150 protein-coding genes and 1 tRNA gene are annotated in these 177,265 nt (G+C 61.9%); 65 read left to right on the top strand and 86 right to left on the bottom strand.

Features of this window, described 5'->3' with window-relative positions:
• Nucleotides 1–711: 711 nt before the first annotated feature.
• From IC234_RS20725 to rpmH, 10 genes are all read right to left on the bottom strand, one after another.
• Nucleotides 712–2,046, bottom strand: a complete 1,335-nt coding sequence (locus tag IC234_RS20725; RefSeq protein ID WP_190928484.1) for a serine hydrolase — start codon at nt 2,044–2,046, stop codon at nt 712–714.
• A 108-nt stretch (nt 2,047–2,154) separates the two neighbouring features.
• Nucleotides 2,155–3,423, bottom strand: coding sequence for a hypothetical protein (locus tag IC234_RS20720; protein WP_190928482.1), 1,269 nt, complete (start codon nt 3,421–3,423; stop codon nt 2,155–2,157).
• Nucleotides 3,424–3,478: 55 nt separating this feature from the next.
• Nucleotides 3,479–4,819: an APC family permease gene (locus IC234_RS20715; RefSeq protein WP_190928480.1), complete on the bottom strand. Its 1,341-nt coding sequence runs from the start codon at nt 4,817–4,819 to the stop codon at nt 3,479–3,481.
• A gap of 137 nt (nt 4,820–4,956) precedes the next feature.
• A complete protein-coding gene (locus IC234_RS20710) occupies nt 4,957–5,484 on the bottom strand; it encodes a DUF2480 family protein (RefSeq protein ID WP_190928478.1) in 528 nt (175 codons plus the stop codon).
• 88 nt (nt 5,485–5,572) lie between these two features.
• Nucleotides 5,573–6,268 carry a tRNA (adenosine(37)-N6)-threonylcarbamoyltransferase complex dimerization subunit type 1 TsaB gene (tsaB, locus tag IC234_RS20705; protein WP_190928476.1) on the bottom strand — a complete coding sequence of 232 codons (696 nt, stop codon included), beginning with the start codon at nt 6,266–6,268 and terminating at the stop codon, nt 5,573–5,575.
• Nucleotides 6,269–6,272: 4 nt separating this feature from the next.
• Complete coding sequence (locus IC234_RS20700; protein ID WP_190928473.1) at nt 6,273–6,605, bottom strand: DUF6678 family protein; 333 nt, start codon at nt 6,603–6,605, stop codon at nt 6,273–6,275.
• Nucleotides 6,606–6,641: 36 nt separating this feature from the next.
• A complete protein-coding gene (locus IC234_RS20695; RefSeq protein WP_190928471.1) occupies nt 6,642–6,956 on the bottom strand; it encodes a hypothetical protein in 315 nt (104 codons plus the stop codon).
• A 65-nt stretch (nt 6,957–7,021) separates the two neighbouring features.
• Nucleotides 7,022–8,716, bottom strand: coding sequence for a S41 family peptidase (locus tag IC234_RS20690; RefSeq protein WP_190928469.1), 1,695 nt, complete (start codon nt 8,714–8,716; stop codon nt 7,022–7,024).
• 25 nt (nt 8,717–8,741) lie between these two features.
• Nucleotides 8,742–9,233, bottom strand: a complete 492-nt coding sequence (locus tag IC234_RS20685) for a ribonuclease P protein component (RefSeq protein ID WP_190928467.1) — start codon at nt 9,231–9,233, stop codon at nt 8,742–8,744.
• 49 nt (nt 9,234–9,282) lie between these two features.
• Nucleotides 9,283–9,441: a 50S ribosomal protein L34 gene (gene rpmH, locus IC234_RS20680; RefSeq protein WP_190928465.1), complete on the bottom strand. Its 159-nt coding sequence runs from the start codon at nt 9,439–9,441 to the stop codon at nt 9,283–9,285.
• 142 nt (nt 9,442–9,583) lie between these two features.
• On the opposite strand from rpmH, the gene IC234_RS20675 reads away from it, so the two are divergent.
• Nucleotides 9,584–11,317, top strand: a complete 1,734-nt coding sequence (locus IC234_RS20675; RefSeq protein WP_190928462.1) for a M61 family metallopeptidase — start codon at nt 9,584–9,586, stop codon at nt 11,315–11,317.
• A 69-nt stretch (nt 11,318–11,386) separates the two neighbouring features.
• Here IC234_RS20675 and IC234_RS20670 read toward each other — a convergent pair whose 3' ends face one another.
• The 3 genes from IC234_RS20670 to IC234_RS20660 form a co-directional block, all read right to left on the bottom strand.
• Nucleotides 11,387–11,629 (bottom strand): hypothetical protein, encoded by a 243-nt coding sequence (locus IC234_RS20670; protein ID WP_190928460.1) that lies wholly within the window; start codon nt 11,627–11,629, stop codon nt 11,387–11,389.
• Nucleotides 11,630–11,698: 69 nt separating this feature from the next.
• Nucleotides 11,699–12,640, bottom strand: a complete 942-nt coding sequence (locus IC234_RS20665) for a PfkB family carbohydrate kinase (protein ID WP_190928458.1) — start codon at nt 12,638–12,640, stop codon at nt 11,699–11,701.
• 111 nt (nt 12,641–12,751) lie between these two features.
• Nucleotides 12,752–12,827: transfer RNA gene (locus IC234_RS20660), tRNA-His, on the bottom strand.
• Between the two features lie 236 nt (nt 12,828–13,063).
• Here IC234_RS20660 and IC234_RS20655 point away from each other — a divergent pair.
• A complete protein-coding gene (locus tag IC234_RS20655; RefSeq protein WP_190928456.1) occupies nt 13,064–14,473 on the top strand; it encodes a DEAD/DEAH box helicase in 1,410 nt (469 codons plus the stop codon).
• A gap of 60 nt (nt 14,474–14,533) precedes the next feature.
• Here the strand turns inward: IC234_RS20655 and IC234_RS20650 are convergent, their stop codons facing one another.
• The 3 genes from IC234_RS20650 to upp all read right to left on the bottom strand — a co-directional run bounded on the left by IC234_RS20650 (nt 14,534) and on the right by upp (nt 16,728).
• Nucleotides 14,534–15,385 carry a tetratricopeptide repeat protein gene (locus IC234_RS20650; RefSeq protein WP_190928453.1) on the bottom strand — a complete coding sequence of 284 codons (852 nt, stop codon included), beginning with the start codon at nt 15,383–15,385 and terminating at the stop codon, nt 14,534–14,536.
• Between the two features lie 52 nt (nt 15,386–15,437).
• The gene (locus IC234_RS20645; protein ID WP_190928451.1) at nt 15,438–15,890 is read right to left on the bottom strand and encodes a small multi-drug export protein; all 453 of its coding nucleotides are present in this window, start codon (nt 15,888–15,890) and stop codon (nt 15,438–15,440) included.
• Nucleotides 15,891–16,011: 121 nt separating this feature from the next.
• Nucleotides 16,012–16,728 (bottom strand): uracil phosphoribosyltransferase, encoded by a 717-nt coding sequence (upp, locus tag IC234_RS20640; RefSeq protein ID WP_190928448.1) that lies wholly within the window; start codon nt 16,726–16,728, stop codon nt 16,012–16,014.
• A 258-nt stretch (nt 16,729–16,986) separates the two neighbouring features.
• On the opposite strand from upp, the gene IC234_RS20635 reads away from it, so the two are divergent.
• The 6 genes from IC234_RS20635 (at nt 16,987) to IC234_RS20610 (ending at nt 24,637) form a co-directional block, all read left to right on the top strand.
• Entirely contained in the window at nt 16,987–18,867 is a 1,881-nt protein-coding gene (locus tag IC234_RS20635; RefSeq protein ID WP_190928446.1) for a capsule assembly Wzi family protein, read from the top strand.
• A 6-nt stretch (nt 18,868–18,873) separates the two neighbouring features.
• Nucleotides 18,874–20,718, top strand: a complete 1,845-nt coding sequence (locus tag IC234_RS20630; protein ID WP_190928444.1) for an ABC transporter ATP-binding protein — start codon at nt 18,874–18,876, stop codon at nt 20,716–20,718.
• A 105-nt stretch (nt 20,719–20,823) separates the two neighbouring features.
• On the top strand, nt 20,824–21,330 hold the full coding sequence (locus IC234_RS20625; protein ID WP_190928442.1) for a hypothetical protein: 507 nt from the start codon (nt 20,824–20,826) through the stop codon (nt 21,328–21,330).
• Nucleotides 21,331–21,345: 15 nt separating this feature from the next.
• Nucleotides 21,346–21,933, top strand: coding sequence for a D-sedoheptulose 7-phosphate isomerase (gene lpcA / locus IC234_RS20620; RefSeq protein WP_190928440.1), 588 nt, complete (start codon nt 21,346–21,348; stop codon nt 21,931–21,933).
• A 127-nt stretch (nt 21,934–22,060) separates the two neighbouring features.
• The gene (locus tag IC234_RS20615; RefSeq protein WP_190928438.1) at nt 22,061–23,596 is read left to right on the top strand and encodes a YifB family Mg chelatase-like AAA ATPase; all 1,536 of its coding nucleotides are present in this window, start codon (nt 22,061–22,063) and stop codon (nt 23,594–23,596) included.
• Nucleotides 23,597–23,602: 6 nt separating this feature from the next.
• Nucleotides 23,603–24,637: a quinone-dependent dihydroorotate dehydrogenase gene (locus IC234_RS20610; protein WP_190928436.1), complete on the top strand. Its 1,035-nt coding sequence runs from the start codon at nt 23,603–23,605 to the stop codon at nt 24,635–24,637.
• On the opposite strand, the gene IC234_RS20605 is transcribed toward IC234_RS20610, so the two are convergent.
• Both IC234_RS20605 and IC234_RS20600 read right to left on the bottom strand, forming a co-directional pair.
• Nucleotides 24,579–25,265 carry a DUF2306 domain-containing protein gene (locus tag IC234_RS20605; protein ID WP_190928433.1) on the bottom strand — a complete coding sequence of 229 codons (687 nt, stop codon included), beginning with the start codon at nt 25,263–25,265 and terminating at the stop codon, nt 24,579–24,581. The two genes, IC234_RS20610 and IC234_RS20605, sit on opposite strands and share 59 nt — an antisense overlap.
• 127 nt (nt 25,266–25,392) lie before the next feature.
• Nucleotides 25,393–26,517, bottom strand: a complete 1,125-nt coding sequence (locus tag IC234_RS20600) for an acyloxyacyl hydrolase (RefSeq protein WP_190928431.1) — start codon at nt 26,515–26,517, stop codon at nt 25,393–25,395.
• Between the two features lie 179 nt (nt 26,518–26,696).
• On the opposite strand from IC234_RS20600, the gene IC234_RS20595 reads away from it, so the two are divergent.
• The 5 genes from IC234_RS20595 to IC234_RS20575 all read left to right on the top strand — a co-directional run bounded on the left by IC234_RS20595 (nt 26,697) and on the right by IC234_RS20575 (nt 30,433).
• On the top strand, nt 26,697–27,287 hold the full coding sequence (locus IC234_RS20595; RefSeq protein WP_190928429.1) for a porin family protein: 591 nt from the start codon (nt 26,697–26,699) through the stop codon (nt 27,285–27,287).
• A 170-nt stretch (nt 27,288–27,457) separates the two neighbouring features.
• The gene (locus tag IC234_RS20590; protein WP_190928427.1) at nt 27,458–28,039 is read left to right on the top strand and encodes a porin family protein; all 582 of its coding nucleotides are present in this window, start codon (nt 27,458–27,460) and stop codon (nt 28,037–28,039) included.
• A gap of 124 nt (nt 28,040–28,163) precedes the next feature.
• The gene (locus IC234_RS20585; RefSeq protein WP_190928425.1) at nt 28,164–28,946 is read left to right on the top strand and encodes a porin family protein; all 783 of its coding nucleotides are present in this window, start codon (nt 28,164–28,166) and stop codon (nt 28,944–28,946) included.
• A gap of 181 nt (nt 28,947–29,127) precedes the next feature.
• Nucleotides 29,128–29,709, top strand: coding sequence for a porin family protein (locus IC234_RS20580; protein ID WP_190928422.1), 582 nt, complete (start codon nt 29,128–29,130; stop codon nt 29,707–29,709).
• A 130-nt stretch (nt 29,710–29,839) separates the two neighbouring features.
• The gene (locus tag IC234_RS20575; protein ID WP_190928420.1) at nt 29,840–30,433 is read left to right on the top strand and encodes a porin family protein; all 594 of its coding nucleotides are present in this window, start codon (nt 29,840–29,842) and stop codon (nt 30,431–30,433) included.
• 69 nt (nt 30,434–30,502) lie between these two features.
• Here IC234_RS20575 and IC234_RS20570 read toward each other — a convergent pair whose 3' ends face one another.
• On the bottom strand, nt 30,503–31,867 hold the full coding sequence (locus IC234_RS20570) for a dipeptidase (RefSeq protein ID WP_190928418.1): 1,365 nt from the start codon (nt 31,865–31,867) through the stop codon (nt 30,503–30,505).
• A 100-nt stretch (nt 31,868–31,967) separates the two neighbouring features.
• Between IC234_RS20570 and IC234_RS20565 the strand changes: the two genes are divergently transcribed.
• Complete coding sequence (locus IC234_RS20565; protein ID WP_190928416.1) at nt 31,968–32,735, top strand: energy transducer TonB; 768 nt, start codon at nt 31,968–31,970, stop codon at nt 32,733–32,735.
• A gap of 18 nt (nt 32,736–32,753) precedes the next feature.
• Here IC234_RS20565 and IC234_RS20560 read toward each other — a convergent pair whose 3' ends face one another.
• The 4 genes from IC234_RS20560 to IC234_RS20545 all read right to left on the bottom strand — a co-directional run bounded on the left by IC234_RS20560 (nt 32,754) and on the right by IC234_RS20545 (nt 40,548).
• On the bottom strand, nt 32,754–33,509 hold the full coding sequence (locus IC234_RS20560) for a hypothetical protein (protein ID WP_190928413.1): 756 nt from the start codon (nt 33,507–33,509) through the stop codon (nt 32,754–32,756).
• Between the two features lie 66 nt (nt 33,510–33,575).
• Nucleotides 33,576–34,157: a hypothetical protein gene (locus tag IC234_RS20555; protein WP_190928411.1), complete on the bottom strand. Its 582-nt coding sequence runs from the start codon at nt 34,155–34,157 to the stop codon at nt 33,576–33,578.
• A 51-nt stretch (nt 34,158–34,208) separates the two neighbouring features.
• Entirely contained in the window at nt 34,209–34,853 is a 645-nt protein-coding gene (gene plsY, locus IC234_RS20550) for a glycerol-3-phosphate 1-O-acyltransferase PlsY (protein WP_190928409.1), read from the bottom strand.
• 154 nt (nt 34,854–35,007) lie between these two features.
• Entirely contained in the window at nt 35,008–40,548 is a 5,541-nt protein-coding gene (locus tag IC234_RS20545; protein ID WP_190928407.1) for a hypothetical protein, read from the bottom strand.
• Between the two features lie 411 nt (nt 40,549–40,959).
• On the opposite strand from IC234_RS20545, the gene IC234_RS20540 reads away from it, so the two are divergent.
• Nucleotides 40,960–42,000 (top strand): Gfo/Idh/MocA family oxidoreductase, encoded by a 1,041-nt coding sequence (locus IC234_RS20540; RefSeq protein WP_190928405.1) that lies wholly within the window; start codon nt 40,960–40,962, stop codon nt 41,998–42,000.
• A 15-nt stretch (nt 42,001–42,015) separates the two neighbouring features.
• Here the strand turns inward: IC234_RS20540 and fbp are convergent, their stop codons facing one another.
• The 17 genes from fbp to IC234_RS20455 form a co-directional block, all read right to left on the bottom strand.
• Nucleotides 42,016–43,029: a class 1 fructose-bisphosphatase gene (gene fbp, locus IC234_RS20535; protein ID WP_190928403.1), complete on the bottom strand. Its 1,014-nt coding sequence runs from the start codon at nt 43,027–43,029 to the stop codon at nt 42,016–42,018.
• Between the two features lie 95 nt (nt 43,030–43,124).
• Complete coding sequence (locus tag IC234_RS20530; protein WP_190928401.1) at nt 43,125–43,589, bottom strand: nuclear transport factor 2 family protein; 465 nt, start codon at nt 43,587–43,589, stop codon at nt 43,125–43,127.
• A 72-nt stretch (nt 43,590–43,661) separates the two neighbouring features.
• Nucleotides 43,662–45,026: an MFS transporter gene (locus tag IC234_RS20525; protein WP_190928399.1), complete on the bottom strand. Its 1,365-nt coding sequence runs from the start codon at nt 45,024–45,026 to the stop codon at nt 43,662–43,664.
• A 72-nt stretch (nt 45,027–45,098) separates the two neighbouring features.
• A complete protein-coding gene (locus IC234_RS20520; protein WP_190928397.1) occupies nt 45,099–45,755 on the bottom strand; it encodes a beta/alpha barrel domain-containing protein in 657 nt (218 codons plus the stop codon).
• Between the two features lie 143 nt (nt 45,756–45,898).
• Entirely contained in the window at nt 45,899–46,909 is a 1,011-nt protein-coding gene (locus IC234_RS20515; protein WP_190928395.1) for a sugar kinase, read from the bottom strand.
• Nucleotides 46,910–47,035: 126 nt separating this feature from the next.
• A complete protein-coding gene (gene uxaC / locus IC234_RS20510) occupies nt 47,036–48,469 on the bottom strand; it encodes a glucuronate isomerase (protein WP_190928393.1) in 1,434 nt (477 codons plus the stop codon).
• 252 nt (nt 48,470–48,721) lie between these two features.
• Complete coding sequence (locus IC234_RS20505; RefSeq protein ID WP_190928391.1) at nt 48,722–50,374, bottom strand: UxaA family hydrolase; 1,653 nt, start codon at nt 50,372–50,374, stop codon at nt 48,722–48,724.
• Nucleotides 50,375–50,400: 26 nt separating this feature from the next.
• Nucleotides 50,401–51,936, bottom strand: coding sequence for a tagaturonate reductase (locus tag IC234_RS20500; RefSeq protein WP_190928389.1), 1,536 nt, complete (start codon nt 51,934–51,936; stop codon nt 50,401–50,403).
• 63 nt (nt 51,937–51,999) lie between these two features.
• Nucleotides 52,000–53,127, bottom strand: coding sequence for a pectate lyase (gene pelA, locus IC234_RS20495; protein ID WP_223827818.1), 1,128 nt, complete (start codon nt 53,125–53,127; stop codon nt 52,000–52,002).
• Between the two features lie 69 nt (nt 53,128–53,196).
• Nucleotides 53,197–55,098, bottom strand: coding sequence for a RagB/SusD family nutrient uptake outer membrane protein (locus tag IC234_RS20490; protein WP_190928387.1), 1,902 nt, complete (start codon nt 55,096–55,098; stop codon nt 53,197–53,199).
• A 27-nt stretch (nt 55,099–55,125) separates the two neighbouring features.
• Nucleotides 55,126–58,413 (bottom strand): SusC/RagA family TonB-linked outer membrane protein, encoded by a 3,288-nt coding sequence (locus tag IC234_RS20485; RefSeq protein ID WP_190928385.1) that lies wholly within the window; start codon nt 58,411–58,413, stop codon nt 55,126–55,128.
• Nucleotides 58,414–58,452: 39 nt separating this feature from the next.
• Nucleotides 58,453–59,283, bottom strand: a complete 831-nt coding sequence (kduI, locus tag IC234_RS20480; RefSeq protein ID WP_190928383.1) for a 5-dehydro-4-deoxy-D-glucuronate isomerase — start codon at nt 59,281–59,283, stop codon at nt 58,453–58,455.
• A gap of 94 nt (nt 59,284–59,377) precedes the next feature.
• A complete protein-coding gene (locus IC234_RS20475; RefSeq protein ID WP_190928381.1) occupies nt 59,378–60,148 on the bottom strand; it encodes an SDR family oxidoreductase in 771 nt (256 codons plus the stop codon).
• 503 nt (nt 60,149–60,651) lie between these two features.
• A complete protein-coding gene (locus tag IC234_RS20470; protein WP_190928379.1) occupies nt 60,652–61,608 on the bottom strand; it encodes a pectinesterase family protein in 957 nt (318 codons plus the stop codon).
• A 354-nt stretch (nt 61,609–61,962) separates the two neighbouring features.
• Complete coding sequence (locus tag IC234_RS20465; RefSeq protein ID WP_190928377.1) at nt 61,963–63,654, bottom strand: sodium/sugar symporter; 1,692 nt, start codon at nt 63,652–63,654, stop codon at nt 61,963–61,965.
• Between the two features lie 253 nt (nt 63,655–63,907).
• Nucleotides 63,908–65,836, bottom strand: a complete 1,929-nt coding sequence (locus tag IC234_RS20460) for a glycoside hydrolase family 88/105 protein (protein ID WP_190928375.1) — start codon at nt 65,834–65,836, stop codon at nt 63,908–63,910.
• A 147-nt stretch (nt 65,837–65,983) separates the two neighbouring features.
• Entirely contained in the window at nt 65,984–68,347 is a 2,364-nt protein-coding gene (locus tag IC234_RS20455; protein WP_190928373.1) for a glycosyl hydrolase family 28 protein, read from the bottom strand.
• A 403-nt stretch (nt 68,348–68,750) separates the two neighbouring features.
• On the opposite strand from IC234_RS20455, the gene IC234_RS20450 reads away from it, so the two are divergent.
• Complete coding sequence (locus tag IC234_RS20450; RefSeq protein ID WP_190928371.1) at nt 68,751–69,764, top strand: T9SS type A sorting domain-containing protein; 1,014 nt, start codon at nt 68,751–68,753, stop codon at nt 69,762–69,764.
• Between the two features lie 273 nt (nt 69,765–70,037).
• A complete protein-coding gene (locus IC234_RS20445) occupies nt 70,038–73,376 on the top strand; it encodes a pectinesterase family protein (RefSeq protein WP_190928368.1) in 3,339 nt (1,112 codons plus the stop codon).
• A gap of 101 nt (nt 73,377–73,477) precedes the next feature.
• Here IC234_RS20445 and IC234_RS20440 read toward each other — a convergent pair whose 3' ends face one another.
• The gene (locus IC234_RS20440) at nt 73,478–75,994 is read right to left on the bottom strand and encodes a TonB-dependent receptor plug domain-containing protein (protein ID WP_190928366.1); all 2,517 of its coding nucleotides are present in this window, start codon (nt 75,992–75,994) and stop codon (nt 73,478–73,480) included.
• 378 nt (nt 75,995–76,372) lie between these two features.
• On the opposite strand from IC234_RS20440, the gene IC234_RS20435 reads away from it, so the two are divergent.
• Nucleotides 76,373–77,404 carry a LacI family DNA-binding transcriptional regulator gene (locus tag IC234_RS20435; RefSeq protein WP_190928364.1) on the top strand — a complete coding sequence of 344 codons (1,032 nt, stop codon included), beginning with the start codon at nt 76,373–76,375 and terminating at the stop codon, nt 77,402–77,404.
• A gap of 94 nt (nt 77,405–77,498) precedes the next feature.
• Here the strand turns inward: IC234_RS20435 and IC234_RS20430 are convergent, their stop codons facing one another.
• From IC234_RS20430 to uvrA, 6 genes are all read right to left on the bottom strand, one after another.
• Nucleotides 77,499–79,268 carry a T9SS type A sorting domain-containing protein gene (locus IC234_RS20430; protein WP_190928362.1) on the bottom strand — a complete coding sequence of 590 codons (1,770 nt, stop codon included), beginning with the start codon at nt 79,266–79,268 and terminating at the stop codon, nt 77,499–77,501.
• A gap of 186 nt (nt 79,269–79,454) precedes the next feature.
• Nucleotides 79,455–80,285, bottom strand: coding sequence for a 50S ribosomal protein L11 methyltransferase (gene prmA, locus IC234_RS20425; RefSeq protein WP_190928360.1), 831 nt, complete (start codon nt 80,283–80,285; stop codon nt 79,455–79,457).
• Nucleotides 80,286–80,386: 101 nt separating this feature from the next.
• Entirely contained in the window at nt 80,387–80,731 is a 345-nt protein-coding gene (locus IC234_RS20420; protein WP_190928358.1) for a hypothetical protein, read from the bottom strand.
• Nucleotides 80,732–80,839: 108 nt separating this feature from the next.
• Nucleotides 80,840–81,607, bottom strand: a complete 768-nt coding sequence (tpiA, locus tag IC234_RS20415) for a triose-phosphate isomerase (protein ID WP_190928356.1) — start codon at nt 81,605–81,607, stop codon at nt 80,840–80,842.
• A 72-nt stretch (nt 81,608–81,679) separates the two neighbouring features.
• Nucleotides 81,680–82,561 (bottom strand): hypothetical protein, encoded by an 882-nt coding sequence (locus tag IC234_RS20410; RefSeq protein WP_190928354.1) that lies wholly within the window; start codon nt 82,559–82,561, stop codon nt 81,680–81,682.
• Nucleotides 82,562–82,721: 160 nt separating this feature from the next.
• Nucleotides 82,722–85,574 carry an excinuclease ABC subunit UvrA gene (uvrA, locus tag IC234_RS20405; protein ID WP_190928352.1) on the bottom strand — a complete coding sequence of 951 codons (2,853 nt, stop codon included), beginning with the start codon at nt 85,572–85,574 and terminating at the stop codon, nt 82,722–82,724.
• Between the two features lie 164 nt (nt 85,575–85,738).
• On the opposite strand from uvrA, the gene IC234_RS20400 reads away from it, so the two are divergent.
• The 7 genes from IC234_RS20400 (at nt 85,739) to IC234_RS20370 (ending at nt 94,985) form a co-directional block, all read left to right on the top strand.
• Entirely contained in the window at nt 85,739–87,130 is a 1,392-nt protein-coding gene (locus IC234_RS20400; RefSeq protein ID WP_190928350.1) for an alpha/beta hydrolase family protein, read from the top strand.
• Between the two features lie 174 nt (nt 87,131–87,304).
• Nucleotides 87,305–88,780: an alpha/beta hydrolase family protein gene (locus IC234_RS20395; protein ID WP_190928348.1), complete on the top strand. Its 1,476-nt coding sequence runs from the start codon at nt 87,305–87,307 to the stop codon at nt 88,778–88,780.
• A gap of 198 nt (nt 88,781–88,978) precedes the next feature.
• Nucleotides 88,979–90,034, top strand: coding sequence for a ComEA family DNA-binding protein (locus tag IC234_RS20390; protein ID WP_190928346.1), 1,056 nt, complete (start codon nt 88,979–88,981; stop codon nt 90,032–90,034).
• Between the two features lie 153 nt (nt 90,035–90,187).
• Nucleotides 90,188–90,823 carry a (2Fe-2S)-binding protein gene (locus tag IC234_RS20385; RefSeq protein WP_190928344.1) on the top strand — a complete coding sequence of 212 codons (636 nt, stop codon included), beginning with the start codon at nt 90,188–90,190 and terminating at the stop codon, nt 90,821–90,823.
• Nucleotides 90,824–90,880: 57 nt separating this feature from the next.
• On the top strand, nt 90,881–91,864 hold the full coding sequence (locus IC234_RS20380) for an FAD binding domain-containing protein (protein ID WP_190928343.1): 984 nt from the start codon (nt 90,881–90,883) through the stop codon (nt 91,862–91,864).
• Between the two features lie 139 nt (nt 91,865–92,003).
• Nucleotides 92,004–94,334 (top strand): xanthine dehydrogenase family protein molybdopterin-binding subunit, encoded by a 2,331-nt coding sequence (locus IC234_RS20375; RefSeq protein WP_190928341.1) that lies wholly within the window; start codon nt 92,004–92,006, stop codon nt 94,332–94,334.
• A 3-nt stretch (nt 94,335–94,337) separates the two neighbouring features.
• Nucleotides 94,338–94,985 carry a nucleotidyltransferase family protein gene (locus IC234_RS20370; RefSeq protein ID WP_190928339.1) on the top strand — a complete coding sequence of 216 codons (648 nt, stop codon included), beginning with the start codon at nt 94,338–94,340 and terminating at the stop codon, nt 94,983–94,985.
• Between the two features lie 24 nt (nt 94,986–95,009).
• On the opposite strand, the gene IC234_RS20365 is transcribed toward IC234_RS20370, so the two are convergent.
• On the bottom strand, nt 95,010–96,284 hold the full coding sequence (locus tag IC234_RS20365) for an MFS transporter (protein WP_190928336.1): 1,275 nt from the start codon (nt 96,282–96,284) through the stop codon (nt 95,010–95,012).
• A 129-nt stretch (nt 96,285–96,413) separates the two neighbouring features.
• On the opposite strand from IC234_RS20365, the gene IC234_RS20360 reads away from it, so the two are divergent.
• The 3 genes from IC234_RS20360 to nth all read left to right on the top strand — a co-directional run bounded on the left by IC234_RS20360 (nt 96,414) and on the right by nth (nt 98,804).
• A complete protein-coding gene (locus IC234_RS20360) occupies nt 96,414–96,818 on the top strand; it encodes a hypothetical protein (protein ID WP_190928334.1) in 405 nt (134 codons plus the stop codon).
• A gap of 292 nt (nt 96,819–97,110) precedes the next feature.
• Nucleotides 97,111–97,749: an RNA polymerase sigma factor gene (locus IC234_RS20355; RefSeq protein ID WP_190928332.1), complete on the top strand. Its 639-nt coding sequence runs from the start codon at nt 97,111–97,113 to the stop codon at nt 97,747–97,749.
• A 377-nt stretch (nt 97,750–98,126) separates the two neighbouring features.
• Complete coding sequence (gene nth, locus IC234_RS20350; RefSeq protein WP_190928330.1) at nt 98,127–98,804, top strand: endonuclease III; 678 nt, start codon at nt 98,127–98,129, stop codon at nt 98,802–98,804.
• A gap of 110 nt (nt 98,805–98,914) precedes the next feature.
• Here the strand turns inward: nth and IC234_RS20345 are convergent, their stop codons facing one another.
• Nucleotides 98,915–100,117: a glycosyltransferase family 4 protein gene (locus IC234_RS20345; RefSeq protein ID WP_190928328.1), complete on the bottom strand. Its 1,203-nt coding sequence runs from the start codon at nt 100,115–100,117 to the stop codon at nt 98,915–98,917.
• A gap of 76 nt (nt 100,118–100,193) precedes the next feature.
• Nucleotides 100,194–101,219: a gliding motility protein GldB-related protein gene (locus IC234_RS20340; protein WP_190928326.1), complete on the bottom strand. Its 1,026-nt coding sequence runs from the start codon at nt 101,217–101,219 to the stop codon at nt 100,194–100,196.
• Between the two features lie 79 nt (nt 101,220–101,298).
• On the opposite strand from IC234_RS20340, the gene IC234_RS20335 reads away from it, so the two are divergent.
• Nucleotides 101,299–101,982, top strand: a complete 684-nt coding sequence (locus IC234_RS20335) for a porin family protein (RefSeq protein WP_190928324.1) — start codon at nt 101,299–101,301, stop codon at nt 101,980–101,982.
• 86 nt (nt 101,983–102,068) lie between these two features.
• Here IC234_RS20335 and IC234_RS20330 read toward each other — a convergent pair whose 3' ends face one another.
• The 3 genes from IC234_RS20330 to IC234_RS20320 form a co-directional block, all read right to left on the bottom strand.
• Nucleotides 102,069–103,676: an Rne/Rng family ribonuclease gene (locus tag IC234_RS20330; RefSeq protein ID WP_190928321.1), complete on the bottom strand. Its 1,608-nt coding sequence runs from the start codon at nt 103,674–103,676 to the stop codon at nt 102,069–102,071.
• 341 nt (nt 103,677–104,017) lie between these two features.
• On the bottom strand, nt 104,018–104,977 hold the full coding sequence (locus tag IC234_RS20325; RefSeq protein ID WP_190928319.1) for a tetratricopeptide repeat protein: 960 nt from the start codon (nt 104,975–104,977) through the stop codon (nt 104,018–104,020).
• Between the two features lie 140 nt (nt 104,978–105,117).
• Nucleotides 105,118–105,426, bottom strand: coding sequence for an HU family DNA-binding protein (locus IC234_RS20320; RefSeq protein WP_190928317.1), 309 nt, complete (start codon nt 105,424–105,426; stop codon nt 105,118–105,120).
• A 234-nt stretch (nt 105,427–105,660) separates the two neighbouring features.
• Between IC234_RS20320 and mutY the strand changes: the two genes are divergently transcribed.
• From mutY to recG, 4 genes are all read left to right on the top strand, one after another.
• A complete protein-coding gene (gene mutY / locus IC234_RS20315) occupies nt 105,661–106,698 on the top strand; it encodes an A/G-specific adenine glycosylase (protein ID WP_240539786.1) in 1,038 nt (345 codons plus the stop codon).
• Nucleotides 106,699–106,857: 159 nt separating this feature from the next.
• Nucleotides 106,858–107,286 carry a single-stranded DNA-binding protein gene (locus IC234_RS20310; protein WP_190928313.1) on the top strand — a complete coding sequence of 143 codons (429 nt, stop codon included), beginning with the start codon at nt 106,858–106,860 and terminating at the stop codon, nt 107,284–107,286.
• Nucleotides 107,287–107,430: 144 nt separating this feature from the next.
• Nucleotides 107,431–108,015 (top strand): gliding motility lipoprotein GldD, encoded by a 585-nt coding sequence (gene gldD, locus IC234_RS20305; RefSeq protein WP_317173420.1) that lies wholly within the window; start codon nt 107,431–107,433, stop codon nt 108,013–108,015.
• Nucleotides 108,016–108,026: 11 nt separating this feature from the next.
• Nucleotides 108,027–110,126, top strand: a complete 2,100-nt coding sequence (gene recG / locus IC234_RS20300) for an ATP-dependent DNA helicase RecG (RefSeq protein WP_190928310.1) — start codon at nt 108,027–108,029, stop codon at nt 110,124–110,126.
• Nucleotides 110,127–110,197: 71 nt separating this feature from the next.
• Here the strand turns inward: recG and IC234_RS20295 are convergent, their stop codons facing one another.
• Nucleotides 110,198–110,425 carry a hypothetical protein gene (locus tag IC234_RS20295; RefSeq protein ID WP_190928308.1) on the bottom strand — a complete coding sequence of 76 codons (228 nt, stop codon included), beginning with the start codon at nt 110,423–110,425 and terminating at the stop codon, nt 110,198–110,200.
• Between the two features lie 322 nt (nt 110,426–110,747).
• Here IC234_RS20295 and IC234_RS20290 point away from each other — a divergent pair, with 322 nt between their 5' ends.
• Entirely contained in the window at nt 110,748–112,220 is a 1,473-nt protein-coding gene (locus IC234_RS20290; RefSeq protein ID WP_190928306.1) for a hypothetical protein, read from the top strand.
• A gap of 69 nt (nt 112,221–112,289) precedes the next feature.
• On the opposite strand, the gene IC234_RS20285 is transcribed toward IC234_RS20290, so the two are convergent.
• The 5 genes from IC234_RS20285 to IC234_RS20265 all read right to left on the bottom strand — a co-directional run bounded on the left by IC234_RS20285 (nt 112,290) and on the right by IC234_RS20265 (nt 120,481).
• On the bottom strand, nt 112,290–114,080 hold the full coding sequence (locus IC234_RS20285; RefSeq protein WP_190928304.1) for an acyl-CoA dehydrogenase family protein: 1,791 nt from the start codon (nt 114,078–114,080) through the stop codon (nt 112,290–112,292).
• A 170-nt stretch (nt 114,081–114,250) separates the two neighbouring features.
• Nucleotides 114,251–115,435, bottom strand: a complete 1,185-nt coding sequence (locus tag IC234_RS20280) for an acetyl-CoA C-acyltransferase (RefSeq protein ID WP_190928302.1) — start codon at nt 115,433–115,435, stop codon at nt 114,251–114,253.
• A 122-nt stretch (nt 115,436–115,557) separates the two neighbouring features.
• Nucleotides 115,558–117,966 (bottom strand): 3-hydroxyacyl-CoA dehydrogenase/enoyl-CoA hydratase family protein, encoded by a 2,409-nt coding sequence (locus IC234_RS20275; RefSeq protein ID WP_190928300.1) that lies wholly within the window; start codon nt 117,964–117,966, stop codon nt 115,558–115,560.
• Between the two features lie 87 nt (nt 117,967–118,053).
• Entirely contained in the window at nt 118,054–118,533 is a 480-nt protein-coding gene (locus IC234_RS20270; protein WP_190928298.1) for a MarR family winged helix-turn-helix transcriptional regulator, read from the bottom strand.
• 166 nt (nt 118,534–118,699) lie between these two features.
• A complete protein-coding gene (locus IC234_RS20265; protein ID WP_190928296.1) occupies nt 118,700–120,481 on the bottom strand; it encodes an AMP-dependent synthetase/ligase in 1,782 nt (593 codons plus the stop codon).
• Nucleotides 120,482–120,680: 199 nt separating this feature from the next.
• Here IC234_RS20265 and IC234_RS20260 point away from each other — a divergent pair, with 199 nt between their 5' ends.
• The 4 genes from IC234_RS20260 (at nt 120,681) to IC234_RS20245 (ending at nt 123,721) form a co-directional block, all read left to right on the top strand.
• Nucleotides 120,681–121,832 (top strand): formimidoylglutamase, encoded by a 1,152-nt coding sequence (locus IC234_RS20260; protein ID WP_190928294.1) that lies wholly within the window; start codon nt 120,681–120,683, stop codon nt 121,830–121,832.
• Between the two features lie 117 nt (nt 121,833–121,949).
• On the top strand, nt 121,950–122,216 hold the full coding sequence (locus IC234_RS20255; RefSeq protein WP_190928292.1) for a cytochrome b5 domain-containing protein: 267 nt from the start codon (nt 121,950–121,952) through the stop codon (nt 122,214–122,216).
• A gap of 9 nt (nt 122,217–122,225) precedes the next feature.
• Nucleotides 122,226–123,029 carry an N-acetylmuramic acid 6-phosphate etherase gene (murQ, locus tag IC234_RS20250; protein ID WP_190928290.1) on the top strand — a complete coding sequence of 268 codons (804 nt, stop codon included), beginning with the start codon at nt 122,226–122,228 and terminating at the stop codon, nt 123,027–123,029.
• A 107-nt stretch (nt 123,030–123,136) separates the two neighbouring features.
• Complete coding sequence (locus IC234_RS20245) at nt 123,137–123,721, top strand: hypothetical protein (protein ID WP_190928288.1); 585 nt, start codon at nt 123,137–123,139, stop codon at nt 123,719–123,721.
• A gap of 60 nt (nt 123,722–123,781) precedes the next feature.
• On the opposite strand, the gene IC234_RS20240 is transcribed toward IC234_RS20245, so the two are convergent.
• The 3 genes from IC234_RS20240 to era form a co-directional block, all read right to left on the bottom strand.
• Nucleotides 123,782–124,033, bottom strand: a complete 252-nt coding sequence (locus IC234_RS20240) for a hypothetical protein (RefSeq protein WP_190928286.1) — start codon at nt 124,031–124,033, stop codon at nt 123,782–123,784.
• Between the two features lie 171 nt (nt 124,034–124,204).
• Nucleotides 124,205–125,533, bottom strand: a complete 1,329-nt coding sequence (gene der, locus IC234_RS20235) for a ribosome biogenesis GTPase Der (RefSeq protein WP_190928284.1) — start codon at nt 125,531–125,533, stop codon at nt 124,205–124,207.
• 163 nt (nt 125,534–125,696) lie between these two features.
• Entirely contained in the window at nt 125,697–126,596 is a 900-nt protein-coding gene (era, locus tag IC234_RS20230; protein ID WP_190928282.1) for a GTPase Era, read from the bottom strand.
• Between the two features lie 227 nt (nt 126,597–126,823).
• On the opposite strand from era, the gene hemH reads away from it, so the two are divergent.
• Nucleotides 126,824–127,867, top strand: coding sequence for a ferrochelatase (gene hemH / locus IC234_RS20225; RefSeq protein ID WP_190928280.1), 1,044 nt, complete (start codon nt 126,824–126,826; stop codon nt 127,865–127,867).
• A gap of 131 nt (nt 127,868–127,998) precedes the next feature.
• Entirely contained in the window at nt 127,999–129,192 is a 1,194-nt protein-coding gene (locus tag IC234_RS20220) for a T9SS type A sorting domain-containing protein (RefSeq protein WP_190928278.1), read from the top strand.
• Nucleotides 129,193–129,204: 12 nt separating this feature from the next.
• Here IC234_RS20220 and IC234_RS20215 read toward each other — a convergent pair whose 3' ends face one another.
• From IC234_RS20215 to glmM, 5 genes are all read right to left on the bottom strand, one after another.
• Entirely contained in the window at nt 129,205–129,651 is a 447-nt protein-coding gene (locus tag IC234_RS20215) for a PRC-barrel domain-containing protein (RefSeq protein ID WP_190928276.1), read from the bottom strand.
• Between the two features lie 11 nt (nt 129,652–129,662).
• On the bottom strand, nt 129,663–130,376 hold the full coding sequence (locus IC234_RS20210) for a hypothetical protein (protein ID WP_190928273.1): 714 nt from the start codon (nt 130,374–130,376) through the stop codon (nt 129,663–129,665).
• Nucleotides 130,377–130,541: 165 nt separating this feature from the next.
• Nucleotides 130,542–131,273: a PA2169 family four-helix-bundle protein gene (locus IC234_RS20205; protein ID WP_190928271.1), complete on the bottom strand. Its 732-nt coding sequence runs from the start codon at nt 131,271–131,273 to the stop codon at nt 130,542–130,544.
• Nucleotides 131,274–131,495: 222 nt separating this feature from the next.
• Entirely contained in the window at nt 131,496–132,665 is a 1,170-nt protein-coding gene (locus IC234_RS20200) for a cysteine desulfurase family protein (protein WP_190928269.1), read from the bottom strand.
• A 107-nt stretch (nt 132,666–132,772) separates the two neighbouring features.
• Nucleotides 132,773–134,170, bottom strand: a complete 1,398-nt coding sequence (gene glmM / locus IC234_RS20195) for a phosphoglucosamine mutase (protein WP_190928267.1) — start codon at nt 134,168–134,170, stop codon at nt 132,773–132,775.
• A gap of 73 nt (nt 134,171–134,243) precedes the next feature.
• Here glmM and mazG point away from each other — a divergent pair, with 73 nt between their 5' ends.
• The 9 genes from mazG to IC234_RS20150 all read left to right on the top strand — a co-directional run bounded on the left by mazG (nt 134,244) and on the right by IC234_RS20150 (nt 142,557).
• On the top strand, nt 134,244–135,101 hold the full coding sequence (gene mazG / locus IC234_RS20190) for a nucleoside triphosphate pyrophosphohydrolase (RefSeq protein ID WP_190928264.1): 858 nt from the start codon (nt 134,244–134,246) through the stop codon (nt 135,099–135,101).
• A 266-nt stretch (nt 135,102–135,367) separates the two neighbouring features.
• Complete coding sequence (locus tag IC234_RS20185; protein ID WP_394354898.1) at nt 135,368–136,249, top strand: MotA/TolQ/ExbB proton channel family protein; 882 nt, start codon at nt 135,368–135,370, stop codon at nt 136,247–136,249.
• A gap of 87 nt (nt 136,250–136,336) precedes the next feature.
• The gene (locus tag IC234_RS20180; protein ID WP_190928262.1) at nt 136,337–136,966 is read left to right on the top strand and encodes an ExbD/TolR family protein; all 630 of its coding nucleotides are present in this window, start codon (nt 136,337–136,339) and stop codon (nt 136,964–136,966) included.
• A 46-nt stretch (nt 136,967–137,012) separates the two neighbouring features.
• Entirely contained in the window at nt 137,013–137,549 is a 537-nt protein-coding gene (locus IC234_RS20175; RefSeq protein WP_190928260.1) for an ExbD/TolR family protein, read from the top strand.
• The gene (locus tag IC234_RS20170) at nt 137,546–138,376 is read left to right on the top strand and encodes an energy transducer TonB (protein ID WP_223827816.1); all 831 of its coding nucleotides are present in this window, start codon (nt 137,546–137,548) and stop codon (nt 138,374–138,376) included. The genes IC234_RS20175 and IC234_RS20170 overlap by 4 nt, the downstream gene beginning before the upstream one ends.
• A gap of 225 nt (nt 138,377–138,601) precedes the next feature.
• A complete protein-coding gene (locus IC234_RS20165; RefSeq protein ID WP_190928258.1) occupies nt 138,602–139,420 on the top strand; it encodes an energy transducer TonB in 819 nt (272 codons plus the stop codon).
• A 185-nt stretch (nt 139,421–139,605) separates the two neighbouring features.
• On the top strand, nt 139,606–139,878 hold the full coding sequence (locus tag IC234_RS20160) for a hypothetical protein (protein ID WP_190928255.1): 273 nt from the start codon (nt 139,606–139,608) through the stop codon (nt 139,876–139,878).
• Nucleotides 139,871–140,866 (top strand): PstS family phosphate ABC transporter substrate-binding protein, encoded by a 996-nt coding sequence (locus tag IC234_RS20155; protein ID WP_190928253.1) that lies wholly within the window; start codon nt 139,871–139,873, stop codon nt 140,864–140,866. The genes IC234_RS20160 and IC234_RS20155 overlap by 8 nt, the downstream gene beginning before the upstream one ends.
• Nucleotides 140,867–140,922: 56 nt before the next feature.
• Nucleotides 140,923–142,557, top strand: coding sequence for a tetratricopeptide repeat protein (locus IC234_RS20150; RefSeq protein WP_190928250.1), 1,635 nt, complete (start codon nt 140,923–140,925; stop codon nt 142,555–142,557).
• 74 nt (nt 142,558–142,631) lie between these two features.
• On the opposite strand, the gene IC234_RS20145 is transcribed toward IC234_RS20150, so the two are convergent.
• The 14 genes from IC234_RS20145 to IC234_RS20080 all read right to left on the bottom strand — a co-directional run bounded on the left by IC234_RS20145 (nt 142,632) and on the right by IC234_RS20080 (nt 156,222).
• Entirely contained in the window at nt 142,632–143,678 is a 1,047-nt protein-coding gene (locus IC234_RS20145; RefSeq protein ID WP_190928248.1) for an RluA family pseudouridine synthase, read from the bottom strand.
• Nucleotides 143,679–143,749: 71 nt separating this feature from the next.
• Nucleotides 143,750–144,391, bottom strand: coding sequence for an OmpH family outer membrane protein (locus tag IC234_RS20140; RefSeq protein WP_190928246.1), 642 nt, complete (start codon nt 144,389–144,391; stop codon nt 143,750–143,752).
• 40 nt (nt 144,392–144,431) lie between these two features.
• Nucleotides 144,432–145,115: an OmpH family outer membrane protein gene (locus IC234_RS20135; RefSeq protein WP_190928244.1), complete on the bottom strand. Its 684-nt coding sequence runs from the start codon at nt 145,113–145,115 to the stop codon at nt 144,432–144,434.
• A 38-nt stretch (nt 145,116–145,153) separates the two neighbouring features.
• Nucleotides 145,154–147,670 (bottom strand): outer membrane protein assembly factor BamA, encoded by a 2,517-nt coding sequence (bamA, locus tag IC234_RS20130; protein ID WP_190928242.1) that lies wholly within the window; start codon nt 147,668–147,670, stop codon nt 145,154–145,156.
• Between the two features lie 9 nt (nt 147,671–147,679).
• A complete protein-coding gene (locus IC234_RS20125; protein ID WP_190928240.1) occupies nt 147,680–148,426 on the bottom strand; it encodes an isoprenyl transferase in 747 nt (248 codons plus the stop codon).
• A gap of 131 nt (nt 148,427–148,557) precedes the next feature.
• Nucleotides 148,558–149,307, bottom strand: a complete 750-nt coding sequence (gene porG, locus IC234_RS20120) for a type IX secretion system protein PorG (RefSeq protein ID WP_190928238.1) — start codon at nt 149,305–149,307, stop codon at nt 148,558–148,560.
• 51 nt (nt 149,308–149,358) lie between these two features.
• Entirely contained in the window at nt 149,359–150,288 is a 930-nt protein-coding gene (locus tag IC234_RS20115) for a DUF6089 family protein (RefSeq protein WP_190928236.1), read from the bottom strand.
• Between the two features lie 146 nt (nt 150,289–150,434).
• The gene (locus IC234_RS20110; RefSeq protein ID WP_190928234.1) at nt 150,435–151,322 is read right to left on the bottom strand and encodes an NAD kinase; all 888 of its coding nucleotides are present in this window, start codon (nt 151,320–151,322) and stop codon (nt 150,435–150,437) included.
• A gap of 92 nt (nt 151,323–151,414) precedes the next feature.
• Nucleotides 151,415–152,863, bottom strand: coding sequence for a BamA/TamA family outer membrane protein (locus IC234_RS20105; protein ID WP_190928232.1), 1,449 nt, complete (start codon nt 152,861–152,863; stop codon nt 151,415–151,417).
• Between the two features lie 7 nt (nt 152,864–152,870).
• Complete coding sequence (locus IC234_RS20100) at nt 152,871–153,545, bottom strand: CBS domain-containing protein (protein WP_190928230.1); 675 nt, start codon at nt 153,543–153,545, stop codon at nt 152,871–152,873.
• Nucleotides 153,546–153,676: 131 nt separating this feature from the next.
• Nucleotides 153,677–154,459, bottom strand: coding sequence for an alpha/beta fold hydrolase (locus IC234_RS20095; RefSeq protein ID WP_190928228.1), 783 nt, complete (start codon nt 154,457–154,459; stop codon nt 153,677–153,679).
• Nucleotides 154,460–154,470: 11 nt separating this feature from the next.
• Complete coding sequence (locus IC234_RS20090; RefSeq protein WP_190928226.1) at nt 154,471–155,067, bottom strand: anthranilate synthase component II; 597 nt, start codon at nt 155,065–155,067, stop codon at nt 154,471–154,473.
• Nucleotides 155,068–155,133: 66 nt separating this feature from the next.
• Complete coding sequence (locus IC234_RS20085) at nt 155,134–155,664, bottom strand: CvpA family protein (protein WP_190928224.1); 531 nt, start codon at nt 155,662–155,664, stop codon at nt 155,134–155,136.
• A gap of 96 nt (nt 155,665–155,760) precedes the next feature.
• Nucleotides 155,761–156,222: a GatB/YqeY domain-containing protein gene (locus IC234_RS20080; protein WP_190928222.1), complete on the bottom strand. Its 462-nt coding sequence runs from the start codon at nt 156,220–156,222 to the stop codon at nt 155,761–155,763.
• A 244-nt stretch (nt 156,223–156,466) separates the two neighbouring features.
• Here IC234_RS20080 and IC234_RS20075 point away from each other — a divergent pair, with 244 nt between their 5' ends.
• The 3 genes from IC234_RS20075 (at nt 156,467) to IC234_RS20065 (ending at nt 161,707) form a co-directional block, all read left to right on the top strand.
• Nucleotides 156,467–157,180, top strand: coding sequence for a pyridoxine 5'-phosphate synthase (locus IC234_RS20075; RefSeq protein WP_190928220.1), 714 nt, complete (start codon nt 156,467–156,469; stop codon nt 157,178–157,180).
• 77 nt (nt 157,181–157,257) lie between these two features.
• Nucleotides 157,258–158,286, top strand: a complete 1,029-nt coding sequence (gene mnmH / locus IC234_RS20070; protein ID WP_190928218.1) for a tRNA 2-selenouridine(34) synthase MnmH — start codon at nt 157,258–157,260, stop codon at nt 158,284–158,286.
• Between the two features lie 175 nt (nt 158,287–158,461).
• The gene (locus tag IC234_RS20065) at nt 158,462–161,707 is read left to right on the top strand and encodes a T9SS type A sorting domain-containing protein (RefSeq protein WP_190928216.1); all 3,246 of its coding nucleotides are present in this window, start codon (nt 158,462–158,464) and stop codon (nt 161,705–161,707) included.
• 97 nt (nt 161,708–161,804) lie between these two features.
• On the opposite strand, the gene IC234_RS20060 is transcribed toward IC234_RS20065, so the two are convergent.
• On the bottom strand, nt 161,805–162,803 hold the full coding sequence (locus IC234_RS20060; RefSeq protein WP_190928214.1) for an AAA family ATPase: 999 nt from the start codon (nt 162,801–162,803) through the stop codon (nt 161,805–161,807).
• Between the two features lie 281 nt (nt 162,804–163,084).
• Between IC234_RS20060 and IC234_RS20055 the strand changes: the two genes are divergently transcribed.
• The 9 genes from IC234_RS20055 to IC234_RS20015 all read left to right on the top strand — a co-directional run bounded on the left by IC234_RS20055 (nt 163,085) and on the right by IC234_RS20015 (nt 169,657).
• Nucleotides 163,085–163,297: a PID-CTERM protein-sorting domain-containing protein gene (locus tag IC234_RS20055; RefSeq protein WP_223827815.1), complete on the top strand. Its 213-nt coding sequence runs from the start codon at nt 163,085–163,087 to the stop codon at nt 163,295–163,297.
• 96 nt (nt 163,298–163,393) lie between these two features.
• Nucleotides 163,394–163,951 carry an exosortase X gene (gene xrtX / locus IC234_RS20050; RefSeq protein WP_190928212.1) on the top strand — a complete coding sequence of 186 codons (558 nt, stop codon included), beginning with the start codon at nt 163,394–163,396 and terminating at the stop codon, nt 163,949–163,951.
• Nucleotides 163,944–164,438 (top strand): XrtX-associated membrane protein, encoded by a 495-nt coding sequence (locus tag IC234_RS20045; protein WP_190928210.1) that lies wholly within the window; start codon nt 163,944–163,946, stop codon nt 164,436–164,438. Before xrtX ends, IC234_RS20045 begins: the two co-directional genes overlap by 8 nt.
• A 255-nt stretch (nt 164,439–164,693) precedes the next feature.
• Nucleotides 164,694–165,770 carry a 1,2-phenylacetyl-CoA epoxidase subunit PaaE gene (paaE, locus tag IC234_RS20040; RefSeq protein WP_190928208.1) on the top strand — a complete coding sequence of 359 codons (1,077 nt, stop codon included), beginning with the start codon at nt 164,694–164,696 and terminating at the stop codon, nt 165,768–165,770.
• Nucleotides 165,771–165,810: 40 nt separating this feature from the next.
• The gene (gene paaA, locus IC234_RS20035) at nt 165,811–166,767 is read left to right on the top strand and encodes a 1,2-phenylacetyl-CoA epoxidase subunit PaaA (RefSeq protein ID WP_190928206.1); all 957 of its coding nucleotides are present in this window, start codon (nt 165,811–165,813) and stop codon (nt 166,765–166,767) included.
• A 123-nt stretch (nt 166,768–166,890) separates the two neighbouring features.
• Nucleotides 166,891–167,178 (top strand): 1,2-phenylacetyl-CoA epoxidase subunit PaaB, encoded by a 288-nt coding sequence (paaB, locus tag IC234_RS20030; protein WP_190928204.1) that lies wholly within the window; start codon nt 166,891–166,893, stop codon nt 167,176–167,178.
• Between the two features lie 5 nt (nt 167,179–167,183).
• Nucleotides 167,184–167,984, top strand: coding sequence for a 1,2-phenylacetyl-CoA epoxidase subunit PaaC (gene paaC / locus IC234_RS20025; protein ID WP_190928202.1), 801 nt, complete (start codon nt 167,184–167,186; stop codon nt 167,982–167,984).
• Nucleotides 167,978–168,487 (top strand): 1,2-phenylacetyl-CoA epoxidase subunit PaaD, encoded by a 510-nt coding sequence (gene paaD / locus IC234_RS20020; RefSeq protein WP_190928200.1) that lies wholly within the window; start codon nt 167,978–167,980, stop codon nt 168,485–168,487. Before paaC ends, paaD begins: the two co-directional genes overlap by 7 nt.
• A gap of 9 nt (nt 168,488–168,496) precedes the next feature.
• Entirely contained in the window at nt 168,497–169,657 is a 1,161-nt protein-coding gene (locus IC234_RS20015; RefSeq protein ID WP_190928198.1) for a 3-hydroxyacyl-CoA dehydrogenase NAD-binding domain-containing protein, read from the top strand.
• Between the two features lie 13 nt (nt 169,658–169,670).
• On the opposite strand, the gene IC234_RS20010 is transcribed toward IC234_RS20015, so the two are convergent.
• The 3 genes from IC234_RS20010 to IC234_RS20000 all read right to left on the bottom strand — a co-directional run bounded on the left by IC234_RS20010 (nt 169,671) and on the right by IC234_RS20000 (nt 172,224).
• Nucleotides 169,671–170,285 carry a DUF6134 family protein gene (locus tag IC234_RS20010; protein ID WP_190928196.1) on the bottom strand — a complete coding sequence of 205 codons (615 nt, stop codon included), beginning with the start codon at nt 170,283–170,285 and terminating at the stop codon, nt 169,671–169,673.
• Nucleotides 170,286–170,365: 80 nt separating this feature from the next.
• Nucleotides 170,366–171,334 (bottom strand): arsenosugar biosynthesis arsenite methyltransferase ArsM, encoded by a 969-nt coding sequence (arsM, locus tag IC234_RS20005; protein ID WP_190928194.1) that lies wholly within the window; start codon nt 171,332–171,334, stop codon nt 170,366–170,368.
• Between the two features lie 92 nt (nt 171,335–171,426).
• Nucleotides 171,427–172,224 (bottom strand): DUF547 domain-containing protein, encoded by a 798-nt coding sequence (locus tag IC234_RS20000; RefSeq protein WP_190928192.1) that lies wholly within the window; start codon nt 172,222–172,224, stop codon nt 171,427–171,429.
• A gap of 153 nt (nt 172,225–172,377) precedes the next feature.
• Here IC234_RS20000 and IC234_RS19995 point away from each other — a divergent pair, with 153 nt between their 5' ends.
• The 4 genes from IC234_RS19995 to arsS all read left to right on the top strand — a co-directional run bounded on the left by IC234_RS19995 (nt 172,378) and on the right by arsS (nt 176,115).
• Complete coding sequence (locus tag IC234_RS19995; protein WP_190928190.1) at nt 172,378–173,070, top strand: TIGR04283 family arsenosugar biosynthesis glycosyltransferase; 693 nt, start codon at nt 172,378–172,380, stop codon at nt 173,068–173,070.
• Complete coding sequence (locus IC234_RS19990) at nt 173,070–174,059, top strand: NAD-dependent epimerase/dehydratase family protein (RefSeq protein WP_190928188.1); 990 nt, start codon at nt 173,070–173,072, stop codon at nt 174,057–174,059. The genes IC234_RS19995 and IC234_RS19990 overlap by 1 nt, the downstream gene beginning before the upstream one ends.
• 31 nt (nt 174,060–174,090) lie before the next feature.
• The gene (locus IC234_RS19985; protein ID WP_317173417.1) at nt 174,091–174,942 is read left to right on the top strand and encodes an SDR family oxidoreductase; all 852 of its coding nucleotides are present in this window, start codon (nt 174,091–174,093) and stop codon (nt 174,940–174,942) included.
• Between the two features lie 126 nt (nt 174,943–175,068).
• The gene (gene arsS, locus IC234_RS19980; RefSeq protein ID WP_190928486.1) at nt 175,069–176,115 is read left to right on the top strand and encodes an arsenosugar biosynthesis radical SAM (seleno)protein ArsS; all 1,047 of its coding nucleotides are present in this window, start codon (nt 175,069–175,071) and stop codon (nt 176,113–176,115) included.
• 80 nt (nt 176,116–176,195) lie between these two features.
• Here arsS and IC234_RS19975 read toward each other — a convergent pair whose 3' ends face one another.
• Nucleotides 176,196–176,828, bottom strand: a complete 633-nt coding sequence (locus IC234_RS19975; protein WP_190928186.1) for a TIGR04282 family arsenosugar biosynthesis glycosyltransferase — start codon at nt 176,826–176,828, stop codon at nt 176,196–176,198.
• Nucleotides 176,829–177,265: the final 437 nt, after the last annotated feature.

Here is a 177,265-nt window from a genome sequence, read left to right as displayed (position 1 = left end):
ATTAGGCCTGCCGCTAGCGTTCATCCTGAGCCAAGATCAAACTCTCCATTGTAAAAATGTCTACACCCAGGCGAACCTGGGCTGATGTCGAGTGCGAATCCGACCCGTTTTAACGAGCTATATGTATTCGTGTTACGCTTGTAATTTCACCGCACTTCTCGCGAAGCGCGGCCCTTACTATTTGTCTTTTCCAAACATTCAAAGAACGTGTGCGACACCCAATTGGTGAGGCAGTGAGGCTTATTGTGAGCCTGCTTTTCTTTTTTCAAACCCCTTTCTTGCGATTGGGAGTGCAAAGGTAAGAGGAACTTTTAAGTCGACAAGCAAAAGGTGAAAATTTTTATTTTTTCTTCTTTTGCTTTTCAAACTCTTTCCGCCTCCAATCGAAGCGGGGTGCAAAGGTAAGGCACTTTTTTATGCTTTTGCAAGGCCTTGTGAAAATTAATTTTTAGGACTTTGCGAAGCGGGCACGAGAGACGATACAAATACGGCAAGCGTGAAGTTCCGAACCTTTCAATTTTTCTGCACAGCAGTTGCTGTGGCAGAACCCGTAGCCCTATTGGCAATTGGGAGTGCAAAAGTAGGAGGAATTTTTGGGATAGCAAGGGCTGTATAAAAACTTTTGCTTGGGGCAACCGTAGCCAAGCCGCTTTGGGTACGCCGGGGTGTTTAAAATCAAAGACTTAAACCATCGGGTCCTTTTGCACAATTTTAGCGAATGAGTTCGGGGGCAAAGAATTCGGCGAGATTGGAACGGTATGGGCGAGGGCGTTGCGTGTCGTATTGCTGAATCTGACGGCCTAACTGGGCGAGAAAGGGCTGGCCGATGCTGTCGTATTCGTAAACGCCGTCGTTGATGATGCCGTCTTGGTTGACGTAGAGCACGGCGCTGAGGAGGAATTCGGACTGGTGGAGAGAATCGGCGAAGTAGGCAACATCGGCGAGGTAACCGTGCGACATGCCGACGATGTTGTAGATGCGGAGGTTGGATTGGTGGGGAGTGGTGGGGTTGCGGCCGTAATAGAGGTACTTCTTATAGGCATCGAAGTAGCGGGCGGGGGCGTAGGGACGGAAGCCGGATTCGTGCGGGGTGGCGTGGAGGTAGCGGCGGAGGAAGGCATAATCGGTGGGCGTGAGGCGGAGCCGCTGGGCAGTGGGGATGGATTCGGGGAAGAGGATGCTTTGGAGGAAGGCGGTGATATCGGCGAGCGGGAAGTGATTAGCAGTGGTAAAATCGTAGGGTTCGGCGATGATGCGGCGGCCAGCTTGGTAGGCGCGGCCTTTGAGGACGCGGCCGAGTGGGCTGTGGTAGGCGGTGGGGTTGTACTGAGCCGGCTGCTTATGTAGTGTATCGCCGCGGAGGGTGTGAAAGTTGATAGGGTTGGTGTGGCGGTTGGCAGCGGTGTCGCAGGGGGCAAAGCGGCGGGTGATGCGGGCATTGGGATAGCCGATTTCCTGGAGGCGCTGGTTGAGGGGACGCTGGCCGAGGAATTCGTAGAGGCGGTTGTAGGCGACGTTGTCGCTTACAAGGAGCATGCGCTTAATGTAATTGCCGACGGTGGCGGCGCGGTCGCTGTCGGCGGGAGCAGCGAAGGGGACGGGGGTTTGGCAGCGCCAGGCGGTGCCGGTGGCCATAATGGTGCGACGGGTTACCCCTGGCTTATTGAGGTCGTTGAGTTTTTCGAGGGAAAGAGCGACGACGGGAAGCTTGACTAAGCTGGCGGGGTTGAAGTATTGTCCGGGATTGAGGTGGTAAGTGTGGGGAGTGAAGGTGGGACGGTTCTGGGCGTCGCGGTTGATTTGGGTATAGATGATTTGGAGTTCGTATTGGGGATTGAGGGCGACGCGCTTTAACAGCGGGTTGGCTTTTAGAAGAGAGTCTAAAAGTGGAGAATCGCCTGGGATTGAACTTATCCCCCGGCCCTCCCTCCCGCGGGGAAAGGGAGCTAGCCGGATGCCGGCAGCGGCTAGGGTTGTTATGGTTAGCAGGAATGCCGTTCCTATTATATAGTATAGTGCGGAACGGGACTGATGAATTGCTTTCATAGGATGGTGCAGTCGTGCAGACGTATTGATTACTAACCGCTCTGGCTGTAAAACAAACAGGGCCGTGATGTTGCCACCACGGCCCTGTGGGCTGGTTTTATACGCAGATTAGTCGGCTAGGGGAACCAGACGTTTGGCGAGGAGGAGGTTGGAGTCGGTTTGGCGCCAGTTGTAGCCGGTGCCGAACGGGAGAGGCTTCGGCGGGTGGATGGTGTCGTGGTAGGCGGCAGTCAGCTCGGGTTGGTATTGCTTGGCAAAAAGGTTGATGGGGCGGCGGTAGGTGCCGTAGTAGTTGAAGTGCCAAGCACCTTTTTGGAAGTACTTCATGGCGATGCCGGAATCGTCTTGCAGGATGTAACGGCTGCGGCGCAAGACGGTGCGGCGCACCTTGTTGAAATACGACTTGTGCATGAGGTAGGTGGCCGACTTCACGTAGGTGGTGAGGGGGCCGAGGTGCCGTACAAACTCCAGCGGGGCACTTTTGGAGCTGATTTTCCAATCGCTGAGGTCGGCGGAGAAGTAATAGACGGTTTTGGGCTGGCCGTCGGGGCCGCGCAGCTTCATTTCAACGCCGGGGATGGATTTAGGGTCGAGCGTCTGGGTGGTGTCCGTTGGGACGTCCTGAAGTTGGCCAGCGGCGTTGAGCTGCACAGGGCGAATGGCCATGATTTGGTTGCCGGTGCGGGCAGCGAAAAGCATCATCAAGGGCAAAGCGCCATCTAGCTCGACAGATTTCAAATCCACCGCCATGTCGTTGGTGCGGAAAAAGCTGAAATTAAGCACCGACCAGAGCGAGGTTTTGACGGCGGGCAGCAGCTTGGGGTTTTCGAGCGTGGCGCGGGCCGGAACGCTGCCGACGGGTTCGAGGCCCATGAGCACATAGGTTTGGCTGGTGGGGAACATCGTGACGACGTTCAGGAAATCGGGGCCGCTGAAGGGGTAAAAGACGGTGGGACTGCTGGCGTGCACCGAATCGAGCTCGGTATTGGCCCACTGCGTCATGCGCGTGGTGTGGGTGGCGCGGTATTTCTCCCAGCTTTTGTCCTGGTCTTTGGCGAAGGCCTGCCAGGCGGGCGTGGCCGCTAGTGGGGTGAGGTTGCTGTGCTGGCTGGGCTGCAGGCCCCCGAGGAAAAGGGCCACGTCTTGGGCGTAGGCGGTATCGGGGGCGGTAAGCCGGTTGGGGGCAGGCGCCGCGACGGGGGCTTTGCCGTTGGCGCGGGGCGCGGCGGGCTTGGTGGGGTCGATGGCATCGGCCGTGGTGGCCATGGTTTCTTCCTTACCGGAAGTAGCATCAGTTTTGGGGTTCGACTCGGAGCAGGCGGAAAGCAAGAGCAGAGCGGCCGGCAGCAGCCGAAGCGCAACGGTGCGAAGGAGCATTATATAGTATACACGTAAAAAGCAGCACTACTGGCTGCCGGATTGAAGCCGCAATTTACGGCAGCGCTTTGGCCCGGGGCGCGGCACTGGACCGCGTAGACCGCATCATGACGAAGTACACCAGCAGGCCCGCCGCCAGCGTGTAGAGGCCGTAGCTGGACTCTACCGGCTTGTCGCGCAGGATGAACAACAAGGTCCAGCCGCTCAGGCATAAGAAAAGAAGGGGCGTGAGTGGGTAGCCCCAGGCCCGATACGGGCGGGCTAGTTCGGGCCGCCGCCAGCGCAGAATGAACAGCCCCAGCACCGTGAGAAAGGTGAACAAATTCAGCACGAAACCCGCGTAGACCAACACTTCCTTGAAGCTTGGCCGGAGAATGAAGGCCAGGGTAATGACGGTTTGGAGCAGCAGCGCGCGCACGGGGATGCCGGCGCGGCTTTTTGGCGCTAGGAAACGGAGGGCCGGAATATCTTCTCCCATGGTTTGCACGATGCGCGGCCCGGCCAAAATCATGGAACTGACCGTGGAAACCAACAGCGCCGCAATAATGCCGCTCATCAACCGCCCACCTACCGGGCCAAACAAGGACGTGGCGGCCACAAAACCGACTTCCACCTGGCCTTCCAACCCCGCCAGCGGCGTGGAACGGAGAAACACGTAATTCAACCCTACATATAATAGGAGCACCACGGCGGTGCCGGCCAGCAGGATGCGCGAGAGGTTGCGCCTGGGATTTTCGATTTCGCCGGTGACGTACACGGCCGCGTTCCAGCCGGAGTAGGCGTAGCTCACATACACGAGGCTGACGGCGAAGGCCGGGCTGAGCAGCGCGCGCCAGCCGGCAGCATCGGGCAGGAAGCTGATGGGCTGCCCCTCCCCTACCACCACGCCCGCCCCAATGAACAACACCAGCACGCCTACCTTCAGAGCCGTGATGATGATTTGGAGGCGGCTGCCGACGCGGGTGCTGCTGCCGTGCACCAGCGTGAGCAGCAGCACCACGGCCACCGAAAGCCAAGTGGGCTGCAAGCCCGGCCACACGCTTTTGGCATATTGGCCCAGGGCCAGCGCGGCCAGGGCAGTGGGCGCTGCAAAGCCCACCGTGGCCGAAACCCACCCCGAAAGGAAACCCAGCGCGGGGTGGTAAATCTGGCTCAGGTAATGGTATTCGCCGCCCGAGCGGGGCATGGCCGAGGCCAGCTCGGCGTAGCTCACGGCCCCGCAGAGGGCAATGAGGCCACCCACCAGCCACAGCATCAGCAGCGCAAAGCCGCTGTGAATGCCCATTACCTGAAAGCCCAAGCTGGTGAAGACGCCCGTGCCTACCATGTTGGCCACCACAATGGCAACGCCGGTGAGGAAAGTAATTTTATAAGGAGTGCGGGCAAGCTCGGGCATGGTGCAAAGATGCGAACCAATGCGAGAGGCCCAGCTTAGCCATCCTGCTGAACGCAGTGAAGCACCTTATCACGTCCGAACAGGTCGTCCTGACGTGATAAGGTGCTTCACTGCGTTCAGCAGGACAGGCGGAGCAACTATCCCACTGCGCTGGCGGCTTTGGGCTTTTTGTAGAGCGGCACGGTGCTGCACGGCTCGCCGTACATGATGCTGCTCGTGACCGGCAATAGCTTTTGCATGATGGCCACGTAGGCAAAAGTGGGCACGGGCTTGTCGCCGCAGCCTTTCACCACCACTTTGGCGTCGCGGTATTCTTCGGGATTGATGGCAGCAATGGCTGCTTCAAACAGCGACTGCTCCAGGGCATCGAGGTTGCCGAACACATAGCGGTGGGCGTGGCCCTGCAGCTTGGTGGCGAGCAGCATGTAGGCCCAGGTGGGCACAATGGCGTCGGTCGAGCAGATAATAGCCACATTCTTGCCGTCGTACTGCGCCCAGTCGTGGGTTTTGACGAACTCACGAAAGTCCTTTTCGCGCAGCATGAGGCCGTGGAAGAGGTTGTCCTTAATGTCGTACACCACCCGCTCGCCAGGGTGGATGAATTCTTCCAGGTTTAGAGTAACAAGGCCGGAATTGGCCACGCGATTGACGAAAAGGGGTTCCATAGTGTAGCGCGGACTTGTAGTCCGCGATGATAAAGCATTTACAAACAGACTGCGCTTTCGGCCCATACTCGCGGACTACAAGTCCGCGCTACTTCGCTTTAGGCGTGGTGGTGTACACTTCTTTGAGGTAAAACGGCTCGTAATACGCCACGTCCTGAAATTCCTGCCGGTGAAAAGCGGCCACGCCCAGCTGCCCCACCGAAATCGCTGAGGGCTCAATCCCCGCCAGAAAACCCGCGTTGGAATGCTCCCCTAGCACTGCCCGAAATTTCGCCGCGCCGTGACCAAAGAACAACACGGAATGGTGGGCCAATTGTTCGGCCAGTGTATCGGCATCGAGCAGCAGCGGCGTGGGCGCCAGCACCTCCTGTCCCTCGTGCGTGTAGATGGCGGCGTACACTTCCGTGCGCCGGGCATCCAACATGGGACAATACCAGAATTTTTCGGGGTGAGCGGTGCCTGCAGCCACCTGCGCCGCCATCGCTCGCAGCGTGCTCACGGCCACCAGCGGAATATCGAGCGCGAAGCACAGGCCCTTGGCCGCGGCCCCGCCAATGCGCAGGCCGGTGTAGGAACCGGGCCCGTCGCTCACGGCCACGGCGGAGAGGTCGGCCAGCCGGTGGCCGGTATTTTCGAGCAACTGCTCGATGAGCACAGTGAGGTGAGTGGAATGCGACTTATCCAGCCGCAGCTCGGACTGGCCGATGAGGGCGCCGTCGGCCACGCGGTGCAGGGCTACCGAGCAGACGGGGGAAGAGGTTTCGAGGGAGAGGAGGAGGTTCATTCAACTAATTGATGAGCGCATCAAACGGTATTCTTACCATGCCGTCGATTATTTTATATTCTACACCTTCTAACTGAAGGAACGAGGCAATTTGCTCCAAATGACTCCATTGTTTCGGTGCGACTAACCTACCAACTCTTTCCATCACAATAGGGTTAATTTCGAGCCATTCAACTTCCCTAAATGGCCAAGGTCCATTTAGTTCGATATACCCTCTTACTGGCAACCCAATACCCATATTGCTCCAGGCTTCTGGCGTATTATCATGCTTCAATTTGAGCCTTGGTTGACACTTAAGCTGATTCAATAAGGCAGCAATTTTCTCAATTCGAGTCATAAAAGACAATGAGAGCAGATTTGCTCACCTCAGGCATTACAAATTATAATCCTGCGTATCAAGCGTCATTTGCTTGATAAATGCTTCCTCATCTGCAAACACCTTCGTCATAGGCCAACGCTTTGCTTCGACTTTACCGCTCCAAGTCAGATGAACCAAAGCCAGTTTAAAATTGGCCTTTTCATCACGCACTTCAAAAAGCACATCATCACAATCAACTCGTCGACCAATTACCTGCACATTGTAACCGGACAGCACATTATCAGGCGAAAGCTCACAGCGAAATTCTTCTTCAAATGAAGCTCGTTCGCTGTCAACAGCTACCCAAGGCTCTATAAAATCTATTAACATCTGAAGTCTCAACAAAAAAGCAGGCACCTTTCAGCGCCTGCTTTTCCATTTAACGCACCTCAAAATTACTTCGTCCCCGCCGACTTGCGGGCGCTGGCGGCCTGGCCCGAGGGCTTCAGCAGCGCGGCGTAGCGGTTCGGGTCGTTCAACACGGCCACGGCGGCGATGATGTTGGGGTCGTCGTCGAAGCCGGCTTCGGTGCGGCCCTTCTCAAAATAGTAGCGCGATACAATTTCCTGCTCCAGCAGCTCCTTGATTTCGGGCTTGAAGCGTTGCAGGTCATTGGCCTTGTTCACCGTCACTTTCTTACGGATGGCTTCGAGTTCCAGTTTCACATCGTCGTAGTGCTTTTCTTCCTTCACCTTCTTGCTGAGGTCGGTGAGGGCCTTTTCGGCGTCGGTGCTGTAGCTGATGTTCTTGCCTTGCAAGAAGGCCACAAACTTCTGGTACTCCGCATCGGTGAGCTTGAAGGCGCGGGCGGCCGGAATGCTGGCGTGCTCGGCGCGGTAGCGGGTGGCGTAGTCGAACAGGTAGCTTTTCTGGAGCAGGATGCGGGTGATGTCGGCAATTTCGCGGTCCTGCACCTCAATGTCGGGGGCCACACCGCCGCCGTCGTACACGGTGCGGCCGGCGGTGGTTTTGAAGGCCGTGCGCAGCGAATCGGGGAATTTGCCCAGCGTGCCGTCGTCGGCGCGGTGCGCGTAGTCGATTTCCTGAATGCAGCGGCCGCTCGGGATGTAGTATTTGGCGGTAGTCACCTTCAACTGCGAATTGTAGCTGAGGGGACGGGTGGCCTGCACGAGCCCCTTGCCGAAGGTGCGCTCGCCCACCAGCACGGCGCGGTCGTAGTCCTGCAACACCCCCGACACGATTTCCGACGCCGACGCCGAGCGGTTGCTCGTGATGATGGCAATCGGAATCTGGGTATCAAGCGGCTGGTCCAGCGCTTTGTAGGTTTTGTTCCACTCCGTCACCTTGCCCTTGGTGCTCACCACGTCGAGGCCTTTGTCGATGAATAGGTTGGAGATGTTCACGGCCTCGTTCAGCAGGCCGCCGGGGTTATCGCGGATGTCGAACACGATTTTCTTCGCGCCCTGCTCCTTGAGCTTGGTCACGGCGGCGCGCACTTCCTTGCCCGCATCCACCGTGAAACCGCCCAGCTGGAAGTAGCCCACGTCGCCGGAAATCATGCCGGTGTAGGGCACGTTGTCGACCTGAATTTTGTCGCGGGTGATGTCGATTTCGATGGGCTTGTCCTGGCCGTAGCGCGTCACCATCAGCTTCACCATCGAATTGGCCTGCCCCTTGAGCAGCTTGCTGATGTCGGCGTTCGACTTCTTATCGACCACCACGCCGTTGATGTCGAGGATTTCATCGCCGGGAAGCAGGCCGGCTTTTTGGGCCGGGTAGCCTTCGTAGGCGCTTTGCACCACGGTTTTGCCGTTGCGCTTCACCACTGAGGCCCCGATGCCGCCGTACTGCCCGGTGGTCATGGTGCGGAAGTCCTCGATGTCGTCCTCCGGAATGTAGTTGGTGTAGGGGTCGAGCGAGCGCAACATGGCGTCGATGCCGGTTTTCACCAGCTTGGCGGGCGTCACCTCGTCGACGTAATACGTGTTGACCTCCTTGAAGAGCGTGGCGAAAATGTCCAGGTTCTTCGCGATTTCGAAGTACCGCTCGTTATCCGAGCCGGCGCGAAAGGAAACCAACCCCAGGGTGCTCAAGGCTAGGGTAGCGAGTAGCTTTTTGCGGATAGTCATACAGAACGGGTAGCGGCTGGCTAATCTACGGGGCCGACGGCGGAGCGGATGCTTCCACAGTCGTGCCCATCAAACGAAGGATACCGGAAATTAATTTTTTTTCCACCAGGGCCAGTGGACTTTTTTCCTTCCCCGTGAAGATAATACCTAGCAGAGCGACTTGGTGCCCGTTTGGTTGCTCCGTGAGCCGATATTTATTGAGCCGATACGCCTCCCGAATGAGCCGCTTCAGCCGGTTGCGGTCGACGGCCCGCTTGAAAGTGCGCTTGCTCACGCTGATGAGCACCTGCGGCGGGGCCGTGGTGGGCGCTTCGGTTTTTGTGTAGACGAAGCGCAGGGGGTAAACGCCAAAAGAGGAACTCTGCTTCCCAAAAAGCTCTTCGATGAGCTTCTTGCGGCACAGGTGTTCCTCTTTCGGAAAGGTATGGCGGCGCGAGCGCGGCGCGATACCGGTGGCCTCATCCCCCGGCCCCTTCTCCGGGGGAGAAGGGGGACCAGGTGATTGTGGGTCTTGCATTTTCAGCGGTTAGCTAACAGCTATTAGCTAATGGCTAACAGCTTAATTCTTAGCGCTTGTGCTTGCCTTCGTCGGATACGGTGAGGCGCTTGCGGCCTTTGGCGCGACGACGGGCCAGTACGTTACGGCCGTTGGCAGTTTCCATGCGGCTGCGGAAGCCGTGCTTGTTGACGCGCTTGCGCTTCGAAGGTTGGAAGGTACGTTTCATATCAATGAATCTTAAAAAGACGAGTTTCGAGTTGGGCCGGCAAAGGTACGGGCTTCGGCTGGAAAAGACAAGGGCCTCAGTCACTTTTACGCAACGCACGTTAGCGAGCCGTAGCTTTAGGCCGTTTTAACCCGTTTTGGCGATGATTCACTACCGCGTTTCCTACGAGAACCCGCTCACGTTTTACCTTCAGATTGAACTCACGCTGGAGGTGGCTGCCGAGGCCACCGCGCCACTGGAGCTGCAGCTTCCCGCCTGGCGCCCCGGCCGCTACGAGCTGCAAAACTTCGCCCAGAAAATTCAGAAAGTCGAGGTTTTCGACGCAAATACCAACCAGCCACTCCCCTACCGCAAGCTCACCAAAGACCGGTGGGAGGTGGCCAGCGCCGCCGGCCGCACCGTGCAGGTGCGCTATAACTTCTACGCCCACCAGATGGACGCGGGCGGCTCCTGGCTCGACGAGACGCAGCTGTACCTGAACCCGGTGCAGGCGCTGATGTACGCCGAAGGGCGGCAGCAGGAAGAGTGCGCGTTGACGCTGGCCCTTCCCGAAGGCTGGCAAATAGCCTGCGGACTGCCCCAAAGCAGCCCAAACGTGCTGAGCGCGCAGAACTTCGACCAACTGGCCGACGCGCCGCTCATCGCCAGCGCCACGCTCATGCATCAGGAATACGAGGCCGGCGGGCTGCCCTTCCACGTGTGGGTGCAGGGCGAGGCCGACGTGAACTGGCCGCAGCTGCTACACGATTTCAAGGCGTTTTCGGAGGTGCAGTTGGAGCTGTTTGGGGGTTTTCCGGTGGCCGACTACCATTTCCTGAACCAGTTTCTGCCCTACAAGCACTACCACGGCGTGGAGCACAACAACTCCACGGTGATTACGCTGGGGCCGGCGGAGCTCATCATGAGCGAGGGGCTATATAAGGAGCTGCTGGGCGTGAGCTGCCACGAATTGTTTCATACTTGGAACATCAAGAGCATCCGGCCGGCCGAGATGCAGCCCTACGACTATAGCCGCGAGAATTACTTCCGCACCTGCTTCATTGCCGAAGGCATCACCACTTACTACGGCGAGTACCTGCTGGCCCGCAGCCACGTGCGCACACCGGCGCAGTATTTTGAGGAGCTGAACACCGTGCTGCGCAAGCACTACGACGACGCCGGCTGCGAAAACCTCTCCCTGGCCGACGCCAGCATGGACCTGTGGCTGGACGGCTACAAAAACGGCGTGCCCGACCGCAAGGTGTCGGTGTACCACAAAGGCGCGCTGGCGGCGCTGATTCTGGACTTGACCCTGCGTCAGCTCTCGGGCCACGCGCGCAGCCTCGATGATGTGATGCGGCGCCTGTACGAGGAATTCGGCAAGACCGGCATCGGCTACACCGAGGACGACTACGTGCGCATTGTGAACGAAGTGGCCGGGCGCGACATGCACGCGTATTTCGACAAATTCATCTACGGCACGGCGCCGCTGCAGGAACCGCTCGACCGGGTGCTGCACACCGTGGGCTGCCAGCTGCTGGTGGGCGAAAACGCCTCGGCCTCCGAAGGTCTTTTTGGGTTTAGAACCGTGGTAAAAAACGAGCGCACCGAAGTCACGGCCATCTGGCCCGGCTCGCCGGCCGCCGCGGCCCTGACCGTCGACGACGAGATAGTGGCCATCAACGGCCGGCGCGTCGACATGAACCTGCAGTCACTGCTCAGCAGCGGCGCGGCCGAGTTTGAGGTGAGCGTATTTCGCCAAAACCGCTTGCTGACCGTGCGGCTGTCCGCCACGCCCGGCGTCAGCTTCGGCCAGCGCTACGCCATCGACAAGCTCGACACGGCCGACGCCGCCCAGCGGCGCGGGTATCAGCAGTGGCTGGGGTGGGAGTTTTAGGATGATTGATTAATAAAAAGGCCCCGCCGGACGAATCCGACGGGGCCTTTTCTATAGATGCAGCAGCTGCTAATTGCCCTGTTTGCCGGGGCCTTTGCCGCCGCCAACCGACATGGGGCGGTTGCCCTGCGGGTTGCTGCGGATGTTGTCGACGCCGTGGCCGGCGCTGTTGCCGTCGGTGGTGTTGCCGTGCGCGGAAACGTCCATCGTGTTCGGGCTTTGCACCTGGGTGCTTTTCTTCTTGGTATTGGCGGCCGGGTTCACAGACGTTTTTTCATTCTGCAAGTCGGTGTCTTTCTTGGCGTGTCCCATGGCGGAAGGTGGTTGAGTGGAAGATGAGTAGTTGTACCCCTCCGCCGCCAAAAAGTTGCCTTCGAGAACCTACGCCGGCACGTTGGCCGCGGCCGCGGCCGGCACCACCTTCACCAGCTCGGCAAACTGCGCTTCGCGGGCTTCCACCTCCTCGTCGGTGAGGTTGAGCAGACGCTCCGAGCCAAACTTCTCGACGCAGAACGAGGCCATGGCCGAACCGTGAATCACGGCGCGCTTCATGTTTTCGAAGCTGATGTCGTCGGTGGCGGCCAGGTGGCCGATGAAGCCGCCCGCAAACGTGTCGCCGGCGCCGGTGGGGTCGAATACTTCTTCCAGCGGCAGGGCCGGCGCGTAGAACACCTTATTTTTGTGGAAGAGCAGCGCGCCGTGCTCGCCCTTCTTGATGATGAGGAACTTGGGGCCCATGGCCAGGATTTTCTTGGCGGCCTTCACCAGCGAGTACTCGCCGGAAAGCTGACGGGCTTCTTCGTCGTTGATGCTGAGCACGTCCACCATTTCGATGGTGGCGATGAGCTCTTCGAGGGCAATGTCCATCCAAAAGTTCATCGTGTCCATCACAATTAGCTTGGGCCGGTTCACGAGGCGCTGAATGACGAGGCGCTGCACCTGCGGGGCCAGGTTGCCCAGCATGAGGTACTTGCAGTCCTGGTAAGAATCCGGGATGATGGGGTCGAAATCGGCCAGCACGTTGAGCTCGGTCACGAGCGTTTCGCGCGAGTTCAGGTCCTTGGAGTACTTGCCCGACCAGAAGAACGACTTCTCGCCCTGCTTTACCTGCAGGCCTTCGGTGTCGACGCCGTGCTCTTCCAGCAGCAGGATGTCGGACTGCGGAAAGTCGTCGCCCACCACGGCCACCAGCTTCACCGCTTTCAGCGAATAGGAAGCCGACAGGCTGATGTACGTAGCGGCGCCGCCGATGATTTTATCGGTTTTGCCGAAAGGCGTTTCGATGGCGTCGAACGCAACGCTGCCGATGACGAGAAGACTCATGGATGAAAAGTGTGGTGAGTAAAAACGGTCGAAATTAGCTCCGCATTAAAACGGTGTTAAAACAAGCAACAAAAAAGTCCCCGGATAATTCTCCGGGGACTCGTTTTTGGAGGGTAAATAATGGGGCTCGAACCCACGACCTTCGGAATCACAATCCGACGCTCTAACCAGCTGAGCTATATCTACCGTGTTTGTTTTGGTGGGGCAAAGATAGAAAAAGAAGCGGGAATCGACAAAAAAAGTTCTGCTGATGCGTTTGCTCTTCGTTCAGGAACATCGTGCGGCGCGCAGTCGAAGCCTCTCTACCGCAGTAGTAATCAAGACCGCTGCAATGAGGCGGTGGAGAGGCTTCGGCTGCGCGCCGCAGGACGTTCTTTTCTGATGCCGAAGGAAAACGCGCCACAAAAGCCTGACCTTTGCGGAATGGAACCCAACACTGCCCCGTCGTTCAACGATTTCAAGCTCAACAAACAATTGCTCTCGGCCGTGGCCGACGCTGGCTTCACCGAGCCCACGCCGGTGCAGCAGCAAACCATTCCGCTGCTGCTGGCGGGGCACGACGTGCTGGGCATTGCCCAAACCGGCACCGGCAAAACGGCCGCCTTCGGCCTGCCGCTACTGATGAAGGTGAAATACGCCCAGGGCACGAACCCGCGGGCGCTGGTGCTGGCGCCCACGCGCGAGCTGGCCATGCAGATTGAGACCCACCTGAAGGCGCTGGCGGTGAATACCGACTTGCGCATTTTCGCCATTTACGGCGGCTTGGGGCCTAAAACGCAGATTGAAACCATTGCCCAGGGCCTCGATGTGCTGGTGGCCACGCCGGGCCGGCTGCTGGAAATCTACCTGAAGGGCGCCGTGCGGCTCACCGACCTAAAAACCTTCGTGATGGACGAGGCCGACAAGATGATGGACATGGGCTTCATGCCCCAGATTCGGCGCATTCTGGAAATTATTCCGCGCAAGCGACAAAACGCGCTGTTCTCGGCCACCATGCCGGAGCGCGTGACCACGCTAAGCGAGGAATTCCTGGAGTTTCCGGTGCGGGTGGAGGTGAGCCCGCCGGCCAAAACGGCCTCCACGGTGAGCCAGGTGCTGTATGAGGCGCCCAACCTGCTCACCAAAATCAACCTGTTGCACTACCTGCTGCACCGCGACGCCGAAACCATGACGCGGGTGCTGCTTTTCACGCGCACCAAGGAGCACGCCGACCAAGTGGCCCACTTCCTGGAGCGCAAGGCGCCGGCCGGCGAGGTGCGCGTGATTCACGGCAACAAAGGCCAGAACGCCCGCATCAACAGCATGGACGCGTTTCGGGCCGGCGAGGTGCGCTACATGGTGGCCACCGACGTGGCCGCGCGCGGCATCGACGTGCCGCAGGTGACGCACGTCATCAACTTCGACGTGCCCATCGTGCACGACGACTACGTGCACCGCATCGGGCGCACGGGCCGGGCGCAGCACATCGGGGCGGCCATCACCTTCGCCAACGAGGCCGAAATGGTGCACATTGGCGAAATCGAGCAGCTCATCAACCAGCAGATTGAGCTACTGCCCCTGCCCGAGGAAGTGAAGGTGGAGGAAACGCCTTTTGAGGAAAAGCAGAAGATGGGCCGCGAACTCGACGACCGCCGCAAAAAGCTGGACCCCGAATTCAAGGGCGCTTTCCACGAGCGCAAAGAATGGATTAAACCCGGCGTGACCATCGACAAGCGCACGGGCAAGCCCTTCGTGGAAGGCCAGAAAAAGAGCCGCAAGGGCGCCAAGGCCTTTGTGGGCAAGAAAGGCGGCTCGAACCCCGGCGTGAAGGCGCTGAAGCGGCGCGGGCGTTAAAGCTTAGAACGTCAAAAAAGGCCCCTGCTAAATTCAGAGGCCTTTTTTTTGAATGATAAGTCAAATCTCATTTCGCCTCATTCTGCCGAGGTTTACCATAAACACATCGTCTTTGACGGCCCACTTCTCAGTTTCTCTAGCCCACGCTTCGAAATTCGCTCTGTCTTTCAAGAGGTAATACTGGTAAGCGACGTTATAGGCCATTTCGCTTTGCAAGGCTTTATCACCGCATTTTGAAATGCCTTCTTTCGCAGTTTTAGCCGCATTAGCTAACTGGTTGGTGTGCATTTGCGCATAAGCTAATTCTTTATAGAAGTAGCATTTATCATCAGAGTAATTCTGCGCAGCGCGCAATACCGTAACCGCCTTTTCGTACTGATTAATAGCATTGTACGTATAACCGAGCTCTAGACCAAGGTTCTTATATGTAGGGTCAACCTGATATCCCTTTTCTAAAAACTTAACTGCCCCAGTCGGATAATCCCAGACATTATAAGTGAAGCCCCACCGGTAATAATGCGCAGCCGAAGTGGTGTCGGTCTTATAAAATTTGAGCCAATCAGGCACGGATTCAACGCTGAGTTCGCGTAGCTTATCCGGCGAAATAAGCGCTACTTGAACCTGGCTTGGCTGGAGACGGACCTTTACATTATGTTCCAAAGGAGAAGGTTTGTATTTCCCCTGTGCATCAATGGTAAAGCTGCCAACTGCCTGCATGGTGAAACCCGCCTGCGAGTCCAGATAAACAAAGCCGTAGGAGTAGGACTCCCCGGGCTTGCCGCGAAGCGCAACCCACTTGTCTTCACACTCCACAAACCGTTTATCAAATTTCAAAGCCGTCTGGGCGTAAGCTTCTGTGGCAAGAACCAGCGCAAGCGTTGCCAACAATGCACGTAGAAAGATGCATTTCATAAGAGTACCATTAGGTAGTATCTGGCCAAGATACTGCCTTGGAAGCAGCCAGCTACCTGCCGTGGTGGAACAAGTGCCCGAAGTGCATGCTGGCGAAGGTGAGGGCCGAGCCCCAGAACACCGCGCTTAGGAACATGTGCAGCAGGATGCGCTGCCGCGGCACGCCCAGCAGCGTGGCGATGACCGTGCCGCCAATGGGCGACAGCAAAATGGGCGTGAGGAAGGCAATGCCGCCCATGCCAAACTTGCGGAAAACCTTGATGATGTTGCGCGAGCGTTTGGTGAAAATGGGCTCGCGGCGCAGGCGTCGCTGCTTCTGCCGGTGCTGCATCCAGGCGCGGCCCACGCCGGAGAAGATGAAGACGCTGGTCATCATGCCGGCCACGGTGAGGGCCAGCGTGGGCCAGAAGTGCAGCCCCATGGAAGTGCCGGCCAACGGGCCGCCCAAAAACTTCACCGTGCTCAACAAGAACACGGACGCGCATTTAACGGCGGGATGAAGCACGGGATGACGAAAGGCAGGCGGTGGAAGGGGCAACAAACGCGGGGTGGGCGCGTGGCAAAGATACCCATTTCGAAGAGCCAGGGTTCAAAAGCGTGGAAAGGATTTTGAACCGCGGCCGCCGCTACAGCTTGCTGCCGTAGCTCAGGTCGCCGGCGTCGCCGAGGCCGGGCACGATGTAGGCCTGCTCGTTCAAGCCTTCGTCGATGGCGGCCACCCAGAGGTTGGCTTCGGGGATTTCGCGGGCCACGTAAGCCAGGCCCTGGGGCGAGGCAATGACGGCCGCGATGTGCACCTGGCGCGGCGTGCCGAAGCGCAGCATGGCCCGGTACGTTTGCACGAGGCTTTTGCCGGTGGCCAGCATGGGGTCGGCCAGGATGAGCACCCGCTCGTCGAGGCTGGGGGCCGAGAGGTAGTCGACCTGCACCTGCACCTGGGCTGTGCCTTCGATACGGTAGGCGGCCACGAAGGCGCTGGGCGACTGGTCGAAATAATTCAGAAAGCCCTGGTGAAACGGCAGGCCGGCGCGCAGCACGGTGGCCAGGATGGGAAAATCGTGCAGGAGTTTGCCGCGGGTTTCGGCCAGGGGTGTTTGGATAGTCTGCTCGGTGTAGCTGAGGTGGGCGCTGATGCGGTAGGCAATGATTTCGCCCAGCCGCTGCAGGTTGCGGCGGAAGCGCAGGCTGTCTTTCTGCACCTCTTTGTCGCGCAGCTCGGCCAGGAAGTGGTTGGCGATGCTGGGCTCGGCGCACACCACGTGGATGTTGGCCTGCGCCTCGGCGGCGGCGGTGCCCTGGGGGTCGGCGGGGCTGGCGGAAGTGGAAAGCGGGGATGTGGCCATGCGAAGAAGAATTGGGGGATGACGCTGGGAGACAGAGCCCGGCTGGGCCCCGAAGTTGGCACAAAAAGCGGCGGCGGACAAGAAACCGCCGTCTAATTCGTCTTACGTCCGGGCACGGGTTGGGTGGCGCGAACCGGGCTGCCGCACGGGGCCCTTCGCCCTTGCCAACGCCTTGCTGCGTAGGTTTGTTAAGAAATTACCGCCCGTGGCCAGTGTATGGCCCCGCCGTTCCGCTTATCAGGCGTCCTATCTCTATTTATGCATAAATCTCTGCTGCTGTGCGCCGGATTGGCGCTATTGGCGGGCCCCGTGGCGGCCCAAACCGACCCCACTCCTCCGGCGCCGGCGCCCGCCTCCACCCCGGAAGCCAAATCGCCGTGGATGGTGTTCGACCAGCCCGTGCCGCCCACCGATGCCCCGCCGGCAAAGCCCAGCAAAACCACCCAAGGCGCCAACTACGTGCCCCTGGACGTGAACACCTACCGGCTGATTGACCGGTACGCCATCAAGTTCGGGCCCGACTCGCTGAACGACCCGCACACCAGCGTGCGGCCCTACACGCGCGCCGCGGTGGCCCGGTTGGGCGAGCGCCTGCTGTCCGGCGACAGCGTCACGCGCTCGGGCGGCAGCCTCTCGCGCGCCGACCGCTTCAACGCCCAATACCTGCTGAAAGACAACTGGGCCAACAGCGCCCGCGGCGCGGCCAGCAACCAAAGCCCGCAGCCGTTCCTCACCTACTTCTACCGCAATCAAACCGACCTCTACCACGTCGAGACCGAAGATTTTACGCTGCGCGTGAACCCGGTGCTGCTGCTCGAAGCCGGCAAGGATAGCCAGCTGAGCGGCCTGCGTTACGTGAACACCCGCGGCGTGCAACTGGAAGGCACCATCGACCAGAAGCTGGGCTTCTACACTTTTCTGGCCGACAACCAGGAGGCCGTGCCGGGCTACGTGCTGACGCGCATTCAGCGCGACAACATCGTGCCGCACGAGGGCTTCTGGAAGTATTATAAGAACAAGCCCGACCAATACGACTTCTTCACGGCGCGCGGCGGCATCACCTACGCAGCCGGCAAGCACATCAACCTGCAGCTGGCCCACGACCGCAACTTCATCGGCAACGGCTACCGCTCGCTCATTCTCTCGGACTACAGCACGCCGTATTTCTTCTTGAAAATCAACACGCGGGTTTGGAAATTCAACTACCAGAACCTGTTTGCCGAACTCACGGCCCAGAAAGAGCAGGACGACCAAGTGTACCCCAAAAAGTACATGGCGCTGCACCACCTCAGCTTCGACGTGACGCCGAACTTCAACATTGGGGTGTTTGAGAGCACCATCCTGGGTGGGCGCGGCGTGGACAGCACCATCGTGAACGGCCGAATTGTGCGCCAGCGCAAGGGCTTTGAGCTGCAGTACCTGAACCCGGTTATCTTCTACCGCGCGGTGGAGCAGCAGGTGGGCTCGGCCGATAACGCCATTCTGGGCCTGGATTTCAAATGGAACATTGCGCACACGGCCCAACTCTACGGCCAGCTGGTGCTCGATGAGTTCAAAATCAGCGAAGTGCGCGCCGGCAATGGCTGGTGGGGCAACAAGCAGGCTTTCCAGCTGGGCGGCAAGTACATCGACGTGGCCGGCCTGCGCAACCTCGACCTGCAGGTGGAATTCAACTACGTGCGGCCCTACACCTACCAGCACGAGGACATTTATACCAACTACCAGCACTACCAGCAGCCCCTCGCCCACCCCATGGGCGCCAACCTGGCCGAGATTCTGGGCGTGCTCAGCTACCAGCCGCTGCCCCGCCTCATGCTGGTGGGCAAAGCCTTCTACTCGGAGCAGGGATTGGATGTATCCATTGGCGACGTGAAGGGCGACAACTACGGCGGCAATGTGCTCAAATCCTACAACACCCGCGTGAGCGAATACGGCAACAAAACCGCTCAGGGCAACAAAAGCCGCCTGCTGCACGCCGATTTTACGGCCACCTACCAGCCCCGCCTCAACCTGTTCCTCGACGCCAAGCTCATTGCCCGGCGCCAAACGTATTCGTTCACGCCCGCTTTCAACGGCAACGAAACCTACGCCTCGCTGGCCCTGCGCTGGAACATCGCGCAGCGCCTGCACGAATTTTAACAGGGTATGAAAACCTATTTGCGCATCCTGCAGTACGCGCGGCCGCTGCTGTCTTTTCTGCCGCAGTATTTGCTCTACACGGTGCTGACCATCTTTTTCAGCATCGGCAACTTCACGCTGATTATTCCGCTGCTGAAGGTGCTGTTTGACAAAACGGACAAGGTGCCGCTGAAAGCGCCCAGCCAGCTGCCCGCCTTCACGCCCACTATTCAGTGGGTCACGGACACGTTCAACTACTACTTCGCCGACGTGCTGACCACGCACGGCAAGATGGGGGCGCTGGCCTTTGTGTGCGGCGTGGTGGTGGCGTCGGTGCTCTTCAGCAACGTGTTTCGCTACCTGAGCCTGCGGCTGCTGGCCAAAGTGCGGGCCCGCGTTATCCGGAACCTGCGGCGCGATTTGTACCACCGCATCATTGGCTTGCAGCTGGGCTTCTTTTCGGGCGAGCGCAAGGGCGACCTGATGTCGCGCTTCACGGCCGACGTGCAGGAGGTGGAAACCTCGGTGGTGAACACCTTCACGGCCGTCATCAAGGAGCCGCTCACCATTGTGGCGTATTTCTTGGTGCTGTTTCACATCTCGGTGCCGCTCACGCTGTTCACGCTGGTCTTGCTGCCCATTTCCGGCGGCATCATTGCCACCATTGCCAAGCGGCTGCGCACCCAAGCCAAGCAAAGCCAGAAAACGCTGGGCACCATGCTGTCGGTGATTGACGAGACGCTGGGCGGCATCCGGGTTATCAAGGCCTTCAATGCCCAGGAATACATCAAGGGCAAGTTTGAAGAGGAAAACGACCAGTACGCCCGCACCTCGCGCAGCATCGACAACACCCGGGATTTGGCCTCGCCGTTTTCAGAGTTTGCGGGCGTGAGCGTGGTGGCCGGGCTGCTGTACTTCGGCGGCACGCTGATTTTGGGCGGGCAGTCGACGCTCGATGGCGAAACGTTTATCGGCTACGTCATCCTGTTTTCGCAGGTGCTTACGCCGGCCAAGGCCTTGTCCAGCTCCTTCGGCAACATCCAGCGCGGGCTGGTGGCCGGCGAGCGGGTGCTGAGCATCATCGACACCGAGCCCGCCATTCGCGACCGGCCCGACGCGGCGGTGCTGCCGCCTTTCGAGCACGAAATCGAGTTCCACAACCTGAGCTTCAGCTACGGCGAAACGCCCGTGCTCCACGACATCAACCTGACCATCAAAAAAGGCCAGACGGTGGCCTTGGTGGGCGGCAGCGGCGGCGGCAAAAGCACGCTGGCCGACCTGCTGCCCCGCTTCTACGACCCCAGCGCGGGCCAGATTCTGATTGACGGCCACGACCTGCGCGCCTGCACGCTGCATTCGGTGCGCGACCAGATGGGCATCGTGACGCAGGAAAGCATCTTGTTCAACGACACCATTTTCAACAACATCCGCTTCAACACCGCCGCCACCGAGGCCGAGGTGATGGAGGCCGCCCGCATTGCCAATGCCCACGAGTTCATCGTGGCCAGTCCCGAGGGCTACCAGACGGTGATTGGCGACCGGGGCTCGCGCCTTTCGGGCGGGCAGCGGCAGCGCCTGAGCATTGCACGCGCCATTCTGCGCAACCCGCCCATTCTCATTCTCGACGAAGCCACTTCGGCCCTCGACACCGAAAGCGAGAAGCTGGTGCAGGAGGCCCTGCAGCGGCTGATGCAAAACCGCACCTCGCTCGTCATTGCCCACCGCCTGAGCACGGTGCAGCACGCCGACGAAATCGTGGTGCTGCAGCACGGCCGCATCGTGGAGCGCGGCACCCACGACGCGCTTATCCGGCGCGAGGGCGGCGTGTACCAGCGCCTGAGCTCGATGCAAACCAACGCGGCCCTGGTGTAGTCAGCGCGAGAGCCCGGCGTGCCGTTCTGGTTGTTTTCGCGTACAAGGCCGAAACCCGGCGTCCCGGAAAACCCTATCTTTCGCCTTAAACCAACCTTTTTCGCCATGCTCGCCCTCAAACGCATTGTTACCGTTGCCGTAATGGTTTACCTCTTGCTGGCGGTGTTGTTCGTTCTTACCCCCGCCGTGCGCACGTCCGTGATGGGCATGGGCAGCGGCCTGTCGGCCCTGGAGCAAGAGCGCAGTTTCTACTACACCCTGTTTCTGATTGGGGCCGGCCTGCTGGCCCTGCACCTCATCACCGAAAACCTCGACAGCGTGCTGCTGCGCCGCTCGGTGAGCCAGCACGAAAACAAAATCAACGAGCTGAAAGCCAAGCTATACGACCAGCAGCAGCGCGCCGTGCCGCCCGTGGGCGTGCCCAGCGCCCGCACCATCGACGGCCGGGTGAACACCGAGCACACCACCGTGCACCCCACCCAAAGCCAGGCCGCTGGCACCGCGAGCCTGACCGAAAACCGGACTTCTGACCACCTGCCCCAACCCACCTTCCCGCAGAGCGACCCCAGCCTGACCAACACGCCGCCCGCTGAGCGCCCGCCGCTGGCCTAACCCCGAATACCCCCCGTGCCCAATTCCGTTCTCACCGACCTCATTCACGCCGAGCTCAGCGAGGCCCGCTCCGTGCTCGACCAGTTTCTGGCCGAGCCGGAAAACCTGGCCCGCATTGCCGCCGCCGCCGACGTCTTTGCCACCAGCCTGCGCCAGGGCGGCAAGGCCCTCACCTGCGGCAATGGCGGCAGCCTCTGCGACGCCCAGCACTTTGCCGAGGAGCTCAGCGGCCGCTACCGCAACGACCGCCGCGCCCTGGCCGCCATCGCCCTCACCGAGGCCTCGCACATGACCTGCGTGGCCAACGACTACGGTTTCGAATTTGTGTTCAGCCGCTTTGTGCAGGCCCTGGGCCGGCCCGGCGACGTGCTGCTGGCCATCAGCACCAGCGGCAACTCGCCCAACATCCTGCGCGCCGCCGAGGCCGCCAAAGAAGCCGGCATGCAAGTGGTTTCGCTCACCGGCAAAGACGGCGGCCGGCTGGCTGGCCTCAGCGACGTGGAGATTCGCGTGCCGCACTTTGGGTATGCCGACCGCATTCAGGAGGTTCACATCAAAGTGATTCACATCCTGATTCTGCTGATTGAGAAGCTGGTGATTTGAGAGGTGGGACGATGAGAAATGAGAAGTGAGATATCAGCAGGATGCTTAGTAGGTTTGTGAAGGCACTTGGCAGTTCACGGCCTAATTGGCTCATTTCTCGCTTCTCATCGTCCCACTTCTCTCTACCATGCTTACCAAAACCTTCGGCTCGGCCGTGCAAGGTGTGAATGCCTACACCATCATCATTGAGGTGGTGGTTTCGGCCGGCACGGGGTTTAACGTGGTAGGCCTGCCCGACAACGCCATCAAGGAAAGCCAGCAGCGCATTGAGGCGGCGCTAAAGTTTCGCGGCTACCGCATGCCGCGCACCAAAACCGTGGTGAACATGGCGCCGGCCGACATCCGCAAGGAGGGCGCGGCGTATGACTTGCCCATCGCGCTGGGCATTCTGCACGCCTCGCAGCAGCTGAATACGGAACGCCTGCCGGAGTACATCATCATGGGCGAAATGGCGCTCGATGGCGAGCTGCGGCCCATCAAGGGCGTACTGCCCATTGCCATTCAGGCCCGTAAGGAGGGCTTCAAGGGCATCGTTCTGCCCAAAGAAAACGCGGAAGAGGCGGCCATTGTGAACAACCTCGACGTGATTTCGGTGGGGAGCATGCAGGAGGCCATCGACTTCTTCGAGGGCCGGCTCGACATTGCGCCCACCAAAGTGGACACGCGCGACCTGTTCCAGCATTCGGTGAACAAATACACGGCCGACTTTGCCGACGTGCAGGGCCAGGAAAACATCAAGCGGGCCTTGGAAATAGCGGCCGCCGGCGGCCACAACGTGATTATGATAGGCCCGCCCGGCGCCGGCAAAACCATGCTGGCCAAGCGCCTGCCCAGCATTTTGCCGCCCCTGAGCATGCAGGAAGCGCTGGAAACCACTAAAATCCACTCGGTGGCGGGCAAGCTGGGCGGCGGGGGCCTGCTGAGCACGCGGCCGTTTCGGAGCCCGCACCACACCATTTCGGACGTGGCACTGGTGGGCGGCGGCGGCAACCCGCAGCCCGGCGAAATCTCGCTGGCGCACAACGGCGTGCTGTTTCTGGACGAGCTACCCGAATTCAAGCGGACGGTGCTGGAGGTGATGCGCCAGCCGCTGGAAGAGCGTCGCGTGACCATATCACGCGCCAAGGTCAGCATTGAGTTTCCGGCCAATTTTATGTTGATAGCCAGCATGAACCCGTGCCCCTGCGGCTACTACAACCACCCCGAGAAGGAGTGCGTGTGCGGCCCCGGCGTAGTGCAGAAGTATCTGAACAAAGTATCCGGCCCCTTGCTTGACCGCATCGACCTGCACGTGGAAGTGACGCCCGTGACCTTCGACCAGATGACGGAAACCCGCAAGGCCGAAACCAGCGCCGACATTCAGCCGCGCGTTGACAAGGCCCGCGCGGTGCAGGAAACGCGCTTTGCCGACTACGGAGACATCCACTCCAACGCCATGATGCCGCCGCAGATGGTGAAGGACATTTGCGCCATTAGCGAGGAGGGCCGCACGCTGCTCAAAACGGCCATGGAGCGCCTCGGCCTCTCGGCCCGGGCCTACGACCGGATTCTGAAAGTGGCCCGCACCATTGCCGACCTCGCCGGCACCGACGACATTCACATTCAACACCTAGCCGAAGCCATTCAGTACCGGAGCCTCGACCGCGAAGGCTGGGCCGGATAAATTGCCATGTACAAAGCGCTGGTCAAACCCCTCCTCTTCAACCTCGACGCCGAGCGCGCCCACCACCTGGTTTTCGACAACCTGCGCCGCGCGGCCCGCGTGCCAGGCACTCAGGCCCTGTTGCGGGGGCTCTACGATTTTCAGCACCCCAGTTTAGCCCGCGAGGTGTTTGGGCTGAAATTCCCCAACCCGGTGGGCTTGGCGGCGGGCTTCGATAAAAACGCGGCCCTCACCGACGAGCTGGCCACACTGGGCTTTGGCTTCGTGGAAATTGGGACGGTGACGCCGCGGCCGCAGCCCGGCAACCCGCAGCCCCGCCTGTTTCGGCTGCCGCAGGACGAGGCCCTCATCAACCGCATGGGCTTCAACAATGAAGGGGCCGCGGCCGTGGCGGCGCGCCTGGCCCGGCGGCGCAACCGCCAGCTCATCATCGGGGGCAACATTGGCAAGAACAAGGACACGCCCAACGAGCGCGCGGCAGAAGACTACGTGGCCTGCTTCGACGCCTTGGCGGAGCTAGTCGATTATTTCGTGGTCAATGTGTCGTCGCCGAACACACCCAACCTGCGCCAGCTGCAGGAAAAAAAGCCCCTGATTGAGCTGCTGCAGCAAGTGCAGGCCCGCAACCAGCGCCGCCCCGCGCCGCGCCCGCTGCTGCTGAAAATTGCGCCCGACCTCACCGACTCACAGCTGGACGACATTCTGGAAATAGCCCGCGAAACGCAGCTGAGCGGCTTGGTGGCCACCAACACCACCATCAGCCGCGACCAGCTGCACACCGACGGGCACTACGTGGCTTCGCTGGGTGCGGGGGGACTGAGCGGGCGGCCGCTGCGGGCGCGAGCCACGGAAGTCATTCGCTACTTACACCAAAAATCTGACGGGGCGCTGCCCATTATCGGGGCGGGCGGCATCCACTCGGCGGCCGATGCTCAGGAAAAGCTGGCGGCGGGGGCCTCGCTCATTCAGCTCTACACCGGCTTCATTTACGAAGGGCCGGCGCTGGTGAGCCGGATAAACCGGAGCTTGGTGCCAGCTTGACCTTCTGCGCGCTCACGCGCCGCTGCCACCACGCAATGACCGGCACCCCCAGCAAGGTGGGCCAGAGAAAGTTGTAGGGAAAGGGAATAAAGCGTAGGCTGGTGACGGAAAAGGCCGACACGGCCGCGATGTAGGAAGCCAGGAAGCCCGAAATGTGGTTGCGCAGCCACTGGATTTTGTTCCAGTGCCCGGCGTTGGCGTAGCCGCGCAGCTGCCGCGCGGCCGTCATGGCGCCTATGCCGCCAAACACGCCCACCGGAATGTTCCCGGCCACGAACGCATACCCCACCGTGCCCACGAACACCAGTAGGCCCACGCCGGCCACGGCCCAGTCGAACGGGGCCACTTTGGCATCCCAGGCCAGGTGCTTGAGGTAGAGCGAGCGGTAGCCAAAACACGCCATGTAGAGGCTAAACACCGCCGTGAGCAGCAAGAACAGACTGTGAATGCGCTGGGCGCCCACCAGCGCCGAGATGCCAGCCACCGCCATGGCCCAGAAGAACACCCGCCCCCACCGGCGGTGGGCCGCGCCGCCCTTGCGCACGGCCAGCGCCACGGGCGCCACAAAAAACCCAATAAACCCCGCCGTGATGTGCAGGTAGCGGTTGACCAGAAAGAAGGTGTCCATAGCAGTCGGCGCGGGCAATGATTTACCGCGGCCGAAAGATGGCAGGTGCGCTCCTCTGTACCTCAAAAAAACACTCCCAACTGTCCGATTCAACTGCTGAAACGCCTTGCCCTGCAGATAAACTGCCTTACAGCTTCGCCCCTACTTTGAACTCTATCACGTCGGCGGCGCCGCGGTGAATCTTGAGGTCGATGGCACCGAACAGCAGGTCGGTGAAGTGGTACTTCAGGCCCAGGCGCTCGTAGTAGGGCGTGCTCGATTTGTAGGGCGCGTACACGTAGAAGCCCAGGTGCGAGTCGAACGCCAGGCGGCCAAACAGCAGCTCGTGGCCAATAAACACGCCTGCCTTTTTCACGTCGGGCTGCTTGAGGCCGGCGCGGGTGGTATCGTCGAGGGTGGCTTTCAGGCTGCGGTCGTTGAAGCCCTCCACGCCCAGCAGCAGGTTGGACTTGCGGTTCATGCGGCGGCCCACGGCCAGCGTCACCGAGTTCACGAGGTACTTCTGCTTGTCGCCTTCGGTGCGCTGCTTGAAGCCCAGGCTGGTGCTCACGTTGTAAAAAACGTGGCCTACGTCTTCCGGCGCCGGCGCGTAGGGGTTTACCTGCACGGGGTGGCGCTGCTCGTGGTAGTTGAGGCCCAGCACCACCGAGGGCAGGTTCACGCCGAAGTTGGGCTTAGTGGTGGCGCCGTTGGAAAAGTGGTTCAGCCCCACGCCGGCCAGCAGCGCCAGGTGGGGCGTGAGGGCATAGTCGTACTCAAACCGAAATTGCAGCGTGGCGTTGAGGGCCGAGCTGGCAATGGTGTTTTTGTGGTTGGTTTCCTGGTTGTAGGGGTTGCTAAGGTAAGCCAGCCCGGTGCCCAGCCGGAAACTAAAATCGTGCTTCTCGCCCCGCGAAAACGATTTGCTGATGTAGGGGCTGGCCGCAAAGGCGTAGCCCAGCACGGGGTTGTGAAAGTCGTAGTACGTGAGGGCCAAACCCACCTTCGGAAACTTGTACCAGCCGTGCCAGGGCGCGGCGCCGGTGGTTTGGCGCTGCAGGTTGATTTCGAACCCCGTGGGATGCGACGCCACCAGGTGCCGAATGGCGTAGGTGTGCGCCATGATGATGCTGCCCTGCGCGTAGGCCCCCACCACCAGCGGCATGCGCGGGGCCTCGGCCGGGGCAGCGGGCGCATCCTGCGCATGCGCGCCAAAGCCGCTTAGGCATAGGAAAGCCGCCTGCTTCCAGCGGCGCAGGCATGGAGATGACAAAACCATAACGAACGGTTGAAGCTCAAAAATAGCACCCCGCAGCACTCCACGGCCGAAAAGGCACAACACGTACAGAATTTTGGCAACCTCTGGTGGCCGGCAACGGTATACGGCTCGGTTTACGGCTTACGTACGCCGCCTTTTCTCCCATTCCTTATTATCACTATCCCTTTGCCCTTATGAAAAAGCTCGCGCTTTCTCTTGCACTGCTGGCCGGTACTGCCGCCGCCGCCAACGCCCAGTCTACTCGCTTCGGCCTCAAAGCCGGTGTAAACTACACCACCTTCTCCGGCGATGGCGTGGAAGATGCCAAGTATAAGTTCGGCGCCGTAGGCGGCGTGGCCGCCAACTTCGGCTTCTCCGAGTCCCTGTCGCTCCAAACCGAGTTGCTCTACTCGCAAAAGGGCACCGAAATCAAGAACAGCGACTACAACTTCAAGCTCAACTACATTGAGCTGCCCATCATGTTCCGCTACACCCTCGCCGACGGCAAAGGCCCCTTCCTGCAGGCCGGCCCGCAGATTGGCTACCTGGCCAAGGTGAAACTGTCGGATGGCGACGGCAACGAAATCAAACTCGACAACGACGCCTACCAGAACGTTGCCCTGGGCTACGTGGCCGCCGTGGGCTACCAGCTCGAGTCGGGCCTCAGCATTGAAGGCCGCTTCAACGGCGACATCAACAGCGTGGGCAAAGACAACGACGTGAACGACCAGCAGCGCAACCGGGTATTCTCGGTACAGTTGGGCTACATGTTCGGCGGCAAATAAGCTTCTGCGTATTCTTTTTCGGGAAGGCCCGGTGTCCATGTGGACGCCGGGCCTTTTCTTTGCATAAGGAAACTAATGCTGAAATTAATATAATTTGTTATTTCAATGAAGTTTCCCCGTAGCTTTGCGCCGCATTTTTAATTTCATTCTCACTTTTTTTCTCAGCAACAATGAAAAAAGTTATCCTTTCCCTGGCCCTGGTGGCCGGTATTTCTGCCACGGCTTCGGCTCAGGCTTCGTTCGGCGTGAAGGCCGGCGCTTCGCTCACTACCCTGGGTGGTCCCGATGCTTCGGGCTTCTCCAACAAGGTAGGCCTCAACGCTGGCGTGCTGGCCAACTTGGCCTTCGGCGACGCACTGTCGCTGCAGCCCGAAGTGCTGTTTTCGATGAAGGGCGCTGCTGATTCGGACAACTCGAAAAACAAAATCAACCTCAACTACATCGACGTGCCGGTGATGCTGCAGTACAACGCCGACGGCCTGTTCTTCGAAGCCGGCCCGCAGGTGGGCTTCCTGGCCTCGGCCAAAGCCACCGACGGCACCAACGACGTGGACGTGAAAGACCAGCTCAACACCGTGGACTTCGGCTACGCCGTGGGCCTGGGCTACAAGCTCGAAACTGGTCCGATGATTGGCCTGCGCTACAACGGCGGCATCACCAGCATCGACAAGGAGCAGAGCGGCACCACCGCAGCCAAGATTCGCAACAACGCGTTCCAGCTGTACGTGGGCTTCATGTTCGGCGGCAAATAAGCTTCCCGAAGCTCAACAATGAAAACCCCGGCTTTGCGTGCAAGGCCGGGGTTTTTTGTGTTCCGTGAACGCGCTCAGGCGTAGCTTCGGGACTTCATTCTCACTCTTTCCCTTTTCAAATTATATGAAACGCATCCTTCTACCATCCTTGTTGCTGCTGGCCGCCGGCACGGCCGCGCAAGCCCAGAGCGGCCCCCGGTTTGGCCTGAAAGCAGGCGCCAACCTGGCCAGCTACACCGGTACCGACAACACGGCCACGACTAACAAATTCGGCCTCAACGCCGGCCTCACCCTCAACCTTGGGCTCACCGACCAGCTTTCGGTACAGCCGGAAGTGCTGTTTTCGCAGAAGGGCACCAAACTGAGCTACAACGAAGACAACAGCGACGTAACGGTGTTTCTGACCAACGGCAACGCCTTCGGCCGCAAGGGCTCGGGCACGTACAGCCAAACGCTGAACTACCTCGACGTGCCGGTGCTGCTGCGCTACAACGTGGGCCCGAGCGACGGCGCCGGGTTCTTCTTGGAAGCCGGCCCGCAGGTGAGCTTCCTGCTCTCGCAGCGCGGCGAGGTGAGCGGCGACAAAGCCACCGTGGTGCTGGCCGGCCCCACCCGCAACGACATCAACTCGCCCCGCACCAAACTGCCGTGCTTCACGGTCGACAACACCACCGCCGACATGAACACGACGACGTTTGGCTACGTGCTGGGCGTGGGCTACCGCTTCAGCAACGCGCTGAGCCTGAGCGCGCGCTACACCGGCGATTTCAGCCAGGCCTACAAGAGCGGCGAAGGCAAGGCCGAAGTCCTCAAGCCCTACCGCGACCCCAACGTCAAGTTTACAAATCCAGAGGTGCGCAACTCGGCGTTTCAGGTGCAGGTGGGCTACGTGCTCAACGGCAATTAGGCGCCGCTTCGATTCTCCGTTTTGGCCCGGTGCTGCTTGCAGTGCCGGGCTTTTTTGTGCCCGTCGGCCGGCGCGGGGCGCGGCGCCCACAACCCTGGCAATGGGCGGCGAGTATACGGCACGCGCGCACATAACTCACACATAATCAACTTCATTTAATCTTCATCTTTCCCTTTCCGTTATGAAAAAATGTCTCGTTACCCTTGCCCTGCTGGTGGGCGCCCTGGGGGCCGCCCGGGCGCAGCAGGCCACGTCCATTGGCCTCACCGTGGCCTATGGCCGCGACCGATTGCTGAGCAACAGCCAGTACACGTCGGTGAGCCACTCGGCCTACCAGGCCGGCCTCACGGCCAACGTGGGCCTCAGCGACAACTGGTCGTTTCACCCGGAGGTGCTGTACACGATGCGCTATTTCGACACTTCAAACGACGAAAACCTGAACCGCGACGTGAATTCCATCGATGTGCCGCTGCTGGCCCGCTACCGCGTGGGCGGGCTGTTTCTGGAGGCGGGCCCACAAGTGGGCTTCCCCATCAAGGCGGTGAATGAAGACGCGCAAAACGTGAAAAGCGAGCTGAACAGCGTGGTGCTGAACTACGTGGCGGGCGTGGGCTACCGCTTCGGGCAGGGCCCCTCGCTGGGCGTGCGCTACGACGGCGGGGCGTCCAACACCTTCAAAAAAGACGCGTCGACGGTGCTGGGCTCGGGCAAGTTCAAAACCAGCTCGGTGTGGCTGGTGCTGGCCTACTCATTCGGCAGCTAAGGCTTTGCGGCGTTGGCTGATTTTCGCAAAAGCCCGGTTTCTATACCAGAAACTGGGCTTTTGGCGTTAAGCGGGCCGCAGTGCGGAGCCCGGGCGTAGCTTTGCGGCTCCTATCCATTCAGCAGAACTCATGAAGAAAATTGTTTCTACCCTGGCCCTGGTGGCCGGCCTGGCGGGTGCGGCGCAGGCCCAAAGCAACGTGTCGCTGGGTCTGAAGGCGGGTCCGTCGTACGCTTCGTATGTGGGCAAAGACGCCGGCAACTTGGAAGGCCTGTTCGGCTTCCACGCCGGCGCGTTTGCCAACATTGGCCTCAGTAGCCTCTTCGCGTTCCAGCCGGAAGTCATTTATTCGCAGAAGGGCACCAAGTACAAGGACGTGAGCGACGCCCGCACGCGGGTTTCCTACCTCGACGTGCCGCTGTCGTTTCACGTGAACGCCGACGGGCTGTTTTTTGAGGCCGGCCCGCAGGTGGGCTTTCTGCTCTCGGCCAAAAATGAGTTCGGCAACGTGAGCACCGACGTGAAAGACCAGCTCAACAGCGTCGACTTCGGCTACCTCGTGGGCCTGGGCTACCAGCGCAAAACAGGTCCCGGCATTGGCCTGCGCTACAACGGCGGGCTGACCAACCTGCCCAAGGAGGTGACGGTGGGCACTACCACGGTCCAGAACCGCGTCCGCAACAGCGTTTTCCAGCTGTACCTGACCTACTCGTTCGGCGGCTAACGGCGCGGTCATTTCAACAAAAAAGCCCGGCATCTGCGCAGATGCCGGGCTTTTTTGTTGGGAGGAGTGTTACTGCGCCGCCGCGTAGTTGCGGTAGAAGTGCGGAATGGTTTCAATGCCCTTCAGGAAGTTGAACACCCCGAAATGCTCGTTGGGCGAGTGAATGGCGTCCGAATCGAGCCCGAAGCCGAGCAGCACGGTGTCGAGGCCCAGCTCCGATTTGAACATGGCCACGATGGGGATGGAGCCGCCGCCGCGCGTGGGCACCGGGCGCTTGCCGAAGGTGGTTTCCATGGCGTCGGCGGCGGCGCGGTAGGCCACCGAGTTGGTGGGCGTCACCACGGGCTCGCCGCCGTGGTGGGGGCGCACTTCGACGGTCACGCCCTGGGGCGCAATGCTTTCGAAGTGCCGCTGGAATTTCTCGGTGATTTCGGCCGAGGTCTGGTGGGGCACTAGGCGCATCGAGATTTTGGCGTGGGCCTGCGAGGCGATGACGGTTTTGGCGCCCTCGCCGGTGTAGCCGCCCCAGATGCCGTTCACGTCGAGCGTGGGCCGGATGCTGGTGCGCTCCATGCTGGAGTAACCCTTTTCGCCGTAGCTGTCGGGCAGACCGATGCTCTTTTTGAACTCCTCTTCGGAGAACGGGGCTTTGGCCATTTCGGCGCGCTCGTCGGCGCTCAGCTCGTTCACGTTGTCGTAGAAGCCGGGGATGGTAATGTGGCCGTTGGCGTCGTGCAGGCTGGCAATCATCTCGCACAAGGCGTTGATGGGGTTTTGCACGGCGCCGCCGTAGAGGCCGGAGTGCAGGTCGCGGTTGGGGCCGGTCACGGTCACTTCGTGGTAGCTCAGGCCGCGCAGGCCCACCTCAATGCTGGGCACGTCGTTGGCCAAGATGCCGGTATCGGAAATGAGGATGACGTCGGCTTTCAGCTTTTCCTTGTTGGCGCGCACGAAGATTTCGAGGTTGTTGGAGCCAATTTCCTCTTCGCCCTCGAACATGAACTTGATGTTGCAGGGCACGCCGCCCTGGCCGTCGCGCATCATCATCTCGAAGGCTTTCACGTGCATGTAGACCTGGCCTTTGTCGTCGCAGGCGCCGCGGGCGTAAATTTTCTCGTCTTTGATGACCGGCTCAAACGGGGGCGAGGTCCACAGCTCGTAGGGGTCGGCGGGCTGCACGTCGTAGTGGCCGTACACAAGAACGGTTTTGGCCGCCGGCCCAACGATGTATTCGCCGTACACAATCGGGTTGCCGGCCGTGGGGCAGATTTCTACGTTTTGCACGCCGGCTTCTTCGAGGCGGGTTTTCAGGTAGTCGGCGGCCCGCAGCACGTCGGCGTGGAACTTGGGGTCGGCCGACACGGACGGAATCCGGAGCCAGTCCATGAGCTCGTTGAGGAAGCGGGTTTGGTTATCGGCGAGGTACGTGGCCATGCGGAGCAAGAATTAGGGGGTTGGGAATGCGCCGGTAAAAGTAACGGACGCCGGCAGACGGCGGCTCCCGCTACGCCCCGGCGCCCGGTATCTTTAGGGCATGAAGCCAACCTTTTGGGCGCTCCTGCCCTTTTTTGCGGGCCTGGCGCTGGGCGCGCCCGCAGCCGCCCAAGTGTCCAAATCCAGCGCCCCCGTGTACGAGGCAAACGACGTAACGCCGTGCTCGTTCGACGTCCTCACCGCCACCGAACTCATTCAGAGCCGGGCCGTGTATCCAGCCGATTTTCTTAAAAGCGGTGCCTCCGGCGAGGTGCACGTGTCGTTTGTGCTAGACGCCGCCGGCAAAACCCGAGACGCGCAGGTGATGCAGTACCCCGGCTACGAGCCCGCCGACCCAGTGGCCGCCGCGGCCGTGCTGGCGGCCATCAAAGGGCTGCCCAAGCTGCAGCCCGCCCTGCGCGCGGGCAAGCCCGTGGCCGTGCGCATGCCTCTGACTATTCGGTACCCCAACCCGGAGCCTTCCAAAATGTATTCGGCGGGCCCCAACCGCGTGTACCAATACGCCGAACAAATGCCCGAGCTGCCGGCTGGCGGCGGGGCCGGTGCCATTGTGGCCGCGGCGCAGAAAAACCTGCTTTACCCCGAAGCAGCCCGCCAGGCCAAAGTCACGGGGCGGGTGTTCGTCAAGTTCATCATCGGCGCCGATGGCGTAGTGCGCGACGTGCAGGTGGCCAAAGGCCTCGGCTCGGGCTGCGACGAGGCCGCCGTGGCCGCCGTGCGCCAGCTGCCGGCGCTCAAGCCGGGCATGCAAAACGGCTGCCCCGTGGCCGTGGCGTACACCGTGCCGCTAACGTTTGCCGGGCAGTAGCCGCGCACAGCGGGAGCGTCAGAAAGCTTTCTGGTAGAAATGCTCCTTGTCGAGCACAGCGCTGATGGCCTGCACGGCGGCGCGCACCTTGGCCACTGGCAAGCCGGCGTCACCGGCCACGTAGCCATTAGGCTGCACCTGCAGCACCTTGCTTACCTGAAAGTCCTCCGGGGTCGCGTTGCTGGCGCAAGTGGTGAACCCTTGCTTTTCCGCTTCGGCGAAACCGGCCAGGTCGAAGCGGTTGAGGTAGAGCACTACCTCCTGGCCCAGGTGGAAGTCGGGACTCTCGGCCACGTGCAGCCGAAAGGAGCCAACGGGCCCGTTCGCGGTTTTCACGCTGATGGTTGCGGAGCTAAGCTGGCCCTGCCACACTTCCATCACCTTGATTTTGTAGGTGGTATGAAAACAGACCCGCCGGCTGGAATCGCCGGTTTCTTCCAGCACGATGCCGCGCACCACCCAGTCGGCAAACAGGGTTTGCTCGCGGTAGCCATACGACCCGTCGATGAGGATGCGGCGGTCCATCTGCAGCAGGTCGACTCCTTCGCGCCGCAGGGCCTGGGTTTTGGTCACGTCGAGCCGGTTGCGGTAGAAGAACGTGGGCCGCGAGGTGTAGCCTTGTTTCTGAGCCGCCGCCAGGAAGCCGGCCTGGTGCCGGGCCGCTTCCGCTTCGGTGCGGAACGCCCCCACGGGCGCGGTTTGGGCCCGCAGCGGCATTTTGGAGGCAGCGGCCGCCAGGCAGGCGGCTAGCAGCAAGCAGGTTTGTGGTCGCATCCGGGATGGTTGTTGAGAGGGGAATGCCTCAGTGATGCCGTGGCCGGCATTCGTGCACACGCAGGGCTACTGTTTCGCGTCCAGCACCCACGCTTGTATCATCTTCTCGCCTACCCGCCAGGCGGCGGGCCAGTCGGCCTCCGGTGCCTCAAACGTGAGCAGGTAGAGGGTGTCGGTTTTGGCGTTGGCCAGGGCCAGTTGGTACACGATGTGGGTAGCGGCCTCGGGCGGCGCCTCGCGGTAGCGCACCGTGCGCTTGTAAAACGCGCCTTCTACCGTGGCATTCTTATCTAACTGGGTTTGGCCCGGGCCGAAGCCGGCACGCATCATCAGCAACTCGGCGTAATCGGCGGCGGGGCGACCGGTTTTGGCTTTGGCCTTGCGCACCACCTGCAACGAGAGTCCTTCCTGAAACTCGTCGTTTTCGCCGGTTTCTTCGGGCGTTAGGTAATACGTGGGGGCGCCCTTCTCGCCCGTCACCTTATAGTACCAACCCGTTGGCAACGGCATCGCGGCCTTGATTTCGGGCAGCACCTGCCAGGTCCAGCCCGTCGGCGCCGGGCCCAGGGGCTCGTTGTATTTCTGCGCGGCAGCGGGCCACACAACGCACGACATGGCCAAGGCACACGCTACCAGAAAACGGGACATAGCTTAAAACTAACGGTATCGACGGCGATTGTTTCCCCTACGCACCCTGCCTCACTTCCGCCCAAACAGCGGCACGCGGCTTTCGGTGCCGGCGCGCAAGCGGCCAATGTTGGCCCGGTGGGTGTAGATGAGCAGGGCCGCCAGCACGAAGCCGACGTATACCATGAACGGCTGCTGCGGCCGAAACTGGGGCAGCAATTGCAGCAGCGCGAAGCTCACGCCCGCCGTCATGGAAGCCAAGGATACGTAGCGGAACAGCAGCAGCATCACCACGAAAATGCCCATGCACACGCCCACCGTGGCCGGCGCCACGCCCAGCATCATGCCCAGGATGGTGGCCACGCCCTTGCCGCCCCGAAACTGCGCAAACACCGGATAGATGTGGCCCACCACGGCCAGCACCCCGCAGGCCAGCTTGAAATACAGCTCGTGCTCGGGCGCGATGGCGCCGTAGGCCACCAGCAGCTTCGGCAGGAAATACGCCGCCACAAAACCCTTCAGGGCATCGACCAGCAGCACCGCCGAGCCGGCTTTGGGGCCCAGCACCCGGAAAGTGTTGGTGGCGCCGGCGTTGCCGGAGCCGTGCTCGCGAATGTCGGCCAGGTTGAAAAAGCGGCGGCCCACCCACAGGGCCGTGGGAATGGAGCCCAGCAAATAGGCCACCAGAAGGGCAAGGGCAATGTAGAGGTAGTGCATGGGGCGGGGTGGGTCGATGTCAAGGACGATACAAAAGAACGCCATGCGGAGCGCAGCCGAAGCATCTCGCGTGCTATAGTAAATGGTTATTTACTCGGGAGAGATGTTTCGGCTGCGCTCCGCATGACGTTCTGGTCTTGCCCGGCGGAGGCGCTTAGCTGTCGCCGAAGGGGTCGTCGGCGGCTTTCTTCTTGCGCTTCTCTTCCTCCTTCTTCTTTTTCTCCTCCTCCTTTTTCAGCTTTTCGGCTTCCTTGGCCTGGCGCTCGGCTTCTTTCTTGGCCTGGGCGGGGTCGGGCTCGGCAGCAGGAGCGTCGGCGGCGGGTTCGGCGGGTTTTTCCTTGGTTTTGGTTTTCTCCTTTTTGGGCTCCTCGGTGGCCGGGGCGTCGGCGGCCGGTTCGGCGGCTTTATCCTTGGTTTTGGTTTTTTCCTTCACCGGTGCGGGGGCCGGCTCGTCGATGGTGCCATCGCCGAAGGGGTCGTTGTCCTTGGCCTTCTTCTTTTTCTTGGTCGACGCCGGGGCGTCTTCCGCGGGCTGCGAGCCGGGGTTGGCGTTGGGGTCCGCGCCAAAGGCGTCCTCGTCCTTGCCCTTTTTCTTCTTTTTCTTGGGGTCCACCTCGTCAAACGTTTCCTTGGGCGGAGCGGCCGGGCGGGCGGCCAGCTTGCCGGTCTTGCCCAGGAAGTCCTTCTGGAAGTGTGCGCGGAAGGCGTCCACGTCGGAGAAGTCGCCCAGGAAGGTGCCGTAGCTGGTGGCCGTTTCGTAGTCGCCCTTCTGCTTGGCGCCAATTTCGGCGTCGAAGTTCTCGCTCGACGACTTGGCCTTGAGCAGGTTGTTGGCGTACTTCAGGTAGTACCAGGTCTGGGGCTCGGGCTCGAGGTAGACTTCTACCACGTCGGTGGCGTTTTCGCGGTGAATTTCCACGTAGCCGTTCACCAGCGCATTCAGCGCCGTTTTGCCCACGCCGGCTAGGCCAATCTCGCCCACCGAGTACCAGGCGCGCTTCTTCTCGTTCCAACGCAGGTTCACCTTGCTGAGCAGAAGGGTGTGCGCCAGCTTGGGCGAGAGCTTGATGAGCGGGTCGGCGGCGCCGCGGTGGCCCGCGTAGCCCTCCACGCCCTTATCGCCAATGAACTGGCCCAGCTTGTAGAGCTCGTTGGTGGAGCCGTCCTGCGCTTCGGCCGAACCCTTGGTGACCTTGGCCAGCTCGGCGCCCATCACCTCCACGGCCTTGGGCGGCATGTTGATGTCGATGCCCAGCAGGGCGTCTACCGAGTAGCGGGCGCTGTCGGGGTTGGCCGTGCCCACGCCGCTGGCCACCATTTTGTAGTCTTTGGTGGAATTGATGAACGTCATCGGTCCGCGGAAGCTGAGCGAGTTCGTCTCGTCGGTGTAGGTGAGGGCGGCGCCTTCGTAGGCATTCACGTCGCTCAGGTCGCGGCGCGAAATGCTGTAGATGCCCTTTTTGTCGTCGTAGCGCAGCTCGCCGTCCACCTTGAACACGGGCACGTCGGTGGGGTTGGGCACCGTGGCGGCGTAGAGCGGGTACACCTTGTTGCTCTGGTCCGACACGAAGAGGCCGGTCACGAGCGGCGTGCCGTCTTCGGCCTTGATGTCTTTCAGGCTGAGGCTGAAGTTCTTGGGGTCGATGGAGTCTTTCACCGCAATCCACTCGGCCGATTTCCGGTCTTTGCCAAACTGCAGCTGCACCTGGCCGTCGAAGGCAAAGCCGCGGCGCTGCGAGTTCAGCTGCACGTTGCCGCGGTAGCCGATGCGCGGCGTGAGCTGGAATTTGCTGTTGGCGTTCACCACGGCCGTGGCCAGGGTGGCGGGGCCGGTTTCCTCATCGGTCAGGTCCGATTCCTTTTTGCGGCTCAACAAGCCTTTTTTGCCTTTGCCGGCGCCGGCCAACACGGCGCCGGGGTCGGGCTCGAAGTTGGAGAAGCGCAGGGCCACCGAGTCGCGCGCCGTCTTAAACGTGTATTCGGCGGTGCCCGTGAAGGCCACCTTCGACAGCACCTCGATGCTGCCCTTGCTCAAGCGGTGGAATTTGGCCAGCGAGTCGAGCACCACCGTGGCGTTCTTAAACCGCCCAATCTTGCCGTTGGCCCCGATGTTGACCTTGCCCGAATCGGGGTACACCCAGGCGTCGGCGGCGGCGATGTAGGGCACGCCGCCCACCTTCATCTGGTACTTGGCCAGGTCGTAGGTGGCCGTGACGGCCTTGAACTTCAGGCCCTGCTGGTCGGGGTTGGTGGAGTAGAAATACGACTTGGTGGAGTCGGCATTGGCGGCTACGCGCAGCTTCACCTGCTTTTTCTTGAAGTCCCAGTGCCCGCCGCTCAGCGTGGTTTTGAACTTGGAATACGGCAGGTCGATGCTGGCTTTGCTGCCGTCTTCGCGCTTGAAGTCGGCGTAGCCTTTCTGCAGGTTGTAGTCGAACGCCACGTCGTTGGCCGTGAGGGCGGGCTTGTTGGCCTCGGCCGATTTCACGCTCAGCGAAGCCTTGCGGCCCGAGTAGCTGTCCGACTTGAAGGTGAACTCCGGCGACTTGATGAACGACTGCGGCCCGTCGAGGCGGCCGTCGCCGCCGGCGTTTTTGGGCGTCAGCAGGGCGGTGCCTTTGAAGTTGTAGGCCGTGGTGGTCTTGGTTTTGGGGTCGAGGGCCGAGTAGAGGCGAATGGCTTCGCCGCTGGCCGGTGTGGTCAGGTACATCGAGTCCTGGCGCACTTTCCAGTTCATGAGGTAGCCCGCGGGCAGGTTCATCTTCGGAATGTCGGCCCCGTCGGTTTTCTTGGCCGCGATGGCGCCGGTTTTGCCCACGGCCACCACCGAGTCGCGGTAGAACACGAAGCTGTTCGACGTGAACGTGCCCGACTGGTAGTTCACCTGGCCGTCGGCCTGCAGGCCCTTGCCGTCCATCTTCACCTTGTTGAACACGCGGCCCCGGCCCTTATACAGCGGAAAGCCGTCCTTGGGCACATCGTAGATAAAGCCCAGCGAGCCATCGGGCTGCACCGTGAGCTTGGTTTTGATGTCGGGGATGATGCCGCCGCTACGGAAGGTGCCGTCGAACCCGGCCGCCGCCTTGCCGATGCCGTTGAGCGAGTCGAGCTTAAACGGCGGAATGTCGAACACCAGCGTCGAGTCGTAGGCGCCGCCCAGCACGTCCTGCTTGCCGAAGTACACATTGGCCCCGCTCTTGGAGTCAAACGAGGGATAATTCGGCTTTTTCTTGCGGCCCGACTTGTTTTTGGGGTCGTTCAGGTAGAGGCGGCCGGTCGAGACCTTGCCTTTGTTGGTGAGGGCAAAGTCGGCCCGCTTGCCGGTGGGCTTGCCCTTGGCGTCCTTGGCCTCGCTGCGAATGACGATGGAGTCTATCTTGGCCATGTCGACGTAGAACCCGTCGTAATCAAACTTAAATTCGCGCCCCTTGAAGCGCATGGCCGAAGCCACCACCGTGCCGCTGAAGTCGATGTTGCGGTTCTTCTTGATGCGGATGATGGAGCTGTCCGGCTTCACAAATACCGTGGCCGAGTCGTCGGAAAAGTTGAACCGGTCCACGCCGCGCACCAGCAGTTCGTTGGTGTTCAGGTTGAGCGTGGCGTTGCGGCCCGAGCCCGACAAGGACCTGATGGCGATGTGGTCGTAGTCCTTCTTGTCGCGGGCCGAGGCCACGTAGTGGAAGCCTTTCGGCAGAATGGTTACCTCGCCGGTTTGGGGCGCCCAGGCCACGTAGCCGTCGCGCGTGAGGCCGGCCGCGGCGCTGCGCATGTTGGCTTCGGAGGTTTGCAGGTCGCGGGCCAGGTCGCTCACGTTGATGGTTTTGGCGTTGCCGTGGGCCTGGCTGTAGCCCACCAGCATCTGCAGCGGGTGCAGCCGGTTGATGCTTTTGAGCTGCTGGTAGCGGTTGTTGGTGAAGAACTCCTTGCTCTCAAAATCGGCCGACTGCTGGTTTTTCGACGACAGCACCTCGAAGTCGACCGTGGGCTGGCGCAGGTTCCAGGTCAGGGCCTGCGTCCGGATTTCCATCTGGTGGTAGGAGTCGCTGTAGGGCGTGTTCTTGTACAGGCCTTCCTCGCGCGAGAGCTTGAGCTGCTGCTTGCTCTTGTTGTACTTAAGCTGCGCGCCGGGGTGCGTCACCGAGTCTTTGGCGCCCTGGTAGATGGTGATGCCGGCCCGGCTGGCCGTAATCAACGAGTCGCCGAGCACGTAGGCCCGCGACGCAGCCTTGAACTTGGGCTTGCCGTCGAGGCTCACCGTGAGGTTGGAGAGCGAGCCGTCGAGGGCGGCGCTGAGCACCTTGCTGCCCGCCATCGACAGGCCGCCGCGGTACGTGATGTTGTCGCCCAGGCTCTTGATGCGGGCGTCGTTGGTGAGGGAAATGAAGCGCGGGTAGCCGTTGTCGGTCACGCCGGGCTTGCGGCGCACGGCCTTGTAGCTGAGGGCGCCCTTCACGGGGGCTTCCAGCAGGGCCGGATAGGTCAGCGTCACGGGCTGGGCCGTGAACTCCGGCTTGGTCATGTCGAAGTCGAAACCCGCCAGGTCGGCCGTCACCAGATTGGTTTTGATGGACCACACAAACTGCCCGCCCGTGGCAATGAAGCGGTTGGAATTGGGCACGGCCGTGCCGCTCACCTTTTTCAAAAACACCGAGTCGCCGGCCGAGGCCATGAACAGGTCGGCATCTTTGATGACCAACACCGCGCCACGGGCCGGCGGCGCCAGGTATTCCTCATACGGCGTGGCCGACGGCGTGAAGCCGGTGGTGGGCGTTTCAAAGTCGGCCGCTTTGGCGGCTACTTCCGTGGCCGACGGCGTTTTCGTGGCGGCCGGGCTGGCTTTGGCGGCGGGCGCGGCTTTGGCCACCGGCTTTTTGGCGGGCGCCTTCTTTTTCACGGGCGCGCCCCAGCCGTCGTCGGCATCACCCCAGCCCCCGCCCGAGGGCGACGACCACAGGTCGGCAGTGTCCCAGCCGCTGCTGCTGGCTTTTTTCTTCGGGGCCGGCTTGGGAGCGGCTTTGGCCACGGGCTTGGCGGCCGGCTTCTTGGCGGCCGGCTTGGGCGCAGCGGGCAGGGGCTCTTCTTTCACCACCGGCGCGGGCGCCCCAAAGTCGAGGTTGGAAACCGGGGCGTTGATGGGCGAGTACGCAAACGACACCGTGCCGCCCACGGCGCGCAGCGTGTTGTAGCCGGTTTTATAGAGATAGCCGCCGTTGAAGAATCGGTTGGTGGCGGTGATGAATTTCTCGGTTTCGGTGGGGGCTTCTTTGTCCAGGGTCTGGCCCAGCACGTCGAGGTACTGGTCCATCTGCGCGTCGCTGAGCTTGGCCTTGGTGGCGCCGCCCACAATGGCCCCAAACAAGCTCTCGAAGTGCGGCCGGGGCCGGAAGTGCTTGGCCAGCATGGTTTGCGACAGCGCCACGATGCGCGCCTGCTGCGACGACGTGAGGCGGTTGCTGCCCCACAGCTCTTTGAGGCGGGCGGCGGTGGCCATGGCGGCGGCATTCTTGGTGCTGGCCATCATGCTCTGCACATCGGCGATGTACTGGAGCGGGTCGGTGGCCAGTTTGCCCACCTGGTAGCGCGGCGCGGCGGCAGGGGGCGTGCCCGGAGCCGCCGCTTTGGTCTGGGCCTGCGCGGCCGAATAGCTGCCCAGCGCCAGGCCCAACCACGCCGTTAGAAGAAGATATGGCTTCATAAAGTCTGTTTTCTGTAGTAGTCGGCTTGCCGTGCAAGCCCGGGCCGCCCCGCAACGCCTAACGTGTTATTTCTCTGCCTCTGGTGTTGCAGTGCCCGAGTTCAACGACGCGACCACCGCCCACGGGCTGCTTTTCGAACGCAAACACCTGGCACGGAGGATAGTGCCCGGGCTTGCCCACAAAAACCCGGTACAAGTTAGGCAGAATCAAAAAATCAATCTACTACCCAATTACGCCAACCACCAATATTCACTGATTATCAACGCTTCCACTTGCATTCGCCAGTGTCACGTCCTTGCCATAGTTCACTTTTGGCCGCGGCAAGCTGGTAGGGCCGGGCGGCGGCTTCCGGGGTTTCGAGTCTGGACCAAGTACCATCGGTTGCCGGCACTGCGCTTTACATTTGGCGTATGAGCACCGCCCCCATTCGCACCGCCCTGCTGGCTTACGGCATGTCGGGCAAGCTTTTTCAGGCCCCCTTCCTTTCGGCCCACGCCGGCTTCGACCTCGTGGGGGTGGCCGAGCGCACCGAGCAGCGCATGCACCGCGACTACCCCGGCATCCGCAGCTACCCCAGCGTGGCCGAGCTGCTGGCCGACCCCAGCCTGGAGCTGGTGGTGGTGAACACGCCCAGCAATACCCACTTCGACCTGGCCAGCCAGGCCCTGCGCGCCGGCAAGCACGTGCTGCTCGAAAAGCCCGTGGCCACGTCCGTGGCACAGCTGCAGGAGCTGCTGGCATTGGCCCAACAGGCCGGCCGCCACTTGCTGGCCTACCACAACCGCCGCTGGGATACCGACTTTGGCGCCGTGCGCCGCGTGGTGGAAAGCGGCCAGTTGGGCCAGCTCATCGAAGTGCATTTCCGATTCGACCGCTACAAGCAGGCCCTCAACCCCAAGAAATTCAAGGAGGAAGTGCTGCCCGGCAGCGGCCTGCTCTACGACTTAGGCCCCCACCTCATCGACCAGGCCATCGGCCTGTTTGGCCAGCCGTTGAGCTTCCATAAAACCGCGGGCCACTACCGCGCCGGCACGCAGGTCGACGACTACTTCTCGCTGCACCTGCGCTACCCGCAGGGCCTCAACGTGTGGCTGAGCTCCGGCCTGCTCATTGCCGACCCCGTTCCGGCCTACGTGCTCCACGGCACCCACGGCAGCTACCAAAAAGGCCGCACCGACCCGCAGGAAGCCCAGCTGCTGGCTGGTGTGTCGCCGCTGGCCCCCGACTACGGCCGCGAAAAGCCCGGGGAAGAAGCCCGCCTCACCGTGGCCGGCCCCGACGGCAAGCTGGCAACCCGGCCCGACGCCGCGGCGCCCGGCAACTACCTCGGCCTGTTCGACGCCGTCCACCAGACCATTCGGCACAACGCCCCCTACCCCATTCGGGCCGAGCAACTGCTGTGGCAAAACGAGTTACTGGAAGCGCCCGCGGCCTGGGATTTTCGGAAATAGCCGCCTGCGCCTCCCCTACTGCGCGGCCACGGCCTGCAGCTCCTGCACCAAATCGGCAGAGCCCACGAACAGCGGCGCGCGCTGGTGCAGGTCGGAAGTGGGGTGCACGTCGAGCACCACGTCGGCGCCGGTCACGGCCATGCCGCCGGCTTGCTCGATGAGGAAGGCCAGCGGATAGCCTTCGTAGAGCAGGCGCAGCTTGCCTTCGGGCTTGGCCACAGTGGGCGGGTAGAGGTAGATGCCGCCCGTGAACAGGTTGCGGTGGTAGTCGGCCACCAGCGAGCCCACGTAGCGGGCCGTGAGGCGGCGCTCCTTGCAAGTGGTGAGGAAGGTGCGCACAAACTCCGGGTAGTCGAACCAGTTGCCCTCGTTGCAGGAAAACACCGGCCCCTGGCGCGGAATCTTGATATCGGGGTGCGAGAGGAAGAATTCGCCCAGCGAGTTTTCGTAGGTGAAGCCCGCCACGCCGTGCCCCGTGGTGTACACCAGCATGGTGCTGGAGCCGTACAGGATGTAGCCCGCCGCCACCTGGGCCCGGCCGCCCTGCAAAAAGTCCTCCTTGCGGGCCGGCCCGCCAATGCGCGACACGCGCCGGTAGATGCTGAAAATGGTGCCAATGCTCACGTTCACATCAATGTTCGAAGAGCCGTCGAGCGGGTCGATGGCCACCACGTACTTGCCGTGGGTATTGCCCGTTTCGATGATGTGCTCGTCTTCTTCCGAGAGCACGGCGCAGGCTTCGCCGCCGTTGGTGAGGGCCCGAATAAAGCGGATATTGGCTTCCATGTCGAGCTTTTGCTGGTGCTCGCCCTGCACGTTTTTCTCGCCCATGGCCCCGGTGATGCGCGACAGGCCCGCGCGGTTCACTTCGCGGTTCACGATTTTGCCGGCCAGCGCGATGTCGCGCAGCAGCTGGCTCAGTTCGCCGGTGGCGTAGGCAAATTCGGCTTCTTTGCGCTTGATGTAGCGCTCCAGGGTGGTGCCAACGGGCGTGGCAAGCGTGTTTTCGGTGGCTTGGGCTTGGGACATGGAAGTCAGTTGACAGTTAACAGTGAGCAGTTAACAGGTTGTTTTTTCTTGATGGTTTCGATTGTTAACTGCTCACTGTTAACTGTTCACTGGCCTTAACTGGCTTGCTTTTGCGACTGCCACAGCACCACCTGCCAGCCTTGCTTGTTCTTCACCTGCACCACTACGTACTTGAGGTGCGACACGCTGGTGCTGCCATCGGGCTTGGGGGGCGAGGTGATGAAGATGGAACCGTTCACAACGGCCGTTTTGCCGTCGTTGTAGGTGCGCACGTTCAGTTTTTCGACCTCAATTTTCCCGTATTGGCTTTTGCCGTCCTTGATGCTTTGGATGTACTCGGCCTTGGTGTTTTCGTGGCCGTCGCCGTGCGTGTACACCAAGTCATCGGCAAAAGCTTTTTCGAGGAGGGCATAATCCTTCTTCACCTGCGCCTCAAAGCGCTGACGCTCCAGGGCTTCAATCTCCTTTACCAGGGCCGCAGCTTTGGGGCTGGGTGCTTGGGCAAGGGCAAACAAAGGCAGGGCCAGCAGGAGTGCCAGCAGCAAAGGCCGCGTTTTCATATCCGAAATGAGGTTGATGGGAAGCCAACGCGGCGCGGCACTTCTCGGTACCGCGCCGGGCCGGCGAGATTGTTATTCGTCGTCGAGCTTGATGGGCTCCATGCGCGGCACCAGCGTGAACATCAGCACCCAGGCCAGCAGATAGGCCGCACCGCAGATGAAGAACATGATGTAGTAGGCCTTGTCAATTTGCCCGATGCTCTCGAAGTGCACAAACATGCGCTTCTGCACCAGGGCGGTGAGGGCAATGCCGCCCAGGCCGCCCGCCATCCCGCCGATACCCGTCACCGAACCCACGGCCCGCTTCGGAAACATGTCCGACACGGTGGTGAAGATGTTGGCGCTCCACGCCTGGTGGGCCGCTGCCGCGATGCCGATGACCAGCACCGCCAGCCACATGTTCAGGCCGCCCAGCCACTGCGCAAACACGATGGGAAACACGCAGAAAGCAATGACCAGCATGGCCGTTTTGCGGGCCTGAAACGCCGGCATGCCGCGCCGGATGAAGCCCAGCGGCAAGTAGCCACCGCCCACGCTGCCGATGCTCGACAGAATGTACACGGCCGCCACCGGCAGGGCAATGTCGGTGCCCTTCAGGCCGTATTGCTTGCCCAGGAAATCGGGCAACCAGAACAGGTAGAACCACCAGATGGGGTCGGTGAGGAACTTGCCAATGACGAAGGCCCAGGTTTGGCGGAAGGTGAGCAACTTGCCCCACGACGCCTTCGGCTTTTCCTCGGTCACGCCTTCCTCGGGCAAGCCCACGGGAATGTCGGCGTTGATGTAGTCAAACTCAGCCTTCGACAGCCGCGCGTGCTTGGCCGGCGTTTCGTAGAAATACATCCAGAGCACCAGCCACACAAAACCCAGCGCGCCCGTGATGAGGAAGGCCCACTTCCAGCCAATGGTTTCGGCAATCAGCGGCACGGTGAGCGGCGCCACGATGGCGCCCACGTTGGAGCCCGAATTGAAGATGCCCGTGGCCAGGGCCCGCTCCCGCTGCGGAAACCACTCGGCCGTGGTTTTGATGGCGGCCGGGAAGTTGCCGGCCTCCGTAATCCCCAAAAAGCCGCGCGCAATGCCGAAGCCAAACGTGCTGCTCACCAAGGCGTGGCCCATAGCCGCCACGCTCCACAGGGCCGTAGACAGGGCGTAGCCCAGCTTGGTGCCCAGCTTGTCGATGATGCGGCCGGCGCCCACCATGCCCACGGCATAGGCCAGCTTGAAGGCAATTTCGATGTTGGCGTAGTCGCCCGCGTTCCAGTGGAACTCCGTTTCGAGGTAGGGCTTCAGCAGCGAGATAACGGCCCGGTCGAGGTAGTTGATGGTGGTGGCAAAAAACACCAGGGCGCAAATGGTCCAGCGAAATTTGCCCATCACGGCGTTGGCCGTGGCCAGTGGAGATTCAGGCGGCGCCTGAGCGGAAGTTGGATTCATCGAGTTCGGGAATTTGAAACCAGGGCACTACTCGGAAACTACCCGGTGGCGCGCTCAACGCGCCACCGGAAACTATTTTTTCAGGGCGTCGACCACCTGCATCAGCTGGCCGATGCTGGCCGAGAGGGCCGCGGGGTCGTCGGCATTTTTGAAGAGCTGCGAGCCCATGCCCACGGCATTCACCCCGGCGCCAAACCAAGCGCTGAGGCTGGCCTCGGTGGGCTCCACGCCGCCCGTCACCATGAGCTTGATGTGGGGCATGGGGCCGCGCAGGGCCTTCACGTAGTCGGGGCCCACCACGTTGCCGGGGAAAATCTTCACCACGGCCGCGCCGAACTGGCTGGCGTGGTAGATTTCGGTGGGCGTCATGGCGCCGGGCAGCCACGGAATGTTGCGGGTGCGGCACACGTCGGCCACCTCGGCGGTGGCCACGGGCTGCACCACAAACTCGGCGCCGGCGGCAATGAACTGCGCGGCTTCTTCGGCCTTGTAAATGGTGCCAATGCCCAGAATCATCTCCGGGCACTGCTCGGCCACGAAGGCCTGCAGCTGCTCAAACACTTCCAGCGCCTTCTCGCCCCGATTCACAAACTCAAACACGCGAATGCCGCCGGCGTAGCAGGCCTGCAGAATGCGCTGGGCATAGGCCACGTCGGCGTGGTAGAACACGGGCACCACGGGGTAACGGAGCAGCGTGGCAAGGGTTTCGTCGGCGGAGTGTCGGGGCATTGGCTTTTAAATCAGAACAATTAACAAGAACGTCATGCTGAACGCAGTCGAAGCATCTCTACCTCGATACTTACTGATTTACTTGCGCAGTAGAGATGCTTCGACTGCGTTCAGCATGACGTTCTTTTTCTTAATGCTTTAAATCAGCGCAGCAGGCGGCCGCTGGTGTTGCCTTTCATGATTTCTTCCACCTCGGCTACCGTCACCAGGTTCACGTCGCCGTGCACGGTGTGCTTTAGGGCCGAAGCCGCTACGCCGAAGGTAAGCGCCTGCTGGGGGTTGGTGTACGCCAGCGAGCCGTAGATGAAGCCGGCCATGAAGGCGTCGCCCCCACCAATGCGGTCGACGATGGGGTTGATGTCGTAAGTGACGGTTTCGAGAAACTGTTGGCCGTCGTAGTAAATGCCTTTCAGGCCGTTGTGCGAGGCGCTGTGCGTTTTGCGGCGCGTGGTGATGACTTGCTTGATTTGCGGAAACCGCGCCATCACCTGCCGGGCCACCGACACGAATTTATTATCGGTGCCGGGCTCGGGCACGATGCCGAACAGGTCGTCGGCGTCGTTTTCGGAGCACACCACAATGTCGCAACCCTCCACCAGCTCCGACATCACGGACTGGGCCGTTTGGCCGTACTGCCACAGGTTGCGGCGGTAGTTCACGTCGGCCGACACGGTGATGCCCAGGCGGCGGGCGGCGGCAATGGCCTGGCGCGTGGCCTCGGCCGAGCTGGCCGAAATGGCGGGCGTGATGCCCGTCCAGTGCAGCCAACCGGCATCTTTCAGGATTTCATCCCAGTTGAACGCAGCCGGGTCGAGGTGGGCAAAGGCCGAGTTGGCGCGGTCGTATACCACCTTGCTGGGGCGCATCCCCGCCCCCACTTCCAGAAAATACAGCCCGAGGCGGTCGCCCTGGTACACAGTAGCGTCCATATTCACGCCCAGGGCCCGAAACTGCTGGGCCGCGGCGTGGCCCAGGTCGTTGGCCGGAAAGCAGGTGACGTGGGCGGCCGGCACCCCAAAACCAGCCAGCGAGGCGCCCACGTTGGCGTCGCCGCCGCCGTAGGTAATTTCGAGGCTTTGCGTTTGGGCGAACCGGTAGTTCAGCGGCGGCGACAGCCGCATCATGATTTCGCCGAACGTGACAACTTGCTTCATTCTTCGGGATTTTGGAACGAGGTAGAGACGCAACATGTTGCGTCTCGTCGTTGCTGAAGTTTATGTGTGATGCGTGGTTCGGCGCGGCGCTGGTCGTTCAACGACGAGACGCAACATGTTGCGTCTCTACGCCGTTACGGCCGCGGCTTCCACCACTTTGCCAAAGCCAAAGTACTCCTTGGCGTTGCCGTAGCAGATGTTTTGCACCATGCGGCCCAGCAAATCCATATCCGCAGGCAGCTCGCCGTTTTCCACGTCGTTGCCCAGCAGGTTGCAGAGCACGCGGCGGAAATACTCGTGGCGCGGGTACGAGAGGAAGCTGCGCGAGTCGGTGAGCATGCCCACGAAACGCGAGAGCAGGCCCATGTTGCTTAGGGCGTTGAGCTGCTTCTCCATGCCGTCCTTCTGGTCGAGGAACCACCAGCCGGAGCCGAACTGAATTTTGCCCGCCACCGAACCGTCGTTGAAATTGCCAATCATCGTGGCAATCAGCTCGTTGTCGGCCGGGTTGAGGTTGTAGATGATGGTTTTCGCCAGCTTATCCTGCCCGTCGAGGCGGTCGAGGAAGGAGCTCAGGGCGCGGCCCTGCGAGAAATCGCCGATGCTGTCCCAGCCCGTGTCGGGACCTAGTTCGCGCAGCATGCGCGAGTTGTTGTTGCGCAGGGCACCGATGTGGTACTGCTGCGTCCAGCCTTTCTCCCAGTCCAGCACGGCCAGCAGCACCAGCATGGCCGATTTGAATTTCAGCACCTCATCGGCGGTCAGCTCGACACCGCCGCGCACCTTCGAGAAAATGGCGTCGATTTCTGCTTCGGTGTAGTCGGCGGCATAAATCTGCTCCAGGCCGTGGTCCGACAGGCGGCAGCCCACGCTGGCGAAGAAATCATGGCGCAGGCGCAGGGCTTTTTCCAGGTCGGCAAAGGTGCGGATGTCCACTTCGGCCGCCGCGCCCAGCTTGTCGAGGTACTGGTTGTAAGCAGCGGCCGACTCCGGCGCCATCGCCTTGTCGGCGCGGAAAGTGGGCAGCACGTTCACGGCAAAGCCCGACGCGGCCAGGGCTTGGTGGTGCTCCAGCGCGTCGGCGGGGTCGTCGGTGGTGCACAGGGTCTCCACGTTCATCTTGCGCAGCAGGCCCTGCACCGAAAACTCCGGGGTTTGCAGCTTGGCGTTGCACTCGTCGTAGATGCGGCGGGCGCTGTCCTTGTTCAACAGCTCGGTGATGCCGAAGTAGCGGCGCAGCTCCAGGTGCGTCCAGTGGTAGAGCGGGTTGCGCAGGGTGTAGGGCACGGTTTCGGCCCATTTCTCAAACTTCTCCCAGTCCGAGGCGTCGCCGGTGATGTAGCGCTCGGGAATGCCGTTGGCCCGCATGGCGCGCCACTTGTAGTGGTCGCCGTAGAGCCAGATTTGCGTGATGTTGTCGAACTGCTTGTCCTCGGCTATCTGGTCGGGCAGCAGGTGGTTGTGATAATCGATGATGGGCATCTGCTTGGCATACTCGTGGTAGAGCGTGCTGGCCGTGGCCGTTTGCAGCAGGAAATCGTCGGAAAGAAATGGCTTCATAGTCAACTAAAGATGCCCGGACGACGCCCGGGTAGGTGCTACTATTTCAGGATTCGAAGGTAGTCTGTCAATACAGCGCCAACCTTCATGCAGCCTCCTGATTTGGCTATTTATTAGCGAAAACGGTTGCGTAAAAAAATTGCATTTGTCATCCTGAGCGTAGCGAAGGACCTTATCACGTTGGAGCAAATCGTTCTGGCTTGATAAGGTCCTTCGCTGCGCTCAGGATGACAGACGGAGCATATGACCAGCCTACAAGCTCACCCCGCGCTTCCACGGAATGAAGTCGGTTTGGTCGTGGCGCACGGCGGCCACTTCCTCGCCGCTGGCCACCCGGATAACGTAGTCGAGAATGCGCTCGCCGGCCTGCTCAATGGTTTCCTCGCCGTCAATCACCGTTCCGGTGTTCACGTCGATGATGTCGGGCATGCGCTTGGCGAGGGCCGTGTTGCTGGCCACCTTGATGACCGGCGCGATGGGGTTGCCGGTGGGCGTGCCCAGGCCGGTGGTGAACAGCACGATGTTGGCCCCCGAGCCCACTTCGGCCGTGGTCGATTCCACGTCGTTGCCGGGGGTGCAGAGCAGGTTCAGGCCGGGCTTGGTCACGGGTTCCGGGTAGTCGAGCACGGCCACCACGGGCGAGGAACCGCCCTTGCGGGCCGCGCCGGCCGATTTCATGGCGTCCGTAATCAGGCCGTCGCGGATGTTGCCGGGCGAGGGGTTCATGTCGAAGCCCGAGCCCACGGCCACGGCCGAGTCGCCGTAGGCCTTCATCAGGCTGCTGAACCGCTCGGCCACGGCGGGCTCCACGCTGCGGTCCACCAACTCCTGCTCCACGCCGCACAGCTCCGGGAACTCCGCCAGAATAACCGAGCCGCCCAGCGCCACCAGCATGTCGGATACGTGGCCCAGGGCCGGGTTGGCCGAGATGCCGGAGAAGCCGTCGGAGCCGCCGCACTCCAGGCCAATGTTCAGGGCCTTGAGCGGCGCGGGCTCGCGGCGGGCTTGGTTGGCAATCATCAAGCCCGCGAAGGTTTGGCGCAGGGCCGTGCTGATGAGGTTTTCCTCGGTGCCAAGCTTCTGCTGGTCGAGGATGTAGAGGGGCTTGCTGAAGTTGGGGTCGCGCTTGGCGATTTCCTCCTGCAGCATGCTGGCCTGGGCGTTTTGGCAGCCCAGGCTGAGCACCGTGGCGCCGGCCACGTTGGGGTGCGTGATGTAGCCGGCCAGCAGGCCGCACAGCGTCTGGGCATCCTGCCGGATGCCGCCGCAGCCGCCTTCGTGCGACAGGAAGCGGATGCCGTCCACGTTCGGGAACGGGCGCGAGCTCTGGGCCACGTCCTCCCCGGCGGCCAGGTCGGCGCTCAGGATTTCTCCTACCGACTTGCCGGCCTGCAGCAGGCTGAGCAGCTTGCGGGTTTCGGGCTGGTAGTTTTTGCGGCGCTCGTAGCCGAGGTCGGTAATCAGGGCGTCTTTCAGCACCTGGATGTTGCGGTTTTCGCAGAATACCAGCGGAATCACCAGCCAGTAGTTGGCGGTGCCCACGCGGCCGTCGGCGCGGTGGTAGCCCAGGAAAGTGCGGTCTTGCCAAGCCGATACGTCGGGGGCCTGCCAGGCGGCGCGCTGGTGGCCGTGCTCGTCGTAGCTGTTGGTGGCGTGCTGCATGTTGGCCGTGGTGAGGCGGCCGCCGGGGCGAATGGCCTCCTTGGCTTTGCCCACCAACACGCCGTACATCGTCACGGGCTCGCCCGGGCTCAGGCCCAGGGGCGCGAGCTTGTGCTTGGCCGGAATGGCTTCGGCGGTGGTCACGTAGCCGCCTTCCCAAGGCACTTCGGTGCCAACGGGCAGGTCGACGAGGGCAACGAGGACGTTATCGGCAGGGTGGATGCGGGCAACTTGGTGTTTCATAGCAATCAGACTCAAAACGGCCAATACTAATTAGCTAAGGCTGTTTTCTTGGTGAAAAACGCGGCCAGGGTTTCGGAGGCGCCCCCGTCCAGCAGCTGGTCCAGGTAATGGGTCACGGCTTCGGCGAAGCCGGGCAGGCGGGTGAGGTCGTGGCCCCACAGCACGGTGTTGCGCAGAGCCGTGGTGGTCAGCTCCTCGGGCGAGAGGCGGGCCCACAGGTCGGCAAAGTAGCCGGCGCGGTCGTCGGTGATGGTGTAAGGCTCGCCGTTGGCTTCGCCCTGGCCCACACCGGGCGCCGAGGCCGTGTTGCGCATGAACAGCAGGTAGGCCGCAAAGCCCAGCGCCATGTAGTGCGGCACGGCGTGGTGCGTCTGGTAGTAGTGCAGCAGCGTGGGCACGTTGCGCATTTGCATCTTGGCGGTGCCCTGCATGGCAATGGCCAGCCAGCGGTGCTCCAGATAGGGGTTGCGGAAGCGGTCGAGCACCTGCGTGCCGAAGCGCTGGCCCACTTTCTCGTCTACCTGGTACGGGATGCCGGGCAGCAAATCGGCCAGCATCAGGTTGTGAATGAAGCGCGCCAGGTCGTCGTTGTCGAGGGCTTCGCGCACGGTGGTGCAGCCCACCAAGTGGGCCAGGGCATAGCTCAGCGTGTGCGTGCCGTTGAGCAGGCGCAGCTTCAGCTCGCGGAACAGGGTAATGTCGGGCCGGATGACCACGCCCTTGGCCGCGGAGTGGAACGAGAGCACCTCGCGCACTTTTTCGCCGCCTTCAATGGCCCAGAGCGCATAGGCTTCGCTCATGGTCAGCAGCTCGTCTTGGTAGCCCAGCTCCTCTTGCAACTGGGCATAGAGGGCCGGCTCGGGGCGGCCGGGCACAATGCGGTCGACCAGCGTGTTGCAGAAATGGTTGGCGGCTTCGAGCCAATCGATGAAGGCGCTGCCCAAGTCGTTGCGGTGGGCCAGCTCCAGCACAATGGCTTCCAGTTTGCGGCCGTTGTCCGGAATCAGCTCGGTGGGCACAATCACCAGCCCGCAACTCACGTCGCCCTGGAAGGCTTGGAAGCGCGCGTAGAGCACGGCCAGCAGCTTGCCCGGAAACGACGAAGGCGGCGTGAGGTGAATGTCTTCGTTCACCAACTGAATGCCCACTTCGGTGGTGTTGGAAATCACCACCTGCAGGTCGGGGCTGGCGGCAAACTTTAGCACTTCGGCCCACTGGCTTTTGGCCGAGAGCACGCGGCTGATGCTGGCGCACACCACGTTTTCTTCCACCGGCTTGCCGTCTTCCACGCCGCGCACGCACACGGTGTAGAGGCCGTTCTGGCGCTCAAACGCCGTGGCGTCGCCACCGTCGGTGCTTTTCACCACCACCACGCGGCCGTTGAACACGCCCTGCCGGTTGGCCTCGTCAATCATAAAATCGGGCAGGCCGCGCAGCAGCACGCCGGTGCCGAATTGCAGCACCTTCTCGGGCAGGTCAAACAGGTTCTGGGCGGGCCAGGCCACGGCGGCGCCACCCGAAGCCGGGGCGGCCAAAGCCAGCGGTTGATTCAAAGTGTCCATCGGAATGGAAATGGAATAAAGACGGAGTGAATAAATAGGGCGTAACGAAGCTAGGGCCGCGCTTTAGGGCTTCTCTCCCGTACTCACCCGTTTCTGCCAAGCGGGATAATCCTTTTCGAGGAGTTTCGCGGGCCAAGTGCCGGCGTAGAGGTAGCCGGCGCGCCGCTCGTTTTCAATCTCGCTGAGCTGGTAGTGCACCTTGCTGTCGCGCCCCACGTAAATTGGGCGGTCGGTATCGAGCTCGTAAAACCGGGCCCAGAGGGTGGCGCCGGCTTCGGGCACTATCACCCGGTCGCGGCCGGTCGGCTCGCCGGGGGCCGCTATTTCCTTCATGGTGTAGCCGGTCAGCTTCACTTTCTGGAACCAGGCCACGGCGCTTTCGATGGACTTGCGCACGGCCGGCGAGGGCTTCTCCACGCCCATCAGAAAGCGCACGATTTCCACCGATTCGTCGCCGCTCAGCGAGGCCAGTTCGAAGGCGCGGGCTTTGGCGGGCTGCAGGGTTTTCTCGTCGTACTGCGCGCACCAGGCCGTGGGCTGGCCCTGGCGCACGTACTGCGTTTTCAGGATGCAGTCGATGCCGCGCTCCACGGCGGCCTTGGCCTGGGGCACCAGCGCCGCGTCGAGGCCGTTGTACGGGGCCTTTTGCTGCCCTACTTCGCGCAGCACCTGCAGCACGCGCACCATGGCGTTGTCGTTGTAGGTAATCTGGTGGCGGTAGTTGCTGAAATCGGGGTAGTACTGCGGAAAGCCGCCGTTGGCGTACTGCATTTTCAGCAGGTAGCGAATGCCGTTTTCGGCGCCCTGGCGGTAGGCCGGGTTGTTGGTCTTCTGGTAGGCCTGGGCCAGGTAGATGATTTCGCGCGAGGTCGCGTTGTTGTCAATCGTGGCGTCGTTGCGGTTTTTATCGGCCAGCGTGCGGGCGCGGTCGGCGGCGCTCATGGGGTGCTTGTAGTCCACCTTGGCGCTGCCCACGGCCTTGGGCCAGCCGCCCACGGCGCGTTGGTACACCAGCATTTTTTCGGCCGTGCTATCCTGCAGCGCGGCCTGGGGCTGCGCCACGGGGTTGGCCGTGGTGGCGGGGTCGGCGCCGGGGGTGCTCACGGTCTCGGCGGTGAGCGTTTGGCGGGCGCACGAGGTGCCCACGGCCGTAACCGCCAGCCCGCTCAAAAGCAGCAATAGTCGAAGCATGGTGTAACCGGAGAGGGGAAATTTCCCGGCGGCGGGCCCGGACGGTTCCGTTCCCGCCGCCGAGGATGCTTAGTAGCCGAAGTTTTGCTTCAGGGCCGGGTCGGCGCTGATGGTGGCCTGCGGGATGGGCAGCAGCTCCTTGCCTTTGCCGGGCTGGTACTCGGCCGCCAAACCCGAGCCAACGCTGGTGACGCTGGTGGTGGCGCCGGGCAGCGTGTACACCGTGCCCGAGGGCTTGGTGTTGGCCACGTAGCTCGCGTCGATGGCCTGGCGCCAGTTCACGCGGGTGGTGCCGGCCGGGGCCGTGTTGGGCGTGGGCGAAGGCCGGTAGAACGAGCGCACCCACTGAATGGGCTGCACCGCCAGCGAGGGGCCGGTGGGCGTGCGGTAGTACTGGTACAGGGGCACGTTCTGGTAGGGAGGCAGGCCCTGGGCCATTTTCTCGATGTTGTTCTTTACTTCGGCCATCTTGGTTTCGAACAGGTTCCAGCGCAGCAGGTCGTACTTGCGGATGCCTTCGCCCCCGAACTCGATGTACCGCTCGTTCACGATGGCGTTGAAGAAGCTGGCCTTGCTGGTCAGGCTAAAGCCGGCTTGCGCCAAGGTCGAAGTAGCCAGGGCGCGGTTGCCGCCGAAGCCCCGGGTGCGCACTTCCATGAAGGCGTCCTGCGCGGCTTGGGTGGGGGCGCTGTTGAGTTCGTTCTCCGCCTCCGCAAACATGAGCAGCACGTCGGCGAAACGGATGATGGGCCAGTTGTAGTCGAGGTAGTTCACCGAGCCCGTCACGGGCGGGATGTGCCAATCGCGGCGCCATTTGCCGTCGGTGGCCGAGTTCAGGGCCACGCCAATCTGGAAGGTGCCGGTGCTGGCAATGCCGTAGGTGGTGATGGTCACGTCGCGGCGCGTGTCGGTCGAGTCAAACGCGTAGAAGTAGGGCGGCGCGATGGTCACGGCGCCCTGCGTCGAGCCGTAGATGCTGGACGGGTTTTGCAGGCGCGGGCCGTTGTAGTAGCCCAGCTTGCTGCCCGAAGCGCCCGTGGCCGTGCCCATGCCCACCTGGAACATGATTTCGTTTGAGCTCTCGTTGCGCAGCTCGTTCATGCTTTTGAACACTTCCAGGAAGCTCGGGTTCAGGTTGTGCTCCAGGCGGGCCGTGGGGGTCATCAGCTCCTGGCACTCCTGGCGGGCAATGCGGTAGTAGTCGAGGTAGTCGGCCGGGCGCGTCATCTGGTTGCCCTGCAGCGAGTAGCCGCCGCGGTAGAGGGCAATGCGGGCGCGCAGCGCCTTGGCAGCGCCTTTGGTGATGCGCTCGTTGGCCGCACCGGCCTGCGAGCGCCAGGGCAGCAGGTTTTCGGCCACCAGCAGGTCGTCCACCAGTTGTTTCAGGGTGGCGTTGCTGTTGGAGTTGGGCAGGTTGAAATCCTGGCCCGACACGGCCGGCGTGAACTGCACGGGCACGTTGCCCCAGTTGCGCACCAGCTCGAACAGATATTGGGCGCGCAGCGTGAGGGCTTCGCCGTGCAGACGCTTCAGGGCCGCCATGTCGGTGGCGCTGCCGCCGGTGTAGAGGGCCATCTTCGGAATCTGGTCGATGCAGATGTTGGAGCGCTCCACGCCCTGGTACAGTTGGTTCCAGGGGTTGTTGATTTCGGTGTTGTTGGGCAGCGCCGTGTAGCGGGCAATGCTGCGGCGGGCGCCGTCGGCGGCCCCGGCCGAGCCAATCAGCTCGTCCGAGTCCAACGGGTAGTACATGCTGATGCGCGTGCCGTAGCCGTTGTCGCCCGAGAGCGGGTCGTAGGCGCCAATGACGGCCGCCGTGGCGCCGCTCACGCTGCTGAACGTGTACTCGGTGGTGTTCAGCGCCAGGGGCTCCACTTCCAAGTAGTCTTTGCACGAAGACAGCAGCCCGCCAGCACCGGCCAGGACCACCGCGGCCAGTGCAACCCGGCCAAAAGAATGAAACGATTTCATATAGTTGAGGCGAAAAACGGGTGGGAATTAAAGCGACAGGTTCACGCCGAAGAGCAAGGCGCGGCTGCGGGGGTAGGCGGCGTAGTCCACGCCCGGCGTGAGCGGGGTGGCGCGGCGGGTGTTCACCTCCGGGTCGTAGCCCGTGTATTTGGTGAAGGTGTACACGTTGTTGGCCGTGAGGTAGAAGCGCAGGCTCTGAATCTTGGCGCGGCCGGTCAGTGCCTTGGGCAGGGTGTAGCCCACGGTAATGTTGTTCACGCGCAGGAACGAGCCGTCTTCCACGGCCCAGGAGTGGAACACTAGGTTGCGGGTGGGCGTCCAGATGTTGGCGTTCTGGTTCACTTCGTTCAGGCGGGCAATGGTGGTGATGGGCGAGCCGTCGGCCTCGATGATGCGGTAGCGGTTGCCCATGATGCCCAGCACGTTGTTGAAGGCCGTGTTGGCGGTGTTCGAGGTGAACTCTATCTTATTGGCGTTGTACACGTCGTTGCCCAGCACGAAGTTCAAGAACACGCTGGCGTCGAAACCTTTGAACGTGAACTGCTGGTTCAGGCCGCCCACCATTTTGGGGTTGGCGTTGCCGATGACCGTCTGGTCGTTGGCGTCAATCTTGCCGTCGCCGTTCAGGTCCTTCAGCTTCAGCAGGCCCGGGCGGTAGGCCGTTTCGCCGATGAGGCCGAGGTTATCCACAAACTTGATGTCGGTGCGGGGCGTCCACGAGTTGGCAATGCTGCTGGTGCTCGTAGTGGGGGGCACGTAGCCCGAGAAGTCGTTGGCGGTCAGGTAGCCGTCGGTCACGTAGCCGTACATCTCGCCCACGGGCCGGCCCACGCGGGCCAGGTAGTCCTGGGTGAGGGCGGTGCCGCCCCAGCCCGAGGTAATGCCGAGAATTTGCTGCTGGTCGCCGCCCAGGCTCTCGATGCGGCCGCGGTTGAACGAGGCGTTGGCCGTGGCCGTCCAGCTGAAGTTCTCGTTGCGGACGATGTTGCCGGTCAGCTGCAGTTCCAGGCCTTTGTTCGAGGTCGAGCCCACGTTTTGCAGCTGCGTGGTGTAGCCCAGGAAGGCCGGCACCGGCTTGTTCAGCAGCAGGTCGCTGGTGGTGTTGTAGTACGCATCAGCCGTGAACTGCACGCGGTTGTCGAGCAGGGCCAGGTCGATGCCGATGTTGCGGGTCGTGGTCGATTCCCAGATGAGGTTGGGGTTTGCCAGACCGGTAGCCGCCGAGCCCAGCACCAGGGTGTGGTTCAGCGCATAGGGGGCGCTGCCGGCCTGGAACAGCTGGTTGTAAAGGAAGTCGTTGATGCGGTTGTTGCCGGCCTGGCCGTAGCTCAGGCGCAGTTTCAGGTCCGTGATGGTGGGGATGTCCTTGAAGAACTCCTCACGCGAGATGCGCCACGCGGCCGAAGCGCCGGGGAAGAAGCCCAGCTTCTTGCCGGGGGGAAACTTCGACGAGCCATCGACGCGGAAGGTACCCGTGAACAGGTACTTGTCGTCGTACGAGTAGGTCAGGCGGCCGAAGCCCGAAAGCTGGCGGTAGTCGGCCGGAATGCTCGTTTGGGGCAGCACGGGCTGGGCCGTCTGGCCGGCCGGAATCACGCCTTGGTTGATGTTGGCCAGTGCCCGCTCGGCCGTGATTTCCAGCGGCAGGAAGTTGGTCTGGATGTAAATCTGGTCGGCCCGCTGCTGGTACACTTCTTCGCCCAGCAGCACGCCGCCCGAGTGCTTGCCGCTCTTGAAGCTGTAGTCCAACACGTTCGAGTTGTTGAGCGTGGCCTGCTTGGTGGTTGTCAGCGTGGCGAAGGGCAGGTTGGAGTAGCCGCCGGCGGGCGAGCGCAGCGTGGGCGAATACCGGCCGTTGAACGTGCCCAGGTTGATGTCGGTGATGTCGAAACCGGCCGTGGTGCGGAACGTCAGGCCCTTCACAATCTCATAAGACGCATTGGCGCCGATGTTGATGGTGCGGCGCTTGTCGTTGCGGTACTCGTTGTCGATGGTCACGATGGGGTTCACCAGGCCCGAGAAGTCGGCCACGTCCGAGTCGAACACGGCCGGGTCGGGCACGAAGCCGTCGGGACGGGGCACCAGCAGCGGCTGGTATTGCACGGCGTTGCGCAGGCGCGAGGTAGTGTTCGAACCCGTGGTGGAGGTGCCGGCGCCCAAGGTGCCCTGGTCGTTGTAGCGGACATTCAGACCGATGCGGAACTTGTCGCTGGCCTTGGTGTCGAAGCGGAAGTTGAGCAGATTGCGCGAATAGTCCGAGCCGCGCTGAATGCCCTGCTCGTCGTTGCGCGTGAGGCTGAGCGAGTAAGTGGTGCCCTTGGCGCCGCCGGCCACCGACACGTTATGCGTCTGCTGGTACGCGTCGCGGCCAAACACCTCGTCCTGCCAGTTCACGAAGGGAGCGTTGCGGGCGCGCAGCAGCGTGTCGCTGTTGAAGTTGGTGCTGCCGTAGAGGCTCTTGAACGTAGGCAAGCCGCCCGAGACGTTGCCAATCACGCGCGAACGCTCGTACTCGTAATTCAGGTAATCCTGGGGCTGCAGCACGCTCAGCGTCTTGGCAATGCGGCGCACGCCCACGAAGCCGTTGTAGCTCACCACCGTGCGGCCTTCGCTGCCTTTTTTGGTGGTGATGATGATAACGCCGTTGGCGCCGCGGGCGCCGTAGATGGCCGTAGCCGACGCATCCTTCAGCACGTCGACCGAGGCAATGTCCTGCGGGGCAATCACGCTCAGCGCGTTTTCAATCTGAATACCGTCGACCACGTACAGCGGCGAGTTGTCCTGCGTAATGGAGCCGCCGCCCCGCACGCGCACCTGCACGTTGAGGTTGCCGGGGGTGCCTTCGGCGCTGGTCAGCTGCACGCCGGCCAGGCGGCCGGTCAGGGCTTCCGCGGCCGAGTTTACGGGCACGTCCTTGATTTGCTGCGCGCTCACCGACGACACCGAGCCGGTGACGTCGCGGCGCTGCACTTCCTGGTAGCCAATCACCACCACGTCTTCGAGCTGCTTGCTATCGGCAGCCAGCGTTACGTTGATGGTGGTTTGGTCACCCACGGTTACTTCTTTCGAGGTGTAGCCCACAAAGCTGAACCGCAGCTTGGCCGTGGCGGCGCTGGCGGCAGGAAGCGTGAGGCTGTAGTCGCCGTTTACGCCCGTAGAAGCGCCATTGGTGGTGCCTTCCACGAGCACGGTCACGCCCGGGAGGGCTTCGCCCTCCGCCGACTTCACGACGCCCTGCACTTGGCGGCTTTGGGCCATGGCCAGCCCGATGCTCCCGAAGAACAGGAGCCAGACCAGGAGAAAATGTTTTTTCATGAGTGAAAAAATTGGGGTGGGAGTTTTTTTAAAAGATTGCTAGCGCAGTGCGTCGAGCGGCACGGCGTCCATGTCGGTGTATTCGCGGTTTTCGCCGGCCATGCCCCAGATGAAGGCGTAGTGGCTCGAGCCGCAGCCCGTGTGGATGGACCACGGCGGCGAGAGGATGGCCTGCTCGTTGCTCACCCACAGCGGGCGGGTTTCGGTGGGCTCGCCCAGCAGGTGCAGCACGCGCTGGCCCTGGGGCAGGTTGAAGTAGAGGTAGGCTTCCATGCGGCGGTCGTGGGTGTGGCTCGGCATGGTGTTCCACACGCTGCCCACTTTCAGCTGGGTCAGGCCCATCACCAGCTGGCAGCTCTGAATGCCTTCCTGGTAGATGTATTTGTAGATGGTGCGCTCGTTGGCCGTTTCCCGGGCGCCCATTTCCACGGGCGTGGCTTCGGCCTGGGTGCGGCGCGTGGTGGGGTGCACCGCGTGCGCCGGGGCCGAGAGCAAGTAGAACTTGGCCGGCTGGGCCGCATCGACGCTGGCAAAAGCCACTTCTTTCGAGCCCATGCCCACGTAGAGGCAGTCCTGGTTGCCCAGCTCGTACACCGTGCCGTCCACGGTGATGGTGCCGGCGCCGCCCACGTTCAGGGCGCCCAGCTCGCGGCGCTCCAAGAAGAAGTTGGCCTTCAGCGACTCGGGGCAGGGCAGCGTGAGCGCCGCGCCGGTGGGCTGGGCCCCGCCCACTATCATGCGGTCGTAGTGCGTGTAGGTCAGCTCGATTTCGCCGGGCGTGAAGATGGTTGAAATCAGGAAATGCTCGCGGATGCCGCTCGTGTTGAGCGTGGCCGTTTCGCGGGGACCGATGGCAAAGCGTTGGGTCATATTTCAGTTAGCAGTTAGCAGTGAGCAGTGAACAGTTTTTCAGAAGACAATCAAGCAAAATTGCTCACTGTTCACTGATAACTGTTCACTGATTTTACCGCCCCATCCAGCCGCCGTCGACGGTGAGGATGGTGCCGTGCACGTAGTCGCTGGCCGCCGAGGCCAGGAACACGGCCGGGCCGGCGTAATCAGAAGGCAGGGCCCAGCGGCCGGCCGGAATGCGCGAGAGGATGGCGGCGCTGCGCTCTTCGTCCTGGCGCAGGGCGGCGGTGTTGTCGGTGGCCACGTAGCCGGGCGCAATGGCGTTCACGTTCACGCCGCGGCCGGCCCACTCGTTGGCCAGGGCCTTCACCAAGCTGCCCACGCCGCCCTTACTGGCCGCGTAGCCCGGCACGTTGATGCCGCCCTGAAAGGTGAGCAGCGAGGCCGTGAACACGATTTTGCCCGAGCCGTTCTGCAGCATCTGGCCGCCGATGGCGCGGGCCAGGCGGAAGGGCGCGTCGAGGTTGATGCTCAGCACGGCGTCCCAATCCTCGTCGGAGTGTTCGACGGCCGGCGCGCGGCGGATGATGCCGGCGTTGTTGAACAGGATGTCGATAACCGGAAAATCAGCCTGCACCTGCTTGATGAAGCCCTGCAGCTCTTCCAGCTTGCCAAAATCGGCCTGGTAGCCTTTGTATTCGCGGCCCAGGGCCTGCACGGCCAGCTCCGTTTCGCCGCCCTTGGGCATGTGGATGGAAACGCCAATGATGTCGGCGCCGGCCTCGGCTAGGCCCAGGGCAATGGCTTGTCCAATACCACGGTCGCAGCCCGTCACGAGGGCACGCTTACCAGCCAAGCTAAACGCAGAAGAGAATGCAGTCATACAAAAGGGACAATGCGGAGAAGAGTGAAAGAGGAGTTTGGATGGTTCTCGGCGGTTGGCGCCGGTCCTGCTTCATAAATATTTCATGGCAAGCAGGCCAAAAGCAAGAGTTGGACAATCTATTTTTGTGCAATCGTTGCCGGGAACGATGCCATACCAGTCCTGGCCTCCCACATCCTGCCTAAAAACGCGCGTAAAGCCGCAAAATCAGCTACTCCTGCCCTAGCGCAGCACCAGTCCGTTTTGATAATCAAAATTGAACTTTATCAACAAAACCACCGCTGTCTATTTCCTAACTATTTGCTACCCGGGGCTGGCTCTGCTTCCTTTTCCTACTGTGCCGCGGTGCGCGTCTTGCGTCCACACGGGCTCGGCCCGAGTGGCCGTGTAGCCTACCCATCCCCGCCTTTAGAAGGCAGCCAGTGGGAGAGGCCGTACGCAACAGGCCCCGCTGATGCGCCGGAGCGCACCAACGGGGCCTGTTGTGAAACAACGGATGACGGCTACTCGCCGGCCAGCGGGTTCCAGTTGCCTAGCACGGCTTCGCGGGTGTAGAAGGCAGCCTGCTGGGGCGTGAGCTGGCGGCTCCACAGGATGCGGGCCTTGGGGGCCGCGCCTTCGCCGGTCGATTTGTACTCGGCAAAAAAGGCGTCTTGCTTGTTGCTTTCCTTGCCCCAGTGGTCCCAGCCTTTGGGCTTGATGATGTTGCTCAGCTCGCAGTTGAGCAGCACGGTTTTGCCAAAGGGCTTCCAGGGGCGGGCGATGAAGTAGGACTGGGGAGGCGCCTCGCCGCCAATCTTGCAGCGCTGCAGCACGATGCCGTAGCGGATGCTGTCCGGAGTGGAGGCGGCAATGATGACCGTGCCGCCCGTTTTGCAAAACAGCGTGCACTCCTCGAAGTACGCCGTGGCCGAGCCCAGAATGTAATCGGTGGTGCCTTCGATGTAGCAGTTTTTGTAGTACTGGCGGCTGCCGTAGCCGTACACGTACAGCGTGTCGCGGAAGCCCAGGAAGCGGCAGTTCACGAACTTGGCGCGGTCGCCATACACCCACATGGCGGGGCCCTGGCCCACGGTGCCGGCGGTGTTTTCGAAGGTGATGTTTTCGGCCGAGAAATCGTTGCCGAACACCCGGAACGTGGAGGCTTCCGAGGTGCCCAGGGGCTCGCCGTTGGCGGGGGTGCGGCCGTTGTAGTCGTCGAAGGTGAGGATGGTGGTGTTGAGGTCCTCCCCTTTCAGCTTCACAAAGGTTTGCTTCTTGGCCAGGTTCAGCTTTTCCTTGTAGATGCCCTTGCGGATGAAGATGACGGTGGGCGTTTTGTTGTTGAGCGGCACGGCGTCGAGGGCGGCCTGCACGGTGCGGAAGTTGCCGGAGCCGTCTTGCGCCACCACCACGGTTTTGGTCTGGGCAAAACCGCTGAAGCTGGTCAGCAGCAACAGGAAGAGTAGAATTTTAGACATGAGAGTTGGGTGGGTAGGGAATTCGACGCCGCGAGCAGGTGGCCCCTGTAAGCAATGCGAATTTAGGACAGTGTTATCGACCAGTCCAAATTAATAATCGTTCAACTTGCTTATTTAACCGTTCGACTACAGAATAAACCAATTTATTCCGCAACGATGCTGCCCGCTCCGAGGCTTGCGCTCCCACCCTTTTGCTGACGACGACCAAACGATTGGCGACAACGCTTTTGGATTTTCGCCTTAGCACCAAGCCCGTCGCAACTCCCGTACCGCGTCTCGCCCACCCCAACAAAATGGCCCGCTGGCAGGTGCCGGCGGGCCACAAAAACGGCTCAGAAATGATGCGCGAAAAGCCTACCAGTAAATGGTGTAGAGCGTGGTGAGGATGGCCACAATGGCCATGGCCCCGATGGCAAAGCCAGGCGTCGTTTTGAACATGCTGCGGTCCACTTCCAGGCCGTTGGTTTTCACGCCGCGGCTGGTTTCGAACAGGCTGATGAGCACCATCATGACCACGCAGATGACGAACACGAAGCCCATGCGGTCGAGGAAGGGAATTTCGTACACGCCATCGGCATTCGGCACGGCGAAGCCCAGCGGCGCCAGGAATTTCAGGTCCACGTAATTCGGCAGGAACTTGAACATTACCGACAGCAGGAAGCCGCCCACGGTGGCAAACAGGGCCGCCGTGGAGGTGGTGCGCTTCCAGAAGAAGCCCAGGATGAACATGGCGAAGATGCCCGGCGACACGAAGCCGGTGTATTCCTGAATGTACTGGAAGCCGCCCTTCTTATCGATGCCCAGGTGCGGCGCAATCAGCACGCCCAGCACCATGGCCACCACCACGGTGATTTTGCCCACGTTCACCAGCTTCTTTTCCGACGCTTCGGGGTTGATAACTTTCTTGTAGACGTCGAGCGTGAAGATGGTGGCAATGGAGTTGGCTTTGCCGGCCAGCGAAGCCACCACGGCGGCCGTGAGGGCGGCAAAGGACAGGCCTTTGAGGCCCACGGGCAGGATGTTGAGCAGCACCGGGTAGGCGCGGTCGGGGTTGAGGTCGGCCCCGGCGCCAAACTCGGCGGCGCCAAACACGTCCTGCTTGTAGAGCACGTAGGCGGCAATGCCGGGCAATACCACAATCACGGGCATGAGCAGCTTGAGGAACGCCGCAAACAGGATGCCGCCGCGGGCCGTGGGCAGGTCGGCGCCCAGCGCGCGCTGGGTGATGTACTGGTTGCAGCCCCAGTAGTTGAGGTTCACAATCCACATGCCGCCGAGCAGCACCGTGAGGCCGGGCAGGTCGATGAAGTTAGGGTTGTCCTTTTTAAAAATCATCTGGAAATGGTCGCCGGCGTTCTGCGTCATCAGGTTGAAGCCATTGATGACGCCGGAGCTGCCGTAGTGCTCGGCCACCAGGTTCAGGGCCAGGTAGGTGGTGGCCAGGCCGCCGAGGATGAGGAAGAACACCTGAATCACGTCGGTGAAGCCAATCACCTTCATACCGCCCAGCGTGATGATGACGGCAAACGCGGCCAGCGCATACAGGCAGAAATCAAGGTTGAGGCCCGCGATGCTGCTGATGGCAATGGCACCGAGGTACAGAATCGAGGTCAGGTTGACCACCACGTAGAGGGCCAGCCAGAAAATGGCCATAATCATGGCCACCGTGCCGTTGTAGCGCTGGTTGAGGAACTGCGGCATGGTGAAAATGTGGTTCTTCAGATACACCGGAATGAAGAACACGGCCACGATGACCAGCGTGATGGCGGCCATCCACTCGTAGGTGGCGATGGCGAGGCCCATCTTGAAGCCCGAACCCGACATGCCCACAAACTGCTCGGCTGAGATGTTGGAGGCGATGAGCGAGGAGCCGATGGCCCACCACGTGAGCGAGCCTTCGGCGAGGAAGTAGTCTTTGGAGTCGCCCTCCAGGGTGCCGTCGTGGCCGGTTTTGCGACGATATACCCAGATGCCGTAGCCGGACACGATGAGGAAGTAAACGAAGAATACGATGTAGTCAATCGTATCGAGGGCGTGCTTGTTCATTGAAAGAAGAGAGGGAATTAGGACGATGCGCGCGCCGACGCTTGCGGGCGCAAGGCTGGCGAAGCTATGGAAAGGTAATGTTGCGCTAAAAAAACGGCTTCTGAAAGGAAAATCTTGGTTTTACTTCCGTAATCGTTCTCGAAACCGATACCGATAGGTGCCGCACGCAAGTGAGGCCCCACTTCCCTACCCTCCAAAACAAAACCGGCCGGGAGATTCCCGGCCGGTTTGCCTATGCGCGTTTCTCGCTGTTTTATTTACTCAGCAGCCAGGTAGCCAAATCCTTGCCCGCCTGAAAGTTCTGGAACGAAGCCGGAATCTTGCGGCCGTCTACGTACTCGTTGTACAGCCACGGGTCGCCGAGCAGGAATACGCGGCCCTTGCCCAGCATGGCCGTGGCCATGATGACCTTGCCGTTGTTGGTCACCAGCGGCTTGGCAGGGCTCGTGGGCGCCAGCACCGACAGCTCTTTCACGTAGGCCGTGCTGGCGTTTTTGAACACGGCTTTGCCCGAGGTCAAGTCCACTTTCCCTTGCTCAAACTGGTTGCCCTGCACCATGTTCACGCTCTGGTCGGTGAACTGCACGCCGAAGTTTTTGGCCAGCTCGTTGAAGTGCTTGATTTCGCAGTTGGCCGTGTCGTTGGCCAGCAGCACGAGGGTGCCGCCGCCCTTCACCCACTCAGTTATCGCCTTGCTGTCGGCGGGCTGCACGTAGTTGGGCTTGGGCGACTCCTTACGCGAGTCCGGGTCGACGATGATGTAGACGCTCAGCAGCTTGAGGCTGGCGGCCGTGGGGGCCGCGGGCACGGCCACCGTTTTGGCGCCCAGCTCGCGGAACTGGTTGCCCCACAGCCAGAAGCCGCCGTGCTGGCGCTCTTCCCAGGTGTAGTGCCACTGCTCCTGCTCGCCCGTCACGGGGCTTTTGCGCATCTCGTGGTTGAAGTAGTAGTCCAGGCCCACGGTCTTGCCCTGGCCCACGGCATTTTCGGCGGCAATTTCCATCTCGGTGCTGGCCAGGATGAAGGGGCCGACGCCTTTAAGGTCGTTTTTGCGCAGCGGCTCGCTCAGGTAATAGTCGTAGGAGCCGTCGCGGTAGGGCTTGCCGCCCAGGCCACCCACGCTCACCGTGCCGTTGAAAGCCAGGGCGCCATCGGCCTCAGTGGCCACGAAGGTTTTCAGCAGGCCTTCGTAGCCTTTGCGGGCCACGTCGGCGTACTTTTTATCGAGGTAGCCTTTGCGGGCACCCTTGGCCAATGCGTACACAAACATGCTGCTGCCCGAGGCCTCGGCGTAGTTGCCCTTGCGGCCTTCCTGCGTCATCACCAGGCTCCAGGTGCCGGTTTTGGGGTCCTGGTACTTGGCCAGCGCCGGCGCCAGGCGCTGCAGGGCTTTGATGAGGGCCGGGCGCTGCGGATGGTTGGCGGGGAAGTAGTCGAGCACATCGACCAGCGCCATGCTGTACCAGCCAATGCCGCGGTCCCAGAAGTTGGGGCTCTGGCCGGTGGCTTTGTTGGCCCAGGCTTGCTCCTTGCTTTCGTCGTAGCCGTGGTAGAGCAGGCCGGTTTTGGAGTCAACGAGGTGCTTCTCAATCAGCGCAAACTGCTTGGCCACGTCGTCGAAGCCAGCGGGCTGGTTGAAGACCTGGCTGTATTCGGCGTAGAACGGCTCGGCCATGTACAGGCCGTCGAGCCACATCTGGTTGGTGTAAATTTTCTTGTGCCAGAAGCCGCCCTCTTTGGTGCGCGGCTGGCCATCGAGCTGCTTGCGCAGGTACTGCGCGGCCTTGATATACTTGTCGTTGCCCGGCAACGAGACCTGCCCCAGCAGCAGCAGCGCGTGGCCGGTGGTCATGTTGTCGAGGTTGTAGTCTTCCTGCTTGTAGGTCCGGATGCTGCCGTCCTTCTGCACAAACTGGTCGAGGTCCTTCTGAATGTAGGTGAAGTACTTGGCGTCGCCGGTGCGCTGCCACACGCGCTCCAGGGCGCGCATCATCAGGCCCTGCTCGTAGTCCCAGCGGGCAAACTTGTTTTTGCCGATAACGATGGAGTCCGGGTGCCAGCCGATGAAGGCATCGGCCATACGCTGCGAATAGGGCTTGGGGCCAGCCGTTTGGGCATCGGCGGTTTCGCTGAGCAGCGCCATTCCCAGCAGTGGCAGGAGAAACGAGGAGTTGAATTTCATATTGTTTTCGAAACGAAACAGAACGTCATGCTGAGCGCAGTCGAAGCATCTCTACCGCAATAGTAAACCAACCATTGAGTTACTGTTACCGGCGGAGATGCTTCGACTGCCCTCAGCATGACGTTTTTCTTAGTAAGAAATAGAGAATTAGCGCTGGGCGGTGATGACGGTTTTCTTCGCCACTTTGTCGCCGAGCTGCACGTCCTTTTTGGCCAGCTTGGTGTTGGTATTCGTGAGGCGAATGTCCTTGCTGCGGTCGCCGGTCACGCGCAGCAGCAGCTCGGCACCGTTGGCGTAGCGAATGCCGTCCAGTGCCAGGTTACGGCTGTTCTGCACTTCCATCACGGGCGCGGTGTCGGTGGAAAGCAGGCTCACGTTTTTCAGGCGAATGTTCTCGGCCTCCTGACACACCAGGCCCTTTTTGCTTTCCAGCACGGCGTTCTCGATGCTGATGTCCTTGATGCTCATCTCGGGCAGGCCGCGCACCAAGATGCCGGTGGTAGCGCCCTTGCAGGTCACGTTTTTGATGCGGAAGGTTTTGAACTGCGGGGTGCCTTCGTTCAGCGGCATCGGGGCAATGACGGGCGGGGCGGTGCTCTCGCCGGCCATGGGCACAGGGTCTTTGGCGGCGTAGTACATGTCGAAGAGAATGGCCTCGCCGGCGATGTCGGTCATGTCCACGCCGTCCACGAAGATGTTCTCGACCACGCCGCCGCGGCCGCGGGCCGTTTTGAAGCGCAGGCCCACGTCGGTGCCCATGAAGGTGCAGTTGCTCACGTAAATGTTGCGGGCGCCGCCCGACATCTCGGAGCCAATCACGAAGCCGCCGTGGGCGTGGTACACCTTGGTGTCGCGCACGATGAAGTTTTCGGTGGGCACGCCGCGCTTGCGGCCCTGCTCGTCGCGGCCCGATTTGATGCAGATGCCGTCGTCGCCTACGTCGAAAGTGCAGCCTTCCACCACGCCGTTGCGGCACGATTCCAGGTCCAGGGCGTCGGTGTTCTGGCCGTACCAGGGGTTTTTGGCCGTCACGCCGCGCAGGGTGATGTTTTCGCACAGCAGCGGGTGAATGGTCCAGGCCGGCGAGTTTTGAATGGTGAAGCCCTGCAGCAGAATCTGCTTGCAGCGCGTGAGGCTGAGCATGTTGGGCCGCAGGTAGTCGCGCACGTCGTCGAAGTCGGCCGGGTTCAGGCTCTTGCGTGCCTTGCCGTCGGCGGCCAGCAGGTTGCCCTTCATCGACGCCGCCGACGGGTACCACATGTCCTTCTTCTCGCTCAGCACGCCGCCCGAGGCCACCAGCTTCTGCCACTGGGTGTCGTTGAGCTTGCTCTTTTTCACGGGGCGCCAGGCGTCGCCGGCCCCGTCGAAGGTGCCGCTGCCGGTGATGGCAATGTTGGTCAGGTCGACGCCCGAAATGGGAGCCTGGCTGCGGATGGCGTCCTCCCCTTCCCAGGTGGTTTTGATGAGCGGGTACTGGCTGCGGTCGGCGGTGAACTGCACTAAGGCACCGGTGGCCAGGTGCAGGTTCACGTTGTTTTTCAGGGTGATGGGGCCCGTCAGCCACAGGCCGCGGGGCACCAGCACGGTGCCGCCGTTGGCGGCGCAGGCCTCAATGGCTTTGCGAAAGGCCTCGGTATTCAGCGTCTGGCCGTCGGCCACGGCGCCGTACTTGGTCAGGTTGAAGGTATCCTTTTTGAATACCGGCTCCAGCACCACCGGCAGGTCGGCGGCCAGCTTGCCTTCAAACGGCGTGTGGCTGAGGTGGCTGGCCAGCCCGAGGTGCTGGGCCTGCACGTCCTGCGCCACCAGCTGGGCCACGCGAGTGGCGCCGTATTCCGAAAAATGGGTGTTGTCGTTTTTGGCCGGCGGCACGGGGTTGGGCTGGTAGTAGCCGTTCTGGTAGCTCCAGAACAGCGGCCGCGTGCCCTGCTCGCCCATGGCCGAGTACATGGCCCAGCTTTTCTCGTGCAAGTCAATCAGGGGCACTTTCTGGGCTTTGGCCACCTCACGCACCACGCCGGGGTATTCGCCGTGGTCGTCCTTGCGCTTGCCGGCGTCGTCGAAGTAGCGCCGGCCCACGGGCGTGAGCAGCACGGGGTTGGCGCCTTTCTGCTTGGCTTCCTGCACAAACTTGGTCAGCAGCTGGCGGTAGAGCGTCTGGGCCGGGGCCGAGCGCACGCTGTCTTCCGCCTTCGAGTCGTTGTGGCCGAACTGGATGAACACCCAGTCGCCGGGCTTCAAGCCTTCGAGCACCTTGGCCCAGCGGCCTTCGCGCAGAAAGCTTTTGGTGCTGCGCCCGTTCACGGCCGTGTTGCGGATGACCACCTGGTGGTCGAAATACTGGCCAAACTCCATGCCCCAGCCGCGCTCGGGCTTGGAGAGGTCGGGCTTGTCGGACATGGTGGAGTCGCCGACCAGGAAAATCTGCGTTTGGGGTTCGGCCGCGGGCCGGAAACCTACCGTGAGGCCGGTGGCCAGGCCCGCCAGCAGCACCGTCAGAGTTGCTTTCATGGGAATTTGAGAAAGGAGATGAGCTCGGCGCAACGGCCCGGAGCGGGAAGTGCGGACAGGGTTGCCCTAACAATATTAGTCCCGTTCTCAACCGGCAAGGCCCTGCTTTGGGTCGGGAGACGCCTTTTTTTTGCGCAATCGTTGCCGGGAACGTTCTCATGCTCGGCTCCTCCGGTATCCAGCACCCGGCCGTTTGGCTTCTGGCCCTGGTACCCGCCCGCCGCCGCCAAAACCCTCCGGTTTCCGGCAACGATTGCGCAATTAAAGTCAACCCAAAGCTTGGGTTTTGCGGTAAGAAGAAGCCAGCTTGCATGAGTAAAGGCTTACTTACGTGCTGTCAGCAAGGCTTTTTGCACTTCTCGCGCTCTCAATTTCATTCTTCACCTTTTCACTTACAATTACAATGAAAAATCATCTACTCTCTGCTCTCCTGCTGCTGGGTGGCCTGGGCTTGGCGGAAACCGCCGCGGCGCAGACCCCGGTGTTTGTGCAATGGCCGCTGAAGCGCAACGCCTCCGACAGCGCGGCGGTGCGCTCGGCCGGCGTGACGCCCGGCACGCCGGTATTTCGGAAGCTGACGTTGTCCAACGGTTTGGTGCCCACTGGCGCCGCGGCCTACCCGCCCTACTCCAGCCTCGGCCAAGCCTTTGGCGTGAACGCCGACGGCAGCGGCTGGAGCTCGACGGCGCCCTCTACGGGCCCGGGCGGCTCGCCGCGCCGCGTGTTCTATGAGCAGTTCTCGTTCACGGCCACGGCGCCCGTGCAAGTCGACTCGCTGCTGTTCAGCGCCGCGGTGGCACTCTCGGCCGCCGGCCGGGTGGCCGTGGTGTACTCACGCAGCAACTTCACCACCGACTCGACCGACGTGACCGGCGGCAAAGGCCCCTCGGGCGTGCTGGCCAGCACCGCCAACGCCACGTTCGGCGTGAACTCCAGCGGCGTGGCCACCGCCACGGCCAACAACCCCGCCGTGCTGCCGCAGTTCGACCCCACCGCGAACCGCACTTTCCGCCTGGCCCTGAACGGGGCCACGGGCCTGGCCATCCCCTCGGGCCAAACCTTCACCGTGCGCATGTACTTCGGCGCGGCCAGCACCGGCATTGGCCGCTACGTGCTGCTGCGCAACGTGACGCTGAAGAGCAAGCAGGTGGCCCTGGCCGCCCGCACTGCCGTGCAAACCAACCTGGCTGCGTACCCCAACCCGGCCCAGAACCAGCTGAGCGTGCCCCACACCGCCGCCAGCCGCGACGCCCGCGTGACGGTGTTTAGCGTGACCGGTGCCAAGGTGGTCAGCGTTGCCGCGCAGCCCGGCACCACCGAAACGGCCGTCGACCTGAGCAGCCTGACCAAAGGCCTGTACCTGGTAGAGTACGCCGACGGCACGCAGCGCAGCAGCGCCCGCATCGTGAAGGAATAGTTGGCAGAAGACTAAATTTTAGTGAAAGCGCCCCCGGCTGGTCCGGGGGCGCTTTTTTTGTTGGTAATGAGATGCGTGCGGCATGGGCGGCCGGCCGGTGATGGCTTTGCGAAGAAGCTTGTGCGCAGCCCACTCCTGAGCTGGCGCCAGTGCCTGCCTATCGGCATCGTTGCCGGGAACGATTGCACAAATAAAAACGCCGAAATCGGCGCATTTGGCGGGTTTAGGAGCTTAATATTGAGTGAACACCCACTCAACACCAGACCCTTTTCTATGCTACAGCTGTACCGAACTCGCTTTACCTGGCCGCGCCCGGCTGCCCGCTTCTGGGCCCTGCTGGGCTTTTTGCTGCTGGCTTTTAGCTGCCAAACATTTGCGTTTGACCTGACCGTGGCCAAGGACGGCACCGGCAACTTCACCACCGTGCAGGCCGCCATCGACGCGGCACCCACGGGCCGCACCGTGCCGTTCACCATCTACATCAAAAACGGCCGTTATAAGGAGTTGGTGACCGTGCCGGCCAACAAGCCGTTTATTCAGCTGATTGGCGAGAGCGTGGGCAGCACCGTGATTACCTACAACAACTCGGCCGGCACTATTGTGGGCGGCGTGGCACTGGGCACCCAGAACTCGGCCTCGGTGACCATCAACGCCACCGACTTCTCGGCCATGAACCTGACGTTCGAAAACTCGTTTGGCGAGTCGGCCTCCAACGGGCAGGCCGTGGCTATTCTGGTAAACAACGACCGGGCGGCTTTCCGCAACTGCCGCTTCCTAGGCAACCAAGACACCATGTACCTGAAGGGCAACGGCACGCCCCGCCAGTACTTCCTGAACTGCTACGTTGAGGGCAACACAGACTTCATTTTCGGCAGCGCCATTGCTCTGTTTGAGAACTGCAACATCTACGCGAAGAACAAGGCCACGGCCAGCGTTTCCTACATTGCCGTGCCCAACACGCCGGCCGGCCAGGCCTACGGGCTGGTGTTCAAGAACTGCAACGTGACCGGGCACTCGGTGGCCGGCGGCACCACCTACGACCTGGGCCGCCCCTGGCAGGCCAATCCCAAAGCGGCCTTTTTGAACTGCAACCTCAACACGCCGCTCATTCTGGCCGAAGGCTGGTCGCCGACGAGTTCGGCCGGCACGGCCACCATCCGCGACTCGTACTTCGTGGAGTACCAGAACACCCACTTCAACGGCCGGCCCATCAACGTGAGCAGCCGGGTGCTGTCGGGCCAGGCCCTGACGCCCGCGCAGCCGTCGTCGCAGCTCACGGCCGCTGAGGCCTCCACCTACACCAAGGCCAACATCCTGGGCACCTGGGACCCCTGCTCGCTGATTGACTGCGTGACGCCGTTTGTGAAATCGGTGGTGGTGAACAACTTCCGGGGCGTGAAGGGCGCCACCACGTCGGCCTTCACCTGGAACACCAGCTGGCCCATCAGCGGCGACGTGCTGAGCGTGTACCGCGCCACGGCCACGCCGCCCACGCCCCTCGGCGCCTTCGCCGTGGTGAACTCCCAGACCGAGCCCAACGACACCACCTTCAACTACTCCTACTCCGATGCCGTGCCGGCCTCGGGCAGCCTCTACAAATACTTTGTGCGCGGCAGCAACGCCGTGCGCCAGATTTCGTCGGACACCGTGACCATCAGCAGCGCCCCCACCATCGTGACGACGGGTGCGCTGGGCAACTTCACCCAGCAGCTGGGCACGGGCTCGCCGGCCCAGAGCATCGGCGTGTCGGGCACCGATTTGACCAGCGCCGTGACCGTGACGGCCTCGGCCAACTACCAGGTGTCGCTCACTTCGGGCGGCACGTTTGCCAGCAGCGTGACCCTCACGCCCACCGCCGGCACCCTGGCCAGCACGCCGGTGTACATTCGCCTGAATGCTACCACCGCCGGCCCCTACACCGGCACCGTGACCCTGACCAGCACCAACGCCACCAACGTGGTGGTGAGCCTGAACGGCACCGCCATCGTGGCGCCCACCATCACCTCGAACGTGGTGCAGTGGTGGCCGTTGCGCGTGAACAACTCCGACAGCGTGCAGGTGCGCAACAGTCGCCTCACGGCCACCACGCCCACGCTGCGCCGCCTGTACCTGTCGAACGGCACGACGCTGGCCACCATCCCGGCCTATTCGAACCAGTTCGGCCAGGCCTTCGGCGCCAGCGCGGCCGGCGACGGGCAGTGGAGCACCGCCGCCGGCGGACCCGGCGGCACCCTCAGCCGCCTCTACTACGAGCAGTTTACGGTGACGGTAGCCGCGGGCGCCCCCACCATGCGCATCGACTCGGTGTTGTTCAACTCGGCGTTCTATAACACCAGCTCCAACACCAAAATGGCCATTGTGTACTCGCTAAATGGTTTCGGCACCCCGGCCGACTCCACGGAAATTACGGGAGTGAGCGGCCCGGGCGGTGCGCAGCCGCTCACGGCCAGCGGCAGCTTCAATAGCTCGTTTTCGCTGCTGAATCAGACTTCCGGCAACACCAACCTCTACCGCGTGGCCCTCAAAGGCCCCAGCACGGCCAACCCCAGCGGCGGCGTGACCGTGGCCGCCGGCCAAACCTTGACCGTACGCCTGTACTACGCCTGCGGCAGCACCGGCGTCCCGCGCTACGCCCTGCTCAAAAACCTGCGTTTCAAAGGCGATGTGGCCCCGCTGCCGGTGACGGTACTGGAGCAATGGCCCCTGCGCGTGAACAACACCGACAGCGCCCAGGTGCGCAGCAGCCGCATTTTGCCCACCACGCCCACGTTGCGCCGCCTGTACCTGTCGAACGGCACGACGCTGGCCACCATCCCGGCCTATTCGAACCAGTTCGGCCAGGCCTTCGGCGCCAGCGCGGCCGGCGACGGGCAGTGGAGCACCGCCGCCGGCGGACCCGGCGGCACCCTCAGCCGCCTCTACTACGAGCAGTTCACCCTGGCCGTGGCCCCGGGCTCGGCGGTACGCGTTGATACCTTGTTGTTCAACTCGGCCTTTTATAACACCAGCTCCAACACCAAAATGGCGGTGGTGTACTCGCTCAATGGCTTTGGCTCGCCGGCCGATTCCACGGAGATTGTGGCCGCTTATGGTCCCGGCGGTCTCCAAACGCTCAGCGCCAGCGGCAACTTCACCAACTCAATTCCGCTGCTGAACCAGACCTCCGGCAACACCAACCTCTACCGCGTGGTGCTGCGCAACGGCGGCGTGAGCCTGGTGGGCGGCCAGACCCTGACGGTGCGCCTGTACTACGCCTGCGGCAGCACCGGTGTTCCGCGCTATGCCCTGCTCAAAAACGTGCGTTTCAAGGGCACGGCCGGGGTCGTGACGGCCACCACGCCGGCCCAGGTGCTGAGCGCCCAGCTTCAGCTGTTCCCGAACCCGGCTTCAAGCTCGTTCTGGGTGCAGTTGCCGGCCCTCAGCAGCAAAGCAGCTGTATCGGCGGCCCTCATCAACACCCTCGGCCAGACCGTGCGGACCCAGCAATTGAAAACTGCAGCCGGCCAGCCCATCGAAGCAGAGGTTGACGTGCGCGGCCTGGCCGCCGGCGTCTACACCCTGCGCCTGAATGTGGGTGGTACGCCCGTGACGCGCAAAGTGGTGGTGGAGTAATTCATCCGTCACGCTCAACAAAAAAGCTCCGGCCACACTGGCCGGAGCTTTTTTGTTTGGGGCTGAATCTGATTCGCAGCCTGTTATCAATTGCTAATGAATTATTTGCCGCGCACCACCATGGTGCCTGAGCCTAGTGCCGGCATGCCTTCCAGGCTCACGCCTTCGGCCACGGCCTGGAAAGTGCCGCCCCCGTCGGCGGTGAAGAAGTGCAGCTCGGCCTGGCCGTTGGCGTTGGTGCGCACCGTGGGGTTCCAGTAGAGGGTGCTGGTGCGCGGGTCGGCGGGCGGGTTGGTGAGCAGGGCGTTGTAGCGCGGCTGGTAGAACTCGCGGGCCGCGTAGAAGCCGGGCAGCTTCACGGTGGCAATGCCGGGCGCGGGGTTATTGTCGGGGCCTTTGTAATTGGGGTTGGCGCGCTTGGTATACACGGCAATGGCACCGCCGCTGCTCCCGAAAATGGCCGCCTCCGCGCCCTTGAACACTTCCACCGCCTCCACGTCGGAGGTGTTGAGGTTGGTGATGGCGTCGATGTCGACCTTAATGCCGTCGAGGATGAACAACGGCGTGCCCCCGCCCCGAATCTGGGCCGACATATTCGGCGGGCTGCCGCTGATGGTGAGGCCGGCCACCCGGCCCTGCAAAAACTGCAGAATGTTGAGGCTGGAATTGGCGGTGGGGTCGTTGGCGAAGTCGATGACGGTGCCGCCGGTGGCGCCGTACATGCGGCGGGGGTCGTCGCGGGGCACGGCGGCGCGCTTGGCCGTCACCGACACGTTGCCCAGGTTGATGTTGCGAATGGCCTTTTCGGGGTGCAGGTCCAGCTCGGCGGCCTGGGCCTGCCGGCTGCGGCGCACAAAGGTGGCCACCGCGGCCGGCGCCGCCGAAAGCTGCGGCAGCTGGGGCAGCGGCTGGTTGCCGGTGGGCGGGCCCGTGTCGGGCTTGATGAGCACGTTGGTGCCGCCCTGGGCCCGGCGGGCCTGCAGGGTGATGACGGCCGTGTCGCGCACCGGAATGCCAATGAAGCTGAATCGCCCTTGCGCGTCGGTAGTGGCCGTGATAATGTTGCGCTCGGGACGCGTTTGCAGGAAGGTCAGCTGGCTGTTGGGAATGGGGCGGTTGCCGTTCTGGCTCACCACCTGGCCCGTGAGCGAGAGGGCCGTTTCGGGCGAGAACGTGAGGGGCGGCTTTTGGCCCGCCAGCACTTCTTTCCAGACAAACCGCCGCCAGCCTTGGGTCAGCAGCAGGTCGTCGAGGGCCTGCGCGGTGGCGGCCGACTGGTTGCGGAAATAATAGCCCGGGTTTTCCACGTAGCCCGTCAGGTCCGACGTGAGCAGCAGGTTCGAGGCAATGGTTTCGGCGTTGGGGTCGAGGGCGCTGAGGGCGGCGTCGCTCACGGCCACCGAGAAGTTGGTGGCCACGGGCTGCCCGGCGGCATCGGTCACGCGCACGTTGAGCTGCACGGGGGCGTGCGGGCCGTAGCTGGGCTGGTCGGGCGTGAGGGTGATTTTCAGCCCCGGCGCACCGTTTTGCACAAACGCCAGCCGCTCGCACTGCGGCGCGCCCTGCGCGTCAAACAGCGTGAAGTGCACAATGCCCGTGGGATAGTTCTTCTTGGGCATGCGCCAGGTGGCGGGAGCTTCGGGCGACACAGGCCGCGGGCCCGGGTAGGCCACCACGCCGCGCACCTGGGTCATGAGCTGAATGGGGCCCGGCGCCGGGGCGCCGGCGGCCCCGCGGTAGCGCGCTTCCACCAAAAACTCGGTGGCATTCTCCACCACGTGCAGGGTGTAGCCGCTGGGCTGCACGGCGGGCAAGGGGTAGTCGGCGGTGCTGCCATCGGGCAGCGTGACGCGGGCGTGGTAGCGCTGCCCGGTGCCCGGCACAAACGCGAACCGCCCCATGCCCCCGTGTCGGCTGCTGAAGGCCGCCAGCACCACCTTGTTCTGGGCGTCGAGGATTTGCCCGCGCACGTCGAGGCCGCGGCCGGTGGCGTCGGTGGCCTTGCAGGCCACCACGGCCGGCAGGCCTTCCACGAGGTAGCCGCCTTCGGGGAAAAACTGCACGTCGGGCCGGTTGGCGCTGGCGGCGGCGGCCTTGCCCTTGCTGCCGGTGGCGGCGGCTGCCTGGGGCACGTCGGGCGGGCTCAGGGGCGAGGCGGGCCACACGTTGAGGCGGCGGCTGTACACGAACTGGTCGCCGGCGTTGCGCATCCAGTTGGTGTAGGCGCGCAGCACGTAGGTGCCGGCGGCCAGCGAGTCGGCAATGTCGAGGTCGCCGTAGGCGCGGCCGCCGCGTAGCTGCAGCGTGCGGCGGGCCACCACCTGGTGCTGGGCCGACACCAAATCGACGTGCAGCACTTGGCTGAGCGAGTCGAGCCGATGCTGCGAGGCATCCACCACATAGGCGCTGAACCAAATGGTTTCGCCGGTGGCGTACACGGGCCGGTCGAGGTGCAGGTAGGCTTTCTCGCCGCGGGCGGCGGCGTAGTAGTCGCTCACCTGCCGGGCGATGCGCTGCAGCGGAGTTTCGTCGGTGGGCCGGGGCCGAAAAGCCATCAGGGCCACGCCGGTGGCTACCCCGGCGGCCAGAACGGCTTTGGGCACGCGCATTTTTTTCATGGTTGCTTGCTGTCGTGAAGAAGCGGCTCCGCCAATGGGCCCACCGCGAGATTACAACACAAAGATGGCGACGCCGTGAAGCAGGGCGTCATTCGGGCCGGGGCGCAGCGCGTCTTTCTGGTGCCGCTGCACCCTCCAGGAGGGAAAGTGGCCGTTTTTAGGCAGATTTTCGCTACTCTTGTAATAGATTTGGGTCGGTGAAGGCTTCCCCCAAGGACAAACCGCAAGGCCAGTAGCCCGACTTGTGTAGCACCGCGAAGCGGCCGGCTAACGGGGACTGCGCTGGCCGGAACCTTTCGGGACGCTCATCCGGTCCGTTACTTGGGCCGGCGGGTGCATCGCCCGTCACCGTTACTTTCACTACCAACCCCGAAGCGTTTGGACCCGGTCACCATCAAGGACATAGCGCACGCCCTCAACCTGTCGACCTCGACGGTGTCGCGGGCGCTGCGCGACAGCTACGAAATCAGCCCCGAAACCAAGCGGCTGGTGATGGAGTACGCCGAGCGCATCAACTACCGCCCCAACCCCATTGCCCTCAGCCTGAAGGGCAGCAGCAGCAAGGCCCTGGCCGTCATCGTGCCCCAAATTGCGAACAACTTCTTTTCGCAGGCCATCAACGGCATCGAGGCCATTGCCTACAACCGCGGCTACCACGTCATCATTTTCCAGACGCACGAGAGCTACGAGCGCGAGGTGGCCAACGTGCAGCAGGCCGTGTCGCGCCGCGTCGACGGCCTGCTGCTCTCGCTCAGCAGCGAAACCTCGGACGTGAAGCACCTCAAGGCCCTCATCGACCAGGGCATGCCGTTGGTGCTGTTCGACCGCGTGGCGGGCGAGCTCGACGTGACCCAGGTGGTGGCCGACAATTTTGGCGGGGCCTACGCCGCCACTTCGCACCTGCTCCAAACCGGCCGGCGGCGCATTGCCCACCTCACCATTCCGCCCTACCTCAGCATCACGCAGGAGCGCCTGGCGGGCTACCGCGCCGCCTTGGAGCAATATGGCGTGCCGTTCGATGAAAACCTGGTGCGCTACGGCACTTTTGGCCCCGACGAGGCCGGGCCCCTCGTGGACGAGTTGCTGGCCCTCTCCCCGCCCCCGGACGCGTTTTTCACGGCCAGCGACCGGCTGGCGCTGGGCTGCCTGGGCGCTCTGCGCCAGCGCGGCATCGACGTGCCCGGCCAGGTAGCGCTGCTCAGCTTCACCAATTCGCAGTCGGCTCACCTGCTCAACCCGCCCCTGAGCACCGTGACCCAGCCGGCCCAGGAAATTGGCCAGCTTGCCGCCGAACGCCTCATCGAGCTCATTGAGCGCAAGCACAAAAGCACCGGCCCCAGCACCATGAAGCTGCCGACAACGCTGGTGGTGCGCGAATCGTCGGCGCCTCAGCCCAAGCTGGTGAGTTAGTCGAGTTAAAAAGGAAGAGTTAAAAAAGGAAAAGCCCGCCTGACGATTCAGGCGGGCTTTTCCTTTTTAACTCTTCCTTTTTAACTCAGCAATGCTACTCGTGTGTGCACTTCGCCGTCAGGCTCACGTTGGCATCGGTGTACACCACCAGGTAGTTGCCTTTGGCCAACGAGCCCAGGTTCACCGGCGTGGCCACGCCACCGGCGGCGGGCTTGAACGAGGCCACGCGCTGGCCCACGAAGTTGTAGACCGCGAGGCTGGCGTCGGCGCTGGCGCGGGGGTGCTCCACGGTCAGCTGCTCGGCGGCGGGGTTGGGAAACAGCTGCAAAGGCTGCGATACCGCGCCGCTGGCTTTGGTGCCCGAAACCACGGTCGCGAGGCCGTTGAGGTAGTTTTCGAGGTTGGTGTAGCCGTTGGCGGCAATGAACTGGCGGTCGGCCGGGTTCAGGGGCGCAAGGCCGTTGTTGAGCTCGTACACGTCGGGCATGCCGTCGTGGTCGGAGTCGACGGGCGCGGCCCCGCAGCTCAGCACGGGCCAGGCCACTATCGAGGTGCTGATGGGCGTTTTGGCCGGAAAGCCGCCCTGCACGTCGATGATGGCGCCGGTGCGGTTTTGCACGTCTTGCACAATGCGCTGGTCCAGCGGGTCGCGCACCGGCAAGATGCAGCCCGCGCCCTGCAGCACCGAGGCGTAGGCATCGGTGGCCGTCTGGGTATTGAGCGGGGCAATGTTGAAGGGCGTTGCCACTTTCGACAGCGCGGTATCGGCGGCGGTACCGCCGTTCATGGACACCCCCTTCCAGTTGGCGGCGGTCACGGTGGGGTTGCTATCCACGTAGTTGCCAGCAATGTAGAGCTGCGGATAAGGCAACACCGGGGCCGAGGTTTGCTTGTAGGCCTGAAACACCCGTGAGCGGTTGGTGGTGCTGGTGCCGGAGTTGGGGCCGTACTTGTAGTAGTTGTTCACCATGTTGTAGTTCCCGCCTTCGCCGCCGTACGCATTGGCACCGGTGCCCCAGTTGTAGATGACGTTGTTGCGGAAATCGCAGTTTTCGGAGCCGATGGCGGCCCCGTAGCGGGTGCCGTTCCAGCGCGGCGTGCGGCTCACGCAGTGCGCAAACAGGTTGTGGTGGAACGAGGCCCGCCGACCGCCCCAAATGCCGCCGTAGCCGTGGCGCTCGTAGTCGGTGTCGCCCGTCTCGAAGTGGTAGGAGTAGTTCAGCGGCTCCGAAATGATGTTCCACTGCAAGGTCATGGAGTCGGTGGTGGCGCCGTAGAACGTGAAGGCCTCGTCCATGCTCCAGCTCATGGTGCAATGGTCGATGAGGATGTTTTTGCGCTCGGTGCCGCTCAGCGCGTCCTCGTCGCCGTTGCCGTTCACCATGCCAATGTTGGTCTGCTGCGGGTAGGCATCGCCGGTGCGGAAGCGCATGAAGCGAATAATCACGTTGTTGCCGTTCACCTGCACCTGGCGGTCGGCCAGGCAGATGCCGTCGCCGGGCGCGGTTTGGCCGGCCAGCGTGGTGTTGGCCGGAATGCTGAGCCGGTTGGTAAGGCGAATGGTGCCGCACACCCGAAACACGATGGTGCGGTAGGGCGCCATCGCGGCCGACTGGCTGCAGGCGTAGCGCAAGGTGCCGGGCGTGTTGGTGTCGGCCAAGCTGGTCACTTCGTACACCGTGGTGGGCACCGAAGACTTGCCGCGGCCGCCGGTCACGAAGCGGCCGGCACCCTCCGCGCCCGGAAAGGCCAGCTGCTGCGCCTGCGCGGCGGTGCTCGCCAGCCCGCCCGCGGCGGCCAGCAAACCCAGCCCGAGGCGGGACCGAAAGAGCGAAGAGAAAAGTGGGGAGGAGAAAAGAATCATGGCGAAAAGTTGGGAGTCAGGCAGGAGAATGCCGGCCCGGCATCGCAGCAGCGCGACCCGAAAAACCGGCAATTCCCCTCTAAATATTACGCCCCAACCGCCCAGCAACTGCTGCCAGCCGGGTTTTTATTCGCGCAATCGTTGCCGGGAACGATGCCATTCCTAGGCCTTCATCCCGCCCTCATTTTATTCCTTCTCGAAAATGGCCGACACCCAGCTGCGCAGGGTGCGGTGGCGCTGGTAGCGCAAGCCGTGCTTGCTGGCTTCGGCCTGTATTTTCGGCAGGTCCTCTTCGTAAAAGCCGCTGAAGAGAATGGGCCGGCCGCTGGGCAGCAGGCGGGCGTATTCGTGCATGTCTTCGAGCAGCACGTTGCGGTTGATGTTGGCCAGAATGAGGTCGAAGGGCTCTTCGTTCGCCAGCGTCTCCACCCCGCCGAGGCGGCACTCAATGTTGTGGCACTGGTTTTCGGCGGCGTTGTCGCGGGCATTTTCCACGGTCCAGGGCTCGGTATCCACGGCCAGCACCTGGCGGGCGCCCAACATTTCGGCCATGATGGCCAAAATGCCGGTGCCGGTGCCCATGTCGAGCACGCGCAGGCCTTTGTGGTCCACGTCGAGCTGGTTTTCAATCATCAGCGCCGTGGTTTCGTGGTGGCCCGTGCCGAACGACATGCGCGGCATGATGACGATGTCATAATCCACACTGTCGGGCTTGGGGTGAAACGGCGCCCGCACTGAAACCCGCTCGGCGATGACGAGCGGCTGGAAATTTTTCTCCCACTCGGCGTTCCAGTTCTGGCGCGTGATGGTGCGGTGCGAGTGGTTCAGGTCGCCAATGCCGGAGTAGCGGGCCATGATTTCCTCCACGGCGTCGGGGTTGAAGGCGTCTTCGGTGGTGTAGGCGCAAAAGCCGGCGTCGTTGTCCTCGAAGGTGTCGAAACCTACTTCGGCCAGCTCGGCCACCAGAATGTCGGCCAGCTCGCGCGGGGCCTCAACGGTCAGTTCAATGAAATCCATTGGTCAAGTAAAAGGGGAAAGGCAGGGGTGAAAAAGGTGAAACGGAGAAAAGCTTCGGTGGGCACGACGCCTGCTTTCAACTCGTCACCTATACCCGTTGCCTATTGCTTGCAGCCGGCAAACGACCGCACTTTGGTGTAATGAATGCTAAAGTCGGCCCGGCTGCGGTCGGTTACCACCAGCAGCACGTAGTCGGCAAAGTCGCGGGCGGGCGCATCGGCCCAGAGGCCGGCTTTGTCGGCAAATAATTTGTTGCTTTCCTTGAAAACGAGGACGTCGGCGAAGGCCTCCTCGGGCTCTACGTACACCGTGCCGTGGCAGTAGCCGCGGCGGGCGGGGTCGGTTTCGAGGTACACCGAGCCGAAGATTTTGCAGGGCTCCAGCGGGCCGGCGGGGCTTTTGACGGGCGCGAAGGCCAGCAAAAAGGAAAGGAGAATGGAAAGCATGCGGGTGTGAGGTAAACGTGGGCTTGCCGTATCGGGCAAGGTTGCAAAGGGTCCGGTTGGTTCACCAATTATCAAGCCACGGACGGCAAGCCCCTGCTTGCCTCGCTATCAGAACGACTGAATGATGGCCGTGAAGTCGGCCGCTTTCAGCGACGCGCCGCCGATGAGGCCGCCGTCGACGTCGGGCTGCGCAAACAGCTCGCGCGCGTTCTGGGCATTGGCCGAGCCGCCGTAGAGAATGGTGGTGTCGAGGGCGGCCTGGGCGTCGTAGGCACGGGCAATGCGCTCCCGAATAAAGGCGTGCACCTCCTGCGCCTGCGCGCTGGTGGCCGTGCGGCCCGTGCCGATGGCCCAGATGGGCTCGTAGGCGATGGTGACCTGGGCAAACTCCTCGTTTGAGAGGTGAAACAACCCGTCGGTGAGCTGCTTGCCGATGAAGTCGAAGGTCTCGTCGGCCTCGCGGGTATCCAGCGACTCGCCCACGCAGAAAATCGGTTTCAGGCCCGCGGCCAGGGCGGCTTTCAGCTTCTGGCTCAGCAGCTCGTCGGTTTCGCCGAAGTACTGGCGGCGCTCCGAGTGGCCCAAGATGACGTACTCGCAGCCCACCGAAGCCAGCAGCTTGGCCGACACTTCGCCGGTGAACGCGCCGCTTTCTTTCTGGTGGCAGTTTTGGGCACCCAGGTGGAAATTGCCGCCCTGCGGCAAAGCCTGGCCCACGCCGTGCAGCAGCGGAAACGGCGGGCACACCACCACTTGCAGGCCGTTGGCGCCCACGCTGCCGTACCCGGCCAGCCGGGCAATTTCTTCTACCAGGGCCAGGGCCTCAGGGTAGGTCAGGTTCATTTTCCAGTTGCCGGCAACGAGGTTTTGGCGCATGAGTAGCGGGGCGAATTAAATGGGAGTTTCGCCGCAAAGCTACGGGCCAAACCGCTGGCTGGACACACCGCCCTACTCCTCGACCCGGGCCGCCTTGCGAGCCGCAATCTCGGCTTCGATGGCCGCAGCGGCTTCGTCGCGCAGCTGCCAGGGCGTTTTGCGGGCGCCCAGGCGCGAGAGCACCACCCCGCCAATGGCCGCCGCGGTGGCCGCGGCCAGGGCCGCCCAGCCCAGCTCCGGAATTTCGCGCAGGCGCACCACCCATATGGCCACCAGCGCCCACGCCACCACCAGCGGAAACACCATGTCGCGGAAGGCACGGCTGATGACGAAGGCCAGCCCCACCAGCACCATCAACAAAATGATGGTGAACACCAGCGAAAGCCCTTCGGCGGTTTGCCAGCCCAGCTGCCGCAGCCCGATGGTGATGTTGATGGCCGAAGCCACCGATATCCAGCCCAGAAACAGCGAAAAGGGCACGCCGGCCAGCGCCGGGGCCGCATCGGCAAAAATGCGGCGGCGGGCCCGCCCGTAGGCCACAATGAGGCAGCCGAGCAGCAACAGCATCACGCCCACGCTGGGCAATATCATTTCGTAGGCAAACAGCACCACCCAGGCGCTGGTGGCCACACACGCCAGCGTGAGCGGCCGGGCCAGGGCGTCCGGAAGCGAGAGCTGGCGCTGGGCCGGCCGCAGCTGCCACCCCGAATACACCAACAAACCCAGAAAAATCGGGCCCCAGATGCTGAAGGCGTAGCCCGCCGGCGTGAGCAGCGTGGGGTACTTGGCCGACACCTGCCCCATGGTCTGGCCATTGAAAGGGTGGGTGTTGGAATAGTAGTTCAGAAAAATGGTGCCCCAAATGGCCAGGGCAGTCAGCCAGCGCCAGGCCCGGCCCATGGCCGTGGCAGTTGGCGCTGCGTAATGGTCGGTAACGGGGGCGGGGGCGGGCATACGCAGACGGGATGGGTCTCAACTACCTACGCGCGTAGTGGGCGGGATGGATTAGGCGCAAGGCTTCCCAATAGGCGCACCGCCGGGCGAGGCGGCTTCCGATTACTTCGGATTAAACCGCCTCGCCGTTGCTTACGGGCAACCGCTTGAGACCACAACGTTACACTTTCTCGGCCAAAAACCGAGCAGTGTGATTGGTATCTTTCAGTTTTACCATGTCTTCCGGGGTGCCCTCGAAGAGCAGATGCCCCCCGTTGAGGCCGCCCTCGGGGCCAAGGTCGATGAGCCAGTCGGCGCACTTGATGATGTCGACGTTGTGCTCGATGATGAGCACGGAGTTGCCCTGCTCCACCAGCGCGTTCAGGGCGGTGAGCAGCTTGCTGATGTCGTGGAAGTGCAGGCCGGTGCTGGGCTCGTCGAAGATGAACAGAATCTTATCCTGCTGAAGCGTAGCGCCTTTGGTGAGGAACGAAGCCAGCTTTACGCGCTGGGCCTCGCCGCCCGAAAGCGTGTTGGCCGACTGCCCCAGGCGGATGTAGCCCAGGCCCACGTCTTCGAGCGGCTTGAGGCGCTCGGCCACTTTGGGCTGGGATTGGAAGAACTGCACGGCGTCGGTGACGGTCATTTCCAGCACCTCGTCGATGCCTTTTTCCTGGAATTTAATTTCCAGAATGTCCTGCTTGAATTTGTGGCCGCCGCAGCCTTCGCAGGTCAAATAAATATCGGCCATGAACTGCATCTCGATTTTCACTTGCCCCTCGCCCTGACACACTTCGCAGCGCCCACCGTCGACGTTAAACGAAAAGTGAGAGGGCTTGAGGCCGCGCGCCTTGGCCAGCGGCTGCTCCGAAAACAGGGTCCGAATCTGGTCGTAGGCCTTCACGTAGGTGACGGGGTTGGAGCGCGACGACTTGCCGATGGGGTTTTGGTCCACGAACTCGACGTGCGTCACCTGCCCGTTCACGCCGGTGAGGCGGTCGAACTTGCCGGTGCTTTCGCCAGCGCCGCCGCCCAGCATCTTCATCAGGGCCGGCGCCAGAATGCGCTTGATGAGCGTGGACTTGCCCGAGCCCGACACGCCCGTGACCACCGTCATTACGCCCAGCGGAATCTTCACGCTCACGTTTTTGAGGTTGTTTTCGCGGGCGCCGGTCAGCTCCAGGGCGTTGCGCCAAGGGCGGCGCACCTTGGGCACGGGCACCTCCATTTTGCCGCTCAGGTACTTGCCGGTGTAGGTTTCGGTGTCCTGCAGCAGCTGCTCCATGGTGCCCTGGAACATGAGGTTGCCGCCACCGCTGCCGGCTTCGGGGCCGATGTCGATAATCTGGTCGGCGGCCTCCATCATTTTCTCCTCGTGCTCCACCACCACCACGGTGTTGCCGAGTTGCTGCAACGAGCGCAGCACGCCGATGAGCTGCTCCGCATCCTTGGGGTGCAGGCCAATGCTGGGCTCGTCGAGCACGTACATGGAGCCCACCAGCGCCGAACCCAGCGAGGTGGCCAGCGAAATGCGCTGGCTTTCGCCGCCGCTTAGGGTGTTGCTCAGGCGGTTCAAGGTCAAGTAGCCCAGGCCCACGCGGTTGAGGTAGCCGAGGCGGTTGGTGATTTCCGTCACGAGGCGCTCGGCCACTTTGGCGTCGTGCTCGCTCAGGCTCATGTTCTGGAAGAAAGCCAACGCGTCGGAAATGGGCAGCAGCACGATATCGGCAATGCTGCGGCCGTCGATGCGCACGTACTGGGCGTCTTTGCGCAGGCGGGTGCCGCGGCAGTCGGGGCAGGTGGTGCGGCCGCGGTAGCGGCTCTGCAGCACGCGGTACTGGATTTTGTGGGTTTGCTCGCTCACCCACTTGAAGTAGGCGTCCAGGCCCTGGAAGTACTTGTTGCCGGTCCAGAGCAGGCGCTGCTCGGCCTGGCTGAGCTCGTTGTAGGGCCGGTGAATGGGGAAGTCGAAGCGGATGCCGTTTTTCAGCAGCGGCTTCAGCCACTCGCCCTGCTTTTCGGTGCGCCACGGCGCGATGGCGCCCTCATACACGGTCATGCTCTTGTCCGGAATGACCAAGTCCTCGTCGATGCCGAGCACCGAGCCGAAGCCTTCGCAGGTCTGGCAGGCGCCGTAGGGGTTGTTGAAGGAGAAAAAGTTGACGCTGGGCTCCTCGAAGGTGATGCCATCGAGCTCGAACTTGTCGGAAAACGTGCGGGTTTCGGGCTCGCGGTCGGCGCCGGACATCTGCACCAGGCAGGTGCCGTGGCCTTCGAAAAAAGCGGTTTGCACCGAGTCCGACAGGCGGAAGAGCAGGTCCTCGTCGTCGGGGCGCAGCACGGCTCGGTCAATCATGATGAAGACGTCGCCCGTCACTTCGGGCTGGCCTTCGGCAATCAGGTCTTCAATTTGCGAGGTTTCGCCGTTCACCACCACGCGGCTGTAGCCCTTTTGCAAGAGCAAATCCAGCTCCTTGCTCATGGCGCGCGTGGGGTCGGGGCGGTGCAGCGGGGCCAGTATCATGGCGCGGGTGCCCTCGGGCTGCGCGGCCAGAAAATCGACCACATCGGCCACGTTGTCTTTGCGCACCTGCTCGCCGCTGACGGGCGAAAACGTTTTGCCCACCCGCGCAAACAGCAGCTTGAGGTAATCGTAAATCTCGGTGCTGGTGCCCACCGTCGAGCGGTTGTTCTTGATGCTCACCTTCTGCTCGATGGCGATGGCCGGCGAGATGCCGCGGATGTAGTCCACGTCGGGCTTGTCCATGCGGCCCAGAAACTGGCGGGCGTAGCTGCTCAGGCTTTCCACGTACATGCGCTGGCCCTCAGCATATAAGGTGTCAAATGCCAGGCTCGATTTGCCCGAGCCCGAAAGGCCCGTCACGACGATGAACTGGTTGCGCGGCAACGCCACGCTGAGGTTTTTGAGGTTGTGAACCCGGGCGTTTTTGATGAGGATGAATTCGCGCGGGTCGAGGTGGTCAATGGCGTTGTCGGACGGCGCCGAAACTTGCAAAGCGTCTTTTTTGGGCATAAACGAACTAACAGCGAGGAGGGGCCGGAAGGTTTCGGCCGCGGGCATTTGCTGCGGTTACGAAGGTACGGCCGCGCGGGAGGGGAATATTTTTCCGCATCATGAAAATCCGCCTGAGCGGCGTCGTAGCATTGCCTTCCCGTTCACCGCTTTTCCACTTCCTCATGCCCACACTTACCCGCTTCTTCCTCGGCACTGCCGCCGCGCTGCTCAGCAGCTTCGGTGCCTGCGCCCAGACGGTCCGCCCCAGCCTCACCGGCGACTGGAACGGCGCGCTCGGCCCCATCGACTTCATCCTGCACCTCACCGACCCGGCCGCCGGGCCACGCACGGCCACGCTCGACATCCCGGCCCAAAAGGCCAAGGGCCTACCCCTGCAGTTCACCGCCCCCGGCGACAGCGTGTACCTGCGCCTCGCCCAGCCCGAAGCCCGCTTCGCCGGCCGCCGCTCGGCCGACGGCCAGCAGCTGCTGGGCGAATGGCAGCAGGGGCTGCGCGCCTTTCCGCTCACGCTGGCCCGGGGCGCCACCGGTGCAAAGCCCGCCCTACGCCGCCCCCAAACGCCGCAACCGCCCTTCCCCTACCAGTCGGCCGACATCACGTTCAGAAACGAGAAGGCCGGCGTGACGCTGGCCGGCACCTACACCGTGCCAGCCGACAAGGGCCCTTTTCCGGCGGTGGTGCTGCTCACCGGCTCGGGCCCCGAAGACCGCAACGAAACCATCTTCGGCCATCAGCCCTTCGCGGTGCTGGCCGACTACCTCACCCGGCGCGGCATCGCCGTGCTGCGCTTCGACGACCGCGGCGTGGGCCAGAGCGGCGGCACCCAGCAAAACATGACCAGCGCCGACTACACCACCGACGCCCAAGCTGCGCTGGCCTGGCTGCGGGCCCAGCCGGGCATTCGCAAAAACCAGGTGGGCGTGCTGGGCCACAGCGAGGGCGGCACGGCAGCCATTGGGGCGGCCATTCAGCCGGCGGGGCCCGATTTTTTGGTGCTGCTGGCGGCGCCCGGCATTGCGGGCGATGAGTTGATTGTGCAGCAGTCGCTGGCCCTCACCCGCCTGCAAACGACGGATGCCGCGCAGCTGGCCGCCGTCGAAAAACAAGCGCGGGCCATGACGCAGATTGTTCAAAAAACGCCCGACGACGCCCAGGCCCGCGCCCAGCTCACGGCCCTCTACAACCCCACCAATGCCCCGGAAATAAAGGCCGCGCTGGAGCCGCAGCTGGCCAACATGGTGTCGCCCTTCTACCGGCACCTGCTGGCCGACCGCCCGGCCCAAACGCTGGCCAAAGTGCGCTGCCCGGTGCTGGCCCTCGGCGGCAGCAAGGACGTGCAGGTGCCCGCCACCCGCAACCTGGCCGCGACGGCGGCCGCCCTCAAAGCCGGCGGCAACCGCGACGCGACCACGAAAGAGCTGCCCGGCCTGAACCATCTTTTTCAAACCGCCACCACCGGAGGCATCGGCGAATACGGTACCATCGAGGAAACTTTCTCACCCGCCGCCCTGCAGCTTATCGCCGATTGGATTGCGCAGCATACCAATAAGTAAGCTTCAGCTGCTTTTCAGAAACACCGCTCCACGGCCCGGCCCCCAGGTCGGGCCGTGTTGTTGGTAGGCTTTGCATCAGTTGCTTTTTTATTGGCCAGGCTATCCTTTTTCTGTACTTTTCAGGCTTGAATTACGTAAGACGTTATTAGAGCCACGTTAGAATAGTCTGATTCCATGATAAGATTTTTACTTGCCGCCATTTTTCTCGTTACCTCCACGCTCAGTGCCTCGGCAGCTACCCCACCCGCCGCCGCTGCCCCGCTCAATGGCCAGTGGAAGGGTCCGCTGAAGCTGCTTGGCGGCCAGATTACGGTGGTCATCACCATCGTGCCGCTCACCAACGGCACTTACTACGGCGCCCTCGACGCACCCCAGCAGCGCATCAGCCGCATGCCCGTGGAAGTCGACCTGAAGGGCACCGACCTCACCCTGCGCATCGAGCAGGCCGGCAGCAGCTTCGTGGGCAAGGTGCTGGAAGGCGGTGCCAAGCTCAGCGGCACCTGGACGCAGCCGGGCGTGAAATCGGCCATGGTGCTCACGCGCAGCCTGGCCGGCGCGGCGCCCACCAAGCTGCGCATTGCCCCGCCCTACCGCGAATCGCAGGTTAGCTTCCAGAACCCTGGCACCCGGCAGAAGCTGGGCGGCACCCTCACCGTGCCGGCCGGCGAAGGACCGTTTCCGGCCGTGGTGCTGCTCTCCGACTCGGGCCCGCAAAACCGCGACGTGGAGGTGACCGGCTACCGCATGTTTGGCCAGCTGGCCGACTACCTCACCCGCCACGGCATCGCGGTGCTGCGCTTCGACGACCGGGGCGTGGGCCAGAGCGGCGGCGTGTACGCCAACGCCACCACCGCCGACCTCGTGAGCGATGCCCAGGCGGCGCTGGCGTTTGTGCGCACGCGGCCGCTCATTGCGGCGGGCCGGGTGGGCCTGCTCGGGCACGGCGAAGGCGCCAACGTGGCCCTGCTCACGGCCGCCGCGCCGGGCCGGGCGCCGGCTTTTGTGGTGTCGCTGGCCGGTTACGGGCAGCCGGGCTACAACGTGCTGCTGCGCCAGCAGGGCGAAATCATGCGCCTGATTGGGGCCGACCCCGCCCAGGTGAAAGCCGCCCAGGACGTGTACCAGCGCACGGTGAGCGTGATTCGCCAAACGGCCGACGACGCGGCGGCCCGTGCCAAAGTGGTGAGCCTGCTCAGCGGCGCCAACACGGGCTTCGACGCCGCCATGGCCCGCGCCCGCGCCGTGCAACTCACCTCGCCCTGGGCCCGCTATTTCTTCGATTTCGACCCGCAGGTGCAGCTTGCCAAGGTGCAGAGCCCGGTGCTGCTGCTCAACGGCACGGCCGACCTGCAGGTATCGGCCCGCCGCAACATGACGCTGCTGCACCGCGGCCTGCGCCGCGCCCACCGCGACGTGACCTCGGTGCGGCTCGATGGCGTGAACCACTTGTTTCAGCCCTCGCCGGCCCAATGGCCGCTGGTGAATGGCCAGCAGCAAGCCACCTTCTCGCCCATTGCGCTGAAGAAAATTCAGGACTGGGTGGCGCTCGAAACCAAAGCCCCGGGCATCCCGGCGCGCACGCCGGCCAAGCGGCCGGCCGCCGAGCCCAAGGTGGCCAAGTCGGCCGCCACGGCCCGCCCCCGCGGCTAAGCCCCGGCTGTCAGGCCCAACCGTGCAGCCCGGCTGATGAGCAAGCCCTTGCCCATCGGCCGGGCTGCGTGGCAAACGGCTTGGCGTATGGGTTTTTGGCTTATACTTGCTTCTGCTTTTCCGGCCGCGGGCAAGGGCGTTTTGCCGGAAGCTCTTTCTCTCTTCTACCTCATTCGCGCCCCCTCAAGGGCACCTTCCATGGCCGCTCCGCCGCCTTCGCCCCACCCCCGCTGGTCCTGGGACGACTCGCGCCCCATGCGCTGGGTGCGCCGCTCCTTCGGCTACTCGCGCGGCGAGGCCAGGGGCCTGCTGGGCCTGCTGAGCCTCATGCTTCTCACCGTCGTGGCGCCCCTCCTGCTTCGGCCCGAGCTGCCCGTTTATCTGCCCGAAGCCGACCAAAAGGGCGTCGACGAGCTGGCTGCGCAGCTCAAAGACCACCGCACCGTGGAGCAAGGCTTTGCTTCGCGCTACCCTCGGCGCGAGTTCCGGAAATTTGAGCGCAATGCGCCGCGCTACCCGGCCGTGCCACGGGTGCGCCTCAGTCCCTTCGACCCCAACGCCCTTTCGGCCGAAAGCTGGGAAGCGCGGGGCGTGCCGCACTTTGTGGCCGCCCGCCTCGTGAAGTACCGCGAGGCCGCCGGCGGCTTCAAAGCCAAGGCGCAGGTGAAGAAGATGTATGGGCTCGATGACTCGGTGTTTCAGCGGTTGGCGCCGTTTATGCAGCTGCCCGATGAAGCACCGCGGCGCGACTACGCCGCCAACCGGCCGGGCCCCGATGGCAAATTCCCGCCCTTTGCCGCCGGCGACCCTGCTGCCTCCAAATTTCCCCGCAAGCCCCGCCACCTCCAGCCCTTCGACCTCAACCAGGCCGATACCACCCAACTGATGCAGATTCGCGGCATTGGTGCGGGGCGGGCCAAGTGGGTGGTGAAGTACCGCAACCAACTGGGCGGCTACCTGCGCGAAGACCAACTGGACGAGGTATTTGTGCTGCGCGACGCCCCCGACCTGCGCGACAGCCTCAAGAAATACACTTATGTCGCGCCTGGCTTCGCGCCCAAAACCGTGAACGTGAACACGGCCACCTTCGATGAGTTGTATTTGCAGCCCTACATCGGCAAGCCGCGGGCACGGGTCATTGTGGCTTATCGGCAGCAGCACGGGCCTTTTAAATCGGTGGAGGACTTGAAGCAGCTGCCTACCCTCAAGCCCGCTGATTGGGAAAAGATGCGGCCCTACGTGCGCTGCGAATAAGGCGGGCGCGGGGAGCGTAGCCGATTGAGAAGCCAAAGGCGAGCCGGCGCAAAAACCGGCGCACCGAGCGGAGCATCTATATATTCCAACACGCTTTCTGCCAACCATTACGCCTTCAATCTAGTATTATCAGTCCGGCTAACCCCTTGCGCCATGACTGATGATTTGACCCCTGCCACCGGCAACGGCTTGGCGGCCTCCGACGACGGCCGCCGCACCTTTATCAAGCAAGCCTCTGGACTGCTGGGACTGGCTTTGGCTCCGCCCTTGGTGGGCCAGGCCGAGCGGCTCACGGCAATGGCCAAAAAGGTGGAGGGCGTGAGCGAGATGCGCCTGAAAGTCAACGGTGCCTTGCGCACCATCAAGGCTGAGCCGCGGGTGAGCTTGCTCGACGCCCTGCGTGAACACCTCGACCTCACCGGCTCGAAAAAAGGGTGCGACCACGGCCAGTGCGGCGCCTGCACCGTGCTGGTCGACGGCCGCCGCGTAAACAGTTGCCTCACCCTAGCCGTGATGGCGCAGGGCAAAGAAATAAAGACCGTGGAGGGACTGGCCAAAGGCGAAGAGCTGCACCCGCTGCAGCAGGCATTCCTCGACCACGACGGCTTCCAGTGCGGCTACTGCACGCCGGGCCAGCTCATGTCGGGGGTGGCGTGCCTCAAGGAGGGCCACGCCAAAACCGACGGCGACGTGCGCGAGTGGATGAGCGGCAACCTGTGCCGCTGCGGGGCCTATCCCAATATCGTGGCCGCCATCCGTGAGGTAGAAAAGAGCGGATTTAAGGGGTAAAACGTCACGTCGAGCGTCGCCGAGACGTGACGTTCTTTCTGTAATCAGAATCGAGTTATGAACAACTTTTCCTACCTCTCCACCACCACGGCCAAGGACGCCACGGCCGCCGTAACCGGCACCAAAGGCGCGGCTTTTATAGCCGGCGGCACCACGGTGCTCGATTTGATGAAGCTGAACGTGGAAAACCACAGCGAACTGGTCGACATCAACCTGGTGCCCTTCAAAGGCATCGAGCAGACGGCCGACGGCTTGCGCATTGGGGCGCTGGAGCGCATGAGCGACGTGGGCGAGCACCCGCTGGTGGTGCAGAACTACCCCGTCATTTCCCAGTCGTTGTTGCAAGCGGCTTCGCCGCAGCTGCGCAACATGGCCAGCATCGGCGGCAATTTGCTACAACGCACGCGCTGTGGATATTTCCGCGACGTTGCTTTTCCCTGCAACAAGCGCAATCCGGGCTCCGGGTGCCCAGCCCAGGAGGGCGAGAACCGCAATCTGGCCATTTTGGGCGGCAGCAAGGCTTGCATTGCCACCCACCCCGGCGACCTGGGCGTGGCCTTGGCGGCGCTGGATGCGGTGCTGCTGCTCGAAAATGCCAAAGGCAAGCAACGCCGCGTGCCGCTGGTCGATTTCCACGTGGTGCCGGGCAACACGCCCCAGCGCGAGACCGTGCTGGAACCCGGCGAGCTCATCGTGTCGGTAACGGTGCCAGCGGCGGCCCACGCCCGCAAGTCGATGTACCTGAAAGTGCGTGACCGGGCTTCGTATGCTTTTGCGCTGGCCTCGGCCGCCGTGGGGCTCGATGTGCAGGGCGGGCAGATTCGGACGGCGCGGGTGGCGCTGGGTGGCGTGGGCACCAAGCCCTGGCGGTCGGTGGCGGCCGAGAAAATTCTGACCGGTGCCCCCGCCACCGAGGCCACGTTTCGGGCGGCGGCCGCGGCGGCGGTGAAAGACGCCCAGCCCCGCGAGCAAAACCGCTTCAAAGTAGAGCTGGCGCAAAACACGCTGGTGCGGGCACTGCTGGAATTATCGGCCGCGTAGAAAGGCCGTTATGCAGAGCGCAGCGAAGCATCTCGCGTGCCGCCACTAATCAAATTTGAAGAAGTGCTACCCCAAGCGAGATGCTTCGCTGCGCTCTGCACGACGGCCTGGTAGGTCATCCTAATCAATCCCAACGGTCATGGAACACGAACCCGCTTTTTTCGAAACTTCGCCCACGCCCGGCGTGGTGGGCAAGCCGCTAAACCGCGTGGACGGTCGCGACAAGGTGATGGGCAAGGCCAAATACTCGGCCGAATACCCGCTGCCGGGCCTCACCTACGGCGTGCTCAAAACCAGCGACATCGCCAAGGGCCGCATCCAAAGCATCAACGCCAGCGCGGCGCTGAAGGAGCCCGGGGTGCTGGCCGTGTTCACGCACCTCAACCTGCCCAAGCCCGCCAAAACGCCCAACGACGCCGAAGGCAAAAAAGCCATCGGCGCGCCCATGGGCTTCTTGCCGCTGACCTCGGACGCTATTCACTACGCCGGCCAGCCCGTGGCCCTGGTGGTGGCCGACACATTTGAGCGCGCCACCCAGGCCGCTGCCCTGGTGCGCGTGAGCTACGCCGCCGAAGCCCCCATTGCGGCCTACACCGACAAACGGGCGCAGCGCTTCAACCCCGAGAAAATCCAGGACGGCAAGGCCGACGGCTACACCCGCCGCGGCGATGCCCAGGCCGCCATGGCCGCCGCGCCCGTGCAGCTCACGGCCGTGTACACGCACGCCATCAACCACCACAACCCCATGGAGCCGGGCGCCACCACGGCCATCTGGGAAGCGCCCGACCGGCTGACGGTGTACGAATCGACCCAGGGCGTGACGCGCACGCAGAAGTCCCTGTCGGCCTACCTGGGCCTGCCCCAAGACCAGGTGCGGGTCGTGACGAAGTACCTCGGCGGCGGCTTTGGCTGCAAAGGTTCGTGCTGGCCTCACACCGTGCTCACGGCCCTGGCGGCCAAGGGCGTGGGCCGGCCGGTGAAGCTGGTGCTGAGCCGCAAGCAGCAGTTCACGAGCATGGGCCACCGCGAAGACCAGACCCAAACCCTGCGCCTGGGCGCCACCAAAGAAGGCAAGCTGCTGGCCCTCATCCACGAAAAAACGTCCACTACTTCGCCCTGGGACAACTACGCCGAGGCCAACAGCAAAATCATCAATCTGCTGTACGACTGCCCCACGTTTGAGTCGCACTACGAGCTGGCGCGCGCCAATGTGATGACTTCCACCTTCACCCGGGCCCCTGGCGAGGCGCCGGGCTCGTTTGCCATTGAGTGCTCCATGGACGACTTGGCCTATCAATTGGGTCTCGACCCCATCGAAATTCGCCTGCGGAATTACGCCGAAAAAGACCCGAGCACGGGCCAGCCCTGGAGCAGCAAAAGCCTGCGGCAGTGCTATGCCCGCGGCGCCGAATTATTTGGCTGGAGCAAGCGCAACCCCAAAGCCGGCGTGACGAAAAATGGCCGCCTGCTGGTGGGCTACGGCATGGCCACGGCCAGCTACCCGGTGCACAACTCGCAGGGCACGGCCCGCGTGCGCCTCTACGCCGACGGCCACGCCGTGGTGCAGGCCGGAGCCACCGACCTCGGCACTGGTACCTACACCGTGATGACGCAGGTAGCCGCCGACTCGCTGGGCCTGGCGCCCGACAAAGTCCGCTTCGAACTAGGCGATACCAAGCTGCCCACCGCGCCCAACTCAGGCGGCTCGGTGGCGGCCGGCACGGTGTCGTCGTCCGTCTACATGGCCGCGCAGGACGTGTGGGAGCGCCTCACCAAAATGGCCATCAAAGACCCCAAATCACCGCTTTTCAAGGCCAAAGCGGAGGATGTGGCGATGGAAAACGGCCGGTTGCAATTGAAGAAGGACGCTTCGAAAGGCGAAGATTTCAAAGCTTTGATGAAGCGCGCCGGCATCGACGACATTGAAGGCAGCGGGCAGGGCAAATACGGCTCCGGCTACGAGGCCGGGCAGTCGGCCGCCACTGCCCCCGACGCCCACAAGGATGAAGCCGGCAAGCATTCCATGCACTCCTTCGGCGCCCACTTTTGCGAGGTGCAGGTCGACCCCGACCTGGGCACCGTGCGCGTCACGCGTTGGGTGAGCGTGCACGGCGCCGGCCGGATTCTCAACGCCAAGACGGCCCGCAGCCAGATTATCGGCGGCAGCATTTTCGGCATCGGCGCGGCCCTGATGGAAGCCACCGCCCGCGACCCGCACTACGCCCGCTATACCAACGCCGACCTCGGAGATTATCACATCCCGGTGAACGCCGACATTCCGGACATGACCGTGGAATTCATCGACGAGCACGACCCCTACATCAACGCCATGGGCGTGAAGGGCATCGGCGAGATTTCGATGGTGGGCGTATCGGCCGCCGTGGCCAACGCCGTGTTCCACGCCACCGGCAAGCGCGTGCGCGACCTGCCCATCACCCCCGATAAGATTTTGGGCACAAAATCCGTTTAGGCAATGGCTGCCCCTGAGTCCACCGCCAGCGCCACTGCTTCGGCTGCCACCGGCTCGGCGGCAGCCGAAGCAGTGGCGCTGGTACTATTAGCCGCCGGCGCCTCCACCCGCATGGGGCGCCCCAAGCAGCTCCTCTCCTACCGCGGCCGCACGCTGCTGCGCCACGCCGCCGAAACGGCCGTAGCCAGCGGCTGCACGCCTGTTGTGCTGGTGACGGGCGCCGTGCGCGAGGCGTTGGCCGCCGAGGTAGCGGGCCTGCCCGTGCAGGTGGTGCACAACCCCGATTGGGAAACCGGCATGGCGTCCTCCATCCGCGCGGGCCTGGCAGCAGCTCAGCCAGCCGAGCCGGCGGCGGTGCTCATCATGCTCAGCGACCAGCCCCACCTGACGCCGGAGCTGCTGCGGGAGCTGGTGCAGCGGCAGCGCCAAGCCCAGGCGCCCATTGCGGCGGCGGCCTACGGCGACGCGCTGGGCGTGCCCGCCGTGTTCGACCGGGCCTTGTTTTCTCAGCTTATGGAGCTGCGTGGCCAGGCCGGCGCCGGCCGCCTCATTGCCAGCTACGGGCCCGCCGTGGAGCGCATTGCGTTTCCGGCGGGCTTGCTTGATGTAGACACGCCCGAGCAATACGCCGCGCTGCTGCAGAACGGGTAGCGCCACGGCAGCCAGCCCCCGCACCTACTTCGTGCCCGATTCCAGCTTGCGCAGCTTGTCGGCCTTCCAGGTGGTGATGGCCACCACCAGCAGCGTCATCAGCCCACCAAACACCACCGAGCGCACCGTGCCCAGCAGCCGGGCCGCCGTGCCGCTCTCAAACGCGCCAATCTCGTTGCTGGAACCAATGAAAATGTTGTTCACCGCCGACACCCGGCCCTTCATGTACTCGGGCGTGTAAACGTGAATAAGCGTGGAGCGCACAATCACGGAAACCGAATCGAACACGCCCGTGAGGAACAACAGAAACAACGACAGGAAGAAGTTGCGCGAGAGTGCGAAGACAATGGTGGCCAGCCCAAAGCCCGCCACTGCCCACAGCAGCTTCAGGCCGGCCTTGCGCTTCAGGGGGTAATACGTGAGAAAAATGGCCATCAGCACCGAGCCAATGGCAGGAGCCGCTTCCAACTGCCCGAAGCCGCGCGCGCCCACTTTCAGGATATCGGAAGCAAACACCGGCAGCAGCGCCACCGCCCCGCCAAACAGCACGGCAAACATGTCCAGCGACAGCGCCGCCAGCACCAGCTGGTTGCCGAAAATGAAACGCAGGCCGCTCAGCACGCTGTCTTTCAAACTCAGGCGCTCGCCTTCCGTGGGCGGCAGCGGCCGGTCGGCAATGCGCGCAAACTGCACCAAGCCCAGCGCCAGCAGCCCCAACGCCACGGCGTAGGACCAGGCCACGCCCAGCGGCTCGATGAGAAAGCCGCCCAGTGCCGGCCCCAGCACTGCCGAGGCCTGGTAGGTGGTGCTGTTCCAGGTAATGGCGTTGGGCAGCAGCGCGCGGTCGGGCAGCAGCTGCGGCATGAACGAGAATAGCGCCGGGCCCATGAAGCCCCGCGCCAGTCCGCTCACAAAAATCACCGCATACAGTGGCAGCGTGTAGAGCGCCCCCTTTGCCAGCAGCCCGATGCCGTAGGGGCTAGCCAGGGCCGCCAGGGCCGCCGCGCACAGCACCAGCACCGCCAAGGCCATCACCACAATGCGCTTGCGCCGCACCGTATCGGCCACGTAGCCGGCGTAGAGCGACACCACGATGCTGGGAATGGCCTCCGACAGCCCGATGAGGCCCAGCGCCAGCGGGTCGCCGGTGAGGTGGTAAATCTGCCAGCTCACGACCAGCCCCTGCACCCGCGTAGCCACCGTGAGCAGGGTGCGGGTCGACACCAGGCGGCGGAAATCGGGCACGCGCAGGGCCGCGTAGGGGTCGTGAGCCGGGGCAGAATCAGCAGAAGGCAGCATAAGCAACGTCGAAAAGGCCAGTACGGCAGCCGCGGGCAAAGGTAGGCCCAGGCGGGCCGCAGGGTTAGGTCCAGCCGCGGGATTCGTCTATCTTGGAGCTTCTCTCGCACCGCTTGTTTTGCCCGGTTCATGTCCGCCTTTGGCCTGGAAATAACGCCCCGCCCCGACCTGCCGGCCATCGTGGCCCGCTGGCAGCGCGAAATCAGCGCGCCCGAACTGCAGGCCGGCTATTTCGCCATTCTGGAAGCCGCCGACACACTGGGCTGCTGGCGCTGGCTGCTCGACCTGCGCCGCCGCGACGAGCTGGTGTCGGCCGAACTCACGCACTGGATGAACGCCGACTTTTTCCCGCTGCTTCCGGGCCGCTACTCAGCGCCAGTGCGCTTGGCGTTTCTGGTGTCGCCGTTGCGCGCGCTGCAGGAGCAGTCGGCCAGCTCCGTGGCGGCCATCAGCGCCACCACGCGCCCCCACCACGGCTACCTCACCGCCTTATTCACGGAGGAAGCCGCTGCTTATCAGTGGTTAGCGCAGTAACCAAAGGCTTTGGCGAATAAATACTTATTTTTTGAAACTTTTTTCAGATTTTTTATTCCACAATTCTGCGCCAGCAACGCGTAGATGAAGTTTTGCGGAAGGTTGCTTCGTTTTTCTTACAGAATTTTGGCTTTTTTTCTTTTTCGACTCTTGCGCATGTGGTTTTCGTCGCTCTACATTTGGAACGATTCTAGCGGGTAAAAAACCTGACTCCCGGTCGCTCCCAAATTTTTTTCTCGGTAACTGCATACTATGGCCTAAAGCTCTACGTTCCCTTATTCCGTAGCCCTTTATGGACCTCTTGCAACCGAGCGACTCCGCGCTCATCTCGCTCTACCTGGCTGGCCAGGAATCCGCCTTCGCTATCCTGCTGGAGCGGCACCGCAGTCGTGTGTTCACGACCATCCTCCTCATCGTGCGCGACGAGGACGTGGCCGAGGACCTGTTGCAGGATACGTTCATCAAGGCCATTCACACCTTGAAAGGGGGCCGCTACAACGAAGAGGGCAAGTTTGCCCCCTGGATTTGCCGCATTGCTCACAATTTGGCCATCGACTCGTTCCGCCGCGGCAAGCGGACGCCCCACGTCAGCCTCAGCGACAACGACCGGCTGACCAACACCCTCACCCTCGCCGACGACGGCCCGGACGATATCCTGGCCCGCGAGGAAACCCACACCCGCCTGCGGGCGTTAATCCAGGAGCTGCCCGCCGCCCAAAAGGAGGTGCTGCTGATGCGCCATTACGGCGACATGAGCTTCCAGGAGATTGCCGACGCGACCGGTGTGAGCATCAACACGGCCCTGGGCCGCATGCGCTACGCGCTGATAAACCTGCGGAAGAAAATGACCGCACATTCCCTGCACGATTATGATTCAAACCTTACCCCATTCGACACTGCTCCAGTATGTGTACAACGAATTGCCTCCTGAAAGGCAGCGCGAGGTAGAGGAGGCGTTGCAGCACGACCCGGAACTGGCAGCCACGTGCGCCGACCTCCTTTTGGCCCAGCGGGCACTCGACGGCGTTCGCCGCGAGCCGCGGGCCCACACCTCCGAGGCCATATTGCGCTACTCGCGCACTTTTTTAGCCAAATCCTAAGTCCGTTCAACTTTTTGTGGCAGCCGCTGCAGCCCCTGCGCTGGAGCCGAAAACACCAGTAGTTGACGCCCTATGCCCGGTCATGCTGAGCGCAGCCGAAGCATCTTTACCGCAGCACTAATTCCAAGCAAAAGGAATAGTATTGCGGTAGAGATGCTTCGGCTGCGCTCAGCATGACCGTTTTTCTTTGTGTATTCTTGCCTTGCTCATGCGCCGCGCCGACCGTTTTCAGTACTTCCTCGACTACTTCACCACCAACTTTCCGGAGCCCAAAACCGAGCTGGTGTACGGCAACCCGTATGAGCTGATTGTGGCGGTGGTGCTCAGCGCCCAGTGCACCGACAAGCGCGTGAACCAGGTGATGCCGCCCTTGCTGGCGCAGTTTCCCACGGCCGCGCACCTTGGGGCCGCCTCCGCCGATGACATCTTTCCGTTCATCAGCAGCATTTCCTACCCCAACAACAAGGCCAAGCACCTGGCCGGCCTGGGCCGCATGCTCACCGAGGACTTTGGCGGCGAAGTGCCCAGCCAGATTGACGAGTTGCAGCGCCTGCCCGGGGTGGGCCGCAAAACGGCCAACGTGGTGGCGTCCGTCATCTACAACCAGCCCGCCATGGCGGTCGATACACACGTGTTTCGGCTGTCGCACCGCATCGGCTTGGTGCCCAAAACGGCTACCACGCCCCTGGCCGTGGAGAAAGCACTGGTGCGCTACATTCCCGTCGAGCTGATTAACCGGGCGCACCACTGGCTCATCTTGCACGGGCGCTACATCTGCGTGGCGCGCTCGCCCAAGTGCAGCGTTTGCCCGCTGGCGACTAGTTGCGCCTATTTCGAAAAGCACTTTGGCAAAGAGGCAGCCTATGTGCCTCTTCCAGAACAATAAGTTGAGAAGTAAGTGAATGACTACAATGTAGCTATTTGCTACTTTTTTGGCACACAAAGTTCAAATTCAAGCACAACGCGGTACAAAATCTGTTGGGATCAGCACAAACGCTAACCCGCAACCTGCTCCAGCACCTGCTGCACGGTTGTGGCCAGCTGCATGCGGTCGAACGATTCTATTGCTAAGCGGCGGCCTTGCTCCCCGGCGTGGAGCAGCGCGCTGGGCTGGGCCAGCAGTTCGCGCAGCTTGGCGGCCAACGCAAGCGCATCGCCCGCCGGCACGTACCAGCCGCAGGCGTGCCGCTCCACCAGTTTTTTGGTCCAGCCCCGGTTGGTCACGATGACCGGCGTGCCCACGGCCAGCGAATCGTAGAGCTTGGCCGGGGAGTTGGCATCCAGTACCGGCAAGTTGAGGAACGACACCACCGAAACATCGGCCAGCGCAAACCAACCGAACACCTCGTGCCGCGGCAACCCGCCCACCAGCCGGATGTGTTCCGGCCAACGCGCCGCCGCCGCCGCAATCAGCGGTTCATAAAACCCGTGGCCCAGAAACAGCCACACCACGTCGCGGCCCTCCGCAGCCATCGCCTCGGCAGCAGCTACCAGCGTCGGCATGTCGTTGGCGCGGCCAAAGGTGCCCGCGTAGAGAATGACCTGCTTGCCGGTCAGGCCTTGCTCCTGCCGCAGCCGGGCAACGGCCGCGGGCGTGGCCCGGGCCGCCAGCGCCAGGTCGGTACCGTTGAGCACGGTGGTTACTTTTTTGGGGGCGATGCCCAGGTCCGTCACGTAGCGCGTCATGTCGGGCGAGAGCGGCAGCACGGCGCGGGCGCTTTGGTACAGCGCTTTTTCCAGCCGATAAAGCTGCTGCCGGGCCAGCGCAGTGGGCACCGCCCCCATGGCAATGGGGAACGACGGCCACAAATCCTGCACCTCAAATACCCACGGCACCCGCCGCCAGCGCGCCACTTGCGCGGCCGCCCACGCCGCCGTGAGCGGCGTGCTGATGCCCCAAATCACGTCGGGCCTGTCAATTTTCAGCCCTTCACGCACGGCCCAGGCGGCGTACTGCGCAAAGGCCAGGGCCCGCCGGGCGGGCCCCATTTTGTTCTCGTAGGGCACGTTGGCTTCCCGGATTTCCACCCCGAGCGGCACCCAGGGAAATTCGTGGGTCAGCTGCTGGCTGCGCCAGGCCGGCGTGGTCAGCAGCGTTACGCGGTGCATTTTGGCCATGTGCGCCAGCAGCGTGTAGTGCCGACTGGTGGCCGGGCAATCGGGGCTGGTGTGGTACTGGCTGAAAACGGCTATGTGCATGAGCGATGAGGTGGTGAAATGGTGAGGCAGTGAGTTGGGCGAACTTCTCCTACTCGCCACCTCACCATTTCTCACCTCACTTGTTCATGGGCCGATAGTGCGACTCGTTCAGGATGCGCTGGGCGTTTTTTTCGGCCATGAGGCGGCCCAGGGTCACGTCGGGGTGCAGCGACACATACTTGCGGATGATTTGCAGGCCCACCCACTGCCCCACGCGACCGGGGCAGGTTTTGTCGATTTCGGGCACGTTGGGCCGTTCGCCCACGTACTTCTGCAGCAGGAAAGGCGTGGTCGAGTACAGCAGGTTCTTTTCCAGAAAATGGCCCCACACGCGCGGCTCGTTGGCCTCCAGCCCTATCATTTCGCGCCGCGTGTAGCCCATCAGCAGCGAGTCGGGCGTACAGGGCAGCATCTGGCTGGCGAAGTAGAGCGACTTGCCGGCGTGCACCATGGCGTCGAGCATGGTATTGGCCGTGAGTTCGTGGCGGTTGTACTTGCTCGACACGTCCTGGGCCAGCAGCGGCATGAGGCCGGCGGGCGTGTAGCGGCGCAGCATGTACTGCGGCAGGTCGGGGCGCTTGCTGGCCTTGGGTCCCACAAACCAGTCCAGGCTCATTACCAGCAGGCTGTCGTTCACGTAAATGTCCTTGGCCAGAAAGCCGCTCACGTAGGTAGTGGTGGGCGGCACCCGGAAATCGGGGAAGTAATGATGCACCCGCCGAAACATCTCGCCCAAGTCGTGCCGCAGGGCCGCGCTGTCAGGGAAAGCGGCTGCGGTTTCGCGTCCCAGTTGCTGCAGGGCGGCGTTGGTGGCCAGCTGCGTCAGGCCGTTGGCCAGCTGCTTTTCGTTGGCCGGCTGGCGCTGCAGGTAGTACCGCGCAAAAGCCGGGTGGGCGTTCAAAAACTGCTCGGCATCGGCCGGCGTTTTGATGGCGAAAAACGGCTGCTCCAAGCGCTGCACCTTCACGGGCACCGTGGGCGCGTCGGCCGCCGCGTCGGCGCGGCAGCCTTCGGCCGGCCCCCCGTTGCAGGCCGCAAGGCCAAAGGCTCCAACTAAAAACAGGGGCAGCCAGCGCCGCCAGGCGAAATTATTCGTGTTCACGCTCGTTACTTTGAAGTAAAATTAGCCAAAACCTGCCGGCAGTCGGTAGTTTCCATCCGCAGTAGCCCTATCTGTACGCATGAAAAAAATATTGCTCGCCGCCCTGGCCTTCGCGGCAACCATTGGCACGGCTTCGGCCCAGGTCGAAATTGGCCTTAAAGTGTCGCCGTCCATCACCAGCCTGCGCGCTGAATCTACTTCCGCCAATGCCTTCAAAAGCGACGGCAGTCAGCTGGGTTTCGGTGGCGGCTTGGTAGTCGACTACTTCTTCGGCGAAAACTACGCCTTCAGCACCGGCCTGCTGCTCACCGGCAAAGGGGGCACCATTACCTACAACGACATCAACAACGGCTCGAATACGCCGGTGGTGGTGAAACCCAAAATTGGCATTCAGTACCTCGAACTACCCGTCACGGTGAAGCTCTTCACGAATGAAATTGCGTCGGCCACCCGCCTCTACTTCCAGGTCGGCGGCTCCCTCAACGTGCCCATCGGCACCCGCATCAACGGCAGCAAGTTCTACACCGACCCCGGCACCGGCACCGAAGTGAAAGCCGGCGACTACGTGTATTTCATCGATGCCGATGCGCTGGTGGGCGCCGGCGTAGAGTACCAAATGGGCAAAAGCACCAAGCTGTTTGCCGGCCTCAGCTACCACCGCGGCCTGGTCGACATCGACCATTACTTCGAAAGCAAGCGCGGCTTCAAGGACGTGACCATCAAAAACAGCAGCGTCGCGCTGGATTTGGGGATCAAGTTCTAAGCATCCGCTTCCACAACTTTAAGACACAAAAAGCCCCGGCTTCGCTCGAAGCCGGGGCTTTTTGTTGGCATCTGATTGCCCTATTCTCAGTCCTCGATTTCTACTTCGCGGTCCTGCAAGCGGCTCATGGCGGCGGCCGACGAGCGCAACTGGATTTCCTCGCCCCGCTCGTCTTCGATGCGGTAGTCGGTGAGGCCCAGGCTGCTGTCTTTCACTACTTTCACCCACTTGTAGTACTTGAGGTACCACTTCATCTGGCGCGAAACCAGTCCTTTGGTGTAGTACGCGTGCAGGAACGGGTGCACCGACAGCGTGAGGCCCGACTGGTTCTGGTTCACCAGCAGGTCGTCGATGCTGTTGTCGATGTCGTCCGTCACTTGGATGGAGGCCGAAATCTTGCCCGTACCGCCACAGGTGGGGCACACCTCGCCGGTCACGATGTTCTCGGCCGGCCGCACCCGCTGGCGGGTGATTTGCAGCAGACCAAACTTGGTGATGGGCAGCACCGTGAACTTGGCCTTGTCGTGCTTCATCACGTCGCGCACGGCGTCTTCCACCTTCTTGCGGCTTTCGGCCGAGCGCATGTCGATGAAGTCGACCACGATGATGCCGCCCATGTCGCGCAGGCGCAGCTGCCGGGCCACTTCCCTAGCCGCCAGCATGTTAATCATGAGAGCCGTCGCTTCCTGGTCGTTTTCCTGGTTGCTCTTGCTGCCCGAGTTCACGTCGATGACGTGCAGCGCTTCGGTGTGCTCGATGACGAGGTAGCCGCCGCCGGGCACGGTCACGGTCTTGCCAAACAGCGTCTTCAGCTGCTTCTCGATGCCGGTTTGCTCGAAAATCTTGATTTTCGAGTTGTGCAGTTTCAGCAAGCCGAGCTTGTCGGGCGCAATTTTCTGGAGATAGTCACGCATCTCCTCGTACATGGCCGGCGCGTCGACCATGATGCTGTCGAACGACTCGTTCAGCATGTCGCGGAGCATCGACGACGTGCGGCCGAGTTCGCCCAGCACCTTGTCGTTGGGCTTGGCGGTGCGCAGCGTGGCATGCAGCTGCTCCCATTTGGCCACCATGTCCTGCATGTCCTTGTCCAGCTCGGCCACTTCGCGCCCCTCCGCCACGGTGCGAATGATGACACCAAAGTTTTCGGGCTTGATACTGGCAATGAGCCGCTTGAGCCGGTCACGCTCGGCTTTGCTCACTATCTTCTTGCTCACGCTGATGGTGTTCGAAAACGGCATCAGCACGAGGTAACGGCCCGCCATCGAAATGTCGGTGCTCACGCGAGGGCCCTTCGTTGAGATGGGCTCTTTGATAATCTGGACAACAATCTGCTGCCCTTTCTTGAACACGTTTTCGGCCTTGCCCACTTTGTCGAGCGGGGGCTCAAACGTAAATTTTTCTAGTCCGGCGGTGGCGGCGCGGCCGCTTTGAACCGTCCGGGCCCACTTCGTGAAGGAGTTGTATTGTTCCCCGAGGTCGCCGTAGTGCAGAAACGCGTCTTTTTCGTAGCCAATGTCCACAAAAGCCGCGTTCAGGCCGGGCATCACCTTTTTCACGGTGCCCAGGAAGATGTCGCCTACTGAGTAATTGGTGTCGTTGCGGTCGAAATGGTATTCAATCAACCGCTTGTCTTGCAACAACGCAATTCGCTCGCCTTCCTGAGTAGAATTAATGACTAATTCATTACTCAAAGCCTTGATTATGTTAAAGTAACCTCATTAGCAGCTGTCTTAGCACTACCCCGAAACCGGCAAAGGGAAGCCAGAACCATAAGTTCTGGCTTCCCTCGCGAGCCACGGGAAAAGCGCCCAGCGCGGCCACACCCAGGAGGCTACGTGAGAGATAGACGGCTGGCTCCCTTCCCGTTAGGAAAACTGCCGGCCGTCGCTACGCCCCGTGAGGCTTACTTCTTCTTGTGGCGGTTCTTGCGCAGGCGCTTCTTGCGCTTGTGGGTGGCAATCTTATGACGCTTTCTTTTTTTACCGCAGGGCATGATGCTTGGGGGTTAAGTTGGTGATTGTTTGTGTCGTGTCTATTTCAGCTTTGCAATTTCTTCGTCAACCGAAGCGGCCAGAGCGGGGTCGTTGCTCAGGCCCTTGGCGGCCAGAAACGCTTGTTTGGCTTCCTCCTTGGCGCCGGTGCGGGCCAAAGTTACGCCGAGGTAAAACTGTCCGTTCACGTTTTTCGGATTGACTTTCACCAAATCCTTGAAACGCTGCACGGCTTTGTCGTACTGGTTGCTTTGCACCGCCAAGATGCCCATGTTGTAGAGGGCTTTCTCGTTGCGCGGGTCGGCTTCCAGCACTTCGCGCAGGAGCGAAATGCCTTGCACGGGGTTTTCGGAGGCCATGTAGGCCATGCCGAGGTTGGTTTTGGCGTCGAGGTTACCGGGTTGCTCCTTCAGCACCTTGGCGTACAGTTCCCGGGCTTTACCACCGAGCAGTTTCACCCGCTCGTCGGAAGCCGCAAAGCTAAACGCTTGGAAGTAGGCATCGGCCGCCTGCTGCCAGTTGGCAGCGGTGGGCTTGGCCAGGGCCACTTGCTCCAGGTAGTAGCCGGCGCTGTCGAACCGTTCCACGCCGTTGTAGCGGCGGGCCAGGGTGGTGGCCACCGCCGCTTTGGTAGCGGGCGTGGCGGCCTGGTATTCCTTCAGCAGACGGCTGATTTCCTGACGCTGAGCGGCCGTGGCCGTGGTGTGCGGCGCCGCGGCATCGGCCGAGGCGCTGTGGTTGTGGCCGTCATCGTCGGAATGGGCCCCGCCGTTATCCGTCGCCGTGGCCGGCACCGGCCCCGAGGAAGCTTCGGTTTTGGAGCCGTTGGTGTTGGGTCCGCCGCCGTCGCGGGTGGCCGTTGCGGCGGCGTCCTTGCTCAATTCCGAACGGCTTTCCTTGGGCTTCACGATGCCCTTGGGCAACGCAAAAAGTCCTCCTACCAGCACGAGTGCGGCAGCGAGGACAACCAATTGATGGGAAGCTGAACGGGTAGTGGCCATAGGCTGAAAAAAGCCGGCCGCCGGGGCTTTCCCTTGCGGGAAAGACACCGGCGGCGCGGCCGGCAATCATTTCAGGAATAAGTGCGAAAGGATGAGTAGTTAGAGGCTACTCCCTATTTCGCGCTTGCTACCGTTAAAAACTAGGCTTTGGCCGCGGTGGCTTTTACCTTCTTGCTGTTTTTGATTTTGGCCACGAAGGTCTTCGACGGCTTGAAGCTCGGGATGTAGTGCTCCTCGATGATGAGCGACGTATTTTTCGAGATGTTGCGGGCCACTTTCCGGGCGCGCTTCTTGTTAACGAACGAGCCGAAGCCGCGCACATAGATGTTGTTGCCTTCCGTCATGGAATCTTTCACGACTTTGAAGAAAGCCTCAACAGTCATCAATACATCTGCTTTCTCGATGCCGGTCTTGGTGGAGATTTCGGCGATTACCTCAGCTTTAGTCACGTTGGTATGGTACTTAGGTGGTTGAAAAAATTACGTTTTTAGGCAAGAAAATCCCGAATTCCAGCGTAAGCCTTTGCCTGGTAGGCGGTTCGCCCTTGAATTGGGGCCACAAAGGTAACCCCATTTTTTTGTTTTACCAATCTACCCTCCGAAACAAAGGCTGGGTCCAATTTATTCTCTTTCAAAATTTTGACGAAACTTCCCTCGCGCCCTTCCTTCCTGGCGTCAGCCCTTTTGGCCTGGTATCCGCGGCACCACCGCGACCTGCCCTGGCGCCACACCCGCGACCCCTACGCTATATGGCTATCTGAGGTAATACTGCAGCAAACGCGTGTGGCTCAGGGCCTCCCCTACTACGAAACCTTCTTGGCTGCCTACCCTACCGTGCAGGACATGGCCGCCGCGCCTGAGGCCGAAGTGCTGCGCTACTGGCAGGGCCTAGGCTACTATTCCCGGGCCCGCAACATGCACCGCACGGCCCAGCAAGTGGTGGCCGAGCACGGCGGCAAGTTTCCGGACACGTATGCCGAGCTCATCAAGCTGCGCGGCGTGGGACCCTACACGGCCGCGGCCATTGCCTCTTTTGCTTTCGATGAGGCCGTGGCCGTGCTCGATGGCAACGTGTACCGGGTGCTGGCGCGCATTTTTGGGCTGCACTCGGACATTGCGGCCCCCAGCTCGCGCAAGGAGTTCCAAGCTGTGGCCGACCAGCACATACCGGCCACGGCACCCGCCGACTTCAACCAGGCCATCATGGAGTTCGGGGCCATTCAGTGTACCCCGGCCAAGCCCGACTGCCTGTTCTGCCCCCTGCAAAGCCAGTGCTGGGCGTTCAATCATGGCCAGGTGGCGTTGCTGCCCGTGAAGAGCAAGGCCAAGGCGGCGCGCACGCGCTACTTCCACTACTTCGTGTTGCGCCACGGCGACCTGACCTACCTACGGGAGCGCCGCGAGAAAGACATCTGGCAGGGCCTCTACGACTTTGCCATGGCCGAAACGGTAGAGCCCGACTTGCCGGCCACCGAACTGGTGCGCCACCTCGACGCACTCGGAGCCGACCTCGACACCAGCCAGGCCGCCGAGCCCACCTCGGCCTACCGGCACGTGCTCAGCCATCAGAAACTGGAAGCCCGGTTCCATCCAATGGCGCTGACCCGGCCGCTGCCCGAAACCACGCTGCGTGATTTGGGCCTGCGGCCTTACTCCGCCGCTGAGATTGAGGCATTGCCCAAACCCAAGCTCATCGCCAACTACTGCAGCCAAAATATGTAGAGAAGGAATTATTGCCTAGACACTCACGCCCAATACAATTAGCTTTTCCGGCAAAATATTTTAGCAAAATAGTAGCAGGACAAGATTTAAGTTCTTATCTTTAAGGCAAGAAACGGCCGGGTGGCCCTTTCGATTCTGTATTTCCTAACGTGCAATAATATGGCCGGAGTGAACAAAGTGATTTTGGTAGGCAACCTGGGCAAAGACCCCGAGGTGCGTCATTTGGAAGGCGGCGTGAGCGTGGCTCACTTCACCCTCGCTACCAACGAGTATTACAAGGACAAGCAAGGCACCCGCGTGGAGCGCACCGAGTGGCACAACATCTCGGCGTGGCGCGGCTTGGCCGACATGGCGGATAAGTTCCTCAAAAAAGGCCAGCAAGTGTACATCGAAGGCAAGCTGCGCACTCGCCAGTATCAGGACAAGGACCAGCAAACGCGCTACATCACCGAAATCATCGCCGACGAGATTTCGATGCTGGGCGGCCGGCCCCAAGGCAGCAATGGTGCTGCCGAGGAAGCCAGCGGCGCTGCCGAGACGCCGCAGACCTTCCGGCAGGAGCCGGAGTTGGACCAACTGCCTTTCTAATCAGTGGCGTTGTGATTTTTAAGAAAAGCCCCGGCACTCGCTCGGGGCTTTTTTCGTTGCCTTCGGCACAAGCCACCGGTTACCTTTGAAGCTTGAGGCGCGCACCGGGGTTGGGCGCGGCCGTTCATCAACCTATTCTACGTGGTGTCGAACCTGAAAAAACTTCCGGGCCTGGTGGCGCTGGCGCTGCTGGCGGCTTGTTCGTCGGCGCCGGACTTCACGCCCAAGCCCAAGGGCTACAACCGCATCGACCTGCCGCCGCACCGCTACCAGGTGCTGCCGGGCAACCATCCGTACTCCTTTGAGTATTCGAAAGAGGCTGTGATTAAGCGCGACTCCTCTTATATGGCGCAGCCGCACTGGCTGAACGTGTATTACCCCAAGCTCCACGCCAACGTGCAGATTACCTACATGGACGTGCAGCGCGACCGGCGCCTTTATAATAAGATGATGGAGGACGCCCGCAAGCTCACGGGCAAGCACGAAATCAAGGCCACGGCCATTGATGAGCGGATTTTGAAAACGCCGAGCGGCATGCGCGCTTCGGTGTTTGAATTGCAGGGCGAAGTGCCGAGCCAGTTCCAGTTTTACACCACCGACAGCACACACCATTTCCTGCGCGGCGCGCTGTACTTTAAAACGGCGACGGCGAACGACTCGCTGGCGCCGGTGATTGAGTACGTGAAGACGGACATGGTGCGGATGCTCAACACGCTGAAGTATAAGTAGAAGAGCGAAGAATGAGTAACTTCTTCAATACCCGGCTGGAGTTCTTACGGTCGGTGGGCAGCACCCAGCGGGCGCAGCTGCTGGGCAAAGAGCTGGGCCTCTTCACCTACGGCGACCTAATTCAGCGCTACCCCTTCCGGTACCTGGACCGCACGCAGGTGTACGCCATTGCCGATTTGCACGACGACCTGCCTTACGTGCAGGTGAAGGGCATGCTGCGCGGCAAGGAGCTGATTGGCGAAGGGCCCAAACAACGGCTGGTGGCCAAGGTGGGCGACGGCACCGGCGAACTGGAAGTGGTGTGGTTCAAGGGCGTGAAGTGGGTGCAGCAATACACCAAAAACAACCAGGAGTACATCGTTTTTGGCAAGCCGACCATGTTCAACGGCCGCCCCCAGATGGCGCACCCGGAGCTGGAAGAAGTGAGCGAGAACAAACCGGGCCAGAGCTTTCTGCAGCCAGTGTATAATACATCGGAGAAGCTCAAAAACTACCACCGCGTCGACAGCAAGGCCATCATGCGCATGGTGGCCGAGCTACTGAAGCTGGCCCAGTCGCACATTACGGAGTCGCTGTCTCCGGCGCTGGTGCAGCAGTACGGGCTGATGCCCAAGGCGCAGGCATTGCAGCAAATTCACTTCCCGCAAAGCCCCGAGCTACTGGCGGCGGCTAAGTTCCGGCTGAAATTTGAAGAGCTGTTCTACGTGCAGCTGAAGCTGCTGCGGCAGCGCGACCAACGCAAGGTGACGCTGGCCGGGCAGATTTTTAACCAAGTGCCGACGCTGGTGGATTTCTACAAAAACCACCTCACTTTCGACCTCACCGGCGCGCAGAAGCGGGTTATTCACGACATCTACAAGGACTTCTGCGCCGGCCAGCAGATGAACCGCTTGCTGCAAGGCGACGTGGGCTCGGGCAAAACCATCGTGGCCTTCATCGCCATGCTGATGGCGGCCGACAACGGTGCCCAAAGCTGCATGATGGCCCCCACCGAAATTCTGGCCGACCAGCATTACGTGGGCCTGAAAGTGTATGCCGATGCGCTGGGCATCAAACTGGGCAAGTTGACGGGCAGCACGCCCACCCGCGAGCGCCGCGTGCTGCACGAGGAGCTGCGCAACGGCACCATGCACATGCTGGTGGGCACCCATGCCCTGCTCGAAGACGTGGTGCAGTTTAAGAACCTGGGGCTGACCATCATGGACGAGCAGCACCGCTTTGGCGTGGCCCAGCGCTCCAAGCTGTGGCAGAAAAACCCGCACGTCATCCCGCACGTGCTGGTGATGACGGCCACGCCCATTCCGCGCACGCTGGCCATGACGCTGTACGGCGACCTCGACGTGAGCGTGATTGACGAGTTGCCGGCCGGCCGCAAGCCCATCGTGACGGTGCACCGCTACGACGCCAACCGACTGAAGGTGTTTGAGTTCATCCGCGACCAGGTGAAGCTGGGCCGCCAGATATACATCGTGTACCCGCTGATTGAAGAGTCGGAAACGATGGACTATAAGGACCTGACTGATGGCTACGAGAGCGTAGCGCGGGCCTTCCCGGAGTTTCAAATCAGCATTGTGCACGGGCGCATGAAAGCCGAGGAAAAGGACTTCGAGATGCAGCGCTTCATCAAGCGCGAAACCCAGATTATGGTGGCCACCACCGTTATCGAGGTGGGCGTGAACGTGCCCAATGCCTCGGTGATGGTGATAGAAAGCGCGGAGCGGTTTGGCCTTTCGCAACTGCACCAGCTGCGCGGACGCGTGGGCCGGGGCGCCGACCAGAGCTACTGCATTCTGATGACGGGCTTCAAGCTAAGCAAGGACGCCCGCACCCGCCTCGAAACGATGGTGCGGACCAACAACGGCTTCGAAATTGCCGACATCGACCTCAAGCTGCGCGGACCGGGCGACCTGATGGGCACCCAGCAGAGCGGCGTGCTCGACTTGCTCATTGCCGACCTTTCCAAAGACGGCCGCATCCTGAGCGAAAGCCGGGCGGCGGCCCAGGCCCTGCTAGCCGAAGACCCCAACCTGGTGCATCCCGACAACCTCAACATTCGGCGCCACATCGAGAGCTTACCCGCGACGGCAGTGAACTGGAGCCGCATCAGCTAGCTAAATCACAGTTGTGCTTGGCCAGCGGGCAAAAAAAAACGACTTCTGAGAAAGTCGATGAAAGTGTTCGGCTAGAACATTTCGGTAATAAAACCGCTGCCGCTTTGCTGCGGTCGCTGCTCTCGCGTGGGCTTCACGGGCTCAGAAGTGAGCACTTGGTGCACCAGTACTACCGAAGAAGTATCGGGACGGGTTTGAGCGGTAACAGGTTGGGCGGCAGTGACGGGAGTAGTGTTTTTAGCAAACTTGCCCCCTACAATGAGGGCTGATAAGAGGGAAAACTTAAGCAGAGATTTCATAATAACTATATATAACAGCGAGGCCAAAAGTACGACGCAACTTGGATTCAGTCAAGTACTTCGTCGGAATGTCTTGTTGAGCGGAGCTGAAAAGTAAGCGTGAAACGTGGGTAGGCGGGTCCGTGAGGCAGAAATTTCGCCGAGGAAATTTGCTTACACAAAGGAAACGGGTTCCCAATACGAAGGCGTTGCGAACAGGTTATGCTTTGGCGAACATTTTTTTTCGATGGGGTCAAGATTAGGGCTTCGGCCAATAAAAACCTGGTCGCAAACGCCGAAATGGCTACTTTTGGAAGCCCTGATGGGCCACATTTCTTTTCCTATGATGCAATCGCACTTGAAATATATTCTGCGTCGGGCCTGGCTGCTGGGCGCGCTGGGCTGGGGCGTTACCAATAATGATGCCGCAGCGCAGAAGGTGAAGTCGGCCCCGTTCAGCTACCTGCCCGAGCAGGGGTCCGACCGCTACGACATGCGCGTGCCCACCAAAACGCTGCCCTTGGCCGACGGCTCCGGCTTCGTCATTCTGGCTCACCAGAGCGCCGGCGGCTACTCCGTGGAGCGCTACGACGCCGACCTGAAAAAGCAGTGGAGCACCACCATCCCCATTACGCCCGGCGAAACCCTCGAAGCCTTTGGGCGCGGCTCGAAACAGGCGCTGGTGGTGCTGCACCACAAGGACGACGCCGGCCAGAACCTGGCCGTGGTGGCCGTGAACCTGCAAAACGGCCAGCGCAGCCCCGCCAAAGTGGTGATGAGCGTGTCGCCCCGCGACCGGCGCCCCGGCGTCTCCATCTCGCCCAACGGCAGCCGGCTGCTGGCCTTCCGCTACCTCACCTACGGCCAGCAGGTGAAGAGCATTGCGGCCACGCTGTTTGACCAGGACCTGCTGAAGCTGGAAGACAAAACCTACGATTTCCGCGACTTAGGCGACTTCTTCTCCCCCGCCGTGCACGTGGCCAACGACGGCACCCAGTACGTAACGCTGGTGAGCGACGGCATGAAAAAGCTGACCGTGCGCCGCTACCTGGCTGGCCCGGCCTCCGAAGTGAAGGTGCTGGGCGTGCCCGTGGGCGGCGTGTTTGGCGGGCGCACCGTGACCGTGCGCGACACCAAATTCACGGTGCTGGGCGATGGCAGCCTGTACGCGGCCGCCTTGTGCGCCGACTACGCTACAGGCGAATACTACAGCCTGAAAGTGGTGAAGTACGACTTCAGCGGCAGTGGCGACATGAAATTTTCGCCGGAGTTCCGCTTCACACCCGCCTACCTGGCCGAAGTAAGCAAAGCCAGCGGCCTCGACGTGAAGCGCCTCGACGACGTGTACCTAACCGACCTGCTGCTGAGCGCCGACAAGCAACTGGTAGTCATTGCCGAAAAGCATTTTGAGGAAGGCGGCAGCGAAGCCCCGGTGCACGCCCGCGAGCTGCACATGTTTGGCTACAACGAGTTTGGCGCGCCCACCTGGCACAGCATCGTGGCCAAAGACCAGGTAGCCCCGGCCGTGGACGCTTACACGGGCATTGGCTTCCGCGCTGCCGTGTTCGGTAACACGCTGCAGCTGCTGACCCTGGAAAACCTGAACAAGAAATCGGACCTCTACCTGCGCCGCGTAAACACCCAAACCGGCGTAGTGGGCCCGCCCGAACGCCTCAAGCTGAATGTGGCCGACGACCAGCAGCTGGCCTACGTGAAGGATTTCACCACTTGGCTGGGCGAAAAAACCATCATCGGCGTGAGCCGGCCGAGCAAGAAGTCGGCGGCGCTTCAACTGGAGAAAATAGTGGTGAAATAGCTCTCTGCCAACCATAAAAAAAGCCGCTCCTGGTTCAGGAGCGGCTTTTTTATTCGCTGTGTTCGTGGCTTAGAACACGTACTCGTTGGCTTCGATGAGCTTGGCGGCCACGCGGCGGCGGGCTTCCTTCACGTTCACCAGCTCGGCCTTGGTGAAGCGCTTCAGGCCCATGAGCAGCAGGCGCTGCTCGTCGCCCTCGGCCATGCTGCCGATGGCGTCTTTGCCGGCTTTCTCTACCAAGTCCACGGCGTCGGCCAGGTACACGCGGGCCATGTCGGCCTGGGCGGCCACGGCCTCCTCGCCTTTCAGCGATGCTTCCTTCTCTACGCGCAGCAGGGTGCTCTCGGCGATGTATGTTTTGATGGCCATGTCGGCGATGTTCATCAGCAATTCCTGCTCTTTGGCCAGGGTGGCGGTGAACTTCTGCACGGCCGAGCCGGCCACCATCAGAATGGCTTTCTTCAGGTTGGCGATGGTTTTCATCTCCTTGCTGAACAGGTCGTTTTCTTCGTCCTGGCTCATGCTCGGGATGCTCATCAGCTCCTGCTGCACGGCTTGGGCCGGGCCCATCAGGTCGATTTCACCCTTCAGGCCTTTCTTCAGAATCATATCAACGGCCAGCAGGCGGTTGATTTCGTTGGTGCCCTCGAAAATGCGGTTGATGCGCGAGTCCCGGTAAGCGCGGTCCATCGGGTAGTCGGCCGAGAAGCCGTAGCCACCGTAAATCTGCACGCCTTCATCCACCACATAGTCAAGCACTTCCGAGCCTTCCACTTTCAGAATGGCGCACTCCACGGCAAACTCGCGGGCCGCGCCCAACAGGGCCTCGTTGGCGCCTTTGCCTTCGGCCATGAGCTTCTGCTCCATGCGGTAGATGTCATCGCCGGCGCGGTAAATGGCCGATTCGACGGCGTACATGCGGATGGCCTGCTGGGCCAGCTTATAGCGAATAGCGCCAAACTTGCTGATGGGCAGCTTGAACTGCACCCGCTCGTTGGCGTATTTGATGCTCTGGTTAGCCGCGCCTTTGGCACCGCCCAGACAGGCGGCCGCCAGCTTGATGCGGCCGATGTTCAGCACGTTGAAGGCGATAAGGTGGCCTTTGCCAATCTCACCCAAGATGTTCTCCTTCGGCACCAGCGCGTCGGTCAGGAACACCTGGCGCGTCGACGAGCCCTTGATGCCCATTTTGTGCTCCTCGTTGCCGAGGCTCAGGCCGGGCGTGTCTTTGTCCACGATGAAGCCCGTGAACTGCTCGCCGTCAATCTTGGCAAACACGATGAACACGTCGGCGAAACCGGCGTTGGTAATCCACATTTTCTGGCCGTTCAGCACGTAGTGCGTGCCTTCGGCGTTCAGCACGGCTTTGGTCTTGGCGCCCAGGGCGTCGGAACCGGAGCCGGGCTCGGTGAGGCAGTAGGCGCCCATCAGCTCGCCGCTGGTGAGGCCGGGCAGGTACTTGGCCTTCTGCTCGTCGTTGCCGAAGTACAGAATGGGCAGCATGGCAATGCCCGTGTGGGCCGCAAACGCCACCGGGAACGAGTGGCCGCCGCCCACACCCTCGGTCACGCGCAGGGCCGTGGGGAAGTCCATGTCGAGCCCGCCGTATTGCTCCGGAATGCTCACGCCGAACAAGCCGAGCTGGCCGGCCTTTTCCATGAGGCCGCGCATGAGGCCCTCCTCGTGGTTGTCGAGGCGGTCGAGCAGCGGCGACACTTCCGTTTGCACGAAGTCCAGACAGGTCTGGTACATCATGTTTTGCTCTTCGGTAAAGTCAGCCGGCGTGAAGACGCTCTGCGCATCGGTCGGCTTGATGATGAACTCGCCGCCTTTCAGGCTGGCATTCTGCGTTACTTCCATGACGGTTGAGTTGGATATTGAAGGTTAAAAGTGTTCGGCACGCCTACTATTTTGAGAAACAACGGAGCAGCCGATTTAGTGTTGCAAGATATGAAAAAATGTTAGGCGTGCCGACTATTTACTGAAAAGAAAACCCCGGCGTTCGGGGTTTTCTTTTCAGTAAATAGTCGCTACTTCAGCAGCTCGTAGATGCCGGCCACGCCCTGGCCGCCGCCCACACAGGCCGTAACCATGCCGTACTTCTTGCCGCTCTCGCGCAGCTCGTCGAATAGCTGGATGCTGAGCTTGGCGCCGGAGCAGCCAAGCGGGTGGCCCAGGGCAATGGCGCCGCCGTTCACGTTCAGCTTCTCGGGGTCGATGCCCAGTTCGCGCACCACGGCGATGGACTGCGAAGCGAAGGCCTCGTTCAGCTCAATCAGGTCGATGTCGTTGAGGGTGAGGCCGGCTTGCTTGAGCACTTTCGGCACGGCCTTGATGGGGCCCATGCCCATGATGCGCGGGTCCACGCCTTCGGAAGCATAGTTCACCATGCGGGCCACGGGCTCCAGGTTCAGCTCCTTCACCATGCGCTCCGACATCACGAGCACGAAGGCGGCGCCGTCGGAGGTTTGGGAGGAGTTGCCGGCGGTCACGGTGCCGTTGGCGGCAAACACGGGGCGCAGCTTGGCGAGGGCTTCCACCGAGGTGTCGGCGCGGGGGCCTTCGTCGGTATCCACCACGTAGGAGCGGTTTTTCTTCTTGCCGGTGGCCTGGTCGAGGTAGGTTTCCTCCACCGTCACGGGCACAATCTGCTTCTTGAACTTGCCGCCTTCAATGGCCTTGATGGCCTTCTGGTGCGAGTTGTACGAGAATTCGTCCTGGTCCTGGCGGCTGATTTTGTAGTCGTTGGCCACGGCTTCGGCGGTGAGGCCCATGCCCATGTAATAGTCGGGGTGCTGCATGGCCAGCTTGTAGTTGGGCACGGTTTTCCAGCCCACGGTGGGCACCATGCTCATGCTCTCGGTGCCGCCCGCGATGATGCAGTCGGCCATGCCGGCCGAGATTTTGCCCACGGCCATGGCAATGGTTTCGACACCGGAGCCGCAGTAGCGGTTCACGATGAGGCCGGGCACGTTGATGGGCAGGGCCAGCAGCGAAATAAGGCGGCCCATTTGCAGGCCCTGCTCGGCCTCGGGCACGGCATTGCCGACAATGACGTCGTCGATGCGCGTGGGGTCGAGGGCCGGCACCTGAGCCACGAGGTGCTTGATAACAGTGGCCGCGAGGTCGTCGGGCCGGGTGAAGCGGAAGCCGCCGCGCGGGGCTTTGCCCACGGCCGTGCGGTAGCCGGCAACGATATATGCAGTCTGGTTCATGTTGTTTGAAATGTCATCCTGAACGCAGTGAAGGACCTTATCAATCCTGCACCGCTGGGGTTTAAAACGCTAACAAAGGCCGCCGTGATAAGATGCTTCCTTCGTCAGCATGACAGACGATTTTAGTTGCGCAACGGCTTGCCGGTGGTCAGAATGCTCTGAATACGCTCCAGGGTCTTGCGCTCGCCGCACAGCGACAGGAAGGCTTCGCGCTCCAAATCCAGCAGGTACTGCTCGCTCACTTCGGTGGGCGACGACAGGTCGCCGCCGCACATCACGTAGGCCAGCTTGTCGGCAATGAGCTGGTCGTGGGTCGAGATGTAGTTGCCTTGCTGCATGGCGTACACGCCGGTTTTGAACATGGCCAGCGCGCCCTTGCCGTGCACCTTGATGTTGGTTTTCGGCGTGGGCTGGGTGTAGCCGGCATCGGCTAAATCCAGCGCGGCGGCTTTGGCGGCGGCGATGACGCGGTTGCTGTTCACCACGATTTCGTCGCCCCGGCGCAGGAAGCCCAGGTCAAACGCCTCAGCTGCGGAGGTCGAAACCTTGGCCGTGCTGATGGTCATGTAGGTGTTGCGCAGCAGGTTGAATTCGGGCTCGCCTTCTTCGTACTTGGCTGCGGTACGTAGGGTCATTTCCTTGGTGCCGCCGCCGCCGGGAATCAGGCCCACGCCGAATTCCACGAGGCCGATGTAGGATTCGGCCGCCGCTACCACCCGGTCGCAGTGCAGGTTCAGCTCGCAGCCGCCGCCCAACGTGAGGCCGTGCGGGGCGCCCACCACCGGAATGCTGCTGTAGCGCATCCGCATCATGGCGTTCTGGAACTGCGAAATCATCAGGTTAAGCTCGTCGAACTCCTGCTCTAGGGCCTGCATGTACACGAGGCCCAGGTTGGCGCCGGCCGAGAAGTTCGGGGCGTCGTTGCCCACCACGAGGCCGCGGTAGCCTTTTTCGGCCATGTCCACGCCGCGCAGCAGGCCCTCGATGACGTCCTGGCCCAGCGCGTTCATTTTGGAGTGAAACTCCACGTTCAGGATGCCGTCGCCGAGGTCGACCACCGAGGCGCCGGAGTTTTTCCAGAGCACCTTGCCGCTGGCGCGCAGGTTGTCGAGGATGATGAAGTTCTCCACGCCCGGAATGGCTTGGTAGCTCTTCGATTCGATGTCGTAGAACTGGCGGGCGCCGCTGGCGTCTACCTTATAAAAGGTCGTATTGCCGGCGGCCAGCATCTCTTCTATCCACGGCGCCACGGTGCGGCCGGCGGCTTTGGCCAGGTCCACGCCGGCCTGCAGGCCCAGGGCGTCCCAGGTTTCGAACGGGCCCATTTCCCAGCCGAAGCCGGCGCGCAGGGCGTCGTCAATCTTGTAGAGCTGGTCGGAGATTTCCGGCACGCGGTTGCTCACGTAGGCAAACAGGCTGCCGAAGCTCAGGCGGTAGAATTCGCCGGCCTTGTCCTTCCCTCCTACCAATACTTTAAATCGGTCAGCCAGCTTGTCGATGCTCTTCGTCAGCTCCAAGGTGGCGAATTTCACCTTCTGGCTCGGCTTGTATTCCAGCGTGTTCAAATCCAGCGCGTGGATTTCCGACTTGCCACCTTCGCCCTTCACTTTCTTGTAGAAGCCCTGGCCGGTTTTGTCGCCCAGCCACTTGCTCTCGCCCATCTTCTTCACGAAATCGGGCAGCACGAATACGTCCTTGGCCTCGTCGTTGGGCAGGCCCTGGGCCAGGCCGTTGGCCACGTTGATGGTCGTGTCCAGACCCACCACGTCGGAAGTGCGCAGGGTGGCCGACTTCGCGTGGCCAATCACCGGGCCGGTCAGCTTGTCGGTTTCTTCCACGGTCAGGCCCAGCTTCTGCATGGTCTGCATGGCGTCGAGCAGGGCAAACACGCCCACGCGGTTGGCAATGAAGCCGGGCGTGTCCTTGGCCAACACCACCGTCTTGCCCAGGTACAAGTCGCCGTAGTGCTGCAGGAAATCCAGCACCTCCGCGTCGGTGTCCGGCGTCGGAATGATTTCGAGCAGCTTCAGGTAGCGCGGCGGGTTGAAGAAGTGCGTGCCCGCAAAATGCTTCTTGAAATCCTCCGACCGGCCCTCGGCCAGCAGGTGAATCGGGATGCCCGAGGTGTTGCTGGTAATGAGCGTGCCGGGCTTGCGGAACTGCTCCACCCGCTCGTAGAGGCTCTTTTTGATATCAAGCCGCTCTACCACCACCTCAATGGTCCAGTCGCAGCCGGCAATGTCTTTCAGGTTGTCGTCGAGGTTGCCGGTTTTGATGCGGCTGGCGTCGGCCTTGCGGTAGAGCGGCGACGGGTTGGCCGTGATGGCGGCCTGCAGCGCGGCGTTCACGATGCGGTTGCGCACGGCGGGCGCGTCCAGTTTCAGGCCTTTTTTCTCTTCGTCGGGCAGCAGCTCCTTGGGCGCAATGTCCAGCAGCAGCACCTGCACGCCAATGTTGGCGAAATGGCAGGCAATGCGCGAGCCCATGACGCCGGAACCCAGCACGGCAACTTTCTTGATGGTTCGTTTCATCCTCTTTCTTGGGTGGTTAAGGGTAATGAGGTGAGAGAATAGTCGTGACATCCCGAGTGCCGCGAGGCACTCCGGTCCAGTGTCGTATTAAGAAGCGGAGGTTTCCTGCCGCAGTGATTTCAGCACGAAATCTTCGAAGAGGGTTTTGCCCTCAATCATGCCCGTAATCTGGGCGGCGACCTTGAAGAAGCTGTCGAGCTGGCTCTGCGGGATTTTCTCGCGCACTTTCAGGTTGAAGTGGCGCACGGTTTGGCGCGACACCTCTTTTTTTTCCAGCCCGAGCGGGGTCAGAAAAATGCGCACCGAGCGTTTGTCCACCGAGTCGGCCTGCTTGTAGATGAGGCCTTTTTCCTCCATGCTGCGCAAAATGCGGGTCAGGCTGCGGGTTTCGAGGCCGAGCAGCGGCGCAATTTTGGTGGCTGGCGTGCCCTTCTCCTGGTCGATGTTCAGCAACACAAAGCCTATGCTGGTGGTGATGTCGTTCTGCGCCGCCTGGGTGTTGTACATCCGCGAAATCGCATGCCAAGCCACTTTGATGTTGTAATCGACGGTTTCTTCGGGTTTCATAAGCAGACGGTAAGTGCGGTAAACTTACGAAAAATTTGTTAGGCTTGCATACTAGTTTCCAATTAAAAAAGTTGGAGAAGCGCCGCCTTTGCCGGCTTCCCCAACTTCCTTTTTGTGTGCGCAAACCAGCGAAAGGCGCCTCTCTGACGCCCTTCGCCGCGGTCGTTTAACGCTTCTCGGCCTGCAGGTACAGGCTGTCGATGAGGTCCTTGTTTTTCTCGGTAATCACCTTGCGCTTCACCTTCATGGTGGGCGTCATCTCGCCGCTTTCCACGGTCCAGAGTTCGGGCAGCAGCACAATGCGCTTCACCTGCTCCCACTGCGCGAAGCTTTGGTTGTACTTCTTCACCAGTCCTTCGAAGAGGTCCACGATTTTCTCGTTTTTGATGAGTTCTTCGTTGGAGCAGTCGCAATTCACGTTGTTGCGCTTGCACCAGCCCTTCAGGTCCGAGAACGAAGGAACGACCAGCGCGGAGGGAAACTTTTGGTCGGCGCCCACCACCATGGCCTGCTCGATGAGCGGGTCTTCCTTCAGCTTGCCTTCGATGACCTGCGGGGCAATGTACTTGCCGCCCGACGTCTTGAACATCTCCTTCTTGCGGTCGGTGATTTTCAAAAACTTGCCGTTCACCAGTTCGCCAATGTCGCCGGTGTGGAACCAGCCCTCCTTGTCAAACACTTCAGCCGTCAGCTCGGGCTTGTTGTAGTAGCCCTTCATCACGGAGGCCGATTTGGTCAGAATCTCGCCATCGGCGGCAATTTTCACTTCCATGTTGTCGATGAGCGGGCCCACCGTGCCAATCATGTTGTTTTCCGGCTCGTAGCCGCCCACGGCAATCACCGGCGAGGTTTCCGTCAGGCCGTAGCCCTCCATCACCCGGATGCCCGCCGCCCAGAATACGCGCGCCAGGCGCGGCTGCAGGGCCCCGCCGCCGCTCACAATACAGCGCAGGTTGCCGCCCAGCGCCTCGCGCCATTTGTTAAAAATAAGCTTATTGGCCAGCGCCAACTGCGTGTTGTATAGGAAGCCCTGGTCCTTTTGGGTGTCGAACTTCAGGCCCAAGTCCAAAGCCCAGAAGAAGAGGCTCTTCTTCACGCCTTCCAACTCGTGGCCTTTGGCCACAATCTTGTCGTACACCTTCTCCAGCAGGCGCGGCACGGTGGTAAAAATCTGGGGCTTCACTTCGCGCAGGTTGTCGGCGATGACGTCCATGCTTTCGGCGTAATAGATGCTCACACCGTTTATCATGTACAGGTAGGTCACCATGCGCTCGAAAATGTGGCAGAGCGGCAGGAAACTCAGGGCCTTATCGTCTTTCGTGACGGGCACAAAGCGCTGCGAGTTGCGGCAGTTGCTCAGGATGTTGTCGTGCGTGAGCATCACGCCCTTGGGGCTGCCGGTTGTGCCGCTGGTGTAGATGAGGGTGAGCAAATCGTCGGGCTCCACGGCGGCTTTCAGCGGGTCGAGGTCGGCGGCATTGCCCTTTTTGCCAATTTCGAGCAGTTCGCTGAAGTGACGGGCACCGTCAATCTTGTCGAACGTGAAGATGTTTTCGGCGGGAATGTCGAGGCCCTGCGTGGCTTCCTTCACCTTGTCGAACAGCTTGGCATCGGCCACGAACACGGCCCGCACGCCGGCGTCGGTGAAGATGTATTTGTAATCTTCGACGGTGATGCTGGGGTACATCGGCACGCTGGTGGCCCCGATTTGGGAGATGCCGAAATCGGCCAGCATCCACTCCGGGCGGTTCATGCTGATGATGGCCACCTTGTCGCCGCGCTTGAGGCCGAGCGACACGAGGCCCAGGCTGACGAGGTTGGCCTGGTCGAGCAATTGCTGGCTGCTGATGGGCACCCACTGCCCGTTTATTTTCGACGCCAACGCGTCGGGCTTGGGCGAAGTGGCAATTTGATGCGGGAGGATATCGAAAGCGCGACGGACGTCCATGGGGGTGGGATTTGCTGAAAGCAGGCGAGTGAAATTCACCTTAAATAAAAAGCTTTTTTCGTGGGCAAGCTACGCCTGCGGGGCGCAGCGGTAGTGCTGCGCTTACGGGTAAAAACCAATCAGGCCGCAAAAACGGTCAAAAAACCATCGGAGCGGCCTTTTCCTGTGTAATTTTGGGGCGCTTGCTTTTCCGTCCCCAATGAACCTGGCCCTGTTTTTTGACCCCCTGCCGGAAACGCTGACCGCCGCCGCGCCCGCGCCCACCACGCTGGCCGCCTACGCCACCCGCTTCACCGAAACGTTTCCGGACTGGCGCGCCGCCGACCTGGCCCTCATCGGGCTGGACGAATGGCGCGGCAGCGCCACCGGCCACCCCAGCCGCCACGGCGCCAACGAGGTGCGCCACCGTTTCTACAGCCTGCAGAAAGGCAGCGGCGCCGTGCGCCTCGTCGACCTGGGCAACCTGCGCCCCGGCCTCACGCTGGAAGACACCTACCAGCGCCTGCGCGAAATCATTGGGGCGCTGATTGAGGAAAACACGGTGCCGATTCTGCTCGGCGGCAGCCACGACCTCGACTACGGCCAGTTTCTGGCCTACGAAACCCAGAACCGCGCCATCAGCTTCGCCATGGTCGACTCGCGGCCCGACATGGCCGAGCCCGGCCCCGGCACGCCGCCCGAAGACAGCCACCTGCGCCGCATGCTGGTGCACGAGCCCAATTTCGTGTTCAGCCTGGCCCACTTGGGCCACCAGCAGTACCTCACGCCGCCCGAAGTGCTGGTGGCGCTGGAGAAAATGCACTTCGAGACCATGAGCGTGGGCGAGGTGCGGGCCGACCGGCGCCTGTCGGAGCCGCTCATCCGGCAGGCCGATTTCATGAGCGTCGACATTGCCGCCATTCGCTGGCAGGACGCGCCGGGCTATTATCCGGCCTATCCCTTTGGCCTCGGCAACGAGGAAGCCACGCAGCTGTGCTGGTACGCGGGCCACAACGAGCAACTCAGCTCCTTCGGCCTGTATGGCTACCGCACCGACCAGGACACCAACGGCATGGCCGCCGCTACGCTGGCCACCATGCTGTGGTATTTCGTGGAAGGCTTCTACCACCGCCGCCCCGAAACGGGCTTCGGCACCTTCCGCTTCCTCACCTACACCGTGGTGCTGCCCGGCAACCCCGACAAGCTGGTGTTCTACAAATCGCGCCGCGCCGAGAAGTGGTGGATGGAAGTGGAGCGCCTGGGCGACAATGCCGTGAAGCGCGTGGTGCCCTGCACCTACGAAGACTACCTGAATGCCTCGCAGGGCGACCTGCCGCAGCGCTGGATTCGGCTGCAAGCCCTGCTGAGCTAAGTTTTACTTGTTTGTAAAAAGAGAGCGTCATGCTGAGCGAAGTCGAAGCATCTCTACCGCACAGCTAATCATTACTAATTGCAACGAAGCGGTAGAGATGCTTCGACTTCGCTCAGCATGACCACTCAGGCCAATTCAATTGAGGAAACCGCCCTCCCCACCTACACCAAGCGCCAGCTGGCCCTGCGCAATGGGCAGGACCGCGACGAAATCTGGGTAGCCTACCAGGGCCGGATTTACGACGTGAGCCGCTCACGCCTGTGGCGGCGCGGCAACCACTACGAGCACTGGGCCGGCCAGGACCTCACCGCCGAACTCGACCGCGACGCTCCGCACACAGCCAACGTTTTTGATAACTTTCCCGTCATTGGGCACCTGACTTAATCCCCGGCCATGACCACCGAATCCCCGTCCGAATTCGACCACCTCGAAACCCTTTCCACCTCCGAGCTGCTGGCCGGCATGAACCGCCTCGACCACACCGTGCCCGACACCGTGGCCAAAGCCCTGCCCCAGATTGAGCGGCTGGTAGAGGCCATTGTGGCGCGGCTGGGCGCCGGTGGGCGGTTGTTTTACATCGGCGCGGGCACCAGCGGGCGGCTGGGCGTGGTAGATGCGTCGGAGTGTCCGCCCACGTTCGGCGTGCCGGCAAGCCTGGTGGTGGGCATCATGGCGGGCGGCGACGGCGCCATTCGCCAAGCCGTGGAAGGCGCCGAAGATGACGCCGAACAGGCCTGGATTGATTTGCAGCAGCACAACATCAACGCCAACGACGTGCTGGTGGGCATCGCCGCTTCGGGGCGCACGCCCTACGTCATCGGCGGGCTGAACCGGGCCCGGGCGGCGGGCTTGGCCACCGGCTGCGTGGTGTGCAACGCCGGCTCGGCCGTGGCCGCGGCGGCCGAGTTTCCGGTGGAAGTGGTGACGGGGCCGGAGTTCCTCACGGGCAGCACACGCCTCAAAGCCGGCACGGCCCAGAAACTGGTGCTCAACATGCTCACCACCGCCACGTTCATTCGCCTGGGCCGCGTGAAGGGCAACAAGATGGTCGACATGCAGCTCTCGAACGAAAAGCTGGTGCACCGCGGCGAGAAGATGCTCATGGAAGAACTGGGCATTGAAGAAGCCGAAGCCGTGCAACTGCTGAAGCAGCACGGCGGCGTGCGCGCCGCGCTGGACGCCCGGGCAAAGCAGTAACACCACCTGCTTTGCCTTGTGGCTCACCGGCTTATTTTTTTGGCCGAACGATTCGGGCTTAATGGCGTTTCTAGGTAGGCACCGGCTACAGCCGATGCTACTCCGCTATGCACACCATCGAGCCACATTATAACTGGATTGACCAGTACTCCGCTTCCGAAGACCCCCGCTCACCCCTCTTCGAAGCCGAGAACAGCCTGGAGGCGTACACCAACACCATTTACGGCTACTACATTCATCCGCAGTGGGATAGCCTGGGCTCCGACACGCTGTTCTTCAAAATCCTGTTTGCCGATTACGAGGACGGCATTGCCATTCTGGAGTTCATCGGCGAGTGGAACGACGCCATCGAGAATGACATCATGGAGCTCAAGCGCAACATCATTGATGTGCTGGTGCACGAGGGCATTCGCAAGTTCATTCTGGTGGGCGAGAACGTGTTCAACTTCCACGGCTCCGATGACGACTACTACGAGGAGTGGTACGAGGACGTGGAAGACGGCTGGATTGCGGGCGTGAACTTCCTGGAGCACGTGCAGCGCGAGATGAAGCAGTACAACGTCGACAACTACATCAACTTCGGCGGGCAGCTCGACGACCTGCCGTGGCGGACCTACGAGCCGCGCCGGCTGTTTGAGATGGTGGACCACGTGCTGAACCGCCGCCTGGGCGCTCCGGAAACCGAACTGTAAGCACAACGAAAAAAGCCCCACCGTTTCCGGTGGGGCTTTTTGGTGCCGTAAGGCGAAGAATTACTTCTTCACTTCTTCAGCGGGGGTTTCGGTAGCAGGAGCCATCTTGTCGGCAGCATCCTCCATTTTGTCCGACTTAGCATCGGCCGAGTCACGCACGGCGTCAGCCTTGTCTTCCATGGCATCAGCTTTGGCTTCGCCAGCAGCTTCTACGTTGTCAGCAGCCTGCTCGGTAGCTTCTTCTTTCTTGCTTTCGCAAGCGGTGAACGAGAACGAGGCAGCAGCCAGGGCGAGGAACAATACTTTTTTCATCTGGGGTTGGGGTTAAAATGTGGGGTGAGATTCGAAACGACTTTCGAAGTTCTGCGCGGGACAAATCTTCAAATTCGGGGCTTTATACCGAAGTTGGAAATAGGTAACCCGCTCGCTCAAAAATTTGTGAAGAATTTATGAACGAGCTTTTCTCTCCCCTGCGGCGGCCGGCTATTTCTTGCGGAACACGATGCCGATGGGCACGCCCTTGAAGTCGAAGTTCTCGCGCATGCGGTTTTCGAGGTAGCGCGTGTAGCTGGCCGTCACGTACTGCGGCAGGTTGCAGAAGAAGGCAAACACCGGGTTGTGGGTGGGCAGCTGCGTCACGTACTTAATGCGGACCATCTTGCCCTTCACGGCCGGCGGACCGTAGCGCTCAATTTCCTTCAGCATCACGTCGTTGAGCTGCGAAGTCGGAATTTTACGGCGCTTGTTGTGGTATACTTCGATGGCCGTTTCGATGGCCTTGTGCACGCGTTGCTTGTTAAGCACCGAAATGAAAATGACGGGCGGATAGGCAATGGGCGCTAGCTTCTCCATGATTTTCGCTTCAAAATCCTTGGCGGTGTTGGTCTGCTTGTCCTCCACCAGGTCCCACTTGTTCACCAAAATGACGATGCCTTTGCGGTTTTTGTCGGCTAGGGTGATGATGTTCACGTCCTGGGCCTCGATGCCGCGGCTGGCGTCGAGCATCACGATGCACACGTCCGACTCTTCCAGGGCGCGCAGGCTGCGCATGTTGGCGTAAAACTCCACGTCCTCGCTCACCTTGGCCTTGCGGCGCAAACCGGCCGTGTCGACCAGAATAAACTCGTTGCCGAAGGCATTGTAGCGGGCCGAAATGGAGTCGCGGGTGGTGCCGGCGATGTCGGTCACGATGCTGCGGTCTTCGCCCAGCAGCAGGTTTACAAGGCTGGACTTGCCCACGTTGGGGCGGCCCACCACGGCAATGCGCGGAATCTCGGACTCGGGCTCTTCCTCGCCGGGGTCGTCGAAGTGGCTCACCACCTGGTCGAGCAGTTCGCCGGTGCCGTGGCCGTTCTGGCTGCTGATGGCGAAGATTTCGCCGTCGCCGAGGCCCAGCGAATAAAACTCTCCGGCACCGTGGGCGCGCAGGTTGGTGTCGGCCTTGTTGGCCACCAGGTAGATGGGCTTTTTGCCCAGGTAGCGGCGCAGCACCGAGGCAAACTCCTCGTCGAGGCCGTGCACGCCGGCTTCGGCGTCCACCATGAAGAGCACCACGTCGGCCTCTTCAATGGCCAGCTTCACTTGCTTGTTGATTTCGCCCTCGAAAATGTCTTCCGAATTGTGCACGTAACCGCCCGTGTCAATCACGGTGAAGTTCTTGCCAATCCAGTCGCCGTAGCCGTAATGACGGTCGCGGGTCACGCCGCTCTCGTTGTCCATGATGGCCTTGCGCTGGCCCACGAGGCGGTTGAAAAGCGTGGATTTGCCCACGTTGGGCCGCCCCACGATGGCGATGGTGTTCTGCTTAGACATGTTGTGTGGCCCCAGCCGCCGACCCGACCTAGATTCGGCAGTGCCCGGGGTTATATATGTTATAGATGGTCGGAATTGAGATTTGAGAAGTGGGATGGTGAGACATGAGAAGTAAGACGAGTTACGAATGGACGGTCTGTCTCATGTCTCACCGTCCCACTTCTCACGATTGATATCCAAACCGGCTCAGCGCTTTCGCGTCGGTGCGCCAGTTCTCGTTCACTTTCACGTGCAGCTCCAGAAACACCTTTTTGAGGAAAAACTTCTCCATTTCCTCTCGCGCCCAGGTGCCTACTTTCTTCAGCGCCTCGCCGCCCTGGCCGATGACGATGCCCTTTTGGCTGCTGCGCTCCACGTAGATGATGCCGCGGATGCGGATGATGGCGTCTTCTTCCTTAAACTCTTCGATAACCACCTCGCAGCTGTAGGGTATCTCCTTTTTATAGAGCTTGAAGATTTTCTCGCGCACCATTTCGGCGGCGAAAAAACGCTCGGGCTTGTCGGTCAGTTCGTCTTTGGGGTAGTAGGCGGGGTGAATGGGCAAGCGTTCGAGCACCATTTCCAGCACCCGCTCGGTGCCAAAGGCGTTGAGGGCCGAAATGGGCAATACCTCGGCGGCGTTGGGCAGCTGCTCTTTCCAGTACGCCAGCTTGGCCTCCACATCGGCCTGCTCGGCTTGGTCAATCTTGTTGACAAGTAGGATGATGGGCGTGTCCACCATCTTACGCAGGCGCTCTACCACGGGCTCTTCGTCGTGCTTCTCGTAGATATCGGTCACGAACAGCACCACATCAGCGTCTTCGAGCGACGAATACACGAACGACATCATGGCATTGTGCAGCTCGTACTTGGGCTGAATGATGCCGGGCGTATCGGAATAAATCAGCTGAAAATCATCGCCGTTGAGGATGCCCAGGATGCGGTGGCGCGTGGTCTGGGCCTTGCTCGTGACGATGCTAAGCCGCTCGCCCACCAGCGCGTTCATGAGCGTGGACTTGCCCACGTTGGGCTTGCCAATGATGCTCACAAAGCCGGCGCGGTGGGGTTTGGTTTCGGGGTTCACGATGGATGGGTTTGATAATCAGGGCCGCAAAGGTACGGCTTACGGGGCGGAAAAGCTAAGGCAGGCCGTAAATCGGACATTAGAGGCCACCTCCGAAACCATGCCAGCGGCCGGCTGTTTGCTGGGCAGGCGCGTGGTGCGCAGGTGCTGTGAGCCCGCGCCTGCGCACAGAATCCCGCCCCGCACGGACTCACAGAGTCCACGCGACAGTCCCGAACTTTGCACCAATGAATTCCACTACTTCGCCCAACGCCCGCATTGGCGTGCTGCTCGTCAACCTCGGCACGCCCGACTCGCCCAATACGCCCGACGTGCGGCGCTACCTCAACGAATTCCTTACCGACGGCCGCGTGGTCGACATGCCGGCCGCCATTCGCTACCCGCTGTTTCAGGGGCTGGTGGTGCCGCTGCGGGCGCCCAAGTCGGCCAAGATTTACAAGGAGCTCTGGACGGAGCGGGGCTCGCCCCTGCTCTTTCACGGCCTCGACTTGCAAAAGAAAGTGCAGGCCGAGCTGGGTGAGCGCTACGTGGTGGCCTTCGGCATGCGCTACCAGAAGCCCAGCATCGAGAAAGCGCTGGAGGAGCTGCGCGCGGCCGAGGTGGAGCGCATCATTGTGCTGCCGCTGTTTCCGCAGTATGCGTCGGCCAGCACGGGCTCGGTGCAGGAAAAGGTGATGGACATCGTGAAAGACTGGTGGGTGGTGCCCAGCATCAGCTTCATCAGCCAGTTTGCTACCGACCCCGGCTTCATTGCCACCATCGTGGCGCGCGGCCGGGCCGAAATGGCCAAGCACGACTACGACCACATCGTGTTCAGCTACCACGGTATTCCGGAGCGCCACGTCAAGAAAGGCGACCCCACCAACTACTGCCGCTTCGGCAGCTGCTGCGACACGCTCACGCCCCAAAACCAGTACTGCTACCGCGCCCAGTGCTTCGCCACGTCGCGCCTGGTGGCCGAAGGCCTCGGCATTGGCCCCGAGCAGTACACGGTGGCCTTCCAGAGCCGCCTGCAAAGCCGCCTGCGCGACCCCTGGCTGCAGCCCTACACCGACGAAGTGCTGAAGGAATACCCCGCCAAGGGCATTCACAACGTACTGGCATTCTCCCCCGCCTTCGTGGCCGACTGCCTCGAAACCACCATCGAGGTGGGCGAAGAATTCAAGGAAATGTTTGAGGAGGCAGGCGGCAAGCACTGGCAACTGGTGCCCTCGCTGAATTCGGAGCCGCAGTGGGTAGACGCCGTGGCCGAGATGATTCGGCGGAATTAGCACACGCGCAAACGCATGTCGGTGAAGGCCCTGTTGAGCATAGCTCGGCAGGGCCTTCTTGCATATTTATATTTCCATCAACCGCATTTGCTGTAACTTCGGGGTTTCTTCTTCCGCAATTTCCCACCCAAATGCGCTTTCGTTACACGTTTGCCCTGGTTTTCAGTTTAGCATCCGCAATTCAGGCTCAGGCCCAGCAAACAGTCAAAATCCTATTTGATGCCACCAAAGCCCAAACGGCCGGCAACGCCGATTGGGTGATTGATGCCGACGTGGCAGGCAGCGCCCAGCGCCTGCCCACACCCGCCCAAAACACCATCACGGCCAGCACGGCCGAAGGCTTCTGGACGGGTGCCATCTCCTCGTGGGGCATTGCGCTGGTGAAGCGCGGCTACCAGGTCGAAACCCTGCCCAGCAGCGGCCGCATCACCTACGGCGACGCCAGCAATGCCCAGGACCTGCGCAATTACGCGGCCTACATTGTGGACGAGCCCAACACGCGCTACACCGCGGCCGAGAAAACGGCTATTCTGAACTACGTGCGCAACGGCGGCGGCTTGTTCATGATTTCGGACCACACCATTTCGGACCGCAATGGCGACGGCTGGGATTCGCCGGCCATCTGGAACGACCTGATGAGTTCGGCCAGCCCCGCCAACCCCTTCGGCATCACCTTCGACTTGAACAACCTCACCTTCACCAGCGGGGTGGGCGCGGCGGCGGCCCCGGCCGACTCGCTGCTGCACGGCCCCGCCGGCAACCCCGTGGCCATGGAATACCACAACGGCGCCAGCCTCACGCTGAGCCCGGCGGCCAATGCCAGCGTGCACGGCGTCCTGTTCCGGCCCGGCGCGGCCACTACCGGCACCACCGGCGCCCTGGTGGCGTGGGCCCGCTACGGCCGGGGCCGCGTGGCCGCCCTCGGCGATTCGTCGCCGCCCGACGACGGCACCGGCGCCCCCGGCAACAACCTTTACGACGGCTGGGCCGCGGAGGCCAACGGCGACCACGCCCGTATTCTGCTCAACGCCACCATCTGGCTGGCCACGCCCAATCGCATCGTCAGCGCCGCGCGCCGCGCCACTGAGGCCGATTTCAGCCTCTATCCCAACCCCAGCGCCGACGCCTTTTTCATCAGCGGCCACGTGCTGCCCACGGCAATTCGCTGCCAGGACATGCTCGGCCAGCCCGTGGCCATTACCAGCACACCGGCCGGCGCGGGCGCCCTGCGCATAGAAGCGGCTGGCCTGGCGCCGGGCCTCTACGTGCTCAGCTTGCGCCTGCCCGACGGGCAGGTGCTTACGCGCCAAATTGCGCGGCAGTAGCAGGCGGACGAATCACGACGCCCGGCGGCTGTAGAAGCTGTCGGTATCGAACGATTCCTGCTCGTAGAAGCGGGGGTTGGCGGTGGGCTCCTTGCCCAGCGCGCGCAGCATGGCTTCCTCGTATTCGCGGGTAATCTGAATTTCGATGTAGGGCGGGTAGTTCAGCACCGACTCGGCGTTGAGCGCCGGCACAAACACGTTGTCGCCTTCTTCATCGAGCGAAGCAGCCCCGATGGGCAGCAGGATGTGGTTTTCGTGCTCGTTGATGTGGAAACGCGAGTCCAGCTCCACGTCGATGTAGCGCACCTTCATGGCGTCGGGGTCCACAATCAGCTCAAACACAGTGCCCAGGGCCTGGCCATCGTTGCCGCGCACGGTCCAGCCGCGCACGTCGGGGTTGTCGTCGGCTACTTCAAAATCGGTGAGGTCGCGCAGGCGACGCAGCACGGGAGTTTCCATGGCTTGATTCGTTAATTCAGGGTGTGTTGGGCGGGCTCGCTCAGGGCGCGCACGATGTCGGCCGCTTTGGTCAGGAACTGCTGGGTTTGCTGCTGGTCGGCGGCCGTGGCACTGCGGCCCGACAGCTGGTCCGCCAGCCGCGTCAGCTCGGCGGCCTGGCTTTCCAGCTCAGGGTAGGCTTTCTGCTGCATGGCCCTGATGAGGGAAGCCGCTGCCACAAAGCCCGGCCGGAGGCTGACCTTAGGGTCGCCCAGGCGGTCGGTGGCGCTGGTCAGATTGTCGCGCTGCTCCGTGATGGTGGGGTCGCGCAGGTCGTCGCGGTCGGTGAGCGACACAAGCACGCCGGTGAGCTTTTGCAAGCCGTTGCGGGCGTAGCCGGGCGCGGCCGGGTCGGTGGCAGCCTGGGCGGCCAGCGAGGCCGCGGTTTCGGTGCTGGCTTCTTCGGCGGCGGTAGTGCCACCGGGCCCGGCGGGGTTGTGCGATTGGCGGAACGTGTGCCCGGCTGCGGTATCGGCGGGGGCCGGCGCGGCAGTATCGGCCGTTGCTGAGGCTGTTGTATCGGTCGCAGTGCCCGCTACACCGGTATTGGCAGGCGGGGCGGGCTCGTCGGCGGGGTCGGGCCGGAGGAAAAAGTAAGCGGCTACCGCCACGGCAGCCACCGCCAGCAGCACCAGAATCCAGGGGCTGGGCGACGCTTTCTTGCGTTGAATGTTGATATCAGCCATGCTGAAGTAAAAAGCTAAAAAACCATCTTCCTGTACGCTAATGTACCCGGGCGGTTTTTATCAGCTCACAGGACGCCCATTCCACCACACTGATTCCACCTTTGGCCACAAAAAATCCGGCCGCGCGGGTGCACGGCCGGATTTCAACGTTGTCGTCTTCCGCACTTACCGCGTGGTAGCGTCCATGCGCTTCAGTTCGCCGTAGGTTTTCTTCGACTGCGCATACTGGTGTTCCACGGCCCGGCGCATGGGGCCGGTGAGGGTGCCGTCGTTGAGGGCTTCTTCGTAGGCCTTCAGGGCCCACTCCTCGCCGTAAATGTTCGAGCCGATGATGGAGCTTTCGTCGCGGCCGGTCACGGCAGCCTTGGCATCCATGAAGGCGCGGTAGAGCTTGCCTTTCAGGGTGGTGCTGTTCTGGCGGCCGGCGCCCTCCTGGTCGAGGTAGGCGTTCAGCTGGTTGGCAAATTGCTGGCTTTGGCTCACTAGCTGCAAGTAGTAGCTGCGGTGCTGGGTGTCCTGGCTTTCGTCGGCGGCGCGGCGGTAGCCCTCAATGCGGTCATTCACAAAGTACAGCAGCTCGTTGATGGTAGCGGCTTGGGCGCGCTTGGCGCTGCTGCCGCGGCGGGCCAGATAAGTGGCCCCAGCTACTAACAAGGCGCCGCCTACCACTTTCTGGGTAATACTCAGCTTGTTGAAACTAGTAGTAGCGGTGTTGCCCACGTTTTTCAGCGAGGCCGGCACCTTGTTCAGCAGTTCCTTGGCATTGCTGTCTTTGAGCCACTGCTGGGCTTTGGTCAGCAGGGCTTCGGCGGCGTTGCCGTTGGGGGTTGCGTTAGCATTGTCGGTAGCGGGCGTGGCCGTCGGGGTAGCTTCGGGGGAGGCGTTAGTTGGTTCCATTAGTGGTTGTGCTTGGAATAGGAAGGTGTAACAATCAATCCTGCCTACGCCCAAACCCCTGTTGGCGTTCGATTAAACACGCCCTTCCCTACCCAGCCCAGCCCACTCCTACCGTTCGATAACCTCCGCTCAGCGCGGCATGCAACTGCCTGACGCCGACCTCAGGCCCACTTCGTCCCAGCCAAGCCCCCAATCGTGCTGCCTTCTCCGATTTATTATTTTCTACACCGCTACCGGCCGGTAGAGCTTGGCCAGCGCCTCCACGGCGTAGTCTACTTCGGCCGCGGTGTTCATCTTGCTCATCGAGAAGCGCACCGTGGCGCGGTCGGGGTCGCAGCCCAGCGCTTCCAACACGTGCGAACCCGCCTGGGCGCCGCTGGTACAGGCCGAGCCGCCCGAGGCCGCCACTTTGTTGATGTCAAGGTTGAACAGCAGCATCTCGTTGATGGCCGACGGCGGCAAACTCACGCTCAGCACCGTGTAAAGGCTCTTATCGGCGTGCTCCGAGAGGCCATTGAACTGCACGTCGTCAATCTCGGCCCGCAGCTTTTCGATGAAACGGGTTTTCAAGCCCTGCACGTGGGCCTGGTGGTAGGCCAGGTCGCGCACCGCAATTTCCAAGGCCTTGGCCAGGCCCACGATGCCGTACACGTTTTCGGTGCCCGAGCGCACGTTGCGCTCCTGCGAGCCCCCGTGAATGAGCGGGCTCACCTGCAGGCCGCTGCGGGTATAAATGAACCCCACTCCTTTCGGCCCGTGAAATTTGTGCGCCGAACCTACCAAGAAGTGGTTTTTCAGCTGCTGCACGTCGTGCCGGTAGTGGCCCATGGTCTGCACCGTATCGGTGTGGAACACGGCGTCGTAGCGCGCACAAATTTCGCCAATGGCCTCAATGTCATTGAGGTTGCCAATTTCGTTGTTGGCGTGCATCAGGCTCACAAAAGTGCGCGACTGCCCCGTCAGCAGCTCTTCCAAGTGGCCCAAATTTAGCGCGCCCTGGGCGTCGTGCTTCACGTAGTGCAGCTCAATTTCGCCCAGCTTGGCCAGCGCCTGCAGCGGGTGCAGCACGGCGTGGTGTTCCAATTTGGAAGTAATGGCGTGCTTCAGGCCCAGCGTGCGAATGCTGCCAAAGGCCGCGTAGTTGTCGGCCTCGGTGCCGCCGCTGGTGAAAATGATTTCCGACGGGGCCGCATTCAGCAAATGGGCCACCGTCTTGCGAGCGTTTTCGATGGCCGCGCGCACCTGCCGGCCGGGCCCGTGCAGGCTGCTCGGGTTGCCGTAATGGTTGCGCAGAAAGGGCAGCATGGCCTCCAGCACCTCCGGGTCGAGCGGCGTGGTGGCGGCGTTGTCGAAGTAAACGAAGGCGGGGGCGGACGGGGTGGTTGGGGTCATGGGGTGAAGAAAGACGGGTTGACCGGGCGTGGGTGCGCCCGGCCAACCCGGTTGTCAATGCACAAACCTCGGACTTTTAGCCGAAAGCAACCGCCCAGCGCTCAGCCTTATGCCTTCACGGCAATAATCTCCTTGATATCGCCAATGATTTTCTGGGCCAGGTAGTCGGCCGTGGCGTTGGTTTCCGACTCGGCGTAGATGCGAATAATGGGCTCGGTGTTGGACTTGCGCAGGTGCACCCATTCCTTGTCGAACTCAATCTTCACGCCGTCGATGGTGTTCACCGGCTGCTTGGCGTAGCGCTTCTGCATCTGCACCAGCACGTTGTCCGTGTCGATTTCCGGCGTCAGCTCAATTTTATTCTTCGAGATGAAGTAGCCGGGGTAGGTGTTGCGCAAGCGGCTCACCGTCAGGCCCGACTTGGCCAGGTGCGTCAGAAACAAGGCAATGCCCACCAAAGCGTCGCGGCCGTAGTGCAGCTCGGGGTAAATAATGCCGCCGTTGCCTTCGCCACCAATCACGGCGTTGGTTTCCTTCATCTTGGTCACCACGTTCACCTCGCCCACGGCGGCCGCGGCGTAGCTGCCGCCGGCCTTTTCGGTCACGTCGCGCAGGGCACGGGTGCTGCTCAGGTTGCTCACGGTGTTGCCGCCCCCCAAGGCTTTCAGCACGTAGTCGGCCACGGCCACCAGCGTGTATTCTTCGCCAAACATCTCGCCGTTTTCGCTCACCAGGGCCAGGCGGTCCACGTCGGGGTCCACCACGATGCCGAGGTCGAAACCGCCTTTTTCCAGCACCTTGGCAATGTCGCGCAGGTGTTCGGGCAGGGGTTCGGGGTTGTGGGCAAAGTCGCCGGTGGGCTCGCAGTGCAGCTTCTCAATGGTGGTCACGCCCAGCGCTTCCAGCAGTTGCGGCACGGCAAAGCCGCCCGAGGAGTTCACGGCATCCACCACCACCCGGAAGTTGCGGGCCTTGATGGCTTCCACGTCCACCAACGGCAGGGCCAGAATGGCCTTGATGTGCTTTTTGAGGAAGGTGTTGTCGGTGGTGTACTGGCCCAGCTTGGTCACGGGCGCAAAGTCGAAACCTTCGCTTTCGGCCAGGGCCAGCACCTGCTGCCCGTCGGTGTCCGAAATGAACTCGCCATTGGCGTTGAGCAGCTTCAGGGCGTTCCACTGCTTGGGGTTGTGCGAGGCCGTGAGGATGATGCCCCCGGCCGCGCTCTTGGCGGGCACGGCCATCTCCACGGTGGGCGTGGTGCTCAGGCCGAGGTCGCACACGTCGAGGCCGAGGCCCTGCAGGGTCGCGGCCACGAGGCGGCTCACCATGTCGCCCGAGAGGCGGGCGTCGCGGCCAATGACGATGAGCTTGCTATCAGTGGCTTGGGTTTTTACCCACGTGCCGTAGGCGGCGGCATACTTTACCACGTCGAGGGGGGTCAGGCCTTGCCCAACCGGGCCCCCGATGGTGCCGCGAATGCCGGATATTGATTTTATGAGAGTCACGCAGTAGATTTTTTGAAAGACCAAAATTAGGCATGAACGACCGGTTGGCGACGCCCGGTTTATCTTTGGAACAATGGAAAATACTGCCCCCGCCCCTGGCGACCTGCTCACCAGTGCCCGCCGGCCGGCTCAGCTAGAAGCTTTTGGCCGCCTGCTCGACGTCCTCGACCGCCTGCGCACCGAGTGCCCCTGGGACAAAAAACAAACCCTGCAAAGCCTGCGCCACCTCACCATCGAGGAAACCTACGAAATCAGCGACGCCATTTTGCGCGACGACCTGCCCGACCTGAAAAAAGAGCTGGGCGACGTGATGCTGCACCTGACGTTCTATGCCCGCATTGCCGCCGAAAAGGGCGCTTTCGACATCGCCGACGTCCTCAACGCCCAGTGTGAAAAGCTCATCTACCGCCACCCGCACATCTACGGCGACGTGCAGGCCGACGACGAGGATGCCGTGAAGCGCAACTGGGAGCAGCTTAAGCTGAAGGAAAAAGGCAACACCACCGGCGTGCTCGGCGGCGTGCCCACCTCCCTGCCGGCCCTGGTAAAGGCCATGCGCATTCAGGAAAAAGCCCGCGGCGCGGGCTTCGATTGGGAGGAGCCCGAGCAGGTGTGGCAGAAAGTGCAAGAAGAATTAGGAGAATTTGGCGAAGAGTACGGCCACGGCAACCCCGCCAAAATGCAGGCCGAGCGCGCCGCCGATGAGTTCGGCGATTTGCTCTTTTCGCTGGTCAATTTTGCCCGCTTCGCCGGCATCAACCCCGAAGAAGCCCTCGAACGCACAAACCGCAAGTTTATCAGTCGGTTTCAGTATCTGGAAAAGGCTGCGGAAGCCCACGGCCAGCGCCTAACCGACCTGTCATTGGCCGAAATGGACGTGTACTGGGAGCAGGCCAAACAGCAGGCAACCCAACCCAACGGCGCGAATTAGCGTTGTCCCATTTCTACCGCCCTTGCACTGCACTTCCACGGGCCTCAGCCAAGTTTTCTTTGGTCGGGCCGCTCTTTTTGGTTAGGTTTGCCCAGCTAAGCCAGCACTGGGGCAGTTTGAACTTTGGTAAGTGCTATTCTAGTCTACCTTCATTGCGGGATTATTAAGGTTCCCGGCCGCTTGCTGCGCTTCTCACCAATTTTTGCTTTTTCTTTACCCACTCAATTCAACTACTTCACACAATAACCCCCAAACACTCCGGAACAATGGAACAGAAAAATGCCATGAATACGAGCCCCCGGCCCGCCGCTACGGCCGCCAAAGCCGAAGCCCAAAGCAGCGGTGGAGCCTCGCTGTTCTCCGTCCTGGTCATTATCCTAGCCTTCATCGTCAGCGTTGTCGTCTATAAATTCGTCCTCGGCGACCCCAGCCACTTCCAAGGCAATAACAACGAAAACAACCCCAACGCCGGCGACTACCTCGGCGTGGTATACAAAGGCGGCTTCATCGTGCCGATTCTGATGACCATGCTGCTTTGCGTAATCACCTTCTCGATTGAGCGCGCCCTCACCATCAGCAAAGCCAAAGGCTCGAAGAGCATCGAAGCTTTCGTGCGCACCGTGCGTCAGAAGCTGAACACCAACGACATCAACGGCGCCCTCGCCGCCTGCGACCAGCAGAAAGGCTCGGTAGCCAACGTGGTGAAAGCCGGCCTGCTGAAGTACAACGAAATGGGCCGTGACCGCTCCATGGCCACCGACCAGAAAATTCTTGCCATCCAGAAGGAAATCGAAGAAAGCACCGCCCTGGAGCTGCCCATGCTGGAAAAGAACCTCGTTATCATCTCTACGCTGGCTTCTATCGCCACGCTGGTGGGTCTGCTCGGCACGGTATTCGGCATGATTCGCGCCTTCGCCGCTCTGGCGCAGGCCGGCACCCCCGACGCCGTGGCACTGGCCAACGGTATCTCGGAAGCTCTGATTAACACGGCTCTGGGTATCGGTACCTCGGCCCTGGCCATCGTGGCTTACAACTACTTCACCAGCAAAATTGACGAGCTGACCTACAGCATCGACGAGGCCGGTTTCAGCATCATCCAGACGTTTGCCGCTCAGCACGGCAATACGCAGCCTGCCCAAACGGTTTAATTCCGTTTTCAGCACGTTGCTGATGCACTAAAACGCGGGGCTATTCGTTCTTCGGAACGAGTAGCCCCCTTTTAACCCCACCTCGCAATGCCTAAAGTAAAACCGCACCGTACCTCGCCGTCGCTCGACATGACGCCGATGGTGGACCTGGCCTTCTTGCTGGTGACGTTCTTCATGCTCACCACCAAGTTTGCCCCCGAGGAATCTGTGGTGGTGGACACCCCGTCTTCCATCTCGGAGATTAAGTTGCCCGAGAACAACGTGATTACGCTGACCGTCGACAAGAACAAGCGCGTGTTTTTTGGCGTCGACGCCAAGCAAACCAAAATCCAGGCCCTGCAGCGGGTTGGCGCCAAGTATGGCGTGCAGTTCACGGCTGCTCAGGCCAAGGAGTTTGGCGACCTGCCCAACTTTGGCCTGCCCATCAGCCAGCTCGGCTCCTACCTCAATATGGACAAGGAGTCGCGCAAGACGGTGAACAAGCAGCAGCCCGGTGTGCCCCTCGACTCGCTCAACAACCAACTGGTTGACTGGGTGCTGGAGTCGCGCCGCGCCAACCAGGCCATCTTCCACAAGCCGACTTACATTGCCATCAAAGGCGATGGCGACGCGGACGTGCCCACGGTGCAGAAGATTATCAAGGTGCTTCAGGAGAAGGACATCAACCGCTTCAACCTCATCACGGATATGGAGAACAAGCCGGTTGCAGCCAAATAAACTTGGCCTGCCTCTGTGCTCCTCTTCATTAACTTAATCAAATACCATGGCAGAAATCCAACCGAAAGGCGACTCCGGTGGCAAAGGTGGAAAGAAGCGGGCGAAGAAGATGTCGACCAAAATCGACATGACGCCGATGGTGGACTTGGCCTTCCTCCTGCTCACCTTCTTCATGCTGACTACCACCTTCGCCAAACCCAACGTGATGCAGCTCACGATGCCGGTGAAGAAAACCGACGACGTGGAGGACACCAAAATCAAGGCTTCACAGGCCATGACCATCCTCCTCGGCAAAGACAACAAGGCGTACTACTACTTTGGCCTCAATACCCCGGCCGATAAAACGGTACCCAAGCCCGAGCTGAAAGTGACGAACTTCTCGGCCAACGGCATCCGGCAAGTGCTGCTGGAGCGTCAGCGCCAGCGCCCGGAGCCCATCATCCTCATCAAGGCCACCGAAGACGCCAAGTACAAAAACATGGTGGACATTCTGGACGAGATGAACATCACGAACCAGAAGAAGTACGCTTTGGTGAAAATCCCCAAAGAAGACACGGACCTCATTAAAGAATCAGCGCTATGATGGACAACGCGCAAATTGCCAAGGCCAGCTTAAACGACATCGTTTTTGAGGGCCGGAACAAGGCATACGGAGCCTATGTGCTCCGTCGCTTGTATCAGCGGCACGTGACCCGGGCGCTGATTATTGCCACGGCAGTTTTCCTGTTGCTGATTGCTTTCCCGCTCATTTCGCAGTATCTGAAAGACCGGATGCCGAAAGAGCCCAAAAAGAATCTGCAGGAAAACGTGCTGATGGACGCGCCCCCGCTGGACGAAACCAAGCCACCACCCCCTCCCCCGCCGCCCGAGGCTCCGCCGCCCCCGCCGCCCAAGCTCACCACCATCAAATTCACCCCTCCGGTGGTGAAAAAGGATGAGGAAGTGAAGAAGGAAGAGGTGCCGGACCAGGAAGAGCTGAAGGATAAAACGGTGGCTACCGTGACCGTAAAAGGCAACACGGACGCCCCGGACCTGAGCGAACTCGCAAGCGGCGAGGGCGACAAAGTGGTAGAGGAGGTAGTAGAAAACAAAGTCTACACCTACGTGGAGCAGATGCCCCAGCTGCCCGGCGGCGGCGGCAACGGCGCCATTGTAGCAGCCATTCAGAAAGCCACCAAGTACCCGCCCCTGGCGCTTCGCAACCAGGTCGAAGGCCGCATTTTCGTGAGCTTCACGGTAAATGCCCAAGGCGACGTTTCGGACGTGAAAGTGGTGAAGGGCCTGGGTTCGGGCTTGGACGAGGAGACGATTCGGGCGGTGAAAACCCTGCCCAAGTTCATCCCCGGCAAGCAGAACGGCCGCGCAGTGAGTGTATCGTTCACGGTGCCGATTACCTTCAAGATTCAGTAATTGCCGCGGCTGGCCTCTAGGCTACCGCACTTGAAACCCCGGATTGAGCCACATGGCTTGGTCCGGGGTTTTTCGTTGATGGCAATGCGGTAAGGCAATAAAAAAATATTGTCGGCTTGCATACTATTAGCATTGGGCAAGCCGTTGTGAAAGGGCAAGCCAGTGGCGGAGGGCCCCCGCCCGCGTGGCTTGGGTTCGATTGTATCACCTCAACCCACTGCTGCCATGTCCACGCCCATCCTCCTCACCGGCTCCCTCGACGATATTGTATTTGAGGGGCGGAACAAAGCCTATGGCGCCTTCCAGCTGCGCCGCTCGTATCAGCGGCACCTTGGCTCGGCGCTGCTCATTGCCATCACGGCTTGCACGCTGCTGTTTTTACTGCCCTTCGCCGTGAACCTGCTGTGGCCGGCGGTAGTGGAAGCACCGCCGGTATTGCCCGAGCTGCCGCAGAACCAACCCAACATCTACGAGTTTGAGAAGGTAACGCCGCCCCCACCGGCCGCCGCGGCGCCGGAGGTGAAGGTGACGCCGCACGACGTGATTCAGACCCACGTAGCCCCCGATGCGGAAGTGAAGCCCACGGTGGAATCGACGCTTCCGCAGGACATAGGCCCGACAGGGCCGGCTAAAGACGGCGCCGAAAACCCGACCGGCGCAAGCGGTGGCAGTGGCCCTGCGACCACACCGGTAGGAGATTCGGCAGCACCGGCGGCCGCGGCGCCGATGGCCCCGGTGCTGGCCCCTGAAGTGATGCCCGACTTTGTGGGCGGACGCGCCGCCCTGATGCGCTACCTGCAGAAGCACCTGCGCTACCCGGCCGCCGCAATGGCCGCGCAGGTATCGGGGAAAGTGTACGTTTCGTTTGTGGTGCAGACCGATGGCAGCATTGGCGAAGTGACGGTACTGAAAGGCTTGGGCTACGGCACAGAGGAAGCCGCCTCCCGCGTAGTGCGCGAGATGCCGGCCTGGACGCCGGGCCTGCAGAACAACCACGCCGTGCCGGTACGCTTCACTCTACCCATTACTTTTCAATTTGAGTAGCAAAACGGTACCGTACACCGTCGAGTAATCTCAGCAAGGCAAAAACCGAAAATTGGCCGTAGCTATGAAAAGCGGCTAATTTTCGGCTTTTTTGTGGGCTGGTTGCCGTATGGCTTTGCGATTTGGCCGAACCTTTACGGGCCTTTTGCGGGTTTATACATCTCCATTCCTGCATTTATCACTTTATGCTCAACCTTCCCACTACCGAGGAACGCCTCGGCAAGTCGCCCCAGCGACTGGTGCGTTACTTTGTGCTCGCCATGGCCCTGGTGTACCTGGGGCTGGGCGTGTGGCTGTGGTGGACGGCCGACACGGCGACGGGCGGCGGCGTCATCACGCTGAGCCCCACGGCCCGCCGGGTGCTGGGCTCGGTTTTCGTTCTGTATGGTTTGCTGCGGTTTTTTCGCGGCTACCAAACCTATTTCCGCAAAAAACCCTTCTCCGATGACAATGAATAAGCGCGCGCACCTGCTGACCAGCGGGGCCCTGGCCATACTGGCAGGAGCCGCTACCGTGATTTCCTGCAATGGCCCCGGTACGCCGGGCGCTCAGGACACGCCCACTACCGGCACGGTGGCCGTGGGCGTGGACGAGACGTTTGCCCCCATTCTGCAGGCGCAGATTGACACCTTTGCCAAGCTCTACCCGAACGCCCACGTCAAGATGAGCTTTCAGCCGGAAGAGAAGGTGATGCTCGACCTCATTAATGACCAGATTAAGCTGGCCGTGGTGTCGCGGGAGTTGAACGCCGAAGAAAAGGCAGACTTCGAAAAGCAGAAAATCAGCCCACGGCTGACCCGCATTGGCATCGACGGCCTGGCCATTGTGCTGAACCGTGCCAATCCCGACTCGCTGCTGACGGTGGCGCAGCTGAGCGATATTTTCACGGGCAAAACCAGCGCTTGGAACCAGGTGAGCGGCAAGAAGGGCCTCGATGCCATTAACGTGGTGTTTGACGCCAACCGCAGCAGCACGGCCCGGTTCGTGCGCGATTCCGTGACGCACGGCGCGCCCCTCACCAAGCGCGTGTTTGCGGCGACTTCCAACCCTGCCTTGCTCGATTACGTGGCCACGCACCCCAACGCCATCGGCGTGGTGGGCGTGAACTGGATTTCGGACCGCGACGACCCGGCGGCCATGAAATTTGCCAACAAGGTGCGCGTGGCCAGCATCACGGCGCGCCCCAACCCCACCGCCGACGACTACATTCAGCCTTACCAGGTTTACCTGGCGGAAAAGACGCCGGAACAAATCGTAGAACATCCGGAGTTGCAGAATTACCCGCTGCGGCGCAACCTTTACATCATCAGCCGGGAGGCGCGCGCAGGGTTGGGCACGGGGTTTGCATCCTTCGTGGCAGGCAAGAACGGACAGCTGATATTTCAAAAGTCGGGCTTACTTCCCGCTCAGATGCAGGCCCGCATCGTGACCACGCCTAAACTGTAAGCGCGCTTCGCGCGTACCCCCTTTTCACTTACGCTTTTTCATTTTTTCTTCATCCTATGACTTTCAAGCCCTGGAAACAGCCGCTGCTCGCCGCCCTACTCGTAGCGGCAGGTACTACGGCAGCCACTGCCCAAGACATTCAGAAAGCCCAGCGCGCCATCGAATTGGGCCGCTACAACGAAGCCCGCGCCATGTTGCGTGCGGGTTCTTCGCCCGAGTCGAACTTTGAACTGGGCCGTTTGTACCAAATGCGCGACATGCCGGATTCGGCCGCGTTCTACTTCAACCGCGCTTCGGGCTCTTCGCCTTTCGGCCAGGTAGCCGCCGGCCGCGCGTTGCTCGCCAAAGGCCAGCTTGGTCCGGCCGAGCAGCAGTTTGACGCTGCCGCCAAAGCCACCAAAAACAAGGACACCAAAGTCCTGACCATGATTGCCCAGGCTTACGGCGAAGCCGACATCAAAGAAGCCGGCAAGTCGCAAACGTACCTGACGGCCGCCCAAACGGCTTTCAAGAAAGACGACCCGGCCCTGATGGTGGCCCGTGGCGATATTTATCTGCACTCTGACCAAGGTGGTGGCGAAGCCATGACCAGCTTCGACCGCGCCATTGCGGCCAACCCCAGCTACGCCCAGGCTTACTATAAGAAGGGTGCGCTAAATGTGCGCTCGCGCAACTTCAACGAAGCCCGCACGGCGCTGACCAAAGCAACCGAACTGGACCCCAGCTACGCTCCCGCCTATCGCGAGCTAGCCGATATGTACTACTACGCCGGTCAGTACGACCTGGCCGCCAGTACGTTCAAGAAGTACCTGGAACTGGCCGAGCGCACGCCGGCCACGGATGCGCAAAACGCTTCGTTCCTGTACCTCACCAAGAAGTATCCCGAGGCATTGACGGAAGTGAACAAGGTATTGGTGGCTGACCCCAAAAACCTGACCATGAACCGTCTCAAGGCCTATCTACTGTACGAAACCGGTGATTTCAACGGTGCACTGGCAGCTATGGACACGTACATGAAGCTGGCTCCCGCCGAGAAAATCATCCCGGAAGATTACTCGTACTTGGGCCGTATTCAGGCTCGGGCTGGTCGTCCTGATGAAGGCATTGCCACCATCAACAAAGCCATTACCACCACCACGGACCCCGCCAAAAAGGCTGAGCTCCAAAATGACCTGGCAACGGCTTACATGACCAAGAAGGACTACAAGAGTGCCATTGGCGTGTACCGTGATAAGCTGAAAAACGGTGGCGACCTGACCGACCAGTTCCGTCTGGCCGTGGCTTACGGCAACAACAAGCAGTACACCCAAGCCGACAGCGTGTATGGCATCATTAACACGGCCAAGCCTACTTACGCTCCGGCTGTGCTGGCCCGTGCCAAGGTGAACGCCGCCCGCGATGCCGATGGCAAGCAGGGCCTGGCTAAGCCGTACTATGACAAGTACATTGAACTGTCGAAGGCCGAAGGTGCCGACGTCAGCAAGTTCAAAGAAGGCTTGGTGGCTGCTTATGGCTACCTGGGCGTGTACAACTACACGAAGGGCGACAAGGCTGCGGCTCTGACGAACTTCGAGCAGGTGCTGGCCTTGGACCCCAGCAACGAAGGTGCTAAAAACAACATCGACGTGCTGAAGGCCAAACCCAAGGCGCCCACTAAAACGGCTCCCAAGGCCGCTGCCAAAAAGAAGTAATAGCCACATAGGCTATTAGTTAAAAAGGCCCCGACGCAGCTGCGTCGGGGCCTTTTTTTATGCTTATAACAGAGCTAGGCCGCCGCCCAAGCCCGCCACTTCTCCAACACGCCCGCAAAGTCTTCGGGAAGTTCGGCTTCGAAAAACAGTTGCTCGCCTGACGTGGGATGGACAAAGCCGAGCGACCGGGCGTGCAGGGCCTGCCGGGGCATGAGCTGAAACGCGCTTTCGACAAAGTCGCGGTAGGCCCCGGTGTTCTGGCCCACGCGAATGCGGTCGCCGCCGTAGGTGGCGTCCGAAAAAAGCGGGTGGCCGAGGTATTGCATGTGGGCCCGAATCTGGTGCGTGCGGCCGGTTTCGAGCACGCAGCGCAGCAGCGTGACAGGGCCAAAGCTTTCCAGGATTTCGTAATGCGTCACGGCCGGCTTGCCCTGCTCACCGTTGGGGTACACGGCTTGCACCTTGCGGTCGCGCAGGCTGCGCCCAATGTGCCCGCGAATGGTACCAGTCGGCCCGGGCGGCGTGCCCCACACCAGCGCCAAATAACTGCGCTGAATGGTGTGGTGAAAAAACTGGTTGGACAGGTGCGTCATCGCAAATTCCGTTTTGCCGATGACCAGCAGGCCCGAAGTGTCCTTGTCGATGCGGTGCACCAGCCCGGGTCGGATTTCGCCGTTGCGACCAGTGGGCAGGTTGGCCAAGTGAAAGGCCAGCCCGTTGACCAGCGTGCCCTGCCAGTGCCCGTAAGCCGGGTGCACCACCAGGCCCGCCGGCTTGTTCACGATTAGCAATTCGGTGTCTTCGTAGCGAATATCCAGGGGCATTTCCTCGGGTACTACCCGGTCATCGCGGGGCGGTTCGGGCAGCGTCACCGTAATGGTGTCATTCGGCTTCACCCGATAGTTGGGCTTCACGGGGGTGCCGTTCACTTCCACGGCCGAGGCGCGAATGGCTTCCTGCACCTTATTGCGCGAGGTGTTGCGCAGGCGGTTGTGCAGAAACTTGTCGATGCGCAACAGCTCCTGGCCGCGGTCCACTACGATGCGGTGGTGTTCGTAAAGTTCATCGCCCTCGGCGCCGTCGGCGTCGAGTTCATCGTCTGCTAGGTCGTTGGGTATCATGAGCGGTTCGGTACACGAAAAAAGCCGGAGCACTTGCTCCGGCTTTTCGCAATTGGGACAGCGGGCGCTGCTTATTTCTTGGTCTTGGTCTTCGTTTTGCCAGCGGGCGCCGGCGCGGGCGACTGAGCAGGAGCCGGCGCTTTGATTACCGGAGCCGGCGTAGCGGCGCCGGGCGTGATGCCCATCTTCTTCAGCACGAGGTCTGAAATGTCGCCTTCTTTGGGGGCGTGCAACAGCAGCGGGCTGCCGCCGCCGTCCGAGTTGAACACGTAGGTGAAGCCGTTCTCGTTGGCCACGTCGTCGATGTTCTTCTGCAGCTTGTCGAGGGCGGGCTTCAGCAGCGTCTGCTGCTTCTGCTGCAGCGACTGCTGGGCGCTCTGCTGGAACTCCTGGATGGACTGCTGCAGGTTTTGCAGGCTCTTCTCCGTATCAGCCTTCACAATGTCGGTCATCGTACCAGACTTCTGCTGGTAGTCTTTCACCTTGGTTTCGAACTCGGTGGTTTTGCTTTTGAGCTGAGCAGCAAGCTGGTCGTTATACGTCTTCAGCTGCGATTCAATTTGCTTGCTCTCGGGCATCTGCGACAGCACGTATTGCACGTCGGTGTACCCAATCTTGAGGGGGGCCTGGGCCTGCGCGGAAGTGGCGGCCAGGGTTCCGGCGGTCAGCAGAGCGGCGGCGAGCGTCAGACGAAAAATTTTCACGAGGTTCATCAAAAGAAAAAGGGTCAGAAAAATGTTGGGACAAAGGTAATTACTTCGAGCCCTTCTTCACGGGCCGGGTGGTTTTGGGCGCGGCTTTGGTGGGCGCTACCGGTTCGGGCGTACCAGAATCGGATTCAAAGTTGGGGTCAACGGGGGTTTTGGGCGGCGCCACGGTCTTCACAGCACCTTTCGGGCCAGGTTGGTTCCGGTCCTCAGCGCCGAGGCCCAATTCTTCCAGCACAAACTCCGTGTAGTCATGCGCCGGGTTGGTGTAGAGCATCGTCAGGTCGCCCGATTTATCAAACAGCACGGCCAAGGACTTTTTCTTCGCCACTTTCTCGCAGGCTTCAAAAATCTTGTCCTGCACCGGCTTATTCAGCTCCTGGCGCTTCTTGAAAATCTGACCTTCGTAGCCAAACTGCTTGTTCTGGTAGGCTTTGATGTCTTGTTCTTTTTTCAGAATCTCGTCTTGGCGCTTCTTCTTCATGGGCTCGGTGAGCACCACTTCTTCGGCCTGGTAATTCCGGTAAAGCTTGTCGAGGTCCTTTTTCTGGGCTTCGAGTTCCTTCTGCCACGTATCCGACAGCGCGTTCAACTCCACCTGGGCTTTGGCGTATTCGGGCATCTTGTTCATGATGAACTCCGAATCTATCCAACCAAATTTCTGCGCCCAGGCGCTCGGCGCAACAAGTAGCAACCATAAGGCCAGCAGCGGGCCACCGAAGTTCTTCATACTGGAGGAAACGTGAAATGAGGCCCGCTAGTGCCCTGCTATCGAATTTGCTGACCGATGATGAAGTGGAAGTGGTTGGGGTCTTGCTTCGTGTTGTCGGGCAGGCTCGGAATCACGCTGTCGAAGCCGTGGCCGAAGTCGAAGCCCAGTAAACCAAAGGCCGACATGAAGATGCGCGCGCCCACCCCGGCCGAGCGGTACAGCTTGTAAGGGTTGTAGTTCTGGTAGGAATCGAACGAGTTGCCGGCTTCGGCAAACGCCAGCACGTACACCGTGGCGGCCGGGTTGAGGCTTACCGGGTAGCGCATTTCCACCACGTACTTGTTGAAGGCGATGCCGCCGGCCTGCGAGCCCTGCGCAGTAGGAATGGCGTAGGTGGCGCCCGGGTCGTCGTAGCCGCGCAGGCCCACGTAGTCGGTGCCCACCAGGAAGTTGCCGCCGCCGTTGTAGCCCAGGCCGGCACCACCCATCTTAAACCGCTCGAAGGGCCCAATCTGGCGGTTGGAATTGTAAGTACCCAGGAAGCCGAAGTGGGCGCGGGTGTTCAGCACCAGCTTGCCCACGATGGGCGTAAACCACGAAGCGTCGAACATCCACTTATGGAATTCAATCCACTGGTTGCTGGTGTGGTCGTTATTGAGCAGTGAGTAGGGCGGGGTCAGGCTCAGGCTCAAGCTCAGCGACGAGCCCCGGCGCGTGTAGGTCGGGTTGTCGATGCTGTTGCGGGCCAGGGTCGTGTTCAGCGTGATGTTGTTGAACGTGCCCGTGGTGGCGCCGGCAATGTTCACATAGTTCTGCGTCTGGTACTGGCTAAACGACAGCGAGTTGCTGAGCGTAAAGTAGTCATCGGGCACACGCAGCTGGCGGCCCAGGCCCACGCTGGCGCTGTTCACCTTGATGAACTGGTCGTTTGAAGCATCCAGTGCTGCGCCAGCGCGCTGCACGCTGTGGTTGAGACTGAACGAGAACGAGTTCGGCCGACGGCCACCCAGCCAGGGCTCGGTGAAAGACAGCGAATACGCCTGATACTGCACACCGTTGGCTTGCACGTTGAGAGCCAGTCGCTGGCCGTCGCCGGCCGGCACCGGCGTCCAGTTGCGCAGCGTGCCGGCTTTGCGCAGCGAAAAGTTGTTGAACACAAGGCCTACCGTGCCAATGAAGCCGGCATAGCCACCCCAACCGCCCGACAGCGTCACTTGGTCCGAAGGCTTCTCCACCACCGTGTAGTTGATGTCCACGGTGCCGTCGGCCTGGTTCGGCACGGGGTTGATGCCGATTTTTTCCGGGTCGAAATAGCCCAGCGTGGCAATTTCCCGCTGCGAGCGAATCAGCAGTTCGCGGTTAAACTTGTCGCCGGGCAGCGTGCGCAAGGTGCGGCGCAGCACATGGTCGCTGGTTTTGGTGTTGCCCGAAATGTTGATGTCTTTGATGTGGGCCTGTACGCCTTCGCTCAAGCGCATCTCGATGTCGATGGAGTCGCCTTCCACCTTCGTTTCCACCGGGTCGATGGTGAAGAACAGGTAACCGTCGTTGAGGTACAGCGAAGAGATGTCCTGACCGGTCGGGTTGTAGTTCAGGCGCTTGTCCAGCGTTTCCTTGCTGTAAGGGCTGCCCGACTTGATGCCCAGCACGTTGGCCAGCGTTTTGTCGTCGTAGAGGTAGTTGCCGCTCCAGGTAATATGGCGGAAGTAATATTTCGGGCCCTCGTCTACCTTGATGCGCAAGGCCAGTCCTTTGTCGTCGCGCGTCAGCGTGTCGCTCACAATGGCCGCGTCGCGATAGCCTTCGGCGTTGTAGAACTCCAACAGCTTCTTCTTGTCTTCTTCGTACTCGGCGCGCTGAAACTTGCCCGCGGTAAGGAATTTATACGGCTTCCGCTCCTTGGTCTTTTTCAGCTTGCCTTTCAGCTTACGGTCCGAAAAGGCCTTGTTGCCTTCAAACGCAATGTCATGGATGCGCACTTTCGAGCCCTTATCCACGTCAATGCGCAGGGCCACGCTGTTGGCCAGCGACGAGTCGGCCACCTGCACCACGTTCACTTTGGCATCGAGGTAGCCCTTGTTCACGAAGAACTTTCGCACCTGCGTCCGCGTGTTGTTCAGCAGGGCATCGGTCACCACCTTGCCGCGAATCAGCGTGATTTTTTTGGTCAGGTCCTCGGTCTGCCCTTTCCGGATGCCCGTGAAGGTGAATTTCGACAAGCGGGGCCGCTCCTTCAGGTTGTAGTCCAGGAAAATCTTGTTGCCCTCGATGCGGGCAATGGTTACGCTCACGTCACCCAGAATGCCCTGGGCCCACAGCTTGCGGATGGATTTACCAATTTCTTCGCCCGGCACCGAAATGGGGTCGCCCACGCGCAGACCGGTGAGGCTAATGAGAGTATTGGGGTCGAGGTAGCGCGCGCCGCTCACGGTGATGCCCCCCAACTCATACCTTTTGGGCTCATCGGCCGCGCTGCCGCCGGCCTGCTGCGCCCGCACCGGACTGCTCATCACCCCACCCAACACCACTAGGGCCAGGACCAACTTGACAACAAAATTACGCACAAGAAACATTACTAGAAATTAAGAGACAGCGACTTGCTCGCTTGTTTTGCCAAAGCGCCGTTCCCGGCGCTGGTAGGCCCGAATGGCCTCCTGGAAATGCTCTTTCCGGAAGTCCGGCCACAGCAAATCCGTGATATACAACTCCGTATAAGCCAACTGCCACAGCAGGAAATTGCTGATGCGTTGTTCGCCGCTCGTCCGAATAAGCAACTCGGGGTCGGGCATGCCCGATGTGGCCAGGTACCCGGCCACGGTAGCTTCGCTAACATCCGTTGGCTTCACCTGGCCGCTAGCCACATCGGCCGCCAGGCGCCGCGCGGCCTGGGTCAAGTCCCAACGGCCACTATAGCTCAGTGCCAGCACCAAGGTCATGCGGTTGCCGCCTTTGGTCAGTTCCATGGCCTCGGCTAGCTCGCGCTGGCAGTTCTTGGGAAGCGTGCTGATGTCACCAATGGCCTCGAGGCGGATGCTGTTTTTGAGCAGCGTGGCCGTTTCCTGCCGAATGGTGTGCACCAGCAACTGCATCAGGGCCATTACCTCCAGCGCCGGACGGTTCCAGTTTTCGGTAGAGAAAGCGTAGAGCGTGAGGTAGCGCACGCCCAGCTGCGCGGCTTCCTCCACGGTTTCGCGAACAGCCGTGATGGCGCTTTGGTGCCCGAACACGCGCATGCCGCCCCGTTGCTTGGCCCAGCGTCCGTTGCCGTCCATGATGACGGCCACGTGGGCGGGAATATTTTGAGTATCAATTTCGGCCTTGCCGGTCATCTTTGCGGTTTCGCTAAAAGAGCCCGCAAGTTACGGAAATGGTTGCATTTGGGCGTCGTCGGCCCAATCGCCCTCCTGCACCGGCATTCCTAGTATTTAGGTGATTTCAAGGCCTAAATCAGCCTTGCTGACTACTTCAGCAGCCTCTTATTCTTCTTGTACTGTGACGGACAAGGAATTTTATAAAAAGTATACGAAATGCTGAGCCCGCTGTAATAATACCAGTCTTGGTCGTGCACGTTCACCAGCAGCGGGTCCTGCTCCGATAAATGGTCGAACTGGTCGGTAAAAGCCTTGCGCACGCCTACCTCCAAGCCGAGGTTGATGTGCTCCGACAAGGCATACTTGAGCCCTGCTCCGGCCGGAATGGAAAATCCCAACATGGACCCGTCCTGATTGAACTCCCCGCCCAGGCTATTGCTCACCGTGGTGGTGCTGGCATAGAAAGCAGCAACGCCGGCGAACAGGTACGGTGTGAAATGGATTTTGTCGGTGCGGTAATGGTAGTCCAGAAAGTTGTATTCCACCACCGCTGATGCCTCCAGAATGCTGCCCTTGGTATTGGCTTGGCGGTAGCTCTGCAGGGGCGGTACGCCCCCATTCTCCCCGGTCACGTTGCCATCGTCGGCACGCAGAAAACCTGCGGTGAAGCCGCCACGCAGCGTGATGGGCACCGACACATCTTTGCGATAGAAGACGGTGAAAGCCGGCCGGTTGTTTTGCAACTGGTAATCGGGCGAGATTTCTCCGCGGTAGTTGGTGGCGCCAATACCAATGCCCAACTCGCTGGTGTTCTGCGCACTGGCAGAGGCACAAAAAAGTGCACTCCCCGCCTGCACGAAGCAAACGAGGAGTGCACTTTGAACAAATGACTTTATCATCTAAACTAGGTTGCTGGCTAGGAAAGTAGCGTTTCGGCCAGCGGCCGCAGGCTAGCGGAATTTGGGATTCTTGATGCGGGGCGTCAAGATGTAGTTCAACGTTACACCCGTAACGATGTACCAATCGGTTTTATTGCCCGAGTCGCCGCGCTGGCTAACCGGGTTGGTGAAACCGGGGAATTTCGTCGGGTTGAAGTTGTTGTCAGGCTGCGAAATGCTGCGCGTAATGTCGCGGCCGAAATACTGCTGGGAAGGGGTCGACAGCTTGGACGGGTCGGCGTACTTGCCTCCTACGTCGTCGAGGTAGTCGGTGAAGGTCTTGCGCCAGCCGATTTCCAGGCTTGCGTCAAAGTTGCGGTTGATGCGGTAGCGGATACCACCACCAAACGGAATGGAAATCTGCGTCTGACCGTAGGCTTTGTCCTGGCCTTCCGTTCTCAGGTCAGCCAAGGGTACGTACGAGCCTTCGGAAAGGCCGAGGCTGTTCTTGCCTACCAAACCCTTGGGATTGTGGTAGAAACCGGCCACGCCCACAAACACATACGGCACAAAGTCCGGACGCTTCAGGTAGTTGTTGCGGTTCTCAATCAGGTCGATAACGGCAACGGCCGAAGCTTCGAAGATGTCGTTGCGGAAGGTCATGTTCCGGTTGTAGCGGAAACGTGCATCCGGGTCTTCGCTGTTGGCTGCCTGCGAGTCATCGCCCGAGATGCGGCCGTAGGACAGACCGAAGCGGCCCGACAAACGCGGATAGAAGCGGCGCGTGATGGAAACACCGGCACCTACCCGAGTAGCACCCAGACGCAGGCTGGTGAAGTTGGTCACCGGCGTCACGTCGCCGAAGTAGTTCATGGCGTTCAAGCTGAAGCCAATGGAGTTATACTGCTTCCGCTTGCTGAACTGCTGAGCATCTGCGTCGGGCGTCGCCACCAAGGCCAGGCCCAGCACAAGTGCCGAAGAATAAGTGAAAATATTTTTCATAAGGCAACTAAAATGATGATTCGGGTTTCGGGGTGTTGAGGGCAGAGCAGTGAATGCGCAGTTTCAGACGGTGACAAAAGTAGGCCTAATCGGGAACTAAAAAAACTTTCAACGTTTTTTTCCAAAAAAAAGCTATCCGTTTCTATTTAAATTCCTGCCGGGTTGCGGCGGTCGAGGCCCCAATTCAGCTTACTGCGCAAGGTACTTAGGAAGTTAACGTGGTTGAGTTTTACTAGGCGAGCGTTGAAAGTTTCGCGGCGAACGGCTATCTGAACGGAGGCTTCGACGGGCAGGGAGCGAGAATCGAGCGCCAGCATGTAGCTGGTGCTACGGCCTTCGATTTCGAAGGAAATCACGCTCTGGTCCGACACCACGAGCGGGCGCACGTTCAGATTGTGGGGGCATACGGGGGCAATAATAAAATTGTTTGTTTGCGGCAGCATGACGGGGCCGCCGCAGCTCAGTGAATAGCCGGTGGAGCCGGTGGGCGTGGCCACCACCAAGCCATCGGCCCAGTAAGAGTTGAGGTATTCGCCGTCGATGTACGTGTGCACGACAATCATGGACGAAGTATCGCGCTTGAGCACGCTGAACTCGTTGAGGCCAAAGTTGAGGCCGCCGAAGACGTCGGGGTCGGTATCGACGCGAATCAGGCTGCGCTCTTCGATGTTGAAGTGGCCTTTATATAGAGCGTCGATGGCTTGGGCAATGCGGTCGGGGGTGATGGTGGCCAGGAAACCGAGCCGGCCAGTATGAATACCCAAAATGGGGATTTGCAGGGCGCCGACGTAGGTCACGGTGTCGAGCAGGGTGCCGTCGCCGCCGATGCTGAGCACGAACTGCACGCCGCGCAGCGAGTCGCCGCGCCGAAACTCGGTGGTGCCGGGCGGCAGGCGCAGGCGGTTGTCGAGGAAAGTGCGGAAGGACTCGCCGATGCGGACTTCGGCCCGGCGGGCGGCCAAATCATCGAGCAGCGCCTGAATGGCGGGGGCAGCTTCGTCGTCGAAAGGCTTGCCAAGGATGGCGATTTTCATGCGGAGGCAGCGGACAGGTTACGCTCGGGGAAAGGCGTTTCCGCAGGAAGATTGATAACAAATTAACAACCCAACCGGCGAGTCATTCGCCATCAAATGGGGAATTCGGCGCGAAAAAAGTAACCGGTTTGCCCCAAGCCGTTCAGGGTATACTCGGCCGTGAACACCCGGTCGTAGTACGTGACGAGGTGCAAGCCGAGGCCCACGGCGCTGAGCAGGCGGTTGGGAAGGCGGTTTTGGGGCAAATGGCTGGGGGCGGCCACGTAGCCGGCGTCGGTAAAGATATTGAGGTAGAGCGCCAGCGGAATGCTGTTGATTTTGGGATTGTCGATGGAGCCCAACTGAATATTGCGGGGCTGCAGCAACTGGTAAGACAGCCCTTGCTGCAGCAGGCCGTAGTGGCGGCCGTCGATGACGTACTCGTCGTAGCCGCGCACCAGGTCGGCATAGCCCAGCGCCCGCACGTCGGCGTAGGCCAGCTTTTCGGCGAAGCGTGCCTGGCCGCTCAGCCCAATGCTATAGTAGAACCGATGCCCCAGCGCCAGGTAGCGCGAATAGGTGGCGTGCACGGTGGTGACGCTGGGGGCCGTGCGGCCCAGGAACACCCGGTGCGACACGCTCAGTTGCGCGTACTTGCCCGTGAGGGGGTAGGCGAAGGTGTTGCGCTGGTTGCGGGTAGTGGTAAACGTAACATCGAGGTACTCGCGCTGGGTACGGCCCAGGTAATACTCCGGGTTGCGGTAGCGGATGGAGTCGCTTATCCGCTCGCGGTGGTAGGAAACGTCCAGCGCCGTGAGGAACTGCACGGTGTGCCGGAAGCGCAGGCCGCCCGTGAAATAGAGCCGCTGAATGGGAAAGTTATCATCGGCCCGAAACGGCACGAGGCGGTCGCCGAGCGTGCTGTAGTCGAGGGCGTGGCTTTGGTAATAGGACGCGCCCGCGCCAAGGCCGAGGCGGCGGTAGTGGCCCAGGCCGGGGGCCTCGTAAAACAACTCATACTTGCGGTTGAAGCCCAGCTGCAGGTTAGCCATAATCTGCTCGTTGCGGCCGCGAAAGTTGCTGCGCACCACGTGCACGCCGTAGTCGACGCGCTTCCAACGGTCGGAACGGTCGAGCCAGGAGCGCAGGTTGCGGTCGGCCAGCGAGAGGATGGGCACTGGGAAAAGGTACCACCGCTCCTGCAAGCCAAACACAATGAGCCATTTGCCGCCGGAGCAGCTGGCCTGCACCACCACGGTGTGGAAAAGCTGGAGATTGAACAGGCGGCTGCGGTTGGCTTCGAGGCGGGCGGCCAGGTCGGCCACGGCCAAGGTGTCGCCTTCGTGAAAGTCAAGCTCGACGCGCAGAATTCGCTCCTTGGTGACGGCATTGCCCAAAAACAAGATGGTGCCCACGGCCGCGCGCTGCACGTCGGGGCACGGCACGATGCGCACCAGCGTATCGGCGGGCGCAATGGTGGGGCGTAGCGCGTGGGGCAGCGTATCGGCCGGAGCCGGGGCGCCGAGCAGCGTCTGCAGGAACAGAAACAGGACTCCGAGCACCCCGCCGTTACACGCTCAGGTACCGCAGGAGGGCGTCGTAGCGCTCCTGCTCGTCTTCGTTCGGGGCGGCGGTGCCGCTGAACTGGGCCGTCACCACGTAGCCAAACCGCTCGAGGGTGGCCGTGATGCGGGTCAGGTTGTCGGTATTGAGCTTGAGCGTGAGGCGAATTCGCTGGGGGTCGACCTCATCCTGAGCCACCAGCGCGCTGATGACTTTGGCGTTGTTTTCCTCCACGTAGCGGCTAATTTGGGTGAGCGAGTAGTCGCGCTCCTCCATGGTGAGCACAATGATGCCGCCCTGCCCACCGGCCGGCTGTTGGCCAAACGCGGCCAAGGCATCGGCAATGGTGACGACGCCGGCGTACTCGTGCCGCTCATCCACCACGGGCACCAGCTGAATTTTATTTTCAATGGCCAACTCCATCACGCGGTAGAAGTGCTGGTCGGGGCGCACGTAGGCGTCGGCAAAGCCCAGGGGCAACTCGGAGAGCAAGGTCTCCGGGTCGTCGAAATCGGCCAGGTCGGACTCGGTGACGAGGCCGCGGTAGTGGCGGTTGTCGAGCACGGGCAGCTGGGCCACGTGAAACTCATCGAGCCAGCGAGCCGCTTTGCCCGCCGAATCGGTGCCTTTCAGGGGCGGAATCATTTCGTTGAGTAAATCCTCGGCGAGCAGGGCAGGCATATGCGGGGCTAATGATGAGGGTAAAGGCAATAACGCGGCGTTAGTGGGAAGGGATAGGATAAGGTAGCGGGTGCGCCAAGCGGCGCGCGTAAAGGAACAACAATCGAGCCGGCGAAAAAGATACCCGCCGTTTAGGCAGCCACGGCGGGGGCCGTTTCGGTAGTACGCAAAAACCGGCGCAGGTAGCGGTTGAACCCGGCGGGGCGCTCCATCATGGGGGCGTGGCAGCAGTGGTCGAGGAAGCGCAGCTCGGCGTGGGGCAGCAGGCGGGCAAACTCGTGGGCCACCGGCGGCGGCGTGATGGTGTCGTTCAGCCCCCACACCAGCAGGGTGGGCACCTCTATTTTGGTCAGCTCCTTACTCAGGTTGTGGCGCTGCGCCGACCGCGCAATGGCGATGATGCGCAGGCATTTGGCGTTGGAATTCGTGACGTTGAATACTTCGTCGACCAGTTCCTGGGTGGCCACGTTGGGGTCATAGAACGTGTAGCCGACTCGTTCCTGCACGTAGGCGTAGTTGCCGCGCTTGGGGAAAGAGCCGCCCATGCTGTCCTCAAACAAGCCGCTGCTGCCCGTGAGCACCAGCCGGCTGACGCGGGCCTTGTTATTAAGGGTATACACCAAGGCAATGTGACCGCCGAGCGAGTTGCCAAGCACGGTGAACGTGGGCGGCAGGGCCAGCGCCTTCACAAAGCCTTCGACGTAAGCCACGAGGCCCGGCACGCCGGCTTGGGTAAGGGGCATGTCGTATATCGGCAGCAGCGGGATGATGACGCGGTAGTCGGCCGAAAACTCCGTGACGACGTCCTGCCAGTTGCTCAGGGCGCCGAACAGGCCGTGCAGCAGGAGCAGAACGGGGCCCTGGCCTTCGTCCACGTATTCGTACCCATGCTGGTGCTGGTGGCGCAATTCCATCTCGTTTCTCGTCAATTCCCGGCGGTTTTGGCAATGATACAACAGCGCAGCCAATTGGCCAAAATTGCCAGTCCGTGCGGCGTGAGCAGGGCTTCGGGGTGAAATTGGACTCCGTAGAGCGGCAGCGTGCGGTGGCGCAGGGCCATGAGCTCGGGCACCGGGCCGGTGGTGCGGGCCAGCGGCACCAGGGCCGGCGGCAGGGGCTCCTGCAGCAGCAGCGAGTGGTAGCGCGTGACGGGCTGCGTGGCCGGCAGGCCCGCAAACAGCGGCTCATCGGGCGCGCACTGCATTTCCGACACCTTGCCGTGCACCGGCCGCGCCGCCCGCGTCACGGTGCCGCCGAAGAACTCGCCCAGCGCCTGGTGGCCCAGGCACACCCCCAGCATGGGCACCCGCTGGTGGTAGTGCTCGATAACGGCCGGCATGACGCCCGCCTGCGCCGGCGCGCCGGGCCCGGGCGACAGCACAATGCCATCGAAGGCCAAGGCCTGTAATTCTGGCAGCGTCACGTCGTTGCGGCGCACCACTACTTCGGCCTCTAGCTGGCGCAGATAGTCGGCCAGGGTGAAGGTGAAGGAATCGAAATTATCGAGCAGCAGCAGGCGCATATACGGAACGTGAAAAGAGCACGGGAAAGAGGAACCTCAGCACTTCACCTTCCTCGTGCTTCATGCTTAACTTTTCACGAAGGCGGTGCGCATGCGCACCAGCAAATCTTGCGCGAAGGGCAGCACGTAGCCGGTGATTTGCAGGGCCAGCGGGGTAGCCTGCTGCACAATGGGCAGCACTTGCGAGCCCGTCACCAGGTTCGGCGACAGCAGGTGCAGGCCGGCCAGACCGGTGCCGTGCAGCAGCAGGCTCAGGCCCAGCACCCACTTCAGCACCCCGGCCACGCCGCCCAGCAGGTTGTCGAGCACGCCCAGCGGGGTGAGGTGCACGGCGGTTTTGAGCAGGCCGCCCAGCAGGTGCACGCCCCACATAATGGCCACAAACACCAGCGCGAAGGACACCAGCGGCAGCATCCCAAACGCGCTGCCCACGTAGTGGCGCACCAGCGGCACGGCCGCCGACAGCAGGCTGAGCCCGCCCACCACGGCCAGCACAAACGCCAGCAGCGACACCACTTCCAGCACCAGCCCGCGCCGGTAGCCCTTCACGGCCCCAATGCCCAGCGGCAGCAGCAGCAGAATGTCGAGGGCAGTCATTTTTAGGGTAAGAGGGGTAGGAGGGTATGGGGGCAGGAGGTGTGAAAGGGATTGAGGTCTTAACTCCTACCCCCATACCCTCCTACCCTCCTGCCCTTATAGATTGGTGTTGTTGAGCAGGTGGCCGAGCACGTCGGAGATGCGCTTGCCGTCGGCTTGGCCAGACAGCTCGCGGGCGGCCACGCCCATCACCTTGCCCAGGTCGGAAGGGCCAGTAGCGCCCACGCGCTGGATGATGTGCACGAGGCGCTCCACGAGGTCGGCTTCGGAGAGCTGCGCGGGCAGGAATTCTTCAATGATGGCCAGCTCGGCCAGCTCGTTGGCTTCCAGCTCGGAGCGAAACTGCTCCTTGTAAATGGCGGCGGCGTCGCGGCGCTGCTTGGCGGCCTTGTTGAGGAGCTTGAGCTCGGCCTCCGGGGTGAGGGCACCGCCCTGGGCGCCCTCGGCGGTTTCGGCCAGCATGATTTGGGATTTGATGCTGCGCAGCGCGGTGAGGCGCACTTTGTCTTTGGCCAACATGGCTTGCTTGATGGCGGCGTCGATGGTGTCTTTTAGCATGAGGCGGAGTGGTGAGTTGGTGAAATGGCGAAACGAGGCGTGGAAAGGGGGAAGCCGTAATTTCGCCCCGAAGCTACGGCCCCGGCTGTCATCCTGAGCGCAGCGAAGGACCTTATCACGTTTGAATGGTTTGCTATATCGCACCCGACGCAGACCTGAGAAGGTCCTTCGCTGCGCTCAGGATGACAGCCGTTTCCAAACACTTCCTCCCCGCCCACCCCCACACCCTCCTGGCCCAACCACCATGACCAAGCTCAGCGTTAACATCAACAAACTGGCCACCCTGCGCAATGCCCGGGGCCACAACCGCCCCGACATTCTGCAGGCCGCGCGCGACATCGAGCGCTTCGGGGCCGAAGGCATCACGGTGCACCCGCGGCCCGATGAGCGCCACATCCGCTACCAGGACGTGCGCGACCTGAAAAGCACTGTGACCACTGAGCTGAACGTGGAAGGCAACCCGACGCCCGACTTTCTGGCCCTGTGCCGCGAGGTGCGCCCCGAGCAGGTGACGCTGGTGCCCGATGCCCCCGACGCCATCACCTCCAACGCGGGCTGGGACGTGATTACGCACCGCAGCTTCTTGCAGGACGTGGTGGCCGAACTGAAAGGCCTGGGCGCCCGCGTCAGCATTTTCCTCGACCCCGACCTGGCCCTGGTGGAAGGCGCCGTGGCCACCGGCACCGACCGCATCGAGCTTTACACCGAAGCCTACGCCCGCCACTACTTGCAGGACCGCGAGGCCGCCGTGGCCCCCTACCGCGCCACTGCTGCCCGTGCCGGCCAGCTCGGGCTGGGCGTGAACGCCGGCCACGACCTCGACCTCGACAACCTGGCCTGGCTGCACCTGCAGCTGCCCGAACTGGCTGAGGTAAGCATCGGCCACGCCCTGGTGTGCGACGCACTGTACCTGGGCCTCGAAAACACCGTACAGCTATACCTGCGCCAGCTGAAATAGCTTGCCGAACGTCGTGCTTCATCTGGCGTCCGCTTGCCAAAGCATGACGTTCGATTGAATTTTCCTTTCCCCTATTCATGCCTCGTCACCCGCTGGCCGCTTTCCAAGCCCTCCCCTACCCCATCCTCGACGTGCGGGCCCCCATTGAGTTTGCGCAGGGCCACGTGCCGGGTGCCCTCAACCTGCCGCTGTTCACCGACGAGGAACGGGCCCGCATCGGCACGGCCTACAAGCAAGTGAGCCAAGAGCACGCCGTGCACCTGGGCCTGGAATTTTTCGGGCCGAAGATGTCGGCCATGGTGAAGCAGGCCAAAAAGCTGGCCCCCGGCAAGGAAGTGCGGCTGCACTGCTGGCGCGGCGGCATGCGCAGCGGCGCCGTGCTGTGGCTGTTGGAGCTGGCCGGGTTCAAGGTGCATTTGCTCGACAAGGGCTACAAGGATTACCGGCGCGCGGTGTTGGCCTCGTTTGAGGAGCCGCGCGCGTGGCGGGTGCTGGGCGGCCTCACGGGCAGTGGCAAAACCGACGTGCTGCACGCCCTGGCCGCTGAGCCGCACCGCCAGCCCGTGCTCGACCTAGAGGGCATGGCCCACCACAAGGGCTCGGCCTTTGGGGCCATTGGGCAGCCGGCGCAGCCCACGCAGGAGCAGTTTGAGAACAACCTAGCCGCGGCCCTGCTCGACCTGCCCACCGACGCGCCCGTGTGGGTGGAAGACGAAAGCCGCCAGATTGGCCGGCTCACCATTCCCGCGCCGCTGTTTGAGCAGCTGCGCACCTCGCCGCGCTGGGTGCTGGAAGTGCCGCGCGCGGCCCGCGTGGCCAAGCTGGCCGCCGAATACGGCGCCGAAAACCCCGTCGAGCTGGCCGCCGCCATCGAGCGGCTGCACAAGCGGCTGGGCGGGCTGGCCACGCAGCAGGCCCTGGCGGCCGTGGAAGCTGGCAACTTTGCCCACATGGTGGAGCTGGTGCTTGATTACTATGATAAAACGTACACCTACGGCTTGGCGCAACGCCCCGGCGAGCCGGCCCGCACCTTTGTGCCCGTGGCCGATTGCAACCCCGCCGACAACGCGGCTACTTTGGCTAGGCTGACTTCGCCCAAGCCATAAGGCCGGTCGATTAATATCGACTCTTTATCCAGAGAAACCTGGCCCAGGTACTGGGTTTGGTGTCTAATGTGTAATTTGGGCGCAGGTTCATTGCTTGTTGCCGGACCTGTGGCCGCTTACGGCCCTTTTGTTTCATCACTTCCCCTTTTTTATTCCTCACTTTTCCCCCATTTTCATGCTTACAACCTTACAGACCCGGCTGAAAACAGCCAGCCGGTGGCTGCCGGTGGCCTTGTTGCCACTGCTGCCACTCGCGGCAAGCGCCCAGCAACTGGGCTATTCGCCGACGAGCGCCACCAACGTGGCCGGTACCTACACCGACCTGGGCACCAATGGCACGGCCATCACCACGTCGAGCACCGACGACGCCAACTCGGCTGCGCAAAACATTGGCTTCACGTTCACATACAACGGGACTGCGTTCACGCAATTTGTGCTGAACACCAATGGCCTGATACGTCTGGGCAGCGCCGCTCCCTCGGTGGCCAACCTGTTTGGCGTATACGAGACCGGGCAGACGGCACCGGGGGTCGACCCGGTGGGCAGCACCAACGCGGCCGACGTGAACCTGATTATGCCGTTCAACTTCGACCTCATCCCGGGCACCGGTACCGCTGAATACCGTGTGGCCACTACCGGCACGGCCCCCAACCGGGTGTGCACCATTCAGTGGAAAAACGTGAGCGACAAGTCGGGCACGGCTCGCCTGAGCCAGTACGCCAACATGTCTTTCCAAGCTAAGCTCTACGAAACCACCAACAACATCGAGTTCGTGTACGGCCCGACCACAGCGTCGACTAATACGGCTATTTCGCGCTTTCCCAGCGTGGGCATTAAGGGTTCGGGCTCGGGCAACGGGCAAACGGTGCTGGCCAACAAAACCACTGGTGCGGCGGCGTGGTCGACCACGGCGTTTATCACCGGCGTTTACACCGGTACTACCCACAACTTCAACGCTACGGCGCTCCCCGACGCCGGCCGCACTTACCGTTTCGCCCCGGGCACCATTACGCCCCCAGCCAACGACGACTGCGCAGGTGCTATTGCCTTGACGGTGGGCACGTCGTGCACCAACGTTACGGCCAACAACAGCTTGGCCACGGCTTCGGCAGGCGTTCCCGCTCCGGGCGCTACCTGCTTCGGCACCACCCCTCCCACTGTCGGCAACGACGTGTGGTACACGGTGGTAGTGCCAGCCACCGGCACGGTAACGATAACGACGAGTGCCGCGACGGGCTCGCCCGTTACGGACACCGGCCTGCTCATCTATTCGGGCACCTGCAGCGCCCTCACCGAAATCGGCTGCAACGATGCCATTTCGACTACCAATGAATTCTCGAGTGCAACCGTAACGGGCCGCACCCCGGGCTCCACGTTGTACGTGCGGGCCTTCACCTACCCCGGCACCGATGCCGGCGCGTTTGGCATTTGCGCCACTACCGTGGCGCCCAACGACGCTTCGGTTCGCATGGTGTACGCCCTCACCAAGCTGCCCATTCCGCAGGGCGCGCCCCACACCGTGAGCGCCTACGTGACCAACACCGGCACTAGCGCCCAAACAAACCTGGTGGTGACCCTGAACGTGACGGGTGCCAACACCTTCACCAACACCCAGACCGTGGCTTCGCTGGCCGCCGGCGCCAGCACCACGGTGACGTTTGCACCCTACGTGCCCACCGCTACCGGCAACAACACCGTGACCGTGACGGTACCCGCCGACGACAATACGGGCAACAACGCATCCAGCGTGACGCAGGTGGTGAACACCTCGGACTACTCGTATAACGACGGCACGCAGCCGACTTCGGCTCGTGGCTTCGGCCCCAGCACCACGTTTACGGGTGCTTTCCTGACCAAGTTCACGGCCAACACGTCGGTGAACGTGACCCAGGTTCGTGCCTTCCTGGTGAACTTCGCGGGCGCTCCCAGCCCCACCATCGGCAAAACGGTATACGCTGTGGTAATGAACCCCACCACGGGCGCCGTCCTCGGCCGTTCTCCCGACTACGTGGTAACTGCTGCCGACGTAGCCGGCACTGGCTACACCAACTTCACCCTGAGCACGCCGGTAGCCCTGGCCGCCGGTGACTTCCTCGTAGGCTTGGCGCAGACTTACCAGACGGGCCAGACCGCCCAATATTTCCCGCTGGGCACCCAGCCCGAAGTATATACCCGGGCCGGTCAGTACTTCACTTCCTCGGCTACCACGGCCGCGGCGCCAGTCGACGTGACTACCGTGGCCAACGCCACCCGCGACTTCCGCTTCATGCTGGAAGCCGTGACGACCTCGACCAGCGCCCCGGCTTGCACCCCGGTGAACAACTTGGCGGCTGGTTCCATCACCCAGACCGGCGCCACCATCACCTTCACGGCTCCGGCCGGCACGGGTGGCTACGTAGTGACCTACACTGCCGCTGGTGGCACGCCCGTAACCGTGACGCCGGCCCCCACGGGCTCGCCCATCACCCTCACCGGCTTGGCCTCGGGCACCACTTACACCGTGAGCGTGGTAACGTCGTGCTCGACGGGTGCCAACTCCATCCCTGTGACGACGACCTTCACCACCCTACTGCCCCCCGCCACCTACGCCACGTTGCCGGTTAACGAAGGCTTCGAAGGCACTTGGATTAGCGTGGGCGGCACGCGCGACGTGCCCACCAACAGCTGGCGCAACACGCCCGCTACAGGCGACAACTCTTGGCGTCGCGAAGACGATGGCTTTGCTTCGGCCAACTGGCAATACCAGTCCTACGAAACGCCTTCGACCAGCAACCCCACGCCTCCTTACGTGACGCGTTCGAGCACCGGCGCCCACTCGGCCCGCTTCCACACCTTCGGCTCGCCCATTGGCTCCCAGGGCAAGTTTGACCTCTACGCCAACCTGAGCGGCACCGCCGGTGCCCGTACGCTGACGTTTGACTTCATCAACCCCAGCGGCACCGACAAAGTGGACGTGTTTTACAGCACCGACGGTGGCGCTACCTTCACCACCACGCCCCTGCTGACGGCTACCACCAACACGGCCTTCACGGCCAAGACGGTGGTTATCCCCAGCACCTCGGCCACGACGGTGATTCGCTTCCAGGCCACTTCGGACTTCGGCCAAGACGACATGGGCATCGACAACGTACGCCTGAGCATCATCTCGTCGAGCCGCAACGAAGCCCTGGCCGCCACGGTGGGCCTCTACCCCAACCCGGCACACCAGAACTTCACGCTGGATGTACCGGCCGGCAGCCTGCACGCTGCTACCGCTACGCTCATCAACTCGCTCGGCCAGACGGTGTTGACCCAGCAGCTGAGCCTGCCCACCGCCGGTGGCAGCACGAAGTTCGACGTGAGCCGCCTTGCGGCTGGCGTGTACTCGCTGCAGCTGAAGTCGGGCAACGACCTCGTGGTGAAGCGCGTGGTGGTTGAATAACCATTGCAGCACTTCGCATAAAAAAAGGGCTGACCATATGGTCAGCCCTTTTTTTATGGCAGTTGGTTTAGCTACCGCTACTTGCGTTGAGCGCCGCTTAGCTAATGGGCACCTTGCGCAGGATGGCCTCGATAAGGTCTTGGGTACGAATGCCGTCGGCTTCGGCTTCGTAGGTGAGCAGGATGCGGTGGTTGAGCACGTCGGCGGCCACTTCCTTGATGTCTTCGGGCAGCACGTAGTCGCGGCCTTCGAGGTAGGCCACGGCCTTGGAGGCGCGGTGCAGGGCAATGCTGGCGCGCGGGCTGGCCCCGAATTGCACGGCCTGGGCAAACTCGGGCAGGTCGTAGTCGGCGGGGCGGCGGGTGGCAAAGACCAGTTCAATGAGGTACTTCTCCAACGTGTCGGAAATCTGTACCTGGTTGATTTGCTGCCGAATGCCGTAGATGTCGGCCTGCGTCAGCACCGGCTGCACGTCTTCCACGAAGCTGAGGTTGGCCATGCGGCGCATCACCTCCAGCTCGTCGGCTTTTTTGAGGTAATCGACGTGCACTTTCAGCATGAACCGGTCGACCTGGGCCTCGGGCAAGGGGTAGGTGCCTTCCTGCTCCACGGGGTTTTGGGTAGCCAGCACCAGAAACGGCAGGTCGAGCGGGTAGGTGGTGTCGCCGATGGTGACCTGCTTTTCCTGCATGGCTTCGAGCAGGGCGCTCTGCACTTTGGCCGGCGAGCGGTTGATTTCGTCGGCCAGCACGAGGTTGGCAAAAATCGGCCCCTTCTTCACCTCGAAGATGGATTGGTTCTGGTTGTAAATCATGGTGCCCACCAGGTCGGAGGGCAGCAGGTCGGGGGTGAACTGCACCCGCTGAAAGTGCAGGTGCAGCACCTTGGCCAGCGTGGAAATGGTGAGGGTTTTGGCCAGGCCGGGCACGCCTTCGAGCAGGATGTGCCCGCCCGTGAACAGGCCGATGAGCAGGCGGCTAAGCAGGGGCTGCTGGCCCACCACCACTTTGCCCATCTCGGCAAATACTTGGCGAATGAGGGGATGGTAGTCGGCGGGGCCGGCTGCTGGCGCGGCAGCGTCGGAAGGAGAAAGCATGGGCTAGGAAAACAAGCGAAACAGCTGCCGCAAGGTAGGCACGCCGCCGGAGTAGCACGCCACGCCTCACGGCCGCGTGGTATTTTCAGGCGAGCAGGCAAACCAAGCCCGCCGGGCTCCGTAGTGGAAAACCGTCCGCTTCTCCTTTATTTAATGCCCCAAACACCGGCTTATCATTTAACACAGATAATACTTTCCGAAAGCTATATTTTAAAAACATTGTGATACATTTACCGCTCTGGTTGCCTACGCATTTCACTTCACCTTCTCAGCCCTAACGCATGAAATCATCTCTCCTAACTCGCTTGCTGCCAGCTTTTACCCTCGTGCTGGCCTTTGCCGGAACCGTACTGGCCCAGGGCCCTGGCTCGGGCGGCCCCACGCCCAGCACGCCCGCCGCTGAAGTGCCGCTGGATGGCGGCGCCTCGCTGCTGCTGGCCGGCGGGGTGGCCTACGGCCTCAAGCGCCTGCGCGACCGCCGCAAGAAAGCGTAGCCTCTGCTTCCAAACCGCCCGCATTAGCACGACGGCCTTTCTGCTGAGAAAGGCCGTCTTTTTTTGCACCTTCGCAGCTGCTATCTTTCCTGCCCTATGCTCCCATCCGCCCCCGCCGCCGGCGCGCCGCCCGACAATCGGCTGCTGTTTCGCTTTTTGCTTGTGGCCGCGGCCATGTACCTGGCGTGGTTTTTCGGCTATCAGCAATGGCTGGGCCCCGATGGGCGCCTCGACGCCGCGCTGTGCGCCCAGATTACGCGCAGCAGCGTGGGCCTGCTACAAGGGCTGGGGTTTGAGGCGTCGGTGAGCCCCACCTACGACCAATTGGTTCTTATGAGTGGCCGACCTTCGGTGGTGGTGTACCCGCCTTGCAACGGGCTGGTGCTGTACGCGTTGTTTGGGGGCTTCGTGCTGGCATTTCCGGGGCCGTGGCGGCGCAAGGCGTGGTTTATTCCGGCCGGCATGGCCCTCATTTGGGGGCTGAACGTGCTGCGCGTGGCCGCGCTGGCCATCAACCACCGCTACGCGCATTCGTCGCTGGAATTCAACCACCACTACACGTTCAACTTCGTGGTGTACGGCTGCATTTTCGGTCTCTGGATGCTGTGGGCCCGGCGCCTGGCCGTGGCTCCCAACGCCCCAGCCCATGACTGAACAGGTATTGGCTCGCCGCGGCAACGGGGTCCGCTGGGTGCTGGTAGGGGCGCTGCTGGCGGCCCTGCTCCTGCTGGGCGTGTACGACGTGACGGTGCTGACTTTCCTAACGAAATGGTGGCAACGCATGCTGGCCGCCGTGGGGCTGCGCCAGCAAGTCGAAGCCCTGCAGCAAAACATCAGCGGTAGCGTGGTGAAGCGGCCGCTGCCGGTGGTGGCCACCTACGCGGTGGGCTACCTGAGCATTTGCCTGCTGCTGCTGCGCCTGCTGCTGCCAGCGGCTGCGCAATGGCGCCTCGTGCTGCGGCTATATGCCGGCACGCTGGCTGTGTACGTGGCCCTGGTGGTGCTGGGCAAACTGGCCGGCGATGCCCAATGGGCCTACCGCCTCAGCCGCCAACTGCTGGACTTTGTGGTGAGCCCGCTGCCCGTGGCGGGGCTGTATGTGCTGCTGCGCTCGGGGTTTGGGGCAAGAGCCGCCGCCTGAACAACTCCGCCCATCTTGCAACAACAAAAGGCTGAACGTGCAGCGCTTCCAGCTCATGCGTGAAAGCCGCGTTTGTGGCATTTTTATTAAAACAAACACTCGTTAGCTTTTGGGGTTATATTGACTATATTTGTAATGTCGCCGACTGCTGCCTTTTGTATTGGCAACCAGTAGGTGGCCTTCTGACTGCTGGCTTTCGGAGCGGCGGTTGGAAGTATTTCCGCCCACGCCCTCACTGCTCATCCCATCCCACCCATGAGCCGGTTTCATAAGCTTACCATCAAGAATATCCGTCGCGAGACGCCCGACTGCGTTTCGCTGGCGTTTGACGTGCCGGCCGAGCTGCGCGACACGTTTCGCTACACGCCCGGCCAGTACCTCACCCTGCGCCGCGAACACGAGGGCGAAGAGCTGCGGCGGTCCTACTCCATTTGCAGCAGCCCGCTGGACGATGAGTGGCGCGTGGCCATCAAGAAAGTGCCCGAAGGCCGTTTTTCCACCTTTGCCGTGGAAGGCCTCCACGCCGGCGACACCCTCGACGTGATGCCGCCGCAGGGGCGCTTCTCGCCCAGCCTGCACCCCACGCAGGCCAAGCGCTACGCGCTGTTTGCGGCCGGCAGCGGCATCACCCCTATCCTGAGCATTGCCAAGACGGTGCTGCTCACCGAGCCGGGCAGCCACGTGTACCTGGTGTACGGCAACCGCGGCCGCAATTCCATTATTTTCAAAGAGGCCATTGAAGGGCTGAAGAACAAATTCCTTAACCGGCTGAGCGTGTACCACGTGCTGAGCCGTGAGCAAGGCGACAGCGAGTTGTTTTTCGGCCGCCTCGGCTACGCCAAAGCGGCGGAATTTCTGCAAAAAATAGTGCCCGCCGATCGGCTCGACGAGGCCTACATCTGCGGACCGGAGGAGATGATTCACGGCGTGAAGCAGGCGTTGACGGAAGCCGGCGTGGCGGCCGAGCACATTCACTTTGAGCTTTTTGCCTCCAGCAGCAGCCCGGCCACGGCCCGGGCCGCCACGCCCCGGTCGGTGGGCGACGACGACCAGAAAAGCCAGGTAACGGTGCAGCTCGACGGCCGCGCTTACCCGCTGGCCATGTCGTACTACGGCGACACGGTGCTCGATGCCCTGCTGGCCATTGGGGTGGACGCGCCTTATTCCTGCAAAAACGGCATGTGCAGCACCTGCCGGGCGCGCGTCACGGCCGGCACCGCCGAGATGGACGTAAACTACTCGCTGTCCGACACCGAAGTGGCCAAGGGCTACGTACTTACTTGCCAGGCCCGGCCCACCACGCCGGAAGTTACGGTTGACTTTGACCAGTAGCCGCTTCTCTCCCATTCACCCGAAACCCACCCATTCAGTCATGGAAACGCTCGAACAAGTCCTCACCCCGGAAGAACAGTTTCAGGCCCGCATCGATGCCGACGTGCGCATCGAGCCCAAGGACTGGATGCCGGAGGCGTACCGCAAAACCCTCATTCGCCAGATTTCGCAGCACGCCCACTCCGAACTGGTGGGCATGCTGCCCGAAGGCAACTGGATTACCCGCGCCCCTTCGCTCAAGCGCAAATCCATTTTGCTGGCCAAGGTGCAGGACGAAGCCGGCCACGGCCTCTACCTCTACAGCGCCGCCGAGACCCTGGGCACCACCCGCGACCAGATGCTGGCCGACCTGCACTCGGGCAAGGCTAAGTACAGCAGCATTTTCAACTACCCCACTCTCAGCTGGGCCGACATGGGCTGCGTGGGCTGGCTGGTGGACGGCGCCGCCATCCTGAACCAGGTGCCGCTGTGCCGCACTTCGTACGGGCCGTATGCCCGCGCCATGGTGCGCGTGTGCAAGGAAGAAAGCTTCCACCAGCGGCAGGGCTTCGAAATCATGCAAACGCTGTGCGAAGGCGCGCCCGAGCAGAAGGCCATGGCCCAAGAAGCCCTCAACCGCTGGTGGTGGCCCACGCTGATGATGTTCGGCCCGAAAGACGCCGACTCGCCCAACACCGAGCAAAGCATGAAATGGCGCATCAAGCGCTTCACCAACGACGAGCTGCGCCAGAAATTCGTGGACATGATGGTGCCCCAGGCCGAGTTCCTGGGCCTGACCGTGCCCGATGAAAAGGTGAAATGGAACGAGGAACGCCAGGCTTACGACTTCGGCGAAGTGAACTGGGACGAGTTCTGGGCCGTGGTGAAGGGCAATGGCCTGTGTAACCAAGAGCGCCTGCAGGCCCGGGTTTCGGCCCACGAAGAAGGCGCCTGGGTGCGCGAGGCGGCCAACGCCCACGCGGCCAAGCGCGCGGCGCGGGAGGCGGTAGCGGCGTAAACCTCACCCCCTCTCCCAAGGAGAGGAGAGCCAGATGACATTTTTACACTTAGCAACTAACCGCGCCGCCGTGGCTCCCCTCTCCCAAGGAGAGGGGCCGGGGGCGAGGTTTTTTCAAGCACAATGAATCAATCCGAATGGCCTCTGTGGGAGGTTTTCATCCGCAGCAAGCAGGGGCTTGACCACAAGCATGTGGGCAGCCTGCACGCCGCCGACGCTACCATGGCCGTGCAAAACGCCCGCGACGTGTACACGCGCCGCCTCGAAGGCGTGAGCATTTGGGTGGTGGAGTCGAAGCACATTCACGCTTCCAATCCCGACGACTCGGAGGCCTTCTTCGACCCGGCCGCCGACAAAGTGTACCGCCACCCCACGTTTTACGAGGTGCCGGATTCCATCAAACACATGTAATTGCCATGCTGCCGCAAAACGACTCCCGCGTGGCCGCTGCCACACCGGCCGCCGCCCCGGGCCCGCTGTTTCCCTTCGTGCTGCAGCTGGCCGACACCAGCCTGATTCTGGCGCACCGCCTTTCAGAGTGGTGCGGGCACGGCCCGGTGCTGGAGCAGGACTTGGCCATGGCCAACATTGCGCTGGACCTGCTGGGCGAAGCACGCAGCTACTACCAATACGCGGCTGAGCTGGAAGGCCAGGGCCGCACCGAAGACGACCTGGCGTATCTGCGCAGCGCCGTGGAATACCGCAACCCGCTGCTGGTGGAGCAGCCCAACAATGACTTTGCGCACACCATCCTGCGGCAGTTTCTGTTCGATAATTTCCACTACCACCTGCTGAAAGCGCTGCTCACTTGCCCTGATACGCAGCTGGCCGCTATTGCCGAGAAGTCGGTGAAAGAGGCTTCCTACCACCTCAAGTGGAGCTCGGAATGGGTGATTCGCCTCGGCGATGGCACGCCCGAGAGCCGGCAGCGGCTGGAGAAAGCCATTGCCACGCTCTGGCGCTTTGGCGAGGAGCTGACCACGGCCACTCCTTCCGAAAAAGCCCTACAGGAATTGGGCGTGCTGCCCGATTATGCCACGCTGCTGCCGGCCATGCAAGCGCATACCGCCTATGTGTTTGCCGAGGCCACGTTGCCACTGCCGGGCCCGGTATTTGGGCAGCAAGGCGGCAAAACCGGCCGCCACACCGAGCACTTGGGCTATCTGCTGTCGGAGCTGCAATACATGCAGCGCACGTACCCCGGCCTGACATGGTAACCGCCGCCGCTCCCACCGAAGCCCACATCTGGCAGCTGCTGGAAGAAGTGAGCGACCCCGAAGTGCCGGTGCTCAGCATCCTGGACTTGGGCATCGTGCGCGCGGTGGCCGTGGCGGGCGACCAGATTACCGTGACCATCACGCCCACCTACTCGGGCTGCCCGGCCATGAACGTCATTGCCACCGAAATCCGGCTGCGCTTGCTGGCGGAGGGCTATTCCAACGTGGTTATTCACAACCAGCTCAGCCCGGCCTGGACCACAGATTGGATGAGCCAGGCCGGCCGCGAGAAGCTGGAAGCTTACGGCATTGCTCCGCCCGTGGACGGCACAGCCACCGGCCACGTGCTCAACCTGTTTGGCAAAGACACGGCCGTGCGCTGCCCGGTGTGCAAATCGACGCACACGCATTTGGTGAGCCAGTTTGGCTCCACGGCTTGCAAAGCGCATTACCAATGCGACGACTGCCTGGAGCCTTTCGATTACTTCAAATGCCACAACTAGCCTGAACGCATGATAATTGGAATCATCGGCAGCGGGGCCATGGGCGCAGGCATTGCGCAAGTGGTGGCCGTGGCCGGACACGACGTGTATTTGCTCGACCAAAGTGCCACGGCGCTCGAAAAAGCCACCGCCGGTATTGCCAGCACCCTGCGCAAGCTGGCCGACAAAGGCAAAATATCGGCTGACGCCGCCGAAGCCAGCATCGCCCGCCTGCGCCCGACCACCGACATGCGCGATTTTGCCGGTTGCGGCCTGGTGCTCGAAGCCATTGTGGAAGAGCTGGCGGTGAAGCAGCAGGTATTCCGGCAGGTGGAAGCAGTGGTTTCGGCGGAGTGCATGCTGGCCAGCAACACGTCGTCGCTGTCCATTGCGTCCATTGCCGCGGCCTGCCAGCGGCCGGAACGGTTCATCGGCATTCATTTCTTCAACCCGGCCCCGCTCATGGCGCTGGTCGAAATCATTCCGGCCGTGCAAACGCGCGAGGGGCTGGCCGAGGAAGTTCGCAGCTTGGTGCACAGTTGGGGCAAGCTTCCGGTGCTGACCAAGGACACGCCCGGCTTCATCGTGAACCGCGTGGCGCGGCCTTTCTACGGCGAAGCCATCCGGCTGCTGGAAGAAGGCGTGGCCGACATGGCCACCATCGATTGGGCCCTGACCGAGTTGGGCGGCTTCCGCATGGGCCCGTTTGCCCTCATGGATTTCATCGGCCACGACGTGAACTACCGCGTCACGGAATCGGTGTTTTCCTCCTTCTTTTTTGACCCGCGCTTCAAGCCTTCTTTCACCCAGAAGCGCCTGTTTGAAGCCGGCTACTACGGGCGCAAAACGGGCCGCGGCTTCTACAACTACGCCGCCGATGCCGTACTCCCCGAGCCGAACCGCGACGCGCAGCTGGGCCACCAGATTGTGACCCGCGTGCTGGCCATGCTCATCAACGAAGCCGTGGATGCGCTGGCCCTCAACGTGGCCTCGAAGGAAGACCTGGAACTAGCCATGACCAAAGGCGTGAACTACCCCAAAGGCTTGCTGGCCTGGGCCGATGAGCTGGGCTTGCCACAGGTGCTGAATACGCTCGATGCCCTGTACGACGAGTACCACGAAGACCGGTACCGCGCCAGCCCCCTGCTGCGCCGCATGGTGCGCGCCGGCCAAACCTTCGCCGACCGGTAGCGCGTTGCCGGCCTCACGGCAGCAGCCGGATGATGAAGTTCTTGAGGGGGTTCTTTTTGATGATGGCGACCAGCTGGCCGTTGGCGTAGCGGTATTCGTCCTCGCGGCCGTCGCGCACGGCGCGGGTGGTGCCGTCTTTGGCCCGGGTGAGGGCAAAATAGTCGCCGAAGTATTCCGCAAAGGCCCGCGGCTGCCCGGCGGGCTCGGCGAAGAACATGTTGGTGACGGCGTAGCGAATGGGCTGGGTTTCGGTGGCTTCGTAGTGGTGCTTGTACTGGTGGGCCACGATGGCGTAATGGTCGCCTTTCCACTCGGTGCGCGAGGCGAAATCTCCTTGGTTGGTGTGGGCGTCGACGGTGGAAAGCAGGAGCTGGCCGTTGCGGAAGCGGTTCGTTACCTGGTAATAAATTTTCAGGTGATAGAACAGAAAATTTACTTTCACGTCGCTCACCAGCGTGTACACCTGCTCCGGGCCCACGGCTGGCTGGCGGGTTGCCGTCATGGTGCCCACCTGAAGGCCGGCCACCTCAATGGCGTAGCGGCGGACTTCGGCGGCGGGCTTGGCGGATTGTGCCAAGCTGGCCAGCGGGAAGGCGCAGAGCCAGAGCAGCGCGGGCAGCTTTTGCATGAATTGAGGACTAACAAAACGAAACGTCATGCTTCGCTGCGCTCCGCATGACGTTCTTTTTCTGAAGCTAGAGCCGCTGCCTAGCAGCAGCCGCCACCGTCGTAGTGATACGTGGAGGGCGACACGAAAATGTCGTCGCGGCCCAGGGCGAGCAGGGCGCCGGCCGTTTTGTCGCACACGGCCAGGGGCTGGTTGGCCAGCAGCACGTGCCCTTTCTGGTCGTCGAAGTACTCCTCGCCGCCGTAGTAGATGGCCGTGCGGCCGGTGAAGATGCAGGGGCCATCGGCCGGCATGGGGTCTTTGATGGCGCACACCTCCACGCTTTCGATGTAGATAAGCTCATCGGTGGCGTAGTGGCCGGGCGCCAGCACGCGGTAGGCCCGCTTGGCGCGCACCTCCACCGTGCCGAAGCCTACCTCGGTAATCATGTTCAGGTATTCCTGCAGCGGCAGCGAACCCGTGAGGCAGAGGGCGCGCAGGCGCTCGTCGGCGCGCAGTTCGTCACTCATGGGCTGCTCGCAGGTGGGGTCCGACATCACGAGGCGGCCGTGGGGCTTGAGCACGCGGTAAGTTTCCTGCAGGGCGCGCTTGAGGTCGTCGGTTTTGAAGATATTGAACAGGCAGTTTTGGGCGGCCACGTCCACGCTTTCGTCCTCCACGGGCAGGCCGAGGGCATCGCCAGACCGCAGGTCGATGAATTCGCGGCTGAACCAGTCGTTTTCCTGCTCGGCCGTTTCCATGTTCTGGCGCGAGGCGTCCAGCATTTCCTCCACCACGTCCACGCCGATAACGGCGCCCGGGCGGCGGCTGAAGTAGGAGAACTGGAGCAGCTCCATGCCGCCGCCCACGCCCACGTAGAGTACGGTGGGGCTGTTGGTGAGGTCGCGCGGGTTCACGGTGCTGCCGCAGCCGTAGTTCATGGCCAGCATGCGCTTCGGGATGCTCAGGCCGGGCAGCTGCCACACGGGGTTGGTGGTGCAGCAAAGGCCAACTTGCGGCTCTTGCGCCGCCTGGCGGTACACGTCGGCTGTGGTGTCGAGGTAACTCATTCAGTGGGGGTTGTAAGGAGCTTTAGGGCTCGGCAAGTGAGGCAAAAGGCCATGCTGCGCTCGGCAAGACGGTCGTTTCGGCCCCTCCGCCACTACTGCTGGTTCAGCTTCCAGTTGTAGTCCAGGTAGCTAACGGGTGTCTTTTCATCCATCTTGGTGGTGGAGTATTTATTCACCCACTTCGCCACCGATTGGCCGTTTTTGGTCCAGTCGCCCTTGTACCAATCGAAATACTTGGAAAGCTGCGCGCTGCCTTTGCCAATCTTGTTTTTGGCCGGGTTGTTCAAAAAGTCGCGGCCCTGGTCATCGAGCTGGCTGTCGAGCTTGGCGGCGGTGTAAGCTTCGTTGCGCAGGCGCGGGCAGCTCATCGAGGCGCACACCAGCGCGAAGTGAATGCGCGGGTCGTCGTACTTCTTGCGCAGCGTGCCGTGCTCGATGTTGTCGAGGCTCATTTTCTCGCCGCCGATGCTGAAAAACTTGATGGCCCAGGGCGTGGTCACGAACGGAATCTTGATTTTCGAACCAATGTCCTTGATGCTCTCCACCGGGTAGTGGTCGAGGATGAGGCGGATGGTGTAGGCGTTGTACGCGTTTATCCAGTAGGCCATTTGCTCCTGCTTGCACCAGCTGCTGCTGGGCTTGTTTTTGCTCAGCAGGTCGAGGTACTGGTTGAAGGTCTTTTCATCGGCCTTGAAGCCTTTATAGTCGACAAGCCCTTTGTCGTTGACGTGCTTTTTGAGCAGCTTGTCGAAAGCCGAATGGTCGACGGCCGCAGTAGCGGTGCCCGCTGCCACCGCGTGGCCGGGTCTGGCAGCATTCGCTGGCGCAGCCGAAGAGGCAGCTGCTACCGCGGCACTGATTGCGAGGAGAACGAAGGCGTTTTTTTTCATAAAAAGGTCGGTGACCGGAATATACGGGCGGGGGCCGCGAAAAAGATTGCCCGTACCCAAACTCAACTGTGCTGCGCCTGCGTAAGGTCGGGGAAATCGCCGGCGCCAAGTTTGCCGAAAAAGCCGGAAGTTGCGCTTTCTTTCCCGCCTGCCATGACGTTCAGCGTAATCATTCCCACCTTCAACGAAGCTGCCAACATTGCCCGGCTGGTGGCCGAACTGCGCCGGCACGCCCCGTCAAACGAGGTCGAACTATTGGTGGTAGACGCCCACAGCCCCGACGGCACCGCCGAGGCGGCGCGCCAGGCCGGGGCCACGGTGCTGCTCAGCCCCAAGCCCGGCCGCGCCGCCCAAATGAATTTTGGCGCCGCCCACGCCACCGGCGACATCCTCTACTTTGTGCACGCCGACGTAGGCATTCACCCCGATTACGTGGCCACCATCCGCCGGGCCGTGGCCGACGGGCACGAGGCCGGCTGCTACCGCTTCCGCTTCGATTCGCGGCACCCGCTGCTGCGCATCAACAGCTACGGCACGCGCTTCAAAGGCATCATGAGCCGCGGCGGCGACCAGACCTTGTTCATCACAAAAGCCTTGTTTCAGCGGCTGGGCGGCTTCAACGAGCGGTTCGTCATCATGGAGGACTTTGAAATCATCCGGCGCATTCGGCGGGTGGCTTCCTTCTACATCGTGCCGCAGGACGTGGTGGTGTCGGCTCGGAAATACGAAACCAACAGCTGGCTGCGCGTGCAGCTGGCCAACCTCACGGCCTTCGGCATGTTCTTTCTGAACGTGCCGCCGCCGCGCATCGCGCGCACCTACAAGGCCCTGCTCAACTACCGCTGATGCTGAGTCGCGTGCTTGTGACGGGTGCCAACGGCTTTCTGGGGCGCCATTTGGTGGAGGAGCTGGTGGCGCGCGGCCACGCCGTGCGGGCGCTGCTGCGGCCCGGCACCGCGCCGCCTTTTCCGGCCGAGTGGAACGTGACCGTGACCGAAGGCGACCTCACCGAGCCCAGCAGCGTGGCCGGCGCTGCCACCGGCTGCGCGGCCGTCATTCACGCCGCCGCGCTGGCCCAGGTGAATCCGGCCCGCAACCCGGCCGTGTGGGCGGCCAATTACGTCGGCACCCAAACCATGCTCCAACTGGCCCGCAAGGCCGAAGTGGGCCGTTTCGTCTACGTGGGCACGGCCAACGTTTTTGGCTTCGGCACCCGCCAACATCCCGGCGACGAAACCCGGCCCTTCGCCGGCCAGCGCTACGGCCTCGATTACATGGAGAGCAAAGTGGCCGCCACCGGGCTGGTGCGCCGTGCCGCGGCCGAGTGGCAGCTGCCGGCCGTGCTGGTGCACCCCACGTTCATGCTCGGGCCCGGCGATGCCAAGCCAACTTCCAACGCCTTGCTGCTGGAACTGTACCACGGCCGCCTGCCCGGCTACCCGCCCGGCGGCAAAAACTACGTGCACGTGCGCGACGTGGCGGCGGCCACCGTCAACGCCCTGACCATGGGCCGCGCGGGCGAATCTTACATTCTGGGCAATGAAAATTTGAGCTACCGCGAAGCTTTTGCGCTGATAGCCGGTTGTTTGCAGGTAAAAGCGCCGCGTTGGCCCATTCCGCCGGCCTTGGCCACAATCTACGGCCGCCTCTGCGACGTAAGGAGTAAGCTGACCGGCCGCCCTGGCCAGCTCAACGCCGCCATGGCGGCCGTGGCCAACGACGGCCATTACTTTACCGCTCACAAGGCCCGCACCGAGCTGGCCCTTCCCCAAACTCCCATTGCCCACGCCGTTGTCGACGCTTTTGCCTGGTTTGCAGCCCACCGCTATGTTTGACGGCGTGCCTATTCCGGCCACTACTGCCTCCGTGGCTCAGCCACTCCGGGCCGGGGCGCCGGCGAACCCGACCGGCCCGTTTGCCGGCCGGGTGGCCATTGTTACGGGGTCCGAGTCGGGCATTGGCCGCGAGACGGCTCGGCTGCTGTGCGAGCAGGGCGCCGCCGTGGTGCTCAACGGCCGCAACGCCGAGCGCCTGGAGCACACCCGCGCCGCGTTGGCCGCGGCCAGCCATTCGGTGGCCAGCTGCGTGGCCGACGTGACCGACTACGTATCCTGCGAAGAACTCGTCAACACGGCCATCGAAGCCTTCGGCCGGCTCGATATTCTGGTTACCAATGCCAGCATCTCGCAACGCGCTTACTTCGCTGACATGCAGCCGGACGTGTTTAAGCAGGTGATGGATAGCAACGTGTACGGCACCGTGTACCCGCTGAAGGCGGCCCTGCCGCACTTGATAAAGGCCAAAGGCAGCGTCACGTTTATCTCGTCCATTTCGGCCCTGAACGGCATGCCCAGCGGCTCGGCCTACTGCGCCGGTAAAGCGGCGGTGGCCAACTTGGCCCACACCCTGCGGCTGGAGCTGGCCCACACCGGCATTCACTTCGGGGTGGTGCACATCGGCTTCACCCAAAACGACCCCGAGAAGCGCGTGCTGGCGGCCGATGGGCAGCCCGTGCCCATTGCCCACCGCCCGCCCCGCTGGCAAAAAAGCCAGGCCGAAGTGGCCGCCATCATCCTCAAGCACATTCGGCGGCGGCGGCAGCGCACCGTTATTTCGGCGCTGGGCCGGCTCATTGTGCTGGTGCACACGTATTTCCCCCGGCTCGGCGATTGGGTGGTGCTGACCACCATTCGGCGGATGCGACATTTTTACGAATGACGGGGTTGGTCAATCTGCCGGCTTGGGCTTTTTCGTAAGGCTTCCGGCCGGCTTCTTCCCATAACTTGCTTCGATGTTAACGGTTGCGCTTAGCCGCCCTATCTGTGTTCTCTTATTAGTAGAATGATTAAGTCCCTTAAAGCCACCGGTCACCAGCTGGCCGATTCAGCCTTCCAGCTCACGGTACTAAGCCGCGAAGTGGCCGACACGCTGCACCTGCCGCGCTTTCACGAGAAGCTGCGCGAGTCGGCGCTGTTTCCGCTGCGGCCCGTGGCGCCGGCCGTGCTGCAAATCAACGTGGGCAAGATGTGCAACCAGGTGTGCAAGCACTGCCACGTGGATGCCGGCCCCGACCGCAAGGAAATCATGACCCGCGAAACGATGCAGCACTGCCTCGACGCGCTGGCCCAGACCGATATTCCGACGGTGGACCTGACCGGCGGCGCGCCCGAGATGAACCCCGATTTCCGGTGGTTTGTGGAGGAAATCAGCAAGCTGGGCCGCAAGGTGCTGGTGCGCTGCAACCTCACCATCATCGTGGCCAACAAGAAGTACTACGACCTGCCCGAGTTTTTCAAACGGCACGGCGTGGAAGTGGTGAGCTCCCTGCCCTTCTACAGCGCCGCCAAAACCGACAGCCAGCGCGGCGACGGCGTGTTTGAAGATTCCATTCGGGCCCTGAAAATGCTGAACGCCGTGGGCTACGGCCAGCCCGGCTCGGGCCTGGTGCTGAACCTGGTGTACAACCCCGCCGGCGCTTTCCTGCCGGGCTCGCAAAAGGGCCTGCAGGACCAGTTCAAGCGGGTGCTGCTGAAAGACCACGGCATCGTGTTCAACGACCTGTTTGCCATCACCAACATTCCGGTGAGCCGCTACCTCGACTACCTCATCGAGTCGGGCAACTACGCCGGCTACATGGAAAAGCTGGTGAACGCCTTCAACCCCGTGGCCGCGGCCGGCGTGATGTGCCGCAACACCATCTCGGTGGGTTGGGACGGCGGCCTCTACGACTGCGACTTCAACCAAATGCTGGATTTGTACGTGGCCAGCCCCGTGCAGCACATCCGCGACTTCGACGCGGCCACCCTCGACCGGCGCGCCATCGTCATCAACGAGCACTGCTACGGCTGCACGGCCGGCAGCGGCTCCAGCTGCGGCGGCGCGGTGGCGTAAGCTTTCGGGTCTCAGATTAAACGCAAAGAGCGGCGCTTCGTGGAAGCGCCGCTCTTTGTGTTGGCTTCGTTCGCTTGTACCTATACCGCTTTGGCAGCGCGCCAGGTAGCCAAATCGCGGCCGGAATCTACGTCGTGCAGCGTTGGCAGCTGCGCCACGCGGAGGCCCAGCCGGGCGGCGTCGGCCAGGGTGTCGGGCAGCACGGTGGCGGTGCTCCAGTTTTTGTGGGCGAATAGGGCGGGCTGTAGCTCGCGCAGGCCCAGCAGGTAGTACCCGCCGTCGTCGGCGGGCCCAATCACCACATCGTGGGTAGCCAGCGCTTCGAAGGCGGCGTGCAATAATTCCGGCGTCAGGCCCGGGCAGTCGGTGCCGATGATGACCACGCGTGACGCCCCGCCATCGAAAGCTTGGCTGAAAGCGTGGCTCATCCGCTCCCCGAGCGACTCGGCGGGCGGCTGCACCCGCCAAGGCAGGCCGGGCCATTCGGGCCGCGGCTCGGTGGGCCCAGCCGCGGGCACGGGGGCTTCGGCCAGCCAGACGGTGGCGGGCACCCGCGCCGCTGAGATGGCGCCGGCCGTGATGCCCAGCAGCTCGCGGTACACGGCCAGGGCGGCTTCCGGGCCGATGTCGGCTGCGAGGCGGGTTTTTACGCGGCCCAGAACGGGTTCGCGGGCGAAGACGAGGAGGTGGTGGGTGGCTAGAGTGGAATTCATGAAACTGCTTGCGAATTGCATCGCAAGCTACGACTGCCTCTTTCGACACTAGCTGCGGTGGCCGAAATGCTTCGCCGCGCCTCCCACAGCTGGTCCATCAACTGTTGATATGACTGAAATGCAGATTCTAATCTTACCATCACAAAATAAATATTTTGATTTCCAACAATTTATATCAACAGTGGAACTAAAATTGTGGATTACCTAAATCACCCGGCATACTCATATTACCACATCCAGCAACCGTCTCAAAACCCACGTCTTATTGCCCACATCTTTTCCTTTCCACTCATGAAACATCGTTTACCGTTCCTCTACTTTCTACTCGTGTTGGGCGGCCTGCTCTTGGGCAGTGCGCCGGAAGCGCGGGCGTCGCACTTGCTGGGCGGCGACATGACCTACGTCTCGCTGGGCAACAACCAGTACCGGGTCAAGTT

Origin of the sequence: Hymenobacter armeniacus (assembly GCF_014699055.1) — a bacterium.
Taxonomy (GTDB): domain Bacteria; phylum Bacteroidota; class Bacteroidia; order Cytophagales; family Hymenobacteraceae; genus Hymenobacter; species Hymenobacter armeniacus.
The sequence above is the reverse complement of the archived record's forward strand: the minus strand, read 5'-3'. Positions and strand labels throughout refer to the sequence as shown.

Excerpts from the sequence above, each read along its gene's own strand:
- uvrA (WP_190928352.1), bottom strand. The coding sequence starts at position 85,574 with ATGCCCAAAAAAGACGCTTTGCAAGTTTCGGCGCCGTCCGACAACGCC.
- IC234_RS20100 (WP_190928230.1), bottom strand. The coding sequence starts at position 153,545 with ATGCCTGCCCTGCTCGCCGAGGATTTACTCAACGAAATGATTCCGCCC.
- IC234_RS20565 (WP_190928416.1), top strand. The coding sequence starts at position 31,968 with ATGAAGCCAACCTTTTGGGCGCTCCTGCCCTTTTTTGCGGGCCTGGCG.
- IC234_RS20420 (WP_190928358.1), bottom strand. The coding sequence starts at position 80,731 with ATGCTTTCCATTCTCCTTTCCTTTTTGCTGGCCTTCGCGCCCGTCAAA.
- uxaC (WP_190928393.1), bottom strand. The coding sequence starts at position 48,469 with ATGAAGCCATTTCTTTCCGACGATTTCCTGCTGCAAACGGCCACGGCC.
- IC234_RS20485 (WP_190928385.1), bottom strand. The coding sequence starts at position 58,413 with ATGAAAAAACATTTTCTCCTGGTCTGGCTCCTGTTCTTCGGGAGCATC.
- upp (WP_190928448.1), bottom strand. The coding sequence starts at position 16,728 with ATGGCCACATCCCCGCTTTCCACTTCCGCCAGCCCCGCCGACCCCCAG.
- IC234_RS20580 (WP_190928422.1), top strand. The coding sequence starts at position 29,128 with ATGAAAAAATGTCTCGTTACCCTTGCCCTGCTGGTGGGCGCCCTGGGG.
- IC234_RS20010 (WP_190928196.1), bottom strand. The coding sequence starts at position 170,285 with ATGCAAAAGCTGCCCGCGCTGCTCTGGCTCTGCGCCTTCCCGCTGGCC.
- plsY (WP_190928409.1), bottom strand. The coding sequence starts at position 34,853 with ATGCACTACCTCTACATTGCCCTTGCCCTTCTGGTGGCCTATTTGCTG.
- pelA (WP_223827818.1), bottom strand. The coding sequence starts at position 53,127 with ATGCTTCGACTATTGCTGCTTTTGAGCGGGCTGGCGGTTACGGCCGTG.
- IC234_RS20310 (WP_190928313.1), top strand. The coding sequence starts at position 106,858 with ATGGCCGGAGTGAACAAAGTGATTTTGGTAGGCAACCTGGGCAAAGAC.
- IC234_RS20095 (WP_190928228.1), bottom strand. The coding sequence starts at position 154,459 with ATGGAATTGCGCCACCAGCACCAGCATGGGTACGAATACGTGGACGAA.
- IC234_RS20375 (WP_190928341.1), top strand. The coding sequence starts at position 92,004 with ATGGAACACGAACCCGCTTTTTTCGAAACTTCGCCCACGCCCGGCGTG.
- IC234_RS20135 (WP_190928244.1), bottom strand. The coding sequence starts at position 145,115 with ATGAAGAACTTCGGTGGCCCGCTGCTGGCCTTATGGTTGCTACTTGTT.
- IC234_RS20695 (WP_190928471.1), bottom strand. The coding sequence starts at position 6,956 with ATGTTAATAGATTTTATAGAGCCTTGGGTAGCTGTTGACAGCGAACGA.
- IC234_RS20410 (WP_190928354.1), bottom strand. The coding sequence starts at position 82,561 with ATGCCCGCCCCCGCCCCCGTTACCGACCATTACGCAGCGCCAACTGCC.
- IC234_RS20665 (WP_190928458.1), bottom strand. The coding sequence starts at position 12,640 with ATGAGTCTTCTCGTCATCGGCAGCGTTGCGTTCGACGCCATCGAAACG.
- IC234_RS20170 (WP_223827816.1), top strand. The coding sequence starts at position 137,546 with ATGATGGACAACGCGCAAATTGCCAAGGCCAGCTTAAACGACATCGTT.
- IC234_RS20455 (WP_190928373.1), bottom strand. The coding sequence starts at position 68,347 with ATGAAAGCAACTCTGACGGTGCTGCTGGCGGGCCTGGCCACCGGCCTC.
- IC234_RS20545 (WP_190928407.1), bottom strand. The coding sequence starts at position 40,548 with ATGAAGCCATATCTTCTTCTAACGGCGTGGTTGGGCCTGGCGCTGGGC.
- IC234_RS20085 (WP_190928224.1), bottom strand. The coding sequence starts at position 155,664 with ATGACTGCCCTCGACATTCTGCTGCTGCTGCCGCTGGGCATTGGGGCC.
- paaD (WP_190928200.1), top strand. The coding sequence starts at position 167,978 with ATGGTAACCGCCGCCGCTCCCACCGAAGCCCACATCTGGCAGCTGCTG.
- IC234_RS19995 (WP_190928190.1), top strand. The coding sequence starts at position 172,378 with ATGACGTTCAGCGTAATCATTCCCACCTTCAACGAAGCTGCCAACATT.
- IC234_RS20140 (WP_190928246.1), bottom strand. The coding sequence starts at position 144,391 with ATGAACCTCGTGAAAATTTTTCGTCTGACGCTCGCCGCCGCTCTGCTG.
- IC234_RS19990 (WP_190928188.1), top strand. The coding sequence starts at position 173,070 with ATGCTGAGTCGCGTGCTTGTGACGGGTGCCAACGGCTTTCTGGGGCGC.
- porG (WP_190928238.1), bottom strand. The coding sequence starts at position 149,307 with ATGATAAAGTCATTTGTTCAAAGTGCACTCCTCGTTTGCTTCGTGCAG.
- IC234_RS20615 (WP_190928438.1), top strand. The coding sequence starts at position 22,061 with ATGCTTACCAAAACCTTCGGCTCGGCCGTGCAAGGTGTGAATGCCTAC.
- recG (WP_190928310.1), top strand. The coding sequence starts at position 108,027 with ATGAGTAACTTCTTCAATACCCGGCTGGAGTTCTTACGGTCGGTGGGC.
- IC234_RS20440 (WP_190928366.1), bottom strand. The coding sequence starts at position 75,994 with ATGAAAAAAATGCGCGTGCCCAAAGCCGTTCTGGCCGCCGGGGTAGCC.
- IC234_RS20185 (WP_394354898.1), top strand. The coding sequence starts at position 135,368 with ATGGAACAGAAAAATGCCATGAATACGAGCCCCCGGCCCGCCGCTACG.
- IC234_RS20255 (WP_190928292.1), top strand. The coding sequence starts at position 121,950 with ATGACCACTCAGGCCAATTCAATTGAGGAAACCGCCCTCCCCACCTAC.
- IC234_RS20335 (WP_190928324.1), top strand. The coding sequence starts at position 101,299 with ATGAAAAAAATATTGCTCGCCGCCCTGGCCTTCGCGGCAACCATTGGC.
- IC234_RS20280 (WP_190928302.1), bottom strand. The coding sequence starts at position 115,435 with ATGAACCAGACTGCATATATCGTTGCCGGCTACCGCACGGCCGTGGGC.
- paaE (WP_190928208.1), top strand. The coding sequence starts at position 164,694 with ATGAGCCGGTTTCATAAGCTTACCATCAAGAATATCCGTCGCGAGACG.
- IC234_RS20465 (WP_190928377.1), bottom strand. The coding sequence starts at position 63,654 with ATGAACAAGCACGCCCTCGATACGATTGACTACATCGTATTCTTCGTT.
- der (WP_190928284.1), bottom strand. The coding sequence starts at position 125,533 with ATGTCTAAGCAGAACACCATCGCCATCGTGGGGCGGCCCAACGTGGGC.
- IC234_RS20520 (WP_190928397.1), bottom strand. The coding sequence starts at position 45,755 with ATGCCCCGACACTCCGCCGACGAAACCCTTGCCACGCTGCTCCGTTAC.
- IC234_RS20670 (WP_190928460.1), bottom strand. The coding sequence starts at position 11,629 with ATGGGACACGCCAAGAAAGACACCGACTTGCAGAATGAAAAAACGTCT.
- tsaB (WP_190928476.1), bottom strand. The coding sequence starts at position 6,268 with ATGAACCTCCTCCTCTCCCTCGAAACCTCTTCCCCCGTCTGCTCGGTA.
- IC234_RS20540 (WP_190928405.1), top strand. The coding sequence starts at position 40,960 with ATGAGCACCGCCCCCATTCGCACCGCCCTGCTGGCTTACGGCATGTCG.
- IC234_RS20430 (WP_190928362.1), bottom strand. The coding sequence starts at position 79,268 with ATGATTCTTTTCTCCTCCCCACTTTTCTCTTCGCTCTTTCGGTCCCGC.
- IC234_RS20290 (WP_190928306.1), top strand. The coding sequence starts at position 110,748 with ATGATGCAATCGCACTTGAAATATATTCTGCGTCGGGCCTGGCTGCTG.
- rpmH (WP_190928465.1), bottom strand. The coding sequence starts at position 9,441 with ATGAAACGTACCTTCCAACCTTCGAAGCGCAAGCGCGTCAACAAGCAC.
- IC234_RS20160 (WP_190928255.1), top strand. The coding sequence starts at position 139,606 with ATGCTCAACCTTCCCACTACCGAGGAACGCCTCGGCAAGTCGCCCCAG.
- mazG (WP_190928264.1), top strand. The coding sequence starts at position 134,244 with ATGGAAAATACTGCCCCCGCCCCTGGCGACCTGCTCACCAGTGCCCGC.
- IC234_RS20180 (WP_190928262.1), top strand. The coding sequence starts at position 136,337 with ATGCCTAAAGTAAAACCGCACCGTACCTCGCCGTCGCTCGACATGACG.
- IC234_RS20560 (WP_190928413.1), bottom strand. The coding sequence starts at position 33,509 with ATGCGACCACAAACCTGCTTGCTGCTAGCCGCCTGCCTGGCGGCCGCT.
- IC234_RS20655 (WP_190928456.1), top strand. The coding sequence starts at position 13,064 with ATGGAACCCAACACTGCCCCGTCGTTCAACGATTTCAAGCTCAACAAA.
- IC234_RS20115 (WP_190928236.1), bottom strand. The coding sequence starts at position 150,288 with ATGAAAAATATTTTCACTTATTCTTCGGCACTTGTGCTGGGCCTGGCC.
- paaB (WP_190928204.1), top strand. The coding sequence starts at position 166,891 with ATGAATCAATCCGAATGGCCTCTGTGGGAGGTTTTCATCCGCAGCAAG.
- nth (WP_190928330.1), top strand. The coding sequence starts at position 98,127 with ATGCGCCGCGCCGACCGTTTTCAGTACTTCCTCGACTACTTCACCACC.
- IC234_RS20595 (WP_190928429.1), top strand. The coding sequence starts at position 26,697 with ATGAAAAAGCTCGCGCTTTCTCTTGCACTGCTGGCCGGTACTGCCGCC.
- IC234_RS20245 (WP_190928288.1), top strand. The coding sequence starts at position 123,137 with ATGCACACCATCGAGCCACATTATAACTGGATTGACCAGTACTCCGCT.
- IC234_RS20710 (WP_190928478.1), bottom strand. The coding sequence starts at position 5,484 with ATGGAACCCCTTTTCGTCAATCGCGTGGCCAATTCCGGCCTTGTTACT.
- IC234_RS20555 (WP_190928411.1), bottom strand. The coding sequence starts at position 34,157 with ATGTCCCGTTTTCTGGTAGCGTGTGCCTTGGCCATGTCGTGCGTTGTG.
- IC234_RS20200 (WP_190928269.1), bottom strand. The coding sequence starts at position 132,665 with ATGACCCCAACCACCCCGTCCGCCCCCGCCTTCGTTTACTTCGACAAC.
- IC234_RS20505 (WP_190928391.1), bottom strand. The coding sequence starts at position 50,374 with ATGAAACACCAAGTTGCCCGCATCCACCCTGCCGATAACGTCCTCGTT.
- IC234_RS20400 (WP_190928350.1), top strand. The coding sequence starts at position 85,739 with ATGCCCACACTTACCCGCTTCTTCCTCGGCACTGCCGCCGCGCTGCTC.
- IC234_RS20360 (WP_190928334.1), top strand. The coding sequence starts at position 96,414 with ATGTCCGCCTTTGGCCTGGAAATAACGCCCCGCCCCGACCTGCCGGCC.
- IC234_RS20090 (WP_190928226.1), bottom strand. The coding sequence starts at position 155,067 with ATGCGCCTGCTGCTGCTCGATAATTTCGATTCCTTCACCTTCACCCTG.
- IC234_RS19975 (WP_190928186.1), bottom strand. The coding sequence starts at position 176,828 with ATGAATTCCACTCTAGCCACCCACCACCTCCTCGTCTTCGCCCGCGAA.
- IC234_RS20715 (WP_190928480.1), bottom strand. The coding sequence starts at position 4,819 with ATGCCCGAGCTTGCCCGCACTCCTTATAAAATTACTTTCCTCACCGGC.
- IC234_RS20635 (WP_190928446.1), top strand. The coding sequence starts at position 16,987 with ATGCATAAATCTCTGCTGCTGTGCGCCGGATTGGCGCTATTGGCGGGC.
- mnmH (WP_190928218.1), top strand. The coding sequence starts at position 157,258 with ATGCCTCGTCACCCGCTGGCCGCTTTCCAAGCCCTCCCCTACCCCATC.
- IC234_RS20355 (WP_190928332.1), top strand. The coding sequence starts at position 97,111 with ATGGACCTCTTGCAACCGAGCGACTCCGCGCTCATCTCGCTCTACCTG.
- IC234_RS20490 (WP_190928387.1), bottom strand. The coding sequence starts at position 55,098 with ATGAAATCGTTTCATTCTTTTGGCCGGGTTGCACTGGCCGCGGTGGTC.
- IC234_RS20590 (WP_190928427.1), top strand. The coding sequence starts at position 27,458 with ATGAAAAAAGTTATCCTTTCCCTGGCCCTGGTGGCCGGTATTTCTGCC.
- IC234_RS20345 (WP_190928328.1), bottom strand. The coding sequence starts at position 100,117 with ATGCACATAGCCGTTTTCAGCCAGTACCACACCAGCCCCGATTGCCCG.
- IC234_RS20265 (WP_190928296.1), bottom strand. The coding sequence starts at position 120,481 with ATGGACGTCCGTCGCGCTTTCGATATCCTCCCGCATCAAATTGCCACT.
- IC234_RS20210 (WP_190928273.1), bottom strand. The coding sequence starts at position 130,376 with ATGGCTGATATCAACATTCAACGCAAGAAAGCGTCGCCCAGCCCCTGG.
- IC234_RS20390 (WP_190928346.1), top strand. The coding sequence starts at position 88,979 with ATGGCCGCTCCGCCGCCTTCGCCCCACCCCCGCTGGTCCTGGGACGAC.
- IC234_RS20570 (WP_190928418.1), bottom strand. The coding sequence starts at position 31,867 with ATGGCCACGTACCTCGCCGATAACCAAACCCGCTTCCTCAACGAGCTC.
- IC234_RS20055 (WP_223827815.1), top strand. The coding sequence starts at position 163,085 with ATGAAATCATCTCTCCTAACTCGCTTGCTGCCAGCTTTTACCCTCGTG.
- IC234_RS20075 (WP_190928220.1), top strand. The coding sequence starts at position 156,467 with ATGACCAAGCTCAGCGTTAACATCAACAAACTGGCCACCCTGCGCAAT.
- IC234_RS20145 (WP_190928248.1), bottom strand. The coding sequence starts at position 143,678 with ATGATACCCAACGACCTAGCAGACGATGAACTCGACGCCGACGGCGCC.
- IC234_RS20475 (WP_190928381.1), bottom strand. The coding sequence starts at position 60,148 with ATGACTGCATTCTCTTCTGCGTTTAGCTTGGCTGGTAAGCGTGCCCTC.
- arsM (WP_190928194.1), bottom strand. The coding sequence starts at position 171,334 with ATGAGTTACCTCGACACCACAGCCGACGTGTACCGCCAGGCGGCGCAA.
- murQ (WP_190928290.1), top strand. The coding sequence starts at position 122,226 with ATGACCACCGAATCCCCGTCCGAATTCGACCACCTCGAAACCCTTTCC.
- IC234_RS20525 (WP_190928399.1), bottom strand. The coding sequence starts at position 45,026 with ATGAATCCAACTTCCGCTCAGGCGCCGCCTGAATCTCCACTGGCCACG.
- IC234_RS20165 (WP_190928258.1), top strand. The coding sequence starts at position 138,602 with ATGTCCACGCCCATCCTCCTCACCGGCTCCCTCGACGATATTGTATTT.
- kduI (WP_190928383.1), bottom strand. The coding sequence starts at position 59,283 with ATGACCCAACGCTTTGCCATCGGTCCCCGCGAAACGGCCACGCTCAAC.
- IC234_RS20650 (WP_190928453.1), bottom strand. The coding sequence starts at position 15,385 with ATGAAATGCATCTTTCTACGTGCATTGTTGGCAACGCTTGCGCTGGTT.
- IC234_RS20155 (WP_190928253.1), top strand. The coding sequence starts at position 139,871 with ATGAATAAGCGCGCGCACCTGCTGACCAGCGGGGCCCTGGCCATACTG.
- hemH (WP_190928280.1), top strand. The coding sequence starts at position 126,824 with ATGAATTCCACTACTTCGCCCAACGCCCGCATTGGCGTGCTGCTCGTC.
- xrtX (WP_190928212.1), top strand. The coding sequence starts at position 163,394 with ATGCTCCCATCCGCCCCCGCCGCCGGCGCGCCGCCCGACAATCGGCTG.
- IC234_RS20500 (WP_190928389.1), bottom strand. The coding sequence starts at position 51,936 with ATGGACACTTTGAATCAACCGCTGGCTTTGGCCGCCCCGGCTTCGGGT.
- IC234_RS20450 (WP_190928371.1), top strand. The coding sequence starts at position 68,751 with ATGAAAAATCATCTACTCTCTGCTCTCCTGCTGCTGGGTGGCCTGGGC.
- IC234_RS20150 (WP_190928250.1), top strand. The coding sequence starts at position 140,923 with ATGACTTTCAAGCCCTGGAAACAGCCGCTGCTCGCCGCCCTACTCGTA.
- IC234_RS20685 (WP_190928467.1), bottom strand. The coding sequence starts at position 9,233 with ATGCAAGACCCACAATCACCTGGTCCCCCTTCTCCCCCGGAGAAGGGG.
- IC234_RS20275 (WP_190928300.1), bottom strand. The coding sequence starts at position 117,966 with ATGAAACGAACCATCAAGAAAGTTGCCGTGCTGGGTTCCGGCGTCATG.
- fbp (WP_190928403.1), bottom strand. The coding sequence starts at position 43,029 with ATGTCCCAAGCCCAAGCCACCGAAAACACGCTTGCCACGCCCGTTGGC.
- IC234_RS20445 (WP_190928368.1), top strand. The coding sequence starts at position 70,038 with ATGCTACAGCTGTACCGAACTCGCTTTACCTGGCCGCGCCCGGCTGCC.
- IC234_RS20000 (WP_190928192.1), bottom strand. The coding sequence starts at position 172,224 with ATGAAAAAAAACGCCTTCGTTCTCCTCGCAATCAGTGCCGCGGTAGCA.
- prmA (WP_190928360.1), bottom strand. The coding sequence starts at position 80,285 with ATGGATTTCATTGAACTGACCGTTGAGGCCCCGCGCGAGCTGGCCGAC.
- IC234_RS20530 (WP_190928401.1), bottom strand. The coding sequence starts at position 43,589 with ATGAAAACGCGGCCTTTGCTGCTGGCACTCCTGCTGGCCCTGCCTTTG.
- IC234_RS20395 (WP_190928348.1), top strand. The coding sequence starts at position 87,305 with ATGATAAGATTTTTACTTGCCGCCATTTTTCTCGTTACCTCCACGCTC.
- IC234_RS20270 (WP_190928298.1), bottom strand. The coding sequence starts at position 118,533 with ATGAAACCCGAAGAAACCGTCGATTACAACATCAAAGTGGCTTGGCAT.
- IC234_RS20610 (WP_190928436.1), top strand. The coding sequence starts at position 23,603 with ATGTACAAAGCGCTGGTCAAACCCCTCCTCTTCAACCTCGACGCCGAG.
- IC234_RS20065 (WP_190928216.1), top strand. The coding sequence starts at position 158,462 with ATGCTTACAACCTTACAGACCCGGCTGAAAACAGCCAGCCGGTGGCTG.
- IC234_RS20700 (WP_190928473.1), bottom strand. The coding sequence starts at position 6,605 with ATGACTCGAATTGAGAAAATTGCTGCCTTATTGAATCAGCTTAAGTGT.
- IC234_RS20295 (WP_190928308.1), bottom strand. The coding sequence starts at position 110,425 with ATGAAATCTCTGCTTAAGTTTTCCCTCTTATCAGCCCTCATTGTAGGG.
- IC234_RS20675 (WP_190928462.1), top strand. The coding sequence starts at position 9,584 with ATGATTCACTACCGCGTTTCCTACGAGAACCCGCTCACGTTTTACCTT.
- IC234_RS20220 (WP_190928278.1), top strand. The coding sequence starts at position 127,999 with ATGCGCTTTCGTTACACGTTTGCCCTGGTTTTCAGTTTAGCATCCGCA.
- IC234_RS20110 (WP_190928234.1), bottom strand. The coding sequence starts at position 151,322 with ATGAAAATCGCCATCCTTGGCAAGCCTTTCGACGACGAAGCTGCCCCC.
- IC234_RS20470 (WP_190928379.1), bottom strand. The coding sequence starts at position 61,608 with ATGTCTAAAATTCTACTCTTCCTGTTGCTGCTGACCAGCTTCAGCGGT.
- IC234_RS20215 (WP_190928276.1), bottom strand. The coding sequence starts at position 129,651 with ATGGAAACTCCCGTGCTGCGTCGCCTGCGCGACCTCACCGATTTTGAA.
- IC234_RS20240 (WP_190928286.1), bottom strand. The coding sequence starts at position 124,033 with ATGAAAAAAGTATTGTTCCTCGCCCTGGCTGCTGCCTCGTTCTCGTTC.
- IC234_RS20285 (WP_190928304.1), bottom strand. The coding sequence starts at position 114,080 with ATGGAAGTAACGCAGAATGCCAGCCTGAAAGGCGGCGAGTTCATCATC.
- IC234_RS20605 (WP_190928433.1), bottom strand. The coding sequence starts at position 25,265 with ATGGACACCTTCTTTCTGGTCAACCGCTACCTGCACATCACGGCGGGG.
- IC234_RS20060 (WP_190928214.1), bottom strand. The coding sequence starts at position 162,803 with ATGCTTTCTCCTTCCGACGCTGCCGCGCCAGCAGCCGGCCCCGCCGAC.
- IC234_RS20125 (WP_190928240.1), bottom strand. The coding sequence starts at position 148,426 with ATGACCGGCAAGGCCGAAATTGATACTCAAAATATTCCCGCCCACGTG.
- IC234_RS20205 (WP_190928271.1), bottom strand. The coding sequence starts at position 131,273 with ATGGAACCAACTAACGCCTCCCCCGAAGCTACCCCGACGGCCACGCCC.
- paaC (WP_190928202.1), top strand. The coding sequence starts at position 167,184 with ATGCTGCCGCAAAACGACTCCCGCGTGGCCGCTGCCACACCGGCCGCC.
- IC234_RS20370 (WP_190928339.1), top strand. The coding sequence starts at position 94,338 with ATGGCTGCCCCTGAGTCCACCGCCAGCGCCACTGCTTCGGCTGCCACC.
- IC234_RS20365 (WP_190928336.1), bottom strand. The coding sequence starts at position 96,284 with ATGCTGCCTTCTGCTGATTCTGCCCCGGCTCACGACCCCTACGCGGCC.
- bamA (WP_190928242.1), bottom strand. The coding sequence starts at position 147,670 with ATGTTTCTTGTGCGTAATTTTGTTGTCAAGTTGGTCCTGGCCCTAGTG.
- IC234_RS20045 (WP_190928210.1), top strand. The coding sequence starts at position 163,944 with ATGACTGAACAGGTATTGGCTCGCCGCGGCAACGGGGTCCGCTGGGTG.
- IC234_RS20690 (WP_190928469.1), bottom strand. The coding sequence starts at position 8,716 with ATGACTATCCGCAAAAAGCTACTCGCTACCCTAGCCTTGAGCACCCTG.
- IC234_RS20625 (WP_190928442.1), top strand. The coding sequence starts at position 20,824 with ATGCTCGCCCTCAAACGCATTGTTACCGTTGCCGTAATGGTTTACCTC.
- IC234_RS20460 (WP_190928375.1), bottom strand. The coding sequence starts at position 65,836 with ATGAAATTCAACTCCTCGTTTCTCCTGCCACTGCTGGGAATGGCGCTG.
- IC234_RS20385 (WP_190928344.1), top strand. The coding sequence starts at position 90,188 with ATGACTGATGATTTGACCCCTGCCACCGGCAACGGCTTGGCGGCCTCC.
- IC234_RS20575 (WP_190928420.1), top strand. The coding sequence starts at position 29,840 with ATGAAGAAAATTGTTTCTACCCTGGCCCTGGTGGCCGGCCTGGCGGGT.
- IC234_RS20015 (WP_190928198.1), top strand. The coding sequence starts at position 168,497 with ATGATAATTGGAATCATCGGCAGCGGGGCCATGGGCGCAGGCATTGCG.
- tpiA (WP_190928356.1), bottom strand. The coding sequence starts at position 81,607 with ATGCGCCAAAACCTCGTTGCCGGCAACTGGAAAATGAACCTGACCTAC.
- IC234_RS20630 (WP_190928444.1), top strand. The coding sequence starts at position 18,874 with ATGAAAACCTATTTGCGCATCCTGCAGTACGCGCGGCCGCTGCTGTCT.
- IC234_RS20380 (WP_190928343.1), top strand. The coding sequence starts at position 90,881 with ATGAACAACTTTTCCTACCTCTCCACCACCACGGCCAAGGACGCCACG.
- IC234_RS20260 (WP_190928294.1), top strand. The coding sequence starts at position 120,681 with ATGAACCTGGCCCTGTTTTTTGACCCCCTGCCGGAAACGCTGACCGCC.
- IC234_RS20175 (WP_190928260.1), top strand. The coding sequence starts at position 137,013 with ATGGCAGAAATCCAACCGAAAGGCGACTCCGGTGGCAAAGGTGGAAAG.
- IC234_RS20515 (WP_190928395.1), bottom strand. The coding sequence starts at position 46,909 with ATGAAGCAAGTTGTCACGTTCGGCGAAATCATGATGCGGCTGTCGCCG.
- IC234_RS20725 (WP_190928484.1), bottom strand. The coding sequence starts at position 2,046 with ATGAAAGCAATTCATCAGTCCCGTTCCGCACTATACTATATAATAGGA.
- IC234_RS20585 (WP_190928425.1), top strand. The coding sequence starts at position 28,164 with ATGAAACGCATCCTTCTACCATCCTTGTTGCTGCTGGCCGCCGGCACG.
- IC234_RS20080 (WP_190928222.1), bottom strand. The coding sequence starts at position 156,222 with ATGCTAAAAGACACCATCGACGCCGCCATCAAGCAAGCCATGTTGGCC.
- IC234_RS20720 (WP_190928482.1), bottom strand. The coding sequence starts at position 3,423 with ATGCTCCTTCGCACCGTTGCGCTTCGGCTGCTGCCGGCCGCTCTGCTC.
- IC234_RS20325 (WP_190928319.1), bottom strand. The coding sequence starts at position 104,977 with ATGGCCACTACCCGTTCAGCTTCCCATCAATTGGTTGTCCTCGCTGCC.
- paaA (WP_190928206.1), top strand. The coding sequence starts at position 165,811 with ATGGAAACGCTCGAACAAGTCCTCACCCCGGAAGAACAGTTTCAGGCC.